The organism is Tritonibacter scottomollicae (assembly GCF_032924845.1).
GTDB lineage: Bacteria > Pseudomonadota > Alphaproteobacteria > Rhodobacterales > Rhodobacteraceae > Epibacterium > Epibacterium scottomollicae.
This window is the reverse complement of record NZ_CP136704.1, coordinates 2052653-2282351: the sequence shown is the minus strand read 5'-3', so window position 1 is coordinate 2282351 and position 229699 is coordinate 2052653. Positions and strand designations below refer to the sequence as shown.

Sequence of the window (229699 nt, the reverse complement as noted above, 5' to 3'; positions counted from 1 at the left end):
GGCATTTGGACTCGCCGCTCCGCCCGTGGTTGACGCGCTCACACCCGTCAGAGCAACCCCAAAGTCGAGCCGATCCCGTCCCAATGATAGGCGATAGCGCTGCCGCAGATCACGCTGCTGATACTCAGGAAAACCAGATCGTGAACCGGGTCTTGTGCGCGGTAGGGGCGCGTCTGGCGCATCAGCATCGGATAGGAGACCACCACCGCGAGCCCCATGGCCGCGATCCCGCCGGCCAGGCCGAATGATGTGACACCTGCCAGAAACAAGGCTGTCTGAACAAAGGCACGGGTGGCGGTGTAGAAAAAGAACCTTTTGGTGTCTCCAGCCGCCAGAGAGGCTCGATCATACGTCAAAACGATGATCGAGGGGGCGAGGCTTGTGGTCAGCATAACGATAACAGGCCCGGCCATTGCATATCGGTCGTCATAGAGCAGATCGACCAGCCAGGGCCCGATCCAGGCCATCGTCCACAACATGCACAGGATACCCCCGGTCAGGGCGTAGCGCAGCTGTCGCTGCTTCTTGCGGTTCTGATCGCTGTGAAGGGCGGGCTTGTCCCGATAGACCGGGATCATCAAGCGCTGGTTGACCTCCTGTCCCATCTGCATCGGGAAACTCGCCAAGAAAAACGCGATGTTATAGATGCCCATCGCCTCAAGCGTCAGGTGTTTGCCAAGGATGGCCCGGTCGCCTTGTGTGGTGAGGAAGAAACAGGCGGTGGAGAGAAAGATCCATTTTCCCATACCGATCAGCTCATGAGTTGCTGCAGGCTCCCAGCGGGGGCGATTGCGCCGGCCGGGAAGCGCGAGATGCGTCAGGGCCAGTTTTGCAGCTTCTTGCAGGACGCTGCCGATCGCCAGTGCCACCACGGATTGCATCCAGATCGCCAGCGTCACCATGCTGAGGATGCCGCAGATCTGCGCGGCCAGATTGATCGCGGTGACGCGGCCGACAAGGAGGTGACGATAGGCTGTTTCCACCCGCGTGGGCGTGAACCCCTGTAAAGCGAGGCTGAAGCCTGCAATGGGCAGGCAGTAGGCGAGTTCTGGTGCGTTGTAGAACGCGGCCACAGGCACTGCGAGAAGGCCGGTCAGCAACCAGAGAAGGCCGCCTCGGCAGATTTGTACGGTCCAGGCGGAATCCAGAAAATCCGGATCGTCCCCGCGCGGGTTTTGGGCAATCGCGTTGGAAATCCCCATGTCGGAGAACAGCGACAGGCCGATAATGATGACGGTGACCAATGCCATCAGGCCGAAGGCTTCGGGAAAGAGGAGGCGTGTCAGCAGCAGGTTGGATGCCAGGCGCAAAACCTGCCCCACGCCAAAGCCGAGGAGTATCCAGGATGTGGATCTTACGACGCGTGCCATCAGGCTCGGGCCGTTCAGGGCAAGTTTCATCATAGTCCACAGCGCGATTGCAAGTTGGCTGCACGCTATGGCCGCGCTGCGGCAAGGTCAATTGCAGGACGGTGTCAACAGGCAGACAATATGGCTGTTGGGCCCGATTGTGGCGGAGGCGTTGAAAGTCTGTGCTGTTGATGCTGGGCAAAACCATGCGCGGTGGCTAGGGTGCGAACCGGACGCCCGACAGGAAGGGAAACGCGTGAAAATCGCATATGTGCTGAATACGTATCCGCAACCCTCACAGAGCTTTATCCGACGTGAAATCCAAGCACTGGAGCGGCGTGGCATTGAAGTGCTGCGCCTGCCGATGCGTCCGTCTGACCAGGGGCTGGTTGACCCGGGCGATCAGGAGGAGAGAACGCGCTGTCAGTATGTCCTGGCGTCGGGGGCGGCGCGTCTGCTGTTGGCCCTTTTGGCATGTGTCGCATGCGCGCCGCGCCGCAGCGGACGCGCTTTGCGGTTGGCGTTGCAAATGGGTGCTGCAAATGGCGCGCGCTTGCGTCATCTGATCTATCTGGTCGAAGCCGCATATGTCGCGCGCCTGACACGGCGGACGCATTGCGATCACCTGCATGCGCATTTCGGCACCAACGCCACCACCGTTGCGCTGCTGGCGGCGCAGCTGGGCGGGATGGGCTATAGTTTCACCACACATGGGCCAGAAGAATTTGATGCCCCGCTTAGTTTGTCTCTGGGGGAAAAAGTGGACCGCGCGCGCTTTGCCGTGGCGATTTCCAGCTTTGGTCGCAGTCAGCTCAGCCGCTGGGCCTCGTTCGGGGCATGGGACCGGATCAAGGTTGTGCACTGCGGTATTGAGCCGGAACGGTTTCCGGAACCCAAGCCGATGCCCAAGGGCCACCTGCGCCTCGTCGCGATCGGTCGGTTCGTGGAGCAGAAGGGGCAGATGGTACTGATCCGTGCCTTGGCGGATGCCGTGCGGGACGTTCCGGGCATCCATCTGACGCTTGTTGGGGATGGGGAGATGCGCGCTGATTTGGAGGCAGCCATAGCGGATCTTGGGCTCGCGCAGCATGTGACGCTTACCGGCTGGTTGTCCGAGGCCGGCGTGCGTGATGAACTGGCAGGCGCGCATGCGCTGGTCATGCCATCCTTCGCCGAAGGACTGCCGATGGTGGTCATGGAAGCGATGGCCGCCGGGCGTCCGGTTCTGGCTACCTATGTCGCAGGCACGCCCGAATTGGTTCTGCAGGGAGAGACCGGCTGGATGGTGCCTGCGGGTGACAGCCACGCCTTGGCAGATGCGATGGTGCGGTTGGCATCCGTGCCACATGACAAACTGACCGACATGGGAAAGATCGCGCGCGAGCGGGTCTTTGATCGACATGATATCGATTGCGAGGCCGAGAAGCTGGCAGAACATTTCGACCAGGCCATAAAGGGTCAGGCGACCTGACCCGAGCGGTGTCAGCGTCCCCGTGCCCAAGCGTCCTTGGTTGCAAACAGGCGGGTTCTGACGGCGAGAGATACCGCGGCATAGACGATGAAACCGATCGGGTGGCGTAAGATGATCCCAAGGAGCTGTGCCTTGGACAGCGGACGCGGGTCATCGTTTGGCAACAGCTCGGGGAAGCGCTGCGCGATTTCCGCAACCCCGTGATCCTGTCGGCGGCGCACGCGGACAAGGTTGCGAAAGCCCTCGACCATGGGCCAATGATATCGTCCGGGCAGCCGAATGCGTTCGTTCGGGGTGAAATTCAGCCGGGCAAAGGTATCGTCGGAGATAATGTCAGGCCAGCTTTTCCAACGTGTCCGCCCCGCCGATGTCATCGCGAAAAGACCGAAGCCGGGCGCGCCGGTCGTTACAAAGGGCAATTGCGTCCAGACGGCTGCATAGGCGCGGGTTATCGGACTTTTGGCACGTTTCACACAGGGGCTGCCACTGGCATAGCGGGGGGCATCGCTGGCAAGTGCCGTCGCGATCTGCGCCAGCATCCCCGGCTCAACCTGCACGTCCGCGTCGAGATATACGCGCACCTGGCCACGCGCTTTCGCATCCCCTTCGGTCAGCGCGGCGAGCTTGCCGCCTTCGGCGCGCTCCAGCACCAACAGGCTCCACCCCCGTGGGGGCACCATGCTGCGGGCGATTTCAGCAGTCTGGTCCGTGCAGCCATTGGCCAGAACCAGAACCTCGACCTGATGGTCTGGCGGCATGGCGGAAGAGGCATAGAGCGCGGCAAGACAATCTGCGATATAGGCCGCCTCGTTATGGGCAGGAATCAGCACCGAGACGATGCGGTTCTGCGGGGATGTCACCGGGCGGCCTCCAGCATGTCCCAACGCGGATTGTCGTCCGAAAGCGTGCGCAAGGCACCCCAGCTTCCCCACCGACCAGCCACCGACACATCGGAATAGGCGCCAAACAACTGGCCACCTAGATCTGGCCAGGCATTCAGCAGCAGTCGGTAGAGGTCCGCCATTTCAGCCGTATAGTTCAAATGGGTGAAAAAGCCGGTCAACGCGTCGTCATCGACCAACGGGCCGTGGCCGACGACATGGCTGCCGCCCTCGTACATGATCAGATCAAGACTGTGCTTTTGAGCAACCTCCGCATGATAAGGCAGAACGCGGGTCAGAAGATCGTTCAGTGTCCCTTCGGGATCGCCTGCATTCAGCCCGTCTTGCAGCTCCACCGCAGCTTGCGCGACCGCGACGTCATAGCGGTGCTCGGAAACATAAGCCTCTGCTGCGGCTCCGCGCAGACCTTTCTCGGCGGCTGCGCTGCGGGCGCGCTCCAGACTATCGGCAATCCAGGCACGGACCATGGGGGCGCGCTCCTGCGTGCCGAGGGACGCCCCGAAGTAGCCGGTGATCGCATAGGCATCAAAACTGCGATAGGGCGGTTGTCGCGTGCCATCCGCTGCCGTCCAGAGAGGCGCGGTCAGGACTTGCTCCTCAAGTCCGAGCCAGCCTGTCTGAGATGAAATGACCCGAACCAGCCGGTTGGACAGATCCGCCTGTTCCTGCCCTTCGGAGAAGACGTCAGTCCAGATCCCGGCAACCTCTGCCGCGCGGCCCCCGTAGTATTGCAACCAAAGCCCATCGCTTCCCCAGGTCGCGCGCGCTTGTTTGTCGGCCCAATGCGCCTGTTGGAACTGCCAGTTCCAGACCTCGTTCGAGTACTCGACATAGGCTTTCAGATCGTCGTCGAGCCCGTCGCGAACCAGCGTGGCGAAATTGCGCACATAGGTGTCGTCTGCCATGTGGGGCAGGGTGAACCACGGGTCGGCACCGATCCGGTTTGCCAATGTCACCAGCACTTCGGCAGGCACACCGTTTGGTGTCCAGGTGTAGTCGGCAAAGCGCGGGCGATCCTCCCAGCCGACCTGTTTCGAGTTGTTGGTCTCCATCCAATCCATGAAGCGCAGGGAGGCAAAGCCCTCGATCCTGTCCAGCCAATCCGGATTAAACAGCGCCCCGCGTTCGAATGCCTGCAGGTCGGATTCACGCACCACCGTGATATTTCGCACATAATCGCCGGTTTCTTCGCGATCACTGCGTTGGATACGGATATCGACCGCGCCCTGGCCAGGGGTGAAATCAAAGGAAACCTCGTTCTTGCCATAGCGCACGTTGGTGGCCCGGCCTCCGGCCTCGACGATACCCTGTCCGTCAAACTGCAGGACGTAGCGTCCCGCAAGGCTGGTTGCGGTCTCCGGCAGGTCGTTCAATAGCACGGTTCCGATCGAGCCCAGTTCCGGTGGAATGGCCAGCGGCCAGCCGTCGGGGTCCAGATATCCGGCAGCTCTCAACTCTTCCTCGGTAACGCCCCCCCAGCGGCCCGGTAGATGTCCGATCCAGGCGCGGGCGGTCTTGAAGTGATCGATAAACGGCGCCTGAGGGCTCCAGTCCCGCACGGCGGCGAGGTTCATCGCGACAGGTTGCCGACGTACCTCAGGTTGCAGATCCGGTTTCGGTGCAAAGGATACATCGGCATTGAGGGCCGCAATGGGCGGGTCTGCGGGTAAATCGAGGGGATCTGGCGGCAGGCTTGTACGCTCCGAGGAGCCAGTGGCGGCACGGGCCGCAATTTCCTGCAGGCGCTGGGCAAGCTCGGGCGAGGGCGTGGAGTAGGGGGTGCCCCATTCGGTTTTCAACACGCGCGGCAATCCTTCGGGGGAGCTGCCCGTCAGAACGGCGTATTGCACAAGCGCGAGATAGTAAAACCCGATGTCATCTGGGTGGATATCGTCCGAAAAGATATCGCGGATGTTGCGCAGGCCGGGAACGGTTCCGGCCTTGATCGCATCATCCAGGCGCCCCAGCGCCTGTCCGGTCGGCAGCAGGCGGATGTCACCACCGGTCGTTGCCTTCACCTTGTCAACGATTGACTGCCAGTGCTGCAGATCGTTGTCGAGCCGGTCACGCCACGCAACCTCGCCGCCATCGTCGAAGGGGACGTCTTCGCCGGTGCCGCTCAGCAGGCTATGCCAGCCCTCTTGAACATATAGAGTGACGTTTGGGTTGGTGGACGCGGCAAGCGTGTAGAAATTCTCCACTGCGCCCTTGGGGTCGCTCCAGCGCAGATGGTTTGCCAGTGGGACAGCTTCTGTGACGATGACAACATCAGCCGGGCGCTCGGCCAGACGGGTGCGGGCGTTGATGCCTTGCGCTTTGTCAGCGTGTTCCCAGTTGTAGCGCAGCGGCGCACCATTGATGACCTGATATTCGACAACGGGCTGGTTGTTCTGACCAGTCGCCAGAAGCTGTTGCACCATGCGAGGGTTTTCCGGACCGATCAGGGAGTGTCCGATCATGACGACAGCGCTGATAAGGTCCGCAGTGCTCATTGTGTCTCCGATATGGCGAAAGAGGATGCGGCCTGAACCCCGGTCCGGGGCAGGCGGGTGACCACGCCCCAGACAATGGCTTGCAGCTGTCGCGCGCCCTCCGCGTCCAGCGCGGTGAAGGAGCTGCCGTCTGCCAATGTGACCTCATGCGGCACCCCTTCGGGTGACTGGTGGTAGAGCACCGCATAATGTGTAAGCGCCACGACGTATGCGCCAAGCGGGCTGAGGTGGATCTGGTCCAGGGAGCCATCGGGTAAACGGTCAAACAGATCGTCGCGGCTGTCTAGACCGGGGATCTCTCCCGCCTCGGCCGCGCGTGTGACGGCAGCGAGCGCCTGCCCGCCAGGGATCAAGTACAAGGGGCGCGGGGGCGCGGATTTGCGATCCTTGGCCAACAGACGACCCAGCCAGAGGTCTTGCAGGTCACTGTCGATCCGCGTCAGCCACCCGTCCGGGTCGTCCAACCGATGCCAGGTTTCGTAGATATAAAGCCGTGTGTCCGGATTGCCGCGCCGCGCAAGCTGGGCCCAGCGGTGCAGGTATTCGGCAGCATCAAAATACTTGAGCGCATCGCGCAGTTCGACCATCTCGGTGAAGATGACCGCATCATAATCACCCGCTTGCAACGCGTCTTTTGGGTCGCGCCAAACCGGCGGGGCATTGACCATGTCAAAGTCGAGAATTGGTTCGCTGTCTTCCCAATGCGCCCTGAGGGACGTGCCGGAGCCGCGTTGGACGTTAAAGCGATGCTCAACGCCGGAGAGCTGTGCCAGCATGACCGGCATATCCGCCCCCACCAGCGAATGCCCCAGATGGTAGACCCGCATGGCCCCATCTGGCGGAGCAAGCGCGGGCACGTCGTTCAAGGTGCTCTGGCCTGGCCCCAATAACCAGACGCCAACAGCGCCAATTGGTACCAATGCGCCGAGCGCGATAAGGCCACGTCGGGGCAGGTTCAGCAGGCGACGGATCATGTGCAGGGCTCGTTGTTCAGGATCTCGACCGCAGTGATGATTACCCCGCTCCCGATGGCAAATCGACCCTGAAGATGGTCTCCGACACGAAAAGGTGGTTGTGGGGCGGTAAATCTTGCGGTGAAGGACTGTTCTGCCAGGTTGAAGTGCAGCTCCAACCCATCAAAGCCGAAGTAACACGTCGAGAGTGCGTATTGCGCCTTGTATGCGGCTTCCTTGGCGGAGAAGAGAAGCTTGCCAGCTTGTCCCGGGTCGGCTTGCGCGGTTATCCAATCGCGTTCTGCGCGGCTGGCAATGCTTGGCCACAGATCCCGCGAAAGCGGTGTGTCCTCTTCCACGTCTATGCCGATGCCGGGGTGCGTGGCGCGTCGGGCCACTGCCGCCAGAGCGCAGCTGCGACAATGGGTAATGGTGCCGCTGAGGTCGTCGGGCCAAATGGGCGCGCGTTTTGGGCCGATGCGGATGGGCACCGGTGTTCGGTTCAACGCGCGCATCGCCTGATGTGCGGCGGCGCGACCGGCAGCAAACTCGCGGCGGCGCTTGTCCACTGCGTTCTGCGACAGGCCAGCAGTCTCTTCTGGAAACGGCTCAGGAGGTGTGCCGAGCGGATCTTGTGCGGCAATGGCGACCTGATCGGACAGCAGCGGACGCAGCAGCTGCAACCGGACATCTGTCAGGTCAGGGAGGGCGGATGCCTCAGGGTTCATCCGGTCCGCCCCCTGCGATTGGCCCGCATGGCGCGTCGTTTGGACATTGTCTCTGCCCGCTCGGCGGGAGGCGTTGACGGCTCAGTCCGTTCAGCCTGCGAGGATGTGCCACCGTTTGCAAGCTGCTCGATATGGCCAGCCAACCCGTCCAGTGTCGGGAAGCGGAAGATATCGGTGATCGACAGGCGGTCGACCTTGAGTGCGCTGCGGATGTCACGATGGGCCTGCACTGCCAGCAGCGAATGTCCGCCAAGAGCAAAGAAGTTGTCGCCCTGCTGCACGCCCGGCACCCCAAGGAGCTGTTGCCAGATCTCGGCGATCTGCATTTCGGTGGTGGATCGGGGCATTGTGGTAGCTGCCGCGGTGGGCGAGACGCCCCGCGCAGGCTGCGGGTCGGGCAGGGCCTTGCGGTCGATCTTCTTGTTCGGGGTCAGCGGGAAGGTATCCAGCGTCATGATATGCGCGGGCACCATGACCTCGGAGAGCTGTCGGGACAGCTGCGCCTTGGCCGCTTGTTCTGACACCGGCGTCGACACGGTGACATAGCCCACCAGCCGCTCGTCCGCGCCGATCCGGCGCGGGATCACCACCGCGGCAGTGACGCCTTCGAGTGCGGCCAGAGCAGCCTCGATCTCGCCCAGTTCGATGCGCTGGCCGCGGATCTTGACCTGATGGTCGGTGCGTCCCAGGAACTCCAGCTTGCCGGCTGCGTTCCACCGCACCAGATCGCCGGTGCGATACATCTGCGCGCCCGGGCGGAAGGGATCGAGCGGGAACCGCTCCGCCGTGAGGTCAGCGCGTTGCCAATAGCCGGCGGTGACGCCTGCGCCGCCGATGCACAGCTCGCCTGCGGCACCGACGGGGACGGGCTGATCTGCGGCATCCAACACATAGACAGAGGTATTGGCGACCGGGGTGCCGATGGGGGCCACTCCCGCCGGCGTGGCCTCCAGTGTTTCTACGGTGGACCAGATCGTGGTCTCGGTCGGGCCATACATGTTGTGCAGCGTGGCGCGGGTCTGGCTGCGCAGTGCGGCGACCAGATCGCCGGGCAGCGCCTCGCCACCGACCAGCATATGTTGCAGGCGGCCAAGCACCGGGGCGGCATCCGGATCGCTGGCGATCATGCGGGCCATCGAGGGCGTGCACTGCATATGTGTGACCCCGTGGCGCAGGATTTGCGCCGCCAACGATATGTCATCCGCCGCCAAGGCCTGCACGCGGTTGGCGCGGCGCAGGACCTCAGCCAGCGGCTTCAGCCCTTCCAGCACCACATTGGGCGCGATGCCGTAATCGATCAGGCAGGCGACCTCGCTAACGCCGATGCGCTTGAGATCCTCCACCCGCCCCACCGCGTCCTCGACCGTGCCAAACAGGCCGGAGTCCTCAAAGTAGCGGTCAAAGGCAAAGTCGAGGATCGCCTCCAACTCTTCGGGGCTGAGACTGCCCAGATCCATCTCGAAGGGATTGTCGACACCTTTGGGTTTCTTGAACGCTGGAAAAGCCCAGGCGTATTGCTTGATCAGCCCGGCAGCCGAGCGCAGGTAGTCCTTCATCGGCTCGCGCGCCACCTCGCGTGCGGCCTCGCGCGTCTCGGCGAGATAGGTGTGCAGCATCAACGTGACGGTGAATTCCGAAGGGTCATGCCCGGCCTCGCGCAGCGCCTGATGATAGAGCGCGATCTTGTCGCCGACCTCGTCGATGCTCTGGCCCAGCAGGTGGGTCAGCACATTGGCGCCCACGCGGCCCGCTTCGCGCCAGGTCTCCGGGTTGCCAGCCGTCGTGACCCAGACGGCCAGTTCATCGGAGACAGGGCGCGGCTGGGTGATCACGCTGTGGGTGCCACCGTCCTGCCGCGGAAAGGAGACCTCCTCGCCGCGCCACAGCTTGCGGACGGTTTCCAGTGCCTCGAACAGGGCGGGCTTGTTGGCGGGTGGCGTGTTCTCGGGCCGCAGGATGAAATCATCCGGTTGCCAGCCGGAGGCAAAGCCGATGCCTGCGCGGCCAGCAGTGAGGTTGTCGATCACCGCCCATTCCTCGGCAATGCGGGCGGGGTGATGCAGGGGGGCCACGCAGGACCCGGCACGCACCCCGATGTTGCGGGTGACCGCCGCCACGGCAGCGCCGGTTACCGACGGGTTTGGATAGGGGCCGCCGAAGGCATGGAAATGTCGCTCCGGTGTCCAGACCGCGTTGAACCCATGCGCATCGGCGAATTTTGCCCCCTCAAGCAGGAGTTCGTATTTTTTCTCGCCCGCGCCGTCGTCATTGCCCCAGTAATAGAGGTTGAAGTCCATCTTGCGGTCGCTGAGCGTGATGGGGCCGTTCGAAAGCTGCAGGCGGCTTTCGTCGCTCGACAGTACCAGCTTGAAGCCGCGTGCCAGGGTCCAGAAAAGCTCCAGCACCGAGATGTCGAAGGACAGGCTGGTGACCGCAAGCCAGGCGTCGCCTTCCTTGTGAGGAATGCGCGCATCCATCGCGGTGAAGAAGTTCGCAACGTTGCGATGGCGCACCATCACGCCCTTGGGCAGGCCGGTGGAGCCGGAAGTGTAGATCAGATAGGCCAGATCCTCTGCCGTGGCGCTGTTCGTGATCTCGCTCGTCCCGCCCGAGAGGTCGAGCGTGTCCAGACGCAGGGGCAGGGCGGTGCTGTCGGGTAGATCCGGCGCAAGGTCCGACAGGGTGACAACCACCGAAGCCTGACTGTCGGTGATGTAATGCGCGATGCGATCCGCCGGGTAGGCCGGGTCCAGCGGCACATAGGCACCGCCTGCCTTCAGAATCCCGAGCGTGGCAATCACCAGATCCATCGAGCGGCGCAGATAGACACCGACATGGCAGCCGGGGGCGACGCCCTGTGCCTGCAGATGCCGGGCCAAGGCGGTGGCGCGTTGGTTCAGCTCTGCGTAGGTCAGCTGCTGGTCCTCAAAGACCAGGGCAATTGCATCCGGTGTGCGGGCGACTTGCGCCTCGAAGGCGGCGTGAATTGTCTGCTCGCTTGAGGGGGCGGCCTCGGTGGCGTTCCACTCCTCCAGCATTTGTTTGCGTTCGGCGTCGGGCAGCAGAGGGAGTGCGGACAGCGGCGCATCTGACCGGTTTTCGAGGTTGTTGAGCAGGCATTCAAGACGGGCCGCAAGCCGCGAGATCGCCTGCTGTGACAGGTGTTGGGACTGTAGGCGCAGGCTGCCACCGGACTGGATCAGTGCCAGTTTGGTCTCTGCGGGCGGCGTCTGCGTGCCCAGACAAAGCGCCACGGTGGGCGGCGCCTGCACTGCGATTTCCGGCGCGCGGGCCATGATATCCTCGGCAAAACCACCCTGACGCTCAGCGCGGTCGATCACCGTCGCCATGCGCAATTGAACCGCAGCGAAACCCTCGTCCAGATGCGCCGTCATCGGTACCCAATCGGCAATCAGCCCCGGACGCGCGGCAGACTCCAGGTTGGGCAGGCTCAGCGCGATGGAGCCAGACGCCTCGCCGGTGCTGCGCAGGAGCCATGCAAGGGTTGAAGCCGCCAGCGCCTCCGGAGTGCAGCTTGCGGGCAATTCGACCTCTGCCAAGACCTCTTCGGCGGCGTCGGCCGCGCCAAGGGGCAGGGGAAGCGTCTGCATGTCGGCCAAGGTACGACGCCAGAAGGCTTCCGGTTTCTGGGTTGCAAGAAGATCCTGTTCGAGCGTTTCGATCTCTGCCGGAGAAAGCAGCGGCAGCCTGTTACCCTGTTGCACCAAAGCGGTGGGACGCAGAGGCGCGCCTGCCGGTGATGTCAGCTGTGACAGACAGATGGCACCATCCGCACAGGCCAAGGTGATGTCGGTGTCCGACACCGCCAAAACCTGACCGGGCGTGCCTTCGCCTGCAGCTGCCTGAGCTTGCCCGACCAGCACGACGCGATCCCCGCATCGGACCTTGGCCGAGGTTAGCGGGTTCCAGTAGCCGCCCATGTCCAGCCCGCGCACCACGCGCAGCAATTGTGCCACCGGGCGGTCGCATTGCAGAAAGCCGGCGGCTCTGGGGCGATCCGCACGGGCATGATAGCGCCGTTGGCTCAGATCCTGTGGCTGGCGGCGCAGGTCGTCGCTTTCCAGCTGGTCCAGCACTTCGGCAAAACTGTCGAGTGCGGCGCCATAACATTTGGAATTCAGGCTGAAGGCAGTCTCGTCCTCTGCCACCGCAAACCGGCGCTGGGCAAGGATGTCCCCTTCGTCGACACCGCCCTCGATCAGATGCCAGGTGATGCCATGTTCGGTCGCGCCGTCGAGGATAGCCCAGTTTGGGGTATTGAGGCCGGCCCGTTCCGGCAGTGGGCCATCGTGGAAATTGACCGCGCCTTTCGTGGCCTTGGCGATCACCGCATCTGACAATAGCCGCAGGTTGGCGATCGACAAGAGCCAGTCGAAGGGGCCCTCGATATCCGTGACGGCATCATAGCAGTTGAGACCGTGCGAGGACGCCCAATCCCGGATGTCAGTATTGTCACTCAGGACGCCACGGATGTCGTGCCCGCGCGCCAGAAGGGCCTCGCAGCAGCCGATCAAAAGGGATTCATTGCCAATGACGACGGTGGAAAATGGCTTCACTTGTGATCCTCCAGCAACGGGGCGTGAACGGGGTCGGTATCAAAGGGTTTGGCCGGGCGTGGGCCGGGCAGGGGCCGCAGCATCCGCGTCAGATGATGACGCAAAAGGTCGCCGTAGAAATGCGGCGCATCGGCGCGCGGCTTGCCAGAGGTCAGGCGGCGCAACCCGTAAACGCCCCCACCGAGAAGACGGGCCAGCGTTGCTCCCATCGCATAGACGGCGCCACGGGTCTGGGTGAAATAATGCAGGCGCGAGTTGAGCCAGAATCCTGGTGTACGGGGCCAGGTCTTCATGCCGGTGGAGGCCGAGCCGACATGCGCCACGGTGCTTTGCGGCACGTAGTGGGTGCGCCATCCAGCGCGGGCTGCACGGTGGCACAGCTCGGTCTCTTCGAAATAGAGAAAGAACGTCTCGTCAAAGCCACCGACAGCCTCGATCACCTTGCGGCGGATCATCAAGCTGGCGCCGGCGGTCCAATCCACCTGACGCGGCTGGTCCGGGATCTCCAGCGGCACGATAGCATGCTGCAACAGGCGCGAAATCACGCCGGTGCGGGCCGCGCCCTCGAATTCGCTGGCGATGGTGGGAAAGCGGAACAGGGTGCAATGGGGCGTGTCGTCTTCGCCATGCACATAGGATCCGGCCAGTCCAGCACCGGGGTGATCCTGCAAGAAGTCCCGCAGGGTGCGAATGCAATCGGTTTCGGGAAAGGCGTCGGAGTTCAGAAGATAGTAGAAATCCGGCACCGACCCATCCGTCAGCCGTGCCTGAAAGCCGATGTTCATGCCGGCGCCAAAGCCGCCATTGACCGGCGAGGCCTCGATCCTCAACCGGCCGCTGTCCAGCCAGCCCCGGGTTTCCGCCCCGGCCTGCAACGCCTCGAAAGATCCATCACCGGAACCATTGTCGATGATCAGCACCTCGCCCGGCAGATCCTCCATCTCCGCCAGCGCGGCAGCGGCGGAGCGCAGGGTCATGGCCGGGGTGCGGAAATTCAGGATGATGGTCAGGACGGTCTGTGCGCGCATCTCTATTCTGCCGCCTTTGCTGTGACTGGCTGGCGGGCCGTCTTTGCAAGCTGATCGCGGATTGCCTTGCCCAGCACGCTGACATTTGGCGCCAGCACCATGCCGTCGTGATCGCCGGGCACCTCATGGACCTCAATCGCCGGGGCGTGGCGGGTCCAGTCATTGTCGGGGTAGACATATTCGCGATCGCGGCTGACCCATTGGCGCCCCGAGACTTGCCAATGACGGTCGAGCACCGGACGATAAAGCGTCACCGGCCCGGCCCAGGGCTGCACCTCATAAGCGGCAACAGCACGAAGGAAACCCAGCTCGATCTTGCGATTGTTGAAGCCCGCCGCCGTGCCGGTCTCCGCCGGGCGGTCCTGACGTTTGCGGATCTCCCAGGCGATGCGGTTGCGCAGCCATTCGCCCATGAAGCCGGGTCCTTTTGCGCGGAGTTCGGCAAGCTTGATCAGCGCCTTGTCCAGTGGCTTGAGAGCAGGGCGCACGGGCAACGGCGTATCCAGCAGCACCAGCGCGTCCACCGCTTCACCTGCGGCCTTGAGCTGTTGCGCGATCTCATAGGCGGTGATGCCGCCACCGGAGAAGCCGCCGACCAGATAAGGGCCTTCGGGCTGTACCTGCCTCATCTCCGCGATGTAGGCACGGGCGGCGTCTTCAATGCGCTCATGCGGCTCGTCACTGCCGATCAGACCACGCGCCTGCAGGCCGTAGACGGGGCGATCCTCGCCGAGGATCTGCGCCAGATGCCGCAGGTTCAGCACGTTGCCGAACATGCCTGCAACAATGAACATCGGCGCGGCCTGTGGATCCTTGCCCGGTGCGAGACGCACAAGATGCGTGAAGCTTTGCGGGGAGTCCGTCTCTGCCGCGTTGGTGGGCTGTTCCGCAGCAGGGCCGGTTTCCGCCTCGATCCGGACCGCAAGTGCGGCCACGGTGGGGGCATCGAACAGCACCGACATCGGGAATTCGACGCCAAAGCTGCGCTTGATCTGGGCAAACAACCGCACTGCGATCAGGGAATGGCCGCCGAGGTCGAAGAAACTGTCCTCGACCCCCACTTGCGCCAGTCCCAGCAGGTTGGCAAACTGTGCGGCAAGCGCCTCTTCGGTGGGGGTGCGCGGCGCGATATAGTCTGTGTCGAGGTCGGGACGGTCAAAACTCTGCCCGTCTGCTTCGGGCGCGGTTAGGCCGCTTGCCGCTGCCTGCTGACGCAAAGCCACGAGATCGAGCGAGGAGATCACCACCTGCGACAGGCCACTGGCGAGCGCGCGCTCCAAGGCGGGGCCACCTTCTTCGGCACGGATGCCGTTGTCGAGATTGGCCAGCAGGCGGCGCTCGTCCGGCGACAGGGGCTGCGTCTGCGGCTCCGCAGTCAGGCCGAGTGCGGTGGCTGTGGTGTCGGTGCGGACGGGCAAAAGGTTGAAGCCGCCGCTCAGCTGCTGCATGCGGAAATGTGTGATCTCCACGAGCACTTTGCCGCCTGGATCGCACAGGGTGATGTCGAACAGGACAGAACTGCGATCCCCTTTGCCATCTGCCAGACGCACATGGCTGAAGATTTCTTGCGTCAGCGGGGCCAGCACCCGGATGGCGCCATAGGACACCGGCACCCAGAGTGTGCTTGGCTCATAGCCCGGCGCCAGCTCGATGGCCCAGCCAGTGGCCAGATCCAGCAGCCCGGGATGCAACAGCGTGCCATCCCCGGTGGCGATTTCGGGCAGCTCAAGCCGCGCCAGCCCCTCGTCCCGGCCCAGAGCCATCGACTGCAAGACATGCCAGCGCCGACCAAAGCGCAGGTTGGCCTCCTGCGGCGAGCGCAGCCGGGTGCCATCCCGAGGCGCCTCCTGAGGCGTGCAGCGCGCAGAAATCGCGTCGAGGGGCACCAGCCCGCTGACATGCGACGGCTCCAGCGTCACCACCTGCGCCTGGGCGGTGCGGGCAAAGCCATCGTCTGTGGCGCCGTGGATCTGAACCTCATAGCCGTCGGCGCTCGGCGTCAAATGCATCACCGCCTCGCGCGGGCTGTCATTGTCCACCACGAAAGGCTGCAAGAAGTAGAGGTCGCGGATCTCGAACGGGGCGGTGGTGCCAAGCTGGTCCAGCCCCTCGGCGATCAGTTCGATATTGCCGGTGCCGGGAATCAGCGCGGTGCCATCATGGGTGCGGTGGTCGTCCAGCAGCCAGTCGCGGCGCGCGTCAAAGCGGCTGCGGAACACCGGCGCGCCGCTGCGATCAAACCCCTGCGTCTGCCAGAGCGCGGCGGCGCAGGGCAGCGGCTCCGACGGGGCAGCGCTGTCGCGCCGGGCGGCCATTGCCTCTGCCGCCATGCCGGTATCGGCCCAGATGCCCCAGTCGATGGCGACCACGCGGGTCTGCCCGCCTCTGCGCGACTTGGCCCAGGCGTTGAGGTATTCGTTGGCGGCGATGTAATCCACCTGGCCCGCAGGCCGCGTCACGGTGGAGGAGGAGGAGAATAGCGCCATCACCTCCAGCGTGCCATCGGGGAACACCTGATCCAGCACCCGCAGGCCACTGACCTTGGGGGCCAGCACGTCCGAGATCTGGCTGTCGGCCTTGGCCAACAATGGAGCATCGGCAATGCGGCCGGCGCCGTGGAACAGGCCAGTGACGGGACCAAAGGCGGCGCGGGCGGCCTCGGCAGCCGCGCGCATGTCCTGCAGGTTGCAGACATCACCGGCCAGGACTAGAACCTCGCCGCGTCCCGTCGCCTCAAGGTCCTGCACCGCGCGGATGCGGCTGGCGATCCGCTTGGTAGGGCTGTGACGGCGCAGGTAGCTGTCCCATTCGGCGCGGGGCGGCAGGGCCTCGCGCGACAGCAGCGTGATGCGGGCATCGTAATTGTGCATGAGATGTTTGGCGACAGTCAGCCCGATGCCACCGTAGCCGCCGGTGATCAGGTAGTGGCCGCCATTGCGCAGCGGCACATCCTCGGCCTGCGGCGTGGCGAGCGGCACCGGGCGGTAGTCCAGTTCCATGCGTTTCGCGCCACGCCATGCGGCGGAGTGGTTGCTTGGCTCTGCCAGCAGTTCTTCGAGCAAGCGCGGGGTGAGCACCTCGGACTTGGCTCCGGACAAGAGCGCCGCAATCCCTTTCGGGGCTGCTGGCAGTTCGATGTCGCAGGTGGCGACGGTCACGTCCGGCACCTCGCGCGGGATCACCCCGGCGGGACCGGAAATCATCGCCTTTTCCGGATTGGGCAGGGGCTCGTCGCGCAGCTGCACAGCGCCGGTGGTCAAAACGCTGAGATGCACTGGATGCGGTAGTTCCGCCTGCGCCAGTGCCTGACCGAGGGCGGTCAGCGACATCAGCCCCATCTCTATATTGCGATCAAAGAAGGAGGAGCCGGGACGGAAGTCCTCGGCATCGGTGACCAACCAGAAATGCGCAATCCGCTGTGGCAACAGATCGGCCTCCGCCAGATCCGTCAGCAGGGCCTCGGTGCCAAACCGCCCCTCTTCGGGCGCCAGCTGATAGAGGTCGGGTGCCAACTGCGCGTAGGTGTCACCAGCACGGACGCGCGACACTCGGTGACCGGCGGCACTGAGCGCCTCGGCGCAGGCGGCGGCCTGTCCGGTGGTGTCCTCGAAGATCAGCCAAGTCTGCGGCGCAAGGCTCAGCTCGCGCGTCACATCCAGCGCGCAGTCAGCCAAGCGCGGCCGCCAGACCGGGCGATATCCCCAATCGCGCAGGTCATCATGGCGCGTGGGCAGGGCGATCTCGGGCGCTTGCACCGATTTGCCCGGTTCGATGAAATAGCGACTACGCTGGAACGCATAGGTGGGCAGGCTGAGGCGGTTGCGGCGGGCATCGCCCCAGACCTGCGGCCAGTCGGCTTCCACGCCACAGGCCCAGAGCCGACCGATCACGCCAAAGAAATAGGCGTCATCCGCGACGTCCTGCTCCGGGTGTCGCAGCGAGCTGAGAACCTGACCGGCGGCAATCTGCGGCGCCATTTGTGCCAATGCGCTCAGGGCCTTGCCCGGACCGACCTCCAGGTAGACGCGGTTCTTCGTGGCGGCGAGCGTGTCGATGCAATCGGCAAAGCGCACGGTGTTGCGCAGCTGTTCTACCCAATAGTCGGCGCTGGTCGCCTGTTCTGCAGTCAGCGGCAGGCCGGTCCGGTTGGACATCACCGGGAGGTTTGGCGCCTGTAGGTCCAGACGGCGCAGGAAGTCGCCATAGGCCGCGAGGATCGGCTCCAGCATGCGGCTGTGGGCGGCGATGTCGATGGGGATGCGCTGGAATTCCACATCGCGTGCGCGCAGGGTTTCGGCCAGCGCGTCGAGGCGGTCATTGGGGCCGGATACTGCGGTCAGCTCTGGCGCATTGACGCTGGCGATGTCCAGATCGGTGCCGACCAACGCCTCGACCTCGGCCAGCGGCAGCGAGATTGACAGCATGCCGCCGGGTTGCACCGTGTCGAACAGCCGTCCGCGCAGCTGCACCAGATCTATGCACTCCTCAAAGCGCATCACGCCAGCAAGGCAGGCGGCGGTGTTTTCGCCCATGGAATGGCCGACCATGGCAGCAGGCTTGACGCCCCAGCTCATCCAGAGCTGCGCCAGCGCGTATTCCACGATCATGATCAGCGGCAGTTGCACCGAGGGTTTCAGCAGTGCGGCATCGGCGGCGGCGTCTTCGCCCGGTTCCGGTAGCCACAGCGCGCGCAGGTCGAAATCGAGGCTCTTTTCCAGATGGTCGAGGCCTTGGTCCATCCAGTCGGCAAAGACCGGCTCGGTTTCATAGAGGTCGCGCGCCATGCCGGCATATTGCGCGCCGCCACCGGGGAACATGAAGACCACCTCTGGGTTCGGCCCAAGGTGGTCGTGGGTGAAGACCTGACGCGGGTTTGCAGCTTCCAGCAGGTCGGCGGCCTCGGTCGCGGTCTCGGCCACCACCACGCGCCGCTTGGCAAAACCGCGGCGGCCTTCCTTCAGCGTATAGGCCACATCGGCCAGCTCCACCTCCGGGTTGGCGCGCAGATAGGCCACGAGATTCTGCGTGTTCGCCTCCAGCGCCGATTTGGACTGACCGGAGAGGCACAGCACCTGGAACGGGAAGTCGCTCTCCTCGGAGGCGGCGCGCAGGGGGGCCTCTTCCAGAATGACATGGGCGTTGGTGCCGCCGACCCCAAGGGCGTTAATCGCGGCCCGGCGCGGTCCCTTGTGTGAGACCCAAGGGGACAGTTGGTCGTTCACCCTGAAGGGCGAAGTTGCGAAATCTATGGTCGGGTTCGGCTTCTCATACCCCAGCGACGGCGGCAGGGATTTGCGGTCCAGCGACAGGGCGGTTTTGACAAAACCCGCCACCCCGGCCGCGGTGTCGAGGTGACCTATGTTGGTCTTGACCGAGCCGATGCGGCAATAACCGGTGGCGTCGGTGCCATCGCGGTAGGCCTCGGTCAGCGCGGCGACCTCGATCGGGTCGCCGATATAGGTGCCGGTGCCGTGGCATTCCACATAGTCGATGGTCTCCGGGTTGATCCGTGCTGCGGTCAGCGCCTTGCGCACCGCCGCCGATTGTCCATCCACCGAAGGCGCAAGATAACCGGCCTTGGCCGCGCCATCATTGTTGATCGCGGAGCCTTTGATGACCGCCCAGATGTGATCGCCATCCGCCAGCGCATCGCCAAGGCGGCGCAGCGCCACGGCCCCGGCACCGGAGCCGAACACGGTGCCCTGTGCGCGATGGTCGAAGGCGTGGCAATGGCCGTCAGGCGACAGGATCTCGTTCTCCTTGTAGAGGTAGCCGCGCCCCTGTGGCAGCTCGATGGTCACGCCGCCGGCCAGCGCCATGTCGCATTCTCCCTGGCGCAGCGCCTCGGCGGCATAGTGGATCGCCACCAGAGAGGTGGAGCAGGCGGTCTGCACGTTCACCGACGGCCCCTTGAGGTCGAACACATGGCTGACACGGGTGGTCAGGAAATCCTTGTCGTTGCCGGTGTGACGCAGCAGGAACATGCCGACATCATCCACCAGATCCGGGTTGGAGCAGATGTTGAAATAGAAATAGCTGCCCATGCCGCAGCCCGCGTAGACACCGACCTGACCCTTCAGGCTTTCGGGCGTATGACCGGCATCCTCCATCGCACCCCAGGCGACCTCGAGGAACTTGCGGTGTTGGGGATCGAGGATGGAGGCTTCCTTGGGGGAGAAGCCGAAGAATTCCGCGTCGAACGTGTCAAACCCCTGTAACGGAGCCGCAGAGGGCACGTAGTTTGGATCGCGCAGCACCTCGGCCCGTTCGCCCGCGGCCAACAGGCTGTCCTCATCCTGGATCTCGATGGATTCGATGCCGTCGCGTAGATTGGTCCAGAAGGCACGGATGCTGTCGGCACCGGGCAGGGTGACGGACATGCCGACCACGGCGATATCATCAGCGCTGTAACGGTCCCGCTGTTCCGGATCAAACTTCGTCATATTGTCCATCGTTCCCCAAGTTCGGCCTTATGCCTAACCCATTCTTTCGTACCGGCCGGACGAACGCTCCCCACGTCCTGACGGTGTATCCCATGTGGATCGTATTATACACGTCGCACCCTGTGGCGAGTATTGCGCAACATCTTTGGCAGCGTCGGGGTTTGAATATGGCCAAATTGAGATCCTTCGCCGCGCGCTTTTGACGACCCTAGTCCATCACCGGCCTCAGTCGTTTCTGCCGTGGCGGTGTGTCTATCTCTTGGCGGCCGTCAAAGAGCGCCTTTCTGGGGGCGAAGAGACCCGGGTAAAGCTGGCGCTCCGCATAGCCCAAGAGGGCGCCAGCGCACATCCAGGTCACCGGCACCAACGTATCATTCAGCAACATGTCCATCAGGGTCGCGCCCAGAATGAGCGCGATGCAGGACACGGTTGGCGAAATTTCCCGCTCTGGCATCTTGCGCAGCGCTAGGTAGAGCAACGCGAGCGCACCGGTCAGCAGGCCCATTTCGGCGAGATAGCCGACCCAGCCGAAGCTGCCAAAGGCAATGATCCAGTGGCCATCGGGGATCGACAGGATGCGACCGGTTTCGCCATCTCGGATCAGGTTTCTGCCCCATCCGCCCCAACCGAACATGGGCTTTTCGGCTGCGCGTTCTAGTAGAATTTCTTCATTGTCGAACCTGTACCCCAAGGATTGCGCCCGTTCGGGGCTGATCGCTTCTACCTGTGCCAGGATTGTATCAAGCGGGATCACATGAGCGTTTCGCAACATCGGGTAGATGCAGCCGATCAAGGCGATGATCAGCGCCAGCCGGACCTGGAACCGATGAGACGCCAGTGCGATAACGGGGGTAAAGGCCAGACCATAAGCGAGCGACGCCATGCTCTTGCACAGGATCAACATGCCGAACAGGTAGACCGCTGCGAAAGTAAACCGCACTTTGTTGGGGTTGGTGGCCGTGCGGGCCAGCGCTACTGCCGCCACCATTGCGCTGAACATGAACAACGCAAGCCAAAGCGCATGGGGCAGGAAGACGATGGGGCGATACCCGCCCTGACGCACCATCTGAGCAAAGTCATGCTGGAAAAAGCCGTAGATCCAGACGTTCATCTGCGGGCTGAACCTGATTTCGATCAACGACGGAACGGTGTAAATGAGGCCGGCAATGACGAATGCCAACAAAATTTCCCGATGTGCCTCAGGGGTGGAAAGATATCGACGCGCGATGAAGAACGGGATCAGCACGATGATCTGGCTACTGATGACAGATGCGAGATCCCGCAGGCGAAGGCCTGGCAGCTCCGAATGAAAGAACACGATCGGAGCAGAGTGCGGCACCGCCTCAAACACAATACGGTCAGAGTTGGTCAGTACCGTCGGAACGGCGGAGAGGACAAAGACCGCGGTTAAGACACGAAGTACCCAGGATCGCGGCATCATCGGTACTGGCTGCTTTGCGACAAACACACAGCCCGCCAGCGCCATGAGCGAGCTGATCGAGAATTTGTCCAGGTCGGGAACAAGAGGCAGGTCGAAGGCTGCAACCGGCGGCAGCAGAAGGTATCCGCCGATCAGGCATAGCAGGATGGCACGGTGCAGGGGCAGGCGCTGAAAGAACACCAACGCCGCGACTGGCCACACCAGCAACATCATCGTCGCAATCGCGTTAGGCACCTAATCTCGCCTCACTTAGACCTAAATCCGTGGGTAGCAGTATACGACAGCTCTGCCATATGTACCCTGCAAGAAACAATATTTACTAACCAGCCGATGAAAAATGATCTGATGCGCCATGCACTTTCTGTTTAACAATCAGCGTATTGTGGTCAATGTCCCAGATGCGCGCAAGTTTTCCGTTGAAATAACGAATAGATTTCAGTGTGCTGAAGGGTTTGCGCTGGCGACCGTCAACCTCGATCACCTGGTCAAGCTGTCACGCGATGACGTGTTTCTGCGCGCCTATCAGGCGCAGGATTTCATCGTCGCGGATGGTCGCCCGATTGTCTGGCTTTCGCGGATTGCGAACCGGCCTGTTGAGCTGATGCCCGGATCTGATCTGGTCACGCCCCTATGCAAAATGGCGGCGCAGAGCGGCGTCAAGGTGGCATTGGTGGGATCAACGGAACCAGTTCTTGAAGAGGCGCGGACCGCCTTGATGCACTGGGTGCCGGGACTGGAGATCACCTATGTGCAGGCGCCCAGCAGGAATTTTGATCCCGAGGGGGACGAATCTCGGCGGATCTTGACCGAATTGGCAGAGCAGAAGGTGGGCATGTGCTTTATCGCGCTTGGTGCTCCGAAGCAGGAACGCTTTGCCGCGCTTGGACGGCAATTGGCACCGCAGGTCGGGTTTGCATCAATCGGCGCGGGGCTCGATTTCGTGACCGGGGCTCAGCGCCGTGCGCCGCTGTGGATGCGTAAACTCGCGTTGGAGTGGTTGTGGCGCATGTTGAGCAGCCCGGCCCGCCTTGTGCCGCGTTATGCGCAGTGTTTCGCGATCCTGCCGAGACAGGTCATGCAAGCGCTGCGGATCCGGCGACAGAGGGATGTGCGCGCTCAGGAAAGCTGACGTGGGCTCTACTTGTACTCGATCAGGGCGCGATGCCTGCCGCGCAAGCGGTTGAGGTGAAACTCCACGACGCCCTGTGCCTCGGCAAACTTGCCCAGCATGCTATACCACGCCCGCCGTGGGCCATCGCGTCGGGACAGGCGCAGAAACTGCAGCGGGTAGATCAAGCTGAGCACGCCGCCAAGAAGGGGAAGCAGGGACCATGTCAGTGCAATGAGGCCCGGCAAGACCGCCCCCCAGACCATGGCCCGCCTCGTTTCGGTGACCCAATGACACTCTGGCGGCGCACCATGCAAGTGGGCGCCCTCCGCAAAGGCATGACCTGCCCGTCGCGCCCGTTTCCACCATTGCGAAAACCGTGTCATCTGAGCATCGTGACGGGTCATTTCCTCATCTAGTCGCCAGATTTTCCACCCCGCCTTGCGCAACCGCACACAAAGCTCAGGCTCTTCGCCCGCGATCAAGGTGTCGCGGTATCCGCCAACCTGAAGGATCGCATCGCGGCGCATCAAAGCATCGCCGCCGCAGGCCTTGGCCTCACCGATGGGCGTATCCCACTCCAGGTCACACAGCCAATTGTAGATGCTGCCGCTTGGGTTTTGTTCCCGTCGCCGCCCGCAAGCGACCGCGACATCTGGATGCTGTGCTAAAAAATCCGCGCCTTGCCGCAACCAGCCAGGGTCAAGACTACAGTCGCCATCCAGAAATTGGACCAACCCGCCGCTGGTATTTGCAGACAGCCGATCCAGTCCTGCGTTGCGGGCCCGCGCCGCGGTGAACGGGCGCGACATATCAAGCGAGACGACCTCCGCCCCGCGGGCTTTTGCGGCTGCCACAGATCCGTCGCTGGAGCCACTGTCGACATAGATGATACGCCTGACCTGTCCTGCAAGGCTGTCGAGGCAGGCCAGCAGGCGCTCGCCTTCATTGCGACCGATCACAACCGCGTCGATCTGCGGCTGCGGCGCGTCAGGGGGCGGGGGGGCGGTGCTCATGACATGCGGCCTCTGTGGTGCCTTTCGGCCACCCGGACCGTAGTCAGCCTATATGGACGAAATCGCAGCTCAATAATCCCGCTTGAAGAAAACACCAAGCCCGGTTTCGCCCTCGCTATCGGCTTTGCCTGTGACGGTCAGGGATTTCGTAAGATCCAAGTTGATGGTCAGCTCGCTATCGCCTTCGGACGTGATGTTGAGGTCGGTGTAGACGTTGTCTGCGAGATAGCCGCCCAGCCCGAGTTGCCCAATCCCGAGGTTATCGGCCCCGATGTCCACATTGTCGGCGCCGGTACTGTCCCGCAGGGCCTTCTGCGCGCCTCCTCCGCGACCGCTGAGCGTCAGGGCGGAGCTTGCCAGTCGGGCCAGAGCGAGCGGCGAGATATCCTGAATATTGTCCCCGAACAAAAGCAGAGCCAATGCTTCTTCGCTGGGGCGCGGAGGGTCGGATGTGACCTTGATTTGTGGGCTGTCCACCTGACCGGAAATCGACAGGGTCGCGGTGCCCTGTTCCGTGTTCGCGGTGGATGTGAACTCCAGATAGGGCTTCAGGTCTCCAAGCAAAGTGATGCGCCCTTCGTCGAGGTTCAGCCTACGGCCAAGGATGTCGAAGGTGCCGCGGATCAGGCCAATCTGTCCCGAGGGCGCCAGATTTGAAGTTGTGCCCCGCACCGTGATGGCGCCGCCAAGCTCTGCATTGAGGCCGCGGCCTCGGGCAAAGATACGGTTGGGGGCGCTGATCAGCACATTGAGCGCGATATTGGTCTTGCTGCCACCGCCACCGGACCCGGTCTCGACCAGCCCGGCCCGGGCTCTGGTGGCGATCTGTGCCCTCGATTGGCCGCGATGCCGGATGGGTGGGATCGGGGCAGCAGAAACGGCACCACCTGCGGTGTTGAGGTTGATATTTGTCTCACCGACATCGATGCGCCCATCAAGGCTGCTGTTGCCGGCCAGCGCACCGGACAGACGCAAATCGCCGCCCAACGATGTCTTGTAAGAGAGATTGTCGGTCAAGACGACCTCTGCCAGGGAGATCTGCAAATTGCCGTTGTAAGGCGCATTGAGCGAGACCGGCCCGCTGACTTGAATTTGTCCGCCATCGCGCGGGCGCGCGCTGAGCGACAGCGTGGCAGAGCCATTGCTGAGCGAGACGCGGGTGGTGATACCATCTATTGCTTGGGCCGCTTGCGGCAGGACCAGCTGCGCGTCTGCGGTCGTCACGGTTCCGCTAACGGAGCTGAGTTGTGCCGGTCCGCGCAGGGCCAGATCGAACCGTGCCAGCCCCTTTAGCAGGTTCGGCTTCAGAAAGGCATTGGCGCCTTCAAGGCGCAGCGAGCCTTTGGCGGTGATATCCGCAACCGCCTGTGCTTCATCCCATGTGCCCGCAATGCGAGAGTCGATCCCAAGCGGGCCATCCGCTGTGGTTTCGACGCTCCAGACGCCATTCTCTCGGCTGGCGTCGCCCTTTGCGGTGAGGACACCATCGAGGCCAGGTATCACCTGCTGCAGTTGCCGCACCATGGCATCGAAATTGATACGGGCTGATCCATCATTCTCATTGAACCGCCCGTCCAGCGTTGCAGAAGCCCCTGCTGGCCCCGTGACATCGCCGCCGCCGTTCCATTCGCCGGCGCGGCGGGTGGCCGTGATATCTGCGGAGGCGGAACCTCCCAGACTGGCGGTGAAAGCGCGTACATTTGCGACCTCGGCTTTCAGGTTCATATCGACATCGCCGGAGGCTTCGGTGAATGACCCATCAAAGCGCGCCGTGCTGTCGCCGGGAGCGGTCAGATCACCTTCGGCCTGCCATTCACCGTTGCGGCGTGTAGCTGTCAGCTTGGTGGTGGCCTGCCCTTTGATAGAGGGGGCAAATTGTTCGATGCGCGCAATCAAGGCTGAGAGATCCAGATCCACAGCGCCCTGTGCTTCGTCAAACGCGCCCTTGATGCGAGCCTGTGCGCCACCGGTCACACTGAGATCGGTTTGTGCGGTCCAGCGCCCGTCGCGGCGGGTGGCGGTGCCCTTTGCAACCAGCGGGGCTCCGGCCAGTTGCGGGGCAAAGGCCTCTGGTGCGGCGACGAAGGCGTCAAACGCAAAATCCGCCGCGCCTTCGAGGGTGAAGCTACCGTCCAGATCCATCGACGTCTCGCGCGGGCCGCGTAACTCCGCTGTCCCATCCAGCCGATCACCTGTGCGGTCAAAATTCGCAGATAGGGTCAGGGGGCCGGGCAGTTCCGGGACGAAGCGATCAAGCCGCGCGAGCCGTGCGTCCAGGCGCAAGGCGCCTTCGCCGCTGTCGAGGGTGCCCTGGCCGGTGGCGCTGATCTCGGTCGCCTGCAGGTCAAACTGGTCGATCCGCACACCGGATGTGTCGCGCGCGGCCACCAGTTTCAACGTGCTCTCGCCGGTCAACAAGGGGTCGACATCGGCGATCCCGGTGCCCAGGTCCTGTCCGGTCAATGCCAGATCTACACCAAAGGCGCCGCTCAGCGGTTGGAAATGGCCTGTTACATCGGCGATTGCTGACCCGGACAGCGACAGCCCGGCAATCTCGGAAAAACGTTTCAGGTCGTCGGCGGTCAGCGCAAGCTCGGTTGCAATGCGAAGGTCGTTCTCGACGCCGTTGAAGCGCACATCGCCGCGCGCCGCGTAGCTCTCGCCCTGTACGTCCAGATCGCGGATCAGGAAATCGGCACCTTCTTTGGTGGTCAGGCGAGCGCTCAGGGTAAGGTCGCTGCCAGTGGCGGCGGCCAGGGCTGGATCTGCCAGAACAAACCCGTTCAACCGCGCATCAATGGCCCCGTCAAGCGCAAAGCCTGCACTTTGATCCAATGCGCCAGCCGCGTTGATGACGGCGCGGGAAATGGCCATGTCGGGCGTGCGTAGTTGGTCCAGCTCACCGTTGATCTGCCAGTTTTCGTCTGCGGGTTTCTGCAGGGTCAGGGAAACACCGGCAACAGTCGTGTCTGCACCAGGCACCGGCAATATGACAGCAGCCTGACCGTCAGGTGGCGTTATCGCAGCCTTCAGGTTTGCGGTCTGCAGCTTCCCCGCCTCCAGGGAGAGGGCTCCGGTCAGTTGCAAGGCGCGGGTGCGCAGCGCGAGGCTCTCCAGCTCTACGCCGCCGCTTGGCAAGGTGCGCCCGTTCAGATTGGCCCGCAGGCCCGGACCGAAGAACGGGCGATAGGTCGGCCGTAAAAGCGGATCGATATTGCCACCCAGATCGGCGGCAAATGCCAGACCTGCATCCGCTCCGCCGGCAACATCGGCAAGCCCGGTAAGGCTGACAGCCCCGCTGATCCGGTCGTTGCCATTGGTTGCAAATCCAATGTCTGCGGTGAAATCCTCAAGCGGACCCGCGCCTTTGATCGCGAGGCTCAGATCCGGACGTCCGGGAATGTCCATCACATCGGACAGCAAGCCACCGGAAGCCTCTTTCAAGGCAAGATCCAGTGACAATTGCTCTGTCGAGTTTGAGAACGATGCGGCCAGAGAGAGTGCGTCGCCGCGCCGGTCGAGACGGGCCACACGCAGAGTGGTGTCCAGCGCACCGTCCGCAAGAGACAGGGCGCCGGTCACGGAGAGGGAGGCTTCCTGCCCTGCAAGCTCCTCGCCCAGAAGGATTTCATTTGCGGCGATTTCGCCGATCTCTAGCGCAACGGGCAGATCCGGCAGCGAGAAGGGCGTCGCCTCAGGGGTTGGCAGGTCCGGATCGGCAGGCAGGGATTTGGGGCTGCGTTCGACGATGATACGATCTGCTTTGAGGCGGTTGACCGAAAACCGCCCTCGTACCAGCGCCAACCGGTTCCAGTCGAGTTCAGCGCCTTCGACGGTCAGCCAGACGCCGTCCTCGTCCGACACTGTCAGACGGGCAATCTTGGCCTGTGAGGAGAATGCCCCTTCGAGCCCCTGCACGTTTATGGAGCGGCTGTCGCCTGATAGCGTGTCTTCCAGAAAAGAAACCAGCAACCCGCCGGATTCCGAGGCGTCTTGCTGCGCAACTGCAGACAAAGGCGTCAGGGCGGTGCAGGTGGTTAGGCCGGTGACGGTGACGAGGGTGCGAACGGTATGTTTCAAAACGCCTGTCCTATGCCGATGTAAAACTGCAGCCCGTCCTCGGTATCACCTGAAACAGGCATCGCCAGATCAAGCCGGATCGGACCGATCCCGGTTACATTATACCGCACGCCGAGGCCCGCGCCTGCGTGGAATTCGCTGTCACCGCTGACAAAGCTGTCCTGGTCAACAAAGCCTGCGTCGTAGAACCCGACGAGCGAAATCGTGTCGGTGATCCGGCCACGCACTTCGCCTGACAGCGCCAGGTATCCGCGCCCGCCTGCTGTCTTGCCGCCGACGTCGATGCCGAGAGACTGGAACTCCTGCCCGCGCACGGATCCTGCCCCGCCAGAGAAATAGAGCAATGTTGGTGAGACGTTATTCTGGTCGGGCCCGATCAGGGAGCCCAGCTGAACACGCCCGGCCAATACGATGCGACCAGAACTGCCGAGCGATTTATATCCACGGGCGTCGATATTGATCTGCACGCCGGGGTCGCCGCCACCCAGACCGACGAAGGGCACGATCTCGCCATCAAGATAGTAGCCGGCGGACGGATCGGTCTTGACGTTGCGTTTGTCCTTTTCGCCCCTCAGGCGCCCGGCAAAATACTTGAATTCCCGGTTGTCGCCAAAGGCATCATCGGCTTTGACATAGCGCAGTCCCAAAGCACCTTCGACAAATGTGGTGTCAGAGACGATGCGCCGAACCCCAATGGCAGCCGTGGCGCTTCTGGCGGTGTAATGCTCTTCCTGCAATTGCTCCAGCGCAGCGAGGTAAAACAGCGTTCGGTCCGTGCCGAGGGCCGCAGGGCGGTCCAGACGCGCCGAGACGCTCCCGTCGAGTTCGCTGGTGCCAAGGCCGCTGACAGACAGGTCGATCTTCAACCGCTCTGCCGCGCCGAAGAGGTTGCGGTGCATCCAACTGCTGCTGAGTTTCACCGCTTCGGACGAAGACACCTCAACGCCGAAGGTAAAACGGCGCTTGGGCTGGTCTTCCACCTCGGCGATGAAATCAAGCGTGCCGTCCGGGTTTGGTATCTCTGCCTGCTTTACCGTCACGGTTGAAAAAGCGCCGGTGCGGCGCAGGCGGGTGGCGGATTTCGACACCAGATCCGGGTGGTAGGTTTGCCCCGTTGCAAACCCTGCAATGCGCTGTATCGCTTCGCGCCGCACGTCGGACTGTCCGGTGATCCGCAGATTGCCCAGCTGCAGCCGAGGCCCCGGCGCGATCTGTAGGTCCGCATCGAGGCGCTGTTTGACTGCATCGGCGGTGATGGACTGATTTGATAGTTCCGCTTTGGCGTGGCCCGCGCGGTCCCATGCGCCCAGTCCTGCAGTCGCCGCCTGTTGAATGACACCCGTGCTTGCAGGGCGCCCGGATGCAAAATCCGCTGGCAGATCGGCAGGTTCATTGGCTGGCAGTGGTCTGACTACGGCGCGACCGAAGGTGAAGGCGGGGCCGGGATCAACCGAGATGTCGATCTTTTCCACTGATCTCGGCGGGTTCAGCAAATTGATTGCCGCGGCTTCGCGCCCATCGAGACGAATGTTCACGACCGGTGCAAAATATCCGGCGTCATAGAGCACCTGCACCAAAGTACGGTAGTCGGACAGCGCGGCGGCAATGATTTCCTGCAGTTCTGCACCGTCGCCGAGGATCAGCGCGGCGCTAGCGCCCTCCAGCTTGTCGGTGAGCTCCTCCGGTGCTTTGGGGGCGGAGAGGTTTGCCTCAAGCGCATGAAGCGCGGCCCCCGGAAGCGCCACGCCAAAGCCGATAGCCAGAGACATGGGCCGCAGGGCGCGAAGAAGGCGGCGCGCGGTCGGGCGCGGGTGGCGAAAGCTGGTCATTGGGTCTCCGGCAGCGAGCAATCGGTTTTCTTGTTGTCCGAGGCAGGTAGGCCGGCGGAACATTATGTCGACGCTACACGCTTGGCGAATGTCAGAAAACCTTCGCGCAAGATACAGCTCTACGTGGAGTTGCAGTTGTGGCGCAAGGCGGCGGAAATCTGCCGACTACTCAGGCGCTGTCATGGCCCGTGCAACATCGAGCATCCGAGCCGAAAATCCCCATTCATTGTCATACCAGCCAAAGACCCGCAGTTGCTGGCCCTCCACCATGCGGGTCTCAGGGGCCGCCAAAATCAGCGATTCCGGGCGCGCACGCAGATCGGAGGACACCAGTGGTTGATCGGTCCAGCCAAGAATGGGCGACTGCGAAGCCGCCGCTTTCAATGCCGCGAGGAGATCGCCTTCATCCCACGTGCTGCTGAGGCGCGCGACCAGGTCCACGGCAGAAACGCTCGCGGTCGGGACGCGGACGGCGGCGCCGGAAATCCGGCCTTTAAGGTGCGGCAGGACGACATCTATCAGGTGCATCGCCGATGTGGTGGTTGGCACCATCGACTGCGCCCCGCCACGTGACCGGGCAAAGTCACCGCGGGGGGTGTCCACCATCGGTTGCGAATTTGTGTAGCAATGAATGGTGGTCATGTGACCGGTCTCAATGCCTGCCACTTGATCCACCAGCTGCACCAGGCCCGCAACGGCGTTGGTTGTGCAGGAGGCATTGGACACGATTTTCGCGCCCGCCAGATCGGCCTGATTGACGCCATAGACGACGGTGACTTCAGCCGCAGGGGACGGGCCAGAGATCAGCACTTTGCTCGCACCGGCACTCAGGCCGCGTTCTGCCAGGTCGGTGGTGCGCGCGATTCCCGTGCAGTCCAGCAGGATATCGACCTCTGACAAATCGAGATTGGTGATATTTGCCTGTTGATGAAGCGGGATGCAGCGGTCGTCGACGCACAAGGTGCCGTCACCCAGCGAGACCGAGCCGGGGTAGGGGCCGAAGGTGCTGTCATACTGAAACAGATAGGCACACATCTCCGGATCGGCGATGTCGTTGATGCAGGCGATCTCGATCTCCGAACCGCGAGGGCTGCTCAGGATCTGACGCAAAATCGTGCGGCCAATGCGGCCGAATCCATTGATTGCTATCTTCATGGGCAAAGCTATGGCAGCGGTTCTCGGCTCCGGCAATCCACCCGCACAATAATGGACGGCCTTGATACAATCGCAGTCCAGCGCGAATTCATCACCATTTGCGACAGGATAGGTACGGATTCCGTCTTGCGCCAGCCCATTGGCGCTGGTAGCTTCCGCCGCAGTACATGGGAGAACCGATCCGGGCGAAAGCGCGTGAACTCGGTGCCGAAGGAGCAACCGCCCCGGAAACTCTCAGGCCAAACGGACCGTGTGCGCGAGACTACTCTGGAGAGAGCCCGGCCAGACCGGGACGCCGAAGGGATAACGATCTCAGGCGAACGGGACAGAGGGGGCATCAAAGCGTGCAGGCGGGGCCTGCGCATAACCTTGGATGCCGGATGCCAATCGACGCGTTGACATGTTGTGAATTGACCGCACCGGCCGCAGACGCGGAAGGCAGGCCGAAATGTCGGATCTGAAGACCACCCCCCTTACGGAATTGCACGAGAGCCTCGGGGCCAAAATGGTGCCCTTTGCAGGCTATGCTATGCCCGTGCAGTACCCGCTGGGGATCATGAAAGAGCATATCCACACGCGCGAAAAGGCCGGGCTGTTCGATGTCAGCCATATGGGTCAGGTGATCCTGCGCGGCGAGAGCTTTGAGGCCGTCGCAAAGGCCTTTGAAAAACTGGTGCCGATGGATGTGCTGGGCCTCTCTGAGGGGCGCCAACGCTACGGTCTGTTCACCAACGACGCGGGCGGCATTGAGGATGACCTGATGTTTGCCAATCGCGGCGACCATCTGTTCGTCGTCGTGAACGCGGCCTGCAAGGAGGCCGACATCGCCCGCATGACAGCCGCGCTGGAACCCGAAATCAAGGTCGAGCCGGTCACCGGCCGCGCGCTGGTGGCCCTGCAGGGGCCGGCCGCCGAGGCGGCGCTGGAGGCGCTGGTGCCCGGCGTTGCTGCCATGAAATTCATGGATGTGGCGACGTTAGAATATGCGGGGGCCGAGCTGTGGATCTCCCGCTCTGGCTATACCGGCGAGGACGGCTATGAGATCTCCGTGCCCAACGCCGTGGCCGAAAATCTTGCCAAATCGCTGCTGGAGCACCCGGATGTCGAGGCCATCGGCCTTGGTGCGCGGGATTCGCTGCGGCTTGAGGGTGGTCTTTGCCTTTATGGTCACGACATCGACACCGAAACACGCCCATTTGAGGCCACGCTTGGCTGGGCCATCCAGAAGGTGCGTCGCCCTGATGGCGCGCGCGCGGGCGGCTTTCCCGGTGCGGATGCGATCTTTGCCGATCTTGGCGGGAATGCCCCGCGCAAGCGTGTGGGCCTGAAGCCCGAAGGTCGCGCGCCCATGCGCGAAGGCGTGGTGCTTTATGCCACCTCCGAAGGCGGCGCGCCCATCGGCACCATCACCTCCGGCGGCTTTGGCCCCACCGTGGGCGGGCCGGTTGCCATGGGCTATGTCACGGCAGAACACGCCGCCATCGACACCCAGATCTTTGGCGAGCTGCGCGGTAAGCGCGTGCCCGTCACAGTTGCAAAGCTGCCCTTCGTGGCGGCAAACTTCAAACGCTGAACACCCGTCCCCGAAAGAACGGTCAACACAGGAAGAGTACCCATGAAATACACCGAAGAACACGAATGGCTGCAGGTCGAAGGCGAAATCGTGACGGTCGGCATCACCGCGCACGCCGCCGAGCAACTGGGCGATGTGGTCTTTGTCGAACTGCCCGAGGTGGGCAGCGAAGTGACCAAGGATGACGAGATCGTGGTGATCGAATCCGTCAAGGCTGCCTCTGACATCCTGGCGCCGCTGGACGGTGAAGTTGTCGAGGTCAACGAAGCCATCGTGGACGAGCCCAACAAGGTCAACGACGATCCGGAAGGCGAGGCGTGGTTCTTCAAGCTGAAGGTCTCTGACATGTCGCCGATGGACGATTACATGGATGCGGCCGGTTACAAGGACTTCATCGGCTGATGCACTTCTGGCCCGCTGCCCCATGGCGCGGGCCATTTCGTATGGACACTGGCACCAACGGGTTTGCCCGACCCATTGTGCTGTGCCTCTTGGACCTGAATCTGACTGACTTTAAGGAGGCAAGCGATGCCTTTCGAACCGACAGATTACCTTCCTTATGACTTTGCCAACCGTCGCCACATTGGCCCCTCGCCGGATGAAATGGCCGAGATGCTCAAGGTGATCGGCGCCGACAGCCTTGATGCGCTGATCGACGAGACCATGCCGAAATCCATCCGCCAGAAAGAGGCCCTGGACTTTGGTCGCCCGATGTCCGAACGCGAGCTGCTGTTCCACATGCGCGAGGTGGCGGGTAAGAACAAGGTGATGACCTCGCTGATCGGTCAGGGCTACCACGGCACCGTGACGCCGCCCGCGATCCAGCGTAACATTCTGGAAAACCCCGCTTGGTACACGGCCTATACGCCCTATCAGCCCGAGATCTCGCAGGGCCGTCTTGAGGCGCTTCTGAACTTCCAGACGATGATCTCCGACCTCACCGGTCTGGAAATCGCCAACGCATCGCTGCTGGACGAGGCCACTGCCTGCGCCGAGGCGATGACGATGGCAGAGCGGGTGTCGAAATCGAAGGCCAAGGCGTTCTTTGTAGACCGCGACTGCCATCCGCAGAACATTGCCGTGGTGAAAACCCGCGCCGAACCGCTGGGCATCGAGGTGATCGTCGGCAACCCGGACAAGATGGACCCCGAAGCGGTCTTTGGCGCGCTGTTCCAATATCCGGGCACCTATGGGCATGTGCGTGATTTCACCGATCACATCGCCAAGCTGCACGAACACAAGGGCATCGCCATCGTGTCCGCCGATCCCCTGTCCCTGACCCTGCTGAAGGAACCGGGCGCGATGGGGGCGGATATTGCCGTCGGCTCCACCCAGCGATTTGGCGTGCCTGTCGGGGCAGGTGGTCCGCATGCGGCCTATATGGCCACGAGGGATGCCTTCAAGCGCAACATGCCGGGACGCATTGTCGGCGTGTCGATCGATGCCCATGGCAACAAGGCGTATCGTCTGTCGCTGCAGACCCGCGAGCAGCACATCCGCCGCGAAAAGGCGACGTCCAACGTCTGCACCGCGCAGGCGCTGTTGGCGGTGATGGCGTCGATGTATGCGGTCTTTCACGGCCCCAAAGGGTTGCAGGCCATCGCGCAGCGCATCCACCGCAAGGCTGTGCGTCTGGCAAAGGGGCTGGAAGAGGCCGGTTTCAAGGTCGACCCGCAGGCGTTTTTCGACACCATCACCGTGGATGTTGGCCCGCTGCAGGCGGCGGTGATGAAATCCGCCGTGGACGAAGGGATCAACCTGCGCCGTGTTGGCGAGACCCGCGTCGGCATTTCTGTGGATGAAACAACGCGTCCCGAAACCATCGAGGCGGTCTGGCGTGCCTTTGGCATCGTGCGGGCGGATGATGACTTCTCGCCCGAATATCGGGTTCCAGCGGACATCCACCGCAAGTCGGACTACCTGAGTCACCCGATCTTCCACATGAACCGGGCCGAGACCGAGATGATGCGCTATATGCGCCGTCTCGCGGACCGCGACCTGGCGCTTGATCGGGCGATGATCCCGCTGGGCTCCTGCACCATGAAGCTGAACGCAGCTGCGGAAATGATGCCGCTGAGCTGGCCGGAGTTCTCAACCATCCATCCCTTTGCGCCCGCCGACCAGCAGGCCGGATATGGTGAAATGATCACGGATCTGTCGGCAAAGCTCTGCGACATCACTGGCTATGACGCGATTTCCATGCAGCCGAATTCCGGCGCGCAGGGGGAATACGCGGGTCTGTTGAGCATCGCGGCCTATCACAAGGCGCAGGGCGAGGGGCATCGCAACATTTGCCTCATTCCGATGAGCGCCCATGGCACCAACCCGGCCTCCGCGCAGATGGTCGGGTGGAAAGTGGTCGTCGTGAAATCGGCGGAGAACGGTGATATCGACTTGGAGGATTTCCGCGCCAAGGCCGAAAAGCACGCCGAGAACCTCGCGGGTTGCATGATCACCTATCCTTCGACGCACGGGGTGTTCGAGCAGACCGTGCATGAGGTCTGCAAGATCACGCATGACTTTGGCGGTCAGGTCTATATCGACGGCGCCAATATGAACGCCATGGTGGGCCTCAGCCGTCCGGGTGATCTGGGTGGTGATGTGAGCCACCTGAACCTGCACAAGACCTTTGCCATTCCCCATGGCGGCGGTGGCCCCGGCATGGGCCCGATCGGTGTGAAGTCGCATCTGATTGACCATCTTCCGGGGCATCCGGAAACTGGCGGCAGTGAAGGGCCCGTTTCGGCGGCACCTCTGGGGTCGGCCTCGATCCTGACCATCTCCTGGGCCTATTGCCTGATGATGGGCGGCGCAGGTCTGACGCAGGCGACCAAAGTGGCGATCCTGTCGGCGAACTACCTCGCCAAGCGCCTCGAAGGGGCCTATGATGTGCTCTATAAGGGGCCGACGGGTCGGGTCGCGCATGAGTGCATTCTGGACACCCGCCCCTTCGCTGACAGCGCGGATGTGACGGTTGATGATGTGGCCAAGCGCCTGATGGACAGCGGCTTTCACGCGCCTACCATGAGTTGGCCTGTCGCGGGCACGCTGATGGTGGAGCCGACGGAATCGGAGACCAAGGCAGAGCTGGACCGTTTTGTCGGCGCGATGCTATCGATCCGCTCCGAGATCAAGGCGATCGAGGACGGCGACATGGCGCGAGAAAACAACGCGCTGAAGAACGCACCGCACACGATGGAAGATCTGGTGAAGGACTGGGACCGTCCCTACACGCGCGAGGAGGGCTGTTTCCCGACGGGGGCGTTCCGGGTCGATAAATACTGGCCACCGGTGAATCGCGTCGACAATGTCTATGGTGACCGTCATCTGATCTGCACCTGCCCGCCGATGGAGGAGTACGCCGAGGCGGCGGAATAGATCACAGTTACATGGACGCGCCCCCGGTGCCCGGGGGCGCGACAGGTCTCAGCAGGGCCCTTCCCATGCGGGGAGGGCCCTGCGCGTTTGGCGCTGGCGTGATGGTTACTGCAGGGGTTCGGTTCGACCTTCCGCGGGTGTCGTCAGCGATATGCGAAGCGCTGTGCGCTGGCCCCCTTACTCAGGAGAGGTGGCGCCAACTAGAAATCCGACACGCGCAGCTGCACCACCGGCCAGAATCACGCTGCCATTGCCTTCAATAGCCGCGGCTGCGGTCGACCTCGTGCAACAGAGGCTCGCCCGCTGTCAGCCGGCGCAGGTTTTCGACGACATCACCGAGTGCATCGCCGAGGTGCCAGCCCGAAACATGTGGGGTGATGGTGACGTGAGGGTGCCTCCACAGCGGGTTGTCGCTTGGCAAGGGTTCGGTGCGCAGCACATCGAGCACCGCGTGGCCAGGGCGCCGCTGGTCGAGGGCGGATGCAAGGGCGGTTTCATCGATCAGGCTACCGCGCCCGGCGTTGATGACAGTGGCGCCTTCCTTCATCAGTGCGAGGCGCTCCGCACTTAGCAGGTCACGGGTTGCCTCGGTGGCGGGCAGGATGGCGCAAAGATAGTCGCAACTGGACAGGAGGCTGTTCAGCCCGTGGTCGCCGGTGAGGCAGGTGACGCCTTCGATGTCCTTCTGCGAGCGGCTCCAGCCCATGGTGTTGAACCCCATGTCGCGCATAAGCTCTGCCGTGAGGCCACCGATATGGCCGAGGCCGAGAACACCGACGGTGACCTCTTGCGGACGGTGCGGGGCTATTGGGTCCCAAGCAGCACGGCTCTGCGCCTTTTCATGATAATCCATGTTGCGAGTGCCGCGTAGAACATATGCGAGGCAATACTGCGCAATCTCGCGCGCTGGCTCCTGCGGCTTCAGTCGCGCCACGCGGACCTGTGGCGCGAGGGACGGGTGGTTCACGATGGTCTCCACCCCGGCCCCCAGCTTCTGCACCAGCTGCAGGTTTGGCAGCCGCGTCGGTAAATCGGATTTCAGCGATGACACGGCCAGCATGGTGATGTCCGACAAATCGCCTGGCGCGTCTGCTGTCCGGATGTCGGCTGTCGGGGACAGTTTGCGGAACTCCGCGGCCAGAGCCTCTTCACTGTACCAACCGCGGTGTCCGATTTCGATCAACAGTGCCATCTTTCACTCCAGTGTCTCTTCTTATGACGTGCCGTCACTGTGCTGGACAGGACGCAGATTGCCAAGCCATGCTGCGCAAGCAAATCGGGAGGTGCGCCATGGAAATGAATCTGGGACTACGGTCGGAGGTGCAGCTGCTTCTGGATCGGGTGATTGCGATGGTGCGCGACGATATCATGCCGGTTGAGGCCGAGTATCATTCTGAGATCGGCAAGGGGGACCGCTGGGCCTACACCCCGCGGCAGGCGGAAATTCTCGAAGGCTTGAAAGCCAAGGCGAAGGCGGCAGGGCTTTGGAACTTCTGGCTGACCAACTCGGATTGGGGGCTTGGCCTCAGCACGGTGGAGTATGCCTATTTCGCCGAGGCAATGGGCAAGACCCCCTTGGGGCCAGAGGTGTTCAACTGCGGTGCGCCGGATACCGGCAACATGGAGGTGTTTGAGCGCTACGGCACAGATGCGATGAAGGAGCGCTGGTTGAAGCCATTGCTTGCCGGTGAAATTCGCTCTGCCTACCTGATGACAGAGCCGGATGTGGCCAGTTCGGATGCGACCAATGTCGCCATGTCCTGTGTGCGGGATGGCGATGACTATGTGTTGAATGGTGAGAAATGGTGGATCTCGGGGGCCGGCGATCCGCGCTGCCGCGTCTACATCACCATGGTGCGGACCGGTGGGGACGACGCGCCGAAACATCAGCGTCATTCGATGATCGTGGTCCCGGCAGAGGCATCTGGCATCGAGGTCTTACGACCTATGCAGGTCTACGGGCATGATGATGCACCGCATGGTCACATGCACATGCGCTTTACCGACGTGCGGGTGCCGGCGGAGAACATGCTGCTGGGGGAAGGGCGCGGGTTCGAGATCGCGCAAGGGCGGCTGGGGCCGGGACGTATTCACCACTGCATGCGGGCGATCGGTCAGGCAGAGGCGGCGCTGGAGCTGATGTGCCGCCGGTCTCTGCAACGCGAGGCCTTTGGCAAGCCATTGGCACAGCTTGGAGCCAACTATGATATCATCGCCGAGTGCCGGATGGAGATCGAGATGGCGCGGCTGCTGTGCCTCAAGGCCGCCTGGTACATGGATCAGGGCGACGCCAAAGCTGCGGCGCCCTGGATCAGTCAGATCAAGGTGATTGCCCCTCGTGTGGCGCTCAAGGTCATAGATGAGGCGGTGCAAATGCACGGCGGCGAGGGGATCAGTCAGGACACGCCGTTGGCGCGCGCCTGGACCCATGTGCGCACGTTGCGCATGGCTGATGGTCCGGATGCGGTGCACCGGCGACAGGTCGCGCGGGCGGAACTCAAACAGTACACACAGGAAAAGATGTGACCCAGGCAGACGCGTTTTTTCACCAGCGCGCTGATGGCGTGTTTGTCGGCAATGATCCGGCGCGCGGCCCATGGTCGGTGGATCATTGCCACGCTGGACCCGTGGCGGGGTTGGTGGCCCGGGCGGCGGAGGTCGAGGTCGGCGCGGAGAAGCAACTCACCCGGCTGACCATGGATGTGCTGCGCCCGGTGCCGCTCGCCGGAATTCGTGTGGCGGCGGAAACCACCCGTCATACCCGGACCCTCGCAACCACGCGGGTGACAGTGCACGACCTGGATGACGCGCTGTTGGTTCAGGCGACAACAATGCATCTGGCAGAACGCGACATCGGCCCGGTCCCGACGCCGCAGATCGCCATCCCTCGTATCGAAGAGGCCGAGGCTGGTCCTTTTGCGATCGGGGCAGGGCGGCACGACCTGCCGAATTTCGCGCGCCTTCTGAAGACGAAATACCCGCCCGGCCATGGATTTGGTCCGGGGCCCAAGATGATCTGGTTGCGAACACCGGATTTGGTGGCGGGAGAGCCGACCTCCCCGGTGCAGGGCATCTGTGCGCTTGCGGATTGCGGCAACGGGATTTCCTGGAACCTGCCAGCGACCGAAATGGGCTTTATGAACACGGACCTGACCCTGCAGATCCACCGCGCGCCAGAACCGGGGTGGCACGCGGCTGACGCGATTTCGCATTGGCACGGGAACGGGATTGGCATGTCACAGGCCGTGCTGTTCGACGCCAAGGGGCCGGTGGGCACAGCCCTGCAGACATTGACCCTGTTCCCGGCCAGTTAGGGCCGCGTGCAGGCAGACAGGCAGTCTTGCAGGGAAGGGCCGGCTGGTCAGGCGTGATCGCTGGGGAAAACGGGATCTGGATAGCCCACCCGTGCCAGATAGAGCCCGTGCCCCGGACAGACCGGCCCACAGGCGGCGCGATCCTGTGCTGCCAGCGCGTCGCGCACGTCTTCGGGGGCCCATGCACCTGTACCGACACGTTCCAGCGTGCCCACAAAGCTACGCACCTGGTTGTGCAGGAAGCTTCGCGCGCGGACGTGAAAGTGGATCTCCGGGCCGGAAAGGCCCTGGACCTGCTCGACCCGCAATTCATCCAATGTCTTGACCGGGCTGGCCGCCTGGCAGATCGACGAGCGGAACGTCGTGAAGTCATGGTTGCCGAGCAGGTGGTTCGCACCCGCCTGCATCGCATCCACGTCCAGCCGGTGATTGATTTGCCAGACCTGACCGGCATCATGTGTCGCCGGGGCGCGCCGCATCAGGATCCGGAACAGATACTGTCGTTCGATGGCGCTGAACCGGGCATGCCAGTCGTCGTCCACACGGGCGGCATCGACGATGGCAACCGGCGCAGGCTTCAGGTGGTAGTTCAACGCTTCACTCAGCCGGAAGGGATCCCAGTCTTTCTGCAGGTCGCAGTGTGCCACCTGACCCAGACCATGCACGCCCGTATCGGTGCGACCGGCGGCGGCGATCGTGTGCGCTCCCGGTTCGAGCTTCGCGAGGGCAGCCTCGATCGCACCCTGCACCGAGGGCTGGTCCTTCTGCCTTTGCCAGCCGGCAAATGGCTTTCCATGATATTCGACTTTGAGAGCAATACGCGGCATGACGCGCGGCGTAGCGTGCTGGGGCGAAGCTGGCAAGCCCCTGCTCTGCGGGTGGGCAGGAAGCAGACTGGCAACCGGTCGTCAGGATGCCTATGTTCATAGGCGCAGGCCAAGGGCAGAGCGTTGAAACACAAGCAAAGACACGGGGCAGCAGGTGGTGCGAGGATCAGGAGTGACAGGGCTGGCTGCGGATGTGGCCGATGGGGTGTTGCGCGGCGCGGAAACGCTGGGCGGCGTGGTGTCCAGCCCGTTTGCGGAGCCGACACTGCGCTTAGGGGTTACCGGATTGGCGCGTGCGGGCAAGACGGTCTTCATCACCTCTCTGGTGGCCAACCTGATGAATCGGGGCCGCATGGCGCAATTGTCGGCAGAGCGCGACGGCCGTATCGAGGCGGCCTATCTGCAGCCGCAGCCCGACGACACGGTGCCAAGATTTGATTTTGAAAACCATCTTGGCGCGCTGACCGGGCCAGAACCCCATTGGCCCGACAGTACCCGCGCGGTGTCCGAATTGCGCCTCAGTTTACGGTTGCGTCCGTCCGGCCTGTTCGGGGGGCTGACCGGGCCGAAGGTGCTGCATTTGGACATCATTGATTACCCCGGTGAGTGGTTGCTGGATCTGTCCCTTCTCGACAAGGACTATGCTGGCTGGTCTGCCGATGTCCTGCGCCGGATCGCGACGCGCGACGAAGCAAAGGCGTTCCGGGCGGCTGTGCGGGCGGCTGATCCGGATGCGGCGCATGATGAGCCCCTCGCGCAGGGGCTTGCATCGGCCTTTGCCGACTATCTGCAAGCGGCACGTGCGGGGGGTTATTATGACTGCACCCCGGGGCGGTTCCTGTTGCCCGGCGATCTTGCGGGTTCTCCGGTGTTGACCTTTGCCCCCTTGCCCGAGGGGACCGCGCCGCGCGGCAGCCTCGCCCGCGAGATGGCGCGCCGGTTCGAGGCTTACAAGGCCCAGGTCGTGCGCCCGTTCTTTCGCGATCACTTTGCGCGGATCGATCGGCAGGTTGTGTTGGTGGACGCGCTCGGCGCGCTGCATTCCGGCCCACCTGCGATGGAAGATCTACGCCGCGCGATGACGGATATTCTGGGGAGTTTCCGCCCCGGCTCCAACGGTTTTCTGAGCCAGATCTTGCGCGGCAAGCGGGTGGAAAAGATCCTCTTTGCGGCCACCAAGGCGGATCACTTGCACCATCAGCAGCATCCGCAATTGACGGCAATCATTGAGGCATTGACCCAGGATGCCCGTGACCGGGCGCAATTCGCCGGGGCTGAAACTGCCGCGCTGTCGCTGGCGGCATTGCGTGCCACGACCGAAGAATTGCGCACACATGAGGGAGCGGAATTGCCCTGTGTGCGCGGGCTCTTGGCGGACACAGGCAAGCCCGCGGCGCTTTATCCGGGGCGTTTGCCCGAGGATCCGCGTCAATTGCTGACGCCTGCGCGACAGGGGGCAGAGTGCTGGCTTGATGGGAGCTACGCTTCTATGCGATTTGCGCCACAGCCGTTGGTGTTGAAGCCGGGCGACGGGCCACCTCACATCCGGTTGGACCGCGCGGCAGAATTTCTGTTCGGAGATCGTTTGTGACGCTGCGACTGCGCCCTGCAACACCTCTGGATGCAAGCCGGATCGGTGTCATCCTGCACCGGTTTGAACAGGACACGCCGTGGATGCCCAAGGAGCATTCGCTGGCAGAGACCATTTCCTTTTGCGACCGTATGATCGCCCGAGGCTGGGTGACGGTGGCAGAGACCGCGCATGCCGGAGAGATCGAGGGCTTTCTGGCGCGGGATGGGGCCGAGGTCTGTTCGCTTTATATCGCCCCCGCCTCCTGTGGACGTGGGATTGGTAAGGCGCTCCTTGATCGTGCAAAGCAGCAGGTCTCGCATTTGGCGCTCTGGACCTTTCAGGCCAACACGGAGGCCCAGCGTTTCTATCTGCGCGAAGGGTTTGCAGAGGTGCGTCGCAGCAACGGGCAGCGCAATACCGAGGGGCTGCCCGACATCGAATACCATTGGCAGGCCGACCAGATGGAGACCACGACATGAGCCGTAAACCCGTCGTTTTTGACCTGCAGCCCGACGATGAGCCAAAGCAGAGCGTCAGCGATGCGCCGCCGGTGCCCGATCTTGACGAACCAACAGCCCTGCAGGCAACGGTTGAGGCGATGGGAGAGGGGCGGCGCTCTGGCTGGGCGGGCTGGATCTGGGCCGGTGTCGCCGGTTTGATCACAACCATCGTCTCTGTTGCCGCTTGGGATTACGCCACCAGCCTTCTGGACCGCATCCCAGTGCTTGGTCTGATCGTTTCGGCGGCATTGATCGGGCTGGCGCTGGCGGCGCTGCTGTTTTGTCTGCGCGAACTGGCTGCGGTGGCGCGGGTGCGTCGCGTTGACGATCTGCGACAGGCGTGTGCCAAGGCGCGCACGGGCACTTTGAAAGAGGCCCAAACACAGGTCGCGGCGCTGCAGCGTTTCTATGCAGGCCGCGCGGATCTGGAATGGGCGCAGCGTAACCTCTCTGATCGTAAAGCGGAGCTCCTAGATGCGGATGCGCTGATTGACCTGGCAGAAGCCGAATTGATGCGCCCGCTTGATGCGCGCGCCGTGGTCGAGGTGGAGGCCGCAGCCCGGCAGGTGGCCGGGGTTACCGCCTTGGTGCCGCTGGCGCTTGCGGATGTGCTCACCGCGCTGGTGTCGAGCCTGCGCATGATCCGCCGTATCGCCGAGATCTACGGGGGGCGCTCCGGGTTCTTCAGCTCCTGGCGGTTGACGCGTGCGGTCCTGTCCCACCTAGTGGCAACCGGCGCTGTCGCGGTGGGGGACGACCTGTTGGAGCCTGTGCTCGGCGCGTCTGTTCTGTCCAAGCTGTCGCGCCGATTTGGCGAGGGGTTGGTGAACGGCGCGTTGACCGCGCGAGTGGGGCTCGCCGCGATAGAGGTGTGTCGGCCCATGGGGTTTGAGGGCGCGCCGAAACCACGCTTGGGCAAAGTACTGCAACGCGCGCTCCGGGGCTTCGTGAAGTGAAGATCCAGCAAGACGGCTACAGGCCTTCTGCCGACATTTCAGTGTCTCTGGATCAAATCAAACGCGGCGGCGCGTCTTTAGGTTGACGCATGGCGACGATGCCGGTTCGAAACCCCTCTCCGATACGATCTGCCAGATGACCCCATTGCAGAGCCTGTTCGGGAGTGAGCTCGCGGGCCAGAACATCGTGAAACAGGCCCAGCCAGAGCGGGAAATGCTCTGCTTTCACATCGGGGCGCGACAGGTGCTCGCGCATCGGAGATCCATTGTAGCCCTTTTCACGCAGGATGGCGTTGCGCCAGAAGGCGGCGATCTTGTCTTCATGGGCGGGCCAGTCCTCGACATGGGCCGCAAAGACCGGGGCAAGCTCTGAATGCTGACGGACGTGCGCGTAAAAGACACGCACCACGCGGGCGATCTGCTCCGCAGTGATCTCGAACCGCGCCAGAGGGTGGGCGGCACTCTCGCTCTGCATGATGGCCTCCGAATATTTAAGATCTGCCTTAACCCTAAGTCTGCGGAAGGGCGACGGGAAGGGGGAGAGGTGAATTGCCGCAATAGCCGAGGCTCAGGTGCCATAAGGCTCCGGATGCGATTTGCCGCATGCGCTGAAGCGCTTGATGTCTGTGAGGGGCGGTTTTGTCCGGGCTGACGCTTTACCCGCGCCCAGCAAGCGCCTATAAGCGCCCCTATGACCCCGACTGCAACACGACGCGTGGCCATCATTATTCGAATTACGACCCCGGCGCTCTGACAGACGAGACGCCGGGCAAAGGTGCTTGAGTGATCGCACCGAACCGAATATCCCCAATCCGACCCGTTGATGCAAAAGGACGCCACCGATATGTGCGCCGATAAGACCGAAGTCACGCCCGACTACAAAGACACGCTGAACCTCCCCAAGACCGATTTCCCCATGCGCGCAGGCCTGCCCAAGCGCGAGCCCGCATGGCTGGAACGTTGGGAGCAGATCGGCGTCTATGACCGCCTGCGCGCCAAGGAAGGCCGCCAGCCTTTCGTGCTGCATGACGGCCCGCCCTACGCCAACGGCCACCTGCACATCGGCCACGCGCTGAACAAGACCATCAAGGACATGATCGTCCGCTCGCATCAGATGATGGGTTTTGACAGCCGCTACGTGCCCGGTTGGGATTGCCACGGTCTGCCGATCGAATGGAAGATCGAAGAGCAGTACCGCAAGAAGGGCAAGAACAAGGACGCGGTGCCGGTCATCGAGTTCCGTCAGGAGTGCCGCAAGTTCGCCGAGGGCTGGATCGACATCCAGCGCGAAGAATTCAAGCGTCTTGGCATCACCGGCAACTGGCCAAACCCCTATATCACCATGGATTTCCACGCCGAGGCGGTGATCGCCGAGGAATTCATGAAGTTCCTGATGAACGGCACGCTCTATCAGGGCTCCAAGCCCGTGATGTGGTCGCCGGTCGAGAAAACCGCGCTGGCCGAGGCCGAGGTCGAGTATCACGACAAGGAAAGCTTCACCATCTGGGTGAAGTTCAAGGTGGCTGAGCCTGCGGATCACAAGCTTGCCGGCGCGCATGTGGTGATCTGGACGACCACGCCCTGGACCATGCCGTCGAACAAGGCCGTCGTTTACGGCGAGGACATCGCCTATGGCCTCTATGAGGTCACCGGCACGCCCGACGAGTGTTGGGTCAACGTGGGCGACAAGTATCTGCTTGCCGACAATCTGGCGGCGGATGTGTTCAAACGCGCGCGCTTGTCCGAGGATCAATATACCCGCGTGGCAGATGTGCCTGCCTCCGATCTGGCAGGCATCGGCCTGACCCACCCGTTCGCCGGGGCCGAAGGTGGCAATGGTGAATGGGATGATATCCGCGACTTCCGCGCCGCCGATTTCGTGACCGACACCGAAGGCACCGGCTTTGTGCATTGCGCGCCGAGCCACGGGATGGAGGAATTCGAACTCTACCGCGACCTCGGCATGCTGGAACAGGTCATCACCTACAACGTGATGGACGACGGCGGCTTCCGCGCCGATCTGCCGTTCTTTGGCGGCAAATACATCCTTAACCGCAAGGGCGGCGAGGGCGACGCCAACACCGCGATCATCAACAAGCTGGTTGAGGTCGGGGGCCTGATGGCGCGCGGCAAGATCAAGCACAGCTACCCGCATTCCTGGCGTTCCAAGGCGCCGATCATCTACCGCAACACGCCGCAATGGTTTGCCGGTGTGGACCGCAAGCTGGATGACGGCATGGGCGAGCATGGCGATACCATCCGCGAACGCGCCCTGCGTTCGATCGACGAGCTGGTGAAATGGACGCCGCAGACCGGTCGCAACCGCCTGCATTCGATGATCGAGAACCGTCCCGACTGGGTGCTGTCGCGCCAGCGCGCCTGGGGCGTGCCGCTCACCTGTTTCACCAAGAAGGGCGCGCTGCCGACCGATGCGGACTACCTGCTGCGCAACGATGAGGTGAACGCCCGCATCACCGCCGCCTTTGAGGAAAATGGCGCCGATGTCTGGTACGAGGAGGGCTTCAAGGCGAAGGTTCTCGACGGCATCGTTGCTCCGGACGATTACGAGCAGGTGTTCGACGTGCTTGATGTGTGGTTCGATTCCGGCTCCACCCATGCCTTTGTGCTGCGTGACCGCGAGGATGGCACCGAGGACGGTATCGCCGATGTCTACATGGAAGGCACCGACCAGCACCGTGGCTGGTTCCATTCCTCGCTGCTGCAGGCCTCCGCCACCAAGGGTCGCGCGCCGTATCGCAACGTGGTCACCCATGGCTTTACGCTGGACGAGAAGGGCATGAAGATGTCCAAATCGCTCGGCAATACCATCGTTCCAGAAGCGGTGATCAAGCAGTACGGTGCCGATATCCTGCGGCTCTGGGTGGCGCAGACCGACTATACCGCCGACCAGCGGATCGGGCCGGAGATCCTGAAGGGCACCGCCGACAGCTATCGTCGTCTGCGCAATACCATGCGTTTCATGTTGGGCAGCCTTGGCGATTTCAGCGAGGATCAGCGGGTCGAACCCTCCGAGATGCCGGAGCTGGAGCAATGGGTGCTGCACCGTCTGGCAGAGCTCGATCACACGGTGAAAGCGGGCTACAAGGCGTTTGATTTCAACGGTGTCTGGCAGGCGATCTTCAACTTTGCCACCGTGGATCTGTCAGCCTTCTACTTCGATATCCGCAAGGACACGCTCTATTGTGATGGGGACACGCTGAACGCCCGCGCAGCGCGCACCGTGCTCGACATCCTGTTCCACCGTTTGACCACATGGCTGGCGCCGATCCTGGTGTTCACCATGGAAGAGGTCTGGCTGGAGCGGTTCCCGGGCGACGACAGCTCGGTGCATCTCATCGACATGCCGGACACGCCGCGCGACTGGATCAACGAACCGCTGGCGGCCAAATGGGCCAAGGTGCGTCAGGCCCGTCGTGTTGTGACCGCCGCACTGGAGGTGCAGCGCACCGACAAGGTTATCGGCGCCTCGCTGGAGGCGGCACCCGTGGTGCATGTGCGCGAGGCCGAAGTGCTGGCGGCGCTGGAGACGGTGAACTTCGCGGATGTCTGTATCACTTCTGACGTGCAGCTCACTGGCGATCCGAGCCCTGCCGAAGCCTATCGCCTGCCGGAAATCGAAGGCGTTTCGGTCGTGTTTGAAAAAGCCGAGGGCGAAAAATGTCAGCGGTGCTGGAAGATCCTGCCGGATGTCGGGGGCCATAGCCATCCGGGTACGTGTGCACGGTGCAGCAGCGCACTGGACAGCTGACCTGTCGGGTTTCCGACAAGTCGCTCAAAATCAAGACGCCCGGAGACATTCCCCGGGCGTCTTTTTTCATCCAGTGTCGTCAATCAGCTGAGATCAGGAGGCAATCCGGGACAGCACGTCCTGCGTATTGGTGTACATTTCCTGAGCGAAGCTTCCTGAGGACATGCCACGGAACATGGTATCCTGTGTCAGCGCCTCTGCTTGTTCCATCTGGATGTTCAGCAGGTTTTCAAGAGGGGGCAGGCTGATGGGTTCGGCAGTTTCAACCGGCTGAGCGGGCACAACTTCGGCCCGGCTGGTGCTTTCAGTGACCTGTTCGTCCGGACCTTTGTCATACAGGGCCAGATTGTCGCTGCTCATCAACGTGTCGAGATCCCGATCACGCGGCGCGGCGTCATCACTCAGGAAATTGGCAAGCCGACTGTTGGCAAACTCGGACCCGGTCGCGCCACCAGTCCCGGATGGGCTCGCAACCGTGTCGGTGACAGTAAATACTGAGACGGCGGGGACATTCGCGGGAATGTCTGAATAGGGGCGTAACGCTGGTAACATTCACTCTTCCTTTCCACGTAAGTGTCGGGCCGCACGCCGACCCATAGGAAATTACATCTTCAATATAACGCAATGAGAGGCGTTTGACGCGTGAACACTTTGGTAATGGTTAACGCCCTGGGCGTCGCTCGTTGGACAGTCGACTTCACGGGCGCGGCGATTATCAAAGTCGCGTCCTGTGCGGCGTTGATGCACTGTCGGGAATGTTTCGCCGTGAGTGCTTCGGCCAAGCCTGATAGGGGGGGCCGTTCCGAACTCAACGACGCCCCCACTGTGGGCGTCGTTGATGCTTGGCCGGTTGTTGCTTACAGCCTGACACCGTGACCTGCGCAGGCGTGCCGGCGCCGTCAGATAATGGTTTTGGCACCTGCGTAGCGGCGGCTTGCCTCGCGTTCCGACGTCTGCTGCAGCTTGTGGCGCGCGAGCAGGGCGTATTCGACGTTGTCCCCACCCTGCCGACGCCCTGCGGTCGAGGGCAGCACAACCGGGGTATCCTTCTTGGTGGCTTCGCGCGGGAAAACCGCACCAGCTGCAGATTTCTGCAATTGTGCCATGGCCTTTGCCAGTTGCTGCGTCGTGGCCGGGGTCACGGCAGCCTTGTATCGCGCTGCGACTTCGGGCAGCTCCGAGCGCCCGGACGGGTCTGCCTCTTGATAGGGCATCAGAGTCTCCTGAACCTTGGGATCGAGAAAAGGAACAAATTCAATTTGATTTTCAGCAATTGTGCTTAAGAATCTGTGTATGCGGATCGACCGCTTGCTGCCTAAATCGAAAATTTGCAGTAAAAAGTATGAGGTCGGCGCCAGAAAACACTCGCCTCTTGGCGCCGTTTTCGCAGGTGGAGAGCGGCGTTAGCTGCGTTCGGGAACGATCTGTTGTGCGATCCCGACAAGCAACAGATAGACCGAAGTCGCAAACAAGGCGATGGTCACGACCGGGCCAGGAGCAAAGTCGACCCATGCGGTCCACCCGGCAAGGGCGGTCCAGATCAGCGCAATGGGAAGCGACACAAGCCGCCAGCGTTCGGTGCGAACCGGATGGATGAACTTCAATGGCAGGAACTGCGTTGCAGACAGCAGAGTAACGAGGCCAAGGCTGACCCAGTGATTGGGCTCGAGTGCAAAAATGACCAAGATCAACATGTTCCAGCAGCCGGGAAACCCGGAGAAAGAGTTGTCCTTGGTCTTCATCCGCGTGTCGGCAAAGTACATTGCGCTGCTGAAGGTGATGACGATGACCGCGGCCCAGCCGGTCCAGCCGGACATCAGGCCGGACTTGAACAACGCAAAGGCAGGTATGAACACGTAGGTCAGATAGTCGATGATCAGGTCCAGCATAACGCCGTCAAACTGCGGCGCATTGCGTTTTACGTTGTAGTGACGGGCAAGCGGACCATCGACTCCGTCGACGGCAAACGCCACGACCAGCCACAGATACATCAGATCCCACCGTGCATCTACGGCGGCGAGCATGGCGAGCATGGCAAAAACGGCGCCAGTCGCGGTCAATAAATGTACGGTCAATGCACGGAGTTCAGACGTCATTTAAGTGTGATGACGAATTTCGCCACAGCCCGCAACCCAGAAGCGTGGATGACGGGCGGTGTTTCGTGAATTTTGTACGGCTTCGACCTGACAAATAATGATCAAGCCTAAGGTATCGCGAGGCCAGCACGAATGACATCAAACGGGGTGTGGCCATTGCCGCTTGCACAAATCGCGCAAATCAAAACGCAACACTACGAGACGTCACGTAGGCACAGCCTCTCGGCCGTGTGCGGATGGTCAGGCTTTGGGGTGCGCGCGGGTGTAGACGTCCATCAGATGCGCCGTATCCACCGCCGTATAGGCTTGGGTGGTGGACAGCGAGGCGTGACCCAGCAACTCCTGTATGGCGCGCAGGTCTCCGCCCGCCTCCAGCAGATGGGTGGCGAAACTGTGGCGCATGGCATGCGGGGTCGCGGAGGCGGGTAGACCAAGCTGGCGCCGCGCATCGGCCACCACGCCCTGGATCATCCGTGCATGCAGGGCACCGCCGCGCACGCCGCGAAACAGCGGTTGGTCGCGCTCCTGCGGATGCGGGCAGAGCTGCAGGTAGCGATCTACGGCCTGGCGGGCGGCGGGCAGAACCGGCACCACGCGCTCCTTGCCACCCTTGCCGGTGATCCGAAGCGTTGCGGGCAGGGGGGCGTCATTGCCCATCAGGCCGAGCGCTTCGGAAATTCGCAAACCACAGCCATAGAGCAGCGTAACCACAGCCACATCGCGGGCGGCGACCCAATCCTTGAGCGATTGCAGCTCTACCGTGTCGATCATGGCGCGGGCTGCATCCTTGTCGAGCGGGCGGGGCAGCTTCTTCTGGAACTTTGGCGCTCGGGTCGAGAGCACCGCGGTCGGCTCAAACCCTTCGCGCTTGGCCAGCCAACCGTAGAATTTCTTCACAGCGGAGAGTTTGCGCGCCAGTGACCGCGCGCCGGTGCCTGATGCGCGCGCCGAGGCCATCCATGCGCGCATGTCGGCGGTGGTGATGCGACTGAGCGCCCCCAGCCCCTGCGGGCCGCCGAAATGTAGGCTCATGAAGGCAAGAAACTCGCTCACATCGCCGCGATAGGCGGTCAGGGTATTTGACGCGGCGCCCTCCAGTGCACCAAGGCCGTCGAGCCAGGTTTGCAGCGCATCTCGCGCTGCCGGAGAAATGAGGGTGGGGTCGCCGATGCTCAAGACAGCCAGCGGCGCATGCAGCGCTCGAATACCCCGCCAAAGAAAGTCAGGAGGTCGGTGCCGTGTTGCGGGGTGAATTGATGCGGATCCTCGGCGCCAAAGACCAGCAGGCCCGGCAGGCGCCCGGCGCCAAGATCAAGCCGCAAGCAGGCCTCTGAGCGCAGATCGGCACCACGATCCCCATAGATGCGTGACGGACCAGCCTGGATCTGGCGCAGAATCACCGGACGGTCGCCACCATAAGAGCGCCCCTGCGCCACATAGGAATCGACAAAACCGGCCTCGGTGAATTTCAGCACATCACCGACGCGTTCCACCGCGGCGCCAGCCTCTTCCTGCGTGGTTTCCAGAATCAGCGCCAGCGCGTCCACCCGCAGGATGTCACGCAGATCCCCGCGCAGGATCTCCATGAAGACGGCAAAGCTCTCAGGATCCAGAAGGCGCAGCACAGCGCGGTGGATCTGGTTGGTACCGGCGAGGTTTTCATAGGCGGCCGCAATCACCGAGCGATGGGTGTCTTCCAGACGGTCGAGCCGGGTTTCCAGCCGCTCCATCGCGATGCCGCGCAGGTCAACGATATTGGTGCCCATGGCGCGTTCGTTGGCGGCCACCAGCGCACGCATTACGTTGGGGTCGTCCAGCACCATGTCGGGCTTTTCAATGATTTTCTTGCGCAGGCTGTCGTCCAGCTCGGCGGTTGTGCTGCTCATCGTCTCGTTCGAACCTCTGATCGGGTTTTGTTTACTATAACATGAGCCATGCGTGTGCGCGCGGGAAAAATCGCCAATTCGCGCCCGGCGGGGGGCAAAATACGCCTCTCGGCAGCAACATGCTGATGCGCAAATAAAAATGGCGCCCCCGTTGAGGGGCGCCATGGCTGGGTCTCGCAATTGATTGGGGCGCGATCAGAGGATCTTGATGCCGGCTGCCTTGATATCCGCGAGGAAGGCCGACAGGCCCTTGTCGGTCAGCGGGTGGTTGACCAGCGACTTGATCACGGCCGGCGGCGCGGTGATCACGTCCGCGCCCACCAGGGCACAGTCGGAGATATGGTTCACGCTGCGGATGGAGGCGGCGAGGATCTCGGTGGTGAAACCGTAGTTGTCATAGATGGTGCGGATATCCTCGATCAGGTCCATGCCGTCGAGGTGGATATCGTCCAGGCGACCGATGAAGGGCGAGATGAACGAGGCACCTGCCTTGGCGGCCAGCAGCGCCTGATTGGCAGAGAAGCACAGGGTCACATTGACCTTGTGACCGTCGTCGGTCAGGGTTTTGCAGGCCTTCAGCCCGTCCCAGGTCAGCGGCACCTTCACGGTGATGTTCTCGGCGATTTCCAGCAGCTTGCGGCCCTCGGCGATCATGGTTTCGGCATCGGTCGCGGTGACTTCGGCGGAAACCGGGCCGTCGACCAGATCGCAGATCTCCTTGGTGACTTCGATGATGTCACGGCCGGATTTCTTGATCAGGGAGGGGTTTGTGGTGACGCCGTCGACCATGCCAAGATCGTTCAGCTCGGCAATGGCGTCGATTTCGGCGGTGTCTACGAAGAATTTCATGGGCTTTGGTCCTCTGGATGGCTTGGCCTCGGTGCGCCTTGGCTTTACCTGATAGGAGGTCTTGCGAAAAGTCCGAAAGACACAAGGGTGGTCAGGGCGCGTTCGCGCGCATGTTAGCGAAAACATTTTCCCGCGCCTACCGTTGGGGCAACAAAAAGAACAGGGTCACAGCAGGAATGACGCAGCAGAGCGAGAGTCCGGAGTTTTTTGCCCAGGGCGAGCGAGTCGGAGTGCTGACAGCGCAGCCGCTGGACCGGCTGCTGGACTATCGCGCACCCGAGGGCGGCTGCTTTCTCGGCGCCTTTGTCGAGGTGCCGCTGGGGCCGCGCAAGGTGATCGGAGTGGTCTGGGGGGAGGGCGCGGGCGGATTTGATGCCGCCAAGCTGCGCTCGGTGATCCGGGTGCTGGATCTGGCCCCGATGCGCACCGAGATGCGCGGCTTTCTGGAGCGCGCGGCGCAATATACGCTGACGCCGATGTCGATGATGCTGCGGCTGGGGACCCGCGCGCCGGGGCTGGCGGATCCGCCCTCGATGCGCAAGATCCTGCGAAGAGGCGATCAGGAGCCGGATCGCCTGACGGATGCCCGTGCCAAGGTGCTCGACGTGATGGACGAATATGAGGGCGCGGCCTTCACCGCGTCGGAATTGTCCGGGCTGGCCGGGGTGACCAGTTCGGTGATCAAGGGGCTGGTGAAGCAGGGCGCTATCTGCGAGGAGGAAGCCCCCCGCGACCTGCCGTTCCCGCCGCTGGATCCGGAACTGCCGGGCAAGACCCTCTCGGACGATCAGGCCGCCGCCGCCGCCGCTCTGGAGGCCGGTGTGAACGGGGGGCGCTACGGCACCACATTGCTGAAAGGTGTGACCGGTTCGGGTAAGACCGAAGTCTATCTGGAGGCCGTGGCCGCCTGCTTGCGCAAGGGGCGGCAGGCGCTGGTGCTGCTGCCGGAAATCGCGCTGACGGCGGAGTTTCTCAAACGGGTGGAGGCGCGTTTTGGCGCGGTGCCGGCAGAATGGCATTCCGGCGTCACCATGACCGAACGCCGCCGGGTGTGGCGCATGGTCGGGCAGGGTGCGGCGCAACTGGTGATCGGCGCGCGTTCTTCGCTCTACCTGCCGTTTCGCGACCTTGGCCTGATCATTGTCGATGAGGAGCACGACACCTCCTACAAGCAGGAGGAGGGCGTCCTGTATAACGCGCGCGATCTGGCGGTCTGGCGCGCGTCGCTCTGTCAGGCGCAGGTGGTGCTGGCGTCGGCAACGCCAAGCCTGGAGACCTGGGCCAATGCCGAGGCGGGCAAATACACCCGTCTTGATCTCACGTCGCGTTTTGGCGAGGCGGTGCTGCCGGAAATGCGCGCCGTCGACATGCGCAACGAAGACCTGCTGCCCTCGACCTGGATCTCACCCACCCTGAAGCAGGCGATGAAACTGCGGTTGGAGCGCGGCGAGCAGTCGCTGCTGTTCCTCAACCGCCGTGGCTTTGCGCCGGTGACGATCTGCCGGGCGTGCGGCACCCAGGTGGCCTGCGACAATTGCGATGCGCGCATGGTCGAACACCGCTTCATGAAGCGGTTGATGTGCCACCAGTGCGGCGAAACCAAACCAGTGCCCATCGAATGCCCCTCCTGCAAGGTGGAGGGCAAGATGGCCCCCGTCGGCCCCGGAATCGAGCGGCTGGGTGAAGAAGCGGCGGCGCTGTTTCCCGAGGCACGCATTGCAGTTCTGAGTTCGGATCTGTTTGGCTCGGCCCGAGCGCTGAAGCAGCGGATCGAAGAGATCGCGGCGGGTGAGGCAGACATTATCCTCGGCACCCAGCTGGTGGCCAAGGGGCACAACTTTCCGCTGCTGACACTGGTGGGGGTGATCGACGCCGACCTCGGATTGCAGGGATCGGACCTGCGCGCCGCAGAGCGGACGTTCCAGCTGATGCGGCAGGTGGCGGGTCGTGCGGGCCGGGCCGAGCGCCGGGGTGAGGCCCTGATGCAGAGTTTCCAGCCCGAACATCCGGTGATCCGCGCGATCCTGTCCGGCGACGAAGAGAGCTTTTGGAAGGCGGAGGCCGCGCAGCGGCAGGCGGCGGGGGTGCCGCCATACGGGCGCATGGCGGGGATCATCCTGTCGGGCACCGATCTGGCGCAGGTCTTTGACCTTGGCGGTGCGCTGGCGCGCAATGATGGCCAGCTCCGGCAGGTGGGCGCGCAGCTCTTTGGCCCGGCTCCGGCGCCCATCGCCCGGGTGCGCGGGCGCCACCGGGTGCGCTTGCTGGTCAAGGCCGACAAGGGTGTCCCGCTTCAGGACGCCATCAGCCGCTGGATCGCACCGTTCAAGCTGAAGGGCGATCTGCGTCTGAATGTCGATATCGACCCGCAGAATTTCTTTTGACCACCCCTGCAGCCTCATAAGACACGGCCAGTTGACCCTGCAGGAGCGCAGATAGACCTGTGCATGCAGCGGCATGAGTTGGTACAATTCTTGACTAGCTCTGTCAGGCAAAGCGCTCTAAAGCCGGGGCATGTTTACGCCCATGACCCTCGATCAAGCCCGGTCCCTGCCGTTCTGGCGCCGTCCGATCACGCTGCTGTTTCTCATGGCGATCGCCATGCCCATCGCCTTCAACACTTGGTCGGCGCTGCTGAACAACTTTGTTATTGAGGTGGCGAATTTCGATGGGGCGGACATCGGCCTGTTGCATACCGTGCGCGAGATCCCGGGCTTTCTGGCCTTTCTGGTGATCTTTCTGATCATCTTCATCCGCGAGCAGGTGCTGGGCCTGCTGTCGCTGGCGTTGCTTGGCGTGGCCACGGCGGTCACTGCCTGGTTCCCGACCCTGCAGGGCATCCTGATCATCACCGTGCTCAGCTCCGTCGGCTTCCATTATTTCGAGACCGTGGCCCAGTCGTTGCAGCTGCAATGGCTCACCAAGGAACGCGCGCCGCAGATGCTGGGCTGGCTGGTGGCGACCGGCTCTGCCGCAACCCTGGTGGTCTACGGCATCATCGTGCTGCTGTGGGAACCTCTGAACCTGTCCTACAACGCGGTCTATATGGCGGCTGGCGGCTTCTGCGCCGTGGTGGCGATCTTCTGCCTGTTCGCGGTGCCGCAGTTCGACGGTCCGACGCCGCAGAACAAGAAGATGGTGCTGCGCCGCCGCTACTGGCTCTACTACGCGCTGCAGTTCATGGCCGGCGCGCGGCGGCAGATCTTTGTAGTCTTTGCGGGCTTCATGATGGTGGAGCGCTTCGGCTTTGAGGTTCATCACCTCACGAGCCTCTATCTCATCAATCTGCTGGTAAATATGGTGGCCGCGCCATTGCTGGGCCGAGTGGTGTCGCGGTTTGGCGAACGTCGCACGCTGATTTGTGAGTATGTCGGTCTGACGGTGGTGTTCGCGCTCTATGGTGGCATCTACTGGTTTGGCTGGGGGGTGGTGCTGGCGGCTACGCTCTACGTCGTGGATCATATCCTCTTTGCGCTTGCACTGGCTTTGAAAACCTACTTCCAGAAGATCGCCGATCCGGCTGATATCGCACCCACCGCGGCAGTTGCGTTTACGATCAACCATATCGCGGCGGTGTTCCTGCCGGTGCTGTTGGGCCTGCTCTGGATCGTATCTCCGTTTGCGGTTTTCGGATTGGCCGCCTGTATGGCGCTGATCTCGCTGGCGCTATCCCTGATGATCCCGCGCCATCCTGAGCCGGGGAATGAGACCATTTTCGCCCGTCTGAGAGCGCCCGCGCCTGCGGAATAAGTCTACCAACCGAGCGGCGCGGGCCTGCTGCCCTCTTGACCATATATGCAAGGCTCGCGTAGGCGCTGGACACCCGCGCGCTCGACGCGCCCTTTATTCCACTGCGGAGATCCCAACATGCCCACATTCACCGCGCTCACCACGCTGACCGGAAAAGCTCAGGCCGAGGCATTGGGCGATGCGATGGAGCGTTTGACGCCAGAACCAACCGGCGTTGGTGTGTTCGAGGTCGAGGATGGCTCCGGTCTCTGGGAAGTGGGTGGGTATTTCACCGAAGCCCCCGATGAGGCAGGGCTGGCGCTTTTGGCCACATTGCATGAGGCAAAGCCCTTTGCCGTTTCCGAATTGCCGGAGACGGATTGGGTTGCGCATGTGCGGCGCGAGCTGGCCCCTGTCGAGGCCGGGCGTTTCTTTGTCTATGGCAGCCATGATGCCGACAAGCTACCGGGGGACAAAATCCCGCTGTTGATCGAGGCCGCCATGGCCTTTGGTACTGGACACCATGGGACGACGCTCGGGTGCCTGAAGGCACTGGACCAGCTGCTGGATCAGGGCTTCACCGCGTCCAAAGTGGCCGATATCGGCTGTGGCACCGCCGTATTGGCAATGGCCGCAGCGCGAGTCTGGGCGGATGCGGACATTCTGGCCAGCGATATCGACCAGGTCGCGGTGGATGTTGCAGAGGCCAATATGGAGGCCAACGGCATGAAGGGCGCCGTGAAGTGCCTTGAGGCCGCAGGGTTCGACGCGCCGCCACTCAAGGACGCGTCCCCTTATGATTTGATCTTTGCAAACATCCTCAAAGGGCCGCTGGTGGCGCTCAGCCCCGATATGGCAGCACATCTGCGCGATGGCGGATATGCGATTCTGTCTGGCATTCTGAACGAGCAGGCCGATGATGTGATCGCGGTTTATGCACAGAATGGCGTCAATCTGGTTAATAGGGACGAGATTGGTGAATGGACAACGCTGATTTTGCGCAAGTAAGCTGAGATCGCGGGCAGTTTAATCGACTTTTAGCTATTTGCCCCGTTCTTGCCTCAATTCGCGCGTAGCTTCGAGCAACCCGCTAGTGGGGGCTAGTTCGGAGTGTTCGCTATGAGCGATCAATATGCAGAATTTCAAAGCCGGCTGCGCCGTTTGGACAGGAAAACCCTGAACAAAGGTCATGGCTACACGGCAAAGATCAGGACCGATGGTCTGATCGTTGTTGAGCCGAGAAAAGTCGTGCGCTCACGGATCTCACTGCGCTCACTGTTGCTCTTCTTGGCTGCCGGGCTTTTGTTCAAGGGCTTCTTGATGGCGTCCCTCGGTTTCGCGAGCTACGATCAAAGAGTGTCGCAACTCGCCGAGGGCTCATTCGTCGAGCGAAGTGGCGCTTTTGTCATGCAAAGCGATCCGCTGTCGACAAGAATTGCAGGGCAACTGTTGCCTCTCCTGCGCTGATCCACCCGGTGACGTGACAGCGGTCTTCGGTCAGGAGCCGCGTGTTGCACATTGCTCAGCATCCGTTCCCAACGCATCAACGAGAAACGCCGCGCTTGGGATATCCCAGGCGCGGCGCTCTAATTTGGTCAATTCGTAAGACGACCGTCCAAATCCGTGCGTCTCAGACCAGCGGCGAGTTGGCGTCGATGCTGTCGACATCGCCACGGATCAGGCCGATATCGGCCAGTTCACGGTCGGTCAGGGCGCCAAGTGCCTTGCGGGTCGAGCGGGCGTCGTTCCAGGCCATGACATTGGCGGTGATCGTATGAGCAAGAGCGCCGATACGGCCGATCAGGCCGGTGGTGCCTTGGGCGGTGCGGGTGGTGTCGAATGCAGCCATATCCACGTTCTCTCTGATTGAAGTTCAGGTCTTTCGCGTGATGCGATGAGCGGCAGATAGAGATGACATTTCCATCTCACAAGTGCATTTTTTGCATGCGTCCCATGCGCTTTTTGCATGTCGGAAGCCTATATGAATAAGGGAATTATCAAGGTTTTCGACTTTCGTGCCAAAGGTGTCGCACGTGTATTTCGGTCAGTCGTTTTTGTGCGCAAAATGGTGCAATTTGCGTCTCGCTGGGCATGTGGCGTTGGTGCAGGTAGAACCCGGCGCGATACCCCGGTTCGGGAAAGCGTTTGGCTGTGTTCGCGTTTTGTGCTAGCTCACTTGAAACAATGACCAAACAATCAGGCGTAGATCGGGCAAGCAGATGCGAATACTGGGAATCGATCCGGGGCTCAGAACCCTTGGGTGGGGCGTGATCGAATCAAATGGCGCACGCCTCAGCCACGTCGCCAATGGTCTGTGCCACTCTGACGGTGATGATCTGGGCGAGCGGCTTTTGTCGCTGCACAATCAGATCACCGAGGTGATCGTGGAATATGCGCCGGATCAGGCGGCGATCGAGCAGACTTTCGTGAACAAGGACGGTGCCGGGACGCTGAAACTGGGTCAGGCGCGGGGGGTGGCACTGCTCACGCTCGCAAAGGCAGGATTACCGACGGGTGAATATGCGCCCAACCGTGTGAAAAAGACGGTCGTTGGCGTCGGCCATGCGGAAAAGCAGCAGGTCATGCATATGGTGAAGCTGCAACTGCCCGGCTGTGCCCCCAAAGGCGAGGATGCCGCCGATGCGCTGGCCATCGCCATCTGTCACGCCTACTACGGCGGTACCAACCAGCGGCAATTGAAAGAGGTGCGCGCATGATCGGCAAGTTGACCGGGCGGCTCGATTACAAGGCGCTTGATCATGTGATGATCGACGTCCGTGGCGTGGGCTACATCGTGTATTGCTCTGACCGCACCATGGCGACGCTGCCGTCAGTCGGGGAGGCCGTGCAGCTATATACCGAGCTTCTGGTGCGTGAGGACCTGATGCAGCTGTTCGGGTTCACCTCCTTGGTTGAGAAGGAATGGCATCGTCTTCTGACCTCCGTTCAGGGTGTTGGCGCCAAGGTGTCGCTGGCTATCCTGAGCGCCTTGGGCCCCGATGGCGTGAGCCGCGCCATTGCACTTGGCGATTGGGCCACGGTGAAGGCGGCAAAGGGCGTTGGCCCTAAGACTGCGCAACGCATCGTTCTGGATCTGAAAGACAAGGCTCCATCGGTGATGGCCATGGGGGGAACGGTGACCGACGCATTGAACGGTCCGGAGCTTGACGGGGTGGTCGAGCCATTGGAGGAGGCGCCTGCGAAACCGGCGCGCACTTCAAAGGCAAAGGCGCCCTCGGGGGCAGCAGCGGCCTCAGCTGGCGCATTGTCGGCGTTGGGAAATCTGGGCTATGGGCCATCCGACGCGGCTGCGGCCGTGGCTGAAGCTGCCGCCGGTAATCCCGATGCGGGCGAGGCCGAGCTGATCCGTGCCGCCCTGCGCCTGTTGGCGCCCAAAGGATGATCGGGCGTGTGAGCCGGTTGAGCGTGCCCAAGGTGCGCTCTGCGTGCAAAGGCGTGCAAGGTACGGGTAGGCTGGGCGGGACCGATTTCCAGACGGCCAACTGCATTTGCATGCATGATACATGGATACAGAGATGACCGACGCCGATCCCACCCTGCGGCCTGATCCGCTTCCCGAGGACAATGACCGCGCTTTGCGCCCGCAAGGCTTGGGTGAATTCATCGGCCAGGCGGAGGCGCGCGCGAACCTGCGCATCTTCATCGAGAGTGCGCGCCGTCGTGGCGAGGCAATGGACCACACGCTGTTTCACGGCCCTCCCGGCTTGGGCAAGACCACGCTGGCGCAGATCGTCGCGCGCGAGCTTGGGGTGAATTTTCGCATGACGTCTGGCCCGGTGCTGGCAAAGGCCGGGGATCTGGCCGCGATCCTCACCAATCTGGAGGCGCGCGACGTTCTCTTTATTGATGAAATCCACCGGCTGAACGCGACAGTGGAGGAGGTGCTCTACCCTGCGCTGGAGGATTTTGAACTGGATCTGGTGATCGGCGAAGGGCCCGCCGCGCGCACCGTGCGTATCGAGCTGCAGCCCTTCACGCTGATCGGGGCAACCACCCGGATGGGCTTGTTGACGACACCGCTGCGGGACCGATTCGGCATCCCGACCCGGCTGCAATTCTACACAGTTGATGAGTTGTTCGAAATCGTCAGCCGCAATGCGCGCAAACTTGGCGCGCCCGCAGATGACGAAGGCGCACGCGAGATCGCGCGGCGCGCAAGGGGTACGCCTAGGATCGCGGGGCGGCTCTTGCGCCGCGTCGTGGACTTCGCGGTTGTCGAGGGCGACGGCACCATCACCCGGGAACTGGCGGACAACGCCCTGACGCGGCTGGGGGTGGATCAGCTGGGGCTGGATGGTGCGGACCGCCGCTACTTGCGGCTGGTGGCGGAAAACTACGGCGGTGGACCGGTGGGGATCGAGACAATGTCGGCAGCCCTGAGCGAAAGCCGGGATGCGCTGGAGGAGGTCATCGAGCCCTACCTGTTGCAGCAGGGGCTGATCCAACGCACGCCCCGCGGGCGGATGCTGGCGCAGAAGGCCTGGCAGCATATCGGTCTGACACCGCCGAAGTCGTCCAGCGATCTGTTCGGCTGAGGCCGCGCGCGCCACGTTTGATCAGGTGCAACCGGACCGTCACGCGACTGAGCGCCCCGAGGCAGAGATGTGCAGGGGGGGCAAGGCTGTCTGGCAAATTCGACGCTTGTCTGAAGTCATTGCCGAGACTTGGACGGTGACGACTTCCCACTTGCTGCTCAAACGGCGCGCCCGTACAAAACACGCGACGACATTTGATAAAGACGAGGCCGTGCATGTCCGCACTTCTGTTGCCAGAGGAAATCGAGGCGCTTTTCACCCGCGAGGATGGGTCTTACACCTTTTCCCGCTGGGGTCGCCCAATCACACCCATCGTCTTTGGTGTAACGGATGAAACATTGGCCACCGTGAAGGGCGCGGTCGAGGCCGTGGTCACGCTTGCCGGCCACAAGATGGCAGAAACCGATCCTGAACTGGGCGCGAACCTCATGTTCTTCTTCTTTCGGGACTGGAACGAATTGCTGGAGGTGCCGGACCTTGATCGCATGATCCCCGGTCTCGCACCTCTGGTGAGCCGCCTCTCGGAAGAAGATGCCAGCCAGTATCGCGCGTTCCGGTTCGACGAGGATGGCGGCATTCGGGCGGCCTTTGTGTTCTTGCGGATGCAGGGTGGGATGGCGGAGATGCCGGCCGAGGCGCTGGCGCTGACCCAAGCGGTGCAGGTGATGCTCTTGTGGGGGGATCGCGCCTTTGCCGAGGTCTCACCGCTGGCGGTGCTGCCGGAGAACGGCAATACCATCCTGCGGCCCGAAATTGCAGGGGTGATTGCCGCTGCATATGACCGGATGCTGCCCGTTTCGGCGCAGGATGCCAGCCATGCGCTTCGGCTCTACGCTCGACTGCAGGCGCTGCCCGCGGAGGGCAGCACGACGTGACCCATCGCTTTCCGATCACGGTATATTACGAAGACACCGACATGGGCGGTGTGGTGTATCATGCGAACTTCCTGCGTTTTATCGAGCGCGCTCGCAGTGACTATGTGCGCGCGCTTGGCGTCGATCAGAACGCCATGCGCGATACCGGTATCGTCTGGGTGGTGACCCGAATCGAAGCGGATTACCTGTCACCAGCGCGGTTCGAAGATGAGCTGACTGTCGAGACCCATGTCGAGAAATCGACCTCTGCGCGTCTCACGATGGCGCAGGTGGTGCGACGCGACGGGCGGGAGCTGTTCCGCGCGGTCGTGACGGCCGTGTGTATGGACATGCACAGCGGCAAGCCAGTGCGGCTTCCGGCAGAACTTCGCGCATCTCTGTAACAAACGCCGCTGAGGCCCCTGTTTCCTTGGTAATGCCGCTTGTTTTCCGTTAGCGTCGCCTCAAATTAGGCTGCGCGCCACAAACGACGCGGCAACTGGCGATAGAGCAGGCAGATGGAAGCAGAAACTCTGGCACTGGCACAGGAGATTGATTTCTCCATGTGGGGGCTGTTCGCACGTGCGACGCTCACCGTTAAATTCGTGATGATCATGCTGATCGGGGCCTCGATCTGGTCTTGGGCGATCATCTTGCAGAAATTGATCACCTACCGCGTCGCGCGTCGCGAGGCGCAGATCTTCGAGCGGGCATTCTGGTCGGGCAATCCGCTCGACGAGCTCTACGAGGAGATCGGTCCGGACCCTTCAGGGCATTCGGAGCGGATCTTTGCCTCTGGCATGACGGAATGGCGCCGCAGTCATCGCACCGATGGCGCGTTGATCCCCGGCGCACAGGCGCGCATCGACAGGTCCATGGATGTGGCGATCTCCAAAGAGAGCGAAGGGCTGCAGAGTGGGTTGCAAATTCTGGCAACCATCGGCTCCACGGCGCCATTCATTGGTCTGTTCGGGACAGTCTGGGGCATCATGAACGCCTTCATCGAGATTGCAGAGCAGCAGAATACCAACCTTGCCGTAGTGGCACCCGGGATCGCCGAGGCGCTGCTGGCAACGGGCCTTGGCCTTCTTGCGGCGATCCCCGCCGTCATCTTCTATAACAAGCTTTCGGCGGACTCGGATCGGATCATTGGTGGCTATGAGGCCTTTGCCGATGAATTCGCGACCATCTTTTCACGTCAAATGGACAGCTGACCCATGGGAGCAGCCATTCAACAAAAGGACGGCGGCGGGCGTCGGCGGGGACGGAGGCGTTCTCGCGCACGGCCGATGGCAGAGATCAACGTCACGCCCTTTGTGGACGTGATGCTGGTGCTGCTGATCATCTTCATGGTGGCTGCGCCGTTGATGACGGTTGGCGTGCCAGTCGAGTTGCCCAAAACTGCCGCAGGCGCGCTGCCGGGGGAAGAAGAGGAACCGCTGACGGTGACCATGACCGCTGCCGGCGAAATTCAGATCCAGACCACGCCCGTGGCGCGGGAGGATCTGGTTGCGCGGCTGCGTGCCATTGCATCCGAACGGACGTCGGATCGTGTCTATCTGCGTGCTGACGGCGCTATCGCCTATAGCGATGTGATGCAGGTGATGGGGGCGCTCAATGCGGGTGGCTTTGCCAATGTCGGGTTGGTGACGGATACCGGCGGGCCTGCGCTCGATGGTCGTCCGGCCTCTGCGACCGCCCCGCAGGGCGAGTGATACGGGGGCCAATGTGCAAACCGGCACAAAAATCTCCGTAGCAGGACATGGGATCCTGATAACCTGGGCGCTCGTGGGGGGGTGGTTCAATGCTGAGCCGTTGCCGTTCCAGAGCCAGGATGTTTCGATCATTTCCGCTGAGGAATTTGCGCGGCTGAGCGAACAGCAGGCCGCGCCCGAGGTGGCAGAGGATCCAGTGGCGCCGCAGGTGCCGCCTGAGCCCGAGACGACGCCTGCCATTCCTGAACGCCCGACGCCAGTGCCGGAGACACCTCCCGCGACGCCAGAGCCGATTGAAACACCTGTCGAGGAGGCCGAGCCTGAACCGCCAGCGCCAGAACCGACGCCGGAGGTGCCAAGCATCGTGCCGGATGCGCCCGACGTGCCCGAAATCGTGACCGATCTGCCGCAAACTGCGGAGCCTGAGACTGCGCAGCAGACGGATCGGGTTGCGCCGGAACCTGTCCAGGCGCCGGAACCGGATACGCAAGTCGATGATGTGGCACAGGAAGAGGTTGCGCCGGATGAGGGGGCTGATGCCAACCAGCCGGTGCAGGAGGCCACCGCCCCGGAAGCGGCAAGCGACCGGATCGTGACCGAAGCAGAGGCGGACGACGCAGAGCCGACCGCACCGTTGGCGAGCGTTCGGCCGCTCACACGCCCGGCGCGCCCGAGCCCGGAACCAGAGCAACCGCCGGAAACCCAAACGGCAACAGCCGAAGAAAATTCCGACCCCGCGCCGGAACCAAACCCCGAGGTGGAGAGTTCTGCTGTGGACGACGCTCTTGCAGAGGCCTTGGCAGGGAGCGGAGAAGTCGAAGCACCGGAACCATCCGGCCCGCCGATGACACGAGGAGAAAAAGATGCGCTGCGGATCGCAGTCTCGCAATGCTGGAACGTCGGATCGCTGTCCAGCGAAGCGCTTCGTACCTCAGTCGTTGTGGGCGTCACACTTTCACGCGAGGGAGTTCCAGACATTGGCTCCATTCGCATGCTGTCCAGCTCCGGTGGGTCCGACAGTTCCGCCAAACAGGCCTATGAGGCCGCGCGCCGCGCCATCATCCGCTGCGGATCAAGAGGTTTTGATCTTCCGGCTGACAAATTTGCGCAATGGCGTGATATTGAGATGACATTTAATCCCGAAGGAATGCGGATCAGATGAGAAACGCGATTGCAACAGTACTCCTTGGCCTTGCGATGCTGCTGCCCGTCGGGGCGGTTCAGGCGCAGGATGGGCCGCTCAGGATCGAAATTACAGATGGCGTGATCGAACCGCTCCCCTTTGCGGCGCCGGATTTCATCGCTGACACGCCAGCCGCGTCACAATATGCGGCGGATATCGCCCGGGTGATTGCAGATGACCTAAGAGGCTCCGGCCTGTTCAGAGAGATTCCCAAATCCGCCTATATCTCGCCCTACAGCGATTTTGATGCGGCGGTGAATTTCACCGATTGGAAGGCGATCAACGCGCAGGCGCTGATTACCGGCGCAGTCAGCCTATCCGGTGATCGGATCACTGTTCGTTTCCGCGCCTACGATGTGTTTGCGGGACAAGAGCTGGGGTCCGGACTGCAACTGTCGGGCACCACGGACGGCTGGCGACGCATCGGCCATAAGGTCGCCGATACCATCTACGCGCGTCTGACAGGTGAGGGGGGCTATTTCGACAGTCGCGTCGTGTTTGTCTCAGAGACTGGCCCGAAGGATAACCGCAAGAAGCGGCTGGCGATCATGGATTATGACGGCGCCAACGTGCAGTATCTGACCAATTCCGAATCCATTGTTCTTGCACCGCGTTTCTCTCCCACGGGCGACAGGGTGCTTTATACCAGCTATGAGAGCGGCTTTCCGCAGATCCATGTGCTTGATGTCGGCAAAGTGCAGCGCCGCATCCTGTCGGCGGGAAATGGCACCATGAGCTTCGCACCGCGATTTGCGCCCGACGGTCAGACCATCGTCTATTCCCAGTCCGCTGGCGGCAATACCGATCTGTTCTCGATGGATATCAACTCTGGCAACACGCAGCGTCTCAGCAGCGCACCTTCGATCGAAACGGCACCGTCCTTTTCGCCGGACGGCAGCCAAATCGTCTTCGAAAGTGATCGCTCCGGCACATCGCAGCTTTATGTGATGCCGGCCTCGGGCGGCGAGGCGAAGCGGATCAGCTTCGGGCAGGGGCGTTACGGCACGCCGGTCTGGTCTCCGCGCGGCGACTATGTTGCCTTCACAAAGCAGAATGCCGGGCGTTTCCATATTGGCGTCATGCGCACGGATGGCAGCGAAGAGCGGTTGTTGACCGCGTCCTTCCTCGACGAGGGGCCAACCTGGTCTCCGAACGGGCGGGTGATCATGTTCACCCGCGAAACCCAAGGCGCGAGTGGCCAGGCGCGGCTTTACTCTGTCGATATTTCCGGGCGGAACCTGAAACCCGTACAAACCCCAGACGGCGCGTCGGACCCTTCCTGGTCGCCGTTGCAGAAATGAGAAACCGTCTGATCGGGCGCGGGGGCTTCAAGCCCGTGGCGCGGTCAGGCAGAACATGCTAACACTTCGGCAAGAAATGTCCGATCACACGAGGCGATTTCAGATGAGCGGTATCAACAAAGCTATTCTCTTGGTTGCGGGCCTGGCCCTTGCAGCCTGTTCCGATGCACGTTGGGATGACACCAACGCAGGCAGTGGCGGCGCCGGCCTCGGCGCCGTTGGCAGCACGGCAGACCCGTCCAGCCCCGCCTACTTCCGCGAGGCGATCGGGGATCGCGTGCTGTTCTTGGTGGACCAGTCCAGCATTTCGCCCGAGGGTCGCACCGTGCTGGACGGTCAGGCGCGCTGGCTCAATGCAAACCCTTCATATGTTGTGACCATCGAGGGCCACGCGGACGAGCGCGGCACCCGTGAGTACAACCTTGCACTTGGTGCGCGCCGTGCCAATTCTGCACGCGAATACCTGATTTCCCAAGGCGTCGCGGCCAATCGCATCCAGACCGTATCCTTCGGCAAAGAACGTCCCATCGAGATCTGTTCGGCACAGAGCTGCTACAATCAGAACCGTCGCGCGGTGACCGTGCTGGCGGGCGGCGCAGTGAGCTGACGCGGATGAAGGGCTTGCGGCAGTTTTTCCTCGCAACGGCGCTGATTGCGGTCAGCGCCGTTCCCGGCGTCACACAGGAGCGGGAGCAGACCTTGGCGGATATCCGTCAGGAGCTTACGGTCCTGCATGTGGAAGTACAGCGCCTCAACCGAGAGCTGTCCACCACAGGCGCACCTTCGGCATCTCTCGCAGGAACCTCGGTGCTGGATCGCGTGACCGCGATCGAGGCGGAGTTGCAGCGCCTGACCTCCAAGACCGAAGAGCTGCAGTATCGTGTGCAACGCATCGTGGAAGATGGCACCAACCGGATCGGGGATCTTGAGTTCCGCCTTGTTGAGCTGGAAGGCGGGGATCTCTCCACGCTGGGTGAGACAACGACATTGGGCGGTGAGATCGCCGGCGAAGCAGCGGTTGGGCTGGGCCAGACGCCGGTGCCCGCTGACGGCGATGCCGTCATCGAAGGCGCTGGTGAGCTCGCCATTGGCGAAGAGGCCGACTACAAGGCCGCGATGGGAGATCTGGACGGTCAGAATTATCAAGCTGCCGCCGACAAGTTCGCCACATTCAAGGAGGCCTATCCGGGCAGCCCGCTGACGGCCAAGGTTGATTTTGGTCGGGGCAAGGCGCTGGACGGGCTGGGGGACACCCGAGAGGCCGCACGCGCCTATCTTGCCGCCTTTACCGGTGATACCTCTGGCACGATCGCGCCTGAAGCGCTGTTCGAACTCGGGGCCGCGCTGGGGCGTCTGGGGCAGGTCGATCAAGCCTGCATCACCCTTGCGGAGGTTGCAGTTCGCTTTCCAAATGATCCCGCAGTGACCGCTGCAGAGGCGGAGCGGTCCACGCTGGCGTGCTCCTGATCCCAACAGAAGAGGCCTTGATCACAGAGATCGGGGCCCGCCTCGGAACCCTACCAGAGAAATTGGGCGTTGCCGTCTCAGGCGGCAGCGATTCAATGGCGCTCCTGCATTTGCTCAACGCAATGTCTCGGACCAGTGAGACGGAGGTGTACGTGGCCACCGTCGACCACGGTTTGCGCCGCGAATCACGCCAGGAAGCCGAATGCGTCGCAGCCCGCGCGGCCGAACTTGGTCTTCAGCATGACATATTGACATGGCACTCCCCTGCCGAGAGCGGAAATCTGCAAGGTGAAGCCCGTGCGGCGAGATACCGTTTGCTTGCTCAGTGGGCCAAAGCGCGCGGTCTTCAGGCGGTGGCGGTCGGGCATACGGCGGATGATCAGGCTGAAACCCTGGTGATGCGTCTGCGCCGCGCGTCGGGGGTGACCGGCCTGTCGGGTATGTCGGTCCGGCACCTGCGAGACGGTATCGAGCTGCTTCGTCCTTTGCTGCGCGTGCACCGAAAGGACTTGCGCAGCTATCTGACGGATCGAAGCATTCCCTGGATCGACGACCCTTCAAACAATGATATGCGGTTCGAACGGGTGCGGGTGCGCGAGGCGCTGACGGCGTTGGAGCCGCTCGGACTGACCATTGATGCGCTGACCGCCGTTGCGGACAATATGCGGATGGCGGACGCGGCGCTGAATCACGCCATGCGAGTTGCGGCGGCAGAGCTGGGACAGGTTCGATTGGGGGCGGTAGTGCTTGATCGTGCAGGGTTTCATGATCTTCAGGACGAGGTCGCACGGCGGCTGCTGGTCTCAGCGATCACTTACGTCAGTGGTGCTGACTACCCGCCGCGGCGGGCGCCCTTGTTGGATGCGTGCCATGCGCTTCGAGAGGGGCGTGGTCTCACGCTGCAGGGGTGTCAGCTCTTGGTGAAATCCGACCGAATCTGGGTGTGTCGGGAATATGAGGCCGTGCGCGAGACATGCATCGAACATGTCTCTGAGCAGCGCAGCGATGTGGTGTGGGACAATGCCTGGAAAATGAGCGTCCCCCCCAACATTCCTCACGACACAAAACTGCGCGCACTTGGTGACGATGGGCTTCGTTTGATGGAAGATTGGCGCCGTCATGCGGTGCCCCGAGAGGTCTTAAAACCTTTGCCTGCCGTCTGGCAGGGAGGCGAATTGATCGCTGTTCCGCCCCTAGAGCAATCGTCCGCCTGGTCAACTGCGGCAATGCGACTGTCGGAGACTTGGGCGACGCGGTCGTTATCGCATTGAACCTCACCAAATCATCCTTATTTTAGGTGCAACTGATGGTCGTCGCGTGCTAGAGCCGTGGCGTCCTTGGAATTCTTGGGAGAGCCATTTTGGGCAACGCACGCAATATCGCCTTCTGGGTAGTTCTGTTCCTGCTCGTCGTGACCCTGTTCAATTTGTTCAGCGGGTCCGGCAGCACACTTCAGAGCCGCGAGAAGACTTATTCGGAATTTGTGACCGCCGTTGACAACGGTCAGGTCAGTACCGTGACGCTGGATGGCGAGCAGGTCCGCTACACCACCTCTGACGGTCAGAGCTATACGACGATCAAACCGGGCGATGCCGAAGTCACCCAAATGCTGATCGCCAAAGACATCCCCATCCGCGCGGAAAAGCAGCAGCAGTCGACATTCCAGTCCTTCCTGCTGACCCTTCTGCCGTTCCTGCTGTTGATCGGTGTCTGGATCTATTTCATGAACCGCATGCAGGGCGGTGGCAAAGGCGGCGCCATGGGCTTTGGCAAGTCCAAGGCCAAGATGCTCACCGAAAAGCATGGCCGCGTGACCTTTGACGACGTCGCGGGCATCGACGAGGCCAAGGAAGAGCTGGAAGAGATCGTGGAATTCCTGCGCAACCCGCAGAAGTTCTCTCGTCTTGGTGGCAAGATCCCCAAAGGTGCGTTGCTGGTGGGCCCTCCGGGCACGGGTAAAACGCTTCTGGCGCGCGCCATCGCGGGCGAGGCGGGTGTGCCCTTCTTCACCATTTCCGGGTCCGACTTTGTCGAGATGTTCGTAGGCGTCGGTGCCAGCCGCGTGCGCGACATGTTCGAACAGGCGAAGAAGAACGCGCCCTGTATCGTCTTTATCGACGAGATCGACGCCGTGGGCCGTCATCGTGGTGCCGGCTATGGCGGTGGCAACGACGAGCGTGAACAGACACTCAACCAGCTTCTGGTGGAGATGGACGGCTTTGAGGCCAACGAGGGCGTGATCATTCTGGCGGCGACAAACCGCAAGGACGTGCTTGACCCGGCGCTGCTGCGTCCTGGCCGCTTTGACCGCAACGTGACCGTCAGCAACCCTGACATCAAAGGCCGCGAGAAGATCCTCGGCGTGCACGCCCGCAAGACTCCGCTGGGCGCTGACGTGGATCTGCGCATCATCGCGCGTGGTACGCCCGGGTTCTCCGGTGCCGATCTGGCGAACCTTGTGAACGAGGCGGCGTTGATGGCCGCGCGTGTGGGACGCCGCTTTGTCACCATGGAAGATTTCGAGAACGCGAAAGACAAGGTGATGATGGGGGCGGAGCGCCGCTCCATGGTGCTGACCGCCGATCAGAAAGAGAAAACAGCCTATCACGAGGCGGGCCACGCTGTGGTCGGTCTGATGCTGCCCGAATGTGACCCGGTCTATAAGGCCACCATCATTCCTCGTGGCGGCGCGCTCGGCATGGTTGTTTCACTGCCAGAGATGGATCGGCTGAACTGGCACAAGGATGAATGCCAACAGAAGCTGACAATGACCATGGCTGGCAAGGCTGCAGAGATTATCAAATACGGCGAGGGCCACGTGTCCAACGGTCCGGCAGGTGATATCCAACAGGCCAGCCAGCTCGCGCGTGCGATGGTGCTGCGCTGGGGCATGTCCGACAAGGTCGGCAATATCGACTACGCCGAAGCGCATGAGGGCTATTCCGGCAATACCGGTGGGTTCTCCGTCTCTGCCAACACCAAAGAGCTGATCGAAGAGGAAGTGCGCACCTTCATCGAAAACGCCTATCAGCAGGCCTATCAGATCCTGCAGGATAAAAAGGTGGAGTGGGAGCGTCTTGCTGAAGGTCTTCTGGAGTACGAGACCCTGACAGGCGAAGAGATCAAGCGCGTCATGAACGGCGAGCCGCCGCAGGTCGACGATGATGCAGACGACGACGCGGATTCCGGCGCGACCTCGATCACTGCGATCCCGAAAGCAAAGTCGAAGAAATCGCCGCCGGACGGCGATATGGAACCCGAACCTTCGGCCTGATAGGGCCCAGGCGTTCCGCCACGTTCTTACAGTTGAAGAAAAGCCGCAGCATCTCTCTGCGGCTTTTTTAATTTATGTATCAAAGGATTGGGCGACGCTCCGGCCGTGTCGTAAAAATGTCATGTCCCCCTTGATCGCACTTGCCCGCGTTCAGATATAGGCAGCATCTGTCACCACCCCGGGAGCCGTCGTGCGTATTCCTTTCACTGATCTGTCGCCCGCTCCCCTCATGCCTGAAGCGGGTATATTCGCGCCGCGCATTCCTGCGCCGCTGGTTTTTGCGGCTCTGGCGACCCTCTGCGGTGGCTTTGCGGTCTGGGTTGCGCAGGTCTACTACAGCCCTCTCAGCGCCGCTCTGCACGAGGGGGGACCGGTCGAGGTGGCCTCCGCCGTGCTTTGGGGCCTATGCGCGATCATGGTGATCTATTTCGCGCCGGGACGCGTGTTTGGATCGCAATGGCAGATACTCGCGCTGTTCCTGTTGCTGTTCAGTCGGGAGATGGATTTCGACAAACGCTTTCTCGACGAGGGTATCCTGCAACTGCGGCTGTACTCTGGCGACGCGCCATATTGGCAAAAGATCGTGGGACTTGTGGTGATCCTGATGGTGCTGGCCGTAGCTTGGCGCCTGTGCAGGCGCAATCTGCCGGTGCTCTGGGCTGAGGTCCGGCACGGGGCAGCTTGGGCCTGGTGCAGCTGCGGCGCGCTGGGGCTTTTGGTCGTCGCCAAGAGCCTGGATGGCATCGGTCGCAAACTGGCCGATTTTGGTCTGACACTGGATCCACAAACGGTGGCTACCGCCATGATATATGAAGAGCTGTTCGAATTGTTTGCCGTGGTCGTGATCGTCTGGGCAATCAGTTTGCTTGAGGCACGTGTGCGCCGGGATCATCTGGCCGGATCGCACTTGTGACCGAGGTGTGATCGGCTAGACTGCGCGCTCCCTTCCAGCGCAGAAAGTCGATGACATGCCTGTCCTTACAGAAACCGAATTCAGTGGCGAAATCACTTGGCTTGGCATGGTGCCGGCCGACAGCGGCATCCAGGCCGAGGCGTGTGAGGCGCTCGAGTTGGGGTTTCACGGGATCACCGGCGCACGGCATGAGGGCACAGAGCGCGCCTCCTGTGTGCGGGTAAAGAACCTCTACGAGACGGGCACCCAAATTCGCAACGTGCGTCAGATGACCATCCTGTCGGAAGAAGAGCTGGCGCTTATCGCGGCTGATATGGGGCTGGATCGGGTTGATCCACGCCATCTTGGTGCGACCATGGTGGTCCGTGGTATTCCCGATTTTACATTCGTTCCCCCGTCTGCGCGCCTGCAGGGGGCGGAAGGGGTGACCCTGACCGTCGATATGGAGAATCGCCCCTGCATCTTGCCGGGACGCGAGATCGAGAAGGATCACGCGGGCTATGGTCCAAAGTTCAAGACGGCGGCGGCCAACAGGCGGGGAATCACCGCTTGGGTGGAACGTCCGGGGCAGGTCAGGCTGGGCGACATTTTGCGCCTCTATGTGCCCGCTCAACGCGGCTGGGGTGGTGCGCACTGAGCTATGCGTGGAAGAATATTCTGCCTCAGGGCCTGATCGCGGGCCTTCGAATGCCGCTGACGACGTTCTGAAGCGCAATTATGTCGGAAACTAGGGGCGCGTGTTTTTCATGACGGGATAAGCGTAGGGAAGTACCGGTGCCCGTTGCCGGCCCCTGCCAACTCGACACTTAGGAACCAGGCCATGAGCTACAAGAGTGACATTGAAATCGCCCGCGAGGCGAACAAGCTCCCGATCCAGGAGGTCGGCGCCAAACTGGGCATGAAGAACGAAGATCTGCTGCCTTACGGCCACGACAAGGCCAAGGTGAGCCAGGAGTTCATCAACTCCGTGCAGGGCCGCGAAGACGGCAAGCTGGTCCTGGTGACCGCGATCAACCCGACACCCGCGGGCGAAGGCAAGACCACCACCACAGTGGGTCTGGGCGATGGCCTGAACCGTATCGGCAAGAACGCGATGGTCTGCATCCGCGAAGCCTCCCTCGGCCCGAACTTCGGTATGAAGGGTGGCGCTGCTGGCGGTGGTCACGCACAGGTCGTGCCGATGGAGGAGATGAACCTCCACTTCACCGGCGACTTCCACGCCATCACCTCTGCCCATTCGCTGCTGTCGGCCATGATCGACAACCACATCTACTGGGGCAACGAGTTGGACATCGACATTCGCCGCGTCGCATGGCGTCGTGTGGTCGACATGAACGACCGTGCCCTGCGTCAGATCACGGCTTCCCTCGGTGGCGTGTCCAACGGCTTCCCGCGCGAGACCGGCTTTGACATCACGGTGGCGTCCGAAGTCATGGCGATCCTCTGCCTTGCAGACGATCTCAAGGATCTGGAAAAGCGTCTCGGCGACATCATCGTGGCCTATCGCCGCGACAAGACCGCCGTCTACTGCCGCGACATCAAGGCCGAAGGCGCGATGACCGTGCTGCTGAAGGATGCCATGCAGCCGAACCTCGTGCAGACGCTGGAAAACAACCCGGCCTTCGTGCATGGCGGCCCGTTTGCCAACATCGCTCACGGCTGTAACTCGGTGATCGCGACCAAGACTGCGTTGAAAGTCGCCGACTTTGTTGTCACCGAAGCGGGCTTTGGTGCTGACCTTGGCGCCGAGAAGTTCATGAACATCAAATGCCGCAAGGCTGGTCTTGCGCCCTCCGCTGTGGTGATCGTGGCCACCGTGCGTGCGATGAAGATGAACGGCGGCGTTGCCAAGGCCGACCTTGGTGCCGAAAATGTCGAAGCGGTGCAGAACGGCTGCGCCAACCTCGGTCGTCACATCGAGAACGTGAAATCCTTCGGCGTGCCGGCGGTTGTGGCAATCAACCACTTCGTCACCGACACCGAGGCGGAAATCAACGCGGTCAAGGAATATGTCGCCACCCACGGTGTTGACGCGGTCCTGTCGCGCCATTGGGAACTGGGCTCCGAAGGTTCCGCACCGCTGGCGGAGAAAGTGGTTGAACTGGTTGAAGGTGGCTCCGCGAACTTCGGTCCGCTCTACCCCGACGAGATGCCGCTGTTCGAGAAGATCGAAACCATCGCAAAGCGCATCTACCGCGCCGACGAGGTTCTGGCCGACCAGAAGATCCGCAACCAGCTGAAAGAATGGGAAGATGCGGGCTACGGTCATCTGCCGGTCTGCATGGCGAAGACCCAGTACTCCTTCTCCACCGATCCCAACCTGCGCGGCGCGCCAACCGGCCACTCCGTGCCGGTACGCGAAGTGCGCCTCTCGGCGGGTGCCGGTTTCATCGTGGTTGTCTGCGGTGAGATCATGACCATGCCGGGTCTGCCGCGCACGCCAGCGTCGGAAAGCATCCGCCTGAACGAAGAAGGTCTGATCGAAGGCTTGTTCTAAGGCCCGAAATAGGCAATCTGCGGCCCGGGGAGGTTCCCCGGGCCGTAGGAGTTTGAAACAGATGACCGACCGCAAACCGCCGCAAGACTGTGCCGACATGTCCGAACTGCGTCAGGCGATCGATGCGATCGACGTGGAACTGGTGAAGCTGCTTCGGGATCGCGTGGCCTATATTGATCGCGCTGTGACCTTGAAGCAGGCCAACGGATGGCCGGCACGGATCGAGTCCCGGGTGGAGGAGGTCATCGCCAATGCGTGCCGGACGGCCGAGGCCGAGGGGCTGGACCCCAATCTGGTCGAAGGCATCTGGCGCGATATGGTGGATTGGTCGATTTCGCGCGAGGCGCGAGACATCCCGGAGACTTGAGCCGCGCCCCCGCCGGGGTGTGCACCGAGACAAGGAATAAAGCGATGGCAGCAAAAATCATTGACGGCAAGGCCTTTGCGGCCCGGGTCCGTGGCCAGGTGGCCGAACATGTGGCGCGTCTGAAGGCAGAGCACGACATCACCCCCGGTCTGGCGGTGGTTCTGGTGGGGGAAGATCCCGCGTCCCAGGTCTATGTGCGCTCCAAGGGCAAGCAGACCACCGAGGTTGGTATGAATTCCTACGAGCATAAGCTCGATGTGGACACCTCCGAGGCGGATCTGCTGGCTCTGATCGACAAGTTGAACAATGATCCCGCCGTGCACGGCATCCTGGTGCAGCTGCCGCTGCCGAAGCATCTGGACGAGGATCTGGTGATCAACTCGATCGCGCCGGCTAAGGATGTGGACGGGTTTCACATCTCCAACGTGGGCCTGCTGGGAACCGGGCAGAAATCCATGGTGCCCTGCACGCCGCTGGGCTGCCTGATGATGCTGCGTGACCATCACGGCTCGATCTCTGGCATGGATGCGGTGGTGATCGGTCGCTCCAACATCGTCGGCAAGCCGATGGCGCAGCTTTTGCTGGGCGACAGCTGCACCGTGACCATTGCCCATTCGCGCACCAAGGACCTGCCGGATGTGGTGCGCCGCGCCGATATCGTTGTGGCCGCCGTGGGGCGCCCCGAAATGGTGCCGGGCGACTGGATCAAGGAAGGTGCCACCGTAATCGACGTCGGTATCAACCGGATCGATGCGCCAGAGAAGGGCGAGGGCAAAACCCGTCTTGTTGGTGATGTGCATTACGAGAGTGCGGCCGCGCGTGCCGGTGCGATTACGCCGGTGCCCGGCGGGGTGGGTCCGATGACCATCGCCTGCCTGCTGGCCAATACCGTGACCGCCTGCTGCCGGGCCAACAACCTAGCCGAGCCCGAGGGGCTGACCGCCTGAAGCGACGCTGCTGCGTCGCGGCCTCCGGCGGAGGTATTTTTGAAAAGATGAAGGAACGGCGTGCCCGATCAGGCGCGCCGTTCTTGCGTTAGCGGGGCATCGGGCAGGGCAGGGCCCGCGCGCCGGTCAGAATGGCCAGGGCCTGTTTGTCCATCAGCGCGGTGAGCGCCGCGTCGGTGCTGCGCAGCCCGCCGGTATAGGTGCCGAAGGCCGGCATGATCAGGCGGCTCTTGTCCAGCAGGAAGGCCGGGCGTGACTGACCGCGCAGTCGGGCCTTGGGGTGGTAGTGGCCACTGATTTCGCCGACTGCATCTGGTGACGCGATATGGCGGAAGGCCAGCGCTCCGAGTCGGAGCTCCGCCACGGGGTCGCCCCCCAGTGTGGGGGGCGCGGGATCGTGGTTGCCTTCGACCCAGATCCAGTGCCGCCCCTGCATCAGGGCCTGCAGCCGTGCCCTGTCGGATGTGGTCAGACTGCTTGCGGCAATATCATCGTCAAACGTGTCGCCGAGGCAGATGACTCGCGTGGGGGACAGGGCTGCAATCAATGTTTCCAACCGGTCCAGCGTATCGCGGGTCTCGTAGGGCGGCAGAGAGACGCCGGTGCGGCGCGCGACACGTTCGGATTTTCCCAGATGCAGGTCGGAGACCACCAATGTCGTCTCAGCCCCCCACCAGAGCGCGCGAGCGGCGAGCGCGGTCAAACGGGCACCGCGAAAGGTGAAGTCAAAGCCTATGGGAGTGGCATTCAGCACGAGTTCAGGGGATGACGTCATTGCGCCAGATCCACAAGACCGGCTGTCTGCATCAGTGCCTCGGCCTCTTGCGCCATCAGGCGTTCAATCCCTGTGCCCTTGATCGGGATCTTGCCGACTTCCAGCAGCAGCGGGGCCGCCAGTGGGGATATCCGCGACAGCCGCACCAGATCGACGCGATCACCGACGCGGGACATCATCTCCTCGATACGGCCAAAGTCGACGAGGCCACGCAGCGCCTCTTCGCGGGTGATGTCCAGCAGCAGGTGATCGGGGTCATATTTGCGCAACGTGTCATACAGGATATCGGAGGAAAACGTCGCCTGACGGCCCGATTTGCGCTGCCCCGGCGTGTTGCGCTCAATCAGCCCGGCTATGGTTGCGGCGGACCGAAAGGCGCGTTTCATCACCGCATTCTCGGCGAGCCAGCCCTCTAACCCGTCACGCAGGGCGTCAAGGTCGAACAGCGCATGCGGATCAGTGACCCGCTCCAGCCCCCAGATCAGCGTCGCATAGTCGGTCGCAACAAAACCCAGCGGGTCGAGCCCCAGCTCCTCCATCCGTTTGGTCAGCAACAGGCCCAGCGTCTGTTGCGCATTGCGGCCCGCAAACCCATAGGCGCAGATGTGTTCGCGCCCGTCGTGGGGGAAGCTCTCGACCAGCAAGCGACCGGCGCGCGGCATGTGCGAGACCCGGCGTTGAAGCGCCAGCCAGTCGGCGGTGTGGTTGGGCAGCTCCGGCCAGTGCTCCTGGTTCAGAATGCGCAAGATTCGGTCCGAGAGCTGGGTGGAGGTGGCGAATTTCGTGCCGTTGAACGTGGCAACCTTGGGCTTTTTCGCCGCATTCCGGGTGACCTCCACGGTCATGTCGCGCAGGCCTTCGTAGCGCACGATCTGGCCGGCGATCAGGAAGGTATCTCCGGCGGTGAGCGTGGCGGCAAATCCCTCTTCGATCTCGCCCAGCGGCTTGCCGCCGCGGCTACGACGCAGGCGCACCTTGAGCGTGTCGGTGTCCTGAATAGTGCCGAGATTCATGCGGATGCGCGCCGTCGCGCGGGGATCGCGCAATTGCCACAGCCCATCAGGGCGTTGCAACAATCGCTGCCACTGGTCGTAGGCGCGCAAGGCATAGCCACCGGTGGCACAAAATTCGAGACAGGCGTCGAAAGCGGCGCGAGAGAGTGCAGCATAGGCGCCTGCGCCGGTAACTTCGGCATAAAGGTCATCGGCGGAAAACGGTCCGGCGCAGGCGGCGATCAGGACGTGTTGGCACAGAACGTCTCGCGGACCGGGGGGCAGGGGATCTCCGTCGAGCTCGCCCGCACGTGCGGCCTCCAGTGCCGCGCGGCATTCGACCACCTCGAACCGGTTTGCGGGCACCAGCAAGGCCTTCGAGGGGGCGTTGTAGCGGTGATTTGCGCGGCCGATCCGCTGTACCAGCCGCTTGACGTTCTTGGGGGCACCGATCTGTATCACCAGATCCACATCGCCCCAGTCGATGCCGAGGTCGAGCGACCCTGTACAGACCACCGCGCGCAATTCTCCACGCACCATGGCACCCTCGACCCGTTCGCGCTGAACCCGGTCGAGTGAGCCGTGGTGAATGCCGATGGGCAGTCCCTCGTCATTGGCAAGCCACAGGTTGTGAAAGAAGATTTCTGCCTGCGCACGGGTGTTGTGAAAGATCAGTGTGGTGGTGTGTTGGCGGATCTGGTCGAGCACGGCGGGAATGGAATACGCCGCACCGCCGCCCGCCCAGGGAGGGGCATCGGAGACCTCCAGCATGCGAATATCAGGCGCGGGGCCGGGATCCGCCATCAGGATCGGGCAGGGGTCTGGATGGCGCGCCAGTCGGTTTGCGATCGCCGCCGGGTCATCCACCGTGGCCGACAGTCCGACGCGGCGCAGATCGGGGCAGAGCGCCTGCAGACGGCTCAGCGCCAGCATCAGCTGATCGCCGCGCTTGCTTTCGGCCAGCGCATGTACCTCGTCCACGATGACCCGCTGCAATCCTTTGAAGGTGCGCGCGGCATCCTCATAGGACACCATCAGCGCGAGGCTTTCCGGCGTGGTCAGCAGGATATGTGGCGGGTCGGCCCGCTGGCGCCGCTTGCGTGAGGAGGGCGTGTCGCCGGTGCGGTCCTCGATGCGGATCGGCAGGCCTATCTCCGCGACCGGACCGGTGAGGTTGCGCTTGATATCCGCCGCCAGCGCTTTGAGAGGGGAAACATATAGCGTGTGCAGCCCCGCGTGACTGCCATCGGCCAGCTCTGCCAGCGTGGGCAGGAACCCGGCCATGGTCTTGCCGCCACCGGTCGGGGCAATGAGCAGGGTGGCGGGCGCGTCCTTGCGCGCCAGCATGTCCTGCTGGTGCGGGTGGAGCGACCAGCTTCGGGTCGCGAACCAGGATAGAATCTGTTGTGGTAGATCGTGCATGTTCCCCATTTAGTCCAATCATGCGGTGCAGCAACAGAGTAAATGGAGAAAGGAGGCACTACCGTCCTCTGACGGACCGGCTGGCGCTACGCTCCGGCAGCTGTTTCCCGCCGTCGCGGCATGCTCCGGCACCGTGCCGTGGCGCGGTGCCCGGCCCAACGGGAGCGGATCAGATATGATCCGGCGACGGGCGGGAGAGCACCCTTGCGACAGGCGCAGATGGAAACAGACGCACGCTGCGGGCGGGCCTATTTCACGATGGTTTCGTCTTTCACAAACATGTTGGCCCAAGCGCGATCAATCAGGTCCGGTGACATCTGATAGGGGATGCCCTCGAATTCGCAAATGGAGATCATCTGATCGATCAGGAACACTGGCTGGTAGTTGGCATAGACATTGTTGATGGTCGGGTACTTCGTCTTCAACAGATGCACCAGCGCGGCCTCATCAAGGGGCACGCCCTTCTTGCGGGCAACGAGGGCAAAGATCTTCAGGAAGTTCTCCTGATCCGGCCCGTCGATCTTGATCTTGAAGAAGATCCGCCGCAACGCCGCCTGGTCGAATATCTCGTTGGGATGGAAGTTGGTGGAAAAGATCACCAGCGTGTCAAAGGGCACCTCGAATTTCTCTCCCGACTGCAGGGCGAGGATATCCTTGCTCTCTTCCAGCGGAACGATCCAGCGGTTGACCAGCGCCTGCGGGCTTTCGGCCTGACGTCCAAGGTCGTCGACGATGAAGATGCCGCCGGTGGATTTCAGCTGCAGCGGCGCCTGATAGGTGCGTGCGGTCGGGTTGTAGACCAGATCCAGCATCGACAAGGACAATTCACCGCCGGTGACGACGGTGGGCCGCTCGCAGCAGACATAGCGTTCGTCAAAGCGACGGTGCTTGCGCAGGGCATTGGGGTCTTCGACCTCTGGCGCGATGGCGGTGTGGACGATGGGATCGTAGACCGTGATCACCTGACCGGCGTATTCGATGGCGCGGGGCACATAGACCCGGTCGCCAAGGGCGTCGCGGATGCCGTTGGAGATCGAGGACTTTCCGTTGCCCGGTGGACCATACATCAGGATCGAGCGACCTGCACTGACAGCGGGCCCAAGATGGTCGAGCAGGCTATCGGGCAGGATCAGATGCCCCATGGCGGCCGTGAGCTGCTGACGTGAGACCCGAATGTTGCGGATGGACTGCCGTTTCACCTGCTCGCGGTAGACATCCAGCGGCACCGGCATGGCGCCAAAATACTCTGACTGTGATAGCGCATCCAGTGCCCGCGCCCGGCCCGCATCGGTCAGCTGATAGCCCATCTCGTTGCCAGAATTGGCATTGAGCGTGCCGGTTGCTTCAAGCAACTTCTGATCTCGGGCGAGGTCGACCAGCTCCTGTGTGACGGACCCGGGCAGGCAGATCGCCTCCGACAGATCTGTCACCGTGTCGAGCGTCTTGCGGAACATCGTCTTCAGCAGGATGTCCCGCATCATCACCAGCGGTAGTTTCATCTCTCCCAGGCCTTTGGGGGGCGGGGGCGCGGTGACAGTCGGGGTCTGCATGTTCATGTCGCAAGCGGCCTTTTCGCAAGGTGCGGACGGAGTTTCGCCCGCACGTATCTTTGCAAAGAGACTATTCAATACTGTGGCAAGACCACGGCAGGCTTGCATCAATTCCGCGAAAACCCGGACAGAGTTTCAACGACACCCGAATGGGGCCGGAGCGGTCAGGGCGCGAAAAATGCCGCGAGGCCGAGATACACCGCCAATGTCGCGCCGAGGCAAAGACCCATCGGGAACTTGCTGCCGACATCCCAGCTCTTCCAGGTCGGCGCAAGGCGGCGCAAGGCGGTGTGGCGGGCGACGCGATGGGAGAGGAAACCGGCCAGCAAGATGGCGGCAAAGAGCATAATCACCAGCGAGATATCTGCAAAGGCAACATAGGGTGCGGCGGCGCCTGCGAACTTGGCGTCTCCTGCGCCAATCAGGCCGCCGGCATAGAAGAGGAACCCGATGCCGATACCGACGGGCAGATGCAGCAGTTGCCAGCCGTAATCCGCCCAGGTTGGCATGACCAGAAGCCCCAGCACGATGTAGACCCCTCCCAGAGTGTCCACCGCCCAGTTCGGAATGCGCATGCCGCGCAGGTCAGTCAACGCAACGGCATAGCACAGCGGCAGAACGAAGGGCAGGAACCAGAGGGCGGCCTGAGAGGGGAAGTGCATCACAAAGGCTCCCGATCAGCCGTTTTCGAGCGCTTCCAATGCGCGGGCGGCTGCGTCAAAGTGCTGTGGATGGGTGTCTATCGCTTCGCGCAGCAGACCTTCCCCGGTGCTGACGTCGCCCTGTTTGACCGCAGAAAGTGCCATCGTATGCAGCAGCTTCGCGCGCTCGGTCTGGGTCATGGTGATCACGGGCAGGCTGTAGTTGCGCTGCGCCCCCCGCGACAGAACCAGATTGTTCTTGGCAGTGAACAGGTTGGGATCCTGCCGGAGTGCTTCGCCGAACAGACGTTCTGCGCCGGTGTAGTCACCGCGCGTTAGCTTGGAATAGCCCCAGTTGTTGAACACGCCAGCGGGTTTGGTGGTCAGGCCAACCGCCGTTTCGTAAAAACTGTCGGCCGCTTTCCAGTCCTGCTCGGAGTCGGCGATCATCGCCTCCAAACGGTACCGTTTGAAGGTCTCATGTGTCGGCGGCACCGTGTCGAGCACTTCGCGCGCCTTGTCCCAGTCATTGTTTCGGATCAACGCATCTGCAAGCGCCACATGATCATCGCTGCTTGCCTCCGGAAGGTCCACCACACGCTGCCATGCGGCAGCGGCCTCGGTGTAGCGCTTGGCGCGGATCAAAGAACCGGCAAGCCCGCGATTGAGGTCGATCCGATCAGGAGATTGCTGCACGCTGCGCTGGAAATAGGTGACAGCCTCATTGGGATCTGAGCTGCTCAGAACGACGCTGTTGAGGTTGCTTTCGTCGATGACGTTGACGTCCTGAAGCGCACGTTCGACGGCATCTTTGTCGATTTCCTTGGCGCAGGAGGCCAGGATCAGCGCCCCGAACAGCCCTGCGGACAATAGTCCCAAATGGCGCATTTTTTGCGTCCTTCTCTGCTCTGCCTCTGGCGCTATGGTGTCGTTTCGATGCGGTACAGACCGCCACCTTGTCGCACCAGTTTATCTTGCGCGCCGTTGGCGCCACTATGCCCTGTGTTGTCAAGATTTTCGATAGCGAGCCGCAAATTATCGCGGATTGCGTCACTTTGGCCATTGTCCAATGCGTAGGCGCGTCGCAGGATCTGTTCCGCTTCGGCGTATTTTCCCTGTTCTATCAGGACGGTGCCGAGGTTGTTCAGCGTCTGTGGCCATTGGGGCTCTTCCTTGATGGCGCGGCGCAGCAGGGCCTCGGCCTGGCCAAGGCGACCAAGGCCGAGATTGGCGGACCCCAATCCGGACAGAACCTGTGGCGTAAGCCCGTCTTCCAATGCCGCCCGGTTGAAGGCGTCGATGGCCAGCTCGTATTGCCCTGCGGCCATCAGCCGGTGGCCGACATCCAGTCCGCTTACGCCGTCAGCGCGCGTGTCCACGCCCGGCGCCCAGGTGCCATCCGCTGCGATGGGAGCGAGCCCGTTGCCTGGTCCCGACACGCAAGACGCCGCCAGAGCAAGAGCACTGGCGGCGACCGCGGGTGAGACCAGGCGGAAAAGATGGGTGCGCCTGATCCGAAATATCATGATGGCTTGGCCTATTTTCCCAAGTTTGCAATGCCCTGTGCCGAAGGACCGACCAGAATGATCAGCAAAGGCGGCACGGTGAGCCCCATTGTGGCAAGGGTCATTTTGGTTGGCAACTTGTTTGCAGCCTCTTCCGCGCGCATCACGCGTTTGTCACGCATCTCGCCCGCATAGACCCGCAGCGCCTCGGCGATCGAGGTACCAAAGGCCGCGGATTGGATCATGACCGTCACGAAGGATGACACATCCTGTACGCCGCAGCGGGTGCCCATGTCGCGCAGGACCCTGTCCTTTTCCTTGCCGGCTTTCATCTCATAGGCGACCACGTCGAACTCTTCGGCCAGCTCGGGGTAGGATGAACGCAGCTCCTGTCCGACACGCACGATCGCCTGATCCAGTGATTGCCCGGCTTCCACGCAGACCAGCATCATGTCCAATGCATCCGGGAAAGCGCGGGTTATGGCCTGTTTGCGCTCTTCGACCCGTCGTGTGATCCAGTAGCGGGGCAGGAAATAGGCGGCACCCCCCATCCCGATGATGCGCAGCGCCATATCCTGCGAGCTATACTCCACGTCGGCATTCATCACATGGACGTAAAACAGGCCCAGACCGAGGCCAATGAGACCCAAGGCAAACTGTGCGAAGTGGAACAGGCGCACCGCGTCCTTCGACTGGTAACCGGCCTGTTGCAGCTTCAACTCCATGGCCGAAAGTTCTTCGGCGTCCTGGGGTTCCAGAAAGTTCGCAAATTTCTGCAGTTGTTCGTTGCGATTTGCCTGCCGCAGGCGTTGGTTCTGCGGCTTTGTCTTCTCCTGTTCGGTCAGATTGCGCTGCAATTTCTTCAGCGGATCCTCGGGTTGGTTGAGGATCAACCCAACGGCCACGGCGACCAGCACCAGGCCGAGGAACCCGACCGCCAGAAGCGGACCGAACTCCCCGAACTGCGCGATCAACAGGTCTTGAGCGAATGTCAGCGGGTTCATGGAAGTCTCCTCAGACCTTGATATTGGTCAGTACGCGCATCACGAACAGATTGGCCGTGAGCATGCCACCCACGACGAAACAGGCCGGTATGAACCAGGGGTGGTCGATGACGCTGTCGTAATAGCCCGGATCCGATATCAGCGTGGAGACGAGGCAGACCAGCGGAAAACCCGATAGGAATTTGCCGGACCATTGCGCCTCGGCGGTGATCGCCTTCACGCGGCGAAACAGGCGGAACCGGGCACGGATCACCTTGGCCAGTCCAGCCAGCACTTCGGCGAGATTGCCCCCGGATTGCTGCTGGATGGTCACCGCCACCGCAAGAAAGCGCAGATCCTGCATGTCTAGACGTTCGGCCATTTCCTTCAGCGCTTCACCAACATCACGCCCATAGGCGCATTCGTCTGCGATGATGCCAAACTCCGTCGCCAGCGGATCTTCAACTTCCTTGGCGACAATTTGCACGGCTGACGAAAACGGATGCCCGACGCGGAGTGATCGAACCATCAGCTCCACCCCGTCAGGCAGTTGCTCTTCGAGCATGGCCATCCGTTTTTTGGCCTTGGAGTTGACCCAGAAAAACACCGCGCCCACGCCGATGATAACAGACGCCAAGGCGCGCACTGGTGGCTCGGCTTGGGTCCCGACGCTCAGACCGACATAGGCCAGCGCCGCCAGCCCGCACATCACCAGGATCAGTTGCACTGGGGTAAACGCGATGGCGGCTTTCTGCGCCCGTTCAGCCAGCAGCGAGTACAGCGGGATGGATTGGGACTTCAGGTGCTGCTGCATCTCCTTGCGAAGTTGGTCCAGCACCTGCTCACGGTTGGCGCCCTTCTCCATCATGTCGAGGCGTCGATTGACGCGACTGTTGAGGCTGATCGATTTGCCAAAGGTGACCAGATAGATGCCTTCGACCAGCACCAGAACCCCGACAAAGATCAGCCCGTAGATGAGCGGTTCAATTCCGATTTGCATCAGCGGGCCTCCATGACAGTGGGTTCGTAGATTGACGCAGGCAGGTCATAGCCCCACAGACGGAACCGTTCCGAGTAGTGGCTGCGCACGCCGGTTGCGGTGAAATGGCCAAGGATCTTGTTGTCCGGCGTCAGGCCGACGCGCTGGAAGCGAAAGATCTCCTGCATGGAAATCACATCGCCCTCCATGCCGGTGATTTCGGTGATCGAGGTCATCCGGCGTGAGCCGTCCTGCAGGCGCGAGGCCTGTACGATCAGGTTCACAGCCGAGGCGATCTGACTGCGCACGGCCTTGATCGGCATCTCGATGCCCGCCATCGCGATCATGTTTTCGAGGCGCGAAATCCCGTCTCGGGCAGAGTTGGCGTGGATCGTGGTCATCGACCCATCGTGACCGGTGTTCATCGCCTGCAGCATGTCGATCACCTCGGCGCCGCGGGTCTCGCCCACGATGATACGATCCGGACGCATCCGCAGGGCGTTCTTCAGACAGTCACGCGGGCTGACCTCACCCTTGCCCTCGACGTTGGGCGGGCGGCTTTCCATCCGACCGACATGGGTCTGCTGCAGCTGCAATTCTGCGGTATCCTCGATCGTCAGTATCCGTTCCGCATTGTCGATGAAACTGGACAGCGCGTTGAGGGTGGTTGTTTTCCCCGAGCCGGTGCCGCCAGAGACGATTATGTTCAACCGGGTGGAAACCGCGGCTTGCAGATATGCAGCCATCTCTTCGGTGAATGCGCCAAAATTCACCAAGTCATCGATCTGAAGCTTGTCTTTTTTGAACTTCCGGATGGAGACCAGCGAACCGTCCACCGCGACCGGTGGCACCATGGCGTTGAAGCGTGAGCCATCCTGAAGGCGGGCATCCACATAGGGGTTGGATTCATCGACACGCCGGCCCACCGCGGAGACGATCTTGTCGATGATCCGCATCAGATGTCGCTCATCCTTGAACGTCACATCGCTGAGTTCCAGCTTGCCGCCACGTTCGATAAAGATCTGCTGCGGACCGTTCACCAGAATGTCGGATACGCTGTCGTCCTTGAGCAGGGTTTCCAGCGGGCCGAGGCCTGTCACCTCGTCGTAGAGTTCCTTGTTGAGCTGCTGGCGATCCTCACGGTTCAGAACGATGTTCTTTTCCTGCAAAACTTCGCTGGCGATCGCGGCGATCTCGTTGCGCAGATCGGATTCTGTAGCTTTTTCAAGCGCGGCAAGGTTCAGGTTTTCCAACAGCTCGCGGTGCAGCTCGATCTTGATTTCGCTCAGGCGCTCCTTGCGCTTGCGGTCCCGGTCCTGCTGCGGGGCAGCGCTGGCGGCAGCGCGTTGCTCGGGACGCCGCAGGATGGCCTTGACCCCCTGTGCGGGGGGCGCTCCGGCAACGGATGCGGGGGCGGCAGGTTTTGGCGCCGCTGGCGCGGCTGCTTGTTTCTTATACTTGGAAAACATGTTGATACCCCCAGGTGTTCACGCGCTCGATCAAGCCGCTTCTGCTTCAGCGCGTCCCAACTCGTGCAGGTTCTTCGCCAGTTTGGCGATTTCCTTGCGCAACGCGTTCTTCGGCGCGGAAATCGCCAATGGTTGACCGTGATCGCAACTTTGCAGAACGCTTTTGCCGCCATCGGGCAGTTGGATGTCGATGGAAATCCCCAAGCTCTCTGCCAAGCGTTTGACGCGGCTCTTGCCGTTGAGATCGGTGAACTTCGGGGCGCGGTTCAGCAGGAAACGCAGCTTGTCAAAGGGCAGATCCTCCGACTGGAGCGCCCGTTTTACGCGCAGCGCGTTCTGAGCGGAGCGCATATCCAATTCGATCATCGCGAAGTAGACATGCGCCAGGTTCAGGACCGTTTCGGTCCATTGCACCATCGTATGGGGCATGTCGATGACCACGAAGTCAAAGTGGCTTCGTGCCATTTCCACCACCCGCAAGATGTCCTCCGGGGTGATGAACTCCAGGGGCACCATGTCGGCAGGGGCGGTCAGGACCTGCATCTTGTCTTGGAACGAAATCAGCGACTGGCCAAAGATGTCCTCGTCCATGGCCTCTGTTTCACTGAGCATCTCCATCACAGCTTCGCGGCGCGGAAGGTCGAGGTAGGTCGACACGGAGCCGGTCTGCAGATCGAGATCCAGCAGACAGACCGAGGGCCGCTCGGAGGCATTCAGCTCTGCCAGCTCCCAGGCCAGATTGACCGCAAACGTTGAAGAGCCGGACCCGCCGGCCAGGCCCTGGGTGACGATGACCGCGCCTTCGCGCTGGCTGTCCGCCTGAAGTTTGTGAGCCCGCGCCGGCGTTGCTGTCTGGGCCGCGGGTGCTGCGGGCTCGCGCAGGCGATCAACAGCAGCAGCCAGTTCTTGTTCAGGAAGCGGGTAGGGGATAAATTCGTCGGCCCCTTGGCGTAGCAGCTTGTGCAGGGCCGCGGGGGTCACGTCTTCGGCCACGAGGATAACCTTGATGCCGCGTGATTTGGCCTGCGTGATGATTTCGCCCATCAGGGGCAGGTTGTCTTCGTCCTCGGCATCCATAGCCAATGCCACGAATTCAACCATTGCAGATTCAGGCTGATAGAAAAACGCCAGCGCTTCGGTAAAGCCCAGGTCGCCCCAGGCCTCGCCCATTACCGCCTCCATGTCTTCGATCAACAGATCGAAGAGTTGCACGTCTCGGCTTATCGTACAGGCTGCGATCGGCGCAGCCTCGGTTTGCGAAATCCCACTCGTCATCGCCAGTATCCCCACATTGTTCGGCCCCGGCGCAAAGCCGATGCTGGACCGACGCCGCCCCCACCACAAGGTACACGGCGCTTATGGGAACAGTGTCGTTCTCAATATAGGCGAGATTGGGGCCAAAAAACTCCGATTGTAGGGAATGTTAAACATACCTAACAAATCGTTACCCTTGCGGCAGGAATAAGGAGCCGTGCCGTAGGTGGAGACGTCGCTGGCTCTTGAGGGTGCTTACTCGTCCAGGCCCGAATCGGTCGACAAGGTGCTGACGGCAGCCGCGCTGGTGATGTAGTCGCGATAGATGACAGCGGCGTATTTGCCGTCCAGCTCATTGACACGCGCGGCCACGAAGCCGCTGACCTCTGTCACAGTGCGACGATTGCGGCGTTCGCGCTGCGCCGTGAGGACGAGAGGTTGGGTTTCACCAAACGAGGCCACCGCCTCCAGGCGTTTTCGAGAAATGCCTCGGGTGACCAAGTAGTTCACGGCCGCGCGTGCGCGCCGTAGACCCAACCGTTTGTTGTAGGATTGGCTGCCGACCGCATCGGTATGGCCGTACACGCGGAACCGAACTTCTGGAAACTGTCGGATCCACTCAGCCTGCGCATCCAGAATCTGACGTGCATTGCCATCAAGGCGTGCGCTGTCAAAATCAAAGGTGATCGTGCTGGGCACTTCGTTGGCAAACCGAGTTGCCAGTTGCACGCGGTAGCTTCGGTCGCCAGACAGGACGGCGGTGTTGTTGTTGGTCGCCACACCGAAGTATTTCGGATCCAGCGGTTCGCCAGCTTCTTTGTAGGCGCAGGCCCCCGTCAGGAGGGCAAGCCCGAAAATTGCTGCGTGTTTCAACATCTGCGCCACCGTTTTGTCAGGGTTAGTCAAGGAGATAGCCGTAGGAGCCGTTGAAGTCCTGATTGGCCACTTCACCCGCTGCTCCCCCTTGGGCACGCTCTGTGCGACCAAATAGGAACAGGTTCTTTTCGCTTGGTGGCCGGATCCGGTCCGTGGGCAGCGACAAGGCTTCGCCACGTGTCGGGGTGACCAGATGCGCGGAGACGATGATCACCAGCTCGCTCTGGCTGCGTTCGTAGTCCGCGCTGCGGAACAGGGCCCCCAGCACAGGCACATCACCCAGCCATGGGATCTGGGCGGCGCCGTCACGGAATTCATCCTCAATCAGCCCTGCGATGGCAAAGCTCTCCCCGTCACGCAATTCCACTGTGGTCGCGGTTTCGCGACGCGTGAAGGCGTTGATCGAAAACCCGTTCAAGGTCAGGGAGTTGGCAGTGTCGATCGCGGAGACGGCGGCCATCAATTCAAGATTGATCAGATCGCCGTCCACGACGCGGGGGGTAAAGTTCAGCTCAATGCCAAAGGGTTTGAATTCGACGGTTGTCGTCCCTTCGTCCTGTGCGACCGGCACCGGATACTCGCCACCCGCAAGGAAGCTGGCTTCCTGACCGGAGAGGGCGGACAGGTTGGGCTCTGCCAACGTGCGAACAAGGCCCTTTTGCTCCAGAGCTTCGAGAAGGATGCCGAACTCAACAGAGCCGATGTCAAATCCGACAAACATTGCGCCCAAGGACTCGCCCTGAGGGGTGATCGTCGGTTGGCCGAGCCCATTATTGCCTTGTAGCCAAGTTCCGGTCTCACCAGTGGTGCGACTGGAGCGGAAGGCAACAGAAGAGCCAAGTGACTTGCTGACCGAGCGCTGCATTTCGGCAAAGCGTACCTTGAGCATGACCTGCTGAACGCCGCCGACTGTCATCAGGTTGCTGACCCGATCCGGTGCATAGCGCTCGGCGAGATCAAGGGCGCGCTGCAGGCGTTGCGAACTGGAGACGTTGCCGGAAAGGACGATCCCGTCATTGGCGGTACGCACCTCGATTTTCTCGGTGGGCAGGATCTGCTGCAGACGTTTCTTGAATTCGCTCACATCTGCCGCAACGCGTACGTCGACATTGGTGATCAGACGGCCGGAGGCGTCCAGCAGAGTCAGCGTGGTCATGCCCGGAGACTTGCCCAGTACATAGATCGTTCGATCTGACAGGGACGAGATATCTGCGATCCCTGGGTTGGCGATGCTCAGCTCTGCAAACGGAACATCAGCCTCCACCACCACGGCCCGATTCATCGGGACATCCAGAATCGCATTGGTGCCCTTTTTCAGAACGCTGATCCCCTGCGCTAGAGCGGCGTGGGGCTGCGCAACAAACAGAAGGGTCAGCCCAGTGAGGGCTGCCGCACAATAACGTCGAATTGACATGTGACCTGCCTTTCGGATCACGCCTCAGAGTGTGGGGTCTTTGCGCCCCGAATTTGCGGTCAATGTGCGCGACTTCTTGTTTCAATGCAAGAATCAATGACTTCGGAGCGTGTATTCACGCGCCGCGTGGTGATCCCGCGCCACAAGAACGAGGCCCGCGCCTCTGAGATGAGATACGGGCCTTGCGTTCTTAGATCAGGAAATATTCAAAAAATTCAATCACTACAGGGGATCGGGATGTCGACGACATCTGCACCGCGGCGGGTGCGGATCGTACACACTCTTTTCTCTTCTGCCTGCACTGGCGCGTCCAGTTCTCCCAGCCCGAAGAGTGTACGTTGATCCACCTCGACCAGCGACGCGATCGTATCGTCTTCGGCACCGACAAGGGACAGAGTCAGGCGACCCGTCGATTGAGCCTGAGCAAGGGTCGCAACCTGTTCTGGCAGCGCTTTGACCGTCACGGTGCGTGCGACGACCGCATCCTTTAAATCGCTGCCTGCGATCTGATCTACAGCGACCAACTCGATGTTCGTCTGGATCAATCGTGTCACTTCACCATTGTTCGCCTGACCACGGCGGGCAGGAGGTTGCCCACTCCAATAGACATCAACCCGGTCCCCGGGCCGCAGGAACCCCGACACGCCGCTGGCAACGTCAACACGGATGGCGAAGGCCCGCATACCTTTTTCAAGACGGGAGGTAATGCCAGCATCTTCGCCGGGGGAGGTTATTTTTACAGCCATCAGGGGCTCGTTGCGTTCCATGGTACGCAGAACATAGCGCGCATCTGATGCCTTTTCGGACGGGAACAGCGTTGCCTCGTCGCTGAAGACACCCTCTGGCAGGGCATTCTTTGGCCATGCCACGGCCCGCACGGACTCTTTGGTCAGGCGTTGCCCGTACGAGAGCGTTCTATTCGCGACGAATACCGCAACGGTTGGCACGGATGTGGTCCGGTTGGCTTGCTCTTGCGCCAGCGCCGTCTGGTATCTCTCGATATAGTTCTTTGCCATCATGACGGCGCCGCCAGCCAGGGCGACGCCCACGACGAGCACAAGTCCGAAAACTGCTCTCATGGTAGTCCCTTTCAGTGATGCTCAGGGCGGTGGTGCGCCCGCTACGGGCAAAGTGGCATCCGAGATAAACGCAATATGCGAATGTCCTCCCGACGCCAGGGGCATTCCGGCGATGATGCGTCGTAGCGCTGCTCAGAACGTCCAGTTGGTCAGATAGTCAGCCAAGGAGCCGACCGCATCCATGGTTCCGCCGCGCATCAGCTGCGCGGCCAGAAAGGCCAATGCGGCCATCGCCGCCGCAAGCACGACCCAGTCAACTGATACGGCCCCGTCTTCACGGCTCCGAAAGATTTTCAGCGTTGTCATGAGCGTACTCCCGCGCAAGTGCCCCCTTGCAGGTCCCGGGCCAGCGCCATGCGCGCGGCCCGGGACAGATTTGTTCGGGTCAGGTGACCCTTGGCTAGACCTGAGGGTTAGCTGCCCTCACCGCCTTCGCCTTCGCCTGCGCCATCGCCGGCAAGGTAGGAGTCGGAGTCGTGGTCGGACAGGAACGTGCTGGTGCTGGATGTCATATCAGTCACACCCTGCGAAATCTGGCTGTAAACGAGGGTGCCCAGAACGGCGACAGCTGCGGTCAGTACAACCCAGTCAACTGTTACGGCGCCGTCTTCGTCTTTGCGGAAGTTCTTGAAGAATTTGATCATGGTTCGTCCCTCCTGAGGATCGGTAGAATGTTGGCATCCTGTTGGGCGCTTAGTGTCATCTGCTCTCTCACCTTCAGATGACGTCCCGCTTTGGATGTCCCTGTTATCCGCATGCAGCGTGGCAGGAATTGGGCCGAAATCCGGAAACGCTTCATTAAGATTAAAAAAATGTTAGCAAATTCGGTAAGGTTCTATTCACAAAGGGAATTTGCCGTTTCTTGCTGACGTAGACGCCCCCCGGGTAGCCGGATTGAGGAGCAAATATGGCAAAATGGCCCAATTCCCGACTGTCAGACTGGATTTTTGGTCGGCTTTGGCTCAGGATTCTCTCAAATCAGAGCAGAAAACGAACGGGCGTAATATGAAAAGGGTGCTGGCCGCATGCTGTGGTCTCTTGGTCGCGAGTGCCGTGTGTGCGCAGGAGGCGGCGCAGCCCGTGCCATTTGCGGATTTTGAGGCAAAGCGGGTCCGGCCACCAACTGCGGGCACACAGAAGCGGATCACCGTGCAGATCGACCCTGAAGCAGAGCCCGCGGCCGATGCCCCCGTTGCAGCTGCGCCGGACGGCTCGCTTGCTCCGGCGGCGAAGGTCGCGCGGTTCGCCTGGTTCTGGGATGAGGTGGGCACCGATTTGGCAGGCGCGTCTCCGGGGCGGTTGCAGGACGGGCTTGGGGTGCTTGAGGGCCGCGTCGAGGTTCCCGCGCCGCGCCTGCAGGATTTGCAGGACATGATTGCCGACTATGGCGTGACCCTGTTGACGTCGACCATTGGCACTGATGTCTCTCCCGCACTGGTGCTTGCGGTCATGGCGGTCGAATCCGGTGGAAAAGCGGATGCTGTCAGCCGGGTCGGGGCTCAGGGCCTGATGCAGTTGATGCCTGACACTGCGACGCAATTTGGCGTTTCGGATGCGTTTGATGCGCAGCAGAACATTCTTGGTGGGGTGAAGTTCCTGGATGTGCTCATGCAGGAATTCTCCGGCGATCCGGTTCTGGTTCTGGCCGGGTATAATGCGGGCGCAGGAGCGGTGCGTGAGCACGGAGGCGTCCCCCCTTATGCGGAAACCCGTGACTATGTACCAAAGGTGCTCGCGGCCTATCGGGTCACGCGCAACCTGTGCACAACGCCTCCGATCATGGTGTCGGACGGGTGCGTTTTCCAATCCATGAACTGAACGTCGAGGGTCTGGGCGGCGTGCAAAAAAGGCGCGGCGATCTCTCGATCACCGCGCCACGCGTGTCATTTACGAAGGAAAAATCCGTCGACTAGTTGACGATGGTTGCCTCGGTGGCGGCGCGCAGCTCGTCTTCGGTGACGCCCTCGGCGACCTCGACGATCTTCAACCCGCCTTCAACAACGTCCAGCACGCCAAAGTTGGTGATGATGCGATCCACCACGCCCTTGCCGGTCAGCGGCAGGGTGCATTCCTTCAACAGCTTGGACTCGCCGTGCTTGTTGGCGTGGTCCATTACCACGATGACGCGGCCCACGCCCGCCACCAGGTCCATTGCGCCGCCCATGCCTTTGATCAGCTTGCCGGGGATCATCCAGTTCGCCAGATCGCCGTTCTCCGCCACTTCCATCGCGCCGAGGATCGCAGCGGCGATCTTGCCGCCCCGGATCATGCCGAAGGAGGTTGCGCTGTCGAAATAGGCAGTTCGGTTCAGCTCGGTGATGGTCTGCTTGCCGGCGTTGATCAGGTCCGGGTCTTCCTCGCCCTCAAAGGGGAAGGGGCCCATACCCAGCATGCCGTTTTCCGACTGCAGCGTGATGTCCTTGTCGCCGACGTAGTTGGCCACCAGCGTCGGGATGCCGATGCCGAGGTTCACATACATGCCGTCTTCGAGTTCCTGTGCCGCGCGTGCGGCCATCTGGTTGCGGTCCCATGCCATGGATCAGGCCTCCTCACGCGGACGGGTGGTCACTTTTTCGATGCGTTTTTCGTGCTCGCCTTGGATCAGGCGGTGCACATAGACGCCGGGCAGGTGGATGTGATCGGGATCCAGGCTGCCGGTGGGCACGATCTCTTCCACCTCGACCACGCAGACCTTGCCGCACATGGCGGCGGGCGGGTTGAAGTTGCGGGCAGTCTTGCGGAATACGAGGTTGCCGGTCTCGTCAGCTTTCCACGCCTTCACGATCGACAGATCCGCAAAGATACCGCGTTCGAGGATGTACTCCTCGCCGTCGAATTCCTTGACTTCCTTGCCCTCGGCAATCTGGGTGCCGACGCCGGTCTTTGTGTAGAAACCCGGAATGCCGCAGCCGCCGGCGCGCATGCGTTCGGCCAAGGTACCTTGCGGGTTGAACTCCAGCTCCAGCTCGCCGGACAGATACTGACGCATGAATTCCGCGTTCTCGCCCACGTAGGACGACATCATTTTCTTGACCTGCTTGGTCTGCAGCAGGATGCCGATGCCAAAATCATCGACGCCCGCATTGTTGGACGCAAAGGTCAGATCCTTGGTGCCCGCCTGTTTGATCGCCTCAAGCAGCAGTTCGGGGATGCCGCAGAGGCCAAAGCCGCCGGCCGCGATGGTCATGCCGTCGAACAGCACCCCGTCCAGGGCCTCGGCAGCAGAGCCGTATACCTTTTTCATGGAACTCTCCCTTCCATTTCCTCTGGATCAAGCTAATCGCCTTAGCTGCGCTGTCGAGTCAACGAATACGGAAAGCTCTGCGTATTTCTACCGATGGTGCGACGGGGCCAATTGGCCCCGTGCCTCCGGCGGAGGTATTTTTGAAAAGATGAAAGGCTCAGCCGGGCAGCGCTTCGGCATTGTATTGAGCGGCAAAGGCCGGGCTGGGGGCGATGGGTGTGATGACGTCGATCAGCACGCCATTGGGGTCTTTCAGGATGAAATGGCGCTGGCCGAAGTCCTCGTCGCAGAGCGGCTTCACCACTTCCAGCCCCAGCGCGCTGAGGCGGTCATACTCGGCCCGGGCGTCCTCCACCTCAAAGTTCAGCAGCATATGGCAGGTCGTGCCCCGCGCGCCCTCGGGGATGGTTTCGTGGCTGCCGTCGAGGATGGCGAGGTTCACACCGGGGTCCGTATCGCTTTGCAGGTGAATGTACCAATCCGAGGTGAAGACGGGCGAGAAGCCAAAATTCGTCTGGTAAAAGCGCGCCGTTGCGCCCACGTCGGGGGTCTGGATCACGGGGTAGAACTGGGTGGGTTTCATCTGTCTCTCTCCAAGAGTAACATACATGCAGTATGTTTTAATAAACAAACAGGCTGCATGTATGCAAGAAGAAAACAAACCCACCCCCAATCCAGAGCGTCGGGCGCAGATGCGCGCCCGGCTGATCGCGGCGGCGCGCGCGCTCTTTGTGGAAAAAGGCTATGCCGAGGCCAGCACCCCGGAGATCGTGCGTGCGGCAGGAGCCACGCGGGGGGCGCTATATCATCACTTCGACGACAAGCGGGCGCTGTTTCACGCCGTTGTGCAGCAGGAGGCTGAGGCGGTCACGCAGGCCATCCAGGCCGCAGGGCAGGGGGCGGTCGGTGAGGGCGCGTTGACCGCGGGCAGCCGCGCGTTCTTTGCGGCGATGCAGATCGACGGGCGGGCGCAATTGCTGCTGGTTGATGGCCCCTCGGTCCTCGGTGCGCAGGAAATGGATCGCATCGACGCGGGCGGGGGCAGGGCGGCCCTGCGTCTCGGTCTGGCCGCAGCGCAGCCAGATCTACCCGCCGGAGAGCTGGACGCGCGCGCCACGGTCCTGTCGGCGGCGTTTGACCGGGCAGCCTTGGCGATCACGCAGGGGGACGGCGCTCCTGAGGACTTCGAGGCTGCGATGACCGCCCTTCTGGGCACTGGCTTCGGGTGAAACGCGAGGCGCCGCGCGTCAGCGCGGCGCCGGGCCCAACGGGCGCGTCTGCATTTTCAATGCTGATGAGACGGGCGGGAGCCCCCCGCCAGCGCGGTTATTCGCCAGAGGTTTTGGCCGCTTTCTTCTTGGCAGGGGCCTTTTTCGCCGCGGTTTTGGTCTTGGCGGCGGCCTTCTTGGCGGGTGCTTTCTTCTTACCCGTCTTGCCGGCCTTCTCGTTGATCAGCTCGACCGCCATCTCCATGGTCACATCCTTGGCCTCAGTGTCCTTGGGCAGGGTCGCATTGACCTTGCCCCATTTGACATATGGCCCGTAGCGCCCGTCCATGATGTTGACCGGCCCGCCTTCGCTGGGGTGTTCACCCAGCTCGCGCAGCGCCTTGGCCGCGGCAGAGCGGCCCCGGCCCGGATTGGCCCGCTTCTCCGCCAGCATCTCCACCGCCCGGTTCATGCCGATCTCGAAGACGTCCAGCGTCTCCTTGAGGTTCACATAGACCGGTTTTTCCTCATCCGGGCGCTGATGCATAATGTAGGGCCCGAAGCGACCAAGGTTTGAGGACACCACGCCCCCATCCGGATGTGCGCCGATTTCGCGCGGCAGGGTCAGCAGGGTCACCCCCTGTTCCAGGGTGATGTCGTTCGGCCCCCAACCGGGCAGGTAGTCCTTGCCCTGTTTCGGCAGCGAGGACCGCGGTGGCTTCTTGTTCTCGGGCGTGACTTCGCCGCGTTGCACATAGGGTCCAAAGCGACCGGATTTCAGGTGGATCTCGTCACCATCATCCTCGCCCAGCACCCGTTCGTAGCCTTCGGCACCCTCGCCGGAGATTGGACGGGTGTAGTTGCACTCCGGGTAGTTGCCGCAGCCGACAAACCCGCCGGTGCGCGAGGTCTTCAGATGCAGCTGGCCTGCGCCGCATTTCGGGCATTGGCGCGGGTCGCCGCCATCTTCGCGCGGTGGATAGAGCTGCGGTGCCAGCGCTTCGTCCAGCACATCCAGCACCTCGGAGATCCGCAGATCCGAGGTCTCGGAGATCGCCGCCGAGAAATCGCGCCAGAAGCTGTCCAGCAGTTCCTTGTAGTCCTTGCCCCCGGCACTCACGTCATCCAACTGGTTTTCCAGTGCGGCGGTAAAGTCATACTCCACGTAGCGCTTGAAGAAGTTCAGCAGGAAGATGGTCACGATCCGCCCCTTGTCCTCGGGGAACAGGCGGTTCTTGTCCTTGCGAACGTATTCGCGGTCCTGGATCGTGGTGATGACGCTGGCATAGGTGGACGGGCGTCCGATGCCAAGCTCTTCCATGCGTTTGACCAGCGTCGCCTCGGTGTAGCGCGGCGGCGGTTGGGTATGGTGCTGCAGCGCCAGCGTGGCGCCATCCTCGGACAGGCGGGAGCCGTCCTTGCCGGGCTTTTCAGCCTGCGCGGCGAGGGAGGAGCCAAATTTCAGGCTCTCGCCCTGCATGATCTGGGGCAGGCGCTTGTCGTCCTCGTCCACAACATCATCGCGGCCTTCTTCATAGACCCGCATGAACCCGTCGAAGAGCACCACCTGACCGGTGGCGCGCAGCACCACCTGCTTGTCGTCGGAGCCAATGTCGACCGTGGTGCGTTCCATCCGGGCACCGGCCATCTGGCAGGCCAGTGTCCGCTTCCAGATCAGATCATAGAGCTTGCGCTGGTCGTCCTCAGAAACCTTGAGGCTCTTGGCGTCACGGCTCATGTCCGTGGGGCGAATACACTCGTGGGCTTCCTGCGCGTTCTTGGCCTTGTTCTTGTAGATGCGCGGCTCGCCCGGCACATAATCCTTGCCATAGCGGGTCGCGATTTCCTCGCGTGCGGCGGTGACCGCCTCGGGCGCCATGTCGATGCCGTCGGTTCGCATATAGGTGATGAGACCGGCCTCATAGAGGCGCTGCGCGGTGTTCATGCACTGTTTGGCGCCCATGCCGAACTTGCGGCTGGCTTCCTGTTGCAGGGTCGAGGTCATGAAGGGCGCCGACGGGTTGCGCGCGGCAGGTTTGGCTTCGACCGACAGCACCGACATCTTGCGGCTGGCCACGGCCTGCACCGCCAGTTCGGCGGCGGTGGAATTTGCCAGGCTGAACTTGTCGAGCTTTTCGCCGCCCAGAACCGTCAGCCGTGCCTCGAAGGACTGGCCGCGCGGGGTCGCCAGATGGGCGCGCACCGACCAATATTCTTGCGGGTTGAAGGCTTCGATCTCCATCTCGCGCTCGACGATCAGACGCAGGCAGACCGATTGCACGCGACCGGCCGACCGGGCACCGGGCAGTTTGCGCCACAGTACCGGAGAGAGGTTGAACCCGACGAGATAGTCCAGTGCGCGGCGGGCCAGATAGGCCTCCACCAGCGGCAGGTCGACTTCACGCGGGTTGCGCATGGCTTCTGTGACAGCTTCCTTGGTGATCGCATTGAAGGTCACACGCTTGACGTCGGTGTCCTTCTTGATCGAACGGCGCTTGGTCAGCGCCTCCTGCAGGTGCCAGCTGATCGCCTCGCCTTCGCGATCAGGGTCAGTCGCGAGGATCAGGGCATTGTCGGTTTTCAGCGCCTCGGCGATGGCGCGCACATGTTTCTTGGAGTCGTTGCCGACCTCCCAGGTCATGGCAAAATCATCGTCCGGCTGTACCGATCCGTTCTTGGCGGGCAGGTCCCGTACGTGACCATAGGATGCCAGAACGGTGTAGTCGGAGCCCAGATACTTGTTGATCGTTTTAGCTTTGGCCGGTGATTCGACGACGACGACTGGCATAAAAATAGGCACCTTTCCATACGGGTTTAATCGCGCTCTATGGCGGGGCAACATGTGTCGCGCAAGGGGAGAATGTCAATCCGGGCGAAGAAAGCCAGCCCGGATATCCTACAGGGCCGGCCGCGTTTGGAGCCCGGAAATCAGCGTTTCTTGATGATCACCCCGCCGGGCCCGCGGCCAATTTCGCCCGCAAGTTCAAGGTCGGTCAGCACCGTGCGCACCCTGCGGGCGGTGCTGTCCAGATCGTCGATCAACTGGCCTTCAGGGGTGGGCGCCATGGCCAGTCGATCAAGTATTTGCTGATGCAGCGCGGCGGTCTGCCGCAGGCTGCGCCGCTCCGGCGGAGGAGGAGGGAGGTCTGCGGGATCTATGGGCCTCACGGGGGCAGGCGGATGGTCGAGCGGCGGCAGCGCGTCGATCACATCTTGGGCGTCGCGAACCAGCACCGCACCATCCCGGATCAGTAGGTTGCCACCACTGGCGCGGGCATCAAACGGATGTCCGGGCACCGCCATCACGTCGCGCCCCAGATCGAGCGCATCGCGGGCGGTGATCAGGCTGCCGGATTTCACCGCCGCCTCAACAACGATGGTAGCAAGCCCGATGCCGGCGATAATGCGGTTGCGCGGTGGGAAGTGGCGGGCCTGAGGTTGCAGACCCATGGGCTGCTCCGACAGGCGCAGGCCCTGCTTTGCAATGGACTGCGCCAGCCGGGTGTTCTCGGACGGGTATATGATATCGACGCCGCCGCCCTGCACCGCGATGGTGCCGGATCCAAGCGCGCCCTCATGCGCGCTGGCGTCAATGCCGCGCGCCAGACCCGAGACCACCGTATAGCCTGCAGCGCCGAGATCGCGCGCCAGGGCATAGGCCATACGCCGCCCCAGCGACGAGGCATTGCGCGCGCCGACAATGGCGATCGCCGGGCGTGACAGCAACGACAAATCGCCCATCGCCCAGAGCACAGGCGGCGGGTTGGGGATGGCCGCAAGAGGAGCGGGATATTCAGGATCGCCAAAGCACAAAAGCCGCGCATTGGCGGCTTTTGCTGTGTCAAGCTCGGCGTCTAATTGGTCTTTTGAGTACGTTCTGTACCCTTTTACGCTCGCAGCCGCTGCCACTTCGGGCAGCTTATCCAGCACATTCTGCGCTGATCCATACTCGGCCAGAAGCCGGTAGAAGGTCACTGTCCCAATTCCTCGGGAACGCAACAGACGAAGCCAGGAATACCTTTGATCTTCCGTGGTGGGTGGGAGTGGGGGGTGAGTGGAAGAATTTGCTTCTCCGGTCATGCCCTCGCCTCGCCTTGTTGCAAGACTAGGTTTACGACTTTCGCGGTTAACAGGTGGTGAACGCCGCGCGGATTTATCGAGATTTTTCGGTACTTTTCGCTATGTCACTGAAAAATAACGACATTGGTGTCACGCATGCATTTGGCTGACGCCGCGATCACAGGTTTCGCGGGCGATACTTGGTAAATATGTGTCCGTTTCGGGCTGGATTGGGCTCGATTTTGCCTACTTCGTTAAACAACCGTAAGCGCGCACCCATGGCGGCATGACTGCGGCTGATGGGCTGGAACAGGCGATTCATCACAAGGAATGAATCGCCTGAATGTTTGCGTGTCGACTGTGTCTCAGGTGGCAGAGCCGCCAACCGTCAGGCCACCCATGAGCACGCTGGGTTGGCCAACACCGACCGGCACCCACTGGCCCTGCTTGCCGCAGTTCCCCATACCCGGATCGAGTGCCATGTCATTGCCAAGGCCGCGGATCTTCTGAAGGGCGGTGGCACCATCGCCGATCAGGGTGGCGCCCTTCACCGGCGCACCGATCTTGCCATCCTTCACCCGATAGGCTTCGGTGCAAGAGAAGACGAACTTGCCATTGGTAATGTCCACCTGACCGCCGCCAAAGCCGACGGCCCAGATGCCATCCTTCATGTCCTTGACGAGATCTTCGGGGGCCGCGTCACCGCCCAACATATATGTATTGGTCATTCGCGGCATCGGCGCATGTGCAAAGCTCTGGCGTCGACCGTTGCCGGTGGGTTCGACCCCCACGAGGCGGGCGTTTTGGCGATCCTGCATGTAGCCGACCAGAATACCGTCTTCGATCAGCGTGGTTTTCTGACTGGGCGTGCCCTCGTCATCAATGGTGATGGAACCGCGGCGGTCAGGGATCGTGCCATCGTCCAGCACGGTGACACCGGGGGAGGCGATGCGGCTCCCCAACAGCCCGGCAAAGGCAGACGACCCTTTGCGGTTGAAGTCACCTTCAAGCCCATGGCCGATGGCCTCATGCAGCAGGATGCCGGGCCAGCCGGGCCCAAGCACCACGTCAAATTCCCCGGCCGGAGCGGGTTCGGCTTCGAGATTGACCAGCGCGATCCGCAGCGCCTCACGGGCCTTGGCCTGCCAGTCCTGCGGCAGGATCAGCCCATCAAGGCCCACACGCCCGCCGCCACCCGCGGTGCCGCTTTCGCGTCGTCCGCCGTCCTCGACAATGACCGAGACGTTGACACGGGTCATCGGTCGCACGTCGCGCACCCGGGTGCCATCGGCGCGCAGGATCTCAATCTCCTGCAACGATGCGGCCAGAGTGGCCGAGACCTGAACCACGCGCGGATCCAGCTCGCGGGAAAAACTGTCGATCTCCCGCAGGGTCTCCACCTTGACGGGAAAGGCCTGCGCGGCGATCGGGTCGAGGTCACCATAGAGTTTCTGGTTGGTGGCCTGCGGGGCAGGGGACATGGTGCCGCCGCCAGCGCCGACAGCCAGCCGCGCGGTTTCGGCAGCGCGTTTCAGGGCCGAGACGGACATCGTGGTGGAGTGAGCGTAGCCGGCCACCTCGCCGCGGACGGCTCGCAGCCCAAAGCCCTCGGCCGCGTCGTAGCTCGCGGTGCGCAGGCGACCATCATCAAAGACCAGAGCCTCCGATTTGGTGCGCTCGGCAAAAATCTCGCCATCGTCGGCTCCGGCGAGCGCGTCGCGCAGAACCGGCAGCGCCTCATCCTCGGGGAGAGTGGTCTCAAAGGGGCGAAATGCGGGTGTATCCATCAAATGGGCCTCGATTTTTTTGATCTAAGTCAAGAAAGCGACGCTATGACGCGAGCTACCCTCTTTATAACCTCTCCAGAATATGATTTTTAACAGCCTCAAAGACAACGGGCGCAGCAGAGTTTTTCTGAACGATTCCGCGACCCCGTCCCATGCAACGATCAAGCGATCAGGAAACGACATGAAGAATGCTTTGACGCTTTCGGGCTTTATCGCCGCTCTTTCGAGCCTTCCAGCAATGGCGCAAGAAGGTCTGGAAACCATTGGTAAGCCGACAGATGGCAACCTTGGCTTCCAGCCGGCGGCCTCCGAACTGGCGGAAGGTATTCACCAGCTGGACCACATGATTCTCATCATCATCACTGCGGTTTGTATCTTTGTCGCCGGTTTGATGCTCTACGCCATCGTGCGCTTCAACCGCCGCGCCAACCCGGAAGCGTCCAGCTTCACCCACAACACACCGATCGAGATTGCGTGGACCGTTGTGCCGATCCTTATCCTGATCGTCATCGGCTCCTTCTCCCTGCCGGAACTGTTCCGTCAGCAGGAAATCCCCGAAGGCGACGTGACCATCAAGGTCACCGGCTACCAGTGGTATTGGGGCTACGAGTACGTCGATCACGACTTTGCCTTCGACAGCTACCTGATTGGTCACCCGGCCACGTTGAACGAAAGCGCGCGCCCGGCTGACGCCGACGTGACACCCTTCGTTTATAACGACGCGATGGAGCTGAAGCTCAAAGACGCAGGCTATGCGGGTGACGAATTCCTTCTGGCCACGGACACTGCGGTTGTTGTTCCGGTGAACAAGACCATCGTCATGCAGGTGACCGGTGCGGATGTGATCCACTCCTGGGCGATGCCAGCCTTCGGCGTGAAACAGGATGCGGTTCCGGGCCGTCTGGCAGAGCTGTGGTTCAAGCCGACGCAGGAAGGCGTATATTTCGGTCAGTGTTCCGAACTGTGCGGCAAGGACCATGCCTACATGCCGATCACGGTCAAGGTTGTGAGCCAGGAAGCCTATGACGAATGGCTGAATGGCGCGATCGATGAATACGCCGGCCTGCCGCAAAGCTTCCAAGTCGCCTCCAACTGAGGACGATTCTGCTTCTGCGCCTTGCTTGCCAGAGCAGGTGCGGAGGCGCCCATGCCCGTTTCCTGAAAAACGGCCACGCTTTGAATGCGTGGCCGTCACAGACCCGAAAAGAGCTTGAGACATGAGCGACGCCAGCATCAACGCAAGCATGATCCGTGAAGATGACGCCTCCTTGGGCGATTACTTTGCGTTGCTCAAACCGCGCGTCATGTCGCTGGTTGTGTTCACCGCCCTCGTCGGCTTGCTCGCAGCGCCCGTTGGGGTGCATCCGGTTGTCGGTTTTTGCGCGATTTTGTTCATCGCCATTGGCGGTGGGGCGTCCGGTGCGCTCAACATGTGGTGGGACTCCGATATCGATCAGGTGATGAAACGCACCAAGTCGCGCCCAATTCCCGCAGGCAAAGTCGACAAAGGCGAAGCGCTGAGCCTCGGTCTGGCGCTGTCTGGCCTGTCGGTGATCATGCTGGCGCTGGCGACCAACGTCTTTGCGGGGGCTTTTCTGGCCTTCACCATTTTCTTCTACGTGGTGGTCTACACCATGTGGCTGAAGCGTGCGACGCCGCAAAATATCGTCATCGGTGGTGCAGCAGGGGCCTTCCCGCCGGTCATCGGCTGGATCGCGGCAACCGGGTCGATGACGATTGAACCGTGGTTGATGTTCGCGCTGACCTTTTTGTGGACCCCGCCGCATTTCTGGGCGCTGGCGCTCTTCATGCGCAACGACTACGACATCGCGGATGTGCCGATGCTGACCGTGACACATGGTCGTCGATCCACCCGCAAGCATATCCTCGTTTACACTATCATTCTCGCGACCTTCGCTCTCGCCACCGCCTTTACCGGCGTCGGTGGTCCGATCAATCTGACCGTCGCGCTGGTGCTGAATGCGCTGTTCCTCAAAGGGGCCGTGCAGATCTGGCGCCGTGACGAGGCGATCTGCGAGGATGACAACTTCAAAGTGGAGCGCTCTTTCTTCAAGCTGTCGTTGCTCTATCTGTTTCTGCACTTTGGAGCGATCCTCGCAGAGGCGCTGCTGAAACCATACGGTCTGGGAGGCTGGTAACTGAGATGAGCTTGCGCAAGGAACATGAGCTGCACAACCGACGCAAAGGCCGCAACTTTGGCGTTGGCCTGCTGCTGGCCGGATTTGTCGTTCTGGTATTGGCGCTGACCATGGTCAAAGTGACGTCAGCCGGCTTTACGTTCCCCGAAATCGAAGGCGGAGAGTAAACCTGATGGCGATGAGCGGTCCTAAAAAGACAGTGATACAGCTGGTCGGAGTGGTGACCCTGATGGGTGGGCTGGCCTGGGCCTCTGTCCCGTTCTACGACTGGTTTTGCCGTGTCACCGGCTTTGGTGGCGTGACCCAGGTCGCTGATGCCGGGTCTGATCAGGTATTGAACAAAACTATCAAGGTCCGCTTCGACGCGTCGAAGGACCGCGATATGCCGTGGGAATTCAAACCCGTCGAACGGATCATGGAACTGAAGATCGGTGAGACCGGGCTGGCCTTCTACGAGGCCTATAACCCGACGGATCGTCCCGTCGCAGGGCAGGCCTCCTACAACGTGGCGCCCTATTCGGCTGGCTACTACTTTGAGAAAATTCAGTGTTTCTGCTTTAATGAGCAGGTGCTGCAACCTGGGGAGCGGGTGATGATGCCTGTGACCTTCTTCGTGGACCCCGAGATTGTCGAGGACGCGGAGGCAAAATTTGTGCATACGATCACCTTGTCGTACACATTTCACGAGATCGATCTGCCCGAGGGCTATGCCGCCCTCGACACCGGAGATACATCCGGGGCAGAGACGGAACTGAACTAGGCCGCTTTGGTGAGGGACACTTAAAATGGCGCATGCTAAAAATCACGACTTCCACATTCTGCCGCCGTCTATCTGGCCGTTGATCAGCAGCATTGGCGCCTTCGTCATGCTCTTTGGCGCCGTGCTCTGGATGCACGACGTTACAGCTTGGCTGTTCTGGGCGGGCCTCGTCGCCGTGCTCTACTCCGCCTTCTGCTGGTGGTCCGAGACCATCGCCGAGAACAAGGCCGGCGATCACACCCCCGTGGTGCTGATCGGCCTGCGGTATGGCTTCATCCTGTTTGTCATGTCCGAGGTGATGTTCTTCTTCGCTTGGTTCTGGTCATTCTTCAAACACGCCATGTACCCGATGGAGCGCTATGTCGGCACCGAATATGTGGCGCCGGAGATCTATCCCGTGGACGCGTTTCACCTGCCGTTGATCAACACGCTGGTGCTGTTGCTTTCGGGCTGTGCCGTGACCTGGGCACACCATGCGCTGGTGCATGAAAATGACCGCAAGGGCCTGATCAACGGTCTGGCCATTGGTATCGTGCTCGGTGTGTTCTTCACCGTCCTGCAGGGCTACGAATATGTGCACCTGCTGCACGAAGGCTGGGAGTTCGGTGGTGACGAGTTCTACTCCAACTTCTTCATGGCGACCGGCTTTCACGGCTTCCACGTGGTGCTCGGCACGATCTTCCTTATCGTCTGCCTGATCCGTGCGATGAAGGGGGACTTCACCCCGAAACAGCACGCCGGTTTCGAGATGGCAGCCTGGTACTGGCACTTCGTCGATGTGGTCTGGCTGTTCCTCTTTGTTGCGGTCTACATCTGGGGCACCGCCGGACTGGCGCACTGATCTCAATGTAGCGGATACATGATTGCGGTTTTCCTTTTGGCAAACAGCACGTATCTAACGGGGCGCGCGGGATCATCCCGCGCGCCCCTTGCGGTTCCAGGGGGACACCTATGACCACCGGATCAGGAGCACGCGCGCGATGCGACGGATGATCTTTCTCGGCCTTGTGGGCGGGCTCGGCCTTGCGGCGCTGCTGGCGCTTGGGGTCTGGCAGCTGCAGCGACTGGCGTGGAAGGAAGATATCCTCGCCACCATCGAGACCCGCATCGCCGCCGCACCAGTGCCCTTGCCGGCCAATCCCGACCCGCAGACCGACCGATATCTTGCCGTGGCCACCGCAGGCGAAATCGCCCCGCAGGAGCTGCATGTGTTCTGGGTGACCGAAGCGCAGGGCGCTGGCTACCGGGTGATCTCCCCCTTTGTGACTGCGTCGGGCCGCCGGATCCTGCTGGACCGGGGCTATATTCGCGACGCGGACAAAGACAGTGCCCGTGCTGGCGGCCCGGTCGAAATCACCGGCAACCTGCTGTGGCCCGACGAGGGCGACTGGACCACGCCGCCGCCGGAGGAAGACACCAATATTCTCTACGCCCGCGACATCGCCTACATGGCAGAGCGGCTGAACACCGAGCCGCTGCTGGTGGTGCTGCGCGACGGGGCCGAGGCGCCCCGCCCGCTGCCGGTCTCCACCACGGGCATCCCGAACAACCATCTGCAATATGCCATCACGTGGTTTTCACTCGCCCTGATCTGGGCTGCCATGACTGCCGCCTTTCTTTTGCGTACGCGCGCCAAAACCTGACAGGAACTGACGCCATGAAATACATCTCCACCCGCGGCCAAGCGCCGGAACTTACGTTTGAAGAGGCCATGCTCACAGGGCTTGCGCGCGATGGCGGGCTGTATGTCCCTGCCGAAATTCCGACGCTGTCCGCCGAGGATATCGCGGAGTTTGCGGGTCAGCCTTATGAAGAGGTTGCGTTCCGGGTGATGTGGCCCTTTGTCTCCGGCTCCTTCAGCGAAAGCGAGTTTCGGGAAATTATCGCCCGCGCCTATGCGGGGTTTGATCATGCCGCTCTTGCACCTCTGAAACAGCTTGGGGCCAATCACTTCCTGCTGGAATTGTTCCATGGGCCCACGCTGGCGTTCAAGGATTTCGCCATGCAGCTCATCGGCCAGCTGTTCCAGACGGCGTTGAAGCGCCGCGGCGACAGCGTGACCATCGTCGGGGCAACGTCGGGCGATACCGGCTCTGCGGCGATCGAGGCCTTTCGTGGGCTGGATGCGGTCAATGTGTTTATCATGTACCCGCATGGTCGCGTCTCCGAGGTGCAGCGCCGCCAGATGACCACGCCGACAGAGCCGAACGTTCATGCGCTTGCCGTGGATGGCGATTTTGACGACTGTCAGGCCGCCGTGAAGGACATGTTCAACGACTTCGATTTTCGCGATTCGGTGCAGCTGGCCGGGGTGAACTCGATCAACTTTGCCCGTGTGCTGGCGCAAGTGGTCTATTACTTCACCGCCGCCACCGCCCTCGGCGCGCCGCACCGCAAGGTTTCCTTCACCGTGCCCACCGGCAACTTCGGCGATATCTTTGCCGGCTTTATCGCCCGCCAGATGGGTCTGCCGATCAAACAGCTGGTGGTCGCCACCAACCAGAACGACATCTTGCACCGCTGCCTGTCCGGCGAAGGCTACTTCAAGGGCGAGACCATCCCCTCGATCTCGCCGTCGATGGACATTCAGGTCTCGTCGAACTTCGAACGGGCGCTGTTTTACGCCTATGGTCAGGACGGTAAGGCGGTGGCGCAGCTGATGGACGAGCTGAAATCGGGCGGCGGCTTCAAGGTGTCCCAGGGCGCCATGCAGGCGCTGAGCGAGATTTACACCTCTGGTCGTGCCTCCGAAGAGGAGACGATGGCGACCATAAAATCCGAGCTGGCCTCCTCGGGGGAGCTTCTGTGCCCCCATGGCGCGGTCGGCGTGAAGGTTGCCAACGAGCATCTGAAAGACGGCGTGCCGATGGTGACGCTGGCCACCGCGCATCCGGCCAAGTTCCCGGCGGCGGTGGAAGACGCCTGCGGGGTGCATCCGCCTCTTCCCCCGCGCATGGCAGATCTGTATGAAAGATCGGAACGTGTGACCCGGATCGCCAATGATCTCGGCATAATCGAAGAACACATCAGAAAGCACATCGCCAATTGACCGTTAAACAAGACACCCTGCCGAACGGGTTTCGTATCGTCACTGAGTACATGCCGGGGCTGCAGTCTGCTGCTATCGGCATCTGGGTTTCGGCGGGCGCTCGTCACGAGCGGCTCGAACAGAATGGTATCGCCCATTTCCTGGAACACATGGCCTTCAAGGGGACCAAGCGGCGCAGCGCGTTGCAGATCGCCGAGGCCATCGAGGACGTGGGCGGCTATATCAACGCCTATACCAGCCGCGAGGTCACGGCCTATTACGCGCGGGTGCTCAAGGAAGATGTGGACCTTGCCTTTGATGTGATCTCCGACATCGTGCTGAACTCCATCTTCGATGACCGTGAGATCGAGGTGGAGCGCGGCGTGATCCTGCAGGAGATCGGCCAGACGCTGGACACGCCCGACGACATCATCTTCGACTGGCTGCAGGAAGAAAGCTACCGTGATCAGGCCATTGGCCGCTCCATCCTCGGCCCGGCTGAGCGGGTGCGCAGCTTTTCGAAGGAAGACCTGCGCCGCTTTGTGGCCGAACACTATGGCCCCGGTCAAATGGTCCTGTCCGCCGCCGGTGCGGTGGATCACGACAAGCTGGTGAAAGCGGCGGAAGCGCTGTTTGGCGACCTGGAGCCAAAGCAGCAGGAAGGGGTCGAGACGGCGAGTTTTGTCGGTGGCGAGATGCGCCGCGACAAGGTGCTGGAGCAGGCCCATGTGGCACTGGCCTTCGAGAGCCCCAGCTACCGCGCTGATGACATCTACACCGCGCAGATCTATGCGGCAGCACTTGGCGGCGGCATGTCCTCGCGTCTGTTCCAGGAGGTGCGCGAGAAACGCGGCCTCTGCTACACGATCTTCTCGCAGGCGGGCGCCTATGAAGACACCGGCATGATGACCGTCTATGCGGGCACCTCCGGCGATCAGGTTTCCGATCTGGTGGGGATCACCGTGGACGAGCTGAAACGCGCCGCCGATGACATGTCGGATGCCGAGGTCGAACGCGCGCGCGCGCAGATGAAGGCGGGCATGCTGATGGGGCTGGAAAGCCCCTCCAACCGCGCCGAACGTCTGGCCCGTCTGGTGCAGATCTGGGATCGTGTGCCGACGCTGGAGGCGACGGTGGCAAAGATCGACGCGGTCACCACCGCCGATGTGCGCGCCATGGCGGCACAAATCTCGCGCGAGGCTCCGGCTGCGCTTGCCCTCTACGGACCGGTGGCTGACGCCCCGAGCCTGGAGGAGATTGCCCGGAGGCGTGCGGCCTGATGCTTCTGTCCCGTCGGACGCTTAAACTGGAGACGGAGCGCTTGACGCTCCGGCTGCCGGTGCATGCGGATTTCCGGCGATGGGCCTCACTGCGTCAGCAAAGCCAGGCCGCGCTGGTGCCCTGGGAACCCGCGTGGTCCCCGGACCATCTGAGCCGAAAGTCCTTCACCAACCGGGTCTATTGGGCCAAACGCTCTACTGCGCAGGGCTCTGCCATGCCGCTGTTCCTGTTCCGTCGCCAGGATGATGCGCTGGTCGGGGCCATCACGCTCGACAATATTCGCCGGGGACCGGCCATGGCGGGGACGATTGGCTATTGGACCGGCACCCGTTTTGCGCGCAGAGGCTACATGCGCGAGGCAATCGGCGCCGTGGTCCACCACGCCTTCACCCGGCTTGATCTGAGCCGCATCGAAGCCGCCTGCCTGCCGGAAAATGCCGCCTCGCGCGGGCTGTTGGAGCGCTCCGGCTTCAAATACGAGGGCGTCGCGCAATCCTACCTGCAAATCAACGGGCGCTGGCGCACTCATGTGCTTTATTCTGCGCTGCGTAGCGACCGGCGGGGCAAGACCATGGTTGGTCAGGCCTGAGCCTGCCGCCATAGTTCCACTGCGCAACTCACGTAAAGATCACGGTGCGTTCACGAAAATGGGAATGGCGCAGCGCAGTTTTTACGTGATGATCCCGGTTCAGCAGATAAACTCTACCTGTGCGAGTGATGTGGTGAACTGTATCCTTGGCTGACAAAGCCAAACGGCTGGTGCGGTCTCCAGACAGGAGCCCCGCGCCAGTCTACATGTTCCAACCGTCATGATTTCCTGAGATCAGAGCAAACCGGTATCGCGCCTCTGGCGTGCAGTTGCGCGTGGTGCGACCTCGCGGCCCGACTGTGGGCTTGCCTTTGCTGTGCAGATTGCCGATGCAGTGTTCATGAGCCTCAAACCCGCAGATCCCGCCTTTCTCGATGCGCTCTCGGCCCGCCTTCCGGCGGACACGCTGCGCACGCCCGAAACCCGCTATCTGGAAGAGCCCCGCGGGCGCTATAAGGGGCAAGCCGCTGCCGTGGCGCTGCCCCGAAATGTCGACGAGGTCGCCGAAATTATCCGCGCGGCCCACGCGGCGCATATCGGGGTGATCCCTTACGGCGGTGGCACCGGGCTGGTCGGCGGGCAGGTGATGCCTGACGGACCTGCGCCGATACTGATGTCTACCGAGCGCATGCGCCAGATCCGTGCCAGCTATCCGGCGGAGAACGTGATCATCGCCGAGGCGGGCGCGGTGCTGGCCGATGTGCAAGCTGCCGCAACTGAGGTGGGGCGTCTGTTCCCGCTGTCCCTCGCTGCCGAAGGTACGGCCCGGATAGGGGGGAACCTTGCGACCAACGCGGGCGGTGTGAATGTCCTGCGCTATGGCAACGCCCGCGATCTTTGCCTCGGTCTGGAGGCCGTCCTGCCGACAGGAGAGATCTGGCACGGGCTGTCGCGCCTGCGAAAGGACAACACCGGGTATGACCTGCGGAACCTGTTGATCGGGGCCGAAGGAACCCTCGGTATCATCACCGCTGCGGCGCTGAAGCTCTCGCCAATCCCTGCAAGCCCGGGCACGGCCATTTTCACCATTCGCGATCCCGCAGCTGCGATAGAGCTGCTGAGCCTTGCCCGCGATGCCGTGGGGGAGGGTGTGAGTGCCTTTGAGCTTATCCACCGTCAGGGTCTGGAGTTTCTCGCCGAGACATTGCCGGATCTGCGGCAGCCGTTCGAGACACATCCCGAGTGGTGCGTGCTGATCGAACTTGGCCTCGGCAAGGGGCAGGATGCAGAGGAGGCGCTGGCAGACCTGTTCGGGGCGGCCATGGAGGCTGGTCTGTCCGACGATGGTGTCATCGCTCAGTCCGAGGCACAGCGGCTGTCGCTCTGGTCTCTGCGAGAGCACATCCCGGAGGCCAATCGGCGCATCGGGTCGATCTCCAGTCATGATATCTCCGTGCCGATCTCCCGTATTCCGGAGTTCATTCCGGCAGGCTGGGCGGCGATCGCCGACCTTGAGCCAAGTCTGCGGATCAACTGCTTCGGCCACCTTGGCGACGGCAACCTGCACTACAACGTCTTCCCCGGCGCCGGCGAGACGCGTGCTGACTTTGAGCATCTGCGCGGCGAGGTGAAGCGGATCATTCATGATCTGGTGTTCGAGTTCGGTGGGTCCGTGAGTGCAGAGCACGGCATTGGCCGACTGAAGGTCAGTGATCTTGACCGCTATGGCGATCCGACCAAACTGGCGGCCATGCGCGCGATCAAGAACGCCCTTGATCCACACGGCATCATGAACCCGGGCGCGGTGGTTCCGGGTCTCTGATCCGACAGGCGCAAACCGCAAAAAAAGGGGAGCCCGGAGGCTCCCCTGTCGTACATATCGCTAGATCCGTGAGTGTGGCCGGGTCTTAGCTTCCCGGCATGATGACCTTGTCGATCACATGGATGACGCCATTCGACGCCTCGATGTCGGCCTGGATCACAGAAGCCTCATCGACCATTGCACCACCTTCAATCTTCACGGTGACCTCTTGGCCTTGAACCGTTGCGGCCATCATGCCGTCGGTCAGATCGGAGGACATCACCTTGCCGGGCACCACGTGGTAGGTGAGGATGGACACCAGCTGGTCCTTGTTTTCCGGCTTCAGCAGCGTTTCCACGGTGCCGTCGGGCAGCGCCTCAAACGCAGCATCGGTCGGGGCGAAGACAGTGAACGGCCCGTCGCCTTTCAGCGTGTCCACCAGATCAGCCGCGGTTACGGCGGCGACCAGAGTTTCGAAGTCGTCGTTGCCTGCGGCAATGTCGACGATATCCTTGGAATGACCATCAGCAAAGGCAGCGGTGGCGAGGGCGAAGCTTGCAACGGTACCAAAAGCGATCTTGCGGAACATGAAAACTCTCCTGTCATTTGTATCACTGAGGACGCCGCAATCGCGACATCTGTGGGGTACAACGAGACAGGCGCCGCTTTGGATGTGGCGGATGTTTGCTGGTTGGCATTTGACCCATGAAAAAAGCCCCCTAAGCAGGGAGCTTTTTGAATTTCCAGTCACAGATGCGTGTGTATCTGTGATCCTGTGTGAGAATTCTGTGCTGATCCAGCGGCTTTTATGCGGCGTTCAGAGCCCGTCGAATTCGCACAGGACATGCACATCCATCCCGAGCTCTTCGAGATGCTTGCGGCCGCCCAGCTCGGGCAGATCAATGATGAAGGCGCAGGAGATGATCTCGCCACCGAGCTTCTCGATCAGCTCGATCCCGGCGCCGGCGGTGCCACCGGTTGCCAGAAGGTCATCGACCACGAGGATTTTCTCACCTGCCTGGATCGCGTCCTTGTGCAGTTCGACCACGGCCTCGCCATACTCCAGCTTGTATTCCTGGCTGATGGTTGCGCCGGGCAGTTTGCCCTTCTTGCGGATCGGGACAAAGCCGGTGCCCAGCTGGTGGGCGATCGCCCCGCCGAGGATGAAGCCGCGCGCCTCAAGCCCGACCACCTTGTCGATGCGCTGGCCTGCGTAGGGGTGCAGCATCTGGTCCACCGCCATTCGAAACCCGCGCGGGTCGGCGAATAATGTGGTGACATCCCGGAACATGATCCCTTCATGCGGGAAATCGACAATGGTGCGGATGTAGTCCTTGACGGTCTTCGTCTTGTTCATGGGCGTGTAATCCCTGGCTTTGCTTCGTGATCGGCGCGCCCGACACTCTAGGTCATTCCGAGGGCGCCGCGCCGGTGCGGTTTGACCGAAGCACGTCCGCCATGCAAGCGTCAACGCCTGAAGGGCGCCCCAATATCCCTTTACAAAAGGCTCAGGCGCCTGACGTGGGTTGCGCGCGCGGGCGCCCGGCCCCTTTGCTCACGGCCTGTGCTCAGATCAGCCAAGCACCCGGCCTGCAACCGCATCCAGCTTGGCCACAAGCGCCGGGTCGCGCTTCTCCGGCGCGGTCATGATGGCATACTCCAGCGCCCGATCACACTGATGAGGGCAGGGCGCGCGTTCGGCACCAAGAAGCGTTGGCAGCCCCTTCACCAAGGTGCGCCCCTTGTCGGAATTGCCCTGCAGCGTGCCGATGATCTCGGTGATATCCACTGCGCCGTGATCGGGATGCCAGCTGTCGAAATCGGTGACCATGGCGATGGAGGCATAGCACAGCTCCGCTTCGCGGGCGAGTTTGGCCTCCGGCATGTTGGTCATGCCGATCACATCCGCGCCCCAGACCTCGCGGTACATCTTTGATTCCGCCATCGAGGAGAACTGCGGCCCCTCCATCGCCAGATAGGTGCCGCCGCGGTGGGTCTTGATCCCGGCAGCGCGGGCGGCCTCTTGGCATGCATCGCTCAGACGCGGGCATGTGGGATGCGCCACCGAGACATGGGCAACGCAGCCGGAGGCAAAAAAGCTCTTTTCTCGGGCAAAGGTCCGGTCGATGAACTGGTCGACAATGACAAAATCCCCCGGCGCCATCTCCTCGCGGAAGGACCCGCAGGCGGAGACTGAGATCACGTCGGTGACGCCCAGTCGTTTCAGTGCGTCGATATTGGCACGGTAGGGCACATCGGTGGGGCTATGCACATGACCGCGCCCGTGGCGGGGCAGAAAGGCCATCTTCACGCCATCAAAGCGCCCGGTCAGGATCTGGTCAGAGGGTGTGCCCCAGGGGCTGTCGACCGTGGTCCATTCCGCGCCCTCCAGCCCGTCGATGTCGTAAATTCCGGAGCCGCCGATCACGGCAATCATGGTCTCGGTCATATGGATCTCTCCTGCGGGTGTTTGCCGAGCTATGGCCGAGGGCGGCGCTGTTTGGCAAGCGTGGGATGCCTCCGGCGGAGGTATTTGGGAAAAGATGAAGGCTCAGTCGCGGCGAATAATGCCGGTGAGGGCGGCAGCCCCCAGCGCGGTGACGATCCAGCCCAGAGTGGTGAAGATCCACCGCCAGTACCATAGGTGATAGCCCCAGGTTCCGCGTTCGGTGGAGGGGGCCCAGGCGTCGGTCTGACCGAATTCGACGATGGGGATCACGACGTCGGCGGCATAGGCGTAGCGGTTGAAGGTCTCCCAATCCTTGCCGGGGATGGCGTTGCGGTTTGTCCATTCGGCGGCGGGGTTTTGGATGCTGTCATCGCGCGCCAGCTCTTGCCAGCCTTCGGAGAGCAGGATGGGGCCGGAATTGGGGGCAAAGCTGCCTTCGTCCCAGGCCCATTGCGCGGGAAAGGTTGCAGCGGCGAAGAGGAGGATCAAGGCATAGAGGCTGCGTTGGGGTTTGTAGCCATGGGCGGTGAGTACGAGGGAGATGCTGTCTTTTGCGCCGAGGGTGAGGCGGCAGATGTCACACCAGATGCTATGCAGGCCTGTACTCAGGTCACCATTCGGGACGACTTTCAACTGCAGACGAGAGTTTTGGCGAAGCTTGCAGGCCAGGGTGATGCGGATGGCTTGCGCTGCCAACTCGTGGCCCATGTCATCAAGTACACTGGCCAGTTGTTTGTAGGGTTGGGGGTAAAACACGTCATCCCAGCAGTCGCCTTTGGCGAGCCAGGCGAGGCGGGTTTTGGCGTCTGTCGGGCCGAAGAGCCGAGTGTAAGTGAAGCCGTCCCTAAGAAATATCCCAGTAGATGGAAAGTCGTCAGGAGCGTCCTGAAAATTCTCGACGTGCGCGGCATTAAGTGCGACAACTCCCTCTACTTTCTTTGGTCGGAAGCTCCAACCATCGGTCAGCTTTGCACTTTGCATAGACAGAGCGAAAAAGTTGCTTGCAGAAAATTGCGTGCCAATGCACTGGAATTTTCCGCGCAAAACGAGCCGATCAAGCGATGCATCTCCTTGGAAATACGTGTTGTCGAGAATGAAATCTCGTTCGATTGTAAGGCTTTGTGCTCTCAATGCAAAATCGTTGGACGAGCGAAACTTGCTCTCGCTTGCTATCAGCTGTCCCGAAACACTCATGCCACTGAGCGCAACCGTTTCACCGAAAGCGGTATTATTGATTGTGAGATTGCCAAAGATTTTTGCATTCTCCAGATCTATCGAAGAATGCTTCGTGCCGGTCACCTCAGCTTGGGTTATTGATAAGCCTCGATTAAAGCTTGCTGCTCTCGCAAAAAGTCCTGCGAGTGAGCATGCCTGAAAGGTGACACTGCGTTGCCACGTTGAACCCTGGCAAAAAATCTCTTCTTGAAAGCGGCATCCATAGAGTTGCAGTTCGTATTGTATATTGCTTCCGGCAACATTCAGCGAGCCACTAACATAGGCGCCGTCGATGGCGACGAGTTGTTTTTTGTTCGCGGGCGTGTTCTGGGATTCTAATACCCAAGACAGGACTTCGGCGCGAATGTGCTTCGCCTCGTGTTCTGTGTTCAGGTTGTCCCAGTCGGCGGGTTCTGTTGGGATTTGGTCATCCGGCCCAAGTTCACAAAACTCGCCAACTTCGGCTGCGGCCTTCAGTTTGCGCTCTGCGATGGTCGGGCCATCGCCATACTCTTCAATCTCGTCCCAGCTTTGAAATCTCATGTACTTATGTTTCTATTATAAGAGAGTACCCGCAGTCTGCGGAGGTCCGCACCGGCGAGCAAGGGTTAAGGTGAGGTTCACGGCAGACAGCGCTGCTGACCTATTGTTTCGCGCGCGAAACATTGCGGCAGAAGGGCTGACCTATTGCGCGGGGGCTGCCCTTGGATGTGGCAGCGGAGGCGCTCCGGGGCCTTGTTTTCCTGCCTTCCCTTGTGTCGCGGGGGCATTGACGCTAACAGGCGGTCAAATCTTCCCTCCCGACTTCACAGGTTTTGGTGTCATGACACGCGGCGTTTTCGGCCTTTTGGCCAAGAATATCTCTCCTCCCAATCTCTCCATCATGCAGGATGAGGGCTTTACCGTTGGTCGCGTCCGCACCGAGTTGCTGTCCGGCCTTACGGTGGCGCTGGCCCTGGTGCCCGAGGCGGTGGCCTTTGCCTTTGTGGCCGGGGTGCATCCGTTGGTGGGGCTTTATGCGGCCTTCATGGTGGGGCTGATCACCGCCGTGTTCGGGGGGCGTCCTGGGATGATCTCTGGCGCGACCGGCGCGCTGGCCGTGGTCATGGTGGCGCTGGTGGCGGATCATGGGGTGGAATATCTCTTTGCCACCGTGGTCTTGATGGGGCTGTTGCAGGTGATTGCCGGTGTGATGCATTGGGGCAAGTTCATCCGGCTGGTGCCGCATCCCGTGATGCTGGGCTTTGTGAACGGTCTGGCGATCGTGATTTTCCTCGCGCAGCTGACCCAGTTCAAGAAGCCGGGCACGGTGGAGAACACCGGCCATGGCGCCGGTGGTGGTGAGTGGTTGGCCGGGGGCCAGCTGGCGGTGATGCTGGGGCTGGTGGTGCTGACCATGGCGATCATCTGGGTGATGCCGCGTCTGACCAAGATCATTCCCGCACCATTGGCCGGGATCGGGATTACTGCGGTGATCGTGATTGCCTTTGGCCTCGACGTGCCGCGGGTGGGCGACCTGGCCTCCATCCAGGGTGGTCTGCCGATGTTCCACATCCCGATGGTGCCGCTGAATTTCGAGACCTTGGAGATCATCCTGCCCTATGCGGTGATCCTGGCGGCGATCGGGCTGATCGAAAGCCTGCTAACCCTGAACCTTGTGGGTGAAATCACCGGCAAGCGCGGCGGTGCGAGCCAGGAATGCATCGCGCAGGGGGCCTCCAACATTGCCACCGGTTTCTTTGGTGGCATGGGCGGTTGCGCGATGATCGGCCAGTCGATGATCAACGTGAACTCAGGTGGCCGCACCCGGATCGCAGGCATCGCGGCGGCTTTGTTCCTGTTGCTGTTCATCGTCGCAGCCTCGCCGCTGATCGAGCAGATCCCGCTGGCGGCTCTGGTGGGCGTGATGTTCATGGTGGTGATCGGCACCTTTGCCTGGAACAGCTTCAAGATCATGACCAAGGTGCCCTTGATGGATGCCTTCGTGATCGTGCTGGTGACCGTGGTGACGGTGATGACTGACCTGGCGATCGCCGTTGTGGTGGGGGTGATCGTCTCGGCGCTGGCCTATGCCTGGAACAACGCGCGCCGCATTCATGCGATCACCCGGGATAGCGCCAGCGAGGAGGGCGCCAAGGTCTATGAGATCCAGGGACCGCTGTTCTTTGGCTCCACCGACGGGTTCATCGAACTGTTCGAGATCGAGAACGACCCGGATGTGGTGATCGTGGACTTTGCCGCCTCGCGCGTGGTGGATCAGTCGGCGCTGCAGGCGATCGAGGCGGTCGCAGGGCGATATGCGGCGGCAGGCAAGACCATCCAGTTGCGTCATCTGAGCCGGGATTGCCACGAACTGCTGTCCAAGGCCGGGCATTTGGTAATCGATAGCGATGACGATCCGGAATACGGCGTGGCGGTGGATTACTCGGTGCGTACGGGGATCCTCGGCGGTCACTGAGACCTGCCTTTGCTGTTATAAAACGGTCGCGGCCCCCGGTGGGGACCGCGGCTTTTTTGTTTTTGGGACAGGGGCTCGGGTGCACCAAAGCAGCAACCTGCAGAGCCACCCTCGCCTGTGCCCTGTCTGATGGACCACGTCCCGCCGCGACAAGGAAAATGGCCGCATCCCCGCCCATGCGGGCGCGGAGCCTCGGCAATTTGCCTTGCACGCCGTGCCGTGGCCCATCCATTTGGGATCAGGCGAGGGTGGCTCCGAAGCAGCAGCGGTCAGTCGGGGGCGAGCGCCTCCAGCATGTCGAGGTCGCCGGAGGTGATGGCCGGTTCCGCGCGCAGGATCAGCTCCGCCGGCCAGTCCCACCATTTGAGGGTGAGGAGGCGGGCGATCTGCGGCTTGGGAAACCGGTGGCGGGCCACCGTCGCCGGGTTGCCTGTCATGATCGCGTAAGGAGGAACCGTGCCGCGCACCACCGCGCCTGCACCGATGATGGCGCCGTCGCCGATCCGGGCGCCGGGCAGGATCATCGCGCCGTAGCCGATCCAGACGTCATGGCCGATCACCGTGTCGCGGGTGTCGGGCTGGAACCCGGCCATCTGGGCGGGATCGAACACCGGGAAGGGAAAGCAGCTGAGCCCCTCCTGCGCGTGGTTGGCCGAGGCGGTGATGAACTTGACCCCATGGGCGATCTGGCAAAACCGTCCGATCCGCAGCCGTTCGCGCGCGCCGGCAAAGAGATAGGGCGCCAGGTGGCTGCTCCAGTCCCTGGGCGGGTCGAAATCAGAGGCGTAGGTGTAGTCGCCAACGCTGAAATTTGGGTTCTCCACCACGCGCGATAGCATCACCGTGCCGGTATGGGGCTGGCCATCCGGCAGGATGATCGGGTGGCGCAGATTTGGATCGGGCAGGGGCATCTCAGTCGTCCGGGCGGGTCAGGGAGAACAGATCGCTCACCTTGGCATAATCGCGGTAGCCGAGGCGCGACAGCGGCTGGTAGCGGGTGACGTCAAAGATGCCGTCCACTAGGCAATCATCGCGCAGATGCACGCCGACCACCTCGCCAAAGGCGACCTTGTTGGCCTCGCCCGGCAGGTCGATGATCTGCGTGAGTTTGCATTCCAGCGCCGCCGGAACACCGGCGACCCGGGCGCAATTGATGGTTTCGCAGTCGATGGCCTCCAGCCCGGCATGGGCGAATTCATCCGTGCCCTTGTCCAGCGCAGCGGAGGATTTGTTCATCGCGTCGCGCATGGCGTATTCCACGATGTTGACGCAAAAGACCCCGGTCTCGCGAATATTGGCAATGGAATCCTTGGTGCCGTCCTGATCCGCCTTGGTGGAGGTGGAGGCAAACATCACCTGCGGCGGCACATAAGCCACGGCATTGAAGAAGGAATAAGGTGCCAGATTGTTGACGCCGTCGCCCGAACGGGTGGAGATCCAGCCGATGGGACGCGGGGTGACAACGGCGTTGAATGGGTTGTGGGGCAGGCCGTGGCCGTCCTCGGGGCGGTAGAACATTGCATGTCTCCAAGTGTTTGCCCCAGACTTACGCGCGTGCTAGGGCGAAATCCACCCCCGCGTCGAACCGGCCCCGTGCCTGCGCGACACAGCTGACGGAGCCAGAGAGACGTGATCACCATCGCGGCGGAGATGCCGGAGGATTCCTGGGAGGTCGAAGCCCTCTATGACCTGTGCTTCGCGCCGGGGCGCACGGCGCTGTCGTCCTATCGGCTGCGTGATGACGTGGCGCCGGTTCGCGCATTGAGCCAGGTGGCACGCGACAGCGACGGTATCCTTGCCGGTGCGATCCGCTTCTGGCCGGTGCATGTGGGGGCTGCCGAGGCGCTGCTGCTGGGGCCGGTGGCGGTGCACCCGACACGGCAGGGCGAGGGCATCGGTGCGGCGCTCATCCGCGACAGCCTGTGGAAGGCGGAGCACAGCCATTGGGACCGGGTGATCCTGGTGGGCGATGCGCCCTATTACAAACGCTTCGGGTTTCAGAAGCTGAGCGGCGTCGAGATGCCGCCGCCAACCAACCCCGACCGCATTCTTGGCCTGAACCTCAATCCCGATGCCTGGACGGGCGTGTCGGGGCTGGTGCGACGTTGGAGCGGTGCGGCGCAAGGGTGACAGACCCGGACGTCGCGTGAGCAAGGGCCTTGAAACGCGTGCCCAAACTGCTGATCTGTAAGAGCAGAGCGGCAGGGAAGAGGGCCACGGATGGGCGAGATACTGACACAGGACACGCGGAACCTTACGGCAACGGATGTCGAGGCAGAGCTGGATGCGATTGCCGCCCGCTACCGTGCCGCCGGGAGTTTTGGCATGCGATTGCTGAACACGCTTGGTGGTGGTGCCGAGGACTTGCTGCAGCGTTTGCCCAAACCGTTGCGCGGGACCGTGGATGTCGCCGTGCAGCAGGCGCTGCATCTGGCGGTCCGAGGTGCCGCGCAGAGCAGGAGGCTGGTGCCCGATCAACCCTCCCAGACCAATCGTTGGGTCAGTACCACCATGGGCATGGTCGGTGGCGCCGCGGGATTGCCGGGCGCGTTGGTGGAGCTACCGGCCACAACGACCTTCCTGATGCGCAGCATTCAGGGCGTGGCGGTAGAATACGGGTTTGATCCGGATGCGGAGAATGTGCGCTTTGACGCGATAGAGGTTTTTGCCGCGGCAGGCCCGCTGGCCCATGATGACGGTGCCGATACCGGCTTTCTGACCATGCGCCTGGGGCTGTCGGGGGCTGGCTTGTCACAGCTGATTGCCGCTGTGGCGCCTCGGCTGGCGGTGGCGCTGGGACCAAAGCTTGCAGCGCAGATGGTGCCGGTTCTGGGGGCAGTGGCTGGCGGCAGCGTGAACTACGTTTATGCCGGTTACTATCAGGAAATGGCGCATGTGCATTTTGCCCTGCGCCGCCTTTCACTGGATGCGGATGCGCCCTATCCGCAGATGGTGGAGCGGTTGCAACAGCGGCTGCTGGCCTGATCAGATACCTGCTGCGCCTTGCGCGCTTTCATCCCCCTGACATGGGGCGCTGCCACATGTTTGAGGAGGCCGCGTGTTATCGGGGCGAGAGCATGTATGGGCAGGAGTGGGCTTGCGGTGGTCGCTCAGGGGCGAGGGTGCGTGCAGCCGTCTCACCGGTTCCGCAATCCAGTGACTGCCTGCGCGTTGAAGGGGAGCAAGGCTGATGACGCGACCCCTGAATGGGCAATCATTTCACGGTCATTCCGAAGATGGTCGGCCGCTGCACCAGCAGGTGGGCGCGTTGTGTTATCGAGTGTCGAGCAAAGGGCGCGTCAAGGTTTTGATGGTGACGTCCCGCGGCACCGGGCGTTGGATTCTCCCCAAGGGCTGGCCGATCAATGGTCTGACTGCGGCGCAGGCTGCGGCGACCGAAGCCTGGGAAGAAGCTGGCGTGTCGGGGCAGGTGCTGGATCGGGTGGTTGGACAGTTCACCTACGACAAGGCCCGCGACGGTGCGCCGCCGCTTGCGTGCCGGGTCGATGTGTTCCCGTTGCGCGTCGATGCGCTATCGGCGGATTTTCCTGAATGCACAGAGCGAAAACGCGAGTGGATGTCGCTTGAACGCGCGGCTCTGCAGGTCGATGCGGCGGATGTTTCGGCATTGCTCAGAGCCTTTTCGCCTGACGATCTAGTGTGAACGGGTTACATAGGAAGGATGCTGCCCTTGCAAACACCGCTGAGCCGGTTTTAATCGGCGCTTCCGAGTACGGGACATGAGATGATACGATATGCACTGAAATGCGCTGAGGGACATGGGTTCGAGAGCTGGTTCCAGTCAGCTGCGGCCTACGACAAGCTCGTGGAGGCCAATATGGTTGCCTGTACGCAGTGCGGGTCCACACAAGTGGAGAAAGCGCTGATGGCACCGCGCGTAAGTCCGGGCCGCAAGGCGGCGATGCCGGCGGAGGCGGAGCCTTCTCCCTCTGACAGGCCCGCGGTCACGCCAGCTGTGCCAGTGCCGCAAGCGCCGCAACAGGCCGCACCGCTCAGCGCGCCTGCGTCGGATCTGGAAAAGGCAATCACCGAGTTGAAGAAACAGGTCGAGGCCAACTCCGATTATGTGGGCAAGGATTTCGTCAAACAGGCGCGCGACATGCACCTTGGGGACGCGCCCGCCCGCTCGATCCACGGCGAGGCAAAGATCGAAGATGCCAAGGCGTTGATCGACGACGGGGTGCCGGTTCTGCCGCTCCCCTTCACACCGAACCGAAAGATGAACTGAGGCGCTCGACCGGGCATCAGTCATGAATCCACTGAGCAGGAAAAGGAGACCGCCAATGCATGTGGTCGTGACAGGCAGCAGCCGCGGTATTGGGCGTGAGCTGAAAACAAGGCTGGCTGCACGCGGTGATCGTGTGACGGGAACCTCGCGGGATCATTCGTCGGGCACCCGGCTCGATGTGAGCGAACCAGGGCAGCAGGCGCGCTTTGCCGCGCAAATCAAGGGCGACCCGGTGGATCTGTTGATCTGCAACGCGGGCGTCTACCTCGACAAGACGATGAGTATCAGTGACTACACCGCAGAGGTCTGGGCAAAATCACTTGCCGTCAATGTGACCGGCGTATTCCTGAGCGTGCAGGCAATGCTGCCGAACCTAAAGCTCGCCAGTGCTCCGAAAATTGCGATTATTTCCTCTCAGATGGCCAGTCACGCGCGTGCGCCGGGGGGATCCTACGCCTATCGCGCCTCCAAGGCCGCGGCGCTCAACATCGGGCGCAACCTCGCCACGGACCTGAAACCGGAGGGGATTGCCGTCGGCATCTACCATCCCGGCTGGGTTCGCACCGACATGGGGGGCGATGAAGGGGATATCTCGGTTGAGGAAAGTGCCGAGGGTCTGATGCAGCAATTCGATGAGCTTACTCTGGAAACCTCGGGCTGTTTTCACACCTGGGACGGGCGAGTTCACGCATATTGATCGTGGCGGGCAAGCATGCGCACCACGCGAGGTCTAGGCCTTGCGTGCAAAACCGGGTAAGGCACGCCCGAACCCTCCTAGATCCACCAAGGCCGGGCCGCTGCAGGCCCCAGGCAAACGGGACGACTTCAACATGACTGCCAGCAAACGTATCGTACTCTCCAGTGATCACGCCGCCATCGCGCTGCGCCAGACCCTTGCCGAACATATCGCGGCCAAAGGCTGGGAGGTCACCGACCTTGGCCCGACCTCACCCGAAAGCACGCATTACCCGAAACATGGTGAAGCGGCGGCGCGTCATGTGGCGGCTGGCGACAGCGATGTCGGCATCGTGCTGTGCGGCACGGGTCAGGGCATCATGATGGCGGCCAACAAGGTCAAGGGGATCCGCTGCGGCGTCTGCGCGGATGCGTTTTCGGCCCGGATGATCCGCGAGCACAACAACGCCAACATGTTGTCGATCGGCGCGCGTGTGGTCGGCGAAGGGCTGGCACTTGAGATTGTGGATGCCTTCCTGGATGCCGAGTTCGAAGGCGGTCGCCACGCCACCCGTGTCGAGATGATCGACGCGCTGGAGGCCTGACGCCTGCTGTCGGGCGGCATGCCCGGCTCAGTCAGCTGAACAACCGAACAAGAAAAAAGGCTCCCGAAGTGATCTTCGGGAGCCTTTGTCATGTCAGGGATGCGGACGGAGCCTTTCACTCCCAGCAGCTGACCAGCGTGGTGAGGCCTGTGGCCTCTCGCTGAAGCAACGACAGGGGCAGCTCGCCGGTGGCCGCAGCTTCGGTCGCGGGCAGGCCAACACCGGCCTTGTCCAATGCCATGCGGATCACTTCGCCTTTCAGCGCGAAACGCACACCCTCTGGCAGCACCGGACCATCTGAGGCTTCCGGCAGCAACATGCCATGCACGGTGCCTTCCTTGTCCAGAAGGGGGCCGCCTGCATCGCCGGGCTGAGCGGTCAGCTCCAGACGGGCCAGATAGCTTTCGCCCTGCAGCCCCTGAAGGTCGCTCAGCGATCCCCAGGTGAGGCTTGGAGCACCAAGCACGCCGCCGTAGGAGTAGCCCGAAACCGCCAGCGCGCTGCGCAGACGGGGTGTGTTTGCCGCAAGCGGTGCGGTGGCCATCGGGGACAGTGCCTCTGTTGGCTTCAGCACGGCAATGCCGGCCTCGCCATCGGCCAGCAGCACATCTGCACTGACGTCACGGTCAATGGTCACACGACCGCAGCCGTTGACCACATCTGCCGTGGTCACGACAACACCATCTCCGGTCACGAAGAAGCCGCTGTGCGACAGGCGCGGTTTGCGGATTTCCAGACCAGAGACCAGGTCGATGGACTGCGCGTCCTCCATGCCCTCTGCCGGGTCAAGCACGCCGTCGAGCCGGGTAAAGCTTTGTTGCATGGCGGAGAGGATACGCCCGCGACGGGCCTCGTCATCAGCCGGCCAGACAAGGGTAAAGCCCTTGATCTCGCCATTGTCCAATCGCGCCTCGGTGTAGGAGACGATCTCACTGTTGCGCCCCTCAAGCGAGAAGCGGTCACCGGAGCGCTCGCGCGGCCCTTCCAGCGGCACGATTTCCAGTGTCTGCATGATGTCATACAGACCATAAAGCGTGCGACGGTCGCCGGGTTGCGAAATCAGCAGGACCCGGGCGCCAAGGTCCCCGGCGGGGTCAAAATGCGCGAAGGGCGGTTCGTAGCGGCTGAAGGCGACCTCGTTCAACGGCAGATCCAGCGTGATGCCTGCTGCTTCGTCGGTATATGACGCCATGCCAGTGGAAATCAGCGGTGCGTTGTATTCGTCCATCAACGCCTTGCGCTGCAGAGTGGTCAGGACGCCGGTGGGTTCAAAACCGCGCGCCAGCTGCCAGTCGGACATCGAGGCACGGGTGCCGCGCCCGAATGCGCCGTCAATGCCGGAGGCATAGAACCCTGCGGCCTTCAATGCGACCTGAAGGTCCATGCGCTCTTCACGCGACAGGGCGCGTTCGCTGCGGCGGGCCTCGGCCGGTGTTTCATCTGCAACAGCGATTTCCGGCTCCGGGGCCAGCGGGGGCTCTGTCACCGTGTCGTCGTCAGATGTCGACGAAATGACTGGCGCAGTGGAGGGTGCGTCGGTCTCGGCGCCAACCGGATAGAAACGCGTGCGGAAGTTGCTGGAGAAGGTGATGAAGCTGTCACGCGGGATTTGCCCTTCGGCGCGGTAGACACGCAGCACCTGTTCGGCGTCGGGACGGGCATAGGGGCCGACCACGATGCCGTACCAGCCGCCGCCCAGGGCATAGCCGGAGACGTCCGGCAGGCGGGCGGCAAAGTCGCGGGCCTCGTCCTGCGCCTCGCGAAGTGAGGGACGGGCCGCCACCTGGATCCAGACGCCACCCGCGTCGGATTGCTGTGCCTGCACGAGGCCCGGAAGCGCCGCGAGGCAGACGGTCAATGCCCACAAAAGCGAGGCAAATAGGTTCTTCATTGTTTAACCTCTGTACGAAGAGACGGAATTAGTTCGCGGCGCAGGTAACCATCTTGCGCCCGAAAAGGAAACGGCGAGAAACCGCACATATGCAGGTAAAGTGCGTTTGTTTCTCATCTTCGACACATCAGGACGAATTTTCCCCCTGCCGTGAGGCTTCGGGTGGCCTGCTGCGCACGGGGCCGTTGACCCCGCCGGGGGGCTTGCATAGGAAGACGGTCGAACATTGCACCGTCTGTGCTGGCCCTGCGTGGCTTGATGGAGGCGGGCGCGCCGATGCCGCCGAAGGGAAAAGACATGACCCAGACCACCGCCCCGCGTTCGTTTCAGGAGATCATCCTGCGTCTGCAGACCTATTGGGCCTCCAAGGGCTGCGCCATCCTGCAGCCCTATGACATGGAAGTCGGCGCGGGCACCTTCCATCCGGCGACCACCCTGCGGTCACTGGGCAGCAAGCCCTGGGCGGCGGCCTATGTGCAGCCCTCGCGCCGCCCCACCGACGGGCGCTATGGCGAGAACCCGAACCGTTTGCAGCATTACTACCAGTATCAGGTGCTGATCAAACCCAGCCCGCCGGAGCTGCAGGAGTTGTACCTCGGCTCACTGCAGGCGATCGGCGTCGACATGGACTTGCACGACATTCGCTTTGTCGAGGATGATTGGGAAAGCCCTACTCTGGGCGCCTGGGGGCTGGGCTGGGAGGTCTGGTGCGACGGTATGGAAGTCAGCCAGTTCACCTATTTCCAGCAGGTTGGCGGCCATGACTGTCACCCGGTATCGGGCGAGCTGACCTATGGTCTGGAGCGTCTGGCGATGTATATCCTTGGCGTCGATCACGTGATGGACATGCCGTTCAACGATCCGCAGTCACCGCAGCCGTTGAGCTATGGTGACATCTTCAAGCAGACCGAGGAAGAATACGCCCGCTGGAACTTCGACGTGGCCAACACCGAGGTTCTGCTGCGTCACTTCGAGGAGGCCGAGGCCGAATGCGCCTCTATCCTGTCGCAGGAGCATATCGATCCGAAGACCGGCAAACGCATCATCATGGCGCATCCCGCCTATGACCAATGCATCAAGGCCAGCCATATCTTCAACCTGCTGGATGCGCGCGGTGTGATCTCCGTCACCGAACGTCAGGCCTATATCGGCCGCGTGCGCACATTGGCCAAGCAATGCGCCGATGCCTTTGTGCTGACCGAAGCGGGTGGGTTCACCAACGAGAGCGCGGCCTGAATGGCCCGGGGGAAAAGCTGATATGACTGGCAAGATCTTGTCACTCACTCTCGTTGTCTCCGGCCTCGCGGCGGGGATCGCGATGTATTACCTGCAGGTCTACGGCTACTATGATGATGTGGCCGCGCGACCAGGCGAGGACGTGCTGCTGCTGCCGATCGGCGGCGAGACGCCCGAGCCCATTGCCTATGGGGATTTCGAGGCGATCGATGCGGACAGCTCTCCGATCCGCTACCGGGCCTGCTTCACCACGCCGCTGAAACCGGCAGAGGTGGCGCAGCTCTACGAGATCTCCGAGGCGCGCGATCCGCGCAACGCCCCCGGCTGGTTCGACTGTTTCGACGCCACTGCCATCGGCCAGGCGCTGCGCGACGGGCGGGCGACGGCGTTTATCTCTGAAAAGAACATCGAATTCGGCGTCGACCGGGTTGTGGCCATCACTGAAGATGGCCGGGGCTATGTCTGGCACGAACTGAACAACTGTGGCGAGAAGGCTTATGACGGCACCATCGTGGGCGAGGAATGCCCCAAGCGGCCGTAAACCGACCGATGGGCGCAGCCGCGCCCGTCGCCACATCTTTTTTCGCCGTGAACGCACGGCAGATCCGAACCGTTGAGGACACGTAATGGCTGATCTTCTGATCGAACTTTTCTCTGAGGAAATCCCGGCCCGCATGCAGGCGCGCGCGGGTGAAGACCTGAAGAAACGGATGACCGACGGTCTGGTCGAGGCGGGTCTGACCTATGCGGGTGCCCATGCGCTGACCACGCCGCGCCGCCTGACGCTGGCGATCGAGGATCTGCTGGAGCATTCCCCCACCGTGCGCGAAGAGCGCAAGGGCCCCAAGGTGGGCGCGCCCGACAAGGCCATCGAGGGCTTCTTGCGGGGCGCAGGCGTGAGCCGCGATCAGCTGGAAGAGCGCGACACCCCCAAGGGCGCGGTTTATTTCGCGACCATCGAAAAACCGGGACGCCCTGCGGCGGAGATCATTGCCGAGGTGCTGGAAGACACCATTCGCAACTTCCCCTGGCCCAAGTCCATGCGCTGGGGGGCGGGGTCCTTGCGCTGGGTGCGTCCGCTGCATTCGATCCTCTGCCTGCTGTCGCGCGAAGACGGCAGCGAGGTGGTGGTGCTGGACATCGACGGTATCAAGTCGGGCGACAGCACGGCCGGGCATCGTTTTATGGCTCCGGCGCGATTCTCCGTCACCGGATTTGAGGACTACGCTGCCAAGCTGAAACGCTCCTTTGTGGAACTGGACCCCAAGGAGCGCGAGGCGGCGATCTGGCAGGATGCCACCAATCAGGCCTTTGCCTCCGGCCTTGAAGTCGTGGACGACAAAGGCCTTCTGACAGAGGTTGCCGGTCTGGTGGAATGGCCGGTGGTCCTGATGGGGTCTATTGACGCGGAATTCCTCGACCTGCCGCCGGAGGTGCTGCAGACCTCGATGAAGGAACACCAGAAGTTTTTCTCGGTGAAGAACCCCAAGACAGGCCGGATCGAGAAGTTCATCACAGTAGCCAACCGCGAGACGGCGGATGATGGCGCGACCATTCTGGCGGGCAACCAAAAGGTGCTGAGCGCCCGTCTGGCGGATGCGAAGTTCTTTTGGGAAAACGATCTGCGCATCGCGAAATCCGAGGTCGGCATGGAAGGCTGGCTGGAGAGCCTTGGCAATGTGACGTTCCACAACAAGCTCGGCACCCAGGCCGCGCGGATCGACCGGATCGCGGCGCTGGCGCGCGAAATCGCCCCTGTTGTGGGCGCGGATGCGGATCTGGCGGAACAGGCGGCGAAGGTCGCCAAGGCGGACCTGTCCTCCGAGATGGTCTATGAGTTCCCCGAGCTGCAAGGGTTGATGGGGCGCTACTACGCGGAGGCCGCAGGGCTGCCGCAAGAGGTCGCCAATGCCTGCCAGCAGCATTATTCGCCGCTGGGCCCCAGCGATGAGGTGCCGACAGAGCCGGTATCGGTGGCCGTGGCGCTGGCCGACAAGATCGACACGCTGACCGGGTTCTGGGCGATTGACGAAAAGCCCACCGGGTCCAAAGACCCTTATGCGCTGCGCCGTGCCGCGCTGGGTGTGATCCGGTTGGTGCTGGAGAATGACGTGCGGGTTAGTTTGAAAGAGGTTTTCGCAAATGCCTATGAGGGCGCGGACGCTGAAAATCTCCTCTCCTTCTTCCACGACCGCCTAAAGGTCTTCCTGCGCGATCAGGGTATTCGTCACGATGTGATCGACGCCTGTATTGCGATGGAGGGCAATGACGACTTGACGCTGCTGGTGAAACGCGCACGCGCGTTGGAGGCGTTCATGTCGTCGGAGGATGGCGAGAACCTGCTGCAGGGGTTCAAGCGCGCCAACAACATCCTGTCTCAGGCCGAGGAAAAAGACGGGGTCGAATATTCCTACGGGGCCGACAAGAAATTCATCGAGGACCCTGAGGAGGCAGCCCTGTTTGATGCGCTTGCAGCGGGCGAGGGGGCGATCTCCTCGGCCATCGAGGCCGAGGATTTCGCGGCCGCCATGGGCGGCATGGCCGCACTGCGCGCGCCGGTGGATGCATTTTTCGAGGCGGTGCAGGTGAACTCCGACAATTCCGTGGTGCGCCGCAACCGGCTGAACCTGTTGAGCCAGATCCGCAAGGTCTGCGGCCAGGTCGCTGACCTCAGCCGTATCGAAGGCTGACACCCGTCCGCCATGCGCTGAACCCGCGGCCCTCGCCCAATCCGGCGGGGGCCTTTTTGTTGCAGCTGCGGCATGGTTCCCCTTGCAGGGGCGTTTGCCATCATTATGCTCGACCCTACGGAGGATTGCTGCATTGCAGAAACAGACAGGGGACGCGCGCATGGACGATATCTCGAAGGCCACGCTGATCACGTCCACGGCGCCGATTGCCAACCATAGTCACGGTGGGCGGGCGAAATGCCTGCAGCGGCTGGTGCGGCTGAAGCTGCCGGTGCCGCAGACCGTGGCGCTGTCGTTTGATGCGGTGCATGCGATCGCCGAAGGGTATATGGTCGACGTCAAGGCGATCCTGTCGGAACTGCGCCCGGATGCGCTGTTGTGCGTGCGGCCCTCCTCGGAAGATCCGGATTGGGGTGGCCCCGGCGCGGTACTGAACATCGGTATGAATGACGCGCGCTACGTGGATCTGAGCGACACGCTGGGCGCGGATGCGGCGGCGGCGCTCTATCTGCGGTTTGTGCAATCCTATGCGGTGCATGTGGCGCGGCTTGACCCGGATGTGTTCGAGGATGTCGAGGACGGCGGCCCCGATGCGCTGAGCGAGATGCTGCAGGCCTATGAGGCCGAGGCCGAAGAGCCGTTTCCGCAGGATCCGGGCGAGCAGCTGGCGGCGGTTTTGCGGACCATGGCGCGGGCCTGGGAAGGCACCTCGGCGCGTCTGTTGCGGGCAGCCAAGGGCGCGCCGGAGGATGCGGGCCTTGGTCTCGTGGTGCAGGAGATGGTGCCGGGGCTTGGGCAGGGGGAGTGCGGCTCGGGCGTGCTTCAGCTGGTGAACTCGCAGACCGGCTTGCCGCAGATCACCGGGCGTTACCTGAGCCAGAGCCAGGGACGCGATGCGCTGGGCAGCGATGCGGAGTCGATCTATCTGGAGCAGGATGATCGCGGCCCGTCACTGGAAGAACTCGCCCCCGAAGCCTTTGCCGAGCTGAAGGTGCACGCGGCCCTGATGCGCGAGAGGCTGCGTGCCGAAATGCAGGTGGAATTCGTCATTGAAAACGGGCGCGTGCATATCCTCGACGGGATGCGGGTGACACGGTCTGCGCGGGCAGCTGTGCGGATCGCGGTGCGCCTGGCCGAGGACGGGATTATCTCGGCTGAAGAAGCGGTGATGCGGGTGAATGCGCATTCCCTCAATGAGCTTTTGCACCGACAGGTGGATCCCGACGCCAAGCGCGATGTGATCGGCAGCGGGATCGCCGCCAGCCCCGGTGCGGCGACCGGGCGGCTGGTGTTCACGGCGGCAGAGGCGCAGGCCAGCAAGTCGCGCGGTGAACCCTGCATTCTGGCGCGGCGCGAGACCTCGCCCGAGGATGTGCGCGGCATGCATGCGGCGGCGGGGGTGCTCACTGAAAAAGGCGGAATGACCAGCCATGCGGCGGTGATCGGGCGCGGGCTTGGTCTGCCCTGCATCGTGGGCGCGTCCAGTCTGCGGTTTGACAGCCGTCGCAAGCAGTTGACCGCACCGGATGGGCGCATCTTCAAGGCGGGCGAGACGATAACGGTCGACGGAACCTCCGGCCAGCTGCTGGTGGGAGAGCCTGCGATGACCGAGGCGGCAGAAGACGATGCTTTGCTGACGCTGATGGGCTGGGCGGATGCGGCGCGCGATATCGATATCCGTGCCAATGCCGATACGCCCGCAGATGCCCAGACCGCGCGCAACTTCAACGCGCAGGGGATCGGGTTGTGCCGCACGGAGCATATGTTCTTTGATCCCGGTCGCCTGACGGTGATGCGGGAGATGATCTTTGCCGAAACCTCCTCGGGGCGGGCGGCAGTGCTGGCGCGTCTTCTGCCGATGCAGCGCAATGATTTCCGCGAGCTGTTTCGCATCATGGAGGGGCTGCCGGTTTGCATTCGTCTGTTCGACCCGCCCCTGCACGAGTTCCTGCCCACCACAACCGCCGGTCAGCGCGAGCTCTCCGAGGCGCTGGGCCTGCCGGTCAGCGATGTGACGCGCCGGGTGGAGGAGATGGGCGAATACAACCCGATGCTGGGTCTGCGCGGCGTACGCCTTGGGGTCACGGTGCCCGAGATCTATGACATGCAAGCGCGGGCGATTTTCGAGGCCACGTTGGACGCATCGCACGACGGCGACCCGGTGGTGCCGGAGATCATGATCCCGCTGGTGTCGGCCAAACGCGAAGTGGAGCTGGTCAAGACCCGCATTGATGCAGTGGCCGCTGCGGTGAAATCTGAGCGTGGCGTCGATTTCACCTATCGCCTCGGGGTGATGGTCGAGACACCGAGGGCCGCGTTGCGGGCCGATGAGATCGCGGTGCACACCGCCTTCATGAGCTTCGGCACCAATGACCTCACTCAAATGACCTATGGTCTGTCTCGCGACGATGCGGGGCGGTTCATGTCGGATTATGTGCAGCAGGGCGTGTTCCCCGAGGATCCGTTCCATGTGCTGGATGTGGATGGTGTCGGCGAGTTGCTGCAGCTGGGCGCACAGCGCGGGAGGTCGGCGAAGCCTGACATCACGCTGTCGATCTGTGGTGAACACGGTGGTAACCCCGAATCGATTGCGTTTTGCCGCGCCGCGGGGTTCGACTACGTCTCCTGCTCGCCGTTCCGTGTCCCTGTCGCACGTCTGGCTGCAGCGCAGTTGGCGATCGCGGACAAGACAGGCCAAAATGTGCCTACATACTTAAAAAGGTAATGAATTCAGGACCATCCTATTGCGCCCTCCGCATCGGCGTTGTGCTCTAAGCCTTCGAGCATAGCAGCTATACGTCCGGTCGGCTGGACGTTTTGAAGCATTTCCGTTACCCGGTGCCGTCGCTGGCGGTCGGAATGCCGCCGCGTGCAGTTGGACCGGGGGTACCCTGAATGAAACGGAATCTGATGTGGGCCGCAGTGATCGCGGCAACACTTGGCGGTAGCATGGCCTCTGCAGACATGGGGCTGGATGCGCTTTTCAAACAGGAGCAGTCGACGCTTCAGGCCGCGCCGAAGGAACGCATGTTGCGCTTTCTCGGGGGCAAGCGCCAGACGCGCACCAAGAATGTCACCAAGGTTCAGTACACGCGTGCCTTCCTTGATACGCGCCCGGAGGCGACCGGCGGCAGTGAATTTGCCTGCCTTGCGGAAGCGCTTTACTTCGAGGCCCGGGGCGAGACCGTGCAAGGTCAATTCGCCGTGGCCGAGGTGATCCTGAACCGGGTGAAAAGCGCGCAGTTCCCGAATACCATCTGCGGTGTGATCAACCAGGGCACGGGGCGCAAGTACCAGTGCCAGTTCACCTACACCTGCGACGGTATCAAAGAGGTCATCGCCGAGCCGCGTGCGTTTGAGCGTGTGGCCAAGGTGGCGCGCCTGATGCTGGACGGTGTGAAGCCAAAGCTGACCGAAGGCGCCACCTACTACCACACCACGGCAGTGAAACCGCGCTGGTCACGCAGCTTCACCAAGACCGCGCGTATCGGCGTGCATCTTTTCTACCGCGACGAGCGTTACCGCACCGCATCGAACTAAGACCCCGCATTTTGCGTGCCAGTGTTGGAAAAGCGCCGCTTTCCGTCTCTGGCACGGCGGGTCTGGGCCTGTTATCTGCTTTGAACGGACATAAACCTGTGACTCCTGACACAGTCGCCCGTTACGTTCAAAGCCAGACAAAGGCCACGCCATGAGTTCCGATATACATCTCGCCTTCGCGCATCCATCCGAGCGATCTGCCGCGACTGCGCGCCCCGGTCCGTTGGACCGGATCTCTTTGCGTGACCATATCGTCGAGGTGGAGATCGGCGCATTCCAGCAGGAACGCGGCACCACCCAGCGGGTGTGTTTCAACGTGGTGGTGGAGATCGCGCCATTGCCGGCGGATCTGGACGACGACGTGGACCGGATCCTGTCTTATGACAAGGTGACCGAGGCGATCGCCCATGAGCTGGCGCGGGAACGTCTGGCGCTGCTTGAAACCCTGGCCGAACGGGTGGCCGAGCGCATCCTGTGGGAGCCGCAGGCCGTGCGTGCCTTCGTGCGTATCGAAAAGCTGGATCGCGGACCCGGGGCGTTGGGTGTCGAGGTGGTGCGGTCCTCGGATCAGGTGACCCATGAGGGTGAGGAGGATGTGAAACCACATCCCCGGCTGATGTTCCTGTCCAATGCGGCGATCAACAGCGCTCATCTGACCGATTGGATTGACCAGATGGAGTGCCGCGAGCGCCCGCTGATCCTTTGCGTGGGCGCACACGAACTTGCCGTGCCGCAGACCGGGCACAAATGGACCCAGCGTCGCATTGATCTGCTGGCGATCGAGCAGAATGCATGGCGTCTGGCGGCAAAGGATCCCCGTTGCGTCGTGGTCGAGACCCGCACCGAGTTGGACTGGGCAATGAAGAACGAGCAGATCTGTGTCTGGGCGCCGTCCAAGATCGTGCTTGATGCGGTCGAAGGACCGAGCGAGCCGCCGTCGAATGCGGTTGCACTTGCGGCCTGGTTCGCTTCTACTTTTGAAGCTGAAGAAATGATCGTGATTGGCGCCGAACTGCCGGACAACCCCGGTGTTCCCCTGCGCGCCCATGCTGAGGAGCACAAGACCCTGTGAGTTATTACCGTCCTTTGGTTCGTCATGGTGATGCGCGTCCTGAGGGCGCCATTCACCTCGCCGGTAGCGCGCTATGGTTTACCGAGGTCGAAGTTCTGGATCGCAGTGCCCCGCCGCGCATCGTGCCGGCGGGATTGCTGCCGGAAGAGATCCGGCTCCGCCTGATGAGCCGTCGTGCCACAATCGCCGGCTTGGATATGACCCAGCCGCAGATCATGGGCATTCTGAACGTCACACCCGACAGTTTCTCCGATGGTGGCAAGCATGACGAGCTGTCAGCGGCCCGCGATGCGGCGCTGCAGATGGTGGCTGATGGTGCCTCGATCATCGACATCGGCGGTGAAAGCACCCGCCCCGGCGCGATCGAAGTTGAGGAAATGGAAGAGATCACCCGCACCGCGCCGGTGATCGCCGCCCTGCGCGACGCCAGCGCCGTGCCGATCTCGATCGACACCCGCAAGGCCACAGTGGCAATGGAGGCGCTGGAAGCGGGCGCTTCGCTGGTCAATGATGTCTCAGGCTTCACCTTCGATGCGGCCTTGGCCCCCCTGGCGGCACAGGCCGGCGTACCGGTCTGTGTGATGCATGCGCAGGGCGACCCGCAAACGATGCAGAAAGATCCGCACTACGACAATGTGGTGCTGGACGTCTATGACTTCCTGTCCGCGCAGGTGGATCAGCTGGAGGCCATCGGCGTGCTGCGCGAGCAGATCGTGATCGACCCGGGCATCGGCTTTGGTAAGAGCGAGGCGCATAATCTGGCGCTGCTGCGCAATCTCAGTGTCTTTCACGGCATAGGCTGTCCGATCCTGCTGGGCGTTTCTCGCAAGGGTTTCATCGGAACCATCGGCAAAGCACCGCAGGCCGAGGCCCGCGCTCCGGGTTCCATCGCGGTGGGTCTTGCGGGCGTTGCCCAAGGCGTGCAATTGCTAAGGGTGCATGATGTTGCCGAAACCGCCCAAGCGTTGCGCCTGTGGCAGGCGACACGATAACAGACTTTGGCGGCTGTCGGCGTGTCTAGCCCGGCAGCGCACCGGGCATAGGAGCGGCAGAAATGCGCAAACTCTTTGGAACCGACGGTGTGCGGGGCCAGGCCAACCTGCACCCCATGACTGCGGACATGGCGCTGCGTATTGGCGCAGCGGTGGGTCGGTATTTCCGCCGCGAGACCGAAACGGTCCATCGTGTGGTAATCGGCAAAGACACGCGATTGTCGGGCTATATGTTCGAGAATGCGTTGACGGCGGGGCTGACCTCCACCGGGATGAACGTGCTGCTGCTCGGTCCCGTGCCGACACCGGCGGTCGGTTTGATGACGCGTTCAATGCGCGCGGACCTTGGCGTGATGATCTCCGCCAGCCACAACCCGGCAGAAGACAATGGCATCAAGTTCTTCGGTCCTGATGGCTACAAGCTTTCAGATGAAGTGGAACTTGAGCTGGAGGCGCTGATTGAGAGCGGGGTCGAACTTGCCCAAGCCCATAACATCGGCCGCGCCAAGCGGATTGATGATGCGCGGTTTCGCTATGGCGAACGAATCAAGAGCTCTTTGCCACGCGACATGCGTCTCGACGGTCTGCGTGTCGTGATCGATTGCGCCAATGGCGCGGCGCACCGGACGGCGCCGGAGATCCTGTGGGAGCTGGGTGCAGATGTGATCCCGGTCGGCGTCTCTCCCGACGGCAAGAATATCAACCGAGGCTGTGGCTCGACACAGCCTGGCGTTGCTGCAGAAACCGTTGTGGCGCATGGCGCGCATGTGGGGATTTGCCTGGACGGGGATGCGGATCGGGTGATCCTCATCGATGAGACCGGCACCGTGGCGGATGGCGACCAGCTGATGGCGTTGCTGGCCTCGGCCTGGGCGGCGGACGGGCGTCTGACGGGCGGGGCGCTGGTTGCGACGGTGATGTCGAACCTCGGCCTGGAGCGGTTCCTGCAGGATCGCGGTATTGGTCTTGAACGCACAGGCGTCGGGGACCGCTATGTGGTCGAGCGCATGCGGCAGGGTGGTTTCAACCTCGGCGGCGAGCAGTCGGGTCACATCGTGATGAGCGACTATGCCACCACCGGGGATGGTTTGATGGCGGGGTTGCACTTCCTGGCCGAGATGGTGCGGAGTGGTCAGAAAGCGTCCGAACTGGCGCGTCAATTCGAGCCGGTGCCGCAGTTGCTGAAGAATGTGCGGTTCGAGGCCGGACAAGTTCCTTTGGAAGCCGGGTCTGTTCAGGACGCGATCACCCGTGCGGAAGGACAGCTGAACGGGCAGGGGCGCTTGCTGATCCGCAAGTCCGGGACCGAACCGCTGATCCGGGTGATGGCAGAGAGCGAAGACCCCGAGTTGTTGAACCGGACCGTCAGCGATGTGGTTTCTGCGGTAGAAGCGGCAACAGCCTGATCCGTTTCTGTTTCCGCCCGGTTTGTCCGGGCGGACCCGCGCGCCGGGCCTATGGCCCGGCGCGCGGTAGGGGGCGCTGCCCCCTCGGGCGGAAGCCCTCACCCCCGAGATATTTGTGAAAAGATGAAGCGCAGGCGGAGGCGCCGTGCGTCAGCGCAGCGCCGTGCCAAACTGGATTGCCTGCATATGTGACTCAGACAAGATCGGCGAGCGCTTCGGCTATTGCCGTGCTGCCGCGGGACGGGACAGACCGAACAGCCTCTTGAGGGCGCCGAATTGGCTGAGCGCCACACCAGAGAGGATCAGCGCCAGCGCCCAGATCAGCGTTCCGGGCAGCGGTTCGCCGAGGATCAGCGCGCCAAAAAACACCGCGCAGACCGGTACCAGGTAGTTGGTGAGGCTCATGAAAGTCGGGCCGGCGCCGCGGATCAACAGCACACGCAGCAGGTTTGCCCCCGCCGTCGGGATCAGTCCGAGGATCGCGAGCCACATCCAGGTCTCTTGCGAGATGGCGGGCGGCGGGCCCTCGACAAGCCAGGCCGCAGGGATGATCCCCACCGCGCCGATCAGCAGCAGCACCGATGCCAGTCCCACCGGGTCCACTTCCGGCAGGCGGCGCACCGATATTGAGGAAACCGAGTAGCAGGCCGCTGCCCCGAGGCAGGCCAGACGTCCGGCCCATTCCAGATCGGTGCCGATGCTCTCGAAGGCCTGGCCGCCGATCAGCAGCGCCACGCCGAAAAAGCCGATCACCACGCCGATGAGGCGACGCAGAGTCAGCGGCTCGGAGGCGAAGAAATGCGCCAGCGGCAGCACCATCAGCGGGATTGCCGACATGCTGACCCCGGCAAAGCCCGAGGTTACATGCTGCAGCCCCCAGCTGATCAGAATGAAGGGCAGGGTGGAGCTGAGGATGCCGACCATCACCACAACGGGCCAGTTGCTTGCGCCGGTAAATAGGCGAAAGCCGCGCAGCCCCCAGACCGCCGTCAACAGAACCGCCGCAAAGCCGATGCGCCCGGCGGCAAGCCAGAACGGGGTGATGCCCTGCAACGCCAGTTCCACCACCATGAAAGTGGCGCCCCAGGTCAGGCCGAGGGCTGCGACCATGGCCCAGTAACGGGGTGCAATTTCGGGCATGACAGCTTCCTTCTGATCGGTAATGGCGCGTGCTGAAGCAGGCGCTGACAGTTGCGCTCCGTCGGGCTGGCGCGATCCGTTCGCTGCGGATGTGATACAGCTGGCCGGACAGCAATAAGGCGCCCCGGTGGTCCGGAGCGCCTTTCCAAGGTCCGGGCTGCGGCCGTGACAGCCGCAGGCGGGAAGCTTAGTTCTTGGACTTGTCGACCATCTTGCCAGCAGAGATCCAAGGCATCATTTCACGCAGCTTGGCGCCGGTGGCCTCGATCGCATGCTCGTCATTGGCACGGCGGGATGCTTTGATGGTCGGCTGACCCACGGCGTTCTCCAGCATGAAGTCGCGCACGAACTTGCCCTGCTGGATGTCGGCGAGGACTTCCTTCATGCGGGCTTTGGTCTCGTCGTACTTCAGGATGCGCGGGCCGGTGACGTACTGGCCATATTCTGCAGTGTTGGAGATCGAGTAATCCATGTTGGCGATGCCGCCTTCATAGATCAGGTCCACGATCAGCTTCACTTCGTGCAGACACTCGAAATAGGCCATTTCCGGCGCGTAGCCGGCCTCGACCAGGGTTTCAAAGCCGCAGCGGATCAGCTCGACCAGACCGCCGCAGAGAACGGCTTGCTCGCCGAACAGGTCGGTTTCGCATTCTTCGCGGAAGTTGGTTTCGATGATGCCCGAGCGACCACCACCGATGGCGGAGCAATAGGACAGCGCGGTTTCCAGCGCGGAGCCGGATGCGTCGTTGTGAACCGCCACGAGGCAGGGAACGCCGCCGCCTTTGGTGTATTCGCCGCGCACGGTGTGACCGGGGCCTTTGGGCGCCATCATGATGACGTCGACGCCTTCTTTCGGCTCGATCAGGCCGAAGTGCACGTTCAGACCGTGGGCAAATGCGATCGCCGCGCCGGGTTTGATGTTGTCGTGCACGTATTTCTTGTAGGTCTCGGCCTGCAGCTCGTCGGGCATGGTGAACATGATCACGTCACACCAGGCCGCGGCTTCGGCGATGCCCATCACGGTCAGGCCTTCGCCTTCGGCTTTCTTGGCGGAGGCGGAGCCTTCGCGCAGGGCCACGACGAGGTTCTTGGCACCGGAATCGCGCAGGTTCAGCGCATGGGCGTGACCTTGCGAGCCATAGCCCAGGATCGCCACTTTCTTTTCCTTGATGAGGTTCACGTCGCAGTCGCGATCATAATACACACGCATCGGATCTATCCTTCGTCGAGTTTCTGTCTGACTGCGATCATAGGTGGCGCAATGATAGATGCGAGGCAGCTATGCGCATGAAGTGAAGAAATTTCGCGATGGATATTCGCGTAGAGAGATAATAATGTGGTTTTCATGCTTGATGATCTCGACCGACGCATATTGCGCAACCTTCAGGGCGACCCCGGTCAATCGCTGCCGGATCTCGCCGACCGTCTGGGGCTCACGGCCTCACGCCTGTCGCGGCGGCTGGAGAAGCTGCGCGAGGGGGGCGTGCTGAAAGGGACCCGGGCCGTGATCGACTGGGCGGCGCTTGGGTATGCGGTGGAAGTCTCGTTGCGGGTGACGCTGGACAAGACCAACCCACGCGCCTTTGACGAATTCATCCCGGCAGCGCGCGAGATCCCGGAGGTGCTGGAGATCCAGACGTTCCTCGGTCAGGTAGATGTGCGCCTGAGTGTGATCGCACGGGACATGCCGCATTATCAGGCGATTTATCGCGACCGCATCCTACAGCTGCCCAATATCGCCGATATCGAGGCCTTGATGCATGTGGCGAAGATCAAGACCAGCATGGGGCTGCCGCTATGAACGCGCTGGATCAGATCGATCTCGCGCTGCTCCGGGCGCTGTCGCAGGACGCAGCCCAGACAGCCGGGGCCTTGGGGCGCGCTCTTGGCCTCAGTCAGCCGGCCACATGGCGGCGGATCAAACGGCTGGAGGCAGCGGGCATTCTGTCGCATCGGGTGCTGGATCTGGACACCGAAAAGCTGGGCTTTGGCGTCACCGTCTTCCTTGGTATCAAGCTGGCCACCAAGGGGCGCGTCAGCCTGGATGATTTCGAACGCGCGGTCTCTGCCATCCCCGAGGTGCAGACGGTGGAACATGTGCTCGGCCTATATGACTATCGCCTAAGGGTGGTGGCGCGTGACATCGCCGATTTTGAACGGGTGCTGCGCCGCCGGATCATGACGCTACCGGGCGTGGGCAACGTGGATGCCAATGTGCTCCTGTCCGAGGAACGGCGTCCCGGCCCGCTGGGCTAGCATCTTTCGGCTTTTGCATCAGATCCTGTAGCAACGCGGTGCTTGAGCCTGCGGGGCGGCTCTGCCATGACAATGGGCAACCGGCTGCGGTCTTGCCGTATGCAGCCTCAGACTCAGTAAGGAGATTTTGCATGGCCCTCTTGGATACGGTCGACCCCGATGGTCTTGATGAGTTTTCCGTGGTCTTCACCGACCGGTCGCTGAACCACATGTCAAAGGAGTTCCAGCAGGTCATGCTGGATATCAACGGCATGCTGAAGGACGTTTACAAGGCCGAGGCCACCGCCCTGATCCCCGGTGGTGGCACCTACGCGATGGAGGCGGTGGCCCGCCAGTTCGCCCGCGATCAGGACGCATTGGTGGTCAGGAACGGCTGGTTTTCCTACCGCTGGAGCCAGATCTTCGAGACCGGCGGGCTGACCAGTTCCGCCACCGTGATGAAAGCGCGCCAGACCGGAAACGGCGCGCAATCGCCCTTCGCACCCGCCCCCATCGAGGACGTCACCGCCGCGATCCGCGAACAGAAACCGTCGATCGTCTTTGCGCCGCATGTGGAAACCGCCGCAGGCGTGATCTTGCCCGACGCCTATGTGACGGCCATGGCCGAGGCCGCCCATGAGGTCGGTGCGCTGATGGTGCTTGATTGCATCGCCTCCGGCTGCGCCTGGGTCGACATGAAAGCCACCGGCGTCGATGTGCTGATCTCCGCGCCGCAAAAGGGCTGGAGCGCGGCGCCCTCCGCCGGTCTGGTGATGCTCTCCAAACGGGCGCTGGCGCAATTGGAGGAGACCACCTCCGACAGTTTTGCCATCGACCTGAAGAAATGGCGCGCCATCATGCAGGCCTATGAGGACGGCGGTCACGCCTATCATGCCACCATGCCGACCGACGCCCTGCGCGCCTTCCGCGATACCATGGTGGAGACCCGCGACTATGGCTTCAACCGCCTGCGCGAGGCGCAATGGCGGCTTGGCAATGGCGTGCGCGAGATGCTGGAGAAGAAAGGCGTGACCTCGGTCGCCGCCGAGGGGTTCGGCGCACCCGGCGTGGTGGTCAGCTACACCGATGATCCGCAGATCCAGAATGGCAAGAAGTTTGCGGCGCAGGGCATGCAGATCGCGGCCGGGGTGCCGCTGGCGGTGGACGAGCCCGAAGGCTTCATGACCTTCCGGCTTGGTCTCTTTGGTCTCGACAAGCTTTATGACGTGCACGGCACACTGTCGCGGCTCAAAACCGTGCTTGATCAGGTACTCTGAGACCTTTCATCTTTTCAGAAATACCTCCGCCGGAGGCACGGGCTTGTCCATCAGGGCAAGCCCGTTTCTACGTCAGCGCACGCCAAGCCCCATCTGCATCAGCATCTTGCGCACCTGCGGCAGGGAATAAAGCGCATTGAGCCCACCGGCCCGCAAATCCCGCAGAGGCCGTGCCTCGATCATCGAGGCACGGTTGAGCAGATCAATGCCGCTGACCCGCAGCTTGATGTCGCTATGGCGGGCCTTGTCATAGGCATCAAGCATCGCCTGATCGCCCAGCCCCTCGGGGCGGGCTTCGGCGAGATCGACAAGCGTGCGCAGATCGGTGAGCGACATGTTCAACCCCTGCGCCCCGATCGGCGGCACCACATGCGCGGCTTCGGCCATCAGCGCGATGCGTTCGCCGACCAGCCGCTCCGCCCGCTGGCTGATGATCGGCCAGAGCGTGCGGCGCGAGGCCAGTTTCAACTGCCCCAATACACCACAGGATCGGGTGTTCATCTCCGTCTCAAAAGCCGTCTCATCCAATGCGGCGAAACGGTCGGCATTGGCGCTGGTCTCCATCCAGACGATGGCCGAGGACGGGCGTCCGTCGCGATCCGGCAGCGGCACCAGCGTGAAAGGGCCGCCGGTGCGGTGGATTTCGGTGGAGACATTCTGATGCGGCAGATCATGACTGACGGCAAAGGCCAGCGCCTTTTGCCCGTAGCGGGTGGTGTGCACGTTGATCCCAGCCGCTTCCCGCATCGGTGAGGCGCGACCGTCGCAGGCCAGCACCAGCTTGCAGCTCACGCGGCTGCCATCGCTCAGCGTGACACGGGCCTCGTTGGTGCGGGTGAACAGGGCGCTTGTGCCGACGCCGGGGCGGAAATCCGCATTGGCCAGCTCACCGATGCGGCCCAGCATTTCGCGCCGCAGCAGCCAGTTGGGCAGGTTCCAGCCAAAGGGCAGGTCGGAGATCTCTGCAGCGTTGAATTCACGCACCACGCGCGGCTCTGGTGCCTCGCCGCCTGCGTCAATGATGCGCATGATCTGCAAGGGCGCGGCATGGGGCGCAAGCCGGGACCAGAGCCCGGCGTCGTCCAGCAGCGATTTTGCCGGTTGCAGAAAGGCGGTGGTGCGCAGATCGGCGCCTGCATCCTCGCGCGCGGTCACCGGCGCCGTCGGATCAACGCAGATCACCGAAAAGCCCCGCGCGGCAAAGGTGGCCGCCGCGGTCAACCCGGCGATACCGCCGCCGGAAATCAGGATGTCACATGTCTCGCTCATCGCCACGGCCCCGCGCTGTTCCATTGACAGGAGACATAGGGCGCGGGGCGGGCGGATGACAAGCGGCTCTGTGCCGCAGGGGACTTAGCCGCGCGAGATCAGGATCAGGATCACAAACATGATCGGCACCAAGGCGACCGCAGGCAGGTAGAGACCGGGCAGGCCAAACAGCATCACCAAGATGCCCCATAGGCTGAAGAAGGTGGCAAGCGCATAGTAGACGTTGCCCTCGTCGCCATAGCTCACCTCTTTCCAGATCCGGCCAAGGATCGGCAGTCGAAAGACAATGCGCTCGAAGGTGGTGAGTTTGGGCGGTAAGGTGTAGGCGGTCATGTCAGGCTCCGTCATGCGTGTTACCCGCAGGATATAGGAGCGATAACATGCGTCTGACATGCGCATTTGGTCGCTGCGACAGGCTACCGCAGGTGGCCGAGGAACGCGGTCAGGTCCATCGTGTGGTGATGGATGTGCTCACCCGCAAAGACCTCGGGGGCCACGTGGACAGTGCGCATGCCCATGGCGTGCGGTGCGCTGAGGTTGCGCGGGTCGTCCTCGAACATGGCAGCCTTGCTGGTGTCCACTCCGGCCTGCGCAAACACCCGTTCAAAGGCGGTGCGTTCCGGTTTTGGACGATAGCCCGCGTGTTCGACGCCATAGATGCCATCAAACAACCCCGACAATCCGCGCGCCGCCAGAACCCGTTCTGCATAGGGGGCGGAGCCGTTTGTATAGACGATCTTGCGCCCGGGCAGGGCGGTGATGTGATCGGCCAGCACCTGATCCGGTTCCAGATGGTCGAGCGAGATGTCGTGCACCGCCACCAGGAACGGGTCCGGATCGATGTCATGATCCGCCATCAGCCCCGCCAGCGTGGTGCCATGGTTGCGCCAGTAATCGCCGCGCATCTTGTCTGCAGCGCCGTGATCGACCCCGAGTGTCTCCATCACATAGGCGATCATCTTCGCCTCGATCTGATCGAACAGCCGGGCAGAGGGGTGATAGAGCGTATTGTCGAGATCGAACACCCAGTGTTCAACGTGAGAGAAAGACTGTTTGACCATAGCCCGAGACCTAGGGCGCTGTACGCAAATTTGCAATGGTGGAAAGGGCTTTGGGCGCCGCAGGCTTGATCGGCGGCGGGTGGGGGCGTAGACAGTTGCGATGCGAGGGAGGTCATGATCGCAATGAACCAGACGAAGAGCAGCACGCAGAAAGATGCCTACGGGCTGATCTTGGACGCGATCGACGTGGGGGTGTTCAAGCCCGGTGATCGTCTGGTGGAAAGCGATCTGGCGGAGCGTTTCGGGGTCTCGCGCACCCCGATCCGTGAGGCGCTGCAGCGGCTGGAAACCCAGAGCCTGCTGGAGCGCGACGGGCGGTCGCTGATCGTGGCCTCGCTGGATCACAACCAGATGGCAGAGCTTTATGTGGTGCGGCGGGAACTGGAGGGGCTGGCGGCGGCGCTGGCAGCGCGCCATGCCACCGACGAGGAAGTCCAAGTGCTGAGCGACATGGTCGCGGCGGACGATGCCCTTGTTGATCAGCCGGTGGAGTTGTCCAAGGCCAACCGGCGCTTTCATCAGCAAATTCACCTGGCCTCCCACAACCGCTATCTGGTGCAGCAGCTGGATCTGGTGCATCGCTCCATGGCGTTGATGGCAACCACGTCGCTGGCTGCCGAGGGACGTGGACGTATCGCGCAGACCGAGCACAAGGCAATCGTCGCGGCGATCAAGAACCGCGATGAGGCTGCCGCGAGCCAGGCGCTGAAGGATCATATCTCCGTGGCTTTCACCACCCGGCTGAAACAGGATGCGGGCAAGCGGGGCGGCTAGCCCTCACTTGTGCCGCCATGGTCGCCATGAGCGGTCTTGTCCCAGAAAAACGGCGCGGCGAAGACCTCCCACAGCGCCTTGTAGGCGGCGAAACACCCCATCGCGAAGTAGAACGGCATGGCGACGGCCCAAAGCGCAAGCAGGGGCCGGCCCGACGCGCGTGCGCCACAGATCCAGACGCAGATATTGAGCGCTTCGAACAGAATCAGGCTGGAGGCCACCGCGATCAGAAAACCCGGCGCCAGCACCGTTTCGGCGGGATGCGGCAGGCCAAGGGCCACCAGCCAAAAGCTCCACAGCACGGGGGCCAGCAGAAATTGCCCCAGCGTGCCGAGGAAAAACGCCTGAAACCCCAGGAAACGCGCCCAGCCCAGTTGGGATAGTAACAGGCGCGGGGACCGCATGTGAACCAGGTAGGTCATCATGAACCCCTTCAGCCAGCGGGAGCGTTGCTTGATCCAGGGCACCACGCGGCTGTTTGCCTCTTCAAAGGTCGTGGTAGGGAGCATTTCGGTCCGGTATCCGGCGCGGGCCAGTCGCACCCCGAGGTCCGCATCTTCGGTCACATTATGGGCGTCCCAGGCGCCGAGCTGTTCCAGCGCGGCGCGTCGGATGAACACTGTTGTCCCGCCCAGAGGCACCACCAGCTGCAGCCCCGCGATGCCCTGTAGCAGCACCCGGAACCAGCCCGCATATTCCAGCGTGAAGCAGCGTGAGATCCAGTTCCGGCTTGTGTTGTAAAAATCGAGCACGCCTTGCAGGCAAACAACATCTGGTGCGGCCTGTTCAAAGGCGCTGGCGACCACATCGAGCTGGTTCGGTTCTGGCGCATCCTCCGCATCCCAGACGCCGATGATATCCCCGCGACAGAAGTTGAGCGCGTAGTTCATCGCCCGCGGCTTGGTGGTGAGGGAGCCATCTCCGGGCACTTCCACCACGCGGAACCAGTCGGGCAGATCGGCACATTTCACCGCCTGTTGTGTCACCGTGTCCCCGTCTTCCAGCACCAGAGCAACCTCCATCCGGTTGCGTGGATAGGTGAGGCGACAAAGACGGCGCAGCAGATGTCGACCGATTTCGGCCTCACGATAAAGCGGCACCATGACGGAGATCATCGGTATTGAGTGGAGGCTGGTATTCGGTTCGGCGCCTGCAGGCTGGCGCAGAGCTGCCCACATCCCTGTCAGGCGCAGTCCGGTGAACAGGAGAAGGGTCATCATCGCCAGCGCGGCAATACCGGCGAACATCAGCCCCGGCGCCACAAGCGCGCAGAGCAGGAGCAGTGCTGCGACGCCGACAGCGGGTGCCTTGGCACGCTCTGCATCAAAGCTGCGACAGCTGTGGCGTGCGGGAACGCCAGTCGAGGCGGCCTGCGTCATTTGCCTGCGGAAATATGCAGTGAGGCTGGCCTCGATCCCCGCAGCAGGGGCGGGAACCGGGATGATGTCGTCGAAATGCCCCGACAGCTCATCGCGCAGGATGGCGACGTTACCGGGGTCGGCCATCAGCATCATCACGGTGCGGCCCAACGTGTCGAGTGGAACGACCCGGTGGCGCAGCCAGAAGCTGGCCGGACGCAAGGCGAGTACACCCACATGCGGTTCATGCGATGCGGCAAGGCGAGTCGGTCTCGCGCGGATCTCTTCCAGCCGTGCCAGATTGTTCAGGTGGTCGCGGTGAATATCGCCGAGGTCCGGATCACGACGCAGGGGCCATCCCGACGTGCGGCGGGACGGGCGGCGAAACAGAACACGGCTGTGCCTGTGCAAGTCCTGTTGATCCTTGCCCATCGTCTACGGCTAGCAGGGCAGGGCGGTTGGACAAAGTAAATCGCGCGTAATCAACCGTAAACACAAAGAAAAACACCCGACAGAGAGGCTCTGCCGGGTGGTGCATGTCGTCTCATGCTGTGCTGGTCAGGCCTTCCGCGCGGCCATCGCCTCTGCGAACCGTTCGAACAGATAGAAGCTGTCCTGCGGGCCCGGGCTTGCCTCGGGGTGGTGCTGCACGGAATAGACCGGGCGGTCCTTCATGCGGATGCCGCAGTTGGAGCCATCAAACAGCGAGATATGAGTTTCTTCCACGCCGTCGGGCAGGGATTGCGCATCCACCGCAAACCCGTGGTTCATCGAGGTGATTTCAACCTTGCCAGTGCCGCTTTCCTTGACCGGATGGTTGGCGCCGTGATGCCCGTGGTTCATCTTGATGGTCTTGGCGCCAAGTGCCAGCGCCAGCATCTGGTGGCCGAGGCAGATGCCAAACACAGGCAGGTCGGTCTGGTCGAGGATATCCTTGATCATCGGCACAGCGTAGCTGCCGGTGGCGGCCGGATCACCGGGGCCGTTGGACAGGAACACGCCATCGGGCTGATGCGCCAGCACCTCTTCCGAGGTGGCGGTGGCGGGCAATACGGTGACGTCACAGCCAGCAGAGGCCAGGCAGCGCAGGATGTTGCGCTTGGCGCCATAGTCAATGGCGACGACCTTGTGCTTGGGGTCTTCCTGCCGGGTATAGCCGTCCGGCCAGGCCCACCGCATCTCGTCCCAGCGGTAGGATTGCGCGCAGGTCACGTCCTTGGCTAGGTCCATACCCTCAAGGCCCGGCCAGCCGCGCGCTTGCGCCACCAGCGCCTCGACATCAAAGATGCCGTCTGGATTGTGCTCCAGTGCCACATGCGGCGCGCCTTGCTGGCGGATCGCGCGGGTCAGGCGGCGGGTGTCGATGCCGCCGATTGCGATGCGTCCGGTGCGGGTGAGCCAGGATTTCAGCTCCTCGGTGGTGCGCCAGTTCGACGCCAGCGTCGGGTCCCATTTCACCACCATGCCGGCGGCCACCGGATCTGCGGTCTCGTCGTCTTCGGGCGTGACGCCGGTGTTGCCGATATGGGGGAAGGTGAAGGTGACGATCTGGCCAGCGTAGGAGGGATCAGTCATGATCTCCTGATAGCCGGTCATGGCGGTGTTGAAACACAGTTCGGCCACGCATCGTCCAGTGGCGCCGAACCCGTGTCCGTAGAACACGGTGCCATCTGCAAGGGCCAGGCAGGCGGTTGGCTTCGGCGAAACGGTATCGACCATGACTCAACTCTCCATGCGGGCAAAATTCGCGCATGAATATGACCCGCGTGGGCCGGGGTCAAGCACTGAACGGGGCAACGGACAATTGGTTTTACCGACGGATCACGCCACGGAGGCGGCGCTTGAATGTGGTGTTGTCTTTGATTAATACTGTGCCTTCTTGTTCCACATGGACGAAGAGAGCACATGGATACGCGTACCCGGGTCAACGAGGCCCTCAAGCAGGCAATGAAGGACAAGGCGTCGGATCGTCTCTGTACCCTTCGTCTGATCAATGCCGCCATCAAGGACCGCGAGATCGCGGCTCGAGGTGACGGTGAAGAGGGTGGGATCAGCGATGACGAAGTCCTGGCCATCCTCGGCAAGATGACCAAGCAACGGAACGAGAGCGTGCGTGCCTACGAAGAGGGTGGGCGTCTGGACCTCGCAGAGCGCGAGATGGGCGAGATTGCCATCATCGAGGAGTTTCTGCCCAAGCAGTTGTCCGAAGGTGAGATCTCCACCGCAGTCAAGGCTGCCGTGAACGAGACCGGTGCCGATTCCATTCGCGACATGGGCAAGGTGATGGGCGTGTTGAAGTCCAAATATACCGGCCAGATGGATTTTGGTAAGGTAGGTCCGATGGTTAAGGATCAGCTCTGTACAGCTGGCGGTTGCTGAACCGACGCTGACGGGTCGGTCCTGCGGCGCGGATACTGCTGAGAGATTAAGACCCCCGGTGCTCTGTCAGAGGCCGGGGTTTTCTTTTGGCGCTGTTTGCGTGGATGTCGTCTGGCGCAGCACTCGGCTCAGGTCATCATAAAGCGCCTTGCGCTCAGCTTCTGACAGGAACGCACCGATCTCCACCTCGCGACCGGCACCGCGCAGGGTGACGTAGTTTGGAACGGGACCCTTGTCTGCATGCAGCTCCACCTGTGTCCAGTGGCGGTTGCAGCGCCAGGATTGCTCCTGCCCGCGTCCGTCGCGACGAGTCAGCTCCGCCTCCTGTGCGCCGAGGTGCAGGATCTCCAACACCTGCGCATTGCGTCGATTCTGATCGAGTGCGTATTTCATGCCAAACAGGGCGAGCAGCAGAAATGGAATCAGCCCCCAGAAGACCGCCGAGCCCATCAGCGGCAGCAGCGGGACCGTGATCAATGCAGCGGTGACCCCGATAAAGCGAACGTAGCCTTCGGGGTTGAGCGACTGATGTGGCCAGAGGTGCAGCTCACCATCCTCGTCGCTGGGCGGTTGGATCCAGTTGTATGGCATGGGGCCATATTATCCCGATGCCCCGCCAAGTCGAGAGCGGACTGTGCACAATCCCGAGACACCGCACAATTCGCGGATCGGTTCGCGTCACTCGCACCTTGGATACAGAAAACGCCCCGAAGCCTGGGCTCCGGGGCGTTTTCTTTTCTCAGATCAAGCGTCGCTTAGTGCGAGTGGCTTTTGTCCCAGTCTTCCTGCTTGGGCAGGATCTCGAAGGTGTGCTCCGGCGGTGGGCAGGGCAGGGTCCATTCGAGCGTGTCGGCGTATTCATTCCAGTAGTTGTTCTGGGTGATACGTGCGCCGCGCAGCAGCGAGTAGATCACCACACCGAAGAACAGGATGAAGGACGCAAAGGACAGGAACGCGCCATAGGACGAGATCTTGTTCCAGTAGGCAAAGCCTTCGGGATAGTCGATGTAGCGACGCGGCATGCCCTGACGACCCAGGAAGTGCTGGGGGAAGAAGGTCAGGTTCGCGCCGATGAAGAACATCCAGAAGTGAATCTGTGCGCCCAGCTCATTGTACTGACGGCCGGTCATCTTGCCGAAGTAGAAGTAGATGCCCGAGAAGATCGCAAACACGGCGCCCAGCGACATCACGTAGTGGAAGTGTGCCACCACGTAGTAAGTGTCGTGATAGGCGCGGTCCACGGCAGCCTGGGACAGAACCACACCGGTCACACCACCAACGGTGAACAGGAAGAGGAAGCCGAAGGCAAACATCATGGGCGCTTCAAAGGAGATGGAGCCGCCCCACATGGTTGCGATCCAGGAGAACACCTTCACGCCGGTTGGAACCGCAATGACCATCGTGGCCAGCATGAAGTAGGCCTGTTGGTTGAGGCTCATGCCGACGGTGTACATGTGGTGCGCCCAGACGACGAAGCCCAGAACACCGATCGCGATGATCGCCCAGACCATCGGCAGGTAGCCGAACACCGGCTTGCGCGCGAAGGTTGCAATCACGTGGGAGATGATGCCGAAGCCCGGCAGGATCACGATGTACACTTCCGGGTGGCCGAAGAACCAAAGGATGTGCTGATACAGGATCGGGTCACCACCGCCTGCGGGATCAAAGAAGGTGAACCCGAAGTTGCGGTCCATCAGGAGCATGGTGATGGCGCCGGCCAGAACCGGCAGCGACAGAAGGATCAGCCAGGAGGTGACGAAGATCGACCAGGAGAACAGCGGCACCTTGAACAGGGTCATGCCCGGGGCACGCATGTTCAGGAAGGTTGTGATCATGTTGATCGCGCCGAGGATCGAGGAAGCACCGGAGACGTGCACGGCGAAGATCGCCAGATCCATCGAGAAGCCGCCTTCCTTCACCGAAAGCGGCGGGTAGAGCACCCAGCCCACACCGGAGCCGAGCTGGTTGTTACCACCCGGTGCAAAGACGGAGGAGACCGCCAGTGCGGTACCGGCAACATACATCCAGAAGGACAGGTTGTTCATCCGCGGGAACGCCATGTCCGGCGCACCGATCTGCAACGGCATGAAGTAGTTGCCAAACCCGCCGAACAGCGCCGGGATGACCACAAAGAACATCATCAAGATACCGTGGCCGGTGATCAGCACGTTCCAGAGATGGCCGTTCGGGGTACAGGGGTCGGAGGCAAAGCCTTCCAGACACATGTACTGAACACCGGGATCCATAAGTTCCAGTCGCATGTAGACGGTGAATGCGACGGAAATGAAGCCGGTGAGCGCCGAAACGATCAGGTAAAGGATACCAATATCCTTGTGGTTCGTGCTCATGAACCAGCGGGTAAAGAAACTCCGCTCGTCCTCGTGGCCGTGACCTTGAATGGCTGCGTCTGCCATTTGGGTGCCTCCTGTTAATACCTCTCAGTGACCGCACGGGGATTCCCAGCGGTCCTGATCTCGATTTGTTTTTAGAGCGGCATGCCGTGCCCTTCAATGGCCGAGTTTGATCTGGATCAAGATTAATTGTCGCGCCCCCTTGCGTTTTTTGCGCGTCTCACGGGGTTTGGTGACAAGGCGACAGGCAAGCGATCCTGACGCAGACATGTGGCGCAGCCCAGGTGGCTTGACCACGGCATGGTTGCCTGCAACACCTCTGGAACCTGCCCGGCATACGGAGACTGCCCAATATGAGCGCTTATGATCCAGAAAATATCTTTGCGAAGATTCTGCGCGGTGAGATTCCGTCGACCCAAGTCTATGAGGACGACGAGACCCTCGCGTTCATGGATATCATGCCACGTGTTGATGGGCATTTGCTGGTGATCCCGAAAACCCCTTGCCGCAATGTGCTCGATGCCAGCCCCGCGCAGTTGGAGGCAGTGATCCGCACGGTTCAGAAGCTGGCGCAGGCCAGCAAGCTGGCCTTTGAGGCCGATGGGGTGACGATCCAGCAATTCAATGAGGCCGCTGGCGGGCAGGAGGTCTTTCACCTGCATTTCCACGTCCTGCCCCGCCATGAGGGTGTTGCGCCCCGCGCCCCCGGTCAGATGGGCGACATGGAAGCGATTGCCGCACATGCGGAGAAGATCCGGGCGGCGCTCTGAGCGATCTGTCTCAACCCGGGGACCGCACCCTCACGGCTCTGCGCGGCAGGGGATCAGGACAAGAGCCCACGCTTGCGCAGGTCCGGCAGATAACGGCGTGAGACCGGAAGGTCGCGCCCGTCTGCTGTGGTCAGCCGGGCCGCCGATCCGCTGCGTTCGGCCTTGACCACCGCATTTTCGGCCACCCAATGTGATCGGTGAACCTGCAATCCGGCGCCGGCCTCCTGCATCGCATCGCTGAAGCGCATCAAGAGCATTTCGGTGCCGGATGTGGTGGTCACCTCTACGTAATGATCCTGAACTGTCATCGACAGCAGTGTTCCGCGCTTGTCAAAGGGCAGGCGGGCGAGCAGGGCGGGCCCTTCCACGGTGCTGTCCTTCGGTGTCGACCCTTCGCTGCCGGTGTCGCCTGTCTCAACTGACGGAGACAGCCATGACGCGGCGAGGTTCACGATGATCGAAATCGCCAGCGCATTCACAGTGAGCGATACCGCGTAGGCGGGCCTGAAGGGAGAGAGGCCGAAGCTGAGCCAGTTCAAGGCCAGAACCTCCAGACTAACACAGATGCCGATCACGCCGCCCACACCGGCAATGCCGAGCCATCGGTAGTGCGGCAGGCGATCCGCGCCCGGGTTGAGCAGGCTTGCGATCAGCGTTCCCGTCATCAGCGTCACCTGCACCACAACCGTCCAGTAGATCAGGCGCGGCAATAGGCTGATATCATCATGGGTGCCAAATGGGGCGGCGAACCCGAGCACAAGACCGGTGGCGGTGGCGCCGACCCATATGCTGCGATTGGTCAGGACCGCGTGCAGTTCACGCTTCGCGAGTTGCCAGAGGCTGTTTTCCACGAAGTTCGGGCTCCGTCTGCGAATGCAATATGGCCCATCGCTATCTTGCGCGGGCAGGGAGGGGGCGGGCCTGTCTGGCAGGTCCATAGTCTTGGACCCTATTGGCCGCTGCGCGGTCAGAAAACAGGAAAGCTGCGCGTTTTGGCAAGTATTTCTCTCTTTTCCGATGCCCCTCCCGTCCTGATGATCCACGTCACCGCGGCGCTGAGCGCGCTGGCGCTGACGCCGATGGTGCTCTGGCGCCAACGCCGGGGTCGTCTGCACAAGGTCTGCGGCTACTTTTGGGTCACGTTCATGGCGGTGACGGCGCTGTCGGCCTTTGGGATTTCCAATATTTCCGGCACCGGCTGGTTCAGTCCCCTGCACGCGTTGGCGGTGCTGACGCTCTGGTCGCTTTGGTATGCGATCCGCGCGATCCGGCGGGGCGATGTCGAGGCGCATCGCAAGGCGCTGCGCAATCTGGCGACCGGTGGTCTCGGCGTGCCGATGGTGTTGATTTTCCTGCCGGGGCGGCGATTTTCCAATACCTTCTTCGCCGACACGCCCTGGCTTGGGCTGATGTTGGCGGCGGCCGTGTTTACCGCAATCGCCATGTGGCGGTTCAGACGCTCAGGCCAGCAGTCAGGCCAGCGCGCGGACCAACGATCAGACCGGGGGCAGGCGACGACCCAGTAGCACAGGCCGCTCTGGGCATCTGCTCAGGCGTTGGCGTTGACGGGGCAGGTTGGCATGGTGTCGGTTTCAAAGGCCACCTCGAACGTCCGACGCAGGGCCACATCGACATCGTCCATTGTGACCGGCAGGCCAAGGTCGACCAGACTGGTGACGCCATGCTCGGTGATGCCGCACGGTACAATGCCGTCGAAATGGCTTAGCTCTGGCTCCACGTTGATCGATATGCCGTGAAAGCTGACCCATTTGCGCAGGCGAATGCCGATGGCTGCGATCTTGTCCTCAGTCACGTTGCCGCTGGCACTCAGCGGCTTGTCCGGGCGTTCCACCCAGACACCAACCCGGCCATCGCGGATGTGGCCTGTGACGTTGAATTCCTCCAGCGCCAGGATCACCCAGCGTTCCAGCTGGCGCACGAAACAGCGCACGTCCTTGCCGCGTTCGGCGACGTTCAGCATCACATAGATCACCCGCTGGCCGGGGCCGTGATAGGTGTACTGGCCGCCGCGCTTGGTGGTGTGCACGGGAAAGCGGTCAGGATCGGTCAGATCCTCGATCCGGGCCGAGGTGCCAGCGGTATAAAGCGGCGGATGTTCCAGCAACCAGATGCATTCCTCCGCCTCGCCACGGGCGATCGCCTCGGCGCGCGCTTCCATGAACGCAGTTGCCTCTTCGTATGAAACCTGCGCGTCCGAGGTTATCCACTGGACCATCTTGTCCGCTCCTCATTCATCTTTTCTTTGTCTTGCTGAAAATACCCGACTCGAAAAGAGCAAAGTGTGTGGTATTCTGGTTTCCACATAAGTGCCCTTGGGGTTGTTTGCGAGGTATTATTCCATGAGATCCAGTTTCCTGCGAGCCATTACTGCGGCTTCACTCCTGACAACCACTGCAGCGGCCCCCGCTGTGGCAGACAACCTTGGCGCGGCGCTGGTCGGCGGCCTGCTTGGGGGCGTCATCGTCAACGAGGTCAACAAGAACAAAAGGCGCACAGTCGTGCGTTCGTCTTCGGTCAGCAGCGCGACGCGCGCGCACAACCGAGAAACCCAGACTGCCCTGAATTACTTTGGTTTTTCGGCGGGCACACCGGATGGCGTCCTGGGCCGTCGCTCTCGCGAGGCGACGCGACAGTATCAGATGTTCATGGGGTTCCCGCAAAGCGGCAACCTGACCCAGTATGAGCGCGACTATCTTGTGACATCCTACAACCGGGCACTGACCGGGGGCACGCAGGTCGCCAAAGCGATGCAGAGCCCGCAGGGCATTCGTTCGATCCTCAAGGTCTGGCACGGTGCACCGGCTGGCAATAGTGGGGGATTCGGCTACGCGGGCCTGCCGATTGAGGTTTCCAATGCGGTTGATGAGATCGCCGCCGCCGGGGATCCAACCGGCGACCAGCTGTTGCAGCGCACCGGGTTCATGCAGCTGGCGGATTTGAACGACGATGGTCGCAACGACTACCTGATCGACACGTCGGCCGCCGGGATCCCCTATTGGTGCAACAGCGGCGGCGCATCCTGTACCGTGATGGTCTTTGCCTCCACGCCGCAGGGCTATGAGCGGAATGACTTCACCGCGGGCAACATCACCACCGCAGATTTCACCTGTACCCGTGGCGAGTGTGATCGCACCGAGGCCCAAGGCACGACGCTTGCCGCGGCACCTGCACCGCAGCCGGTCCCAACCGCACCGATCCCGCAGGGTGGTACGGTGCTGGCCTCCGGCGGCAGCCAGAGCGGCCTCAGTGGCATCCAGCTGTTCGCGACGCCCGCCGCACCGGTGGCCTCGCTGACCAGTCACTGCAGCAAGGTCAGCCTGCTGACCAGCTCCAATGGCGGTTACATGACCGTGTCCAGCATCACCGACCCGGAATTGGCTTTGGGCGAACAGTTCTGCCTGGCCCGGTCCTATGCCATCAACAATGGCGAGACACTTGTGGCCTCCCTGCAGGGGGTGACCTCGGCGCAGGTGGATGCGCAATGTGATCAGTTTGGTCCCGCGCTGAAGCCCTATGTGGCGCAGCTGTCCAGCGGCGACAGCTCTGCCGTGGCGGCGAGCATGCAGAAGTTTGTTCTGCAGTCGAACATGTCGGTCGAGCAGTTGAAGAACACCGCTCAAATCTGCCTGTTCTCCGGCTACCGTCGCGACAATATGGATGTGGCCCTTGGCGCAAGCCTGTTGTTGGTCGGCCTTGGTCAACAACCCTATGCGGAGCTGATTGGTCACCATCTGGCGCTTGGTTTCGGCTCTTCGGTCGATTTCAATCGTGCGCAGGGCTGGTATCAGGCTGCTGTGACCGCCTTGGAAAGCGGCGCCGAGCCGGTATTTGCGCCCGGCCAACCGGAGCGGGTGGCGTTGGTAAAGGCCGCATCGACGGGTCTGACGCAACCTGGCTTGCCCAAGCCGGTTCAGGCGTCGAGCGGTGGTGCGGCGTTGCCGACGTTTGGCAGCAACAACTGAGAATAAGCCCCTGCTTCAACGTGTTAGGAATGCTCCGGTGCCGCGCGCCGGAGCATTTTCGTTGAGAGAGAAGAAAACTCGCGAAATTTGTGTTTTCCCTCTTCACATCCCTGGGGGGCTGTTTTATACGCCCCTTCACCAAGTCATAGACAGTGCGGTCGTGGCGGAATTGGTAGACGCGCAGCGTTGAGGTCGCTGTGGGGTAACACCCGTGGAAGTTCGAGTCTTCTCGACCGCACCATTTTTCAACAGACGATGTTGAAAACATTCTACCGTCTCAAAATCCAAATCATGAGACGCTAGCCTGGATTTGGTCTTTGACCCTCGCCTATCGGCTGATCTGAGTCAGTTGGATAACTGGGCCACCAGCCGCCTGCGCATCTTCCGCGTCATGGGTGACAAGCAGCACTGGCAGATCACGATCTCGGGCGAAGGCGAAGACCAGTTGGCGCATCTGGTCCCGTAGCGCCTTGTCGAGTCGCGAAAAAGGCTCGTCCAGCAGCAAGAGGTCCGGGTTTGAAAGCAGCATGCGCATCATCGCAACCCGCGCCTTCTGGCCGCCTGAAAGCGTCTCTGGATCGCGGTGGTGATAGCCGTCGAGGCCAATATCGTGCAAGGCAGCCTCGACCCGAGCGCGGCGCTGTTTTCGTGGAACTTCAGGCGATAGGCCGAACGCCAGATTGCCCCCGACACTGAGGTGCGGAAACAGCAGGTGATCTTGATAGAGGATGCCGACGCGACGCAGCTGCGCGGGCAGGGGGCGCAGGTGGCGCCCGTTCAGCTGGATATCGCCACTGAGCGTAAAATCCGCCGGCAATTGGCCCGTAATCGCCGCAAGCAGGGTGGACTTTCCCACGCCTGACGGCCCCATGAGGCTGACGATGGCCGCCGGTGGCACATGCAGGTCCAGCTCCAACATGGGCGCTGCATCCCGCAGGATCCGCAGGTCCGTTAACCGAAGTCCGTCATCCATGCTGCAGCCCCTTTCGGTTGCGCCAAACGAGTGGTGGCAGAATCACCGCCATCATAAAAGGCAGCAGGGCCGCCGCAGTCTGCAGCAAGCCATAGACCCCGATGGCGCGTCGATCCCCGCCGGCCGCCAGCGCCACGGCCTCGGTTGTCAGGGTCTGCACGCGGCCTCCGCCGACAAGCAGTGTCGGCAGATATTGCCCGACTGACACGGCCATTCCCACAGCAAAAGCGGTCAGCACTGGGGCCAGCAGGATCGGCAGCCGCAGTCTGAAGAATATGCGGTTGGCCGAGGCGCCCATGGCGGCGGCGATCGTGCCCTGACGGGCATCCCACGCCTTGTACGGACCTTCGAGCGACAGCCGCAGATAGGGCAGTACAAACACCATATGCGCCAGAACCACCGCCCAAAGGGTACGGTCCACTCCGATCTGCAGGAGCAGGGTCTGCATGCCCGGCAGAAAGGCCGTTTGCGGGATCAACAGCGGTAAATACAGGAGCCACAGGCCTTTTTCTGTCAGGCGCCAATGGTATCGCTCTTCGGTTTCCAGGCAGCCGAGTGTCAGGACCAACCCCGATAGCGTCGCTGCGAGGGCAATGACAAAAGTGGTCCCGAGGGTCTGCCATGCGGCTGGGCCATTGCGTTGCCAGTTGCGCAGGCTCAGCCCGTCGGGAAGCACATCGGGAAAGCTCCACCGGGCGGCAAACGACCAGACCAGAAGTCCGGCAAGCCCGGCCAACACTGCACCGACCGAGAGTGTCCCGAAGCTGAGGCCGATCACGCGCAGGCCAGCCTCACGCTGCCCGCGTGCGCCGGAATAGGCGATGCGGCGGGCGGTGATCGCAATCATCTGCTCGGCTCCGCGCCACAGCAGCAGGGCTAGAACGACCAGTCCCAACTGCAGGATCGCAGCCGCGGAGGCGGTGGTGCGCTGAACAAGATCGGGCTCGGCCATCCAGCGGACGATCTGTACCGACAGCGAGGGCGGCGTATTGGGGCCGAGGATGACGGCAACATCGACGACGGACATCGAATAGGCCAGCACCACGTAGACCGGCAGTCGGATGCGGGCATAGAGCGCCGGAAAGACACCCAGGATCCAGCCCCGAATGCGTCCGTAGCCCAGCGCGGTCGCCACCTGCATGCGTCCGGTGCTGTCGATTTGACCCAGAGCCGCCAGGCTGATCAGCAGCAGGAACGGCACTTCTTTCACCACCAGTCCGATCATCAGGGCCAGCCCCAGTGGGTCCTGCACCAGCAGGACGTCGGGCGGGCGATCCCATCCACTCAGCCAGGGGCTGACCGCCCGCACCAACCAGCCGGAGGGTTGGATCAGGAACAGAAGGCCAAAGGCGGCGGCAGCGTGTGGCACCGAAAGCAGCGGTGAGAGCATGCGCAGGAGCGCCCGAAAGGGGCGCGTTCCGGTCCAGCCTGCCAGCAAAAGCACGGTGATCGCCAAGGAGACCACAGTTGCCAAGATGCCGGTTGCCAGGCTGAGGCGGACCGAGGTCTGCAATCCGGGCCAGGCCCAGAGGGTTTGAAAAGGCGCGAGGGATGGGCCGTTCAGGCCGGCGACCGGAAAGTGACCAAAACCAGCGCTGAAGGTCCCCCATAGACCTGCCGCGACCGGGCCCAGAAGGGCAAGGACCGTCAGCAGCGGCAGCGCAGGAGGCAGGCGCATTGTAAGGTCAGGTCCGGCGCGGCATCAGTTGCCGACACCGTAGCGGGCCACCCAGTCTTCTGCGATCCGGGTCATCCAGCTTGGGTGCGGTTCGGCCTGCACAACGCCAAGATCTTCGGGCGAGAGGGTGGCGACACCCAGGTCCAGCGTGCGGAAGGCCGCGCGATCGTGAACCGAGAGGGCATTGATATCAAGCACGGTGCCGTAGCCCAGAACTGCCGGATCCTGCGCCTTGAGTTGAGCTTCGGGCGACATCAGAAAGTTTGCCACCACCATGGCCGCCGCCTTAGAGTCAGAGTTGTAGGGGATCGCCACGAAGGACGCATTGCCGATGGTGCCCTTGTCCAAAACAAAGGTGCGCACGCTTTCCGGCAGCTGGAAATTGGCGATGGCCGTGCTGGCCTCGCCAGGGCTGAAGGAAATCGCCAGGTCGATTTCATCATCGTTCATCAGTTGCAGCTGGCGAGGTCCGCTCTGCGGATAGGCCCGTCCCTCACGCCACAACAGCGGCGTCAGCTCTTCCAGGAACTCCCACAGCGGGGCAGTCATCTCGGTGTAGGTTTCCTCGCTCACGGGCTGCGATAGGGCCTTCGGGTCCGTGCTCAGATCCACCAGTGCCTGTTTCAGGAAGGTCGTGCCAAGGAAATCCGGCGGCTGCGGATAGGTGAAGCGGCCGGGATGCGCGCGCGCCCAATCCAAAAGCTCCGGCATCGAGCCAAGGCGCTCGGGCAGGTCGGCCGTATCGTGCATGAACACCACTTGCGCCATCGCCCAGGGGGACTCGTACCCTTCGGTCGCCACGGTGAAGTCATGTTGCAGGGTCTTGCCATCGGTATCGGCGAATTTCCAGTTCGGCAGCGCTTCGGCGTAGGGGCCGAACAACAGGTCTGCGTCCTTCATCGCCGCAAAATTCGCGCCATTGATCCAGATCAGATCCACCGCGCCGTCCGTGTCCTGCCCAGCGGATTTCTCCGTCAAAACACGGGTGACAGCATCAGCGGTGTTTTCCAGTTTCACATGGGTCAGGGTAACGTCATAGTCCTCGGCCAGGCGCGTTCCGACCCAGCTGATGAAGTCATTGGTCGCGGTCGAGCCTCCCCACGCATGCCAGTGCACGGTCTGTCCCTCAGCCTGCGCAGCAACGGCATCCCAGTCCGTCGGGTCCGGGGTGGCCAAGGCCGTCAGCGGAGCCAAGGCAAGGGCAAGTGACAACATGCGTTTCATGACAGTCCTCTTCTGAGACAAACGTGGGGCAAGATTGGCTGAACGCGGGTGTCGCAGCCATCGCAGTCTTGCTCTGATTGCGCGATCCGCGCCGTCGCGTCCATGGGTATGACGGAAATGTGACGTCAGGTGTATCGGTACGAGGTGTGACGCTTGCACGCCACTGCCCCTGACGCTATGCACGGTCGCACATACTCGCGCTGCGACCTGCGAGGCCTGATTGGACGCGTATGCTCCCGGCGTGCGGCGTCCTCCTTTTCGGTGCCGCCACGGTCTGCAGGCGGCCCGCGACCAGACGAGGGGAAAACCCAGCCATGTCGCTCGATATTCCCGTGCTGCGGAACGAGTTGTCCCAGCACTACGATCTCACTCCGAACCCCGAACTCGCCGAGTCCATGTCTGATATCTATCAGAGCATGTCGCGCGTTGTCTCGCCCGTCGACTGGGTGCTCTACGCGCCATACGTCAAAGCGATCAACGAGCTGAAGGCGAAACGCAATGCTGTGATCCTCGGCCATAATTACATGACGCCGGAGATCTATCACGGGATCTCCGATTTTGTCGGTGACAGCCTGCAGCTGGCGATTAAGGCCACCGAGGTGGAGGCCGATGTGATCGTGCAATGCGGCGTGCATTTCATGGCCGAGACGTCGAAGATCCTTAGCCCCTCCAAGACGGTGCTGATCCCCGACATGGAAGCCGGCTGCAGCCTCGCGGAGTCGATCACCGCCGAAGGGGTCGAGGAGATGCGCCGCCGCTATCCGGGCGCGCCGGTGGTCACCTATGTGAACACCACCGCTGAGGTGAAAGCCGCCTCCGACATCTGCTGCACGTCGTCTAACGCGGCGCAGATCGTTGGCGCGATGGAGAGTGACACGGTCATCATGACGCCGGACCAGTATTTGGCGCAGAACGTGGCCCGTGATGTGCCGCACAAGAAGGTGGTCTGGTGGGAAGGTTCCTGCATCGTACACGAGCAGTATTCCGCCAAGGACCTGCGCGATTTCCGCGAATGGAACCCGGGCACCCGGCTGATCGCCCACCCGGAATGCCCGCCGGACGTGGTGGCAGAGGCCGATTTCTCCGGCTCCACCAGCGGCATCCTGAAATATGTTACCGACGAAAAGCCGGAAAAGGCGCTGCTGATCACCGAATGTTCGATGGCGTCCAACATCGCCGACGAGCTGCCGGAGGTCGAATTTGTCGGCCCCTGCAACATGTGCCCCTTCATGAAGAAGATCACGCTGGAGAAGGTGCTCTGGTCGCTGCACTCCATGGAGGGTCAGGTCGAGGTCGAGCCGGTCATGGCTGCAAAGGCCCGCCACGCGGTACAGGCGATGATCGACCTGTCGCGCAAGCTGGGCATCTGAGAGGCGCATGGAGGGCTTGGAAGCAGTCCACAGTGATCGCATCGTCATCATCGGCGCTGGGCTGGGGGCGCTTTACGCGGCATTGACGCTGGCACCGCGCCCGGTGGTGATGATCTCGCCTGATCCGTTGGGGCAGGGGGCAAGCTCGGCCTGGGCGCAGGGCGGCGTGGCGGCGGCGATGGATGCGGGCGATAGCCCCGAGGCGCATGCCATTGATACCACCCGCGCCGGTGCTGGCACCGTGGATGCCGAGGTCGCCGCATTGGTCACCCGCGAGGCGCGCGAACATATCCTTGACCTCACCACGCTTGGCGCGCCCTTTGATCGCACCGAGGACGGCGGCTATGTGATGTCGCGCGAGGCGGCGCATAGTTTTGCCCGCGTGGTGCGGGTGAAGGGCGATCAGGCCGGGGCCGAGATCATGCGCGCGCTCATCGAACGGGTCCGCGCGACGCCCTCGATCCAGGTGATCGAAGGGGTGATGGCCGAAGGGCTGGAGGTCCGCGATGGCACCGTCACCGGCGTGCGGCTTGTTTCGTCAGCGCCAGAAGGATCAGCTGCGGTGCTACTGCGTGGCAGTGCTGTCTTGATGGCTGGCGGCGGCAGCGCCGGGCTTTATGCGATCACCACCAACCCTCCACGCATCCGAGGGCAGGCGCTTGGTATGGCCGCCCGCGCCGGTGCCGAGATTGCCGATGCGGAATTCGTACAGTTCCACCCCACGGCGATGGATGTGGGCGAGGACCCGGCCCCGCTGGCCACCGAGGCGTTGCGCGGTGAGGGCGCGATCCTTGTGAATGCCGCCGGCGCGCGGTTCATGCTGGACGAACATCCCGACGCGGAGCTTGCGCCGCGCGATGTGGTCGCGCGGGCGATCTTTGCGCAGTCGCAGGCGGGCAAGCGCCCACTTCTGGATACGCGGGCTGCAATCGGCGCGGACATCACCACGCTGTTCCCGGCGGTCAGCAGTGCCTGCGCGCGCAATGGCATCGACCCCACACAGGAGCCGATCCCGGTGGCCGCCGCCGCGCATTACCATATGGGCGGCATTGCCACCGATCTGGACGGGCGCAGCTCGCTGTCCGGCCTCTGGGCCTGTGGTGAATGTGCCTCGACGGGGCTGCATGGTGCCAATCGTCTGGCCTCCAATGGTCTCTTGGAGGCGCTGGTCTATGCCCGTCGCGCGGCAGAGGATGTTGCACGAGCGCAGGGGAAAACCCAAGAGGCCGCGCCGGTTCATCTTGAGTTGAACCCCGGCGGCGAGGGGGCTGATCCTGCGCTTGTGGCATCCCTGCGCCAATGCATGACCCGCAATGTTGGTGTTGTGCGCAACGCGGATGGGCTGCGCACAGCACTGCGCGAGATTGCGGCCCTTTGCGCCAAACAGCCCACCTGCGAGAGCTTTCAAAACATCTGCACCGCCGCCACCATGATCGCCGCCGCCGCATTGCTGCGCGAAGAAAGCCGTGGCGCGCATGAGCGGTCCGATTTCCCCGAAACCTTGCCCGCGCTCGCGCACCGCTCCCGCCTGACCTGGGATGCGGCCAAGACGCTGCGCGACAGCTTGCTTGAAGCGCCTTTACCCCACCCGGAGACCCCATGAGCTTTGCCACTTTGCCTGACCTGATCCTTGAGCCCTTGGTCAAATCCGCCCTGATGGAAGACCTCGGCTCTTATGGCGATGTGACCACTCGCGCGGTTATCCCGGACGATGTGACCTATTCCGCCCGTCTGCGCGCCCGCGAGGAGGCCGTGGTCTCCGGCATGCAGGTGGCGGCGCTGGCGTTCCGGTTGGTCGATGCAAACCTGCGGGTGAACACCCTCGTTGCAGATGGGGCCGCTTGTCAGCCCGGCGATGTGCTGATGGAGATCGAGGGCAAGGCAGCCTCGATCCTGATGGGCGAACGGGTGGCGTTGAACTTTGCGGGCCGCTTGACTGGGATCGCAACCCTGACAGCGGCCATGGTGGCTGAGACGCGCGGCACCGAGGCGCGCATCACCTGTACCCGCAAGACCACGCCCGGCCTGCGCATGGTGGAAAAGCTCGCAGTGTTGCATGGCGGTGGCTTCAATCACCGCTATTCGCTCTCGGATGCGATCCTCATCAAGGACAACCACATCGCCGCTGCGGGCGGTATCCGCGCGGTACTGGACGCCACCAAGGCGCATGCCAGCCATATGATGGCGGTGGAAATCGAAGTGGACACGCTGGATCAGCTGCGCGAGGTGCTAGAGGTCGGCGGTGCCTCTGTGGTGCTCTTGGACAATATGACGCCGGATCAGCTGCGCGAGGCAGTGGAGATCAACGCGGGACGTCTGGCGCTGGAGGCCAGCGGCAACGTCAAACGCGACACGGTGGCGGCGATTGCGGCCACGGGGGTGGACTATATTTCCTCGGGGGCGCTTACGCATTCGGCGCGCACGGTGGATCTGGGCTTGGATTTCTAAAAGATCAGCCGCCGCATCCGTTGCTGGACGACAAGGCCTGAAGCACCGGGTCCGCGCGCAGCCGGTCGCGAGCAAAATCAATAAAGCTGCGCACCTTGGCCGGTGCGCGCCGCCCTTCCGTGTGAACCAGATGGATCGGCATGCTCTCAGGCTCATAGTCCTCCAGTAGACACGCAAGGCGCCCCGCCGCTACATCGCGCCCGGCCTGATAGGACAGCATTCGGCAGATGCCCCAGCCCGCCCGCGCCGCGTCCAGCCCGGCCGCAACAGTGCTGACACAGAGCTGTGGCGTGATACGTACGACCTGTTGTTGGTCGGTGCCAAACCTCCATTCCGTGGCCGATGAGACCGCACTGATCGCGACAATCCGATGCGCGCTAAGGTCCGCCGGGGTCGTTGGGGTGCCGTATTTGTCCAGATATGCGGGCGCGGTGCAGACCACCCGCCGCACGGCACCGACTTTGACCGCTGACAGCGTCGAGGACGGCAGGTGCCCGATCCGCAGGGCCACATCAAACCCCTCTTCGACGATATTCACCACGCGATCCAAGAGCACCAGATCGGCCCGCATCTCCGGGTACTCATTCAGATAATCCAGCAGGATCGGCAGGATATAGATGCGCCCGAACTCATTGGGGCAAGTCAGCCGCAGCAGCCCAACAGGCGCGCTAGCCGCCCCGCGCGCCGCATCATCGGCGGCCTGCAAGGAGGTCAGGATGTGGCGCACGTCGTCCAGATAGCGCCGTCCCACATCCGTCAGATGCAAGCGCCGGGTGGTACGGGTGAAAAGCCGCGTCCCCAGTTGTGCCTCCAGCCCGTTGATCGCCCGCGTCGCCGATGGCGCACTCAGGCCAGCCCGGCGGGCCCCTGCGGCAAAGCCCTCTTCTTCCGCCACGGCGACAAATACCTGCATGCTTTGAACGCGGTCCATGGATCTGCCCTGATTGCTGTCGAAATGTGAAATTATCTCTTTCTCACACGCCCCATTATTTTACGCAACGGGGTGATTTATCTCTGTCACCAGAGGCGCTGACCACCGCGCCACAACTGGAGACGAAAATGACCCTCACGCCCCGCCCACCGCTGCCGCCCTTCACCCGTGAAAGCGCAATCGAGAAAGTGCGCCTTGCCGAGGACGGCTGGAACAGCCGGGACGCGGCCAAGGTGACGCTGGCCTATACGCCCGACAGCCGCTGGCGCAATCGCGCCGAGTTTCCCGTGGGCCGGACCGAGATCGAGGCCTTTCTGACCCGCAAATGGGCGCGCGAGCTGGAGTATCGGCTGATCAAAGAGCTTTGGGCCTTTGACGGCAACCGGATCGCGGTGCGCTACGCCTATGAATATCGCGACGACAGCGGCCATTGGTTCCGCGCCTATGGCAACGAGAACTGGCAGTTTGATGAAAACGGCCTGATGGAAGAACGCCATGCCTCCATCAACGAACATCCGATCACTGAAGCAGATCGCAAATTCCATTGGCCACTGGGCCGTCGCCCCGACGACCACCCGGGCCTGAGCGACCTCGGCCTATGACCTCTTGCAAGGAGACCAAGATGAACCCCGATTTCCCCGCCAACGCCGCCCCGATCAAATTCTACCGCCACCCGCTGTCTGGTCACTGCCACCGGGTGGAGATGATGCTGTCGATCCTGGACCTGCCGTATGAGCTGATCGAGGTCGACCTGCTGAAGGGTGCGCATAAAGCGCCGGAGTTTCTTGAGCTCAATCTGTTTGGTCAGGTGCCGGTGATTGACGACAACGGCACATTGATTGCGGATTCCAATGCGATCCTCGTCTATCTGGTGCAGTCCTATGGCGCGGAGACCGACTGGCTGCCGACAACGCCCAAGGATGCCGCAGAGGTGCAGCGCTGGCTCTCGCTCACGGTGTCGCATGTGGCGACGGGCCCCTCGCGGGCACGGTGGCGCACCCTCATTGGCGCCGGCGATACGCCAGAGACAGAGGCGGCGCGCGAGGTCTCGCATGATTTTCTCAGTCAGATGGAAGGGTTGATTGCGGGACGGGACTACTTGGTCGGGGACAGGCCCACCATCGCCGATGTGGCAAGCTACGCATACATCGCCCACGCGCCTGAGGGGGGCGTCAGCCTTGACTGCTATCCGCTGGTACGCGCGTGGATTGAACGCGTTGCGGCCCTGCCGGGGTTCGTGCCCATGGTGGCCTCGTCGGTTCCGGAACCGGCCTGAGACGGCGCGCGATCCCACGTAGAAACCAGCACAGAAGGGAGATCAGCCATGACCCGTGCGATACAAGTCTTTCATACCGGCGAGCTGGCGCTGCAGCACCGTGCCGGGGTGCCCGCAAGCTATCGCGACAGGGTTGCCCACGCAATCCGACATGAAATGCCGCAACAACATCGCGATTTCTTCGAGAGCCTGCCGGTGCTGTTCCTTGGCTTGCTGGATGCACGCGGGCAGGTCTGGGCCACGCCCGCAGTTGGCGAAGTCGGGTTCCTGCGTTCGCGTGATCCCGGTCATTTGTCGGTGGGCGCGCGCCCTCAGCTGGGGGAAAGTCTTTGGCTTGATGTGCGTCCCGGGGCAAAGGTTGGCGTTGTTGGCATGGAGCTGTCGAGCCGCCGCCGCAACCGGATGAATGGCACCATTCATGCAGTGAATGGCGAGGGGTTTGAGATCGCAGTCGACCTGAGTTTCGGCAACTGTCCGCAGTATATCCAGACCCGCGATCTGCTCTGGCCCGCCAATCCGCCTGCGCCGGAGGCAACGGCACTGCCCGATTGGGACGCACGCAGCCGCGCCTTGGTGGCGCGGGCCGATACCTTCTTCATCGCCTCCCGCGCGGCGGAGATGTCGGACAATCCGACCGATGGCATCGACGCCTCGCATCGGGGCGGGCGACCTGGGTTTCTGACCATCAATGCCGACAGTTCGCTGTCGTTTCCGGATTTTTCGGGCAATCGTTTCTTCAACACGCTTGGGAATATCGAGGCTGACGGCCGCGTGGGGCTGTTTATCCCCGATTTCAGCAGTGGTGCGGGGATCTTTGTCACCGGCTTGGCCACGGTCGATTGGCATCCCGACCGGGTTTCGGGATTCAAGGGCGCGGAGCGGATCGTGGACGTGCAACCCGAAGAAATCTGGTACTGCGAACACGCGTTGCCGGGGCCTGCGCCGCTTGTGAGTTCATGGCCGATGCTTGCGGAAACCGGTGTCTGGTAACCGCAGTCGTTGCGGAGAAAACCGTCAACATTGAGCGACTCAGACGGGCGAACGCGTTGCTGCGTTTGCCCGTTTCTCATGCAAGCTCTCTGAATGCATCGCCAGGCGGTTCATTCAGAGAGGCCGCGTACCAACTGTCCGCCGGTTAGGCAGCCCCCTAAATTATGGTATTAAAACATTACCTTGCAATCCTTGTGTTGAGCGCAAGAGGCCTTGGTATGTCTCATGCTGCCACAGAGAAGCTTCAGAAATGGAAATTTTAAGCTTGAAATTGTTTTGGAATGCGGAGAGCCTTTGACCTGACAATAATCTAATGGGGATGAGGATCATATGCGCATTGCATGTCTGGGAGGCGGCCCGGCTGGCCTGTACTTCGCGATCTCGATGAAGCTGCGCGACCCCGGTCACGACATCACCGTGATCGAACGGAATCGCGCCGATGATACCTTCGGCTGGGGCGTGGTGTTGTCGGATGAAACGCTCGACAACCTTGCAGCCAACGATGCCAAAAGCGCCGAGACGATCCGCGCGCATTTTGCCTATTGGGACGACGTTGCGCTGCTCTTCAAGGGCACGCGGCAGGTGTCTTCTGGCCATGGGTTCTGCGGCATCGGGCGCAAGCAGCTGCTGATCCTGTTGCAGGAACGGGCGCGTGAACTGGGCGTCAATCTGCAGTTTGAGACCAATGTGCCGAGCGCGGAGGCCTTGCGCCAGGACTATGATCTGGTGGTTGCCAGCGACGGGCTGAACTCCAGCACCCGCAGTCTCTATTCCGATACGTTCAAGCCGGATGTCGACACGCGCCTGTGCAACTTTGTCTGGCTCGGGACACGTCAGACCTTCAAAGATGCCTTCACCTTCATCTTTGAGGAAACCGAGCACGGCTGGGTCTGGGCGCATGCCTACCAGTTTGACGACGACACCGCGACCTTCATCGTGGAATGTACGCAAGAGACCTTTGACGCCTTTGGTTTTGCCTCCATGAACCAGCAGGAAAGCATCAAGGTCTGCGAAGAGATCTTCAAGGATCATCTGGGCGGCCATGCGCTGATGACCAACGCCAACCACATTCGCGGCTCGGCCTGGATCCGGTTCCCGCGGGTTCTGTGCGAAAAATGGAGCCACGAGAATGTGGTGCTGATGGGCGATGCGGCGGCGACGGCGCATTTCTCGATCGGATCAGGGACCAAGCTGGCGCTGGAATTTGCCATTTCTCTGGCGGAACTGCTGCAGGATAAACCGGATCTGCAAAGCGCCTTTGACGATTATGAGGACCAGCGCCGCCTTGAGGTGCTGCGCCTGCAATCGGCGGCGCGCAACTCGATGGAGTGGTTCGAGCGGGTCGAACGCTACCTCGATCTGGACCCGGTGCAGCTCAATTACTCCATGCTAACCCGCAGTCAGCGCATCAGCCACGAAAACCTGCGTGCCCGCGACAAGGACTGGCTCGAAGGCGCGGAGCGCTGGTTCATGACCCAGGCCGGGGCGCCCAAGGATGCACCGCTGCGCGCGCCGATGTTTGCGCCCTTCCGCCTGCGCGACATGGACCTCAAGAGCCGCATCGTCGTCTCTCCCATGGCACAGTACAAAGCCGTAGATGGCTGCCCCACCGACTGGCATCTGGTTCACTATGGCGAGCGGGCCAAGGGTGGCGCAGGGCTGGTCTACACGGAAATGACCTGCGTTTCGCCAGAGGGGCGTATCACACCCGGCTGTCCGGGCCTTTATGCACCGGAACATGAGGCCGCTTGGTCCCGTCTCACCGATTTTGTACATGCCGAGACCGATGCCAAGGTCTGCTGCCAGATCGGCCATTCGGGGCGCAAGGGCTCCACTCAGCTCGGCTGGGACGAGATGGATGCGCCCTTGCCGGACGGCAATTGGGACACCGTCAGCGCCTCCGCCATTCCATGGTCGGGCCAGAACGCCACCCCGCGCGAAATCACCCGCGCCGAGATGGACGAGGTCCGCGACCAGTTCGTGAGCGCTGCTGAGATGGCGGACCGCGCAGGCTTTGACATGATCGAGCTGCACGCGGCCCATGGCTATCTGATCTCTTCTTTCCTGTCGCCGGTCTCCAACCAGCGCGGCGATGCGTATGGCGGCAGCCTGGAAAACCGCCTGCGCTATCCGCTGGAGGTCTTTGCCGCCATGCGCGCGGTCTGGCCCGACGGCAAACCGATGTCGGTGCGCATCTCCGCCAATGACTGGGTGGGCGAGGATGGCGTCACCCCGGATGACGCGGTGCAGATTGCCCGCGCCTTCTGGGAGGCGGGCGCCGACCTGATCGACGTCTCTGCCGGTCAGACCACCACCGATGCAAAGCCGGTCTATGGCCGCATGTTCCAGACGCCGTTTTCGGACCAGATCCGCAACGAGGCCGGGATCTGTACCATGGCGGTGGGCAATATCTTTGAGGCCGACCACGCCAACTCGATCCTGATGGCGGGTCGGGCGGATCTGGTGGCAGTGGGCCGCCCGCATCTGGCCGATCCCTATTGGACCCTGCGTGAAGGCACCAAGATTGGCGACCGCGCGGCGCCTGACTGGCCGCTGCCCTATCAGCCGGGCCGTGACCAAAGCTGGCGGCTGGCGGACAAAGAAGCGGAGAGCTTGCGCGCATGAGTAAAGATCTGAGCCAAGAGCATGTCCTGATCACCGGTGGCGGCACCGGTGTCGGCGCCGCCTGCGCGCAGGCCTTTGCCGCAGCGGGGGCCACCGTGACCCTGATCGGGCGAACGGAGAAGACCCTGATCGAACAGGGTCTTCCCTATGAGATCTGCGATGTCACCGACGCGGCAAGCGTTACCTCCGCCGTGGCGCGCGCCGCCGCTGCGCGCGGTCCCGTCACCGTGGCCTTGGCCAACGCGGGGGCCGCAGAGAGCGTTCCTTTCGCCAAGATGCAGCCGGAGATGCTCAACGCGATGATGGCGGTGAACCTAAACGGCGTGGTGAACCTCTGGCAGGCGGTGCTGCCGGGCATGAAAGAGGCAGGGCGCGGCCGGATGATTGCCGTGGCCTCGACCGCGGGGCTCAAAGGCTACCCCTATGTCAGCGCCTATTGTGCGGCAAAACACGCGGTGGTCGGTCTGACACGTGGTCTGGCCAAGGAGCTGGCCCGCACCGGCATCACGGTCAATGCGATCTGTCCGGGCTTTGTGGAAACGCCGATGCTTCAACGCAGCATCGACAATATCCGCGCCAAGACGGGCATGAGCACCGAGGACGCGGCCGGCGCGCTCAAGGCGGACAACCCGCAGGGGCGTTTTGTACAGCCGGAAGAAGTGGCCGATGCGGCGCTGTGGTTGGCGTCAAGCGGCGCGGCCTCGGTCAACGGCCATGCCTTGGCCCTGACGGGGGGCGAAATATGAGCAGCGCCAAACCGGAAACCTTGCCCGCAGAGGCCTCCTCGAAGGCCCGTCTGCGCCTGTGGCTGAAACTGCTGAAGACGTCCGGCGGTATTGAGGCCGCGCTGCGCCGCCGTCTGCGTGATCGCCACAATACAACGCTGCCACGGTTCGACGTGATGTCGGCCCTGTCGCGCAATCCGGATGGGTTGAAGATGAGCCAGCTGTCGCAGTTCCTGCGGGTCTCCAACGGCAATGTAACCGGCATTGTCGACCGGCTGACCGAAGACGGGCTTGCACTGCGCGTCGCGGTGCCCGGAGATCGGCGCGCGCAGGTGGCCCGGCTGACCCCGGCGGGCGAGGCGGAGTTTGCCCGGCTTGCCGGCGAACACGAGGCCTGGATCAACGAGATGATGGCCGGCCTTGGTGCCGATGACATCCATGAGATGAGCGCGCTGCTGGACCATATCCAGCCCGCGACCTCCAGTGAGACTTCCAAGGATACCCCGACATGAGCCTGCATGAGACAACCCATTTCAATTGCACCATTGAGGGCGGCATCGCCCGCATTTCGCTCAATCGTCCCGAGCGCAAGAACCCGCTGACCTTCGACAGCTACGCTGAGCTGCGCGACTGGTTCCGGGCGCTGCCCTACTCGGACGAGGTGCATGCGGTGGTGATCGTGCCCAATGGCGGTAATTTCTCCTCTGGCGGCGATGTGCACGACATCATTGGCCCGCTCACAAAGATGAACATGAAGGAGCTTTTGGCCTTCACCCGCATGACCGGGGATCTTGTGAAGGCGATGATCAACTGCACCAAGCCGGTGATTGCGGCGGTGGATGGCATCTGTGCCGGGGCCGGTGCGATCATGGCCATGGCCAGCGATCTGCGCATTGCCGCACCCGAGGCCAAGGTGGCCTTTCTGTTCAATCGCGTGGGCCTGGCGGGCTGTGACATGGGCGCCTGCGCCATGCTGCCCCGCATCATCGGGCAGGGGCGCGCGGCTGAGTTGTTGTACATGGGCCGGTCGCTGGGCGCCGAGGAAGGCGAACGCTGGGGGTTTTTCAACCGTCTGGTGGCGGCAGAGGCACTGGAGGCCGAGGCCATGAAGATGGCCGAGCGCATTGCTCAAGGCCCGACCTTTGCCAATGGCATGACCAAGACCATGCTGGCGCAGGAATGGTCCATGAGCCTTGAACAGGCGATCGAGGCCGAGGCGCAGGCGCAGGCGATCTGCATGCAGGGCAATGATTTCCGCCGCGCCTATGAGGCTTTTGTCGCGAAAGAGCGACCAGTGTTTGAAGGCGACTGAGAGCGCCGGATTTCGCCTTCGGCGAAGGTATTTGGAAAAAGATGAAAACAACGGGGAAGATAACGTGGCGGACCAGAGTTTTCTGAATTGGCCCTTTTTTGACCAAGAGCACCGCGATTGGGCGGCGCAGGTCGAGGCGGTGGCGGCTGGGCTCAATGTGGATCATAGTGACACCGATGCGGCCTGTCGCAAACTGGTGGCGGATCTGGGGCGGGCGGGTATCCTGCAACCGACTGGGGCGTGCGACAGCGGTGAGAGCCTTGATGTCCGCAAGCTCTGTCTGTCACGTGAGATCCTTGCGCGCCACGACGGGCTGGCGGATTTTGCCTTTGCCATGCAGGGGCTTGGCACCGGGGCGATCTCGCTATTCGGGACGGATGCGCAGAAGGCGGCCTGGTTGCCCAAGACCCGCAGCGGTGCGGCGATCGCCGCCTTTGCACTCACTGAGCCGCAATCGGGGTCGGATGTGGCAAACTCTACCATGACGGCGGTGCGCGATGGCGATGACTATGTGCTCAATGGTGAAAAGACCTGGATCTCCAATGGTGGGATTGCCGATGTCTACACGCTGATTGCCCGCACGGGTGAGGCGCCGGGGGCCAAGGGGCTGTCGGCCTTTGTCGTGACTCCGGATCTGGCTGGATTTGAGGTGGTGGAGCGGCTGGAGACCATCGCGCCGCACCCGCTGGCAACCTTGCGCTTCACCGATGTGCGTATCCCCGCAAGCGCCATGATCGGCGCGCCGGGGCAGGGGTTCCGCATCGCCATGTCGGTGCTGGATGTGTTCCGCTCCACGGTGGCGGCGGCGGCGCTGGGTTTTGCGCGTCGCGCATTGGACGAGGCTCTGGTGCGTGTCACAGAGCGTCACGTGCAGGGCGCACCGCTGTTTGATTTGCAGATGGTGCAGGGGCATATCGCCGATATGGCGCTGGATGTGGATGCCGCGGCCCTATTGGTCTACCGCGCCGCATGGACCAAGGACAGTGGCGCTGCGCGCGTCACGCGCGAGGCGGCGATGGCCAAGCTGTTCTCGACCGAGGCGGCGCAGGTTGTGATCGACAAGGCGGTGCAGCTCTTTGGCGGCGAGGGCGTGCGTTCCGGTGCGATGGTCGAAAAACTCTATCGCGAAATCAGAGCCTTGCGGATTTATGAAGGGGCCAGTGACGTGCAGCGCGTGGTGATCGCGCGGCAAGCCATGATGGCGATGGAGGGCAAGTCATGAAACTGGGCGCAACCGCACATACCGACACATTCTCGCGCGACGCGCTGCCGCCGCTGGAACAATGGCCGGATTTCCTGCTGGATGGGTTTGACTACCCGGATCATCTGAATGCGGGCGTGGAACTGACGGACGCCATGGTGGAGCGGGGCTTTGGCGACCGCACCGCACTGATCGGCAACGGGCGCCAGCGCACCTACAAGGAACTTGCGGACTGGACCAACCGGTTGGCGCATGCGCTGGTGGAGGATCTGGGCGTCAAGCCGGGCAACCGCATCTTGATCCGTTCCGCCAATAATCCGGCGATGGTCGCCTGCTGGCTGGCTGCGACCAAGGCAGGCGCGGTTGTGGTCAACACCATGCCGATGCTGCGCGCCGCAGAGCTGAAGAAATATGTCGAGAAGGCACAGATCCAGTTTGCCCTCTGCGATACCCGGCTGATGGAGGAGATGGAGACCTGCGCAGCGCAGTGTGACGTGCTTGAGCGGGTCGTCGGCTTTGACGGGACCTCCAACCACGACGCCGAACTCGACAGGCTGGCGCTGGAAAAGCCGGTGCGCTTTGAGGCGGTGCAGACCGGGCGCGATGATGTGGCGCTTCTGGGGTTCACCTCCGGGTCGACCGGAGAGCCCAAGGCGACCATGCATTTTCACCGCGATCTGTTGATCATTGCCGATGGCTATGCGCGCGATGTGCTGAATGTGGTGCCTGAGGATATTTTTGTTGGCTCTCCGCCACTTGCCTTTACCTTCGGGCTTGGCGGATTGGCGATTTTCCCGCTACGGTTCGGGGCAACCGCGACGCTTTTGGAACAGGCCACCCCGCCCAATATGATCGAGATCATCGAGAAATACCGCGCGACCGTGTGCTTTACCGCGCCGACCGCCTATCGGGTGATGCTCGCCGCAATGGAAGAGGGGGCGGATCTCAGCAGCCTGCGCGCCGCCGTCTCCGCCGGGGAGACCCTGCCGAAACCCGTCTACGACGATTGGATGGCCAAGACCGGCAAGCCGATGCTGGATGGGATCGGCGCGACCGAGATGTTGCATATCTTTATCTCCAACCGTTTTGATGACCACCGCCCGGCCTGCACCGGCAAACCCGTGGGTGGCTATGAGGCCAAGGTGGTCGATGACGAGGGCCGCGAGGTGCCCGATGGCGAGGTTGGCCGCCTTGCGGTGCGTGGGCCGACCGGGTGCCGCTATCTGAACGACGACCGTCAGGCCGGGTATGTTACGGATGGCTGGAACATCACCGGCGACAGTTTTATCCGCGACGCGGAGGGCTATTTCCACTTTGCCGCCCGCAACGACGATATGATTGTCTCGGCTGGCTACAATATCGCAGGCCCCGAGGTGGAGGCGGCATTGCTGGCGCATGACGCCGTGTCTGAATGCGCAGTGATCGGTGCCCCCGATGAGGAGCGCGGCCATATCGTGCAGGCCCATGTGGTCCTGAATGCGGAATTTACGCCCTCAGACGCGCTCATCAAAGACTTGCAGACCCATGTGAAGGCGACCATCGCCCCCTACAAATATCCCCGCAGCATCATCTTTGCCGACAGCCTGCCCAAGACGCAGACCGGCAAGATCCAGCGGTTCCGGCTTCGATAATCAACAACAAACCAACCATAAAACAGGGAGTTTGATCATGAAGAAGCTAATGTTGGCCACAGCGGCCGCGGCGCTGGCCGCGGGCGGAGCGATGGCGGATGTCAAAGTCGGGATGATCACCACGCTTTCGGGCGGCGGTGCGAGCCTCGGTATCGACACCCGCGATGGGTTCATGCTGGCGATGGAAGGTGCCAACCGCGATGATGTCGAGGTGGTCATCGAAGACGACCAGCGCAAGCCCGATATCGCGGTGCAGCTTGCGGATAAGATGATCCAGTCGGAAAAGGTCGACGTGCTGACCGGTATCGTCTGGTCAAACCTCGCCATGGCCGTGGTGCCTGCTGCCACTGCGCAAGGTCTGTTCTACCTTTCGACCAACGCCGCGCCTGCGCAACTGGCGGGCAAGGGCTGTAACTCCAACTATTTCTCCGTGTCTTATCAGAACGATAACCTCCATGAAGGTGCGGGTGCTTACGCAACCCAAGCCGGGTTCAAAAACACCTTCATCCTTGCGCCGAACTATCCGGCGGGCATCGATAGCCTCACCGGGTTCAAGCGGTTCTACGAGGGCGAACTGGCAGGTGAGGTCTACACCAAGCTGGGGCAGACGGATTACGCGGCTGAAATCGCGCAGATCCGCGCGTCTGGCGCAGACAGCGTGTTCTTCTTCCTGCCCGGCGGCATGGGGATTTCCTTCCTGAAGCAATATGCCGACAGCGGCGTCGATCTGCCCGTGGTCGGCCCGGCCTTCAGCTTTGATCAGGGTATCTTGCAAGCGGTGGGCGAGGCAGCCGTGGGGGTCAAGAACTCCTCCACATGGTCCAAGGATCTGGACAATGAGGCCAACGCGGCCTTTGTCGCGGCCTTCCAGCAGAAATACGACCGCCTGCCGTCGATCTACGCGGCGCAGGGCTATGACACTGCGAACCTGCTGTTGTCGGCCATCGACAAGGCGGATGTGAATGATGACGCGGCCTTTGCTGCGGCCCTCAAGGAGGCGGATTTTGCCTCTGTGCGGGGGGAATTCTCCTTTGCCGCCAACAATCACCCGATCCAGAACGTCTATGTGCGTGAGGTCATCAAGGAAGGCGATGTCTTTACCAACAAGATCGTCGGCACCGCTCTTGAGGATCATGCAAACGCCTATGTGGACGCGTGCAAGATGTAAGTGAGGCGCGCCCGGCCTGCGGAACCTGCGGGCCGGGACACACCTGAAAGAAGACATATGTCCACGATACTTATCATCGAGCAGGTGCTGAACGGGCTGCAATCCGGCGTCATGCTCTTTCTCATGGCGGCGGGGCTGACGCTGATCTTTGGCGTCATGGGGCTTATCAACCTCGCCCATGGCTCGCTCTATATGGTTGGGGCCTTTGCGGCGGCGGCTGTGGCGGGTGCCACCGGGTCGTTTGTGCTGGCGCTGATCGCGGCCCTTGCGGCAGCGGCGCTTGCGGGGGCGGTAATTGAGGTTGCGGTGATCCGTAGGCTCTATGACAGTGACCATCTCGATCAGGTCCTGGCGACCTTTGCGCTCATTTTGATCTTTTCCGAGGGCACACGCTGGGTCTTTGGGTCTTTTCCGCTGTTCCTGGACATTCCCGATGCCTTGTCGGGGCCGGTGACCTTGCCCGGCGGCATCCAGTACCCTTTGTATCGCTTGGCGCTGATTGGCGTGGGGCTGCTGGTGGCGTTTGGCCTGTGGCTTTTGATTGAGCGCACACGTATCGGCATCCAGATCCGCGCAGGCGAAAACGACCGCGAGATGATTGCCGCCTTGGGCGTCGATATCTCGAAACTCTACACGCTGGTCTTTGCGCTGGGGGCGGCCCTGGCTGGTCTCGCAGGCGCATTGGTGGGCGCAATCCAGTCTGTGCAGGTGGGCATGGGCGAGCCGGTGCTGATCCTTGCCTTTGTGGTGATCGTGATTGGAGGGATCGGATCGATCAAGGGCGCGTTTATCGGCGCATTGCTGGTGGGGCTTACAGACACGCTGGTGGGGATCTTCCTGCCCGAAGTGTTGAAACTCTTCATGGACGCGGCCCCCGCAACCTCTGCCGGATCCTCGATTGCCTCGATGTCGATCTACATCCTGATGAGCCTTGTGTTGATCTGGCGTCCCTCTGGCCTGTTCGGAGCACGCGCATGAGCCGAGAAACACTCTTTAACGCAGCCTTGCTGCTGGGTCTGATTGCCGTGCCTGCATGGGCGGTGATGACGGACGAACCCTTTACGATCACACTGGCGACCCGTGCGGTGATCCTTGCGCTTGCGGCAGCGGGGCTGAACATCGCGCTGGGCATCGGCGGGCTGGTGAGCCTTGGCCACGCGGTTTTCTTTGGGATTGGCGGCTACGCCATGGGCATCCTTGCCCATCACGCCCAAAGCTATACACCGCTGATGGAATGGCCGCTGGTGATCGAAGGCACCAAGTTCATGCCGGTGATCTGGCTTCTGGCCGTTGTGGTCTCGGCCGTTGCGGCCTTCCTGATCGGATTGATGTCGCTGCGTACTACCGGGGCCTATTTCATCATGATCACGCTCGCCTTTGGTCAGATGTTTTACTACTTCGCCATCTCCTGGAGCACCTATGGCGGCGAAGATGGCATGTCGATCTACATCAGGAACGACTTTCCCGGCCTCAACACGCTTGTTCCGATTCAGTTCTACGGGCTGTGCCTCGCAATCCTCGTTGTGGTGCTGATTTTCACCGCCCGCCTGCGCCGTTCGCCCTTTGGGTTGGCGCTGAACGCGGCGCGTCAGGTGCCCGCACGCGTGGAGGCCGTGGGCATGGACCCGATGCGTCTGAAGCTGGTGGCCTTTGTCATCTCCGGTGTCATCACCGGTCTGGCTGGCGCGCTCTTTGCCGATCTCAACCGCTTTGTCAGCCCGACCATGTTTAGCTGGCAGTTCTCGGGCGAGATCATGATCCTTGTGATCCTCGGCGGGGTGGGGCGGCTGTTCGGGCCTGTTGCGGGGGCTGTGACCTTTGTGGCGCTGGAACATTTCCTCGGTGGCATCACCGAATTCTGGCACATCTTCCTCGGGCTGATCCTTCTGGCGGTCGTGCTCTTTGCGCGCGGTGGCATCACCGGGCTGGTGGCAGGCAAGGAGGCGACCCATGACTGAGACCATTCTTGCAACTCACGGCATCACCAAATCCTTCGGCGCGCTGAAGGCCAGCAATGACATCTCGATTGATCTGCGCCCCGGCGAAATTCACGCCATCATTGGTCCCAATGGGGCAGGTAAATCCACGCTGATCGGCCAGATTTGCGGCTCACTTACGCCGGATGCAGGTCGCGTAGAGCTGATGGGCCAGGATGTGACCAGCCTGAGTACCGATCAGCGGGCGCGGGCCGGGCTTGGGCGGACCTTTCAGATCTCGGCGCTGGCGATGGAGGACACGGTGCTGGAAAACGCCATCCTCGGCGCCATGGGCGCCAGCGGCAGGTCGTGGCGGTTCTGGTCGGCAGCGCTTGGCGACAGGTCTTTGCGCACCCGCGCCGAGGCGGCGCTGGAGCGGGTTGGCCTCGCGGAGAACGTGACCAAACGCTGCGCCGACCTCAGCCATGGGCAACGCCGCCAGCTGGAGGTCGCGGTGGCGCTGACGCTCGCGCCAAAGGCCTTCGTGATGGATGAACCGATGGCGGGCCTTGGCGCCGAAGGGTCCAAGAACCTCACCGGGTTCCTCGACAGCCTGCGCCAAGAGGCTCCGATCCTTTTGGTGGAACATGACATGGACGCGGTCTTTGCGCTCGCGGACCGGATCAGCGTGCTGGTCTACGGCGAGGTCATCGCCACCGGCAGCGTCGATCAGATCCGTAGCGACCCGCGCGTGCGCGAAGCCTATCTGGGAGAAAGCGCATGAGTTTTTTATCGGTCAAATCCCTCACGGCATCCTATGGTGTGAGTCAGGCGCTGTTTGGTGTCGATCTCGACATCAACCCGGGCGAGGTGGTGGCGCTTATGGGCCGCAACGGCATGGGCAAATCCACCACCGTCAAGGCGATCTGCCGCATGATCGCCGCAGGCGGCACGCTGGAGTTCGCAGGCCAGAACCTGCACGCGCTGCCAAGTCACAAGGCCGCGCGTCTGGGCCTTGGTCTGGTGCCGGAGGGCCGGCGCTGTTTTCGCGATCTTACGGTGGCGGAGAACCTTCTTGCCACCAGCCGCCCCGGTGATTGGGACATGGGCCGGGTGACGCAGCTTTTCCCGCGTCTGGGCGAACGTCACAGTCAGCTTTCGGCGTCGCTCTCGGGCGGTGAGCAGCAGATGCTCGCCATTGGTCGCGCCCTGATGACCAACCCGCGCCTGCTGATCCTGGACGAAGCCACGGAAGGCCTTGCACCGATCATCCGCCAGGAAATCTGGTCTGCGATCAATCGGCTGAAACAGGACACCGATATGGCGATCCTGGTGATCGACAAGACACTGGCGGAGCTGGAACAGGTCTGTGATCGCGCCGTAATGCTGGAGCGTGGCAAGACCGTCTGGAGTGGTGCCATGACGGCGCTGACCCCGGACATCACTGAACGCTATGTAGGGGTTTGAGCCATGTATGAAATGCCGCAAAAAGTGCTGTTTAAGCACTGTGACCCTGCGGGGATTGTCTTCTATCCGCGTTATTTCGAGATGATGAACGATTGCGTCGAGAGCTGGTTTGCGGACGTCTTGGAATGGCCGTTTGAGGACATCCACAAGACCGCTGGCGTGCCGACGGCCAACATCCAAACCCGCTTTTGCGCACCCAGCCGCCATGGCGAGCAGCTGGTGCTGAAATTGCGGGTGATAAAGCTGGGTCGGAGCTCTCTGACCTACGAGATGACCGCCACATGCAACGATGAGCTTCGCTTTGAGACAGAAGCGACGCTGGTGCATGTGGCAGCAAGCGGGCGGCCTGACCTCTGGCCTGCGCCCATTAGAACAAAAATTGAATATGACATGAAAGGGCAGACATGACCCATCAAACCATTCACCCCGAAGGTTGGGCTCCGGCGAAGGGCTATGCCAACGGCATGTTGACACAGGACGGCGTTTTGCACATCGGCGGCCAGATCGGCTGGGACGAGAAGCAGGAATTTGCCTCCGACAGCTTTGTCGACCAGATGCGCCAGGCGTTGAAGAACATCAGATCGATCGTAGAGGCCGCGGGCGGCAAAGCTTCGGATGTCACCCGCCTGACGTGGTTCGTGATCGACAAGCAGGAATATCTGGCGCACCAGGCCGAGGTTGGTGCCGCCTATCGGGAGGTCTTTGGCAAGCACTTCCCGGCGATGTCGATGCTGATCGTGGCGGGTCTTGTTGAGGATCGCGCGCTGGTTGAGATCGAGGCCACGGCGCATATCAGCTGAGTGCGGGGCGTGAGCTCTAGCAATCGCACAGCCTATCTGACTGAAAAAAGGGCCCCGCACCGGGGCCCTTTGCTGTTGGAGAAACCCGCAATCCGGTGGGGTCAGAGCGTTACGACCGCATTGCCCAACAGGCTTCCCGCTTCGACGGTTTCATGCGCGACGGCGATGTCTTCCAGCGCAAAGCGACGATCAATCCGGGGCGACAACTGGCCGGAGGTGAGCAAAGCGTTGATATCCTTGATCGCCTCTGCTTTGGCGGCATCGCTCATTGAGTAGACAAACACCGGCTGCAGCTGAATGTTGCGGAATGCCAGCGGATAGAAGGGCAGGGCCGGCGTCAGATTGGAGGCCGAAGCATAGGCGCCGACGGAGCCGTTGATCTTCAGGATCTGGGGGTAGATCTCCATATGAGCGGCAATATCCACATCGACCACATGGTCGATGCCACCGTTGCCAACCAGATCCAGCAGTTGATCGAGCAGCGGCGTTGCCTTGTAGTTCAGGACCTCATCCGCACCGGCTTCGCGCGCGATCTCTGCCTTGATGTCATTGGAGACGGTCGCGATAACCCGTGCGCCCTTCGCCTTGGCGATCTGGATGGCGCTGTGGCCGACCGCACCGGCGCCGCCGGTCACCAGAACCGTGCGTCCTGCGACGGGACCGGCCCACATCAGCGCGCGGTGTGCGGTCATGGCCGGTACGCCGAGGCACGCCCCGGCCTCAAAGGACGCCTCCTCGGGCAATTCAACAGCCAGATGGGCGGGTATGATCGCATATTGGGTTGCTGTGCCAAGCGGCCCCTGTCCCAGGCCATCGGCAGAGCGGTTGATGTTGTACATCCAGACGCGCTGACCGACGCGGGCAGGGCCGACGCCTTTGCCAACCGCCTCGATCACGCCTGCGCCGTCATTATGGACCAGGACCTGATCGTCAATCATGGGGCCCTGTGCGCCCGAGCGCAATTTGACATCCGAAGGGTTCACGCCGGATGCGCGCATGGCCACCAGGACCTCGCCCGCGCCGGGTGATGGCAGGTCGACCTCCTTGAGTGCCAGGGTGTCGCGCGCCGTACCTCGGGCCGTGTTGAATACCGCTTTCATGATCACTCCTGTCGTTTGATCGGGAATTGGATTGACGCGCATGAGCCCTGAAATATGACCCGAACGCAAGGGCGAGAAGGCCGATTTATAAGCACTGTAACAAGGTGTTAACCAAGAATGATGAACGCCGCCGCGGATTAGGCTTTGCGAAAACGAATCTGTCTAGTGTCGTCTCAGTGTGGTGTGTGATTTCGGTCCGGAGGGCCTGTTCATGAGATTGGGACAGACACTTGTTCTGTTTGCTCTTATTCTGGCGATGCTGACCGGACTGTCGTTCTTGGGCTATCACTATTTGACCCTTGCGAGCGAGTATCGTGCCCGGAATCTGATCCACCTCGATCTGATGCACGATGCGCGCGATATTCTACACAACAACCCGATCTTGCGACCGGAATCCGCGCGGCACCTGAATGAGGTGTTGCAAGCGGCAGACGTTCAGCCCCGCTGGTGCATTAGCAACCTCTCTGCGATGGAGCACAAGGGATTTGTCCTACTCGGCGCAGAACCAGCACTTGCGATATGCGAGCGTGGGATCCGAGAGGGGCGGCGTGCCGAGGCGTTGTTGAAGCCGTTGATGGGGCCGCAGGCGGTCTTGGGAGATGATCCCAATAGCCTGTCTGATCATACCCTTAAGGTCAGGAAGCAGGTGCAAATCCTGCACGATCTCAGCTTTTCATTCCGCCCGACCCTGGATGTGATCGAGGCGCGGCTCGTGATGGTGGTCAAAACCGGTACCGGGATAGTGAGTTTCTGCCTTGCTCTGGTATTCATTTTTCTAGCCCGCCAGATGGTCAGGTCGTGGCGGACGTTGTCCGAACAATCTCAGCAACTGAAACGGATGTCTCAACGCGTCTCCGCAGCGATGAGCGCCTCCACCGACGGGTTTGCGATCTTTGATGAGGAAAATCGCCTCGTCACCTGCAATGAGACCTATCGCGAGTTGAGCCATGTTGACCCGAAAGCAGTCAAGGTGGGTATGGCCCTGCCGGAAATCTTGGCGGATGCGGTACATGCAGGGCACTACGCGCTGCACGGTCAGTCGCCAGAAGACTACGTGATGAGTTACAACAGCCGCATTGAAAGTCACGCCTATCGCGCTGAAACGCAGCTGGAGCTTTCGGGGGATCGTCATATCGTCTCGCGTGTGAACGAAACCGATTCTGGCGACAAGGTCGTGACGCGGGTAGATATTACGGATCTCGTGCGCGGTGAGCGCGAGCAACGTCATGTGGCCGAGGTCTTGCAGGAGGCCAAGGACCGGGTTGAGAAACAGTCGTTGAGCGACCCGCTGACGGACCTTGCGAACCGGCGGCATCTCGACCGCGAACTGGCGCGGCGGCTCGAGGAGGCACCGGTGACATTGGTGCGTATCGACCTGGACCGCTTCAAGAAAATCAACGACATCCTTGGGCATGAAGCGGGCGATTTCGTGCTGTGCCATGTTGCGGATGTTTTGCGCCTACACTCGAAGGCCGGAGATCTCATCGCACGGGTAGGCGGGGATGAATTTGTCGTCCTGTGCCAGCAGGGCACATCGCTGGCGCAGGGAGAGGTGCTGGCGAAGCGGGTTCTGGATGCGGTGCTGCAGCCGGTGGCGTGGGGGAACAAACGCTGCAACTTTGGTGCCAGCTTCGGCGTTGCCCATGGCAAGCCGGGCGAAATGTCCGCAAGTGAGCTGCTCAGCAATGCCGATGCTGCTCTGTACCGTGCGAAAGCCTCAGGCCGCGCCATGGTCGAGGTTTTTACCGCCGAGATGCGAGCAGAAACCCTGGCCGAACGGGCTCTTGCGGACCGTATGCAGCATGCGCTCGAGGTTGGGGAAATCGTGCCCTATTATCACACCCAACACGATGCCCGCAGTTGGCAGCTCGCCGGTGTCGAAGTGCTGGCGCGCTGGGAGCATCCCGAATTGGGCGTGTTGCCGCCGGTAAAGTTCTTGGGCATTGCCAAGCAATTGGGCCTTGAGGCGGAGCTTGACGGGCGCATTTTCGAGGCTGCGGTCAAGCAAATGGCCCAATTGGAGGCGCGATCAATAGAGGTGCCGCGCGTGGCCTTCAACGTCAGTGCGCCGCGGATCATGGAGCCGGGGTTTCTTGATACCGTGCGCGGCCACATCCCGGATCGCCGCGACCGCTTTGCCTTTGAAATACTGGAATCCATTTCTTGCGAGGAAGAAGGCGATGCGTTGATCTTCTGTATCGACGCCCTGAAGGACATGGGCTTCAAGATCGACGTGGATGATTTCGGCTCGGGGCATGCCTCGATCAACGGGGTGCTGAATATCGAGCCCGATGCCCTGAAGATCGACCGCAATATCATCTTTCCGCTTGGCCAGAGCGAGCGGGCGGAGCGCATGGTCGCCTCGATCGTCGACCTTGCACATACGCTCGATGTGAAAATCATCGCCGAAGGCGTCGATTCACTTGAGAAAGCACGGCTGCTGCGTGAAATCGGCTGCGACATCCTTCAGGGGTTCTATTTCTCCGAGCCTCGCAGCTTCGCAGAGCTGAAGCTGAACCTGCTTGGGGTCGATCAGGATCGCAGCGCGATCTAGCTCTTGCGTGATCTTGGGGGTGGTCGTGACTTAGAAGAACACGGGCGCTTGCCGGGGGGCCGATGGCGCCCGTGCTGGGGATTTTCCTAGACGGCGCGCGGCTCAGCGCGTCGGCGTGAACCGCAGCGACAGGCAGGACATGCCGCCGTCCAGTTTGGCAGCTTCGGAATTGCCGATTTCGCGCACAGTGTATCCGGCTTGGATCAACCGATCCCGGGTGGCGGGGAAGCCCGCTGGCATCAGGACGAGATCGTTGAACCGGATGGTGTTTGCGGCGGCCTCTTCACCAGCGGCGGTGTAGATGACCTTGTACCCTTCAAAGCAGCCGGACGCGGCGAGACGCTCAGTCGCCAGCACGGTTTCGCCGTCCAGCAGCGAGCAATCGGTCTTGAAGTGCAAGACACCTTCGGGGGTGATGACCTCGCGCACGGTGTAGCCCCAGTCGGCGACCAGCCCGCGCAGCTCTTCTATGCCGGCAGCATTTGTACGTTCCGAACGCCCGACGAGGATTTCGGTTTCCGTGGTCAGGATATCACCGCCCTCGATATAGCTGTCGGCGCCCGAGATCGCGCGCACATCGCCGTAGAGCGCCTTCAGATGTGGCGCCATCTCCGCCGCTTCGCCCAGACGGGACGGGGCGCCGGGCCGCATGACAATCGCCCCTTCACGCAGGCAGAGCGCGGTGTCTTCGACAAAAACCGCATCCGGATAGGCGTCCAAGGCGTCGAGCACGGTGACCTCCGCGCCGGTGTCCTTCAGCGCCTGTACATAGTCGGCATGGTGGCTGTGGAACAGATCCAGATCCGGGGTGCCGACGTCCACGGCGCGCAGACCGTCAATGATGCTGGCGCTGGGTTTGCGGGAAATCGCGTGGGTGAAGCGGAAGGAGCGGTCCGTCATGAGGTAGTCCTTGTGTGTCGTCAGAGAAACAGATGTGTCAGGCGCTGCGCTGTGGCATCCGGCGTTCCATCAGCCGGAAGGCAATCACCAGCACAAACGTGAGGCAAAGGTAGATGAGTGCCACGAACAGCAATGGTTCGTAGATGCGATAGGTTTCCTGACGCACGATGCTGCCGACGCCATAGACCTCAAAGACGGTGATGGTGGCGGCCAGCGGTGTGGCTTTCAGTGTCAGGATGAATTCCCCGGCCAGGGTGGGGAAGACGTTCTGCAGTGCGCGCGGCAACCAGATCCGGCGTAGCACTTTGAACGGGCTCATCCCCATGGCGCGTGCGGCTTCCAGCTCGCCGCGCGGAACGCTGCGGAAGGCACCGCGCATCACTTCGCCCTCATATCCCGCCACGCTCAGTGAAAAGGCCACGACGGCGTAGGGGAAGGCCTCGCGCAGAAGCGGCCAGATCATCGACTCGCGAATGCCCGGAATGAAGGGAAACAGCGATCCGAGGCCGTAGTAGATGAGCCAGAGCTGGATCAGAAGCGGCGTGCCCCGGATCACGGTGCAGAAGGCGCGCGCCGTCCAGGCCAGCGGCCAGGGGCCAGTGACTTGTGCAAGCCCGATCGGGATCGCCAGTGACATGCCGAAAAAGATCGATAGACCCAGCAGTTGCAACGTCAGCCACAGACCTTCCAGGAAGCGGGGCGCGTATTCAGGTAGCCAATACCATTCCATCACGGGGCCTCCTTATGTCTGCGACGGCTGGCCGCGCCGCAGACGACGCTCCAGCAGGCCAAAACCGAGTGTGGAGACCAGCGTCACCGCCAGATACAGGCCGCCAGCCACCATGTAGAACATGAAATACTCTCGTGTCGCGCCAGCCGCCTGTCGGGTTTCCAGCGCCAATTCGCTAAAGCCCACAACGGCCAGAAGCGCGGTGTCCTTGGTGGTGATCAGCCAGAGGTTCGACAGTCCCGGCAGCGCATAGGGCAGCATGATCGGCAGGGTGATCCGGCGCAGCACAGTGAGAGGCCGCAATCCCATGGCGCGTCCGGCCTCGACCTGTCCGTGCGGCACGGACTGAAAGGCGCCACGAAACACTTCGGTTGAATAGGCGCCCTGCACCAGTCCGATCACGTAGATCCCGGCCCAGAGGCCGCTGATGTCCATGCGCTCCAGCCCCATGCTTTCGCGGACGATATTCAGCAGATCGGTGCCCGCGTAGTACAGCAGCAGGATCAGCACCAGCTCCGGTATCGCGCGGATCACGGTGGTGTAAAACTCGAGCCCCCAGCGCAGCACCGGCCCGCCGTGCAGCTTTCCAAGCGCACCAAGCAATCCGATCACAAGCCCGAGCGCATAGGCCCCGACCGCGATCTGGAGTGTACGCAGGAGGCCCATCAGAAGGTTGCCCCCCCAGCCGGGCGGGCTCAGGGCGAGAAGATCGAATGCGCTGTCCATTGGGGATTTGGTCTTTCGTCAGTAAAAATGCCGGGCCACCTGGATGAGGTGGCCCGGCCAGTGCAGCGGGGATCAGCCGCCGTAGATGTCGAAGTCGAAGTATTTGTCCGAAATCGCCTTGTAGGTGCCGTCGGCGCGGATCTTCTCGATTGCCGCATTCATCTTGGCGTGCAGGTCGGTGTCGTCCTTGCGCATGCCTGCGCCCACACCGGGACCAAAGATGGCGACGTCGTTCAGCTCGGCCTTGACCTCGTAAGGCGCGCCTGCATCGCTTTTCAGAAAGTCCTGAAAGGCGAGACTGTCACCCACAACCGCGTCGATGCGACCCGCAACCAGATCCTGGTTGTGCTCGTCAAAGGTGTTGTAGGTTTTCACGTCCGCGGTTTCGGCGAAATGCGCATCCACGTAGTTGGCATGGGTGGTGGACACCTGAACACCGACATATTTGCCGTCAAGGCTGGCCGGATCGCCGGTCATCTCCATGGACTTCGCACCCACCAGAACCGCCGGTGTGTTGTAGTACTTGTCGGAGAAGTCGATGGTTTTCAGCCGTTCTTCGGTGATCGACATGGACGCCATGATCACGTCGATCTTTTCCGACATCAGGGCAGGGATGATGCCGTCCCATGCGATCGGCGCAATCGTGCAGGTCTCTTCCATGGCCTCACACAGCGCGCCGATCATCTCGACTTCCCAGCCGGTCCAGCTGCCATCTGCGGTTTTTTCCGCAAACGGCGGATAGGGCTCTGCCGCGATGCCGATGGTGACATCGGCGCTGGCAAGCCCGGTGGACAGCATAAGGGTGGCGGTCGCGGTTGCAGCGAATGTGGTCAATGTTTTCATTGTGTTGAACTCCCGGTTTGGTGGTTTTGTTTTATGGTTTGGTCTTAGTGAACAGAGGCCACGAAGGCCCGGCAGCGATCACTGAGTGGGTCGCCGAAGACCTGCGCGGGCGGGCCTTCCTCTTCGATCTGCCCCTGATGCAGGTACAGAACGCGGCTTGAGACATCGCGGGCAAAGCGCATTTCATGGGTGACCAGCAGCATGGTGCGGCCTTCGTCGGCCAGCTCGCGGATGACCTTCAGAACCTCGCCCACCAGCTCCGGATCAAGCGCCGATGTGGGCTCATCAAACAGCATGACGCGCGGATCCATCGCCAACGCACGGGCAATCGCCACCCGTTGCTGTTGCCCACCGGAGAGATAGGCAGGATAGGCGTCGCGCTTTTCCCAAAGGCCCACGCGGGCCAGATGCGCCTCGGCCCGGTCGGTGGCCTCGGCACGGCTGAGGCCGAGAATCTGCACCGGCCCCTCGATCACGTTTTGCAGCACCGTCATGTGCTGCCACAGGTTGAACGATTGAAACACCATGCCGAGGCGGGAGCGGAACCCTTCAAGTTGACGGCGATTCTTCGGAACCAGACCGGTTCGCCCGGGTTTCAGGTCCAGTTCTTCGCCACCGAGAAAGATCTGCCCACTCGATGGGGTTTCCAACATGTTGATGCACCGCAGAAACGTACTCTTGCCAGAGCCGCTGGAGCCGATCAGTGACACGACATCGCCGTCCTCTGCCCGCACGCCCACCCCGCGCAGCACATGCGCAGTGCCAAAATACTTGTGCAAATCACGCACTTCGATGGCGGGCGGTTGAGGGGGGGTGTCGTCTGGCATCGGCTGGGTCCGTTGTTATGATCTGTTGGCGACAGACTAGGTGCGTTACCGCCCGGAGGTCAACACTGTTGCACGATTGTGCAGCCCGTAGTTTTGCATATCGCCCTTGGGTTGCGCCGGATGCCTATGATGTCAGCAGTCTGGGAAAGGTCAGCATGTGGAGCGATAGGGCGGGCAGTTTTCGTCGTGGAGCAGGCGCAGGGGCGTTTCTGTATGGCTGATATCGGCAGGGTTGGCAGCCAGAAAGGCGCCGCTGCATGCGTGGTGCTTATACTGGAACGTGCACGGATACTGGCTGCAATGCAAAACGTGGGCCTGGGCGCGCACTCAATCTCTGTCAGTATCGCGGTGGGGCGCATAGGCTTCGATGCCGCACAGTGACTGGCGGAGGTGACGCGCTCCTGCGTGCAATCGTCTACCAAACGGCCCGCCAAAGTTTCGAAATCTGCTACGATCGCTCGTGTCACGCCTTGATGACAACGGGGGCTGCCCGCACCGTCGATGCCTTCATCGCGGGCCGCTGCACGGAGGTGCTCCAGACAGCGAGGGGGCGATGTTCAGGCAAGCGAATCCCTGTGGTGAGGGCGCGAAAAAGGAGTAGCGAAAATGTATTTTATGCTTGAAGCTTTTATCTTGCGCTGAGGCAGTCAGGACAATACCGTTGCGCCAAACCGGCCCCAGGGGCGGCGATGGATCTCCGTATGAAAGGTGCGCCAAAATGACGAACACACCCTATAATCCGGGGCAGGAGGGGGCAAAGATGGGCTTTGCCGATGCCATGTCCTATGGCGACTACCTGCATCTGGACGCGCTCCTCGACCAGCAGCATTGCAAGAGCGACGCTCATGACGAGATGCTGTTCATCATTCAACACCAGACGAGCGAACTGTGGATGAAGCTGGCGCTGCACGAATTGCAGGCGGCGCGCGATGCACTGCAGCAGGGTCAGACGGCCGAGATGTTCAAGATGCTCGCCCGCGTCAGCCGCATCTTCGAGCAGCTCAACAGTGCTTGGGACGTCCTGCGCACCATGACCCCCGCCGATTACACCCGCTTTCGCGAGGCGCTGGGTCCGTCGTCGGGGTTCCAGTCGCATCAGTACCGGCTGATCGAATACGTGCTGGGCAACCGCAACCCCAACATGCTGCGCCCGCACGAACATGTCCCCGAGGTGCATGCACTGCTTGCGGATGAGCTGGCACGGCCCAGTTTCTATGACGAGGTGAACCGCTACCTCTACCAGACCCTCGACGGCCATACCGACAACATGCCCGAACTGCAGCTGGACGCGCCCCATGCGCTGAACGCCGAGATCCAGTCCCGCTGGCTGGAGGTCTATCAGGACATCGACAGCCATTGGACGCTCTATGAGATGGCCGAGAAACTGGTTGATCTCGAAGACTATTTCCGCCGCTGGCGCTTCAATCACGTCACCACGGTAGAACGCGTCATCGGCTTCAAACGCGGCACCGGCGGCACCTCCGGCGTGCAATACCTGCGCCGCATGCTGAGCGTCGAGCTGTTCCCCGAACTCTGGACCCTGAGAGGCGATCTCTGACATGACCCAACTGCCCAAGAAACATCTCTTCGACATTCCCGAGGGCATGATCTACCTCGATGGCAATTCGCTCGGCCCACTGCCAAAAGGCGCGGCGGAACGTGCGACCAAGACCCTCACGCAGGAATGGGGCACCCAGCTGATCAAGGCCTGGAACACCGCCGACTGGATGGCGCTGCCGCAGAAGGTGGGCGACCGGATTGCGGGCTTTATCGGCGCCGCACCGGGCAGCGTGGCCACCGGCGACACGCTGTCGATCAAGGTTTACCAGGCGCTGGCGGCGGCGCTGAAGATGCGCCCCGACCGTCGGGTGATCCTGTCCGACACTGGCAATTTTCCCTCCGATCTCTATATGGCGCAGGGGCTGATCTCCACCATCGGCAAGGACTACGAGCTGCGCACCGTTGCCCCCGAGGATGTCGCCGAGGCGATCACCGAGGATGTGGCCGTGGTGATGCTCACCGAGGTCGACTACCGCACCGGGCGCCGCCACGACATGACCGAGTTGACCGCACGCGCCCATCAGGCCGGGGCGGTTATGATCTGGGATCTGGCCCATAGTGCCGGTGCGCTGCCAGTGGACCTGACCGGCTGTAACGCGGAATTTGCGGTGGGCTGCACCTATAAATACTTCAACGGCGGTCCCGGTGCGCCGGCCTTTATCTATGCGCGTCCCGATATCCTGCTGGAGGTGGAACCGGCGTTGTCGGGCTGGCTCGGTCATGACGCGCCCTTCGCGATGGAGCCCGGCTACCGTCCCGCCATGACCACCGAACGGCTGCGCGTGGGCACCCCGCCGATCGTGCAGCTGTCGATCCTCGACGCGGCGCTTGACGTCTGGGATGGTGTATCGATGGACGAAATCCGCGGGGCCTCCGTCGCGCTCTGCGAGAGTTTCATCACCGAGGTCGAGGCGCGTTGCCCGCAGCTGACGCTGGCCTCACCGCGCGATGCAGTGGTGCGTGGTTCGCAGGTGTCCTTCGCCTTTGAAGAGGGGTATCCCGTCATGCAGGCTCTGATCGAGCGCGGCGTGATCGGTGATTTCCGCGCGCCCAACATCCTGCGCTTTGGCTTCACGCCGCTCTATATTGATCAGGATGACGTAATCGCCGCCGCAAAGGTACTTGAGGACGTCATGACCAGTGAAAGCTGGAAGGATCCGAAATATCAGGTACGCTCTCGCGTGACCTGATCCCGCGTCAGATTACGGCCGGACAGGACCGCCCTCTGCGCATGCAGGGGGCGGTTTTCATTTCTGCGCGGTCGCGGCCCATGAAAACGCGGACACAAGCACTGCCGGCTGCCCCCACGTGTCTGTCGCGCAAGGGCCGGGATCGTATCGTACCTGTTTGACAAGAGCTTTGAAAAAGTGACATCATGACGTCACATTGAAGGTTCGCTAATATGCCCAAAGATACAGCCGATATCAGCAAATCCGCGCGCAAGAACACCTCGCTGCGTCTGGATGGCAAAACGCTGAAAGCCCTGAAATTGCGGGCCATCGAAGAAGATACCAGCATTCAGCGCCTCATCGAGCGGCTCATTGATGACTACCTGAAGACAACAAAGAAAAAAGGCAAATGACAGCAGAAGTGTCCCATAGTTTCCTGCTCGACGGCGCTGTCGAGTGGTCCGAAATAGCAACTGCGCTGGGCGATCTGCGGCTGGAATTCGACACGGAGGACATGTCACTGTCCTTCCGCATGCTGGATTGTCACGATCAACTGCTGCGAAAGTCCGGCCGCGTTTTGCTGGAGTTCGACGATAGTCTCACGATGTTGGCTGCCGGAACGCCACCACAGCGTCAGGCCACCGCCGAGGCCGCAAGGTTCCCCGCCGATCTGCCCGAGGGGCCGGTCAAGCGCCTGACAGAGAAGACATTCCCACTGCGCTGCTTCCTGGCGATGGCCAGCGGCACGCTCCACCGAAACAGCCTGCGGGTGGTGGATGACGAGGCCAAGACCCATCTGCGCGGCGAGATCCTGACCGTCGGCAGTGACGCGGGCCACGTCACGCTGGTGACCTTGTCGCCCCTGCGCGGCTATACCCGTGCGCCGGACCGGCTGGGTGCTGCGCTTTTGGCTCATGGCGCCGGGCCGCTGGAGGCCGAACACATCTTCACCACACTGGCGCCGAATGTGCCGCGCTATGTGGCTAAGCCCAAGATGAGGTTCAGCGGCCATGAGACCGCCTTTGACGTGGCGGTGGAGACGATCCGCAATTACATCGCCGTGGCCCGCGCCAATGAAGCAGGCGTGATCGGCGACCACGACACCGAGTTTCTGCATGACTATCGGGTGGCCCTGCGCAAGGTGCGTTCGGTGCTGAGCCTGTTCAAAGGCGTCTTTGGCTCTGTGCAGACGGCAGAGCTGAAGGCGGCATTTTCCGACCTGATGGCGCCGACGGGGCGGGTGCGCGACCTCGATGTCTATCTGATGGACCGCGCCGGCTATGATGCGCTGGTGCCCGAGCAACTGCGCCCGGGCCTGTCGGTGATGTTCGACGCCTTTGCCGCGGAACGGGACGGGGCGCAGGCGAAGCTCGTCAAACACCTGAAAAGCAAGGGCTATCAGAAAAAGATCTCGGCACTGGAAGAACAGTTCGCCCATCCCGATGGTTTTGTGCGTGGTGAGGCGGGCGGCCTCAGCGCGGAGGTTTACGCCCGCAAGTTGGTGTGGAAGAGCTATCGCAAGATCTGCAAGATCGCTGCCCATATTGGTGACGACACCGTGGATGAGGACGTTCACGAATTGCGCATCGCCTGCAAGAAATTCCGCTACCTGCTGGAGTTCTTCGCGCCGCTGTTCCCGGGCAAGAGTGCCAAGCGCCTGATCAAGCGGATGAAGGCGCTGCAGGATACCCTCGGGGTCTTCAATGATTGTTCTGTGCAGAAGGACTCTCTGGCCACATTCATGTCCACGCACCCTGCCGTCACCGGTGCCAGGGGGCTGGAGGCGGCGCAAAGCATCGGCGCGCTGATCGCCATCCTCGACCAGCGCCAGCGCGCAGAGCGGGCGCGGGTGATGACGTATTTCGACCAGTTCAACAGCGCCGAGACCCGCGCCGAGATCAAGACGCTGTGTCAGCGTAAGGGAGCCGCCGCATGAAGATTATCGCCTGCTACAGCAACAAGGGCGGCGTCGGCAAAACCGCCGCGGCCGTCAATCTTGCCTATGCCTATGCGCAGTCCGGCGCACGCACCCTGCTGTGCGATCTCGACCCGCAGGGCGCGTCGAGCTTTTATTTTCGGGTGAAGCCGTCGAAAAAGCTGAAGGACACGCAGTTCTTTGAGGATGTGGACCGCTTCACCCGTGCGATCCGAGGCAGCGATTACGAGAACCTCGATATCCTGCCCGCCAACCTGACCTTCCGCGACTTTGACGTGTTTCTGTCGCGGATGAAGAACAGCCGCTCGCGCCTGAAAAAGGCGCTGAAAGCGGTGGATGGCGATTATGACGTGATCATTCTGGATTGCCCACCCAACATCTCCTCGCTGTCGGAGGCGGTGTTCAAGGCCGCCGACAGGGTGGTGGTGCCGGTGATCCCGACCACCCTCTCCGAACGCAGCTTCGAACAGCTGTTTGCGTTTTTCAAGGAGAGCGGGCTGAAGACCGCAAAGCTGCTGACCTTCTTCTCCATGGTGCAGGGGCGCAAGACCCTGCATGGCGAGACGATGGCGCGGCTGCGTGACAGCTATGGCAAGCTGTTCCTGTCCACGGAGCTGCCGTTTTCCACCGATGTGGAGAAGATGGGCGTGTATCGTGAGCCGGCGCTGTGCTTTGCAAGGACGCGCCCGGCGGGCAGGGCCTATCTGGCGCTGTTCGACGAGGTGAACGCCCATGTGTCGGGGGGGAAGACAGCTATGAGAACAAAGGGATCGCCATGAAAGAGATCGAACGGAAGTACCTGGTTGCGGAGCGCCCCGATCTGACCGCAGCCACGGCGACACCGGTCAAGCAAGGCTATCTGACAGCGTTGGAGGACAGCACCGAACTGCGCCTGCGCCAGAAGGGGGAACGGTTCTTCCTCACCCAGAAGGGCGGCGCGGGCCGGGTGCGCGAAGAGCGCGAGGCGGAGATCACCCGGACGGTCTATGAGACCTTCTGGCCCGGCACCGAAGGGCGGCGGCTGGAAAAGACCCGCTGGACCGGCGTGCTGGCGGATGGCTGGGGGTATGAGTTCGACATTTTCGAGGGCACACTGGCACCATTGCAGATGGTTGAGGTGGAGTTCGCCGATGAGGCTGCGGCGGAGGCCTTCGTGCCGCCCGAATGGTTCGGGCGCGAGGTGACAGAGGACAAGCGGTTCGGCAACAAGTCCCTCGCGGTGCATGGCCTGCCGGAGGGCGCTGTCTGAGCCACGCCTGAGCCCGTGGTGTCGCGCCGAAATCAGACCGTTGGAGGTCGGGCAGGGGGAGCTCCCGCCCCCGCGCAGTCCCTTGCTGACGCAAGACCCCGCTTGGGGTTGGGCCGGGCAGCCTGTCCTACGGACAGGCTGCGGCGCCGGACCGTCAGGTCCGGCGCCATGCCCAACGGGAGCGGTTGTGCCTCTGGCACGGCCAGCGACGGGCGGGAGGCCCCCGCTGATGAGGACACGCGTCGCGGCCAGGCCGAGCGGTCAGGTCAGGTCAGGTCAGGTGATTAGGTCAGACGCTGTAACAGGTAGATATCCATGATCCAGCCGTGATCGGCGCGGGCGCTGGCGCGTGTGGCGAGGATCTCCGCCTGCACCTCGGACAGGCGCCCGGCAATATTGATCTCATTCTCCATGCCCGCATAGGCAGACCAATGGATCATCACCTCTTCGGGCACTTCAAGGCTCTGGAATGAGCAATCCCCGTCCAGCATGATCACCAGCGTGTCGCAGCCCTCGGGCCAGCCGTGATCGCGCAGGCGTCGCCCGGTGGTGATCTGCACCGGCGCGCCAATGCCGTTCAGCGGCACGCCGTGGGCGGCCGTCAGTGCCTGGATCGAGGTGATGCCCGGTATCACCTGCATTTGCATCCCCACCCGCGCGCGCAGACGCTCGGCAATTCGCATGGTGCTGTCATAGAGCGACGGATCCCCCCAGACCAGAAACCCCACGCGTCCCCCCTTCGGCAGATGCGCCGCCATGGTCGCCTGCCAGACCTCGGCAATCGCGTCATGCCAGTCATCCACTCGCTGACGATAGTCGGCAGTGGCTGGATCTCGCACCGGCAGGTCGAATTCGACGATCTTCGGCGGCTGCGCGACCCCCGCCAGCACCTCGGCGCAGATCGCCTGGCGCAGCCCGGCAAGGTCATCCTTGCCTGCACCCTTGTTGGGGATCAGGATCAGATCCTGCGCGCCGAGCGCTTCCACCGCCTGCAACGTCAGATGCTTGGGGTTGCCGGTGCCGATACCGATCAGGCTGAGGTGGAGCATGGGGCGCAATCTCTCAAGAATAAATGGGCGGTCAGATCTGCCCCGGTCTTGGTGCCGTGTCCGGGGCAGGTCAAGGGCATGGTCTCAGGAGCGCACCATCAGCGCGTGTCCACGGTCACCGCAGCCTCGACCGGGTTGCCGTCAACCGCGATAACCCCGTGGCTGTTGGAGTTCAACGAGACCTTCACTTCCACCTCACCCTCGGGCAGCGTGCCGATATGCATCCAGCGGCCATAGAGCCGCCCGATCTTTTCGCCGTTGACATAGACATGGGCGTGGCCTTCGCCCTCCAAATCAGCGCCGGAGGCGTTTTCGGGCGCAAAGCGGAAATTCTGCGGCATCGCGTGCAGGTTCCAGCCCGACATCGGATCGGGGGTCAGTGCAATCTCCAGCGCCGGGGCCTCCGGGCCAGCGGCCATATTGACCATGGCGGAGTGATCATGTGCGGCCATCTCGGCTTGACTGCCGCCGCCATGATGGGCGGGGTCGCCGTGGTCGTGGCCATCAAAGGTCACGCCATTTCCGGCGGCGGTGACCAAGCCGATGCCGCCGCCAAAGACAAGACCGATGGCAAACAGGGCGAGCGAACGGGACATGGGGTCTTCCTTCAATATGGAAATCCCCGCCGGGCGCGATGTGCGCGGCGGGGATCATCAGGCGTTCTGGGTCACGCTGCAGCTGCGTCGCGGGCGGACTCGGTCTGCCAGAAATAGGCGGCAAAGGCGCCCAGCAGCACCCAGGCGGCCATGCCGATGCCAAAGGCCCGCGCGGCAAACAGCGCTCCGATCTCGGTCGGCACCGGGCCGGTGAACGTATCGGGTTCCGGCGCGCCGATCACATGCGGGGCGATCAGCAGCAGCGCCGCCACCACGTAGGACACCAGCTTGCCGCCAAAGGCGATCAGCCACATGGCAACGCCGGCGGTCGCAACGGTGGCCACCCACCAGATCTGACGCGCGCCGACATCGGCGGCGGCGACGCCGGGCACTTCGGGGGCCAGGGTGAAGCCGGGCGCGAAGTGAAAGGCGACAAATCCCGCAATCCCCCAGATGATGCCGTGGCGTGCGGTGACCACATGGCCCTGACGCTCCGCCTGCGACATCAGCGCCACCAGAACGAGCGCGTAGCCGGTGTAGGTCAGCATGGTGAAGAGGACGCTCAGCAGGTTGCGCATCGGCTCATCGAACAGGCCCGGCAGCTCGGGATGGGCACTGACGGGATCACCGCCGAAATGCACCAGCGCGCCGGTTTCATAAAGTTCGGCATGCAACAGCACCGGCTGCACGAAGAAAAGCTGCAGCAGGGCGACGATCAGCCCCGCTGCAGCGCCAGCGAACAACGCGCTGGTCAGAATACGTGCGAGCATGGTCTTAGTGGCAGGGAAAGCCGGTGGCGTGGCGCACGTCATGCGCCGCATCATGCAGGGTCGAGGCCTGCACATGGCCGGTCACGGTGATGATGCCGAGACCCAGAACCACGGCAAAAAGCGCCGGGATGATGCTGGAGACGGATGTGGTCGAGGTAAGCGTCTTGGTCGTCATGTGTGTGTCCTCCGTGCCGTCACACCCGACGGCAGACATAAAGTTCTCGTTCCATACGGCCGGTCTCCTGACTCGCGGGTCACGGCGATCATCCTCCTTCCCGGCACGCAGGCCAGTGGGTTCAGAATGTCGCTCGCCGCTCACAGTCGCGGGGGCGGTTGGGGCTTCGGCGCCGCGATTGGGTCCGCCGTTCCTCATTCCCGTTTCAGTCCCGATGCTTTGCATCATCAGACACCGTATGCATCTGTTGTGCCTTGCGCGCTTTGCTCCGGTCAAGCGTGAATACGCCACCGGAGGCGCTGTTCGCGGCAGTTCCGTGATCTTCAGGGGGCTTGCGGAGGGCGGATAGCCTCTGGCGATGCGGTCAGGGCAGCTCTGCGGGGATGCGGGCAATGGCCTTGAACCGCAGCTCACCCAGCGGCCTTGCATCCGGCAGCGTGCCATCGGCGCTGCTGGCATAGAGGCGCAGGAACGTCAGGATATCGGGCAGATCCGCTGATGTGATCTCGCCAAACAGATAGGCGGTCTTGCCGCTCTGGCGGATCGCCAGGGTCTGTGGGCGGTCGCAGCCCGACATGCAGTCGACCTGCTGCAGCGTCGCGCTCAGCCCCGCCGCCGCCAGCGCCGCGGAGATCTGTCGTGGCAGGTCCGGGTCGGCAGTGCTGCAGCTGCGGCAGAGCGTGAGCGTCGGCTGCGTCATGCGGGCGCGTCTTCATCCGCCAGCGGACCGTAAAGGATCAGCACCGGCGCGGCGCTGTCGATGCGCTCCAGCAGCTCAGGCAGCGCCTGCACCGTGGTGCGGTGCAGCTCCTGCGCCGGGGTGGAGACGCCGAGGGCCACCAGCGCCGGCGTGTCCTGCGGCAGGCCTTCGTCCAACAGCAGCGCCAGCATCGACGCAAAGGTGCGTTTGCCCATATAGACCACCGTGGTGGCCTCCGGATCGGCAAGGGCGGCGAGGTTCATGTGATCCGGCAACCCGCCGGTCACGTCATGGCCGGTGATGAACTGCAGCCGCCGCGCAGTCAGCCGCCGCGTCAGCGGAATGCCCGCCGCCGCTGCTGCGGCCGAGGCGGCGGTGACGCCGGGAATGATCTCGTATTTGATGCCAGCGGCGCGCAGGGCGGTCAGCTCTTCCTCCAAGCGGCCAAAAACACCGCTGTCGCCGGATTTCAGCCGCACGACCTGGGCGCCGGATTGCGCGTATTCCACCAGCAGTTTGCTGACGTGGTCCTGTTTCGGCGAGGGGCGCCCGGCGCGTTTTCCGACCCCCACCAGATCCGCATCCGCATGGGCATGGTCCAGGATTGGCCCCGAGGACAGATCGTCGAACAGCACCGCATCCGCCGCCTCCAGCCGTTTTACGGCCTTCACCGTCAACAGCTCCGGATCGCCGGGACCGGAGGAAACAAAGCTGACAAAGCCACTCATGCGTGCTCTCCCTCATGCTCTGCGGTGATCAGATGGAAGAAGGTGCCGGTGACGTTGCCCTTAATCGAGCCGGTCTCCGGCACCGGGTTGCCATCCGCATCCATGACCCGCGCCAGTGGTGCGTCGGGCTCATCCAGAATGGTGGAGTAATGGAACTCATGCCCGCGCAGGAAGTCGCCGGTGTCAAAGCCCGGCATGCCCGCCTGCAGCTCCGCGCGGCGATAGCCGAGGTGGAACTTGCGCTTCTCATAGGACGTGACCAGCCCCAAGAGCCCGGCCATCTGGTGCCGGGTGCCCGCCTTGTCGATCAGCGCGGTGCCAAGCGCCATGTAGCCGCCGCATTCGCCATGCACCGGCTTCGTCTGCGCATGTTTCTGCAGGCCTGCGCGCCATGTCTCCGCCGCTGCCAGCGCCGCGCCGTGCAATTCTGGATAGCCACCGGGCAGCCAGACCAGATCGGCGTCCGGGGCGGGGGGCTCGTTGTTCAGGGGGGAAAACGGCAGGATTTCGGCCCCGGCGGCGCGCCAGCCCTCCAGCAGGTGCGGATAGGTGAAGGAAAACGCTGCATCCCGCGCCAGTGCGATCCGCTGTGCTGGCGGTTTTGGCAGGGCGCGCGGGGCAGGGGCCGCAGCTGTGCTGGCCACCGCGCGGATCGCGTCAAGGTCGACGTTGTCGCGCAGGAAGGCCGCGTAGCCCGCAATCGCCGCCTCAAGATCGGGATGCTCCACCGCCTGAATGAGGCCAAGGTGGCGTTCGGGCAGCGTAAGATCGCCGCGCCGGGGCAGGGCGCCCAGCACCTTGACGCCCGCACGCTCCATCCCCAGCCGGGTCAGCCGCTCATGCCGGGGGCTGGCGACCCGGTTCAGGATCACGCCCGCAAAGGGCAGATCGGGGTTGTACATCCTGAAGCCAAGCGCGGTGGCGGCGGCGGATTGTGCCTGCCCGCCCACGTCGATCACCAGCACCACCGGCCAGCCCATCCTGAGCGCGGTCTCTGCCGAGGAACCAAAACCCGATTGCCCGCGGGTGGCAACGCCGTCGAACAGCCCCATGGACCCTTCGCCGATGCAGATATCCGCGCCAGTGGCCTGGGTGGTGACGGCATCGAGCAGCCCGCTGTCCATCGCCCAGGTATCAAGGTTGAAGGACGCGCGCCCGGCAGCGGCGAGGTGAAAGGCCGGGTCGATATAGTCCGGTCCGCTCTTGAACGGCTGCACCGTGAGGCCGTCCTCGGCCAATGCGCGCAACAGGCCCAGCATCACCGTGGTCTTGCCGGTGCCGGACGAGGGGGCAGAGATCATCAGGCCCTTGGGGAAATTGGTCATCGGGCTACCTCGTTTGCAGAGAACTCTTGTCCGGTCCACGGACCAGACAGCGCCCGACCCTCCTCCCGGGAGGGCGCTTGCGCACCCACCCAGGCTCGGGCGCTGTCCTCGGTGTGATAGATCAAGCGATCACTCATCCGCTTCGCTCCACTCGGACCACGGGCTGTCGGCACTCTGCGGGCGGTAGCGGCGGTCATAGTCCGCACCATAAAGGCAGCTTTCGGCAAAATCCTCGGCGCCCAGGGCAGGCCCCACCAGGATCAGTGCGGTGCGCCCGCGCGCACCTTCGGTGGCCTCAATGACTGAACCCAGCGTCGCCTTGATGATCTTCTGATCCGGCCAGGTCGCCCGCCAGACGATCGCCACCGGACAGTCGGATCCATAGGCAGGCGACAGACGTGCCACCACGTCATCCAGCACATGAACCGACAGGTGAATGGCCAATGTGGCACCGGTGGCGGCAAAATTCTCCAGTGTTTCACCCTCGGGCATGGCAGAGGCCCGCCCGGATGTGCGCGTCAGTACCAGAGATTGCGCCACGCCGGGCAGGGTCAGCTCGGTGCCCAGAGCGGCGGCTGCGGCGGCAAAGGCGGGCACGCCGGGGGTGATGTCATGCGGGATGCCCAGATCGCGCAGGCGGCGCAGCTGCTCGCCCATCGCCGACCAGACCGACAGATCCCCGGAATGCAGCCGCGCCACGTCTTGACCGGCCGCATGGGCGCTGGAGATTTCCGCCATGATCTCGTCCAGCGACAGCGGTGCGGTGTTGATGATCTTTGCGCCGTCTGGGCAATGTTGCAGCAGCGCCTCGGGCACCAATGAGCCAGCATATAGGCACACCGGGCAGGCGGCGATCAGGTCGCGTCCGCGCAGGGTGATCAGGTCCGCCGCGCCGGGGCCGGCGCCAATGAAGTGTACGGTCATCGCTCAGTCATCTCCGCAAGGGCCACGGTGGCAAGCCCGTCCGTGGTCACATATCTCGTCTGGATCAGCCGTGCGCCTGGGCCTGCCGCGACAAGCGCTGCGGCCTCGGCCACCGATCCGGTGTGGAACCGCGCGGCGATGCGCGGTGAATGGGTTGGGGTCTCAATACCCGAAATCTGAGCCTCGTCGAGGGGGATCACCGGCAGCTCCTGTGCCGTTGCAAAGTCCCGGAACAGCGCGGTATCCGCCTTGGCGCGCAGGGTGGCGAGCCGGTCGGGGCGCCGGGACAGGGCGGCGAGCGCCTCGACAAGGCTCGCCGTGGTGGCCCGATCCGCAAAGCCAAATCCGGCGACGATCATCGGGTGACGCTCCATTGGATCACCGGACGCGCCCGCTCCCAGCCGCGCATGCTCCCAAGCGGGGCCGCTTCGGCGATCTCGGCCTTCAGCAGATGCCCGCCCCACTGCGCCTGCGCCTGCATCAGCAGGCTCTCGGTTTCCAGCGTGACGCCATTGGCGACGATGCGGGTGCCCTGCGGTAGGATTTGCCACAGGTGGTCCAGCAGCGCCTGCGTGCCGCCGCCACCGATGAACACGCAGTCGGGCAGCGGTTGGCCCTGCAGCACCTCCGGCGCGCGGCCCTCGATGGCGGTCAGGCGATGCGCGAGGCCGAAACCGTCGGCGTTGCGGCGGATGTTGACCAATCGGTCGGCGCGCGCCTCGAATGTGGTTGCGGATGCGCCGCGCGCGGCAAGGCACCATTCGACCGAGACCGACCCCGACCCGCCGCCAATGTCCCACAGATGCTCATCCGCGCGCGGCGCGAGGGCAGAAAGAGTGAGTGCGCGAATGGGCCGCTTGGTGATCTGACCGTCGCTGGCAAAGAGATCGTCCGGCAGCCCTGCGGCTTGTGGCAAGCCCTGGCCCACAGCCTCGATGGCGGCCACAACCGGCGCGTCCACATCCCCGAGGTCAAAGGCCCCGGCGGTGGTCTCGCGGCGGCGCTCCTTGGGCCCGCCAAGGCGTTCCAGCACAGTCAGGCGACTGTCGGCAAAGCCGATGTCGCAGAGGTACCCTGCCAGCTCTGCCGCCGCCGCGCCGTCGCGCAGGGTGCAGAGGATGCGGGCGCCACGCGCAAGGATTGGTCGCAGGCGCGCAAAGGGCGCGGCGTGCAGGCCGAGGCAGAGCGTGTCTTCCAGCCGCCAGCCCAGCGCGTTTGCGGCCAGCGCGAAACAGGAGGGCACGGGATGGGAGGTCCATTCCTCGCGGCTCAGATCCCGCAGGAGGCTGCCACCGGCGCCATGCCAGAACGGATCACCGGAGGCCAGGACCACCGTGGCGCGCCCACGCGATGCCAGCACCGGCGCGGTGGAGAAGGGCACGGGCCAGCATTGACCACGCGCGCCTGCGTCGACCAGGTCCAGATGGCGGGGACCACCGATGATGATTTCTGCCGCCGCAAGTGCAGAGCGGCTTGCATCCGTCAGCCCATCAAGGCCATTTTCACCCAGCCCGATCAGGGTCAGCCACGGGCGCGCCGCGCCTTTTGTCAAAGGATCAGACATGACCAAACTCCTGCTTCTGGGCGGCACCACCGAGGCCTCGCAACTGGCGGCACATTTGGCGCAAGCCTGGACGGGAGCCGGGCGTCAGGCGGTGTTCTCCTACGCAGGCCGCACCGCGCGCCCGGCGTCGCAGCCGTTGCCCTGCCGGGTGGGCGGGTTTGGTGGCGTGGCCGGGCTGGCGGAGTATCTGCGCGCCGAAGCCATCACCCATGTGGTGGATGCAACACATCCCTTCGCCGCGCAGATGAGCACCAACGCGGTGCAGGCCTGCGCCGAGGTTGGGGTGGATCTGGTGGCGTTCGAGCGCCCGGCCTGGGTGGCACAGGCCGGCGACAGTTGGTGCCATGTGCCCGATATGGAGGGCGCGGTGGCGGCGCTGCCGCAGACGGGCGCGCGGGTGTTCCTTGCCATCGGCAAGCAGCATGTGGCGGAGTTCGCGGCCAAACCACAGAACCACTACCTGCTGCGGCTGGTCGACCGGCCTGACGCACCGCTGGCCCTGCCCGATGCCACCGTGCTTGTGGCCCGTGGGCCGTTCGAGGCCGCAGGCGATAAAACGCTGATGCAAACCCACGCCATCACCCATGTGGTTGCCAAGAACGCCGGTGGTACCGGGGCGGAGGCGAAGCTGATCGCCGCCCGCGCGCTTGGCCTGCCGGTGGTCATGATCGACCGGCCCGAGATCCCGGCACGGCAGGTGTTGGGATCGGTGGCAGAGGTGAGGCGCTGGCTGGACCACGGGGCTTAGGTGTCCTTGCTGTCGGACTGATGGCCCGTTTGATGGTCAGGTTGGTGACCGGGCGCAAACCGTGGCGTGTAGACATAAGGCCCGACCCGCCGGGTCTCGCGATTGCTGACGATCACCACGGTGCGCATATCGGCCATTTCAGGCGTGGCCTCGCGCAGCGGCACGGTCAGCAGCTCCTGTCCGGGTTTGGTCACGTCGCGGGCAAAGGTGATGAGGGTCTCCTCGCCGCAGGCCGCGCGCAGAACCTCCAGCGCGCGCGCAAACTGATGTGGGCGCGATTTTGAGCGCGGGTTGTAGAAGGCCATCGCCAGACCGGCCTCGCCCACCAGCTGCAGGCGGCGTTCGATCAGCGCCCAGGGCTTGAGATTGTCGCTGAGGTTGATGGCGGCAAAGTCATGCCCCAGCGGCGCACCGATTGCGGCAGCTGCGGCGAGCATGGCGGTGATGCCGGGCAGTACGCGGATTTCCAGCGCGCGCCAGGCCTCGGGACCGGCCTCCAGCGCCTCGAACACCGCCGAGGCCATGGCGAAGACTCCCGGATCGCCGGAGGAGACCACCACCACGCGGCGACCCGCAGCGGCCATCTCCAAGGCATGGCTGGCGCGGTCCACCTCGACGCGATTGTCGCTGGCATGCAGGGTCAGACCGTCGCGCGGCGTGATGCGCTGCACGTAGGGGATATAGCCCACAACATCGGTGGCCTCGGCCAGCGCGTCATGCACCTCGGGGATCACCATGCTCTCGGACCCGGGACCGAGGCCCGCGATCACCACCCAGCCTTTTTGAATGTCCGTCATGGCCGCCGTCCTTGCCCGTGCAGCAGCACGATGGAGAAATAGGGCACCTCGCCGGTCACATCCGTCAGCTTTTGCACGGTCTGGTTCGGCATGGTGCCGCGCTCGACCAACCAGGCGTCCTCGAGCCGCCCGGCGGCCTCCAGCGCGCGGCGCAGCTTGGGCAGGTTGCGGCCGATCTTCATCACCACCAGCGCATCCGTTTCGGTGATGCGGCGGGTCAGCTCGTCCTCGGACAGGGTTGCCATCGCCACGGTCAGCACGTCATCGCCCCAAGTGATTGGCTGGCCGGTGGCGGTCCAGCAGCCCGACATGCCGGTGATGCCGGGAATGATCTCCACCTGCGCCCGGCCCTCAAGCCGGGTGTGCAGATGCATGAAGGAGCCATAGAGGAAGGGATCGCCCTCGCAGAGCACCACCACGGTGTCCGTCGCCGCGATCTCGGCCAGCATGTCGGCCCAATGGTCGTAGAAGGCGGCGAGCTGGCGGTTGTACTCGGGGTCGGAAAAATGGATTTCCGTGGTGACGGGATATTCCATCGGATATTCGGTGACGCCCTCGGGCAGGATGCCCTCGACGATGGCGCGGGCCTGTCCGGCGCGCCCGGCCTTGCGGAAATAGGCCACGTGGGAGGCGGCTTGCAGCGCGCGCCAGCTCTTGACGCTCATCAGTTCGGGGTCGCCGGGGCCGAGGCCTGCGCAGATGACTTTGCCTGTTGCGGGGGTGTTCATGGTCATTCCTTGCCCGTCATTCTTTCCAGGAGGCCAGCGCGTTCACCGCCGCGACGGTGATCGCAGAGCCACCCAGACGCCCCTGTACGATCATCGACGGCACCGGCAGATCCTGCATCAGGGCCTCTTTTGATTCCCGCGCGCCGACAAAGCCCACCGGGCAGCCGATGATGGCGGCAGGGCGCGGGCAGTCCGGGTCCTTCAGCATGTTGAGCAGGTGAAACAGTGCGGTCGGGGCGTTGCCGATGGCGACCACGGCGCCGTCGAGTTTCGGGCGCCAGAGTTCGAGGGCGGCGGCGGAGCGGGTGTTGGCCATCTCGCGGGCCATCTCCGGCACCTTCGGGTCGCGCAGGGTGCAGATTACCTCGTTGTTCGCAGGCAGTCGCGGGCGGGTGATACCTTCGGAGACCATATAGGCATCACAGAGGATCGGTGCGCCCTTGGCAAGTGCCGCGCGGGCGGCCTCGGCCATGCCTTTGGAAAAGCTGATATGCTCTTCCAGCCCGACCATGCCGGCGGCGTGGATCATGCGCACGGCGACCACTTCCTCGTCCTTGGTGAACCGGTCGAGACTGGCCTCGGCGCGTATGGTGGCAAAGCTCTCGGCATAGATCTTGGCGCCATCGGTTTCATAGGTGTGCAGCATGTCAGGGGTCTTTCGTCAGAACGTCTGGCGCGGCGCGCAGGGCGCGGGCGGTCAGGCAGGTCAGGGCGGGACGGGCCTCGGCGCGCCCGTTGCGAATGAGGTCGAACGTGTCGGGGCCGGTGGCCGTCAGGGTTACATCGGCGGGTTTGGGATGGGCACAGCCCTTGGCGCAGCCGGAGACATGCAGGCGGGTGCCCGCCGGCAGATGTGGCGCCAGATTGCGGGCCAGATCGCGGGTGGCCGCACGCGCCTGCAGGCAGCCGGGTGCACCGGTGCAGGCGGTCACTTGCAGGCGCGGATCGGTTGCGTCCAGGATCAGCCCGGGCAGGGAGGCGATGTCGTGTGCATCTTCGACCAGCAGCATGCGCCATGGGGTCAGACGCATTCGCCCAAACTCGGCGAGGGTGGCAAATGTATCAGCCGGGATCTGGCCGAATTCCAGCGCGACCAGCTGGCCGCAGGCGGCGAGCCCGGGCGTTGCGGTATAGGCGCCCCTTGCGACATCCGCGCCATGCGATGCCGGTGGGCCGCGGCGCGCAATCAGCCGGTGCATCCGGCCCCGCCCCTCGGGCGCGCCGCCTTGCTCCAGGAACCAGCGGGCGAGCGCAAGGGCCGCGTCGGCCGCGCTGTCCTCGGTCACCGGCAGGGCCACATCCGCGCCGTCTGCGCGCAGGCTCAGGTCGGCGCCCGCGCCTTCGATGCGAATGTCGGCGGCGATGTCCTGCATCACCGGGGTGTCACCAGCGTCCACCGCAAAGCCGAACTTGCCGGGCAGGCGGAGGTCCGAGGCTGCCGCGAGCGCGTCGCTCAACGCCTGCGCGATGCGATGACTGCGGTCGCCGTCGCGCCAGAACGGCGTCAGCAGAATGTTGCGGCGCGCCTCAAGCGCGGCATCGCGGTCTACCAGACCGAGTTGTTGCAGCGCGGCGATCAGCTCTGCGTGGGCTTCGGGGCGGACACCACGCATCTGCAGGTTGGCGCGGGCGGAGACATCCAGCACCCCATTGCCGAAACGCTCGGAGAGTGCTGCCACAGCTCTGGCCTGCGCCGGTGACAGCCGACCGAGCGGCGCGCGGATGCGCACCACCAGACCGTCGCCGGACATCATCGGACGCAGGGCGCCGGGGCACCAGCCGTAGACCTTTGGCGTGGCGGGCGTGCTCATGCGGCCCCCTCCAGCGTGGCGAGGATGGAGTTGCGGCGAGTGACCCACAGACCCGCCTCGCGCAGCGCCTGAAACCGGTCCCGCATCGCCTGTAGCGCCGCCGGATTCTCGCATTCCAGAAACCCCACCAGATCCTCGCGGCCCAGCGTGGCCTCGAAATAGAGGTCGAACAGATGTGCGGGCACCACTTGGGCCAGATGCGCAAAGGCGGCCATGTGGTCCAGCGTCGCCGCAATCTCGGCGCCGCCGCGAAAGCCGTGGTTCATCATTGAGGTGGCCCAATGCGGATCAGAGGCGCGGGCGCGGGTGACGCGGGCGATTTCCTCTTGCAGGCTGCGGGCCTGCGGGGTGTCGAGGCGCGTGGCGTCCATGTGGTAGAGCGACGGCGCCTCATGGCCCAGGCGGGTCATCGCGGCGGCAAATCCGGCCTCATGGGCGGCATAATCCGAGGCCACCAGCACGTCTGTCTCCGCCAGATCCTGCAGGTGCACAAAGCTGTCGGCGCTTTGCAGGCGGTCCTCCAGCGCGGCGCGGGCCTCGTGGATCTCGCCCTTGGCGTCGATGGCATGCGAGGAGGCCTTGAGCCAGGCCTCACCCGCCGCCGCGCGGGCCTCGTCTGAGTAGTCATCCAGATGCGCGGACATGTTGAGGCCGTACTGGCCTGGCTTGGGACCAAAGACGCGCGGGATGGCGGTCAGATAGGGGTTGTCGCCGGGGTCTTCCTCACGCGCGGAGAGCGCAGCGGCGGCGGCTTCGAACATCTGGGCCAGACCGGGAAAGACGTCGCGAAACAGGCCAGAGACCCGAAGGGTGACATCAATACGGGGACGGCCCAGCAACGCCAGCGGAATGACCTCGAAGCCGGAGACCCGCTCGGAACCCTCGTCCCAAAGCGGCGCCAGCCCGGCAAGATGCAGCGCCATGGCGAACTCCTCGCCCGCCGTGCGCATGGTGGCCGAACCCCAGAGATCCACCACCAGCCCGCGTGGCCAGTCGCCATGGTCCTGCAGGTGGCGGCGCAGCAGCTCTTCCGCCAGTTTGACCCCTTGCGCCTGCGCCGCCCGCGACGGCACCGCGCGGGGGTCCGTGGTAAAGAGGTTGCGCCCCGTGGGCATCACGTCCGACCGGCCCCGATAGGGGGAGCCGGACGGGCCTGGGGCGATCATTCGCCCGGCCAGAGCCTCCAGCAGCCCGCGCATCTCGGCCGCGCCATGATCGCCGCTGCCAAAGATATGCAGCCCCTCGCCGTATTGGCTTTCCTTGATGTCGCAGACAAAGCGGTCGATGCGGGTGATCGCCTCCGCTGCCGAGGCCTCGGCGGGGATGTTCAGGTCCTCTTCGACGCCGCTGCCCTGCGCCTCTGCCCGGATGTCGGCGATCAGCCGGTCGCGGCGGGACGGATCCAGACCATCGGCGGTGGAGTATTCATCCAGCAGGCTTTCGAGCCGCCCCATGCCCTCGGGCAGGGTGGTCTGGGCCAGCGGTGGTGGCATGTGACCAACCGTAATCGCAGCAATGCGGCGCTTGGCCTGGGCGGCCTCGCCGGGGTCGTTGACGATGAAGGGATAGATCACCGGCATCGATGCGCAAAGCGCTTCGGGCCAGCAAGCCGCCGACAGCGCCACCGCCTTGCCCGGCAGCCATTCCAGCGTGCCATGGGCGCCCACATGCACCAGCGCGTCGGCCTGGGTTTGGAGCCAGAGGTAGAAGGCGACATAGCCATGCCGGGGCGTGCGGTCGAGGTCGTGGTAGTCGTCCTCGCGCAGGTGGACATCGCCGCGCTCGGGCTGCAGGGCGATCAGCGCCTTGTCCGCGCGCAGGGCGCGGAACTGCACCATGCCGTCGCGGATGGCCGGATCGTCCTCCGGTGCCCCCCATGCCGCATGAAGGTCATTGCGGAGGCTTTCGGGGAGGGTCTCAAGTGCGGCGCGATAGTCGGCAATAGGCCAGCTCAGCACCTCCTGTGACAGGCGCGCACCAAGATCATTTTCCGGCGTGACATCATAGCCCTCTGCCGCGAGGGCAGAGAGGATCGCGCTGGTCGAGGCCAGCGCATCCAGACCCACCGCATGGGCGAGGTTGTAATCGCGGCCCGGATAGGTCGAGAGCACCAGCGCCAGATGTGTTTCCGCAGTTTTTGTCCGGCTGAGGCGCAGATGCGCCTCCACCCGGTTCAGCGCCGCCGCGATACGATCCGCATCGGCGCGGTGGATGAAGCGGGAATATTGCAGATCCGGGTCGCGTTTGGTGGGGGATTTGAAGCTGACGACACCGGCAAACAGTCGCCCGTCCACCTCGGGCAGCACCACATGCATGGCGAGGTCGGCAGGCGATAGGCCGCGGTCGGCCAGATCCCAGTCCTTGCGCCGGGCGGTCGACAACGCCACCTGAAACACCGGACAGCCGGTGAGGCTGAGCGGCGAGGCGCTGCCATCGCGGCCCTGCGCGGAAAAGGCGGTGGCGTTGATGATCGCTGCCGGATCAAGCCGAGGCAGCTCGGCGCGCAGCCAGTCTACCGCCTCGGGCGCCTTGAGACTGGGGGCAAAGACGCCAAATGCCGCATAGCCCCGCTCGCGCAGCTGCGCGATCATCGCATCGATCGGCGCGGTGTCGGCAGAGGTCAGGTAGGAGCGATAGAAACTCAGCAGGACCAAAGGTTTGTCCTGTTGCGGCAGGTCGCTCAGCACGCCGTGGTCGGGATCGTAGTAGCCAAAATCGGGCACGGTCTTCTTGCCGATCACCGGCCCGGCATAAAGCCCCGCCGCCAGCGCCAACTGCGCCAGCGCGGCCTGGGCTGCCACCGCACCGCCCGCATCACACAGGCTTTGCAACCGGCGCAGGGTGGAGACGGGCAGGGTGGAGAGTTCGTCCAGTCGCGGATCTTCCTGCCCGTCGGCGGGCAGGATCGCCAGCGCGATGCCTTTGCGCCGGGCCAGATCCTGCAGCGTGGCCAGACCGTAGGACCAGTAGCTCTCGCCGCCGATCAGACGCACCAGAACGCCCTTTGCGCCCTCCAGCGTCTGTTCCGCGTAGACATCGACCGAGAGCGGATGCTTCAGCGCCACCAGATTGGCAAGCCGAGTGGAGGGGAGTTTGCCGTCCGCGCGGTGCCAGCCCGCCGCAAAGGCGCCGAGATCGCTGTCGGAAAAGGACAGCACCACCAGATCGCCGGGGGTCTGCCCGACGTCATAGGGGGTGTCTGTTTCTCCGAGCCCGTGGCTTTCGCGGAAGACGACGTGCATGAGGTTGGTCCGCTTCGTTCAAATCGGAGAGGGCAGCGTCCGACCCTGTGTGGGTGCGAAGCGCCCTCCCGGGGGGAGGGTCGGGCGCTGCCCGGCGTGTCCGCCGGGCGGGACCTCATGGCGAGAGGTCAGCGCCCTTGGTGTTGAAACTCAGGCCCCGAGATCGGCGTGGATGCCTGCTGTGTCGATGTTATCATGCTCGGCGATTACCACCAGCTGGGTCTTGCGCGGCTGCGTGCCCCAGGGTTGGTCGTATTGAGCGCGCAGGCGTTCGCCCACGGCCTGTACCAGCATGCGCATCGGTTTTCCTTCCACGGCCACATAGCCCTTGACGCGCAGGATGTTGCGGGCGCGGGCCATCTCGATGATGCGAGTTTGCAGCGCTTCGGGATCGGATACTTCGCCCATTTCGACCACGATGGACTCAAAATCGTCATGTTCATGATCGTGGTGGCCGTCATGGTGGCTTGGGCGCGCGTCGAGATCGTCTTCGGCGGCAGCGCCAAGGCCAAGGATCACGCGGGGATCGATCACACCTTCGGTCATCGGCAGGATCGGCAGCTTGCGCGGGGCCTCGGCTTCGATCACCGCGCGGGCCTTCTCGACGCCCGCCTCGCCGGCCAGATCCGCCTTGGACAAGAGCACGATATCGGCGCAGGAGATCTGGTCCTCAAAAACCTCGGACAGAGGTGTTTCGTGATCCAGGCTCTCGTCCGCCTCGCGCTGGGCCTGCACGGCGTCCAGATCGGGGGCAAACTGGCCTTTGGCGACGGCCTCGGCATCGGCCAGGGTGATCACCCCGTCCACCGTGATGCGCGAGCGGATGGCGGGCCAGTCGAAGGCCTTCAAGAGCGGCTTCGGCAGCGCCAGACCGGAGGTTTCAATGACGATATGCTCGGGCGGTTCCGGCAGCGCCATGAGGCTCTCGATAGTGGGGATGAAATCATCGGCCACGGTGCAGCAGATGCAGCCATTGGCCAGTTCCATGATGTTCTCCGCCGGGCAGCTCTCGTCGGCGCAGGATTTCAGGATGTCGCCATCGACACCGGCAGTGCCAAATTCATTCACCACCACGGCGAGGCGCTTGCCTTGCGGGTTCTGCATCAGGTGACGGATCAGCGTGGTCTTGCCGGCGCCGAGAAAGCCGGTGATGACGGTAACGGGGATCTTGTTCAATGTGCTCATGGTCGGCCTTTCAAGGTCAGTCCTGCGCCAGTGCGGCAGGGGGCATTTCTGTGGGGGCGTCGGAGCCCTCGGACGAGGCGTTTGATGCCGCCGCCGGGGACAGCTCGACCCCGGGCATGGAGACCGGCGGAATGCGGGCGATCGACTGCTTGCGGAACACCACGGGGCGTTCGCGCCAGGGCACAAATCCGGTGTCGGTGGCGGCATAGGCGGCAGCGCCTGCGAGGATGTCGTCCAGATGGGTGTCGGGGTCGAGATCGCCGTAGATATAGCTCCAACGCTCCGGCCCGCCGGAGAGATGCAGCGTGCAGCTGCGGCTGCAGGCGGAGAGGCATTCGACGCCGCGCACGGTGACGCCCTCGGGCAGGGGGGCGCCTGCAAGGCGATCCGCAAGGATGCGTCCCGGGCGGATGGCCTCCGGGTCGGCGCCTTCGGGACGGCAGGTGGTGCAAACGGTCAGGACAACCGGCTCCGGGCTCTGGCTCGGGGTGTCTCCCATGCGGCCTTGTCTCCTCCTTCTGGGCGGAAGCGGGGCCGGGCCAGCAAGGGGCACCGACGCCATGGAGTGACGGCAAGCCCTCGACCGGTCGCGGAACACCCCGTCCGCCGGTTCAAAACGCGTGTTGGCAGGTCTCCCGGCTTGCGGATGCCAGGGCGGATCTGCCCTGACGGTCATCCCGCCTTCCCGGTGCGACCCCATCGGGGTATGCGCCAGTGGCGTCGGGAGACCTCTCCGGTCACGGTCGCGGGGGCGGCTGTGCTTGAGGGCGCGCGGGACGCCCATGTCACATTCCCTCTTCGCCCGAAGGGTGTCATCTTCGGGAACCAACGAAATTCCCTTGCGCCATGGCGGCACTCTTTGTCAAGACATGGGGTCAGACAGCAGGAGTGACCCCCGTGAGCGACGAGACCACCGCAAAGACCGAAAACGACATCTCTGAGGAGGAAGCGGCGCGCCACGCCTCCAAAATGGCGAAGAAGAAGGCCGCCCGCGACCGGATGATGAAAACGAAGGATGGCGAAAAAGGCCTGATTATCGTCCACACCGGCCCCGGCAAGGGAAAATCCTCCTCGGGATTCGGCATGGTGATGCGCTGCATCGCCCATGGCATGCCCTCGGCGGTGGTGCAGTTCATCAAGGGCGCCTGGCAGACCGGCGAGCGCACGTTGATCGAGGAGAATTTCGCCGACCTGTGCCAATTCTACGCCATGGGCGAGGGCTTCACCTGGGAAACACAGGACAAGGCCCGCGATATCGCTGCCGCTCGCGCCGGTTGGGAGAAGGCAAAGGAGATGATCCTGGACGAGCGCAACACCATGGTGCTGCTCGACGAGATCAACATCGCGCTGCGCTACGAGTATCTGGATTTGCAGGAGGTTCTGGAGTTCCTGGTGGAGCACAAGCCGCCGATGACTCATGTGGTGCTGACTGGGCGCAACGCCAAGGAAGAGCTGATCGAGATCGCCGATCTGGTGACCGAGATGACGCAGGTGAAGCATCCGTTCCGCGCCGGGATCAAGGCGCAGAAGGGTGTGGAATTCTGAAGCGTCGGGCCTTGTGGCTGGTCTTGGGATGCGAGGCTCTGCCTCGCGCTCCGAGGTATTTGGAAAAAGATGAAGGGGTTGTTGCGACCTTTGGTTCTGCTGTGCAGGTCAGGGGAGCTGACCTATTGTTTCGTGCGCGAAACAACGGGGCAGTCTTGCTGATACTTTTTATGCGCGTTGCAAGAGTTGCGCGCGCATAAATCTGGGGCGCGCGCAACAGGGGGCATCAGGGGTAGACCTGTCAGGCCGCCAGTTGTGCGGCTCTGTCGCGGATATAGGTATCGACGGCGGCGCGCTCTGCCTCGTTCAAGCGCAGGCCCAGTTTCGTGCGCCGCCAGAGATAATCCTCGCCCGAGCGCACCCACTCACGGGTGATCGCCCAATCGAGTTCCCGGGCGGTGATCGTCGCGCCAAAGCTTTGGCCCAGATCAGCCTCTTCCTTGGCGTCGGACAGTAGGTCCCAGGCCTCGGTGCCATAGGCGCGCAGCAGGCGGCGCACGGCATAGGGCGTCAGGAACGGGTAGTCGCGGGCGAGCCTGTCGCGCAGCTTTGCCACATCCTCCACCGGGAAGTCGCCGCCGGGCAGCGGCACGCCGGCGGTCCAATTGTCGGAGAGGTCGGGAAAGGCCTCGCCGATCTTGGCCAGTGCGGCCTCGGCCAGTTTGCGGTAGGTGGTGATCTTGCCGCCAAACACGTTCAAGAGCGGCGCCTGCGTCTGATCCAGGGTCAGCACATATTCGCGCGTTGCGGCGGAGGCGGAGCTGGCGCCGTCGTCATAGAGCGGTCGCACGCCGGAATAGGTCCAGACGATCTGATCGCGGGAAACGGGTTTTTCGAAGTAGTTCGACGCAAAATCAACCAGATAGTCCTGTTCTTCCTCGGTGCAGACCGGCTTGGTCTCTGGGTCGGGATGGTCCGCATCAGTGGTGCCGATGAGGGTGAAATCCTCCTCGTAGGGGATGGCGAAAATGATGCGACCGTCCTGACCCTGGAAGAAATAGCAGCGCCCGTGATCGTAGAGTTTCGGCACGACGATATGGCTGCCGCGCACCAGTCGCACGCTCTCTCGGCTGTTTTGGCCCAGCTTTTGACGCAGCACATCCGCCACCCAGGGACCGCCCGCGTTCACGAGCATCTTGGCGCGGCGCGTGGTCTCTTCGCCGGTGGCGAGATCCTTCAGACGGATCTCCCAGTGGTCGGCGTGGCGGGTGGCGTTGACCACTTCGGTGCGGGTCAGGATTTCCGCCCCTCGGGTCTCGGCATCACGGGCGTTGAGCACCACGAGCCGGGCGTCCTCGACCCAGCAGTCGGAATACTCAAACGCCTTTTTGAACTTTGAGTTCAGGGGCTTGCCTGCCTCATCCGTGGTCAGATCAACGGTTGAGGTGCCGGGCAGGATGCCGCGTTTGCCAAGCGTGTCATACATGAACAGACCCAAGCGGATCAGCCAGGCCGGGCGGCGGCCCTTCATCCACGGCATGAAAGTGGTCAGCAGCTTGGATGTCGGCGTGGTGTTATCGAACCGCATGTCCTTGTGGAAGGGCAGCACAAAGCGCATCGGCCAGGAGATATGCGGCATGGCGCGTAGCAGCACCTCGCGTTCGATCAGCGCTTCCTGCACCAGCCGAAACTCGAAATACTCCAGATAGCGCAAGCCCCCGTGGAACAGTTTGGTGGAGGCCGAGGAGGTGGCGGAGGCGAGATCGTTCTTCTCTGCCAATGCGACCGACAGGCCACGACCGGCGGCGTCGCGGGCGATGCCGCAGCCGTTGATGCCGCCGCCAATGACAAAAAGATCGGTGATGTCGGAGGTGTGAGCTGTATCAGTCATTTTCGCTGCTTTCGGTTTCCGGGTTGCCGTCCGCAATGAGGATTCGGGTGCCGGAGGCGGCTGCGGCCTCGGCGAATTCCGGCGGTACGGGGCGGTCGGTGATGACAATATCCAGCTCCGCCAGCGCGCAGATGCGCACCGGAGCGGAGCGGTCGAATTTACTGCCGTCGCAGATCAGGATGCGGGTGCGAGCGTTTTGCAGGATGGCGCGGGCGACGGAAACTTCGCGGGCGTCATGGTCGAGGATGGCACCGTCCGCATCGAGGGCAGAGGCACCGATCACGGCATAGTCGACCTTGTAGCGGTTGATGAAGGCCACCGCCTCTTCGCCGACAATGGCGCCATCGCTTTGGCGGATAGAGCCGCCGACAAGGATCAGATCGCGTGTTTCCTTGTCCATCATCATATTGATAATATTGATATTGTTGGACAGGAGGGTGAGCCCGGCATGGCCAGAGAGTGCGCGTGCCACCTGTTCGGTGGAGGTGCCTATATTCAGCGCGATGGAGCAATTCTCCGGGATCACATCGGCAGCCAGCACCGCCATGGCGCGTTTGCCGGCGGCATTCAGGCTGCGCCGTTCCCCGTAGCCGCGATTGGCGGCAGAGGCGATGCGCACCGCGCCACCATGCACCCGGCTGAGTTGGCCACGCGCCGACAGGTCGCGCAGGTCGGTGCGCACGGTCTGCAAAGACACACCAAAGCGGCGCGCGAGGTCTTCGACCTCGACACGATCCTGCGCTGTGAGCAGGGAGAGGATTTCGTTTTGGCGGTCGCTTGCGTCCATTGGCTTTCCTTTTCGTGGTCAGGTATAGCGAATGGCGCGCGTTTTGTCACGTACGGATTTCGTTGTGATGTGTCGAGGGTGTAAAGCGAAAGCCCTTCGCGCAAATGCACAAAGGGCTTTCGCTTCGCATTTGGATTGAGGTTCGCCCGGACAAGGGCCGGGCAGCCCCCGACCTCCCCCACGGGAGGGGGCTTCACCCCCACCCGAGGTCGGGGGTCGCCCTTCGTGCGCTCAAACCAGCGGGATCAGATGGTTGTCCCAGGCCAGGGGGGCGGTGGCGAGAGTTTCGACCTGCGTGCCGATACGGGCCACGGCGCCGGTGCCGGTGCTCGCGAGAAAGCCCGCGCGGGTGGTGGCCAGGCCGCAGACGTCTGCCAGCGCGTGTTCTGCCAGCAGCGCGCCGCTGGCACAGTCCATCACTTGCACCACACCGCCACGCGGCGAGGTCACTGCGACCTGCGTCTCATCCCCGGAAAATGCAATGGAGCCGCCATAGCCACTGAGATTGCGCAGGCGCGGGTCGTCCTCCCCCATCAGTCGGGGCGTTTCGCCGGGGAAATGCAGGCCGACAATGGGCACATCGGCGCCCAGATCGCCCTGCCACTGCATCGCAAAGCCCACGGTGCCATCGCTGCGCACGGCGATATGGCGGATGGAGTTCTTGTGCAGATCAGCGGGCAGTTCCATCTGTTCCTGTATCTCGCCCGACAGGCTCAGATAGCTGAGGTTGGGGCGCATGAACGGGATGTTCAGTTTGGCGCGGCCCGAATCCGGGTGGGTCTCGATGCCGCCATTGGCCACCACAAGGCCGGGGGCGTCACGGCGCAAACGCATTTCATGCGGGCCGATGCCGCCGGAGCGAAACTGGCCGATGCGGCGGTAATCGCGCGCGTTCCAGACCCCGATCATGCCTTCGCCGCTTTCATAAGCGTTCTCAGTGGTGTACATTACCTCTCCTTCCGGAGAGAACACGCCGTGGCCATAGAAATGGTGGCCCTTCGGTGGCTCCAGTCGCGCCAGTTGGGCACCGGTGCGGCAGTCGATCACATCGGCAAAGCGGCCCGGACGGCGGGCAAAGGCCACCGCCTCTGGCCGTGTGGGATGCGCGCTGGCGGCATGGCCCCGGTCGGGCAGGGAGTGGCGAAACAGCACCTCGCCCGCCGCAGACAGACCCGCAACCACAAACAGCCCCAACTCGTCCTTGCCCGCAGACAGATAGGCGGGCGCGCCCGCGTCGGCCCAGGTGGCGGAAGGGGCCATGCTGCTGGCCATGAGGCCTGCAATGAAGCCGCGTCGAGAGGGCATTTGAAAACTCCTGTCCGTGATCGAAAAAGGGGCGTGAGGGCGTCTGGTCAGTCGCCATCCAGCGCGTTGAACCCGGCCTCCACCCCCAGTCGGGGGCCAAGGTCCAACGCCGCGATGTCTTTGATCGCGCGCACATCCTGTTGCAGTGTCTCCAGCAGGAAGCGGCGCTGCGGATCACTGACCCCGGCAAAGCTCGGGTCATCCGCGAGGTTTGCAGCGTGGCGGTCGGCCTTGTCGAAAACTTGGGTCAGATGTTGCGACAGCTCCGCGTCCCCATCCGACAGAAGCAGCGCCAGCTGGCGCAGGCTGTCGAGCTGGAGTTCCACATGGCGCAGGGAGCGGCCAGAACGGCGCACCTCGGCGCGGTTGGGGCGCGGGTTGTCAAATGTGCCAAGCGGGCGACCAATGCGCATATCGCCAAGGATTTCCAGCCCGGTATTCAGCGCCTTGAACAGCTCCTGATGCGCCTCTTCATCGCTGCGGTAGCGCTCATCCGGGTGGCGGAGCTTGTCGGCGTACTCCTCTTGCCAATCGGTCAAAATCGCGGCGCTGTTTTGCGACAGATCCTGGGCGACGGCCTTCACCACGGCGCAGGCGTAATCCGGAGAGGCCAGATCCGCATAGGCAGGGTCGTAAAACAGGTACTCCAGCGCATAAAACCCGCGTACCGCGACCGAGGCGGTGGCGAAATCCTCAGGCGTGTTGACCACCGGGTCGCTGTCCAACAGCAGGCCGCGCAGGGCCTTTGGGGTCTTGGAACGGCTGTCGGGCCAGAACGCGATGGCAAAGGCGCGGTTGTCGGCCTCCGAGGGGCCAAAGCGCAGATGGCTGGCGGCCACCCATGCATCAAAGGCCTCACCCCATGCTGTGCGGACGGCCTCGGATGTGGGGGCGCAGTCGCTTTCCGTGAGGGTCGCAAATTCCGCAGTCTCGGTGGCCAGACGCTCGTAGGTCGGCAGGATATGCTGGTCGATCACCGCATCCGTCAGCGCATCGGCGCGGGCCAGTCCGGTGAGGGCGACAAGGGCGCAGGCGGTCGAGGTCAGACGAGACAAGACAGACATTAAAGAGACTCCAGAAAGGTGATGAGGGCGACGCGATCAGCGGGGGGCAGGGCGACGACGGTGTCGCGGGCGGCTTGTGCCTCGCCGCCGTGCCAGAGGATCGCTTCCAGTAGGGTACGGGCGCGTCCGTCGTGCAGGAATGTGGCGCGGTCCGAGACCTGCTGCGTCAAGCCAATCCCCCACAGCGGTGCGGTGCGCCATTCGCGCCCGGTCGCGCGCGCTTCGGGCCTGTTGTCAGCAAGGCCATCGCCCATGTCGTGCAGTAGCAGGTCGGAATAGGGCCAGATCAGCTGAAAGCTCTGCTCGGGGCGGTCCAGCAGGCGGTGGGTGACGAATTTGGGTTGGTGGCAACTGGCACAGCCGCTGTCATAGAACACGGATTTGCCGCGCAGTACTTCGGGTGCGTCCAGATCGCGGCGGGCAGGCACCGAGACATTGCGGCTGTAGAAGGTGACCAGATCCATATTGGGCTGGTCGATCTCGGTGATGCGCACGTCGCCATCGCCGTGCGGCCCGCTGCGGCAGGCGTCCTGCAGGGCAGTGCAATCGCCATAGGGCTGCGGAAACAGCGGTGTCGAGATGCCGATATCGCCGGAAAACGCCGCAGCGGATTGCTCGTGGATGGTGGCGGTGCCGGCTTTGAGGCCAAAACGCCCCAGCATGACCTGACGAAATTCCTTGGACCAGACGAGGTTTGCACGCCCCGAAATCCCGTCACTGTCGAGATCACCCGGATCGGCAAGGGCGAGGATCTCGGCGGCGGGAATGGCCTCCAGCAGGCCAAGGCCGATCATCGGCGGGGCCACGCGGGGCGAGAGCATCGCCTTGGCATGCAGGGGGCCGTATTTCAGCGCGGTGGCTCCAAACGAGGGCTTGCGCAGGCGGACGACCTCACCGCCATTCAGGGTAACTTCTTCCTCGGTGTAGGTCACAGACAGGCGGTATTCGGGATTAACGCCGGGGGCAGAGAAGTCCTGCAGTTGCCAGCCATAGGTCGGGTCTGGCGACATGCCGATATAGTCGGGAACGGCGCGCAACGCAGGGGGCACCGGGCCTGGAATGGAGACCCGAAGAAAGGCCGAGGCAGACCGATAGTCGGGCCCCTCGGGCAGATGGCCGCGCCCGTCTCGAATGTGGCAGCGCTGGCAGGCGCGGGCGTTATAGACCGGACCAAGCCCGTCCGAGGCAAGGGTGGAGGCGGGCGAAAAGACCCAGAGTTTGTCAAACAAGGCCTCGCCCAGACGGAACTCAAGCCCTTGTTCAAACGTCAGGTTTACCGGCGGTGTGCTGAAGGCCTCGCGGTCGTCGCGATGGGGCAGGGTGGCGGCCCCGGCGGGGTTTTCCTCAAACGGCTCCGGCGCTGTGAAGTCGCGCGCAGGTGCGGTGACGCGCACAACGCGGCTGGCTTCGTCTTTGGTGCGAGGCAGGAAAGAGAGATGCGGCTCCGCAAGGCCATCGGGAACGGCAACGCGGTCGGTCGCATGGAGCGGTGCGGCCAGCACCAGAATGAGGGCCGCACCCAGAACAGGGGTCGAGTTACTCGGTTTCGTCCATCTTGGAGGCGTTGAGATGCGCGTAGTTTTCGGCGCCAACGCGGTCGTGCAGTTCAAGCTGTGTCTCCAAGAAATCGATATGGCCTTCTTCGTCCGCCAGAAGCTCCTTGAACAGGTCTTCAGAGACGAAATCACCATTGGTCCTACAGTACTCGGCCGCTTCCTTGTAGAGGGCGCGGGCCTCTTGTTCTGCGGCCAAATCGCACTCCAGGGTTTCCTTTGGCGACTGGCCGATGCGCAGCGGGTCAAGCGTTTGCAGGTTCGGGTGACCTTCGAGGAAGATGATCCGGTCGATCAACTTGTCCGCGTGGTTCATCTCTTCGATGCTTTCCTCGCGGCTCTTCTTGGCCATGTGACCAAGGCCCCAGTCCTCCTGCAGGCGATAATGCAGCCAGTACTGGCTGACGGCTGTCAGCTCGCTCCTAAGTGCCTTGTTGAGATATTCGATGACTTTGGGGTCGCCCTTCATAATTGCTCTCCGGAGAAATGGCTGTTCGTAGGGACTGCAGATGCGCAGGTACACTTACCTTAGCGTTGGCGCGCATGGTGTCCAGAAAGAGCGACATGCAGCCGCCACAATCCGCCTTCTTGCCGAGTGCGCGGTAGATTTTTCCAGGCGTAATAATGGTTTGCGGGTCAGACGCCCGCATCCAGTCAATGGCTGCATGGATGTCGTGATCCGAGATTGATGTGCAGTGGCAGATGATCATGACGGGGCGCCGATCCTAAGAGATTCTGTAGGCTACTTGCTCGTGATAATATCTGACTAAAAGAATTAGTTTTCAAGATCAAACAAGACTGAAACGCTCAGGAAATCGTGAAGAGGCGTGTCACCGCGCATGCGAGAGGGTCAAAGCACAACAGGAGCCGGGCGCGGGGCGCGGCTCCTGTTTCGATCTAGATGATCGGTTTACGATTTACTGAAAAACCGCCGTCGGGTTGTCGAGCGAGTCGGATCCTTCGATCGCCACATCGCTCAGGTCCAGCACGGCCACGGCACGTTCGATCGAACGGGTCTGGTCCACCAGCGCATCGACGCCACCCATGACCAGTGCTTCGCCCGCTTCACTGCCTTGCGCCAGCATCTGGTCGTAGGAGAAGCCAGCCTCGGCCGCCGTCTTGATGCGGCCCAGCTTCATCATGGTGGTGGAGAGCTTGCCGGTCAGTTCTGCGTTCAGCTCTGCGTCGGCCGCTTCGACCAGATCGGCCAGCGCCGGACCAGACACAACTTCGCCGTTCACCCGCACATATTCGCCAAGGTAGACGTTCTGGATGCCCAGACCATCATAGTAGTGGCTGTTGTGGGTGTTGTCGGAGAAGCAGTCGTGCTCTTCCTCGGGATCGTTCAGCATCAGGCCAAGGCGCATCCGCTCGCCCGCCTGTTCGCCGTAGGACAGCGAGCCCATGCCGGTCAGGATGGTGGTGATGCCTGCATTCTCGTCCGAAAGCACGGTTTCGCGCGCTTCGCCGTCTTCGGCCCATTGTGCGGTGATCCACTCAAGGTCGGACACCAGCAGGTCGGTTGCGGCCTTCAGGTAGGCGCCACGGCGGTCACAATTGCCGTTGGTGCAGTCGTCACCGGCGGCATAGTCGGTCCAGGCACGGTCGCCAGCGCCATGTTCGGTGCCGTTCAGGTCTTGACCCCAGAGCAGAAATTCGATGGCGTGGTAGCCAGTGGCCACATTCGCTTCGACGCCGTCGGCCTCATGCAGGGTTTCGCCAAGCAGTTCCGGCGTGATGTCAGAGGCGTCAATGGCCTTGCCAGAAAGGCTGAACTCGGGGTTCGCAATCACGTTGAGTGCGGCTGCGGCGTTCTCGTCGGTGGCACCGCCGTAAGAGGCATCCACATAGTCGATCAGCCCTTCGTCCAGCGGCCACGCGTTCACTTTGCCTTCCCAATCGTCCACGATGGCGTTGCCAAAACGATAGACTTCGGTCTGCTGGTAGGGCACGCGCGCCGCCAGCCAGGCGTGTTTCGCGGCCTCGAGGTTTTCTGCAGACGGCTCGGCAACCAGCGCATCAACCGCAGCCTGAAGAGCCTTGGCGGTGATCAGGCTGTCTTCATACTTGGCTTCGGCGATATTGGCATAGTTGGTCAGAACCTCAGCCTTGGAAGCGGCGAAAGCAGCCGTTGTGCCTGCGGTCAAAGCCAGAAGGGCGGCACCGGTGAGAAGCGGCGTTTTCATGAATGGGATCCTCGTTGGACGGAAGTGAGTTGTCGGCGCAAAATGGGCCGGGGTGAATATTATTTGGTCAGGATCAGCTTGCCCGCGCGGGTGATGCGCAGTGAATAGATCTGACCGTTCAGAAGAATGCGCGCCTGCACACCGCCGCGGGTCAGGTCCTCGGCGTGGTAGGTCGGGTAGGTTTCAGGCTGTGCGGCGGCTGCCATGTCTGCTTGGGAAATCGGTTTCAAGTTACTCATCGGGCAAGCCTCTGTTTCTGTTCCGCCGTGTCGAACAGCCATTCAAGGCAGAAAACCTGCGCAGGGAGGGCGTCAGAAAGGACGTCGGACCACAGCTCTGGCAGCGGCAGTCGATCTGCTTCGCGGTCGTTATGCGACGGGATGTGGCCAGGTGGATTTAACATGTGCGGGACGCAGTGTTCGGGTTGTCGGCTGGCCTGTGTCAGGGACAGGTTGGCTGGATTGGCTTATTCCTGATTTATTTGGTCGGATATGTCAATCTGATAATTTTGCTAAGGAAAAGGAAAGCCGGCGTCCGCAAGCCGGGTGCACGCAGGCGGATAGCGGATGCATTTTGACGCGCATGACCGACGGCTAGGCGACCGCAGCGGAAAACGCCTCGATCAGCGCATCCATCACCAGACGCACCCGTTGCGGCACGTGGCGCCGGTCCTGATACACGAGGTAGAGGCCCAGCTGCGCCTCGACACCTGCGGGCGGTGGCCCGAGGTCCAGTGCGCCGGTTTTGCCGTCCTCTTCACAGAGTGACAGCGGCAAACACGCCCGCGCCACGCCAGCCAACGCCAGATGGCGGGCAAGGCTGAACGATTCGCAATAGGCCCGTCCGGCACGGCGTGGCATTGGCAGGTGGCGGCTGAGTGGGCCGAGCACCGGGAGAGTCTCGTCCTGCAACCGCCCCGGCGGCGCCACCAGACGCACGGGCATTTGCGACAGCAGTCGCGCAATCAAATTTGCGCTGTCCGGCCGGTTGCCCCGCAGTGCGATATCAACGCCATCCTGCACAAAATCGGTAGGGCGATCCTCTACCGTGATGTCGATGTGAATGTTTGGGTGACGGTCCAGAACCCGCGCGGTCACCTGCGCGAGCCGGTCCATGGGCAGGGCGGTGGGCACGGACAGGCGCACCGGGCCGCTGGCGCTCTGCGTGGATGATACCAGCGCGCGGGCGGTTTCGATTTCCGACAGGGCGAGGCGACACCTGTCGAGGAACAGCGCGCCCTCTGCAGTGAGCGCGGTGCTGCGGGTGGTGCGGTCCAGAAGCCGCACGCCGAGGCTCTGCTCCAGCGCGCGGATACGGCTGGTGACGGTGGAAGGGGGCAGTCCGAGCCGCCGGGCCGCCGCCGCGAAGCTCAACTGGGTCGTCACTTCGGCAAAGGTCTCGATGTTCTGAAGATCATTCATTGCGCGATAATCTCGTTTAAGCTGTCCGATATTATTCCGATTATTCGCTCAAGCGCGAGGAGGTATGTGCAGATCATCAGATTTTGGAGGACCAGATGAACAGACGTACACTTCTAAAGACCACTGCTGCTGCGGCCATGGCGACCGGACTGCTGCCCGCCATGGTGCGCGGCGCGGCCCCGTTGATCTCGGTGCGGTGGCTGGGCGGCGCGATGATGGAGATCGACGCGGCGGGCCTGCGTATCCTGACCGATCCCTGCTTGGGCGAGGGGGAGGCGGCTTTTGTCATGGGCGATCCGAACGAGATGTTTGATCTGGCCAAAGGGCCCAACATCAAGTCCCATGCGCGGCTGACGCCCTTTCCGGGGCTGGCGCGGCAAACCTATGATCTGGTGTTGCTGAGCCATGCCCATGAGGACCACTTTGACCAGAAGGCGCAGGCCTGGCTGGACCGGAGCCTGCCGCTGCTGGCGCCCGAACATGACACGGCCGCACTGCGTGACAAGGGCTTTGCCGCGCAGGCCCTGCGCCATGGCAGCACCCGGCACTTCAACGCGCCTGATGGTGAGGTCCGGGTGACCGCGCTGCCTGCCAGCCATTCACAGAACCCGCAGGTCGCGGATATGCTGGGTCTGGGCAATGGCTACATGATCGAGGTGCGCCGGTCTGGCCGCGTGCAGAGGATCTACTGGGCGGGCGATACCTTCCTGGTCGATCCGGTCGCACAGGCCCTGTCGCAGCAGGACACCCCGGATCTGTTCATCCCCCATATCGGCGCGGTTGGCGGCACCGGCGCGCTGGGGCAGCTGTCCCTGGATGGTGGGCAGGCGATGGAATTTGCCGCCCAGGTCGGCGCGAAAGCGATGCTGCCGGTGCATCACTCTACCTATGCGCTCTATCAAGAGGGGCCGGAGGTGCTGCAGGCGCGCCATATAGCAGAGGGCCCGCACTGGAGCCTGCTCATGCCCGGTGAAGGGGCGACGGTCACGCTCTGAGCGTCGCTCCGGCCCGCGGTGGCGTGATCCCTGAAACGAAAAAGACCGCCCCTGTGGGCGGTCTTTGTATTTCTTCGATCCGGTTGATCAGTCCTTGCGGACCCCGGCAAAGCGGTCCTGCCACTCTTCGCGCTGCTCGTCGGTGATCTTGGCAAAGAGCACCTCTGGCACGGTGAAGGCGTGGCCTTCGGGCAGGGCGGCCAGCGCGGCGGCGACGTCCTCGGGCCAGCTGCGATCCTCAGTACCGAGGGCTGCAAACAGGCGGTCAGAGGCTTCGGGAATGAAGGGCGCGGACAGCACGGCATAAAGACGGATCAGGTTGAGGCCGAGACGCACCTGCGCGGCGGCGCGCTCGGGATCGGTCTTGAACATCGACCAGGGCCCGGCGGACTGCAGGTATTCGTTGCCCGCGACCCAGATCGCGCGCAATTCCTGCGCCGATTTGCGCACTTCCATCGCTTCCATGTGGCGCTCATAGGCGCCGATGCGGGTGGTCAGCTCGTCGATCAGCGCCTGTTCCTGCTCGCCCCATGCGCCGCCTGCGGGCACCTCTTCGCCAAACTTGGACCGGCAGAATTTGGTGATGCGCGAGACGAAGTTGCCCAGAACATCGGCGAGATCCTTGTTCACCGATTGCTGGAAGTTCTCCCAGGTGAATTCGGAATCAGAGCTTTCGGGCGCATGGCTCAGCAGCCACCAGCGCCAATAGTCCGCAGGCAACAGCTCCAGCGCCTGATCCATGAACACGCCGCGCCCCTGCGAGGTGGAGAACTGGCCGCCGTCATAGTTCAGGTAGTTGAAGGACTTCAGGTGGTCGACCATCTTCCACGGCTCGCCGGAGCCGAGAATGGTCGCCGGGAAGGACAGCGTATGGAAGGGGACGTTGTCCTTACCCATGAACTGGACGTATTTCACATCCTCCGCGCCCTTGTCGGTGCGCCACCAGCGCTGCCATGCGTCATCGCCCAGACCCTTGGCCTCGGCCCATTCGCCGGCGGCTGCGATATATTCGATCGGCGCGTCGAACCAAACGTAGAAGACCTTGCCCTCCATGCCCGGCCAGTCCTGATCGCCGTTCTTCACCGGCACGCCCCAGTCGAGGTCACGGGTGATGCCACGGTCCTGCAGGCCGTCGCCGTCATGCAGCCATTTCTTGGCGATCGAGGTGGTCAGGATCGGCCAGTCTTTCTTGCTGTCGATCCACTGGTCGAGCTGGTCGCGCATCGCCGACTGGCGCAGGAACAGGTGCTTGGTCTCGCGCACTTCCAGATCGGTGGAGCCGGAGATTGCCGAGCGCGGATTGATCAGGTCGGTTGGGTCCAGCTGCTTGGTGCATTCCTCGCATTGGTCGCCGCGCGCTTTCTCAAAGCCACAGTTGGGGCAGGTGCCCTCGATGTAGCGATCCGGCAGGAAGCGGCCATCGGTGTTGGAATAAACCTGTTTTTCAGACACTTCGGTAATCAGCCCGGCCTCGGCCAGCTTGCCCGCGAAATGCTGGGTCAGCGCGTGGTTCTGCGGGCTGGAGGAGCGCCCGTAGTGGTCAAACGACAGGCCAAAGCGGTTGGCGATGTCGGTCTGCACCGCGTGCATTTCGGCGCAATACTCCGCCACCGGCTTTTCCGCCTTGGCGGCAGCCAGTTCGGCGGGGGTGCCATGTTCGTCGGTGGCACAGAGGAACATAACCTCATGGCCGCGACCCCGGTTGTAGCGGGCATAGAGATCCGCCGGCAGTTGGCTTCCCACAAGGTTGCCAAGGTGCTTGATCCCATTGATATAGGGCAGTGCAGAGGTGATCAGAATTCGGGCCATATCGTCCATCCACGTCGCTTGTCTGGCCGTCCGTCTATCCCATGCGGCATTGTACGAAAACCCCATGTTATGAGGCGATGTGAAGAAAGCGTTGAATTTGCCGCAAGTTGGGGCGGCGCTCTGGCATCGCGGCCCGCCGCGCGCGCGGGATCAAAACCGGAGACATGCGCGCATATTCTTGGGAGCTGCGAGACATCGCAACAGGTACGCGCAGGCCCCTGTTGGCGGCGTACATGCGTGACGGCGCGGCTATTGCCGTCCTTCGCGGGCGCGTTTCAGCATCTTGCCGATGGTGAAAGAGGTGCGCGGCGCATAGACGTAGCGGGTGCGTTCCTCGGGCGCGGCGCGTGCGCGCATCCGTGCCAGACCAAAGGCGATCAAGCCCGCATGCCCCACTGCAACAAAGGCAAACAGCGCTCCGGGGCCGAAGGCTTCGATCAGGGCCGAGGCAACCAGCGGCGCGGCAATAGCACCAGTGGCGTAGAAAAACATCAAGGCCGCCGACAGTTCCACCCGCTCTTCCGAGGTGGCAAAGTCATTGGCGTGCGCGGCAGAGACCGAGAAGATCGGCACGGTCGTCAGGCCAAACAGCATGGCCGACAGCATGATGGCTCCGGTGCCGCCGCTGCTGGCCGGTAGGGTGATGGCGCAGGAGATGATCGATACCCCCGACAGCCAGATCAGGACCCAGCGCCGGTCGAATTTATCCGCGAGCCAGCCCATCGGATATTGTGCCAGCGCGCCCCCCAGAACAAAGGCGGCCAGGAAAAATGCGATCTGATCGACCGCGAGCCCGACCTCCTGGCCATAGATCGGCCCAACCATGCGGAAGGAGGCACCGCTGAGCGCGGCCACAAGCACCCCGGCCACACCAAGCGGAGAACACCGCCAGGCCAGGCGCGGCCGCAAGCGCGCAGCCGCGGGCATCTTGGGCTGGCTGGCGCGGGTCATCATCAGCGGCAGCAACGTTGCACAACACAGGATCGCCAGCAGATTGTAGGACACGTAATGCGCCGGAGGCAGCACGGCGATCAGCAGCTGCGCGGCAAGCGAAGCGCCGGTATCGGCAATCCGGTAGAGGCCTGAGGTCCGGCCGCGGTTCTCATTGGTGACCTTGGCGTTGATCCAGGCCTCGATCACCGTGTAGCAGCCCGCCACACAGAGGCCGGAGGCGATGCGCATGGCTGCCCAAGCATAGGGGTTTTCGGTCAGCGTGTGCGCCAGCAACCCCATCGCGCCCAATGCGGTGCAGACCGCAAAGGCACGCGAATGGCCGACCCGGCCCATCAGCCGCGGCGTCCACCAGCAACCGATAAAAAATCCAAGGAAATGCGCCGAGCCCAAAAGGCCGATCTGGCGGTTGTCAAACCCCAGCGCCGCGCCGGACAATGCGTCCAGCGGGCCAACCCCGCCCGTAGAGAGCTGCAGCAAGATGACGGACAGGAAGAGGGCGGCGAAGGATAGGATCGTGCGCATGACAGGCCCGACCATAGGGGCCTGTCCCGCGGCTGCAGTTGCGTTTTCGACAGCGACTGTCGTTTTTCTTGCAATGTGGCCGATGCGGCGCGGTTTTGTCCGACGTCTGGATGCCCGACAGCCGAAGACCGGATGTGACTTGCGGGTGTTTAAGACAGGCTGTCATGCCGCCGACCACAGGGCACCGGCCTTCATGACGGCGGGAAAACCGCATTCCTTACAGGATCTAAGAGCGCGCCGGGTCTACCAGTGATAGGGCGTCATCGGCCCCTGTGCGTCCATCCAGGCGTCAAGACCGAGCCGCAGACAGAGCACGTTCTGCAATCCCATGTCGGCGGCGATGCGGGTGCTCAGCGCCGAGCGCCAGCCATTGTCGCAATAGAAGATGAACACCGCCTCTCGGGAGAAAACATCGCGGGCAAAGGGGCTGTCCTGATCAAGCCAGAATTCCAACAGCCCGCGCGGGCAGGAATGTGCGCCCGGGATTACGCCGGTCTTCTCCAGCTCGCGAAAAACCCGAAGATCGATGAACTCGGCATTCTTGCTGTCGTGCATCGCCAGGGCGTCCTCGACCGACACGAAGGAAATATCCGCCTCTGCTTCGGCCACGAGATCCTGGTAACTCTTGGTGGAAATAAACGTCATCAGTGTCCTCCTATGGTTCGGGAGTTGCCTAGACAGTATACCACTGCGTACAACCTTGAGGTGTCAAAATCCTAAGCGATGGTTAACGGCAGGCGTCCTCTCGGGCGTGCAGTTGCTTGCATTGCCGTCTGGTCCGACTAGGGTCCGCACCGAACAGGACTGCAGGAGACCATGCAATGAAGATGAACCAGCTTGGCCGTACAGAGATGAAGGTATCGGAGCTGTGCCTCGGAACCATGACGTATGGGACCCAGACCGAGGAGGCGGATGCCCATGCCCAGATCGACATGGCGCTGGCGGCGGGGATCAATTTCCTCGACACCGCAGAGATGTATCCGGTGAACCCGATCCGGCTGGAGACGCTGGGCCGCAGTGAAGAGATCCTCGGCACTTGGAATGAAAAGACCGGGCGGCGGGGTGACTATATCCTGGCCACCAAACATTCGGGCGAAGGTTCGGTCGCGCGCGACGGGGCGCCGATCACGGCGCAGACCATCGGGGCAACGGTCGAGGCGTCCTTGAAGCGGTTGAAGACCGACTATATCGACCTCTACCAGTTCCACTGGCCCAACCGCGGCAGCTATATGTTCCGCAAGAACTGGACCTACGACCCGACCGCCTCAAGTTATGATCGCGCACAGGTCATTGCGGATATGGAAGACTGCCTTGGCGCGCTGCAGGCGCAGGTGGATAAGGGTAATATCCGCGCCTTTGGCCTCTCGAACGAAAGCGCCTGGGGCACGGCGCAATGGCTGCGGCTGGCGGAACAGGGTAAAGGGCCGCGCGTGGCGTCGATCCAGAACGAATACTCGCTGTTGTGCCGCCTCTATGACACTGATCTGGCAGAGCTGAGCCATTACGAGGATGTGGGGCTGTTGTCCTTCTCTCCCCTGGCGGCGGGCTATCTGACCGGGAAATATCAGGGCGGCGCGGTGCCTGCAGGCTCTCGCAAGTCGATCAACGAGACCATGGGGGGGCGTCAGTCCGACCGGGTCGAGGCGGCGGTTGCGGCCTATCTGCGGATCGCGGCGGATCACGGGCTGGACCCGGTACATATGGCGCTGGCCTGGTGCAAAACGCGGCCGTTCATGGCCTCCGTGATCTTTGGCGCGACCGATCTGGATCAGCTGGCACATATCCTGGAGGGGGCGGATCTGGCGCTGAGCGCGGAGGTGCTGGAGGCGATCGATCTGGCGCATCGCGCGCATCCGATGCCGTATTGAGTGAGGGGAGGGGGCGCTGCCCCCTCTTGCCCCTATTGGGGCAATTCACCCCCGAGGTATTTTTGAAAAGATGAAGAGCGGGGGAGGCTCTAGTTGGTGCTGTGGCTGGCGTGACTGTTGGCCTGCATCACGGGATAACCTGCAAAGGCTGTCTCGGTTCCGCTTTGACGTAGCTCTCGCGCTGACAGACCATGGGCGGTGCGGAAGGCGCGCGCGAAGGTGGATTGCGAGGTGAAGCCGGTGGCCACCGCGATCTCCATCAGGGGCAGGTTGGTGTCGGTGACCAGTCGGCGGGCCTCGGCCAGACGCAATTGCAGGTAGTGGTCCTGCGGCGTTGTGTTCAGGCGCAGGCGGAATTGCTGCTGCAGGCTGCGCGGGCTGGTGCCCAGCACCTCGGCGATTTCCGCCAGGGGTTTGGGATCATCCAGCGCCGACTCCATGATCGCATTGGCCTTGGCGGTGAGCGCATTGTGCTTGTGATGGCCCAGACGGCTCTGGCTGCGCTGGGGCGAGGCGATGCCGTCATAGAGGAACAGGCCTGCCACGCGAGAGGCAAAGCCGTGGCCGTGGCGGGCGCTGATGATATGCAGCATCATCTCGATCGCCGGCGTGGCCCCACCGGAGGTCAGCCGCGCATCCGAGACGGTGAAGCGATCCGTGCGGCAGTGGATGTCGGGAAAGCGGGCGGAGAAATTCTCCAGATCTTCCCAATGGGTGGTGGCTGCGTGGCCATCCAGCAATCCGGCCTCTGCCAACAACCATGGCCCGCCGTCGATCCCTGCGATGGTGGCGCCGGTGCCGGCAATGCGGCGCAGACCGGCCAGCAGGCTCGGGGTGGCGTGGCGGGCCAGCTGGAACCCGGCCACGACGATCAGCAGATCGCAGCCATCGAGCCGCGCCAGCGGCGTTGTCGGCACCGTGAGGCCCGAAGTCAGCATCGGTGGTTCGGATGTGGCGCTGATGTAGTCCCAATCGAAGGCCGCGCGTCCGGCCAGCCGATTGGCCGCGCGCATCGGGTCAACCGCGGCGGCAAAGGAGAGTGTATTGCACTCGTCCATCACCAAAACGGCGGTTTTGAGCGGGCGGTTCTCCGGCTGGAGTATGTTTTTTGCGGATTTCATCAACTTCGATTCGCTTAAGGTAAACTCTTGCGGCCAAGGCTGAGCGAGAGTCACGATCAGCGCAAATTGGAATCCGGGGAGAAGCCTGGGGATAACCCGTGGCACAACCCTGTACATCAGAGGGAAAATCAAAAATGCCGCTTTCGATGAACCGCGAGGTCTTTATCACCTGCGCCGTGACCGGCTCCGGAGGCACCCAGGATCGCAGCCCGCATGTGCCCCGCTCGCCGAAAGAAATCGCCGACAGCGCCATCGCTGCGGCCAAGGCCGGGGCGGCGATCGTGCATTGCCATGTGCGCGATCCTGAAACTGGCGCGCCCTCGCGCGACCTTGGACTCTATCGCGAGGTCACCGACCGTATCCGTGACAGCGACACCGATGTGGTACTGAACCTCACCGCTGGAATGGGCGGCGATATCACATTTGGCGGCGTCGAAAATCCGCTGCCGGTCAAGGCCGAGGGCACCGACATGATTGGTGCCACCGAAAGGGTGGCCCATGTGGCCGAGTGCCTGCCGGAGATCTGCACGCTGGATTGCGGCACCATGAACTTTGCCGAGGCCGACTATGTGATGACCAACACGCCCGGCATGTTGCAGGCGATGGGCAAGATGATGACGGATCTGGGCGTGAAGCCGGAGATCGAGGCCTTTGACACCGGCCACCTTTGGTATGCCAAGCAGCTGGTGAAGGACGGCGTCCTTGAGGCGAACGCGCTGGTGCAGCTCTGCATGGGGGTGCCGTGGGGCGCGCCGAATGACCTCAACACCTTTATGGCGATGGTCAACAATGTGCCCGACGACTGGAACTGGTCGGCGTTCTCCCTGGGGCGCGATCAGATGGCCTATGTGGCGGCCTCGGTGCTGGCGGGCGGCAACGTGCGGGTCGGGCTAGAGGACAATCTCTACCTCGACAAGGGCGTGCTGGCGGAGAACTGGCAGCTGGTGGAGCGTGCTGGCACCATCATCTCCAACCTCGGTTCGCGGGTGATCACCCCAGCAGAGGTGCGTACGCGGCTTGGTCTGACCAAACAGGCGCCTGTGGCGAAGTAAGCAGCGACAACATGGGAACTCTCTCCGGGGCATGGGCGTTTCGGTCCTGATACCAAACTCAAACCCAGATCCCCGGAGGTCCCGTTCATGAACATCCGTCATCAGATCCGCACCCTGCTTGCCACTGCCTGTTGCCTGACTGTCGTCAGCACCGCAGCGGCGGCGGATGGATATCGCGACACGTCCGTCGCGATGACTGTGGAAGAAGACCTCGACCTCTCGCAGTACTTGGGCACCTGGTATGAGATTGCCCGTTTCCCCAACAACTTCGAGATGGGGTGCGAGGGCGTCACCGCGCAGTACTCCGCGCGCGACGATGATCGGATCGACGTGGTGAACCGCTGTTACCGAGAAGGGCTCAATGGTCCGCTTGATACGGCAGAAGGGGTCGCCCGCGTCGCGGGACAGGGACGGCTGGAGGTGAACTTCGTGTCCTGGCTCCGGCTGTTGCCCTTCACCTGGGGGGACTACTGGGTGCTGGATGTGGATGCGGAGTATGAGGTCGCCGTGGTTGGAACTCCGAACGGCAAGCAGGGCTGGATTCTGGCCCGCGCGCCCGAGATCAGCGCAGACAAACTGACCGAGGCGAAATCGGTCCTGCGCAAGAATGGCTATGACATTGGCGCCCTTGAAATGGTGCCGCAGAACTAAGGACCAACGGAATGACAAAAACGGCTGCAATCATTGGCGGTGGTGTGATCGGCGGCGGCTGGGCCGCGCAATTCTTGCTGAACGGCTGGGACGTGCGGGTCTTTGATCCCGACCCGGAGGCCGCGCGCAAGATCGCGGAGGTGATGGACAACGCGCGCCGCGCTTTGCCGGGTTTGGGCAATGTCGCCCTGCCGGCTGAGGGTGCGATGACGTTTCACGACACCATCGAGGCAGCCGTTCAGGGCGTCGAATGGGTGCAGGAAAGCGTGCCGGAGCGGCTCGACCTGAAGCAGAAGGTTTACGGCGAATTGCAGGCGCATGTTCCGGCGGGCGCGGTGATCGGTTCGTCGACCTCCGGCTACAAGCCGTCTCAGCTGCAGGAGGGGTTCACCAACGCCGCGCAGATCGTCGTCGCGCATCCCTTCAACCCGGTCTACCTGATGCCGCTGGTTGAGGTGGTCACCACCGAGGCGAACAGCCCGGAGATTATCGCCAAGGCCAAGGAGATCGTCAGCGCCATCGGCATGTATCCCTTGCACCTGAAGAAGGAAATCGACGCCCATGTGGCGGACCGCTTCCTCGAGGCGGTCTGGCGCGAGGCGCTCTGGCTGGTCAAGGACGGTATCGCCACCACCGAGGAGATCGACAACGCCATCCGCTATGGCTTTGGCATCCGCTGGGCGCAGATGGGCCTGTTTGAGACCTACCGGGTGGCGGGCGGCGAAGCGGGGATGAAGCATTTCCTGGAACAGTTCGGCCCCTGTCTCAGCTGGCCTTGGACCAAGCTGATGGATGTGCCGGAATACAACGACGAGCTGGTGGACCTCATCGCCGGTCAGTCCGATGCGCAGTCCGGCCATCACTCGATCCGTGAGCTGGAGCGCATCCGCGACGACAACCTCGTGGGGATGATGCGCGCATTGGGCGCAAATGACTGGGGCGCGGGTGCGCTGCAGAACGCCCATGACAGCGCGCGCATGCAGGCGGCGGGGCTGGCCCGCAACATCGACGACGTGGCAGATATCACCCAGCCGATCCTGACCCAGAGCCGCACGGTGCCGCTCGACTGGACCGACTACAATGGCCACATGACCGAGAGCCGCTATCTCGATGCCTTTGCCCAGGCCACCGACCGGCTGATGGAGATCATCGGCTGCGATGCCGAGTATATCGCCTCGGGCGGCAGCTATTTCACCGCCGAGACCCACATCCGCCATATCGACGAGGTGCACGCGGGCCATCCCATTCAGGTCAGAACGCAGGTCATCATGGGCGCAGGCAAGAAGATGCACATCTGGCACGAGATGTTCGAGGGCGACCGCCTGCTGGCGACGGGGGAGCATATGCTGCTGCACGTGGACCTCAAGACCCGTCGCTCCGCACCGCCCGCCGCGCATATCGAGGCCAATCTGGTCAGGATTGCCGAGGCGCACGCGACCTTGCCCGCGCCCGACGGGCTGGGCCGCGCCATCGGCGCGCCGCGCTAATACGTGTTCTTGTGACTGCAGGCGCGTCCGGGATCGGGCGCGCCATTGCGGCGGGCCCTGCTGCCACCGGGGCCGAGGTCTGGGTGACGGATGCCGATGCCGCGAGTGGCATGCCCGGCTGAGGGCTGCATAGCCCGGCCAACAGGACGATAAGGCGCGCGCTTAGGTCGTTTCGTCTATTTGTGCCCGCAATGCGCCCACCCGACGTGGCATCTGCCGCGCGGTGATCGACGCCTCGCGCACCAGCCGATCAAAATGGCCGGTATAGGTCTCCACCCGCTCCCGGTCGCGAAACGCCATGTAGTGGCTGCCTGCATAGAAGACACAAAGCAACGGGCCAAAGATGGTCAGCGGCGAGGAATACAGCCGCTTGGCATCATAGAGATAGATCCGCAAACGCGGATAGAGCTGCGTCGTCAATTGCTCCAGATGCTCCAGCTGTTCGATCCGTACCTCGGCAGAGAGACCCTCGTAGTATCCTACCCCTTTGGCAAAACTGTCGATTTCATAGATCGGCATCGCGATCTCATAGTCGGAGCCCGCCTGCCGCATCCATGTCAGCCGATCCTGCGAGGCGCCGATCGCCTGATCTGCGGTGCGGCCCAGATGCGGCGCGTATTCCCATTCCAGCACCGCGCGGGTCTTCAGCATGTCGGGCAGGGTCGCGGGCACATGGCGGATCTTGTAGCCCGCCGCCTCGCGATGCCACTCGTAGATGCGTTCATCCACCAGCGCCCGGGGCGCTTCGGTCATCGACATCGAGGAGGCCAGCAGCTCGGCCGCACTCTCGGGCCGATCCGACAGGCTCAACAGCCAGTCCGCCGACACGCCAAGGGCCGTCGCGCAGGCGCCGACCACATGGGCGTTGGGCAATCGCGCGCCCGCATCTGTCAGCAGCTGCGAAATAGTGGAGCGATCCACATCAGTGGCCCGGGCCAATGCGCTCTGACTGAGATTGCTCTCCCGCAGAGCGCGGTTCAGGCGCTCTCGGAATTGTGCGGCACGCAAACGTTTGTCAATATTTTCTCTCATGTGGTAACATATATCATCGTTGATGGATTTTGTTAATCACATACGGAATTCTACACAGCCTGCCGTTGATCTAACCTGACCTAAGATCAAAAAAATCGGAGGCAGTATGGAAACGCGTGGGCGCTCCCTCGTGAAGGCGATTGTGTGGAACATCATCGGGCTCATCTCGATGACGCTGGTGGGATTTCTGGCGACCGGCTCGGCCACCGCCGGTGGGGTGATGGCGGCGATCAACACCGCCATCGGCTTTACCTGCTATCTGATCTATGAGCGGGTCTGGGCGCGGATTTCCTGGGGCCGGGTCGGCGGGCGGCGTCATGCGTGATCTGACCGAGGAGGAACAGATCGCTGCGGCTCAGGCTGTCGCGGATGTGTCGGACCGGATCGAAACACCGCTGGAGGTGGCATTGACACCGGACGCGGCCGAGGCCCGCGCCGCGCTGCCGCGTCACCCGGAATGGGGCACGTTTGCGCTGATCCTGGCCTGCTACCTGGTCTGGGGCGGGGCGCTCTTTGGCCTGGCACAGGTCTCGCATCTGCTGGCGGTGCTGCTGGCTGGGGGGATGGTGGCGCTGCATTCCTCGCTTTGTCACGAGGTGCTGCACGGCCACCCGTTCCGCAGTCGCCGCCTGAACGAGGCGCTGGTGGTTCTGCCGCTCAATCTCGCGGTGCCTTATGGCCGCTTTCGCGACACCCATCTGCAGCATCATCAGGACGAAGATCTGACCGATCCCTATGACGACCCGGAAAGCAATTTTCACGACCCCGCGGTCTGGGCCCGGCTGCCCGCCTGGCGCCAGCGTCTGCTGCGGGTCAACAACACGCTTCTTGGGCGCATGGTGATCGGGCCGGTGATCGGACAGATCTCCTTCATGCAGG

At 62.6% G+C, this 229699-nt stretch carries 208 protein-coding genes, 1 tRNA gene, 1 pseudogene and 3 riboswitches (2 of these 213 cut by a window edge); of the genes and pseudogenes, 106 read left to right on the top strand and 104 right to left on the bottom strand.

From position 1 onward, the window contains the following. Positions 1–33: the final stretch of a Wzz/FepE/Etk N-terminal domain-containing protein gene (locus R1T40_RS11490; RefSeq protein ID WP_317384196.1), read on the top strand. It extends 1233 nt beyond the left edge of the window; only the last 33 of its 1266 coding nucleotides appear in the window; the start codon falls outside the window, past its left edge; the stop codon is at positions 31–33. A gap of 14 nt (positions 34–47) precedes the next feature. Here the strand turns inward: R1T40_RS11490 and R1T40_RS11485 are convergent, their stop codons facing one another. Further along, complete coding sequence (locus R1T40_RS11485; protein ID WP_317386976.1) at positions 48–1400, bottom strand: oligosaccharide flippase family protein; 1353 nt, start codon at positions 1398–1400, stop codon at positions 48–50. A 205-nt stretch (positions 1401–1605) separates the two neighbouring features. Between R1T40_RS11485 and R1T40_RS11480 the strand changes: the two genes are divergently transcribed. Continuing rightward, positions 1606–2820, top strand: coding sequence for a glycosyltransferase family 4 protein (locus R1T40_RS11480; protein WP_317384195.1), 1215 nt, complete (start codon positions 1606–1608; stop codon positions 2818–2820). A gap of 11 nt (positions 2821–2831) precedes the next feature. On the opposite strand, the gene R1T40_RS11475 is transcribed toward R1T40_RS11480, so the two are convergent. The 8 genes from R1T40_RS11475 to R1T40_RS11440 form a co-directional block, all read right to left on the bottom strand. Next, positions 2832–3680 carry a glycosyltransferase gene (locus R1T40_RS11475; protein ID WP_317384194.1) on the bottom strand — a complete coding sequence of 283 codons (849 nt, stop codon included), beginning with the start codon at positions 3678–3680 and terminating at the stop codon, positions 2832–2834. Beyond that, entirely contained in the window at positions 3677–6214 is a 2538-nt protein-coding gene (locus R1T40_RS11470; protein WP_317384193.1) for a hypothetical protein, read from the bottom strand. Before R1T40_RS11470 ends, R1T40_RS11475 begins: the two co-directional genes overlap by 4 nt. Then, positions 6211–7188: a hypothetical protein gene (locus R1T40_RS11465; protein WP_317384192.1), complete on the bottom strand. Its 978-nt coding sequence runs from the start codon at positions 7186–7188 to the stop codon at positions 6211–6213. The genes R1T40_RS11470 and R1T40_RS11465 overlap by 4 nt, the downstream gene beginning before the upstream one ends. After that, positions 7185–7895 (bottom strand): 4'-phosphopantetheinyl transferase family protein, encoded by a 711-nt coding sequence (locus tag R1T40_RS11460; RefSeq protein WP_317384191.1) that lies wholly within the window; start codon positions 7893–7895, stop codon positions 7185–7187. Before R1T40_RS11460 ends, R1T40_RS11465 begins: the two co-directional genes overlap by 4 nt. After that, positions 7892–12472 (bottom strand): MupA/Atu3671 family FMN-dependent luciferase-like monooxygenase, encoded by a 4581-nt coding sequence (locus tag R1T40_RS11455; RefSeq protein ID WP_317384190.1) that lies wholly within the window; start codon positions 12470–12472, stop codon positions 7892–7894. Before R1T40_RS11455 ends, R1T40_RS11460 begins: the two co-directional genes overlap by 4 nt. After that, a complete protein-coding gene (locus R1T40_RS11450) occupies positions 12469–13500 on the bottom strand; it encodes a glycosyltransferase family 2 protein (protein WP_317384189.1) in 1032 nt (343 codons plus the stop codon). The genes R1T40_RS11455 and R1T40_RS11450 overlap by 4 nt, the downstream gene beginning before the upstream one ends. Positions 13501–13502: 2 nt before the next feature. After that, on the bottom strand, positions 13503–19952 hold the full coding sequence (locus tag R1T40_RS11445) for a type I polyketide synthase (protein WP_317384188.1): 6450 nt from the start codon (positions 19950–19952) through the stop codon (positions 13503–13505). Positions 19953–20151: 199 nt separating this feature from the next. Beyond that, positions 20152–21618, bottom strand: coding sequence for a hypothetical protein (locus R1T40_RS11440; RefSeq protein ID WP_317384187.1), 1467 nt, complete (start codon positions 21616–21618; stop codon positions 20152–20154). Between the two features lie 118 nt (positions 21619–21736). On the opposite strand from R1T40_RS11440, the gene R1T40_RS11435 reads away from it, so the two are divergent. Next, entirely contained in the window at positions 21737–22513 is a 777-nt protein-coding gene (locus tag R1T40_RS11435; RefSeq protein WP_317384186.1) for a WecB/TagA/CpsF family glycosyltransferase, read from the top strand. Between the two features lie 8 nt (positions 22514–22521). Here R1T40_RS11435 and R1T40_RS11430 read toward each other — a convergent pair whose 3' ends face one another. The 4 genes from R1T40_RS11430 to R1T40_RS11415 all read right to left on the bottom strand — a co-directional run bounded on the left by R1T40_RS11430 (position 22522) and on the right by R1T40_RS11415 (position 30572). Continuing rightward, a complete protein-coding gene (locus tag R1T40_RS11430; RefSeq protein ID WP_317384185.1) occupies positions 22522–23508 on the bottom strand; it encodes a glycosyltransferase in 987 nt (328 codons plus the stop codon). A gap of 69 nt (positions 23509–23577) precedes the next feature. Next, positions 23578–27588 (bottom strand): translocation/assembly module TamB domain-containing protein, encoded by a 4011-nt coding sequence (locus R1T40_RS11425; protein ID WP_317384184.1) that lies wholly within the window; start codon positions 27586–27588, stop codon positions 23578–23580. Further along, positions 27585–29417: an autotransporter assembly complex protein TamA gene (locus R1T40_RS11420; RefSeq protein WP_317384183.1), complete on the bottom strand. Its 1833-nt coding sequence runs from the start codon at positions 29415–29417 to the stop codon at positions 27585–27587. Before R1T40_RS11420 ends, R1T40_RS11425 begins: the two co-directional genes overlap by 4 nt. A gap of 165 nt (positions 29418–29582) precedes the next feature. Beyond that, complete coding sequence (locus tag R1T40_RS11415; RefSeq protein ID WP_317384182.1) at positions 29583–30572, bottom strand: type I glyceraldehyde-3-phosphate dehydrogenase; 990 nt, start codon at positions 30570–30572, stop codon at positions 29583–29585. Between the two features lie 158 nt (positions 30573–30730). After that, a riboswitch (glycine riboswitch) is annotated at positions 30731–30833 on the top strand. Between the two features lie 187 nt (positions 30834–31020). On the opposite strand from R1T40_RS11415, the gene gcvT reads away from it, so the two are divergent. The 3 genes from gcvT to gcvP all read left to right on the top strand — a co-directional run bounded on the left by gcvT (position 31021) and on the right by gcvP (position 35523). Beyond that, positions 31021–32145, top strand: coding sequence for a glycine cleavage system aminomethyltransferase GcvT (gene gcvT, locus R1T40_RS11410; RefSeq protein WP_317384181.1), 1125 nt, complete (start codon positions 31021–31023; stop codon positions 32143–32145). A gap of 42 nt (positions 32146–32187) precedes the next feature. Continuing rightward, positions 32188–32547, top strand: coding sequence for a glycine cleavage system protein GcvH (gcvH, locus tag R1T40_RS11405; RefSeq protein WP_106162027.1), 360 nt, complete (start codon positions 32188–32190; stop codon positions 32545–32547). Between the two features lie 126 nt (positions 32548–32673). Further along, positions 32674–35523 carry an aminomethyl-transferring glycine dehydrogenase gene (gcvP, locus tag R1T40_RS11400; protein WP_317384180.1) on the top strand — a complete coding sequence of 950 codons (2850 nt, stop codon included), beginning with the start codon at positions 32674–32676 and terminating at the stop codon, positions 35521–35523. A 256-nt stretch (positions 35524–35779) separates the two neighbouring features. On the opposite strand, the gene R1T40_RS11395 is transcribed toward gcvP, so the two are convergent. Continuing rightward, positions 35780–36715, bottom strand: a complete 936-nt coding sequence (locus R1T40_RS11395) for a 2-hydroxyacid dehydrogenase (protein WP_317384179.1) — start codon at positions 36713–36715, stop codon at positions 35780–35782. 98 nt (positions 36716–36813) lie between these two features. On the opposite strand from R1T40_RS11395, the gene R1T40_RS11390 reads away from it, so the two are divergent. Both R1T40_RS11390 and R1T40_RS11385 read left to right on the top strand, forming a co-directional pair. After that, positions 36814–38049, top strand: a complete 1236-nt coding sequence (locus R1T40_RS11390; RefSeq protein WP_317384178.1) for an acyl-CoA dehydrogenase family protein — start codon at positions 36814–36816, stop codon at positions 38047–38049. Beyond that, positions 38046–38837 (top strand): thioesterase family protein, encoded by a 792-nt coding sequence (locus tag R1T40_RS11385; RefSeq protein WP_317384177.1) that lies wholly within the window; start codon positions 38046–38048, stop codon positions 38835–38837. The genes R1T40_RS11390 and R1T40_RS11385 overlap by 4 nt, the downstream gene beginning before the upstream one ends. A gap of 47 nt (positions 38838–38884) precedes the next feature. On the opposite strand, the gene truA is transcribed toward R1T40_RS11385, so the two are convergent. Beyond that, positions 38885–39664: a tRNA pseudouridine(38-40) synthase TruA gene (gene truA, locus R1T40_RS11380; protein ID WP_317384176.1), complete on the bottom strand. Its 780-nt coding sequence runs from the start codon at positions 39662–39664 to the stop codon at positions 38885–38887. A 172-nt stretch (positions 39665–39836) separates the two neighbouring features. Between truA and R1T40_RS11375 the strand changes: the two genes are divergently transcribed. The 3 genes from R1T40_RS11375 to R1T40_RS11365 are packed head-to-tail and all read left to right on the top strand — an operon-like array spanning position 39837 to position 42693. Next, complete coding sequence (locus R1T40_RS11375; RefSeq protein WP_317384175.1) at positions 39837–41255, top strand: YcjX family GTP-binding protein; 1419 nt, start codon at positions 39837–39839, stop codon at positions 41253–41255. Further along, a complete protein-coding gene (locus R1T40_RS11370; protein WP_317384174.1) occupies positions 41252–41716 on the top strand; it encodes a GNAT family N-acetyltransferase in 465 nt (154 codons plus the stop codon). The genes R1T40_RS11375 and R1T40_RS11370 overlap by 4 nt, the downstream gene beginning before the upstream one ends. Beyond that, positions 41713–42693, top strand: coding sequence for a YcjF family protein (locus tag R1T40_RS11365; protein WP_317384173.1), 981 nt, complete (start codon positions 41713–41715; stop codon positions 42691–42693). The genes R1T40_RS11370 and R1T40_RS11365 overlap by 4 nt, the downstream gene beginning before the upstream one ends. Before the next feature lie 52 nt (positions 42694–42745). Here the strand turns inward: R1T40_RS11365 and R1T40_RS11360 are convergent, their stop codons facing one another. Beyond that, positions 42746–43168, bottom strand: a complete 423-nt coding sequence (locus R1T40_RS11360) for a group III truncated hemoglobin (protein WP_106162035.1) — start codon at positions 43166–43168, stop codon at positions 42746–42748. A gap of 369 nt (positions 43169–43537) precedes the next feature. Between R1T40_RS11360 and ileS the strand changes: the two genes are divergently transcribed. Beyond that, positions 43538–46462, top strand: a complete 2925-nt coding sequence (ileS, locus tag R1T40_RS11355; protein ID WP_317384172.1) for an isoleucine--tRNA ligase — start codon at positions 43538–43540, stop codon at positions 46460–46462. A gap of 93 nt (positions 46463–46555) precedes the next feature. On the opposite strand, the gene R1T40_RS11350 is transcribed toward ileS, so the two are convergent. The 6 genes from R1T40_RS11350 to fsa form a co-directional block, all read right to left on the bottom strand. After that, positions 46556–47014 carry a hypothetical protein gene (locus R1T40_RS11350; RefSeq protein WP_317384171.1) on the bottom strand — a complete coding sequence of 153 codons (459 nt, stop codon included), beginning with the start codon at positions 47012–47014 and terminating at the stop codon, positions 46556–46558. A gap of 347 nt (positions 47015–47361) precedes the next feature. Then, complete coding sequence (locus R1T40_RS11345) at positions 47362–47676, bottom strand: hypothetical protein (protein ID WP_106162037.1); 315 nt, start codon at positions 47674–47676, stop codon at positions 47362–47364. 189 nt (positions 47677–47865) lie between these two features. Beyond that, positions 47866–48558, bottom strand: a complete 693-nt coding sequence (locus R1T40_RS11340; RefSeq protein WP_106162038.1) for a CDP-alcohol phosphatidyltransferase family protein — start codon at positions 48556–48558, stop codon at positions 47866–47868. A gap of 240 nt (positions 48559–48798) precedes the next feature. Next, positions 48799–49734, bottom strand: coding sequence for a tyrosine recombinase XerC (locus tag R1T40_RS11335; protein ID WP_317384170.1), 936 nt, complete (start codon positions 49732–49734; stop codon positions 48799–48801). Next, positions 49731–50444, bottom strand: coding sequence for a DUF484 family protein (locus tag R1T40_RS11330; protein WP_106162040.1), 714 nt, complete (start codon positions 50442–50444; stop codon positions 49731–49733). Before R1T40_RS11330 ends, R1T40_RS11335 begins: the two co-directional genes overlap by 4 nt. Positions 50445–50639: 195 nt before the next feature. Next, positions 50640–51293 (bottom strand): fructose-6-phosphate aldolase, encoded by a 654-nt coding sequence (gene fsa, locus R1T40_RS11325; protein ID WP_317384169.1) that lies wholly within the window; start codon positions 51291–51293, stop codon positions 50640–50642. Positions 51294–51469: 176 nt separating this feature from the next. Between fsa and R1T40_RS11320 the strand changes: the two genes are divergently transcribed. The 4 genes from R1T40_RS11320 to R1T40_RS11305 all read left to right on the top strand — a co-directional run bounded on the left by R1T40_RS11320 (position 51470) and on the right by R1T40_RS11305 (position 56489). Further along, positions 51470–53677 (top strand): primosomal protein N', encoded by a 2208-nt coding sequence (locus tag R1T40_RS11320; RefSeq protein WP_317384168.1) that lies wholly within the window; start codon positions 51470–51472, stop codon positions 53675–53677. Positions 53678–53807: 130 nt separating this feature from the next. Continuing rightward, complete coding sequence (locus R1T40_RS11315; protein WP_317384167.1) at positions 53808–55043, top strand: MFS transporter; 1236 nt, start codon at positions 53808–53810, stop codon at positions 55041–55043. A gap of 117 nt (positions 55044–55160) precedes the next feature. Further along, positions 55161–56030: a 50S ribosomal protein L11 methyltransferase gene (locus R1T40_RS11310; RefSeq protein ID WP_317384166.1), complete on the top strand. Its 870-nt coding sequence runs from the start codon at positions 55161–55163 to the stop codon at positions 56028–56030. A gap of 111 nt (positions 56031–56141) precedes the next feature. Further along, complete coding sequence (locus R1T40_RS11305; protein ID WP_317384165.1) at positions 56142–56489, top strand: hypothetical protein; 348 nt, start codon at positions 56142–56144, stop codon at positions 56487–56489. Positions 56490–56652: 163 nt separating this feature from the next. Here the strand turns inward: R1T40_RS11305 and R1T40_RS11300 are convergent, their stop codons facing one another. Next, the gene (locus R1T40_RS11300; RefSeq protein WP_106162045.1) at positions 56653–56871 is read right to left on the bottom strand and encodes a DUF1127 domain-containing protein; all 219 of its coding nucleotides are present in this window, start codon (positions 56869–56871) and stop codon (positions 56653–56655) included. Positions 56872–57241: 370 nt separating this feature from the next. Here R1T40_RS11300 and ruvC point away from each other — a divergent pair, with 370 nt between their 5' ends. The 18 genes from ruvC (at position 57242) to folD (ending at position 74096) form a co-directional block, all read left to right on the top strand. Then, the gene (ruvC, locus tag R1T40_RS11295) at positions 57242–57739 is read left to right on the top strand and encodes a crossover junction endodeoxyribonuclease RuvC (protein ID WP_106162046.1); all 498 of its coding nucleotides are present in this window, start codon (positions 57242–57244) and stop codon (positions 57737–57739) included. Then, complete coding sequence (gene ruvA / locus R1T40_RS11290; RefSeq protein ID WP_317384164.1) at positions 57736–58425, top strand: Holliday junction branch migration protein RuvA; 690 nt, start codon at positions 57736–57738, stop codon at positions 58423–58425. Before ruvC ends, ruvA begins: the two co-directional genes overlap by 4 nt. Positions 58426–58558: 133 nt before the next feature. Then, positions 58559–59578 (top strand): Holliday junction branch migration DNA helicase RuvB, encoded by a 1020-nt coding sequence (ruvB, locus tag R1T40_RS11285; RefSeq protein ID WP_106162319.1) that lies wholly within the window; start codon positions 58559–58561, stop codon positions 59576–59578. 215 nt (positions 59579–59793) lie between these two features. Continuing rightward, complete coding sequence (locus tag R1T40_RS11280) at positions 59794–60453, top strand: hypothetical protein (RefSeq protein ID WP_317384163.1); 660 nt, start codon at positions 59794–59796, stop codon at positions 60451–60453. Then, positions 60450–60836: a tol-pal system-associated acyl-CoA thioesterase gene (gene ybgC, locus R1T40_RS11275; protein WP_106162049.1), complete on the top strand. Its 387-nt coding sequence runs from the start codon at positions 60450–60452 to the stop codon at positions 60834–60836. The genes R1T40_RS11280 and ybgC overlap by 4 nt, the downstream gene beginning before the upstream one ends. A gap of 114 nt (positions 60837–60950) precedes the next feature. Next, a complete protein-coding gene (gene tolQ / locus R1T40_RS11270) occupies positions 60951–61646 on the top strand; it encodes a protein TolQ (RefSeq protein ID WP_106162050.1) in 696 nt (231 codons plus the stop codon). A 3-nt stretch (positions 61647–61649) separates the two neighbouring features. Further along, positions 61650–62147 carry a protein TolR gene (tolR, locus tag R1T40_RS11265; protein ID WP_317384162.1) on the top strand — a complete coding sequence of 166 codons (498 nt, stop codon included), beginning with the start codon at positions 61650–61652 and terminating at the stop codon, positions 62145–62147. Between the two features lie 13 nt (positions 62148–62160). Then, entirely contained in the window at positions 62161–63309 is a 1149-nt protein-coding gene (locus R1T40_RS11260; RefSeq protein ID WP_317384161.1) for an energy transducer TonB, read from the top strand. After that, positions 63306–64631, top strand: coding sequence for a Tol-Pal system beta propeller repeat protein TolB (gene tolB, locus R1T40_RS11255; protein WP_106162053.1), 1326 nt, complete (start codon positions 63306–63308; stop codon positions 64629–64631). The genes R1T40_RS11260 and tolB overlap by 4 nt, the downstream gene beginning before the upstream one ends. Positions 64632–64734: 103 nt before the next feature. Further along, the gene (gene pal / locus R1T40_RS11250; RefSeq protein ID WP_317384160.1) at positions 64735–65238 is read left to right on the top strand and encodes a peptidoglycan-associated lipoprotein Pal; all 504 of its coding nucleotides are present in this window, start codon (positions 64735–64737) and stop codon (positions 65236–65238) included. A gap of 5 nt (positions 65239–65243) precedes the next feature. Then, positions 65244–66098: a tetratricopeptide repeat protein gene (locus R1T40_RS11245; RefSeq protein WP_317384159.1), complete on the top strand. Its 855-nt coding sequence runs from the start codon at positions 65244–65246 to the stop codon at positions 66096–66098. Continuing rightward, positions 66089–67369: a tRNA lysidine(34) synthetase TilS gene (tilS, locus tag R1T40_RS11240; protein WP_317384158.1), complete on the top strand. Its 1281-nt coding sequence runs from the start codon at positions 66089–66091 to the stop codon at positions 67367–67369. The genes R1T40_RS11245 and tilS overlap by 10 nt, the downstream gene beginning before the upstream one ends. A gap of 89 nt (positions 67370–67458) precedes the next feature. Further along, positions 67459–69372, top strand: a complete 1914-nt coding sequence (gene ftsH / locus R1T40_RS11235; protein WP_106162057.1) for an ATP-dependent zinc metalloprotease FtsH — start codon at positions 67459–67461, stop codon at positions 69370–69372. A gap of 190 nt (positions 69373–69562) precedes the next feature. After that, the gene (locus R1T40_RS11230) at positions 69563–70285 is read left to right on the top strand and encodes a hypothetical protein (protein ID WP_317384157.1); all 723 of its coding nucleotides are present in this window, start codon (positions 69563–69565) and stop codon (positions 70283–70285) included. A 55-nt stretch (positions 70286–70340) separates the two neighbouring features. Then, a complete protein-coding gene (locus tag R1T40_RS11225; protein ID WP_317384156.1) occupies positions 70341–70922 on the top strand; it encodes an MOSC domain-containing protein in 582 nt (193 codons plus the stop codon). A 183-nt stretch (positions 70923–71105) separates the two neighbouring features. After that, positions 71106–72782, top strand: coding sequence for a formate--tetrahydrofolate ligase (locus R1T40_RS11220; protein ID WP_106162060.1), 1677 nt, complete (start codon positions 71106–71108; stop codon positions 72780–72782). A 61-nt stretch (positions 72783–72843) separates the two neighbouring features. Then, positions 72844–73149: a chorismate mutase gene (locus R1T40_RS11215; protein ID WP_317384155.1), complete on the top strand. Its 306-nt coding sequence runs from the start codon at positions 72844–72846 to the stop codon at positions 73147–73149. A 44-nt stretch (positions 73150–73193) separates the two neighbouring features. After that, the gene (gene folD, locus R1T40_RS11210) at positions 73194–74096 is read left to right on the top strand and encodes a bifunctional methylenetetrahydrofolate dehydrogenase/methenyltetrahydrofolate cyclohydrolase FolD (RefSeq protein ID WP_317384154.1); all 903 of its coding nucleotides are present in this window, start codon (positions 73194–73196) and stop codon (positions 74094–74096) included. An 88-nt stretch (positions 74097–74184) separates the two neighbouring features. Here the strand turns inward: folD and pdeM are convergent, their stop codons facing one another. The 15 genes from pdeM to R1T40_RS11135 all read right to left on the bottom strand — a co-directional run bounded on the left by pdeM (position 74185) and on the right by R1T40_RS11135 (position 89679). Next, on the bottom strand, positions 74185–74871 hold the full coding sequence (gene pdeM, locus R1T40_RS11205) for a ligase-associated DNA damage response endonuclease PdeM (RefSeq protein WP_317384153.1): 687 nt from the start codon (positions 74869–74871) through the stop codon (positions 74185–74187). Then, positions 74868–77285: a ligase-associated DNA damage response DEXH box helicase gene (locus R1T40_RS11200; RefSeq protein WP_317386975.1), complete on the bottom strand. Its 2418-nt coding sequence runs from the start codon at positions 77283–77285 to the stop codon at positions 74868–74870. Before R1T40_RS11200 ends, pdeM begins: the two co-directional genes overlap by 4 nt. A gap of 248 nt (positions 77286–77533) precedes the next feature. After that, a complete protein-coding gene (locus R1T40_RS11195; RefSeq protein ID WP_317384152.1) occupies positions 77534–78841 on the bottom strand; it encodes a P-loop NTPase family protein in 1308 nt (435 codons plus the stop codon). Positions 78842–78999: 158 nt separating this feature from the next. Further along, on the bottom strand, positions 79000–79497 hold the full coding sequence (locus R1T40_RS11190; protein WP_317384151.1) for a prepilin peptidase: 498 nt from the start codon (positions 79495–79497) through the stop codon (positions 79000–79002). Positions 79498–79512: 15 nt separating this feature from the next. After that, positions 79513–80364 carry a tetratricopeptide repeat protein gene (locus R1T40_RS11185; RefSeq protein ID WP_317384150.1) on the bottom strand — a complete coding sequence of 284 codons (852 nt, stop codon included), beginning with the start codon at positions 80362–80364 and terminating at the stop codon, positions 79513–79515. Positions 80365–80396: 32 nt separating this feature from the next. Continuing rightward, positions 80397–81002, bottom strand: coding sequence for a tetratricopeptide repeat protein (locus R1T40_RS11180; protein WP_317384149.1), 606 nt, complete (start codon positions 81000–81002; stop codon positions 80397–80399). An 11-nt stretch (positions 81003–81013) separates the two neighbouring features. Continuing rightward, on the bottom strand, positions 81014–81985 hold the full coding sequence (locus R1T40_RS11175; RefSeq protein WP_106162068.1) for a type II secretion system F family protein: 972 nt from the start codon (positions 81983–81985) through the stop codon (positions 81014–81016). A gap of 10 nt (positions 81986–81995) precedes the next feature. After that, a complete protein-coding gene (locus R1T40_RS11170) occupies positions 81996–82964 on the bottom strand; it encodes a type II secretion system F family protein (protein ID WP_317384148.1) in 969 nt (322 codons plus the stop codon). Beyond that, the gene (locus tag R1T40_RS11165) at positions 82964–84412 is read right to left on the bottom strand and encodes a CpaF family protein (RefSeq protein WP_106162070.1); all 1449 of its coding nucleotides are present in this window, start codon (positions 84410–84412) and stop codon (positions 82964–82966) included. The genes R1T40_RS11170 and R1T40_RS11165 overlap by 1 nt, the downstream gene beginning before the upstream one ends. A gap of 30 nt (positions 84413–84442) precedes the next feature. Further along, positions 84443–85687, bottom strand: coding sequence for an AAA family ATPase (locus R1T40_RS11160; RefSeq protein ID WP_317384147.1), 1245 nt, complete (start codon positions 85685–85687; stop codon positions 84443–84445). A gap of 234 nt (positions 85688–85921) precedes the next feature. Further along, the gene (locus R1T40_RS11155) at positions 85922–86542 is read right to left on the bottom strand and encodes an OmpA family protein (protein ID WP_106162322.1); all 621 of its coding nucleotides are present in this window, start codon (positions 86540–86542) and stop codon (positions 85922–85924) included. 22 nt (positions 86543–86564) lie between these two features. Then, positions 86565–87956: a type II and III secretion system protein family protein gene (locus R1T40_RS11150; RefSeq protein ID WP_317384146.1), complete on the bottom strand. Its 1392-nt coding sequence runs from the start codon at positions 87954–87956 to the stop codon at positions 86565–86567. 215 nt (positions 87957–88171) lie between these two features. Then, positions 88172–89035, bottom strand: a complete 864-nt coding sequence (gene cpaB / locus R1T40_RS11145) for a Flp pilus assembly protein CpaB (RefSeq protein WP_317384145.1) — start codon at positions 89033–89035, stop codon at positions 88172–88174. A gap of 132 nt (positions 89036–89167) precedes the next feature. After that, positions 89168–89341: a hypothetical protein gene (locus R1T40_RS11140; protein WP_317384144.1), complete on the bottom strand. Its 174-nt coding sequence runs from the start codon at positions 89339–89341 to the stop codon at positions 89168–89170. A 107-nt stretch (positions 89342–89448) separates the two neighbouring features. Continuing rightward, entirely contained in the window at positions 89449–89679 is a 231-nt protein-coding gene (locus R1T40_RS11135) for a Flp family type IVb pilin (RefSeq protein ID WP_317384143.1), read from the bottom strand. Between the two features lie 361 nt (positions 89680–90040). On the opposite strand from R1T40_RS11135, the gene R1T40_RS11130 reads away from it, so the two are divergent. Next, on the top strand, positions 90041–90853 hold the full coding sequence (locus R1T40_RS11130; RefSeq protein ID WP_317384142.1) for a lytic transglycosylase domain-containing protein: 813 nt from the start codon (positions 90041–90043) through the stop codon (positions 90851–90853). 91 nt (positions 90854–90944) lie between these two features. Here the strand turns inward: R1T40_RS11130 and R1T40_RS11125 are convergent, their stop codons facing one another. From R1T40_RS11125 to R1T40_RS11115, 3 genes are all read right to left on the bottom strand, one after another. Further along, positions 90945–91571, bottom strand: a complete 627-nt coding sequence (locus tag R1T40_RS11125) for a 3-oxoacid CoA-transferase subunit B (RefSeq protein WP_106162075.1) — start codon at positions 91569–91571, stop codon at positions 90945–90947. Between the two features lie 3 nt (positions 91572–91574). Beyond that, positions 91575–92279: a CoA transferase subunit A gene (locus tag R1T40_RS11120; RefSeq protein WP_106162076.1), complete on the bottom strand. Its 705-nt coding sequence runs from the start codon at positions 92277–92279 to the stop codon at positions 91575–91577. A 157-nt stretch (positions 92280–92436) separates the two neighbouring features. Beyond that, positions 92437–92862: a VOC family protein gene (locus R1T40_RS11115; RefSeq protein WP_317384141.1), complete on the bottom strand. Its 426-nt coding sequence runs from the start codon at positions 92860–92862 to the stop codon at positions 92437–92439. A gap of 61 nt (positions 92863–92923) precedes the next feature. On the opposite strand from R1T40_RS11115, the gene R1T40_RS11110 reads away from it, so the two are divergent. Next, positions 92924–93508, top strand: a complete 585-nt coding sequence (locus R1T40_RS11110; RefSeq protein ID WP_317384140.1) for a TetR/AcrR family transcriptional regulator — start codon at positions 92924–92926, stop codon at positions 93506–93508. Between the two features lie 97 nt (positions 93509–93605). Here the strand turns inward: R1T40_RS11110 and topA are convergent, their stop codons facing one another. The 3 genes from topA to tldD all read right to left on the bottom strand — a co-directional run bounded on the left by topA (position 93606) and on the right by tldD (position 99333). Further along, entirely contained in the window at positions 93606–96275 is a 2670-nt protein-coding gene (gene topA, locus R1T40_RS11105) for a type I DNA topoisomerase (RefSeq protein WP_317384139.1), read from the bottom strand. A 140-nt stretch (positions 96276–96415) separates the two neighbouring features. After that, the gene (gene dprA, locus R1T40_RS11100) at positions 96416–97567 is read right to left on the bottom strand and encodes a DNA-processing protein DprA (RefSeq protein WP_317384138.1); all 1152 of its coding nucleotides are present in this window, start codon (positions 97565–97567) and stop codon (positions 96416–96418) included. A 344-nt stretch (positions 97568–97911) separates the two neighbouring features. Further along, entirely contained in the window at positions 97912–99333 is a 1422-nt protein-coding gene (gene tldD, locus R1T40_RS11095; RefSeq protein ID WP_317384137.1) for a metalloprotease TldD, read from the bottom strand. 181 nt (positions 99334–99514) lie between these two features. Between tldD and coxB the strand changes: the two genes are divergently transcribed. The 10 genes from coxB to R1T40_RS11045 all read left to right on the top strand — a co-directional run bounded on the left by coxB (position 99515) and on the right by R1T40_RS11045 (position 108912). Continuing rightward, positions 99515–100429: a cytochrome c oxidase subunit II gene (gene coxB / locus R1T40_RS11090; RefSeq protein ID WP_317384136.1), complete on the top strand. Its 915-nt coding sequence runs from the start codon at positions 99515–99517 to the stop codon at positions 100427–100429. Between the two features lie 121 nt (positions 100430–100550). Next, positions 100551–101492 carry a heme o synthase gene (gene cyoE, locus R1T40_RS11085; protein ID WP_317384135.1) on the top strand — a complete coding sequence of 314 codons (942 nt, stop codon included), beginning with the start codon at positions 100551–100553 and terminating at the stop codon, positions 101490–101492. Positions 101493–101497: 5 nt separating this feature from the next. Further along, positions 101498–101659 carry a cytochrome C oxidase assembly protein gene (locus tag R1T40_RS11080; protein WP_106162084.1) on the top strand — a complete coding sequence of 54 codons (162 nt, stop codon included), beginning with the start codon at positions 101498–101500 and terminating at the stop codon, positions 101657–101659. 5 nt (positions 101660–101664) lie between these two features. Then, positions 101665–102252: a cytochrome c oxidase assembly protein gene (locus R1T40_RS11075; RefSeq protein ID WP_106162085.1), complete on the top strand. Its 588-nt coding sequence runs from the start codon at positions 101665–101667 to the stop codon at positions 102250–102252. A gap of 25 nt (positions 102253–102277) precedes the next feature. After that, the gene (locus tag R1T40_RS11070; protein WP_106162086.1) at positions 102278–103093 is read left to right on the top strand and encodes a cytochrome c oxidase subunit 3; all 816 of its coding nucleotides are present in this window, start codon (positions 102278–102280) and stop codon (positions 103091–103093) included. A gap of 139 nt (positions 103094–103232) precedes the next feature. Beyond that, entirely contained in the window at positions 103233–103895 is a 663-nt protein-coding gene (locus R1T40_RS11065; RefSeq protein WP_317384134.1) for an SURF1 family protein, read from the top strand. A 14-nt stretch (positions 103896–103909) separates the two neighbouring features. Then, positions 103910–105301, top strand: a complete 1392-nt coding sequence (thrC, locus tag R1T40_RS11060) for a threonine synthase (protein ID WP_317384133.1) — start codon at positions 103910–103912, stop codon at positions 105299–105301. Continuing rightward, entirely contained in the window at positions 105298–106560 is a 1263-nt protein-coding gene (locus tag R1T40_RS11055; RefSeq protein WP_106162089.1) for a M16 family metallopeptidase, read from the top strand. Before thrC ends, R1T40_RS11055 begins: the two co-directional genes overlap by 4 nt. Beyond that, positions 106560–107150: a GNAT family N-acetyltransferase gene (locus tag R1T40_RS11050; RefSeq protein WP_317384132.1), complete on the top strand. Its 591-nt coding sequence runs from the start codon at positions 106560–106562 to the stop codon at positions 107148–107150. The genes R1T40_RS11055 and R1T40_RS11050 overlap by 1 nt, the downstream gene beginning before the upstream one ends. Positions 107151–107490: 340 nt before the next feature. After that, positions 107491–108912, top strand: coding sequence for an FAD-binding oxidoreductase (locus R1T40_RS11045; protein WP_106162323.1), 1422 nt, complete (start codon positions 107491–107493; stop codon positions 108910–108912). Between the two features lie 85 nt (positions 108913–108997). Here R1T40_RS11045 and R1T40_RS11040 read toward each other — a convergent pair whose 3' ends face one another. From R1T40_RS11040 to R1T40_RS11025, 4 genes are all read right to left on the bottom strand, one after another. Beyond that, positions 108998–109480, bottom strand: coding sequence for a fasciclin domain-containing protein (locus tag R1T40_RS11040; RefSeq protein ID WP_106162091.1), 483 nt, complete (start codon positions 109478–109480; stop codon positions 108998–109000). A 228-nt stretch (positions 109481–109708) separates the two neighbouring features. Beyond that, the gene (locus tag R1T40_RS11035) at positions 109709–110248 is read right to left on the bottom strand and encodes an adenine phosphoribosyltransferase (RefSeq protein WP_317384131.1); all 540 of its coding nucleotides are present in this window, start codon (positions 110246–110248) and stop codon (positions 109709–109711) included. 216 nt (positions 110249–110464) lie between these two features. After that, positions 110465–111340 carry an S-methyl-5'-thioadenosine phosphorylase gene (locus R1T40_RS11030; RefSeq protein WP_317384130.1) on the bottom strand — a complete coding sequence of 292 codons (876 nt, stop codon included), beginning with the start codon at positions 111338–111340 and terminating at the stop codon, positions 110465–110467. Positions 111341–111442: 102 nt separating this feature from the next. Continuing rightward, on the bottom strand, positions 111443–113098 hold the full coding sequence (locus R1T40_RS11025; RefSeq protein WP_317384129.1) for a hypothetical protein: 1656 nt from the start codon (positions 113096–113098) through the stop codon (positions 111443–111445). Positions 113099–113378: 280 nt separating this feature from the next. Here R1T40_RS11025 and R1T40_RS11020 point away from each other — a divergent pair, with 280 nt between their 5' ends. Next, complete coding sequence (locus R1T40_RS11020; protein WP_106162095.1) at positions 113379–115013, top strand: SulP family inorganic anion transporter; 1635 nt, start codon at positions 113379–113381, stop codon at positions 115011–115013. 269 nt (positions 115014–115282) lie between these two features. Here the strand turns inward: R1T40_RS11020 and R1T40_RS11015 are convergent, their stop codons facing one another. Both R1T40_RS11015 and R1T40_RS11010 read right to left on the bottom strand, forming a co-directional pair. Then, on the bottom strand, positions 115283–115924 hold the full coding sequence (locus R1T40_RS11015) for a CatB-related O-acetyltransferase (protein ID WP_317384128.1): 642 nt from the start codon (positions 115922–115924) through the stop codon (positions 115283–115285). A gap of 1 nt (position 115925) precedes the next feature. Continuing rightward, the gene (locus R1T40_RS11010; protein WP_317384127.1) at positions 115926–116531 is read right to left on the bottom strand and encodes a flavin reductase family protein; all 606 of its coding nucleotides are present in this window, start codon (positions 116529–116531) and stop codon (positions 115926–115928) included. A 111-nt stretch (positions 116532–116642) separates the two neighbouring features. Here R1T40_RS11010 and R1T40_RS11005 point away from each other — a divergent pair, with 111 nt between their 5' ends. The 6 genes from R1T40_RS11005 (at position 116643) to rpiB (ending at position 120542) form a co-directional block, all read left to right on the top strand. Then, entirely contained in the window at positions 116643–117143 is a 501-nt protein-coding gene (locus R1T40_RS11005) for a GNAT family N-acetyltransferase (RefSeq protein WP_106162098.1), read from the top strand. Between the two features lie 90 nt (positions 117144–117233). Next, positions 117234–117998 (top strand): EcsC family protein, encoded by a 765-nt coding sequence (locus tag R1T40_RS11000; RefSeq protein WP_317384126.1) that lies wholly within the window; start codon positions 117234–117236, stop codon positions 117996–117998. Positions 117999–118203: 205 nt separating this feature from the next. After that, positions 118204–118677, top strand: a complete 474-nt coding sequence (locus R1T40_RS10995; RefSeq protein WP_317384125.1) for an NUDIX hydrolase — start codon at positions 118204–118206, stop codon at positions 118675–118677. 81 nt (positions 118678–118758) lie between these two features. Further along, positions 118759–119262, top strand: coding sequence for a DUF1178 family protein (locus tag R1T40_RS10990; RefSeq protein ID WP_317384124.1), 504 nt, complete (start codon positions 118759–118761; stop codon positions 119260–119262). A gap of 55 nt (positions 119263–119317) precedes the next feature. After that, complete coding sequence (locus R1T40_RS10985; RefSeq protein WP_106162102.1) at positions 119318–119959, top strand: SDR family oxidoreductase; 642 nt, start codon at positions 119318–119320, stop codon at positions 119957–119959. Between the two features lie 133 nt (positions 119960–120092). Continuing rightward, positions 120093–120542: a ribose 5-phosphate isomerase B gene (gene rpiB, locus R1T40_RS10980; protein ID WP_106162103.1), complete on the top strand. Its 450-nt coding sequence runs from the start codon at positions 120093–120095 to the stop codon at positions 120540–120542. Positions 120543–120657: 115 nt separating this feature from the next. On the opposite strand, the gene R1T40_RS10975 is transcribed toward rpiB, so the two are convergent. Beyond that, the gene (locus tag R1T40_RS10975) at positions 120658–122433 is read right to left on the bottom strand and encodes a trypsin-like peptidase domain-containing protein (protein WP_317384123.1); all 1776 of its coding nucleotides are present in this window, start codon (positions 122431–122433) and stop codon (positions 120658–120660) included. A gap of 297 nt (positions 122434–122730) precedes the next feature. Here R1T40_RS10975 and R1T40_RS10970 point away from each other — a divergent pair, with 297 nt between their 5' ends. The 8 genes from R1T40_RS10970 to glmM all read left to right on the top strand — a co-directional run bounded on the left by R1T40_RS10970 (position 122731) and on the right by glmM (position 133369). Then, positions 122731–123669 carry a glycine--tRNA ligase subunit alpha gene (locus R1T40_RS10970; RefSeq protein ID WP_317384122.1) on the top strand — a complete coding sequence of 313 codons (939 nt, stop codon included), beginning with the start codon at positions 122731–122733 and terminating at the stop codon, positions 123667–123669. Between the two features lie 22 nt (positions 123670–123691). Continuing rightward, entirely contained in the window at positions 123692–124210 is a 519-nt protein-coding gene (locus R1T40_RS10965; RefSeq protein ID WP_317384121.1) for a DUF6446 family protein, read from the top strand. 85 nt (positions 124211–124295) lie between these two features. Continuing rightward, on the top strand, positions 124296–126359 hold the full coding sequence (gene glyS / locus R1T40_RS10960) for a glycine--tRNA ligase subunit beta (protein WP_317384120.1): 2064 nt from the start codon (positions 124296–124298) through the stop codon (positions 126357–126359). A gap of 160 nt (positions 126360–126519) precedes the next feature. Then, positions 126520–129084, top strand: coding sequence for a putative PEP-binding protein (locus tag R1T40_RS10955; RefSeq protein ID WP_317384119.1), 2565 nt, complete (start codon positions 126520–126522; stop codon positions 129082–129084). Positions 129085–129254: 170 nt separating this feature from the next. Further along, the gene (locus R1T40_RS10950) at positions 129255–129899 is read left to right on the top strand and encodes a cell wall hydrolase (RefSeq protein WP_243394914.1); all 645 of its coding nucleotides are present in this window, start codon (positions 129255–129257) and stop codon (positions 129897–129899) included. A 151-nt stretch (positions 129900–130050) separates the two neighbouring features. Next, positions 130051–130971 carry a dihydroneopterin aldolase gene (locus R1T40_RS10945; RefSeq protein WP_317384118.1) on the top strand — a complete coding sequence of 307 codons (921 nt, stop codon included), beginning with the start codon at positions 130051–130053 and terminating at the stop codon, positions 130969–130971. Further along, positions 130968–131963, top strand: a complete 996-nt coding sequence (gene folP / locus R1T40_RS10940) for a dihydropteroate synthase (protein WP_317384117.1) — start codon at positions 130968–130970, stop codon at positions 131961–131963. Before R1T40_RS10945 ends, folP begins: the two co-directional genes overlap by 4 nt. Positions 131964–132025: 62 nt before the next feature. After that, positions 132026–133369, top strand: a complete 1344-nt coding sequence (glmM, locus tag R1T40_RS10935) for a phosphoglucosamine mutase (protein WP_317384116.1) — start codon at positions 132026–132028, stop codon at positions 133367–133369. A gap of 219 nt (positions 133370–133588) precedes the next feature. Here the strand turns inward: glmM and R1T40_RS10930 are convergent, their stop codons facing one another. Together R1T40_RS10930 and ilvC are read right to left on the bottom strand one after the other, a co-directional pair. Then, positions 133589–134509, bottom strand: a complete 921-nt coding sequence (locus R1T40_RS10930; protein ID WP_317384115.1) for a DMT family transporter — start codon at positions 134507–134509, stop codon at positions 133589–133591. 187 nt (positions 134510–134696) lie between these two features. Next, on the bottom strand, positions 134697–135719 hold the full coding sequence (gene ilvC, locus R1T40_RS10925) for a ketol-acid reductoisomerase (protein WP_317384114.1): 1023 nt from the start codon (positions 135717–135719) through the stop codon (positions 134697–134699). A gap of 135 nt (positions 135720–135854) precedes the next feature. Between ilvC and R1T40_RS10920 the strand changes: the two genes are divergently transcribed. The 3 genes from R1T40_RS10920 to R1T40_RS10910 all read left to right on the top strand — a co-directional run bounded on the left by R1T40_RS10920 (position 135855) and on the right by R1T40_RS10910 (position 138021). Next, positions 135855–136310 carry an Lrp/AsnC family transcriptional regulator gene (locus R1T40_RS10920; protein ID WP_106162112.1) on the top strand — a complete coding sequence of 152 codons (456 nt, stop codon included), beginning with the start codon at positions 135855–135857 and terminating at the stop codon, positions 136308–136310. Further along, on the top strand, positions 136307–136765 hold the full coding sequence (locus R1T40_RS10915; RefSeq protein ID WP_106162113.1) for an Lrp/AsnC family transcriptional regulator: 459 nt from the start codon (positions 136307–136309) through the stop codon (positions 136763–136765). Before R1T40_RS10920 ends, R1T40_RS10915 begins: the two co-directional genes overlap by 4 nt. A 131-nt stretch (positions 136766–136896) precedes the next feature. Continuing rightward, positions 136897–138021, top strand: coding sequence for an aminotransferase class V-fold PLP-dependent enzyme (locus R1T40_RS10910; protein WP_317384113.1), 1125 nt, complete (start codon positions 136897–136899; stop codon positions 138019–138021). A gap of 72 nt (positions 138022–138093) precedes the next feature. Here R1T40_RS10910 and R1T40_RS10905 read toward each other — a convergent pair whose 3' ends face one another. The 3 genes from R1T40_RS10905 to R1T40_RS10895 form a co-directional block, all read right to left on the bottom strand. Further along, the gene (locus R1T40_RS10905; protein ID WP_317384112.1) at positions 138094–139290 is read right to left on the bottom strand and encodes a UbiH/UbiF family hydroxylase; all 1197 of its coding nucleotides are present in this window, start codon (positions 139288–139290) and stop codon (positions 138094–138096) included. 84 nt (positions 139291–139374) lie between these two features. After that, complete coding sequence (locus R1T40_RS10900; protein ID WP_317384111.1) at positions 139375–139623, bottom strand: hypothetical protein; 249 nt, start codon at positions 139621–139623, stop codon at positions 139375–139377. Positions 139624–139706: 83 nt separating this feature from the next. Continuing rightward, entirely contained in the window at positions 139707–140351 is a 645-nt protein-coding gene (locus R1T40_RS10895; protein ID WP_317384110.1) for a pyrimidine 5'-nucleotidase, read from the bottom strand. Positions 140352–140474: 123 nt separating this feature from the next. Between R1T40_RS10895 and R1T40_RS10890 the strand changes: the two genes are divergently transcribed. Continuing rightward, entirely contained in the window at positions 140475–141125 is a 651-nt protein-coding gene (locus tag R1T40_RS10890) for a GntR family transcriptional regulator (RefSeq protein ID WP_106162327.1), read from the top strand. On the opposite strand, the gene R1T40_RS10885 is transcribed toward R1T40_RS10890, so the two are convergent. Both R1T40_RS10885 and carA read right to left on the bottom strand, forming a co-directional pair. After that, positions 141122–142915, bottom strand: coding sequence for a glycosyltransferase family 2 protein (locus R1T40_RS10885; protein ID WP_317384109.1), 1794 nt, complete (start codon positions 142913–142915; stop codon positions 141122–141124). The genes R1T40_RS10890 and R1T40_RS10885 overlap by 4 nt on opposite strands. A gap of 126 nt (positions 142916–143041) precedes the next feature. Further along, positions 143042–144202 carry a glutamine-hydrolyzing carbamoyl-phosphate synthase small subunit gene (gene carA / locus R1T40_RS10880; protein ID WP_106162119.1) on the bottom strand — a complete coding sequence of 387 codons (1161 nt, stop codon included), beginning with the start codon at positions 144200–144202 and terminating at the stop codon, positions 143042–143044. A 186-nt stretch (positions 144203–144388) separates the two neighbouring features. On the opposite strand from carA, the gene R1T40_RS10875 reads away from it, so the two are divergent. Continuing rightward, on the top strand, positions 144389–144862 hold the full coding sequence (locus R1T40_RS10875; RefSeq protein ID WP_106162120.1) for a GatB/YqeY domain-containing protein: 474 nt from the start codon (positions 144389–144391) through the stop codon (positions 144860–144862). A 66-nt stretch (positions 144863–144928) separates the two neighbouring features. Here the strand turns inward: R1T40_RS10875 and R1T40_RS10870 are convergent, their stop codons facing one another. Together R1T40_RS10870 and R1T40_RS10865 are read right to left on the bottom strand one after the other, a co-directional pair. Continuing rightward, the gene (locus tag R1T40_RS10870; RefSeq protein ID WP_317384108.1) at positions 144929–145453 is read right to left on the bottom strand and encodes a DUF2244 domain-containing protein; all 525 of its coding nucleotides are present in this window, start codon (positions 145451–145453) and stop codon (positions 144929–144931) included. 164 nt (positions 145454–145617) lie between these two features. After that, positions 145618–147276 carry a cytochrome c oxidase subunit I gene (locus R1T40_RS10865; protein WP_106162122.1) on the bottom strand — a complete coding sequence of 553 codons (1659 nt, stop codon included), beginning with the start codon at positions 147274–147276 and terminating at the stop codon, positions 145618–145620. 290 nt (positions 147277–147566) lie between these two features. Between R1T40_RS10865 and R1T40_RS10860 the strand changes: the two genes are divergently transcribed. Beyond that, complete coding sequence (locus tag R1T40_RS10860; RefSeq protein ID WP_317384107.1) at positions 147567–147983, top strand: HIT family protein; 417 nt, start codon at positions 147567–147569, stop codon at positions 147981–147983. Between the two features lie 53 nt (positions 147984–148036). Here R1T40_RS10860 and R1T40_RS10855 read toward each other — a convergent pair whose 3' ends face one another. Continuing rightward, the gene (locus R1T40_RS10855) at positions 148037–148834 is read right to left on the bottom strand and encodes a LytTR family DNA-binding domain-containing protein (RefSeq protein ID WP_317384106.1); all 798 of its coding nucleotides are present in this window, start codon (positions 148832–148834) and stop codon (positions 148037–148039) included. Positions 148835–148975: 141 nt separating this feature from the next. Here R1T40_RS10855 and R1T40_RS10850 point away from each other — a divergent pair, with 141 nt between their 5' ends. Then, positions 148976–149509: a DUF2306 domain-containing protein gene (locus R1T40_RS10850; RefSeq protein WP_317384105.1), complete on the top strand. Its 534-nt coding sequence runs from the start codon at positions 148976–148978 to the stop codon at positions 149507–149509. A gap of 23 nt (positions 149510–149532) precedes the next feature. Here the strand turns inward: R1T40_RS10850 and lipB are convergent, their stop codons facing one another. Continuing rightward, positions 149533–150219: a lipoyl(octanoyl) transferase LipB gene (lipB, locus tag R1T40_RS10845; RefSeq protein WP_317384104.1), complete on the bottom strand. Its 687-nt coding sequence runs from the start codon at positions 150217–150219 to the stop codon at positions 149533–149535. Positions 150220–150343: 124 nt separating this feature from the next. Between lipB and R1T40_RS10840 the strand changes: the two genes are divergently transcribed. Both R1T40_RS10840 and R1T40_RS10835 read left to right on the top strand, forming a co-directional pair. After that, a complete protein-coding gene (locus R1T40_RS10840; RefSeq protein ID WP_317384103.1) occupies positions 150344–151966 on the top strand; it encodes a peptidoglycan-binding domain-containing protein in 1623 nt (540 codons plus the stop codon). A gap of 154 nt (positions 151967–152120) precedes the next feature. Beyond that, positions 152121–152207, top strand: a tRNA-Leu gene (locus tag R1T40_RS10835). Between the two features lie 87 nt (positions 152208–152294). Here R1T40_RS10835 and R1T40_RS10830 read toward each other — a convergent pair. Genes R1T40_RS10830 through R1T40_RS10820 form a run of 3 tightly spaced genes read right to left on the bottom strand, consistent with a single transcriptional unit; the run spans position 152295 to position 155841 of the window. Next, positions 152295–152939 (bottom strand): ATP-binding cassette domain-containing protein, encoded by a 645-nt coding sequence (locus tag R1T40_RS10830; RefSeq protein WP_317384102.1) that lies wholly within the window; start codon positions 152937–152939, stop codon positions 152295–152297. Beyond that, positions 152932–154617 (bottom strand): ABC transporter permease, encoded by a 1686-nt coding sequence (locus R1T40_RS10825; RefSeq protein WP_317384101.1) that lies wholly within the window; start codon positions 154615–154617, stop codon positions 152932–152934. The genes R1T40_RS10830 and R1T40_RS10825 overlap by 8 nt, the downstream gene beginning before the upstream one ends. Before the next feature lie 24 nt (positions 154618–154641). Further along, complete coding sequence (locus R1T40_RS10820) at positions 154642–155841, bottom strand: ABC transporter substrate-binding protein (RefSeq protein WP_317384100.1); 1200 nt, start codon at positions 155839–155841, stop codon at positions 154642–154644. A 314-nt stretch (positions 155842–156155) separates the two neighbouring features. Between R1T40_RS10820 and nadA the strand changes: the two genes are divergently transcribed. The 3 genes from nadA to nadC are packed head-to-tail and all read left to right on the top strand — an operon-like array spanning position 156156 to position 159659. Then, the gene (gene nadA / locus R1T40_RS10815) at positions 156156–157211 is read left to right on the top strand and encodes a quinolinate synthase NadA (protein WP_317384099.1); all 1056 of its coding nucleotides are present in this window, start codon (positions 156156–156158) and stop codon (positions 157209–157211) included. A gap of 7 nt (positions 157212–157218) precedes the next feature. Next, complete coding sequence (locus tag R1T40_RS10810) at positions 157219–158814, top strand: L-aspartate oxidase (RefSeq protein WP_317384098.1); 1596 nt, start codon at positions 157219–157221, stop codon at positions 158812–158814. After that, positions 158811–159659: a carboxylating nicotinate-nucleotide diphosphorylase gene (nadC, locus tag R1T40_RS10805; RefSeq protein ID WP_317384097.1), complete on the top strand. Its 849-nt coding sequence runs from the start codon at positions 158811–158813 to the stop codon at positions 159657–159659. Before R1T40_RS10810 ends, nadC begins: the two co-directional genes overlap by 4 nt. Positions 159660–159663: 4 nt before the next feature. Here nadC and R1T40_RS10800 read toward each other — a convergent pair whose 3' ends face one another. After that, a complete protein-coding gene (locus R1T40_RS10800) occupies positions 159664–160590 on the bottom strand; it encodes a LysR family transcriptional regulator (RefSeq protein WP_317384096.1) in 927 nt (308 codons plus the stop codon). A gap of 128 nt (positions 160591–160718) precedes the next feature. Between R1T40_RS10800 and R1T40_RS10795 the strand changes: the two genes are divergently transcribed. The 16 genes from R1T40_RS10795 (at position 160719) to R1T40_RS10720 (ending at position 175701) form a co-directional block, all read left to right on the top strand. Then, positions 160719–161192: a nuclear transport factor 2 family protein gene (locus R1T40_RS10795; RefSeq protein ID WP_317384095.1), complete on the top strand. Its 474-nt coding sequence runs from the start codon at positions 160719–160721 to the stop codon at positions 161190–161192. 20 nt (positions 161193–161212) lie between these two features. Further along, entirely contained in the window at positions 161213–161866 is a 654-nt protein-coding gene (locus tag R1T40_RS10790; protein ID WP_317384094.1) for a glutathione S-transferase family protein, read from the top strand. Positions 161867–161914: 48 nt separating this feature from the next. Beyond that, complete coding sequence (locus R1T40_RS10785) at positions 161915–162856, top strand: pyridoxamine 5'-phosphate oxidase family protein (protein ID WP_317384093.1); 942 nt, start codon at positions 161915–161917, stop codon at positions 162854–162856. Between the two features lie 330 nt (positions 162857–163186). Further along, positions 163187–165481 carry a bifunctional salicylyl-CoA 5-hydroxylase/oxidoreductase gene (locus R1T40_RS10780; RefSeq protein ID WP_317384092.1) on the top strand — a complete coding sequence of 765 codons (2295 nt, stop codon included), beginning with the start codon at positions 163187–163189 and terminating at the stop codon, positions 165479–165481. Beyond that, a complete protein-coding gene (locus R1T40_RS10775) occupies positions 165478–166227 on the top strand; it encodes an SDR family NAD(P)-dependent oxidoreductase (RefSeq protein ID WP_317384091.1) in 750 nt (249 codons plus the stop codon). Before R1T40_RS10780 ends, R1T40_RS10775 begins: the two co-directional genes overlap by 4 nt. Further along, a complete protein-coding gene (locus R1T40_RS10770; RefSeq protein ID WP_317384090.1) occupies positions 166224–166718 on the top strand; it encodes a MarR family winged helix-turn-helix transcriptional regulator in 495 nt (164 codons plus the stop codon). Before R1T40_RS10775 ends, R1T40_RS10770 begins: the two co-directional genes overlap by 4 nt. Continuing rightward, positions 166715–167518: an enoyl-CoA hydratase family protein gene (locus tag R1T40_RS10765; protein ID WP_106162140.1), complete on the top strand. Its 804-nt coding sequence runs from the start codon at positions 166715–166717 to the stop codon at positions 167516–167518. The genes R1T40_RS10770 and R1T40_RS10765 overlap by 4 nt, the downstream gene beginning before the upstream one ends. Before the next feature lie 64 nt (positions 167519–167582). Then, a complete protein-coding gene (locus tag R1T40_RS10760) occupies positions 167583–168740 on the top strand; it encodes an acyl-CoA dehydrogenase family protein (RefSeq protein WP_317384089.1) in 1158 nt (385 codons plus the stop codon). After that, entirely contained in the window at positions 168737–170350 is a 1614-nt protein-coding gene (locus R1T40_RS10755; protein ID WP_317384088.1) for a benzoate-CoA ligase family protein, read from the top strand. The genes R1T40_RS10760 and R1T40_RS10755 overlap by 4 nt, the downstream gene beginning before the upstream one ends. Before the next feature lie 37 nt (positions 170351–170387). Then, positions 170388–171518 carry an ABC transporter substrate-binding protein gene (locus R1T40_RS10750; protein ID WP_317384087.1) on the top strand — a complete coding sequence of 377 codons (1131 nt, stop codon included), beginning with the start codon at positions 170388–170390 and terminating at the stop codon, positions 171516–171518. A gap of 57 nt (positions 171519–171575) precedes the next feature. Then, a complete protein-coding gene (locus R1T40_RS10745) occupies positions 171576–172496 on the top strand; it encodes a branched-chain amino acid ABC transporter permease (protein WP_317384086.1) in 921 nt (306 codons plus the stop codon). Beyond that, on the top strand, positions 172493–173476 hold the full coding sequence (locus tag R1T40_RS10740; protein WP_317384085.1) for a branched-chain amino acid ABC transporter permease: 984 nt from the start codon (positions 172493–172495) through the stop codon (positions 173474–173476). Before R1T40_RS10745 ends, R1T40_RS10740 begins: the two co-directional genes overlap by 4 nt. Beyond that, positions 173469–174218 carry an ABC transporter ATP-binding protein gene (locus tag R1T40_RS10735; protein ID WP_317384084.1) on the top strand — a complete coding sequence of 250 codons (750 nt, stop codon included), beginning with the start codon at positions 173469–173471 and terminating at the stop codon, positions 174216–174218. The genes R1T40_RS10740 and R1T40_RS10735 overlap by 8 nt, the downstream gene beginning before the upstream one ends. Then, entirely contained in the window at positions 174215–174901 is a 687-nt protein-coding gene (locus R1T40_RS10730) for an ABC transporter ATP-binding protein (RefSeq protein WP_317384083.1), read from the top strand. Before R1T40_RS10735 ends, R1T40_RS10730 begins: the two co-directional genes overlap by 4 nt. Before the next feature lie 3 nt (positions 174902–174904). Next, positions 174905–175309 (top strand): acyl-CoA thioesterase, encoded by a 405-nt coding sequence (locus R1T40_RS10725; protein WP_317386920.1) that lies wholly within the window; start codon positions 174905–174907, stop codon positions 175307–175309. Continuing rightward, positions 175306–175701, top strand: a complete 396-nt coding sequence (locus tag R1T40_RS10720) for a RidA family protein (RefSeq protein ID WP_106162147.1) — start codon at positions 175306–175308, stop codon at positions 175699–175701. Before R1T40_RS10725 ends, R1T40_RS10720 begins: the two co-directional genes overlap by 4 nt. A 101-nt stretch (positions 175702–175802) precedes the next feature. Here the strand turns inward: R1T40_RS10720 and R1T40_RS10715 are convergent, their stop codons facing one another. Continuing rightward, a complete protein-coding gene (locus R1T40_RS10715) occupies positions 175803–176801 on the bottom strand; it encodes an NADPH:quinone reductase (RefSeq protein ID WP_317386919.1) in 999 nt (332 codons plus the stop codon). A gap of 211 nt (positions 176802–177012) precedes the next feature. On the opposite strand from R1T40_RS10715, the gene R1T40_RS10710 reads away from it, so the two are divergent. After that, positions 177013–179355, top strand: coding sequence for a putative bifunctional diguanylate cyclase/phosphodiesterase (locus R1T40_RS10710; protein WP_317386918.1), 2343 nt, complete (start codon positions 177013–177015; stop codon positions 179353–179355). A 102-nt stretch (positions 179356–179457) separates the two neighbouring features. Here the strand turns inward: R1T40_RS10710 and R1T40_RS10705 are convergent, their stop codons facing one another. The 5 genes from R1T40_RS10705 to R1T40_RS10685 all read right to left on the bottom strand — a co-directional run bounded on the left by R1T40_RS10705 (position 179458) and on the right by R1T40_RS10685 (position 183381). Next, positions 179458–180255 carry an arginine deiminase family protein gene (locus R1T40_RS10705; RefSeq protein WP_317386917.1) on the bottom strand — a complete coding sequence of 266 codons (798 nt, stop codon included), beginning with the start codon at positions 180253–180255 and terminating at the stop codon, positions 179458–179460. A gap of 37 nt (positions 180256–180292) precedes the next feature. Further along, positions 180293–180985, bottom strand: coding sequence for an ABC transporter permease (locus tag R1T40_RS10700; RefSeq protein WP_106162150.1), 693 nt, complete (start codon positions 180983–180985; stop codon positions 180293–180295). Between the two features lie 12 nt (positions 180986–180997). Continuing rightward, entirely contained in the window at positions 180998–181711 is a 714-nt protein-coding gene (locus R1T40_RS10695; protein WP_106162151.1) for an ABC transporter permease, read from the bottom strand. Positions 181712–181783: 72 nt separating this feature from the next. Continuing rightward, positions 181784–182554 (bottom strand): transporter substrate-binding domain-containing protein, encoded by a 771-nt coding sequence (locus tag R1T40_RS10690; protein ID WP_317386916.1) that lies wholly within the window; start codon positions 182552–182554, stop codon positions 181784–181786. 44 nt (positions 182555–182598) lie between these two features. Further along, complete coding sequence (locus R1T40_RS10685) at positions 182599–183381, bottom strand: ABC transporter ATP-binding protein (RefSeq protein ID WP_106162153.1); 783 nt, start codon at positions 183379–183381, stop codon at positions 182599–182601. A gap of 718 nt (positions 183382–184099) precedes the next feature. Between R1T40_RS10685 and R1T40_RS10680 the strand changes: the two genes are divergently transcribed. From R1T40_RS10680 to R1T40_RS10655, 6 genes are all read left to right on the top strand, one after another. Continuing rightward, the gene (locus R1T40_RS10680) at positions 184100–184939 is read left to right on the top strand and encodes a tryptophan 2,3-dioxygenase (protein ID WP_106162155.1); all 840 of its coding nucleotides are present in this window, start codon (positions 184100–184102) and stop codon (positions 184937–184939) included. Between the two features lies 1 nt (position 184940). Beyond that, on the top strand, positions 184941–186131 hold the full coding sequence (kynU, locus tag R1T40_RS10675; RefSeq protein ID WP_317386915.1) for a kynureninase: 1191 nt from the start codon (positions 184941–184943) through the stop codon (positions 186129–186131). A gap of 212 nt (positions 186132–186343) precedes the next feature. Then, complete coding sequence (locus R1T40_RS10670; protein WP_317386914.1) at positions 186344–186523, top strand: ribbon-helix-helix protein, CopG family; 180 nt, start codon at positions 186344–186346, stop codon at positions 186521–186523. Continuing rightward, positions 186520–188046: a CHAD domain-containing protein gene (locus tag R1T40_RS10665; RefSeq protein WP_317386913.1), complete on the top strand. Its 1527-nt coding sequence runs from the start codon at positions 186520–186522 to the stop codon at positions 188044–188046. The genes R1T40_RS10670 and R1T40_RS10665 overlap by 4 nt, the downstream gene beginning before the upstream one ends. Then, entirely contained in the window at positions 188043–188825 is a 783-nt protein-coding gene (locus R1T40_RS10660) for a ParA family protein (RefSeq protein ID WP_317386912.1), read from the top strand. Before R1T40_RS10665 ends, R1T40_RS10660 begins: the two co-directional genes overlap by 4 nt. Next, the gene (locus R1T40_RS10655; RefSeq protein ID WP_106162160.1) at positions 188822–189295 is read left to right on the top strand and encodes a CYTH domain-containing protein; all 474 of its coding nucleotides are present in this window, start codon (positions 188822–188824) and stop codon (positions 189293–189295) included. The genes R1T40_RS10660 and R1T40_RS10655 overlap by 4 nt, the downstream gene beginning before the upstream one ends. Positions 189296–189579: 284 nt before the next feature. On the opposite strand, the gene cobF is transcribed toward R1T40_RS10655, so the two are convergent. The 10 genes from cobF to cbiE all read right to left on the bottom strand — a co-directional run bounded on the left by cobF (position 189580) and on the right by cbiE (position 197126). Beyond that, entirely contained in the window at positions 189580–190344 is a 765-nt protein-coding gene (gene cobF / locus R1T40_RS10650; protein ID WP_317386911.1) for a precorrin-6A synthase (deacetylating), read from the bottom strand. 98 nt (positions 190345–190442) lie between these two features. Beyond that, positions 190443–190940 (bottom strand): hypothetical protein, encoded by a 498-nt coding sequence (locus R1T40_RS10645; RefSeq protein ID WP_317386910.1) that lies wholly within the window; start codon positions 190938–190940, stop codon positions 190443–190445. Positions 190941–191011: 71 nt separating this feature from the next. Beyond that, a complete protein-coding gene (locus R1T40_RS10640; RefSeq protein ID WP_317386909.1) occupies positions 191012–191710 on the bottom strand; it encodes a CbtA family protein in 699 nt (232 codons plus the stop codon). A gap of 4 nt (positions 191711–191714) precedes the next feature. After that, positions 191715–191885, bottom strand: a complete 171-nt coding sequence (locus tag R1T40_RS10635; RefSeq protein ID WP_106162164.1) for a CbtB domain-containing protein — start codon at positions 191883–191885, stop codon at positions 191715–191717. 40 nt (positions 191886–191925) lie between these two features. Further along, a riboswitch (cobalamin riboswitch) is annotated at positions 191926–192139 on the bottom strand. Between the two features lie 110 nt (positions 192140–192249). Next, on the bottom strand, positions 192250–192585 hold the full coding sequence (locus R1T40_RS10630) for a DUF1636 family protein (RefSeq protein WP_317386908.1): 336 nt from the start codon (positions 192583–192585) through the stop codon (positions 192250–192252). Then, positions 192582–193313: a uroporphyrinogen-III C-methyltransferase gene (gene cobA, locus R1T40_RS10625; RefSeq protein WP_317386907.1), complete on the bottom strand. Its 732-nt coding sequence runs from the start codon at positions 193311–193313 to the stop codon at positions 192582–192584. The genes R1T40_RS10630 and cobA overlap by 4 nt, the downstream gene beginning before the upstream one ends. Further along, entirely contained in the window at positions 193310–194638 is a 1329-nt protein-coding gene (locus R1T40_RS10620) for a cobyrinate a,c-diamide synthase (protein ID WP_317386906.1), read from the bottom strand. Before R1T40_RS10620 ends, cobA begins: the two co-directional genes overlap by 4 nt. 129 nt (positions 194639–194767) lie before the next feature. Continuing rightward, positions 194768–195562: a precorrin-4 C(11)-methyltransferase gene (cobM, locus tag R1T40_RS10615; protein WP_317386905.1), complete on the bottom strand. Its 795-nt coding sequence runs from the start codon at positions 195560–195562 to the stop codon at positions 194768–194770. Next, a complete protein-coding gene (locus tag R1T40_RS10610) occupies positions 195559–195921 on the bottom strand; it encodes a cobalamin biosynthesis protein (protein WP_317386904.1) in 363 nt (120 codons plus the stop codon). Before R1T40_RS10610 ends, cobM begins: the two co-directional genes overlap by 4 nt. Next, positions 195918–197126 carry a precorrin-6y C5,15-methyltransferase (decarboxylating) subunit CbiE gene (cbiE, locus tag R1T40_RS10605; protein WP_317386903.1) on the bottom strand — a complete coding sequence of 403 codons (1209 nt, stop codon included), beginning with the start codon at positions 197124–197126 and terminating at the stop codon, positions 195918–195920. Before cbiE ends, R1T40_RS10610 begins: the two co-directional genes overlap by 4 nt. Between cbiE and R1T40_RS10600 the strand changes: the two genes are divergently transcribed. Beyond that, on the top strand, positions 197125–197874 hold the full coding sequence (locus R1T40_RS10600; RefSeq protein ID WP_317386902.1) for a cobalt-precorrin-6A reductase: 750 nt from the start codon (positions 197125–197127) through the stop codon (positions 197872–197874). The two genes, cbiE and R1T40_RS10600, sit on opposite strands and share 2 nt — an antisense overlap. Here R1T40_RS10600 and cobJ read toward each other — a convergent pair. The 7 genes from cobJ to R1T40_RS10565 form a co-directional block, all read right to left on the bottom strand. Next, positions 197871–198671 (bottom strand): precorrin-3B C(17)-methyltransferase, encoded by an 801-nt coding sequence (gene cobJ, locus R1T40_RS10595; protein ID WP_317386901.1) that lies wholly within the window; start codon positions 198669–198671, stop codon positions 197871–197873. The two genes, R1T40_RS10600 and cobJ, sit on opposite strands and share 4 nt — an antisense overlap. After that, on the bottom strand, positions 198668–199399 hold the full coding sequence (locus R1T40_RS10590) for a precorrin-2 C(20)-methyltransferase (protein ID WP_394805027.1): 732 nt from the start codon (positions 199397–199399) through the stop codon (positions 198668–198670). Before R1T40_RS10590 ends, cobJ begins: the two co-directional genes overlap by 4 nt. A gap of 16 nt (positions 199400–199415) precedes the next feature. Beyond that, positions 199416–200045: a precorrin-8X methylmutase gene (locus tag R1T40_RS10585; RefSeq protein ID WP_317386899.1), complete on the bottom strand. Its 630-nt coding sequence runs from the start codon at positions 200043–200045 to the stop codon at positions 199416–199418. 1 nt (position 200046) lies between these two features. After that, positions 200047–201210, bottom strand: coding sequence for a precorrin-3B synthase (gene cobG / locus R1T40_RS10580; protein ID WP_317386898.1), 1164 nt, complete (start codon positions 201208–201210; stop codon positions 200047–200049). After that, positions 201207–204452: a cobaltochelatase subunit CobN gene (cobN, locus tag R1T40_RS10575; RefSeq protein ID WP_317386897.1), complete on the bottom strand. Its 3246-nt coding sequence runs from the start codon at positions 204450–204452 to the stop codon at positions 201207–201209. Before cobN ends, cobG begins: the two co-directional genes overlap by 4 nt. 150 nt (positions 204453–204602) lie before the next feature. Then, the gene (gene cobW / locus R1T40_RS10570) at positions 204603–205637 is read right to left on the bottom strand and encodes a cobalamin biosynthesis protein CobW (RefSeq protein WP_317386896.1); all 1035 of its coding nucleotides are present in this window, start codon (positions 205635–205637) and stop codon (positions 204603–204605) included. A gap of 16 nt (positions 205638–205653) precedes the next feature. Continuing rightward, positions 205654–206136 carry a DUF1636 domain-containing protein gene (locus tag R1T40_RS10565; protein WP_317386895.1) on the bottom strand — a complete coding sequence of 161 codons (483 nt, stop codon included), beginning with the start codon at positions 206134–206136 and terminating at the stop codon, positions 205654–205656. Between the two features lie 109 nt (positions 206137–206245). Continuing rightward, positions 206246–206482: riboswitch (cobalamin riboswitch) on the bottom strand. Between the two features lie 52 nt (positions 206483–206534). On the opposite strand from R1T40_RS10565, the gene cobO reads away from it, so the two are divergent. Next, on the top strand, positions 206535–207182 hold the full coding sequence (gene cobO / locus R1T40_RS10560; RefSeq protein ID WP_317386894.1) for a cob(I)yrinic acid a,c-diamide adenosyltransferase: 648 nt from the start codon (positions 206535–206537) through the stop codon (positions 207180–207182). Between the two features lie 241 nt (positions 207183–207423). Here cobO and glpD read toward each other — a convergent pair whose 3' ends face one another. The 10 genes from glpD to R1T40_RS10510 all read right to left on the bottom strand — a co-directional run bounded on the left by glpD (position 207424) and on the right by R1T40_RS10510 (position 217329). Continuing rightward, complete coding sequence (glpD, locus tag R1T40_RS10555; protein ID WP_317386893.1) at positions 207424–209013, bottom strand: glycerol-3-phosphate dehydrogenase; 1590 nt, start codon at positions 209011–209013, stop codon at positions 207424–207426. Then, entirely contained in the window at positions 209006–209800 is a 795-nt protein-coding gene (locus R1T40_RS10550; RefSeq protein ID WP_106162180.1) for a DeoR/GlpR family DNA-binding transcription regulator, read from the bottom strand. The genes glpD and R1T40_RS10550 overlap by 8 nt, the downstream gene beginning before the upstream one ends. A 231-nt stretch (positions 209801–210031) precedes the next feature. Continuing rightward, positions 210032–211105, bottom strand: a complete 1074-nt coding sequence (locus tag R1T40_RS10545; RefSeq protein WP_317386892.1) for a DUF1513 domain-containing protein — start codon at positions 211103–211105, stop codon at positions 210032–210034. A 47-nt stretch (positions 211106–211152) separates the two neighbouring features. Further along, a complete protein-coding gene (locus R1T40_RS10540; RefSeq protein ID WP_317386891.1) occupies positions 211153–212169 on the bottom strand; it encodes an imelysin family protein in 1017 nt (338 codons plus the stop codon). Continuing rightward, the gene (locus R1T40_RS10535) at positions 212169–213671 is read right to left on the bottom strand and encodes a di-heme oxidoreductase family protein (RefSeq protein ID WP_317386890.1); all 1503 of its coding nucleotides are present in this window, start codon (positions 213669–213671) and stop codon (positions 212169–212171) included. Before R1T40_RS10535 ends, R1T40_RS10540 begins: the two co-directional genes overlap by 1 nt. A gap of 34 nt (positions 213672–213705) precedes the next feature. Beyond that, complete coding sequence (gene bfr / locus R1T40_RS10530) at positions 213706–214191, bottom strand: bacterioferritin (RefSeq protein WP_106162183.1); 486 nt, start codon at positions 214189–214191, stop codon at positions 213706–213708. Next, positions 214145–214432 (bottom strand): (2Fe-2S)-binding protein, encoded by a 288-nt coding sequence (locus R1T40_RS10525; protein ID WP_106162184.1) that lies wholly within the window; start codon positions 214430–214432, stop codon positions 214145–214147. Before R1T40_RS10525 ends, bfr begins: the two co-directional genes overlap by 47 nt. Before the next feature lie 207 nt (positions 214433–214639). Continuing rightward, entirely contained in the window at positions 214640–215908 is a 1269-nt protein-coding gene (locus tag R1T40_RS10520; RefSeq protein ID WP_106162185.1) for an imelysin family protein, read from the bottom strand. Positions 215909–215967: 59 nt separating this feature from the next. Next, on the bottom strand, positions 215968–216114 hold the full coding sequence (hemP, locus tag R1T40_RS10515; protein WP_243394926.1) for a hemin uptake protein HemP: 147 nt from the start codon (positions 216112–216114) through the stop codon (positions 215968–215970). A gap of 387 nt (positions 216115–216501) precedes the next feature. Next, entirely contained in the window at positions 216502–217329 is an 828-nt protein-coding gene (locus tag R1T40_RS10510; protein ID WP_317386889.1) for a LysR family transcriptional regulator, read from the bottom strand. A gap of 95 nt (positions 217330–217424) precedes the next feature. Between R1T40_RS10510 and R1T40_RS10505 the strand changes: the two genes are divergently transcribed. After that, positions 217425–218324: an MBL fold metallo-hydrolase gene (locus tag R1T40_RS10505; protein WP_317386888.1), complete on the top strand. Its 900-nt coding sequence runs from the start codon at positions 217425–217427 to the stop codon at positions 218322–218324. An 87-nt stretch (positions 218325–218411) separates the two neighbouring features. Here R1T40_RS10505 and metG read toward each other — a convergent pair whose 3' ends face one another. From metG to R1T40_RS10490, 3 genes are all read right to left on the bottom strand, one after another. Beyond that, on the bottom strand, positions 218412–220133 hold the full coding sequence (gene metG / locus R1T40_RS10500; protein WP_317386887.1) for a methionine--tRNA ligase: 1722 nt from the start codon (positions 220131–220133) through the stop codon (positions 218412–218414). Between the two features lie 249 nt (positions 220134–220382). Beyond that, on the bottom strand, positions 220383–221609 hold the full coding sequence (locus tag R1T40_RS10495; protein WP_106162334.1) for an MFS transporter: 1227 nt from the start codon (positions 221607–221609) through the stop codon (positions 220383–220385). A gap of 243 nt (positions 221610–221852) precedes the next feature. After that, positions 221853–222254, bottom strand: coding sequence for a rhodanese-like domain-containing protein (locus tag R1T40_RS10490; RefSeq protein ID WP_106162189.1), 402 nt, complete (start codon positions 222252–222254; stop codon positions 221853–221855). A gap of 176 nt (positions 222255–222430) precedes the next feature. On the opposite strand from R1T40_RS10490, the gene R1T40_RS10485 reads away from it, so the two are divergent. Next, complete coding sequence (locus tag R1T40_RS10485) at positions 222431–223477, top strand: aldo/keto reductase (RefSeq protein ID WP_317386886.1); 1047 nt, start codon at positions 222431–222433, stop codon at positions 223475–223477. Positions 223478–223566: 89 nt separating this feature from the next. Here the strand turns inward: R1T40_RS10485 and R1T40_RS10480 are convergent, their stop codons facing one another. Beyond that, the gene (locus R1T40_RS10480; RefSeq protein ID WP_106162191.1) at positions 223567–224598 is read right to left on the bottom strand and encodes a GlxA family transcriptional regulator; all 1032 of its coding nucleotides are present in this window, start codon (positions 224596–224598) and stop codon (positions 223567–223569) included. Between the two features lie 134 nt (positions 224599–224732). On the opposite strand from R1T40_RS10480, the gene R1T40_RS10475 reads away from it, so the two are divergent. From R1T40_RS10475 to R1T40_RS22285, 4 genes and pseudogenes are all read left to right on the top strand, one after another. Then, complete coding sequence (locus tag R1T40_RS10475) at positions 224733–225650, top strand: BKACE family enzyme (protein ID WP_317386885.1); 918 nt, start codon at positions 224733–224735, stop codon at positions 225648–225650. Positions 225651–225737: 87 nt separating this feature from the next. After that, positions 225738–226301 carry a lipocalin family protein gene (locus R1T40_RS10470; protein WP_317386884.1) on the top strand — a complete coding sequence of 188 codons (564 nt, stop codon included), beginning with the start codon at positions 225738–225740 and terminating at the stop codon, positions 226299–226301. Positions 226302–226312: 11 nt separating this feature from the next. Continuing rightward, positions 226313–227788 carry a carnitine 3-dehydrogenase gene (locus R1T40_RS10465; protein WP_317386883.1) on the top strand — a complete coding sequence of 492 codons (1476 nt, stop codon included), beginning with the start codon at positions 226313–226315 and terminating at the stop codon, positions 227786–227788. Continuing rightward, positions 227788–227895 (top strand): annotated as a pseudogene (locus tag R1T40_RS22285) (3-oxoacyl-[acyl-carrier-protein] reductase); the annotation flags it as partial. The gene R1T40_RS10465 and the pseudogene R1T40_RS22285, both read left to right, overlap by 1 nt. Positions 227896–227950: 55 nt before the next feature. Here the strand turns inward: R1T40_RS22285 and R1T40_RS10460 are convergent. Then, positions 227951–228820 carry a helix-turn-helix domain-containing protein gene (locus tag R1T40_RS10460; protein WP_317386882.1) on the bottom strand — a complete coding sequence of 290 codons (870 nt, stop codon included), beginning with the start codon at positions 228818–228820 and terminating at the stop codon, positions 227951–227953. A 106-nt stretch (positions 228821–228926) separates the two neighbouring features. Here R1T40_RS10460 and R1T40_RS10455 point away from each other — a divergent pair, with 106 nt between their 5' ends. Together R1T40_RS10455 and R1T40_RS10450 are read left to right on the top strand one after the other, a co-directional pair. Continuing rightward, a complete protein-coding gene (locus tag R1T40_RS10455) occupies positions 228927–229145 on the top strand; it encodes a DUF2061 domain-containing protein (protein WP_317386881.1) in 219 nt (72 codons plus the stop codon). Then, a protein-coding gene (locus tag R1T40_RS10450) for a fatty acid desaturase (RefSeq protein WP_317386880.1) crosses the window boundary here: on the top strand, positions 229138–229699 show its 5' portion. Its footprint extends 464 nt past the window's final position; the window shows 562 of its 1026 coding nt (coding positions 1–562); the start codon lies at positions 229138–229140; its stop codon lies beyond the right edge, outside the window. Before R1T40_RS10455 ends, R1T40_RS10450 begins: the two co-directional genes overlap by 8 nt.

What these genes read in the sequence shown, in the direction of transcription:
- R1T40_RS10520 (WP_106162185.1), bottom strand. Translation starts at nt 215,908, where the DNA reads ATGAAAACGCCGCTTCTCACCGGTGCCGCCCTTCTGGCTTTGACCGCA.
- R1T40_RS11345 (WP_106162037.1), bottom strand. Translation starts at nt 47,676, where the DNA reads ATGCCCTATCAAGAGGCAGACCCGTCCGGGCGCTCGGAGCTGCCCGAA.
- R1T40_RS11195 (WP_317384152.1), bottom strand. Translation starts at nt 78,841, where the DNA reads ATGAACATGCAGACCCCGACTGTCACCGCGCCCCCGCCCCCCAAAGGC.
- metG (WP_317386887.1), bottom strand. Translation starts at nt 220,133, where the DNA reads ATGGCCCGAATTCTGATCACCTCTGCACTGCCCTATATCAATGGGATC.
- R1T40_RS10540 (WP_317386891.1), bottom strand. Translation starts at nt 212,169, where the DNA reads ATGTCTGTCTTGTCTCGTCTGACCTCGACCGCCTGCGCCCTTGTCGCC.
- R1T40_RS10785 (WP_317384093.1), top strand. Translation starts at nt 161,915, where the DNA reads ATGACCCGTGCGATACAAGTCTTTCATACCGGCGAGCTGGCGCTGCAG.
- R1T40_RS10730 (WP_317384083.1), top strand. Translation starts at nt 174,215, where the DNA reads ATGAGTTTTTTATCGGTCAAATCCCTCACGGCATCCTATGGTGTGAGT.
- R1T40_RS11050 (WP_317384132.1), top strand. Translation starts at nt 106,560, where the DNA reads ATGCTTCTGTCCCGTCGGACGCTTAAACTGGAGACGGAGCGCTTGACG.
- R1T40_RS10990 (WP_317384124.1), top strand. Translation starts at nt 118,759, where the DNA reads ATGATACGATATGCACTGAAATGCGCTGAGGGACATGGGTTCGAGAGC.
- R1T40_RS10775 (WP_317384091.1), top strand. Translation starts at nt 165,478, where the DNA reads ATGAGTAAAGATCTGAGCCAAGAGCATGTCCTGATCACCGGTGGCGGC.
- R1T40_RS10480 (WP_106162191.1), bottom strand. Translation starts at nt 224,598, where the DNA reads ATGAAATCCGCAAAAAACATACTCCAGCCGGAGAACCGCCCGCTCAAA.
- R1T40_RS10790 (WP_317384094.1), top strand. Translation starts at nt 161,213, where the DNA reads ATGAACCCCGATTTCCCCGCCAACGCCGCCCCGATCAAATTCTACCGC.
- R1T40_RS10510 (WP_317386889.1), bottom strand. Translation starts at nt 217,329, where the DNA reads ATGAATGATCTTCAGAACATCGAGACCTTTGCCGAAGTGACGACCCAG.
- R1T40_RS11215 (WP_317384155.1), top strand. Translation starts at nt 72,844, where the DNA reads ATGACCGACCGCAAACCGCCGCAAGACTGTGCCGACATGTCCGAACTG.
- R1T40_RS10525 (WP_106162184.1), bottom strand. Translation starts at nt 214,432, where the DNA reads ATGATCATCTGCCACTGCACATCAATCTCGGATCACGACATCCATGCA.
- R1T40_RS10720 (WP_106162147.1), top strand. Translation starts at nt 175,306, where the DNA reads ATGACCCATCAAACCATTCACCCCGAAGGTTGGGCTCCGGCGAAGGGC.
- R1T40_RS10860 (WP_317384107.1), top strand. Translation starts at nt 147,567, where the DNA reads ATGAGCGCTTATGATCCAGAAAATATCTTTGCGAAGATTCTGCGCGGT.
- R1T40_RS11330 (WP_106162040.1), bottom strand. Translation starts at nt 50,444, where the DNA reads ATGAGCAGCACAACCGCCGAGCTGGACGACAGCCTGCGCAAGAAAATC.
- R1T40_RS11080 (WP_106162084.1), top strand. Translation starts at nt 101,498, where the DNA reads ATGAGCTTGCGCAAGGAACATGAGCTGCACAACCGACGCAAAGGCCGC.
- cobW (WP_317386896.1), bottom strand. Translation starts at nt 205,637, where the DNA reads ATGAGCACATTGAACAAGATCCCCGTTACCGTCATCACCGGCTTTCTC.
- R1T40_RS10890 (WP_106162327.1), top strand. Translation starts at nt 140,475, where the DNA reads ATGAACCAGACGAAGAGCAGCACGCAGAAAGATGCCTACGGGCTGATC.
- R1T40_RS11000 (WP_317384126.1), top strand. Translation starts at nt 117,234, where the DNA reads ATGGGCGAGATACTGACACAGGACACGCGGAACCTTACGGCAACGGAT.
- R1T40_RS11045 (WP_106162323.1), top strand. Translation starts at nt 107,491, where the DNA reads ATGAGCCTCAAACCCGCAGATCCCGCCTTTCTCGATGCGCTCTCGGCC.
- R1T40_RS11065 (WP_317384134.1), top strand. Translation starts at nt 103,233, where the DNA reads ATGCGACGGATGATCTTTCTCGGCCTTGTGGGCGGGCTCGGCCTTGCG.
- R1T40_RS10545 (WP_317386892.1), bottom strand. Translation starts at nt 211,105, where the DNA reads ATGCCCTCTCGACGCGGCTTCATTGCAGGCCTCATGGCCAGCAGCATG.
- R1T40_RS11190 (WP_317384151.1), bottom strand. Translation starts at nt 79,497, where the DNA reads ATGCACTTCCCCTCTCAGGCCGCCCTCTGGTTCCTGCCCTTCGTTCTG.
- R1T40_RS11010 (WP_317384127.1), bottom strand. Translation starts at nt 116,531, where the DNA reads ATGTTCTACCGCCCCGAGGACGGCCACGGCCTGCCCCACAACCCATTC.
- R1T40_RS11445 (WP_317384188.1), bottom strand. Translation starts at nt 19,952, where the DNA reads ATGGACAATATGACGAAGTTTGATCCGGAACAGCGGGACCGTTACAGC.
- R1T40_RS11180 (WP_317384149.1), bottom strand. Translation starts at nt 81,002, where the DNA reads ATGATATTTCGGATCAGGCGCACCCATCTTTTCCGCCTGGTCTCACCC.
- R1T40_RS10910 (WP_317384113.1), top strand. Translation starts at nt 136,897, where the DNA reads ATGGCCCTCTTGGATACGGTCGACCCCGATGGTCTTGATGAGTTTTCC.
- R1T40_RS11225 (WP_317384156.1), top strand. Translation starts at nt 70,341, where the DNA reads ATGCCTGTCCTTACAGAAACCGAATTCAGTGGCGAAATCACTTGGCTT.
- R1T40_RS11460 (WP_317384191.1), bottom strand. Translation starts at nt 7,895, where the DNA reads ATGAACCCTGAGGCATCCGCCCTCCCTGACCTGACAGATGTCCGGTTG.
- topA (WP_317384139.1), bottom strand. Translation starts at nt 96,275, where the DNA reads ATGCCAGTCGTCGTCGTCGAATCACCGGCCAAAGCTAAAACGATCAAC.
- R1T40_RS11305 (WP_317384165.1), top strand. Translation starts at nt 56,142, where the DNA reads ATGAGCGATCAATATGCAGAATTTCAAAGCCGGCTGCGCCGTTTGGAC.
- R1T40_RS11465 (WP_317384192.1), bottom strand. Translation starts at nt 7,188, where the DNA reads ATGATCCGTCGCCTGCTGAACCTGCCCCGACGTGGCCTTATCGCGCTC.
- gcvH (WP_106162027.1), top strand. Translation starts at nt 32,188, where the DNA reads ATGAAATACACCGAAGAACACGAATGGCTGCAGGTCGAAGGCGAAATC.
- R1T40_RS10995 (WP_317384125.1), top strand. Translation starts at nt 118,204, where the DNA reads ATGACGCGACCCCTGAATGGGCAATCATTTCACGGTCATTCCGAAGAT.
- R1T40_RS10665 (WP_317386913.1), top strand. Translation starts at nt 186,520, where the DNA reads ATGACAGCAGAAGTGTCCCATAGTTTCCTGCTCGACGGCGCTGTCGAG.
- R1T40_RS11110 (WP_317384140.1), top strand. Translation starts at nt 92,924, where the DNA reads ATGCAAGAAGAAAACAAACCCACCCCCAATCCAGAGCGTCGGGCGCAG.
- R1T40_RS10475 (WP_317386885.1), top strand. Translation starts at nt 224,733, where the DNA reads ATGCCGCTTTCGATGAACCGCGAGGTCTTTATCACCTGCGCCGTGACC.
- R1T40_RS10755 (WP_317384088.1), top strand. Translation starts at nt 168,737, where the DNA reads ATGAAACTGGGCGCAACCGCACATACCGACACATTCTCGCGCGACGCG.
- R1T40_RS10885 (WP_317384109.1), bottom strand. Translation starts at nt 142,915, where the DNA reads ATGGGCAAGGATCAACAGGACTTGCACAGGCACAGCCGTGTTCTGTTT.
- gcvP (WP_317384180.1), top strand. Translation starts at nt 32,674, where the DNA reads ATGCCTTTCGAACCGACAGATTACCTTCCTTATGACTTTGCCAACCGT.
- folD (WP_317384154.1), top strand. Translation starts at nt 73,194, where the DNA reads ATGGCAGCAAAAATCATTGACGGCAAGGCCTTTGCGGCCCGGGTCCGT.
- R1T40_RS10495 (WP_106162334.1), bottom strand. Translation starts at nt 221,609, where the DNA reads ATGCGCACGATCCTATCCTTCGCCGCCCTCTTCCTGTCCGTCATCTTG.
- cbiE (WP_317386903.1), bottom strand. Translation starts at nt 197,126, where the DNA reads ATGTCTGATCCTTTGACAAAAGGCGCGGCGCGCCCGTGGCTGACCCTG.
- R1T40_RS10795 (WP_317384095.1), top strand. Translation starts at nt 160,719, where the DNA reads ATGACCCTCACGCCCCGCCCACCGCTGCCGCCCTTCACCCGTGAAAGC.
- R1T40_RS10685 (WP_106162153.1), bottom strand. Translation starts at nt 183,381, where the DNA reads ATGCCAGACGACACCCCCCCTCAACCGCCCGCCATCGAAGTGCGTGAT.
- R1T40_RS11150 (WP_317384146.1), bottom strand. Translation starts at nt 87,956, where the DNA reads ATGTCAATTCGACGTTATTGTGCGGCAGCCCTCACTGGGCTGACCCTT.
- R1T40_RS11365 (WP_317384173.1), top strand. Translation starts at nt 41,713, where the DNA reads ATGAGCCGTAAACCCGTCGTTTTTGACCTGCAGCCCGACGATGAGCCA.
- R1T40_RS11390 (WP_317384178.1), top strand. Translation starts at nt 36,814, where the DNA reads ATGGAAATGAATCTGGGACTACGGTCGGAGGTGCAGCTGCTTCTGGAT.
- R1T40_RS10670 (WP_317386914.1), top strand. Translation starts at nt 186,344, where the DNA reads ATGCCCAAAGATACAGCCGATATCAGCAAATCCGCGCGCAAGAACACC.
- tolR (WP_317384162.1), top strand. Translation starts at nt 61,650, where the DNA reads ATGGGAGCAGCCATTCAACAAAAGGACGGCGGCGGGCGTCGGCGGGGA.
- R1T40_RS10830 (WP_317384102.1), bottom strand. Translation starts at nt 152,939, where the DNA reads ATGGATGACGGACTTCGGTTAACGGACCTGCGGATCCTGCGGGATGCA.
- R1T40_RS10965 (WP_317384121.1), top strand. Translation starts at nt 123,692, where the DNA reads ATGACTGGCAAGATCTTGTCACTCACTCTCGTTGTCTCCGGCCTCGCG.
- R1T40_RS10630 (WP_317386908.1), bottom strand. Translation starts at nt 192,585, where the DNA reads ATGACGCAGCCGACGCTCACGCTCTGCCGCAGCTGCAGCACTGCCGAC.
- R1T40_RS11220 (WP_106162060.1), top strand. Translation starts at nt 71,106, where the DNA reads ATGAGCTACAAGAGTGACATTGAAATCGCCCGCGAGGCGAACAAGCTC.
- R1T40_RS11170 (WP_317384148.1), bottom strand. Translation starts at nt 82,964, where the DNA reads ATGCAAATCGGAATTGAACCGCTCATCTACGGGCTGATCTTTGTCGGG.
- R1T40_RS10740 (WP_317384085.1), top strand. Translation starts at nt 172,493, where the DNA reads ATGAGCCGAGAAACACTCTTTAACGCAGCCTTGCTGCTGGGTCTGATT.
- R1T40_RS10505 (WP_317386888.1), top strand. Translation starts at nt 217,425, where the DNA reads ATGAACAGACGTACACTTCTAAAGACCACTGCTGCTGCGGCCATGGCG.
- glmM (WP_317384116.1), top strand. Translation starts at nt 132,026, where the DNA reads ATGCGCAAACTCTTTGGAACCGACGGTGTGCGGGGCCAGGCCAACCTG.
- cpaB (WP_317384145.1), bottom strand. Translation starts at nt 89,035, where the DNA reads ATGAGAGCAGTTTTCGGACTTGTGCTCGTCGTGGGCGTCGCCCTGGCT.
- truA (WP_317384176.1), bottom strand. Translation starts at nt 39,664, where the DNA reads ATGCCGCGTATTGCTCTCAAAGTCGAATATCATGGAAAGCCATTTGCC.
- cobN (WP_317386897.1), bottom strand. Translation starts at nt 204,452, where the DNA reads ATGCACGTCGTCTTCCGCGAAAGCCACGGGCTCGGAGAAACAGACACC.
- lipB (WP_317384104.1), bottom strand. Translation starts at nt 150,219, where the DNA reads ATGGTCCAGTGGATAACCTCGGACGCGCAGGTTTCATACGAAGAGGCA.
- ilvC (WP_317384114.1), bottom strand. Translation starts at nt 135,719, where the DNA reads ATGCGTGTGTATTATGATCGCGACTGCGACGTGAACCTCATCAAGGAA.
- R1T40_RS11185 (WP_317384150.1), bottom strand. Translation starts at nt 80,364, where the DNA reads ATGCGCCATTTGGGACTATTGTCCGCAGGGCTGTTCGGGGCGCTGATC.
- R1T40_RS10565 (WP_317386895.1), bottom strand. Translation starts at nt 206,136, where the DNA reads ATGGGAGACACCCCGAGCCAGAGCCCGGAGCCGGTTGTCCTGACCGTT.
- R1T40_RS11130 (WP_317384142.1), top strand. Translation starts at nt 90,041, where the DNA reads ATGAAAAGGGTGCTGGCCGCATGCTGTGGTCTCTTGGTCGCGAGTGCC.
- R1T40_RS10950 (WP_243394914.1), top strand. Translation starts at nt 129,255, where the DNA reads ATGAAACGGAATCTGATGTGGGCCGCAGTGATCGCGGCAACACTTGGC.
- R1T40_RS10975 (WP_317384123.1), bottom strand. Translation starts at nt 122,433, where the DNA reads ATGAAGAACCTATTTGCCTCGCTTTTGTGGGCATTGACCGTCTGCCTC.
- R1T40_RS10485 (WP_317386886.1), top strand. Translation starts at nt 222,431, where the DNA reads ATGAAGATGAACCAGCTTGGCCGTACAGAGATGAAGGTATCGGAGCTG.
- R1T40_RS10585 (WP_317386899.1), bottom strand. Translation starts at nt 200,045, where the DNA reads ATGCTGCACACCTATGAAACCGATGGCGCCAAGATCTATGCCGAGAGC.
- R1T40_RS10825 (WP_317384101.1), bottom strand. Translation starts at nt 154,617, where the DNA reads ATGCGCCTGCCTCCTGCGCTGCCGCTGCTGACGGTCCTTGCCCTTCTG.
- carA (WP_106162119.1), bottom strand. Translation starts at nt 144,202, where the DNA reads ATGGTCGATACCGTTTCGCCGAAGCCAACCGCCTGCCTGGCCCTTGCA.
- R1T40_RS11350 (WP_317384171.1), bottom strand. Translation starts at nt 47,014, where the DNA reads ATGTTACCAGCGTTACGCCCCTATTCAGACATTCCCGCGAATGTCCCC.
- R1T40_RS10680 (WP_106162155.1), top strand. Translation starts at nt 184,100, where the DNA reads ATGACGAACACACCCTATAATCCGGGGCAGGAGGGGGCAAAGATGGGC.
- R1T40_RS10620 (WP_317386906.1), bottom strand. Translation starts at nt 194,638, where the DNA reads ATGACCAATTTCCCCAAGGGCCTGATGATCTCTGCCCCCTCGTCCGGC.
- R1T40_RS10705 (WP_317386917.1), bottom strand. Translation starts at nt 180,255, where the DNA reads ATGACGGACCGCTCCTTCCGCTTCACCCACGCGATTTCCCGCAAACCC.
- R1T40_RS11360 (WP_106162035.1), bottom strand. Translation starts at nt 43,168, where the DNA reads ATGCAGAGCGAGAGTGCCGCCCACCCTCTGGCGCGGTTCGAGATCACT.
- R1T40_RS11025 (WP_317384129.1), bottom strand. Translation starts at nt 113,098, where the DNA reads ATGAGATTTCAAAGCTGGGACGAGATTGAAGAGTATGGCGATGGCCCG.
- ruvB (WP_106162319.1), top strand. Translation starts at nt 58,559, where the DNA reads ATGACCGACGCCGATCCCACCCTGCGGCCTGATCCGCTTCCCGAGGAC.
- pal (WP_317384160.1), top strand. Translation starts at nt 64,735, where the DNA reads ATGAGCGGTATCAACAAAGCTATTCTCTTGGTTGCGGGCCTGGCCCTT.
- rpiB (WP_106162103.1), top strand. Translation starts at nt 120,093, where the DNA reads ATGACTGCCAGCAAACGTATCGTACTCTCCAGTGATCACGCCGCCATC.
- R1T40_RS11125 (WP_106162075.1), bottom strand. Translation starts at nt 91,571, where the DNA reads ATGGCATGGGACCGCAACCAGATGGCCGCACGCGCGGCACAGGAACTC.
- R1T40_RS10600 (WP_317386902.1), top strand. Translation starts at nt 197,125, where the DNA reads ATGACCAAACTCCTGCTTCTGGGCGGCACCACCGAGGCCTCGCAACTG.
- R1T40_RS11155 (WP_106162322.1), bottom strand. Translation starts at nt 86,542, where the DNA reads ATGTTGAAACACGCAGCAATTTTCGGGCTTGCCCTCCTGACGGGGGCC.
- R1T40_RS11160 (WP_317384147.1), bottom strand. Translation starts at nt 85,687, where the DNA reads ATGACGAGTGGGATTTCGCAAACCGAGGCTGCGCCGATCGCAGCCTGT.
- R1T40_RS10930 (WP_317384115.1), bottom strand. Translation starts at nt 134,509, where the DNA reads ATGCCCGAAATTGCACCCCGTTACTGGGCCATGGTCGCAGCCCTCGGC.
- R1T40_RS11040 (WP_106162091.1), bottom strand. Translation starts at nt 109,480, where the DNA reads ATGTTCCGCAAGATCGCTTTTGGTACCGTTGCAAGCTTCGCCCTCGCC.
- glyS (WP_317384120.1), top strand. Translation starts at nt 124,296, where the DNA reads ATGGCTGATCTTCTGATCGAACTTTTCTCTGAGGAAATCCCGGCCCGC.
- R1T40_RS10465 (WP_317386883.1), top strand. Translation starts at nt 226,313, where the DNA reads ATGACAAAAACGGCTGCAATCATTGGCGGTGGTGTGATCGGCGGCGGC.
- R1T40_RS10610 (WP_317386904.1), bottom strand. Translation starts at nt 195,921, where the DNA reads ATGATCGTCGCCGGATTTGGCTTTGCGGATCGGGCCACCACGGCGAGC.
- R1T40_RS10695 (WP_106162151.1), bottom strand. Translation starts at nt 181,711, where the DNA reads ATGGACAGCGCATTCGATCTTCTCGCCCTGAGCCCGCCCGGCTGGGGG.
- R1T40_RS11450 (WP_317384189.1), bottom strand. Translation starts at nt 13,500, where the DNA reads ATGCGCGCACAGACCGTCCTGACCATCATCCTGAATTTCCGCACCCCG.
- R1T40_RS11315 (WP_317384167.1), top strand. Translation starts at nt 53,808, where the DNA reads ATGTTTACGCCCATGACCCTCGATCAAGCCCGGTCCCTGCCGTTCTGG.
- R1T40_RS11415 (WP_317384182.1), bottom strand. Translation starts at nt 30,572, where the DNA reads ATGAAGATAGCAATCAATGGATTCGGCCGCATTGGCCGCACGATTTTG.
- cobM (WP_317386905.1), bottom strand. Translation starts at nt 195,562, where the DNA reads ATGACCGTACACTTCATTGGCGCCGGCCCCGGCGCGGCGGACCTGATC.
- R1T40_RS10875 (WP_106162120.1), top strand. Translation starts at nt 144,389, where the DNA reads ATGGATACGCGTACCCGGGTCAACGAGGCCCTCAAGCAGGCAATGAAG.
- R1T40_RS10765 (WP_106162140.1), top strand. Translation starts at nt 166,715, where the DNA reads ATGAGCCTGCATGAGACAACCCATTTCAATTGCACCATTGAGGGCGGC.
- bfr (WP_106162183.1), bottom strand. Translation starts at nt 214,191, where the DNA reads ATGAAGGGCGACCCCAAAGTCATCGAATATCTCAACAAGGCACTTAGG.
- R1T40_RS10840 (WP_317384103.1), top strand. Translation starts at nt 150,344, where the DNA reads ATGAGATCCAGTTTCCTGCGAGCCATTACTGCGGCTTCACTCCTGACA.
- thrC (WP_317384133.1), top strand. Translation starts at nt 103,910, where the DNA reads ATGAAATACATCTCCACCCGCGGCCAAGCGCCGGAACTTACGTTTGAA.
- R1T40_RS10870 (WP_317384108.1), bottom strand. Translation starts at nt 145,453, where the DNA reads ATGCCATACAACTGGATCCAACCGCCCAGCGACGAGGATGGTGAGCTG.
- R1T40_RS11200 (WP_317386975.1), bottom strand. Translation starts at nt 77,285, where the DNA reads ATGCACGATCTACCACAACAGATTCTATCCTGGTTCGCGACCCGAAGC.
- R1T40_RS11075 (WP_106162085.1), top strand. Translation starts at nt 101,665, where the DNA reads ATGGCGATGAGCGGTCCTAAAAAGACAGTGATACAGCTGGTCGGAGTG.
- cyoE (WP_317384135.1), top strand. Translation starts at nt 100,551, where the DNA reads ATGAGCGACGCCAGCATCAACGCAAGCATGATCCGTGAAGATGACGCC.
- R1T40_RS11115 (WP_317384141.1), bottom strand. Translation starts at nt 92,862, where the DNA reads ATGAAACCCACCCAGTTCTACCCCGTGATCCAGACCCCCGACGTGGGC.
- R1T40_RS11135 (WP_317384143.1), bottom strand. Translation starts at nt 89,679, where the DNA reads ATGATCAAATTCTTCAAGAACTTCCGCAAAGACGAAGACGGCGCCGTA.
- R1T40_RS10635 (WP_106162164.1), bottom strand. Translation starts at nt 191,885, where the DNA reads ATGACGACCAAGACGCTTACCTCGACCACATCCGTCTCCAGCATCATC.
- R1T40_RS10750 (WP_317384087.1), top strand. Translation starts at nt 170,388, where the DNA reads ATGAAGAAGCTAATGTTGGCCACAGCGGCCGCGGCGCTGGCCGCGGGC.
- coxB (WP_317384136.1), top strand. Translation starts at nt 99,515, where the DNA reads ATGAAGAATGCTTTGACGCTTTCGGGCTTTATCGCCGCTCTTTCGAGC.
- R1T40_RS11435 (WP_317384186.1), top strand. Translation starts at nt 21,737, where the DNA reads ATGCACTTTCTGTTTAACAATCAGCGTATTGTGGTCAATGTCCCAGAT.
- R1T40_RS10895 (WP_317384110.1), bottom strand. Translation starts at nt 140,351, where the DNA reads ATGGTCAAACAGTCTTTCTCTCACGTTGAACACTGGGTGTTCGATCTC.
- R1T40_RS10725 (WP_317386920.1), top strand. Translation starts at nt 174,905, where the DNA reads ATGTATGAAATGCCGCAAAAAGTGCTGTTTAAGCACTGTGACCCTGCG.
- gcvT (WP_317384181.1), top strand. Translation starts at nt 31,021, where the DNA reads ATGTCGGATCTGAAGACCACCCCCCTTACGGAATTGCACGAGAGCCTC.
- R1T40_RS10905 (WP_317384112.1), bottom strand. Translation starts at nt 139,290, where the DNA reads ATGAGCGAGACATGTGACATCCTGATTTCCGGCGGCGGTATCGCCGGG.
- R1T40_RS10920 (WP_106162112.1), top strand. Translation starts at nt 135,855, where the DNA reads ATGCTTGATGATCTCGACCGACGCATATTGCGCAACCTTCAGGGCGAC.
- kynU (WP_317386915.1), top strand. Translation starts at nt 184,941, where the DNA reads ATGACCCAACTGCCCAAGAAACATCTCTTCGACATTCCCGAGGGCATG.
- R1T40_RS10800 (WP_317384096.1), bottom strand. Translation starts at nt 160,590, where the DNA reads ATGGACCGCGTTCAAAGCATGCAGGTATTTGTCGCCGTGGCGGAAGAA.
- R1T40_RS10660 (WP_317386912.1), top strand. Translation starts at nt 188,043, where the DNA reads ATGAAGATTATCGCCTGCTACAGCAACAAGGGCGGCGTCGGCAAAACC.
- R1T40_RS10900 (WP_317384111.1), bottom strand. Translation starts at nt 139,623, where the DNA reads ATGACCGCCTACACCTTACCGCCCAAACTCACCACCTTCGAGCGCATT.
- R1T40_RS10945 (WP_317384118.1), top strand. Translation starts at nt 130,051, where the DNA reads ATGAGTTCCGATATACATCTCGCCTTCGCGCATCCATCCGAGCGATCT.
- R1T40_RS11140 (WP_317384144.1), bottom strand. Translation starts at nt 89,341, where the DNA reads ATGACAACGCTGAAAATCTTTCGGAGCCGTGAAGACGGGGCCGTATCA.
- glpD (WP_317386893.1), bottom strand. Translation starts at nt 209,013, where the DNA reads ATGACTGATACAGCTCACACCTCCGACATCACCGATCTTTTTGTCATT.
- R1T40_RS11420 (WP_317384183.1), bottom strand. Translation starts at nt 29,417, where the DNA reads ATGACCAGCTTTCGCCACCCGCGCCCGACCGCGCGCCGCCTTCTTCGC.
- R1T40_RS10715 (WP_317386919.1), bottom strand. Translation starts at nt 176,801, where the DNA reads ATGAAAGCGGTATTCAACACGGCCCGAGGTACGGCGCGCGACACCCTG.
- R1T40_RS11485 (WP_317386976.1), bottom strand. Translation starts at nt 1,400, where the DNA reads ATGAAACTTGCCCTGAACGGCCCGAGCCTGATGGCACGCGTCGTAAGA.
- R1T40_RS10550 (WP_106162180.1), bottom strand. Translation starts at nt 209,800, where the DNA reads ATGGACGCAAGCGACCGCCAAAACGAAATCCTCTCCCTGCTCACAGCG.
- cobG (WP_317386898.1), bottom strand. Translation starts at nt 201,210, where the DNA reads ATGAGCACGCCCGCCACGCCAAAGGTCTACGGCTGGTGCCCCGGCGCC.
- R1T40_RS11280 (WP_317384163.1), top strand. Translation starts at nt 59,794, where the DNA reads ATGTCCGCACTTCTGTTGCCAGAGGAAATCGAGGCGCTTTTCACCCGC.
- R1T40_RS11175 (WP_106162068.1), bottom strand. Translation starts at nt 81,985, where the DNA reads ATGAACCCGCTGACATTCGCTCAAGACCTGTTGATCGCGCAGTTCGGG.
- R1T40_RS10460 (WP_317386882.1), bottom strand. Translation starts at nt 228,820, where the DNA reads ATGAGAGAAAATATTGACAAACGTTTGCGTGCCGCACAATTCCGAGAG.
- dprA (WP_317384138.1), bottom strand. Translation starts at nt 97,567, where the DNA reads ATGACCGGAGAAGCAAATTCTTCCACTCACCCCCCACTCCCACCCACC.
- cobA (WP_317386907.1), bottom strand. Translation starts at nt 193,313, where the DNA reads ATGAGTGGCTTTGTCAGCTTTGTTTCCTCCGGTCCCGGCGATCCGGAG.
- ileS (WP_317384172.1), top strand. Translation starts at nt 43,538, where the DNA reads ATGTGCGCCGATAAGACCGAAGTCACGCCCGACTACAAAGACACGCTG.
- R1T40_RS10970 (WP_317384122.1), top strand. Translation starts at nt 122,731, where the DNA reads ATGACCCAGACCACCGCCCCGCGTTCGTTTCAGGAGATCATCCTGCGT.
- R1T40_RS11340 (WP_106162038.1), bottom strand. Translation starts at nt 48,558, where the DNA reads ATGACGTCTGAACTCCGTGCATTGACCGTACATTTATTGACCGCGACT.
- R1T40_RS10820 (WP_317384100.1), bottom strand. Translation starts at nt 155,841, where the DNA reads ATGAAACGCATGTTGTCACTTGCCCTTGCCTTGGCTCCGCTGACGGCC.
- R1T40_RS10655 (WP_106162160.1), top strand. Translation starts at nt 188,822, where the DNA reads ATGAAAGAGATCGAACGGAAGTACCTGGTTGCGGAGCGCCCCGATCTG.
- R1T40_RS11165 (WP_106162070.1), bottom strand. Translation starts at nt 84,412, where the DNA reads ATGTTTTCCAAGTATAAGAAACAAGCAGCCGCGCCAGCGGCGCCAAAA.
- R1T40_RS11395 (WP_317384179.1), bottom strand. Translation starts at nt 36,715, where the DNA reads ATGGCACTGTTGATCGAAATCGGACACCGCGGTTGGTACAGTGAAGAG.
- tolB (WP_106162053.1), top strand. Translation starts at nt 63,306, where the DNA reads ATGAGAAACGCGATTGCAACAGTACTCCTTGGCCTTGCGATGCTGCTG.
- R1T40_RS10490 (WP_106162189.1), bottom strand. Translation starts at nt 222,254, where the DNA reads ATGACGTTTATTTCCACCAAGAGTTACCAGGATCTCGTGGCCGAAGCA.
- tolQ (WP_106162050.1), top strand. Translation starts at nt 60,951, where the DNA reads ATGGAAGCAGAAACTCTGGCACTGGCACAGGAGATTGATTTCTCCATG.
- R1T40_RS11030 (WP_317384130.1), bottom strand. Translation starts at nt 111,340, where the DNA reads ATGACCGAGACCATGATTGCCGTGATCGGCGGCTCCGGAATTTACGAC.
- R1T40_RS10865 (WP_106162122.1), bottom strand. Translation starts at nt 147,276, where the DNA reads ATGGCAGACGCAGCCATTCAAGGTCACGGCCACGAGGACGAGCGGAGT.
- ruvA (WP_317384164.1), top strand. Translation starts at nt 57,736, where the DNA reads ATGATCGGCAAGTTGACCGGGCGGCTCGATTACAAGGCGCTTGATCAT.
- R1T40_RS11015 (WP_317384128.1), bottom strand. Translation starts at nt 115,924, where the DNA reads ATGCCCCTGCCCGATCCAAATCTGCGCCACCCGATCATCCTGCCGGAT.
- R1T40_RS11300 (WP_106162045.1), bottom strand. Translation starts at nt 56,871, where the DNA reads ATGGCTGCATTCGACACCACCCGCACCGCCCAAGGCACCACCGGCCTG.
- R1T40_RS10590 (WP_394805027.1), bottom strand. Translation starts at nt 199,399, where the DNA reads ATGAACACCCCCGCAACAGGCAAAGTCATCTGCGCAGGCCTCGGCCCC.
- R1T40_RS11120 (WP_106162076.1), bottom strand. Translation starts at nt 92,279, where the DNA reads ATGAAAAAGGTATACGGCTCTGCTGCCGAGGCCCTGGACGGGGTGCTG.
- tldD (WP_317384137.1), bottom strand. Translation starts at nt 99,333, where the DNA reads ATGGATACACCCGCATTTCGCCCCTTTGAGACCACTCTCCCCGAGGAT.
- nadC (WP_317384097.1), top strand. Translation starts at nt 158,811, where the DNA reads ATGAGCTTTGCCACTTTGCCTGACCTGATCCTTGAGCCCTTGGTCAAA.
- cobJ (WP_317386901.1), bottom strand. Translation starts at nt 198,671, where the DNA reads ATGACGGACATTCAAAAAGGCTGGGTGGTGATCGCGGGCCTCGGTCCC.
- R1T40_RS10640 (WP_317386909.1), bottom strand. Translation starts at nt 191,710, where the DNA reads ATGCTCGCACGTATTCTGACCAGCGCGTTGTTCGCTGGCGCTGCAGCG.
- R1T40_RS11310 (WP_317384166.1), top strand. Translation starts at nt 55,161, where the DNA reads ATGCCCACATTCACCGCGCTCACCACGCTGACCGGAAAAGCTCAGGCC.
- R1T40_RS10645 (WP_317386910.1), bottom strand. Translation starts at nt 190,940, where the DNA reads ATGTCCCGTTCGCTCGCCCTGTTTGCCATCGGTCTTGTCTTTGGCGGC.
- R1T40_RS10810 (WP_317384098.1), top strand. Translation starts at nt 157,219, where the DNA reads ATGGAGGGCTTGGAAGCAGTCCACAGTGATCGCATCGTCATCATCGGC.
- R1T40_RS11035 (WP_317384131.1), bottom strand. Translation starts at nt 110,248, where the DNA reads ATGAACAAGACGAAGACCGTCAAGGACTACATCCGCACCATTGTCGAT.
- R1T40_RS11020 (WP_106162095.1), top strand. Translation starts at nt 113,379, where the DNA reads ATGACACGCGGCGTTTTCGGCCTTTTGGCCAAGAATATCTCTCCTCCC.
- R1T40_RS10745 (WP_317384086.1), top strand. Translation starts at nt 171,576, where the DNA reads ATGTCCACGATACTTATCATCGAGCAGGTGCTGAACGGGCTGCAATCC.
- R1T40_RS10710 (WP_317386918.1), top strand. Translation starts at nt 177,013, where the DNA reads ATGAGATTGGGACAGACACTTGTTCTGTTTGCTCTTATTCTGGCGATG.
- R1T40_RS10770 (WP_317384090.1), top strand. Translation starts at nt 166,224, where the DNA reads ATGAGCAGCGCCAAACCGGAAACCTTGCCCGCAGAGGCCTCCTCGAAG.
- ruvC (WP_106162046.1), top strand. Translation starts at nt 57,242, where the DNA reads ATGCGAATACTGGGAATCGATCCGGGGCTCAGAACCCTTGGGTGGGGC.
- R1T40_RS10690 (WP_317386916.1), bottom strand. Translation starts at nt 182,554, where the DNA reads ATGAAAACATTGACCACATTCGCTGCAACCGCGACCGCCACCCTTATG.
- R1T40_RS10955 (WP_317384119.1), top strand. Translation starts at nt 126,520, where the DNA reads ATGGACGATATCTCGAAGGCCACGCTGATCACGTCCACGGCGCCGATT.
- pdeM (WP_317384153.1), bottom strand. Translation starts at nt 74,871, where the DNA reads ATGACGTCATCCCCTGAACTCGTGCTGAATGCCACTCCCATAGGCTTT.
- R1T40_RS10470 (WP_317386884.1), top strand. Translation starts at nt 225,738, where the DNA reads ATGAACATCCGTCATCAGATCCGCACCCTGCTTGCCACTGCCTGTTGC.
- R1T40_RS10985 (WP_106162102.1), top strand. Translation starts at nt 119,318, where the DNA reads ATGCATGTGGTCGTGACAGGCAGCAGCCGCGGTATTGGGCGTGAGCTG.
- R1T40_RS11430 (WP_317384185.1), bottom strand. Translation starts at nt 23,508, where the DNA reads ATGAGCACCGCCCCCCCGCCCCCTGACGCGCCGCAGCCGCAGATCGAC.
- R1T40_RS10915 (WP_106162113.1), top strand. Translation starts at nt 136,307, where the DNA reads ATGAACGCGCTGGATCAGATCGATCTCGCGCTGCTCCGGGCGCTGTCG.
- fsa (WP_317384169.1), bottom strand. Translation starts at nt 51,293, where the DNA reads ATGAAATTCTTCGTAGACACCGCCGAAATCGACGCCATTGCCGAGCTG.
- R1T40_RS11470 (WP_317384193.1), bottom strand. Translation starts at nt 6,214, where the DNA reads ATGAGCACTGCGGACCTTATCAGCGCTGTCGTCATGATCGGACACTCC.
- R1T40_RS10700 (WP_106162150.1), bottom strand. Translation starts at nt 180,985, where the DNA reads ATGGAATGGTATTGGCTACCTGAATACGCGCCCCGCTTCCTGGAAGGT.
- cobF (WP_317386911.1), bottom strand. Translation starts at nt 190,344, where the DNA reads ATGCTCCACCTCAGCCTGATCGGTATCGGCACCGGCAACCCCAAGCAT.
- nadA (WP_317384099.1), top strand. Translation starts at nt 156,156, where the DNA reads ATGTCGCTCGATATTCCCGTGCTGCGGAACGAGTTGTCCCAGCACTAC.
- R1T40_RS10455 (WP_317386881.1), top strand. Translation starts at nt 228,927, where the DNA reads ATGGAAACGCGTGGGCGCTCCCTCGTGAAGGCGATTGTGTGGAACATC.
- R1T40_RS10780 (WP_317384092.1), top strand. Translation starts at nt 163,187, where the DNA reads ATGCGCATTGCATGTCTGGGAGGCGGCCCGGCTGGCCTGTACTTCGCG.
- R1T40_RS11070 (WP_106162086.1), top strand. Translation starts at nt 102,278, where the DNA reads ATGGCGCATGCTAAAAATCACGACTTCCACATTCTGCCGCCGTCTATC.
- R1T40_RS10735 (WP_317384084.1), top strand. Translation starts at nt 173,469, where the DNA reads ATGACTGAGACCATTCTTGCAACTCACGGCATCACCAAATCCTTCGGC.
- R1T40_RS11320 (WP_317384168.1), top strand. Translation starts at nt 51,470, where the DNA reads ATGACGCAGCAGAGCGAGAGTCCGGAGTTTTTTGCCCAGGGCGAGCGA.
- hemP (WP_243394926.1), bottom strand. Translation starts at nt 216,114, where the DNA reads ATGGCAGCCGCCGCACAGCCTGAAACCTACCCGACCTACCACGCCGAG.
- R1T40_RS11245 (WP_317384159.1), top strand. Translation starts at nt 65,244, where the DNA reads ATGAAGGGCTTGCGGCAGTTTTTCCTCGCAACGGCGCTGATTGCGGTC.